The sequence below is a fragment of the Streptoalloteichus hindustanus genome, assembly GCF_900129375.1.
GTDB lineage: Bacteria > Actinomycetota > Actinomycetes > Mycobacteriales > Pseudonocardiaceae > Streptoalloteichus > Streptoalloteichus hindustanus.
Window position 1 is genome coordinate 343313 of the sequence record NZ_FQVN01000005.1, and the last position, 230686, is coordinate 573998.

Here is a 230686-nt window from a genome sequence, read left to right on the forward strand (position 1 = left end):
ACAACGTCGCGCCCGGGTCGACGTAGGCCGCTTCGCTCGCGGTCCGGTTGTGGTCGTGGGCGCAGCGGAGGCTCACCGTGGTGTTCTCGCCACTCGTGAACGCGCCGTGAACGCTGAGGGTGGCCACGTACACCCCGGTGGGCTCGCCGCTCGGCGAGGGACCGCCGACCATGGTGGCCGCACCGCCGACGCCCTTCTCGTTCACGTAGAGGCCGCACCTGGTGTAGTCGCTCGGCCCCCAGCTGACGAGGGTCACGTTGCTGGACAGCACCCAGGAGCCGGGCGAGAGCGACACGAGGAGCACGGTCGCCGGCGTGCCGCCGGTGGGCTGGAGCCGCACGTTCGCCGTCGTCTGCCGCACCACGTCCTCGCCCGTGGTCAGGTCGGACTTGACGGACGGGCCGCTCGCGGACTGCGGGGTCGGCTGGGCGGAGGCGGACTGCGCGGCGAACGCGCTGCCGACCACGAAAACCCCGACTCCCAACGCTGCCAACACTCGGTCACGATTCATCCTGGCTCCTCTTCGCCCACTGGTCGCCGTTCTCGGTGTCAGGGCCGACTCTGGCGTGACAGCGAGGCGGGGAGGAACCCCGAGACCTGGGGATTGACAGCAACACGCGACACCCCGGCCGGAGGCGGGCGGCCGGCGTCCCACCTCCATCCCGGTGTGGAGGGAACGGGGACCAGCCTTCCGGCGGGCGGGGCCGCCGGAAATCCCGAAGGCTGGGGATTGCGCGACGCCGCCGGATGTTCCGGGCGGCCCGGTTTCGGTAAGTCCCTGTGGGCGCCGGGCCGCGCGAGCGGCCCGGCGCCCACAAGGTATGTCTCCAGTGGACTGTCCTGAGTGGACATTCCACGGCGAACAACTCTCAGTACACGCGTTTCCCTTCTACGCGGCCAGGAACTCCTCGACGTGGCCGCCTCGCAACACCAGGTGCGACCCGGTGAACCGGGATCGCATGCGGCGGTCGTGCGTGACCACCACCAGCGCGCCCTGGAAGCTCGCCAACGCCTCCTCCAACTCCTCGACGAGCGCGGGGGAGAGGTGGTTGGTGGGCTCGTCCAGCAGCAGCAGGTCCACCGGCTCGCTCACCAGGCGGGCCAACTCGATCCGCCGCCGCTGGCCGTAGGAGAGCTCGCCCACCCGCAACCGCAGGTCGGACGGGCTGAACAGGCCGAGCGAGAGCAGCGTCTCGGTGTGCTCCTCCATGCTGCCGACCCGCCCCCTGCCGAAGGCCTGCGGCACCGTGAGGTGGGACGGCCACGGAGTTTCCTCCTGCCTCAGGTGTCCCACCCGCCCCGGCACGCGCACCGAGCCGGTGTCCGGCCTCAGCTCCCCGGCCAGCAACCGCATGAGCGTGCTCTTGCCCGCGCCGTTGGGGCCGGTCACCAACAGCCGTTCGTCGGGCCGGACCCGCAGCGACGGGAGGTGGAGCCGGGTGCCGACGCGCACGTCGACGAGTTCGGCCGCCACGTCCGCCTCCCGCGTCCCGGGATCGGCGGTGGTGATGCTGGCGGTGAAGACGAGCGGCTCGGGCGGCGGCGCGACCGGGTTGTCGGTCAACCGCTCGACCCGCTCCTTGGCGTTGCGGATCCGGCTCATCGCGCCGTGACCACGTCCCCGCGAGCGGAACCCGCCGTGGCCGAAGACGGCGAACGGGAGCTTGCGCGGGATGGCGTCCAGGCGGATCACGTTGCTGGCGACCAGTTTCCGGCTCCGGTCCAGCTCGGCGCACCAGTCTTCGTACTCCTGGAGCCGGCGTCGCCGCTCGGCGGCCTTGGCCCGGAGGTAGCCGTCGTAACCGTCGCCGTAGCGGGTCACCTTGCCACTGTCGACCTCCAGAATCGTTGTGGTGAGCCGTTCCAGGAACACGCGGTCGTGCGTGACCGCGACAACGGTGCCGCGGTGCTCCCGGAGGTGGGCCTCCAGCCAACCCACGGCCGCGTCGTCGAGGTCGTTGGTCGGCTCGTCCAGCAGCAGCAACTCCGGCGCCGACGCCAACGTGGCGGCCAGCGCCAGCCGGGACCGCTCCCCGCCGGACAGGGTGCCCAGCGTCCGGCCGCGCTCCAGGCCCGGCAGCCCGAGCCCGCGCAGCGCGATGTCCACCCGGGCGTCGGCCTCGTAGCCGCCGCGGGCCTCGTACTCCTCGACCAGCCCGGCGTAGGCGGCCATGGCGGAGCGGAGTTCCGCCCCCGTCGCGCCGGCCAGGCCGGCCTCGGCCCGCCGGAGCCGGGCCTCCAGGTCACGCAGGTCGGCCAGGATCAGGTCGACGGCGTCCTGGACGGTGGCCTCGGCCGGGAGGTCCAGCGTCTGGGCGAGGTAGCCCACCCCGCCGGGCGCGACCACGGTGACTTCCCCGTTGTCGGCCCGCTCCTGCCCGGCGAGCAGCCGCAGCAGCGTGGACTTCCCCGATCCGTTGTCCCCGATGACGCCGACCTTCTCGCCCGGCTTCACGGTGAGGGACACCTGGTCGAGCACGACGTGCTCGTCGTAGTGCTTGGTGATGTTGTGTAGGGCTAGTTGCGCGGCACGCATGAAGGCGCCCCCTGTCCCCGGCCGAGGCCGGACGGAAGGAACGGATCAAAGACGAATCCGCGCACGGCGTGACTCGACGCGAGTCGTGCGGAGACGCCGGTGCGCGGATGAGCGCGACGACAGCGGAGCGTGGCTCAACGCGTCGTGCGCGCTGTGATCACAGGGAACCCATGCGAAGCACCGTACGGAACCCGGCGGCCGGATGGCAAGACCCGAGATCGTTCCGTGGGTCACACCCGTCCCGGGGGTTCGTCAACACCTGTGCCGGGAAGAACATCGCGGGCAGGCGCGTGCGCGGGATACCAGCGCCGTCCACTGCGGACAACCCGGAGATCTTCGGAACCGTGATCGGACCAGAGGTTGATGAAAGTGGAGGCGGCGGTCAGCAGGCTGGGGTGAAAGACATCGTGAAACGGGAGGTGTCGATGTCGAGAAAACCTGCTGTGCGGGTGGCGGCGTTCGCCATGGCGGCGGCGATTCCGGCGGCCGGCCTGGCGTTACTGGCGCCCACGGCCGTCGCGGCGGAGCCCGCCCCCGCGGGGACCCTGAAGTGGGAGACCTGCGCCAAGGTTGCGAACGGGTGGGACGAGTTCACCAGGGGCGACACGAAGGCCGAGTGCGCCACCCTGAGCGTTCCCCTCGACCACGCCCGGCCGGACGGCCGTAAGATCAACATCGCGGTGAGCCGGCTGAAGGCCGCGGACCCGGCCAAGCGCAGGGGCGTCGTCGTCACCAACCCCGGCGGCCCCGGCGGCAGCGGCATCACGCTGCCCCTGGCGTTCCCCGGCAGCGAACTGGCTCCGCTGGCCGCGGAGTACGACATCATCGGGTTCGACCCGCGTGGCGTGGGCTACAGCGACAAGCTGAAGTGCTCCCGCCTGCCGCAGGACACCGAGGACCCGCCGTCGAGCTTCACGGACAAGCAGAAGGCGAAGTTCCGGTCCGACCAGCGGGCCGCCTACTACAAGCGCTGCGCCGAGAAGGACATCGACTTCGCCCGCCAGCTCACCACCGCGTCGATCGCGAAGGACGTCGACGCCATCCGGGTCGCGCTGGGCGAGAAGAAGATCAGCTACTACGGGATCTCGTGGGGCACGGCCCTGGGCGCCGCCTACCGCAGCCTCTTCGGCGGCAACCTGGACCGGATGCTGCTCGACTCCGTCATGCCGGCCAGGTTCGACCTGAAGGCGATCGACCACGACACGGACGCGGCCTCGGAGAACCGGTTCAACGACTTCACCTCCTGGATCGCGCGCTACGACAGCGTCTACCAGTTCGGCGCCACCGCCGCCGAGGTCCGCACGGCGTTGTTCGCTCTGCGCGACCAACTGGCCAGCGCGCCCCGGGTGATCGGGTCGGGCCAGTCCCAGATCGTCATCGACGGGGAGGCGGTGACCCGCCTGATGCTGGCGCCGCGCGGACTCTGGTCCCGGTGGGCCAAGGATCTCGCGACGATTCGCGACGGCGACGTCCCCGACTTCGCCAGGCAGACCGAGGCGAAGGCGGCGGCAGCGGCGGAGAAGGCCGGCCGCGACCCCCGGTTCGGCTTCGACGAGCGGTTCGAGTACGGCAACGACTTCCAGAACCACGCCGTGGTCTGCAACGAGGGCCTGAACAGCCGGGACTTCGAAACCATCTGGAAGGACTGGCAGGAGCGGAAGCGGCTGTACCCGGCCGCCGGCGGGATCGCGCACTTCGCGAGCAGGTGCACCGGATGGCCGCTGCCCGTGCAGCCGTGGAACCTGAAGCAGAACACCAGCTCGCTCCAGCTCGTCGGCCACAGCTACGAGTCGGTCACCCCGCTGCCCTGGGCGCTGTCCATGCGGAAGAAGATCGGCGGCGCGTTGCTGACCGTGGAGGACGACGTGCACGGCTCGCTGATGGACCTGCCGTGCGCCGCCAAGGCGGTGACGTACTTCCGTGAGGGCAAGGTGTCCAACGAGTCCTGTCCGGGCGCTCCCATTCCGACGCCGGACACGGGCGCGCGGCTGAGCGCTGCCGAGCGCGCGACCGGGAACCCGCTGCCCGCCGAGGCGGCGCTGCGTCCCTACCAGCCGGCCGGCCTCTCCTTCGCCCGCGGCTGACCTGGTGTCCGTCCCCCGGGGTCGCCCCGGGGGACGGACATCGTCAGCGACTACCAGGTCATCAACTGGTCAGCGCGTCCACGACAACGCACGCGAAGTTGTCCGGCGCGCCGGCGCTCCGAACGAGCTCGGCGATCCGGTCGACCACCTCCTGCGCTGTGCTCGCCGAGTCGAGCACGTGCTGGAGATCCCGCTCCGCGAGCACGGCGTGCACTCCGTCGGTGCACAGCAGGTACCGGTCGCCGACGTGCGCCTCCCGCAGGTGGAGGTCCGGTTCCGTCGTGTCCTCGCCGTGCAGCGCCCGCAACAGCGTCGCGCGTCGCGGATGCGACTGCGCCTCCTCAAGAGTCAGTTTTCCTTCGTCCACCAACGACTGCACGAAGGTGTGGTCGTGGGTGATCTGGCTGAGGTCCCTTCCTCGCAGCAGATAGGCCCGCGAGTCACCGACATGGGCCAACGCCACCTGAGTGCCGGACCACACCATCGCCGTGAGTGTCGTTCCGGCCTTCTCGTGGGCGGCGCTGGAGGTGGCGAGGTCGCGCACCGCCGTGCGCGCGCCCTCCACCGCGGCTCCCAACGCCTTCAACAGGTTTCCCGTGATCTCGGCGGTGTCCAGTGCGGTGAGCGCGTTGAGTGCCGTGGTGCTCGCCGCGCGGTCCAGTCCCTGGGCGCCGAAACCGTCGGCGACGGCGAACAGCGTCCTGCCCCGGTGCACCGCGTCCTCATTGGACACACGCACCAGTCCGCGATCGTTGTGGGCCGCGGAGACGAGCGTCACCGCGGTCGGCACGTCGGCCATCGTGATGTCCTTTCTGGACAGGTGGTCGACGAGGAAGGCGGCCAGTTCCCGCCGCGCGGCGGTGTCGGCCTCGACCTGACGCCAGTACGAGGCGACCTCGGTGGCCGCCGCGTGCGGGGGGAGGTCGCAGACCACCCTGATCCGGGCCAACGGCATGCCGAGCCCCCGCAGCCACAGGACCAGGCGGGCCCTGCCGAGCTGGGCCGGGTCGTAGGACCGGTACCCCGAGCGCGGGTCGACGTCGGCGGGCGGCAGCAACCCGAGCTCGTCGTAGAGCCGCAACGCCTTCGGCGTGAGCCCCGACTCCTGGGCGAACTCGCCGATGCTCAGTCTGGCCATGTCTCCCTCCTCGTGCCGGGCCCCCGCCCGGTGACCCGACGGTGCGCTCTGTCCCAGGGGGAAGGTCAAACCCCGGTCGTGGGCACCCGCAGGCGACCGGTGGCGCCATTCTCGCCGGGGTGGCGTTCGTCCTGGTCACGCCGGGTGGCCTGACGGCAGGGGCCGGCACGAGGAGTGGCCCGCCCGCGGGCTCGGTCACGGGCTCGGTCCCGGGTTCAGCCGTGGGCCCAGCGGCGGGCGTCCAGATCGACTCGCTTGCGGATGGAGCTGAAGCCCAGCGGCGCGGTGATCCGGGCGAACCTGCGGAGCGGGAGGTCGTACTCCACGTGGAACACGGGCTTGCCGGCCGCGATGAAGGCCTGGAGCGGAGCCCATTCCTCGTACTCGACGCACCGCTCGTTCACGGCGAAGTCGAAGTGGGGGAGCAGCTCGGGGATCTGCGGGAGGTCGTTCTTGAGACCGACGGCCATGCCGCGCTCGTGGACGAGGTCGGCGATGAACCGGTTGTAGACGAGCTGGTCCTGGGCGGTCAGCGGGAAGCCGGTCCGGTGGTCGTAGCCCTCGACCATGTCCGCCTCGACCGCGTCGAACCCCTTCTCCCGGCACATGTCGAACCGGCGAGCCATGATCGGCCCCAGCACGTCGAGCCGGCGGATGTCCAACCACCGCTCGTCCGGCCAGCCGCCCACCCGTCGGCCCAACACCTCGGCGGGGAACGCGTCGTAGTCCGGCCGGTACCGCTCCGCCGCCCCGACGTCGACGTAGGCGATCACCCTCCGGCCGGCCGCGTGGAGCGCGGCGACCACCTCCGCGCTGTTCTCGAAGGCGTCGATGTCGTACACCGGCACGTCGACGTCGAGTTTCACCGGGCTGCTGAGCTGGTACTGCCACTGCAGGCCCGGAGTGGGTTTCCACCAGGTTCCTTCGGGGTGCGACATGGTTCTCCCTCCACCGTCAGGGGTGCCGGGCAACACCCTGCACAGTCGCCGTCCCGAGCGCCATGCTGTCGCCGCATACCACCCGCGCGCCGCGATCGCGCTCGCTGGCGGTCCGTCCGTGACGTAGGACAGCGACACTGGACAGCGATATTGGACAGCGATGCTGGACGGGGGCAGGGGACGGTGGCGCCGGACGGTGAAGCCGACACCAGCCGGCGGACACTCGGACAAGCAGGTCAGGAAGGTCTACTGCGGACAGTGGGCGGAGCCGTGGTGTGAGTGGGATCACCCGCAGCAGGCCCAGCAGGCGGAGTGACCGCAGGAGCAACCGCACTGAGGTTCTCGATATGGATCGGTTTTCGAGATGGACCGGTCCTCGTGCCGAACGAGGACACGAGTTGTCCTCCATCGTTCCTAGTGTCCCTCCCATGGCGAATGACAAATCCCTGAACGTTCTCGTGTGCGGCGCCACCGGCAATGTCGGGCGTCCCCTCGTCGACCAGCTCCTGGCCGCCGGACACCAGGTCCGCGCCCTCACCCGCAACCCGGACAGGGCGAACCTCCCCGCCGGGGTCGAGGCGGTCGCCGGCAACCTGGCCGACACCGCGAGCCTGTCCTCGGCCTTCACCGGCGTCGACGCCGCGCACCTGATCGGCTTCGGCGGCGACGACTACTCGCCGCTCAGCAACGGCGCAGAGATCATGGACCTGGCGCGGAAGTCCGGCGTGCGCAGGGTGACCGTCCTCAAGGGAGAGGTGGAACGCACCGCGCTGGACGAGGCCGTGCTGGCCAGCGGTCTGGAGTGGACGTTCCTGGCGCCGGTGGAGTTCATGTCGAACGCCCTGGAGTGGGCCGAGTCCGTGCGGGACGAGGGCGTCGTCCGCGAGGCGTTCGCCGAGGCGAGGAGCGCGATGATCCACGACGGGGACATCGCGGCGGTCGCCGCGACCGCGTTGACCCACGAGGGCCACGCCGGCGAGGAGTACTGGCTGACCGGGCCGGAGGTGTTGACCCCGCCGGAGAAGGTGCGCGTGATCGGCGAGGTCCTCGGCCGCGAGGTGCGGTACGTGGAGCTCAGCCGGGACGAGATCGTCGCGCGGTGGCGGGCGCAGGGCTTCTCCGACGAGGACGTCGAGTTCTTCCTGATGATGCGGACCAACCCGCCCGAGGCCGGCTACACCGTCCTGCCCACCGTCGAGGAGGTCACCGGCCGACCCGCCAGGACCTTCGCGCAGTGGGTGCGGGAGAACGCCACCGCCTTCGGCGGCTGACGCGCCGCTGGTGCGGGGCACGGCGGCCTGACTCGGAGTTGAGGAGTGATGGCGGTCGCCGTGCCCCGCGTCCCCTGTGACTGTCCATTGTGCACTGTGAACGGAGAGAGCCGTGTCCGTCCTGACCCGTCGAAGCCTCAACCGGGCGACGTTGGCCCGGCAGCTGTTGCTGCGGCGGGCGGAGACGTCCGTCCTCGACGTGGTGGGGCACCTCGTCGGCCTCCAGGGCCAGGACCCCGACCCGCCGTACGTCGGGCTGTGGAACCGGATGTCGTCCTTCCGGCTCGACGACCTGACGGAGTCGCTGTGCCAACGGGAGATCGTCCGGGCGACCCTGATGCGGGGCACCCAACACCTGGTCACCGCCGAGGACTACCGGTGGCTCCGGCCGCTGTTGCAGCCCTTGCTGGACCGCTGGCAGAAGGGCGCTTTCGGGAAGGCCACCGCCGGGATCGACCTCGCCGAGCTGGCCGCCGTCGCGCGCTCCGCCCTCGACGGGACCACCCTGACCCGACCGGAGCTCGGCCGGGTGCTGACCGAGCGCTGGCCGGGGCGGGACCCGGTCGCGCTGGCCCGATCCGTCCAGGGCCTGCTGCCGGTGGTGCACCCGCCGCCCGACGGCACCTGGGGGCGACGGGGCAGGACACCCTTCGCGCTCGCCGACCAGTGGCTCGACCGGCCGTTGACCGACGCGCCCTCCGCCAGGGACCTCGTCACGCGGTACCTCGCGGCCTTCGGACCGGCCTCCGTCCAGGACGTCCAGGCGTGGAGTGGGCTGACCCGGCTCCGCGAGGTGGTCGACTCGCTCCGGCCGGGACTGCTGGTGTTCCGGAGCGAGGCCGGGCGGGAGCTGTTCGACCTCCCGGATGCGCCACGACCCGAACCGGACGTGCCGGCGCCCGTGCGTTTCCTGGCCGCGCTGGACAACGTGGTCCTCGCCCACGCCGACCGCACCCGCATGATGACCGACGAACAGCGCCAGCACGTCGGTGTCGAGGCGGCAGTGACCGTCGACGGTTTCGTGCGGGGTCTCTGGAAGATCACGCGCGATGGGCACACCGCTTCCCTGGTCGTCCGGCTCTTCACACCACTGTCTACAGTGGACGAGGAGGACGTGGTGCGGGAAGGACTGCGCCTCCTGCGTTTCGCGGCGGCGGACGCGGAGAACCACGACGTCCGGTTCCGCTCCGTCAGCGACTGATCCTCTGCCGAGGTCTCCGGCACCCGTCCCCGTCGAGACGCGGCGGGGGCGGACGGCGCGTGCGGGCTAGGAGATCGCCGGCTTCTGGGCCAGGAGACAGGCCTGCCGGGTCTTCTCGGTCGAGACGGGCTCGCGCACCGTTCGGACGTTGACGATGAAACCGGTTGCTCGCAACAGGTCCTCGACCTGGTCGGGCGACAACCGGTGGAAGTCCAGCGAGACGGGGTGGCCGAACGGCTGCTCGACGTGCATCGGCCGGTCGCCGACCTGGAAGGCGGTCAGCAGGTGCCCGCCGGGGACCAGCAGCCGGTGGAACTCGGCGAACACCGCCGGCAGGAGCTCCGGCGGCGTGTGGATGAGCGAGTACCACGAGACGACGCCGCCGAGAGAGCCGTCGGCCAGGTCGAGTGCGGTCATCGAGCCCTGGTCGAAGCGCAGACCGGGATGCAGTCGGCGGGCCACCGCGACCATCTCCGACGACAGGTCGACCCCGAACACGTCCACGCCGAGCGAGTGCAGGAGCGCCGTCACGTGGCCGGGACCGCTGCCGAGGTCGGCGACCGGACCGAGGTCGGCGGTGCGCGCGAGTTCGGCGAACGCGGTGAGCAGCGCGCGGTCCACCGGCTTGACGTCGAGCTCGGTCCGGAACAGCTCGGCGTAGTCGACGGCGATGGCGTCGTAGAACGCCTGGGTGGTGCTCAGTGAGGAGGGATCGGCCATGGCCAGGAACAGTAGCCCGCCGCCGGCGGCGGGGTCCGCCCGTCGAGAACTGTCGACAGATCTGGTCCGGTTTGGTTGTCCCTGCCCGAATCGGGGCGTCAGAGCCAGTCGTTGCGGGAGGCGTGCAGCGCGAGTTGGAACCGGCTGGTCGCCCCTGCCTGCTCCATCAGGAGGCTGAGCCGGCGGAAGAAGGTCCGCTTGCTGATGCCCAGTTCCCTGGCGATCGAGTCGTCGTCGGCGCCGGCCGCGAGCAGGGCCAACAACATCCGGTCGTGGGCCCGGAGCCGGTGGGCGTGCGTCCCGCCGTTGATGTCGAGGGGCGACGCGGAGCGCCAACAGAGTTCGAACAGTCCTTCCAGGGCGCGGAAGAGGCTGGACGGGCGGACGATCAGCAGGGAGTCGTTGCGCTCGGTGTCGTCGATGGTGAAGGACACGAAGGCGATGCTGCGGTCCAGAACGGAGAGTTTGACCGGGACGCGGGGAAGGGTCCGCGCCTGTTCCCCGGCCTTCATGCACGGCACGATGTTCTCCTTCAGGTAGTGCGGCCGGCGCAGCGAACTCCGGGAGTACACGACGCGGTAGGAGATGCCCTCGCGGAGTTGGCGCTCCTCGCTCTCGTTCCTGACCCTGCTGTAGAAGTGCGGCGGGGAGTCGAGCCGGCGGACCTCCTGCCGGGGAATGCTGTGCGTCAGCTGCTTGATCCGCTCCGGGATGGCCGCGCCCGTGACCACCTCGACCAGGTCCTCGGTGGGCTGCCCGCACAGGTGCCGCCGGAACGCGTCGTACGCCCGCTGGGTCGCCACCCTGGCCTGTTCGAGCTCGGCCCGGCGGCGGAGGCTGAGCACGTCGAGCCCGGTCGCCGGCGGCACCGGGACGTAGCGCGGCTCCGCGTCGCCGGTCAGGGCCACCAGTCCGGTCTCCAGGAGATCTGTCAGCTCCGACGCCGGTCCCGGCACGGCGGCCGCGAGTTGGTCCGCCGTCATCGGCCCGGTGGACAGGAGGGCCTGGTAGGCGGAGACGGCCCACGCGCCGAGGCCGAGGTGGCCGAGGTGCCGGGTCAGGTCGGGCGCGTCCATGCGCGACATGGTATGGATCGCGGTGGACGCGCGATCCCCTGAGGTGTGGGCCTCGACGTCGGGATGACTGGTTGATCAAGCGGTTCACGGCCGCGCGTGCCCGCCCGGCCGAGGTGCCCGGCATCTCCCCGCTGCTCCGAATTCCGTCCGTCGCCCGGGTTTCACGGGGATTCTGTCCGCGGTTCCTGGTTTTCCGGCCCCGCGTGGCGATCCTTCGGTGCCGCACGCTGCCAGTGGCACGACAGTGACGACAGCGCGTCCCGGATGGTGCATGATCCCGCGGAGAGGAAGCCGTCAGGCGCCGATGCCAGCGGACGGACCGCGGAACCAACGACGCACCGCGTTCCCGTCCAGCCCCTTCGCGCGAAGTCGGAGGGGCGTCCACGACTGGATCGACACAGTGGTCGGTCCCCCCTCGCGCGTGTGCTCGCGCACGCCGGGGAATCGCTCGCGGACTGGCGAACCGCGCGCCCGAGGAAGGATGGAGGTCCACAATGGTGCGACTGCGGACCAAAGCTGTCGGTCTGCTGGTCTCCGCGTTGGCCATGACGCTGACCGCGACGACCGCTCACGCGGCCCAGAGCGACCTGCCGAGCTACGAGCAGTGGCAGCGCGACGTCCGGGAGTCGTTGGAGGGGGTCCACGAGTACCTCGACAGCGCGCGGGGTCGGAACGCGGCGATCGTGTTGGACATCGACAACACCGCGCTGGAGACCGAGTACCACCGGGGCCGGGCCAACAAGCCGGTGCTGGAGGCCGCCCGGCACGCGAAGCGGTTGGGCATGACGGTGCTCATCGTCTCGGCCCGCAAGGTCGGCCACGAGGAGAGCGCGCTGGACCAGCTCCGGCGGGCCGGCTACGAGCCGGACAAGATCTGCCTGAAGCGCAAGGGCGAGCGCAACGCGGAGGGGAAGCTCCGCTGCCGCAAGAAGTTCACCGCTGAGGGCTACCGCATCACCGCGAACATCGGCAACCGGGACACGGACTTCGAGGGCGGCTACTACGACCGCCGGTTCCAGCTCCCGGACTACGACGGCGAGTTGAGCTGATCAACGGGACGCGCAACCGCGGGCGGGCTCACGGCCACACCGGCCGTGGGCCCGTCCTGTGTCCGGTTCTCCCGAGCTGTCACGGGTTTCCCGCGAGGCCGTGGTGGTACATGTAGCGCACCGCGTCGCTCCGGTTGCGGGCGCCGATCTTCGCGAAGGCGTTGTTGATGTGCGTCTTCACCGTGGACGCCTCGACGGAGAGCTCCGCCGCGATCTCGGCGTTGGACAGGCCGCGCGCGATGCGGGTGAGCACGTCGAGTTCCCGGTTGGTGAGCCCGTCGGGGAGGTCGCGCGTCCCGGCCGCTGATCTCGGGGCGCCGCCCGCCCCGGGGAGGGCGGCGACCAGTTGGGCCGTCACCGCCGCGTCGAACGTCGACTGCCCCTGGGCGCAGGACCGGATCGCCGTCGTGATCTGCGCCCGGCTCGCCTCCTTGGTCAGGTAGCCCCGCGCGCCCGCGGTCAGCGCGGCCGCGACCAGGTCGTGGTCCGCGTAGGTCGACAGCACCAGCACCGCGACGTCGGGGTGGTGCCGGCGCAGTCGCGCGGTGGCCGCGACCCCGTCCAGCACCGGCATCCGGAGGTCCATCAGCACCACGTGCGGGCTGGTCTCGGCGACCAGGCGCACGGCCTCGGCCCCGTCCCCGGCCTGGCCCACGACCTCGAACCCGTCGGAGAGCTCGACCAGCGCGGCCAACCCCTCCCGCACGGCCTGCTGGTCGTCCACGACGAGGACGCGGATCGTCCCGTCCTCCGCCCCGCCCGCCATTCCCACCACTCCTCAGCACTGGTCGCCGTTCCCCAACCTAGAGGCCCGCTCCGCCGGCCGACGCGGCGTCCACCGTCCCGGGTGGACGGCGCAGCCCGGATTTCCACCCGCCCCTCCACCCCCGGGTGGTCCCGGTCCACCCGCCTTCCGGCCTACCGTCCAGGTATTCGATGGAAGGAAAAAGGGGAAATGAACCTCGCCCTGGACGCCGAGGGCGTCATGAACATCCTTTTGCTCCGGTTCGCGCTCATCGCGTGCGGTGTGGCGGTGCTGGTGGTCATCGGTTTCGCGGTCCTTCTCGTGCTCCGGCGGAAGGGGCGGCTGGACGACGCCCGCCGGCACGCGGAGCCGCTGGTCCGCGCCTGGTTGGAGAACCGGCGCGGACGGCGGAGGTGAGCGACGTGCGCCAGATCGACGGGCTCGCCGCCAGCCTCGCCAGCGGCGGGGGCGGCCTTCTCGCCGAACTCCTCCTCCACAAGTTGTGGCAGATGGGGATCGTGGTCGTCGTCGCGGTTCTCGCGCTCATCGCGATGGTTATCATCTGGCGGAAAGTGGGTGGAAAGTAGTTTTCGCGGCCCGCCCCGCGGAGAAGTGAGAAGAGCGCAGATGCCATCGGAACACCAGCTCTCCGGGTCACGAACCGACACCGCGCGGCTGGTGCTGCTCCTGATGGGCACGGGCATGCTGATCGCCGCCATGGCCACGGCCAGGGAGAGCTCGCCGTGGGTGTGGGGCGGCTACGCGGTGAGCCTGGTCTGTTGGTTCCTCTACCTCGCGTGGGACCGGCGGCGGCCGGGCCTGGCGGGCGCGGCGGTCGTCCTCAGCGCCGCCGCCCCGGCGCTGGTGTCGGGCGTGGCCGCGGACTCCACCGCGATGATCATGGTCTGCGTCGTGCTCGGCCGGTTCGCCGCCTGGGTGGTGCCGAGCGCGCGGCAGCTCGCCGCCGGCATCGCCGCCTGCGTCGGGCTGACGGTCGCCAGCGGCGCGGTGGCCGGGCGGCCGCTGGCGGAGTTGCTGGAGTCCGCCCTGTTCATCCTGCTGCTCACCCTGCTCGGGCTGAACCACCGGCAGTACCACCTCCGGGCGGAGCAGGCCGAGCTCCTGCTCCGGCAGAGCGACCTGGTGCGCCAGGAACAGGCCAGGACGTCGGCGCTGCACGAGCGGGCCCGGATCGCGCGGGAGATCCACGACGTGCTGGCGCACTCGCTCGGCGCGTTGAGCGTCCAGTTGCAGGTCGCCGACGCCCTGCTGGAGAAAGGCGACGTCGAGGCGTCGCGGGAGCGGGTGCGCCGCTGCCACCAACTCGCCGAGGACGGACTGGTGGAGGCGCGCGGCGCGGTGGCCGCGCTGCGGGAGGACGTCCCGCCGCTGGCCGTGGCGCTGGCCGACCTCGCCGAGAGGTTCCGCCAGGACCACGGTGGCCGGATCGAGACGCGGACGACCGGCGCCGAACGCCCGCTCTCGGCGGGCGCGACCGTCGCGTTGGTGGCCGTGGCCCGCGAGGCGCTCACCAACGCGACGAAGCACGCGCCAGGCGCACGGGTCGAGGTCTCTCTCGCGTACCTCGACGACGCGGTGCGGCTGGACGTGCGGAACGAGATGCGGGGCGCGGATCTCCGCCCGCGGAGCGACCGGGAGCCGGGGTACGGGTTGCGGGGGATGCGAGAGCGGATCGCACTGGTGGGCGGAACGCTCGACGCGGAGGGGGAAGCAGACGGAACGCACTGGAGAGTCACCGCGCGGCTACCCGAGTAGTCCCGGAGAACGCCGGGAATGGACACTGTGGACAGTGCGGGCACGGTGGGGAAACTGGGAGCGTGGACTCGCGGGAGATCAGGATCGTCGGCGACCGGGTGATCCGTCCCGCTCACTGGTGGACTCCGACCGTGCACGCGCTGCTGCGGCATCTCCACGAGGTGGGGTTCGACCGGGTGCCACTGCCCCTGGGCCTGACCGACGACCACGAGACGCTGCGCTGGATTCCCGGCGACTCCGGTCGCGCGGGCTGGTCCCGGGTCGTGCCGGAGGCGGGGCTGCGGGCGTTCGCGCGGTTGCTGCGGGACTACCACGAGGCGGTGCGGGGATTCGTGCCGCCCGCCACGGCGTCCTGGGCGCTGTCGTACCTCCAGCCGGACGCGGACCCGATCGTCTGCCACGGCGACTTCGGGCCGTGGAACGTCGTGTGGGACGACCTGACACCGGTCGGACTGCTGGATTTCGACCTCGCCGGCCCGGCCGCGCGGACCTATGACGTCGCGTACGCGCTGGAGTACGTCGCTCCCTTCCGCGCTGACGCGGAGGCCGTGTGCTGGCTCGCCCACGACGCCCCTCCTGACCGGCGCCGCCGAATCGAGGTGTTCGCCGAGGAGTACGGCCTGACCGGAACCGAGGGGTTGGTGGACGCGGTGATCGAGCGCCAACGGCTGGATGCCGCGCACGTGGCAGCCCTCGCCGAACGGGGACTGGAGCCGCAGCGTGGTTGGGTCGCGAGTGGACGTCTGGCGGAGCTGGCGGGCCGCGTCCGGTGGTCGGAGGAGAACGGCCACCTGTTCCGGTGAGGGTGACCACCCAGTCCTGTCCACTGAGGACTGTCTCGGTCGGAGTGATCAGTCGAACCAGTTGAAGACCACGTCGCCCACGCGGTCCGGGCGGTGGTACGCGATGTCCTGGCGCTCTGCGGGAGACAGGGCGCGGGTCTGGCTGTGGGTGAGTGGTCGCTCCAGTTCGGACGGTTCCGCGACCCGCAGGCCGGCGTGGCGGAACAGGTCGCCTCGCGGCACCGGGCGGAACGCGGTGGCGAGCTCACCGGGAGCCCGGTCGTCCGCGGCGGCGACGAGGGCGGTCGGGACGTTGAGCAGCAGTCGGATGACGTCGCTGTCGCCGAGCTGGACGCGGATCTCGTAGTAGTTGCGCGCCGGCCCAGGGGCGGTTGGCTGGCCAAGCACCCGGGATTCCGTCTCCCTCGCCACCTGGTGCACGACGGCCAACCAGTGCGCGCACAGCTCGCTGTCGGTCGACGCCGTCGCGACACCAGGGATGAGGAGGCTTTCAGCGCCCCGCTTGCCCGTCATCAGCCCAGCGTCGCACGCCTGGTTCGCGTCGTGCTTCGGTTTTGTGCCCCCGGGCTTCGGGTCGGGCTCGTACTCCCGACCAGGAGTTCGACGAACGACAGGCGGAACCAGAGTCGGAAGAGGCGAGTCGATGATTGTCCATAGAGGACGGTGAGAGACGAGTGTCGAGGGGGAAGGGTGGACGGTGCGGTGTGAAGATCGATGGCGACGCGCCCATGTCTCAGGGTTTGCCTGCCCATTGTCCACTGTCGACGGTAATGCTGTCGAGAGTGCCGCTGCCGAGGCCGCCGAGCTCTGCTCGCAGCTCCGCCCGGATTCGGTCCGCTTCGTCTCCGGTGAGCGCCTCGCACAGCGACAGGGCGCGTTCCCGCTCGCGTCGGGCTGTCTCGCTGTCGCCCAACTGGTCGGACGTGCTTGCCAGATCCCGCAGCACGTCCACCTGGAACCGCGGCTGGCCCAGGCGTTCGAACAGGAGCAGGGCGCCAGTGAACAGCCGGCGCGCCTCGGCCAGGTCACCGCGGCCGCGCATCAGGGTGCCGCAGGTGTGCAGTGAACGGGCTTCTCCTATCCAGGAACCTCGCATGCGGAAGAGGGCGAGGGCGTCCTCGGCGTGTGCGAGCGCCGCGTCGACCGAGCCGAGGGCTTGCAGGCTCACCGCCGAGTGCAGCAACACCCTGCCCAGGGAGATGTCGTCCACCGGGGTTCGTGGTCCCGCCTTCGCCTGGCGGAAGTAGCGGATGCAGGTTTCCAGCTCCGCGACCGCTTCTCGGAACCGCCCTGTGCGGTGGAAGGCGGTGGCGCGGATCGCTCGGGCGACGTGCAGGCCGAGCGGGCAGCCAGCGGCGGTGAACCGCTCCACCGCCTCGTCGAGATCGGCGACGCAGGCGGCGAACTCGCCCACCCGCTGCCGGACGTTGGCCCGGTAGACCCGGGCCCAACCCTGTTCGCGCGGGTCGCCAGCGGCAACGGCCACCTCCCACGCCTGCTCAGCGAACGTGACCGCGTCGTCCGGTCGGTCCAGGAAGGTGAGGTGGGTCCAGGACAGGAAGTTGCGGTGCACGGCCTCCTCGCGCTCGCTGCCCAGAGCCGTGGCCGCCGACAACGCGAGCGTGAACACCTCCACCCAGGTGTGCGCCGTCCCCCCGATCCCGGAGTACCAGCGCATCGCCGTGCCGAGGTCGAGCACGTCGCGGTGCCGGCCACTGGCCGCGGCGATCCTGGCCGCCGCCAACCAGTTCGACTCCTCGACCTCCAACCACCGGGCCGCGTCGACGTGGTCGGAGAACGGGAAGTCCGCCAGGGGCGAGCCCACCAGCTCCGCCGAGGGGTGGAAGGCCGTCCCCGCCGCTGTCGCCGTCGTGAGCAGCCAGTCCACCAGCCGGTCCTCGGCCGCTCGCGCGTCGGCCCCCGACTCCGCCATCCTCAGCCGCTTGGCGGCGAAAACTCGCAGCAGATCGTGGAACTGGTACCTGCCCTCCTCCGGCGAGCGCTGCACCAGGCTCGCGTCGACCAGTTCCTCCAGCGCCACCGCCGCCTCGCGTGCGTCCGGTCCGCCCAGGAGCGCGACGACCGCCGGCACGGAGAAGTCGGCGCCCGGCACGAGGGCGAGCCGGCGGAACACCGTCGCGGCCGTCGGGCTGAGCTTGCGGTAGGACAGCTCGAACACGCCGCGGACCTGGAGGTCCCCCGCCGTGAGCGCGGACAGCCGTCGGCCGCGGTCGCGGAGCTGGCTGACCAGCCGCCGCAGCGACCAGTCGGGCCGGCTGGCCAGGTGGTTGCCCGCGATGCGCAACGCGAGGGGCAGCCGCCCGCACAGCCCGACCAGTTCGACGGCGGCCGCGGACTCCCTGGCCAGCCGCGCCGGGCCGACGATCGCCGACAGCAGTGCCAGAGCCTCGCCCTCGGACAGCACGTCGAGCGCGAACCGCGTGGTGGACTCCAGGCCCGCCAGCATCGGTCGGCTGGTGACCAGGGTCAGGCACCGCGACCCGCCGGTCAGCAGGGGCCGGACCTGGGCCTCGTCGACGGCGTCGTCCAGGACGACCAGCACGGCGCGGTCGCGCAGCAGCGAACGGCACAGCCCGGCCCGCCGTTCGAGGTCGGCCGGGATCTGGGTGGCGCCCACGCCCAACGACCGGAGCACGAGGTGCAGCACGTCCGCCGGCGTCGCGGGCTCCGCCGACATCCCCCGCAGCCGCAGGAAAAGCCGGCCGTCGGGGAAGAACGCCCCGAGTTCGTGCGCGGCCCGGACGGCCAACGTCGTCTTGCCCGTGCCCGGCGGCCCGCTGAGCACGATGACCTGCGCGGACCGCCGGTGGCCCCGGGAGACCTGCTCGGCGAGGGCGCGCAGCGCGCCGAGCTCGTTCTCCCGCCCGGCCAGGTCGTCCACGTCGGGGGGAAGCGCGCCCAGCGCGACCGGGGTGGGCGGGCAGGCGACCGGAGCGGCCGGGGGGATGTGCCGGACGCGGCCGAGCTTGGCCAGATGCTGCAACTGGGACAGTTCCGCGTTGGTCAGCGCCAGGGCGGCGCCGACGGCCGCGACCGTGCGTTGCTGGGGCCCCTTCGCGACCCCGCGTTCCATGTCGCTGATCGCGCGAACGCTGACACCCGAGCCTTCGGCGAGCCCTTCCTGGGTGAGCTGGGCCCGTTGGCGGTAGCACCGCAGAAGTTCGCCGAAACAGGGGAGACCGTGAGCGTCGTCCTCGTTCCGCACATCTCCAATGAAGCACATCCGGAGGCGCCCGCTCAACCCGCGGCTCACCACCATATGGGACAAGGAGTTTGCCGGGCGGGGAAACCCGGCGAAGGCGGAGAGCGGTCGTAGGAAGGAGATCGCGGGAGCTGACGCCCTGACGGGACTGTTTCTCGTTGGAGGCCAACAACTTCGGGCGTGCTCGTGCCCGGCCGGAACCAGACCGGCCGAACAGTCCACAATGTACTCCTTCGCGGTCCGCGCGCTGGCTCGCGCGGATCTCTCTCCTCAGCGGTGAAGGACGCCGAACCGGCCTTCGGGTTGCCTCGACCCCGGCCTCCTGTCCGGCCCGCTGGGAACACTGTTCGCACCGTCGGGTCCGCCCGCCGCCCGCTCTTGGACGTGCGGTCGACCCGGGAAACGGCGCGAGGCCCGGTCGCCGCACGGGTCGGCGCCGGGCCTCGTCGTCGCTGTCCTCACCGCTCCACGCGCGATCCGTTCGCCCCCAGGTGCCGGGAGGTCACGTCCGCCACTGTTGGCTGGTGCCGCCGTGGCACGGCCAGAGGATCACGGGCTCGCCGACGTTGTAGGTCTTGATGTCGAGGCAGAAGCCGTTGCCGGCGTTGCGAATCAACTTCACCGCCGTCGCGGACGTCGTGTTGGTGGTGGTTGCCGTCCGCGGTTCGGCGGTGGCCGTGGATCCCGACAGCAGGGCGCCCGCCACCAGGGCGGAGGCCAGGACAGCCGTCGTGCGCGCGTGTCCGAGCATGAGATGCCTTTCCCGAATCCGTCCGGTCGTGGTGACCGGATCGTCGAAGGTCCTCGGTGGGAGGGCCGGCCCCCACTGTCGAGGTGGGGCGGGCGCGGGAGAACCCTCAAGTTTCGGGATGGACGCGGGTCTGCCGGGGCACTAGCCTCGCCCGGGCAACGGCGAAGTGGTGGCGGCTGTCCCGGAGGTCAGCGCGGCGCCCAGGACGTCCTCGGGAGAGCTGCGCATGCCACTCCGTCAGTTCCGGTTCGGTGTCTCGCTCTTCACGGGCGTTTCGCGCGGTGGCTGGCAGAACCGGGCCCGACGAGCGGAGGAGCTGGGCTACGACGTGGTCCTGGCGCCCGACCACCTGGGCATGCCGGCGCCGTTCCCGCTCCTGGCCGCCGCCGCGATGGTCACCTCCCGCGTCCGGTTGGGCACGTACGTGCTGAACGCCGGCTTCCACCGCGCAGCGCTGCTGGCCAGGGAGGTCGCCAGCGTCGACCAGCTCGTGGGCGGTCGGCTCGAACTCGGTCTGGGCGCCGGATACGCCCAGCACGAGTACGAGGCCGCCGGCCTGCCCTTCCCCGGGGCGGGGGAGCGGCTGGACCACCTCGCGGGCACCGTGACGGAGCTCCGTCGACTGCTCGGCGACGACGACCACGTGCCGGTGCCCGTCCAGCGCCCGACGCCGCCCATCATGGTCGCGGGGCAGGGGGATCGCCTGCTGCGCATCGCGGCCCAGCACGCCGACATCGTCGGCATCGCCGGCGCCCTTCCCCGCGACGGCGGCGACACCGGGCACGCGGCGCTGGCGGACAAGATCGCGCTCGTGCGGGACGCCGCCGGCGGGCGGTGGCCCGACCTGGAACTGAACCTGTTGGTGCAGACGGTCCTGTCGGACACCGACCGCCAGCCCGACCTGTCCTTCCTGCGCGGTTTCGCCCCCGGTCTCACCGACGACCAGATCCTGGCCCTCCCCGGCGTGCTGCGGGGCAGTGCGGCGGCGATCGCCGACACCCTTCGCGGGTACCGCGAAACGTACGGGCTGACCTACTTCACCGTGACCGAGCGCAGCATGGCCGCCTTCGCCCCGGTGATCGCGCGGCTCCGCTGAACCACGTCACTGTCCGAAGTGGACAGTCCGGGGTGGAACGTCGGATTTCTGGGCTGGGGGAACACTTCCCGGGCAGCGGACGACCGCTCTGGGCGGTGGGGCCTCACCGGTCGGGTTCGGGCGGGTCGTTCCGGTGTCGTGGTAGTTCCTCGACGGGGAACAGGATCGTGCTCAGGAGGTGGGAGCTGCGGTCCGGCCTCGGCTCGTTGCCCATCCTGGACAGGACGGCGTCGCGGATCTCGCCGATCAGCTCGGCCAGCTCGTCCTGGCTGAGCAGGAGCGGGAACTGCCGGTAGGAGACCGAGTCGGCGGTCGGGTCCGCGTGCTCCCGGTCGAGATAGGCGTTGAACTCGGCCAGCAGGGCGCCGACGGCCGCGGCGAACCCGTGGCGGTGTTCGTCGATGGTCATCGACGCCGCCTCCTCCGGGCTGATCACCGCCCGCGCCCGGCGCAGGCGGTAGTGGCGTTCGGTGGCGCCGTGCACGCGCTGTTCGTCCGCGACCTCCAGCAGTCCCTCCTCGACCAGCACGCCGACGTGGCGGTACACGGTGGCCTTCGAGACGTCGGGGAGGCGGGCGCACAGGTCGGCGGTGGTGCGCGTCTGCCCGTTGGACATGGCGTGCACGATGCGCAGCCGCACCGGGTGCAGGAGCAGGTCGAGCGTGTCCACGTCCGAAGACGTTCGCACATCTGATAACGTTCTCAAAGTTGAGAAAGCAGGCGTCGGGGTGGAGAGCGGCCGAGAGGTCGCGTCTCCTGCCCGGCCGAGTCGGCGAGCGCCGACAGTGAGGGGGACGGCGATGAGTCATCACACGACCGAGGGCGGACCCGAGAGGGCGGACCGGACACCGCCGCTGGGCCGCTATTACGAGGTGGGCGGCCGGCGGCTCCTGCTGCACCGGTCGGGGAGCGGGAGCCCGACGGTGGTGTTCCTGCCCGGCGGCGGAACGGTCGGCCTGGACTACCTGAACGTCCAGCGCCGGGCCGCCGAGCTCACCACGAGCGTGCTCTACGACCGCGCGGGAACCGGATGGAGCGACCGGGTCGACCTGCCGCGCGGCTCGGCCGAGGTGACCGACGAGCTGCACGAGCTCCTGCGCGTCGCCGACGTGCCCGGCCCGTACCTGCTGGTGGGCCACTCCCTCGGCGGCTTGTACGCGCGGCACTACGCGACCCGCTTCCCCGAGGAGGTGGCCGGCCTCCTCCTGCTGGACCCCGCGCACGAGGACTACAACGCCCACATGCCGCCGGAGCTGGTCGAGATGTGGAACGCCTGGGACCCCGACGAGGCGTTGCCCGCCGAGCTGCCCGCCGAGCTCGTGGAGTTCTACCGCGATGAGCTCACGCTGAACATGGCCGAATGGCCGGAGGAGGTCCGCGGCCCGCTCGTCGACCGGCACGTCAGCCCGGAGTGGCTCGCGGTCGGCTTCCAGGAGGCGCGGAACCTCGACCAGCTCAACGACGAGCTCCGCCAGACCGGCCCGATGCCCGACGTGCCGTTGATCATCCTCACCGCGACCGGGATCGACGCCTTCAAGCGGGCGGTGTCCCAGGGCGTGCCGGAAGCGCTGCTGCGCGCGGAGATCGAGGGCAAGCAGCGCCTCTACACGGCGGTGGCCGAGTCCGTCTCCCGGGGCGAGAACCGCCTCCTCGACGACGCCGGGCACGCCACCCTGCACTGGCGGCGTCCCGACGCCGTGGCCCAGGCGATCAGCGACCTCCTCGACACGATCGTCCACTGAGGACAGGAGGCCCCGCGTCCTGGCCGGGCTCGGTTGTGAAGTGCTCCTGGGCTCCTCCTCTCACAGGGCTGACCGGCCGGCACGCCGTAGCGGCGTACCGGCCGGCAGGCCGAACACCCCGGTCAGCCGTGGCCTCGACGTCGGGGCTCAGTAGGTCTCGACGTACCAGTCGGTGGCCGAGGTCGGGCCCGGGCACCAGGCGACCGAGTCCTCGGTGCCGGCGTGCTTCCACGGCCCGGCGTGGTAGCCGCCGTCGCTGCACCGGACCACGGCTCGGTAGTCGTACCTGGACCCGCAGTAGGCCCAGGAGCCCTCTCGGTACTGCGAGTGGGACCGGTCGGAGTAGACGAATCCTCCCCGGCACTCACCCGGGTGGTCGCCGCCCGCGACCGCGGCGGGCGTGGTCACCAGGAAGGTCGCCGCGCCCAGCGCGGCGACGGCCAGAACACGTGGCAGAGACCGCATCGCGGGTCCCTCCAACTTCTGCCAGGTGGGACAGGGTGAACCATGGCTCGCCCCACACGCTGCGCCCATCCCACCCGGTTGGGCAACCTCCGTGCCACCATCGGGTGGCAGCTTTCACGGACAGTGAGAGAGCGGGTCCGACCAGCACCGACTTCCTCGTCCTGGCCGCGGGACCACCCCGGCCCGAGCCATCCAGGACGAGAACGCCACTCCGCTCGTTCACCGGGGATCGACACTCTCCGCTACGGCCAGGTCGACCACCGGGTACTGCGGTCCGGGTGCACCCACGACATTGCCCACGACGTCGCCTACGACCTGGTCGTCGACACTGACATCGGGACCTCCGAGGAGCTGACCGGGGCCGTGCTGCGACAACATCAGTCCACAGTGGACGTGTTCAGCAGCCGTGGAAGCTGAAAGCGGCCCAGTGCGCTGGATGCCCGTACGCGCGAGCCTTCGGATCACGCAGCCGCAGGGTGCGGACCAGGGAACGCAACGCTGGGGTGTCGGCGGCGGGAGAGAGGTCGCGGATCTTCTCCTCGTTCGTCGTGTCGCGCAGCCACCGCTGGGCGGCGCACAACGCCTCGTGCGGCGGGCGACGATCAGCCCGCCAGAGTTGGTAGAAGCGGGCCATGAGCAGGCTGGTGGCCTCGCTGCGGACCGCCCACTGGGTGGCGACCACGCCGGGGAAACCCGCCTGGATCAGCCCGGTCGGGAAGCCGACCACCTCGTCCGGCAGCACCGTGCCGGGACGGTCGGTGTCGCACGCCGAGAGCACGGCGAGCCGCACGCCGGAGGAGGTCAGGCGCAGCGACAGGATCTCGGCCAGGGTCAGCTCGTCGTCCCCGGACAGGACCAGGGCGTCCCGCACGGGGTCGTCGGGGCGGGCGATGCCGTGGCAGATGAAGTGGTGCACCTGGGCGCCGGACAGGGCCGTGAGCACGGACCCGTGGTCGGCGGCCCGGCCGCGCAGCACCCGGGGTTCGGCGAACCAGCGCCGAACCCAGGCGGCCTCGGCTTCGGCGTAGCCGATCCGTTGCCCCGACGCGGTTTCCGGGTCCACGACGATCGCGAGCTGGTCCGCGGACGTCTGGTTGGCCAGCCGTTCGGCGACCTCCAGCGCCCGGATGTTCGGCGCGTAGCCGACGATCCGCTCGTCCAGGAGGTAACGCCGGGCGCCGTCCGGGCCGGGGCGCCACGCCGCGTGGAGCGGCAGCATCGCCAGGAAACCGAACGGGATCAGCACGATCCGCCGTGCCGTGCCGGCCGCCGCCAGGGCGGGCTCGACCACCGCCGACCACGCCCACCGGGTCACCGCGTCCAGCGTCCCCTCCCAGCGCGCCGGGTTGTCGCGGGCGTCCAGCAGCGCCTGAGCCCGTTGTGCCACGGCGTCCACTGTGGCGGGTAGATCGACGGCCCGCACCTCTCCCGCATCGTCCATAGTGAACGCCACACCGGCTTCGTCTCCCGCCACCAGGTACAGCACCACGCTGTCGGCCGGCACCGCGCGCCGCACGTCGCTGATGTCCGGCCGGTGCAGGAACCGTTCGTGGCCCGGAATTTCCCGGATGCCGTCGATCGCCTCCTCCACGGTTTCCCGTGCGGCGCGCAGGACGGAGGGCGACGAGCCGCTGCGGGCGGCCTCGTCCGACGCCGCGACCGCCGCGCGGTACCGCTCGACCAGCGGCTCGTGCTCGGTCCCGACGAGGTCGTCGAGCCGCGCGCGGTCCTGGTCGAGCACTTCGGACAGCAGCATCCCCCGGCCGGCCTCCAGGGCCACGACCGCGTCCTCGACCGCGCCGACCCGGAACAGGGCGTACGCCGAGACCGCGGGCAGCCCCTGCGACTCGATGAGCCAGAGTTCCTTGTCCCTGCGCAGGAGTTGGGTGCGGAACAGCCGTTCGGCGGCCTCGGTGGCGCCCGCGTACGCGGTGCTCGCCTCGGCCCAGTCGCCCCGCGCCGCCGCCCACGCGCCCCACTGCTGGGCCGCCGCGAGCGCCCACTCGTACGCCGTGTCCAGGCCGTGGCGCACGGCCGCGTCGTAGGCGTCGACCGCCTCCGCGAGGAGCGTGGGATCTCCGCTTTCCTCGCCGCGCGTGTGGAGAGCCCGGGCCAGGTTGTACTCGCGGGACGTCCGTTCCGGGGCGTGGTCGTGGGTGAGTTCGAGTGCCGCTCGGTACTCCCGCACCGCCATGTCCCCGAGGTGGGGATCGCCTGTGGCGCGCCACAATGCCGTCAACGCGTTGCCCGCGTTGTTGTGCCGCGTCGCGGCCTGCCAGTCACCGGGCTTGGTCGCGGCGACGGCGCGCAGTTGCATGTCCAGCGCCTCCCGGAGGTCGTCCAGGCCGCCGCCGTGCTCGTACCGGGTGAGCAGCGCGTTGCCCAGGTTCGTCAGGGCGGGCGGAACCGGGTCGGGCACGCCGTCGACCAGTTCGCGCATGAGCCGGATCGCGGTGTCCAGGTCCTCGGGGTCGCGGGTGCGCAGGAACCGGCGGCGCAGCAACGTGCCCATCGTGCCGACGATGGGGTTCAGCGTTCCCGGCGACATCATGTGGTCGCGGACCCGGGCCGCGTCCGCCAGCAGGGCGATGGCCTCGTCGAGATCACCGAGCCCGCCGTGCATCTCGTGGCGCGTCGACAGCAGCTCGGCCAGCACGAACTTGAACCGGTGCCCCATCGGGGTTTCCCCGGCGGTGGCGACGGCGATCCGGACGTGGTGGAGCGCCTCCCGCAACGCCGAGAGGTCGCCGTCGGCGCGGATTCTGGTTCGCAGCACGGAACCGAGCCCGGTCCGGCACAGCGCTTCGAGTCGTTGGTCGCCGGCCGCGTTCTCCACCGCGCGCCGGCAGTGCCGCTCGGCGCCGCCGAGCAGCTCGGGATCGCCGACGCGCTGGTAGAGGTTGAGCAGCGTGTTGCCGAGGTTGTAGTCGAACCGGGCCTGGTCGTGGCTGCCCGGCTCGACGATCGCGAGTCCCGCGGTGAACAACTCGCGGGCCGTGGTGAGTTCGGCGTTGGTGTTGCTCGCGTCGACACCCATCCAGTTGTGCGCGATCCCGGCCCGGTTCAGGCAGGCGATTCGGAACTCCTTGGGGCTCTTGCCGAAGTGGGCGGAATCCACGATGCGGTCCAACGCTTTGGCCATCCGGGGCAGGGCGGACTTGTCGGCGTCGAGCACGTAGTCGGCCAGCGCCTTCCCCGCCCTGGCCAGGGCTCTGCGGAATCTCAGCGGTGGCTGGGGAACCGGCCGCCACCCGAACCACTCCTCGGCCGATCTGACGCGGTCCACGTCAGGCTCCCGGGAGGGCGCCGGGGAGGGGCCCGCGTTCGAGGAAGGCGGTCAGTTCCCGGCCCGCCGCGCGCTCCTCGTCGGGATCGGCGGGCAGCTCACGCCGGAGCTCCGCGTAGAGGTTCCCGCGGTACAGGTCGAAACTCGCCTGCACGAGCCGGCCGTAGACCGTGGCGGCGGCGAAGGCCAGCCGGTTGCCCGTGACCATGCCCGCCACGCCGATCGCGAGCGCCCACCACGTGAACGGCGTCCAGACGCAGAAGAGCAGTCCCCACAACCACAGTCGCGCGCCGTCGTCGAGCCGGGCGCGGGCGGCGGCGAGTTCCGCCCTGGCCTGGTCGGGGAGCACGAGCCACAGGTGCGGCCAGCAGACCACGGCGTCCAGCCCGTACCGGTGGCGCGGTCGGGACTCCGACGCCCGCAGGACGTCGCCGACGCGGGTCGGCATCCGGTCCTCCGGTGTGGGCGGGACGGTCGACCGCCACGCGTTCAACGCCGCGTAGCGCGCCCGTTCCGCCGGGGTCAGGTCCGCGCGCCGGCGGGCCAGCTCCCGCCACCGCCTGGTCCTGCGGTCGATGACGAACCCGCGCACGGCGAGCGCGGCCGCCCGCACGGGTCCGGCCAGCCGCGGCCAGTAGCCCTCCAGCAACCGCAGGACGCCCAGCGTCGCGGACTCCGCCAGCCGCGCCGACCCGGCCACGACCAGCAACGCGACCACCACGAGCACGCCCTGGGCGGTCGGCGTGGGGCTGCCGACCGTCCGCGTCCACTCCTGGTCGAGTGCCCGCCAGCCCGACCCCGGACCGGTCAGGCCGCCGTGGCCGTGCGCCCAGGCCACCACGCCGCCGAGCCAGAACACCAGCGCCGGCGAGACCAGCAGCACCGCCCACCGCTCGGCGACCTTGCCCCCGAGCCCGGACCACAGCGAGGAGATCACCGGCCGGCCACCCGGACCAACGCGCCGTGCCCGTGTGGACAGTCGGGAACGGGCTCGCCGACCTCGAAGACCGGGTACTGGTACTCGCAGGCGGCGCACCCGTACACGATCTCCGCGGACGGGACCCCGTAGCCGGGCAGCACCGCGTACCCCGTGGCGTCCCCGTACCCGCGATTGTTGTCGGCCTCCCGGTCCAGCCGCTGCCGGACCTCGTCCCTCAGCCCGTCGTCGGAGCAGAGGGCGGTCAGGACCGCGTCGGCGACGTCCTCGCCCCGGTCCGCCCTGGCCAGCAGGAGGTCGATCTCCGCCGCGAGCTCGTCGGGTAACCGCGACCGGAACTCACGCGCCACATCCAGGATGTCCTCGTCCCGCATCCATCCCCCTCGTGGGAAGACCCGGTGCCCCGCGTTCCCGGGCCGCCGTTCTCCGGCGGGCTTCTACGGTAGGGCGGATCGACCCGTTGGTGGCGAACTGTCTGGACGCGGACGAGGACGACGGACGCCGTTCGCGCGCTGTCCGGCCTGTGAGCTGGAGCGGGTGTGCGGTGGGAGATGAGCGCCGGTTGGTTGCCGACAACCACGGATGTCTGTGCTTTTGTTGACTGTCAACGACCTTCGCGCTGTGCTCGCAGTCGTCCCACCAGCCGTCGCAGGCGTCTGACCGACCAGATCACGGCCAGGACGACCACGAGGAGACCGCTGGGCACGAGGGGGCCGTTGCCGCACCCCTCTCCGCGCACGCCGGTGGGCTGCGCCGGTGGGGCGGGCTGGGGCGCGGACGTGGTGTCCGGAGTGGTGATCACGGTGGGACTCACCGCGTCAGCATCGACAGGGGTCGCCGTCGGGGCAAGCCTCGTCCCTCGGAGGGCCGATTCCCGGGCCCTGTCAGCGGTCGGGGGACGGGGGAGGGTTCGTTGACGCGGGAACGTCAGCGGGTTTGCGCGCGACCAGGCGTTCGATGACGCCGAGGCCGAACCGCTGGGAGCGCTCGACGGTCAGTCCGGCGGCGCGCACCTGGAGGAGCGGACGGCGCAGGAAGTGCTCGCCGGTCCGGGAAACCGTGAGAACCTCCAGCAGCCGTTGCGCCACGCGCACCAGGAGCGCGGAGCTCGCCACGTGGTCGACCAGCACCAGGCGTCCCCCGGGTCGGAGCACCCGGATCATCTCCCCGATCGCCCGCGTGGCGTCGGGGACGGCGCAGAGCCCGAGGGTGCAGACGACGGTGTCGAACGAGCCCCTCGGGAACGGCAGGGCGAGGGCGTCGGCCTGGACCAGGGCGAGATCGCGCCGGAGATCGTCGGCCCGGCGTCGGGTGATTGCCAACATGGGCGCACTGATGTCAACGCCAATGAGGGTGATGTTGTTGGGATAGAAGGGAATGTTCAGTCCGGTGCCGATGGCGACCTCAAGGACCCCGCCGGCGGCCCGTGAACAGGCCCAACGGCGGGAGTCGGCGAACACGGCGCGGTCCAGGAACCGCATCCAGCGGTCGTAGTTGACGGACTGCTTGTCCCAGTAACGACGCCACCGCGCGGACCGTGCGCGCTCCGACCTCATCACGACCTCTTCTCCGCGAGCCTACCGGCCCGGTCCAGGGTGCCGTGGAAGCGCCGGCGTGTCAGTTCGGAATCGACTGTCCATAAAGGACTGGGATGTGCTGCTGGTGGCGGCTCGCGCTCCTGCTGGTAGATCCGGGTTCCGCTGCTCTTGTTCGAACAACCGGTTGCGCTTTGGCGGAAGGCGGGGATCGCGGTCCGGTCGGGGTCGCCGTGCTCGCCGGCCGGTGACGGCGACGTCCGCCGGGCCCACGAACACCCCTGCGTCCCTCATGTGGGCGATGACCACCTACGGAGCGAACTCCGCGGTGTCGTCGGAGTTCTCGGTTCCTCCGACGCGGACACGGTGATCCGCGAGGGGGACGCGCCGACATTGGGGCGGCCGGCCCACGGGCACACGTCGCGTCGGGCTTTTCCGAGGCTCCCCGCCGAGGGCGGGGGCGTCTCGCGGGAACGCTCGACCCCGCGGGTTCCGCGAGGTGGCCGCGGTTCGGGAAGCCGCAGGGTACGGGGGTGTGCTGGCCTGCCCCCGGGGTGGCGAGCCGCCGCCCGGAACTCGGGTCGGGGAGTTGTTCCCTCGGAACTTTCCGTGGTGGCGCAGAAATGTGTTCGGCCATCGAGAAGCGTTTCCTCCTCGCCGGCTGACCGGGAACCGGGAAAAGGTGGAGTGGGAGATCGATCTCCTTGCGGAGGACTGGTGGCCCGGGATTTCCGCGCGTCGGCGGAGTGGTTACACACTGTTGTTACCCTCCGGGCTGAGGATGATTGCGCCACTCGATCGTGGGAGCTGGACTTGCGTCAGTCGGCGCGAGTGACGTTGACGGCGAGGCGACGGCGCGGGTGCCCGCGTTGTGCGTCGAGAAGCGCCGCGCCCGGGTGGCCTCGCGGTGGAAGCGGGCGAGGAGAGGCGGTGCGACCAGGGATTTCGTCGGGGTGGCTGCCCCGGTTCCGCCGTAGCGCGTTGATGGTGCGGCACAAGGCTTTCCGCGTGTCTTTCGCCCGTCTCCTCTCCTGTCGGCCCGAGCGAGTTGGCCCGCACCACGCGCGCACCGGGCCATCCCGCTAATTCCCGTCTTTCACTCGAAGTGAGGACTGGGCACGTCTTCACGACGTTGACGCGACGTCGATAGCATCGATGGCGGCTGGTTCCCCCGATACCACGGCCACTGCGCGAGCGTTTCTCGCGAACGACGGTGGAGGCAGGATGCGGGACGACTCCATGATTATTCTGATGATGCTCCCCGTGCTCGCTCGAAGGCCTGATCGAAGGCCTGTTCGGAAGCTCGTCCGGACCGCGCTCGTCCGGACCGGGGGCGCCGCATGAGCGGCGAACCCGTCACGATCGCCGTCGCCGGCATCGAGTTCGGCTGGGGGAGCGCGGGAAAGCTCAGCGCGGTGCTCGACGCGATCCGCCGCCGCGCGGCGGAACCGCCCCGCGTGGTCGGGATCGGCTCCGCGCTCGGCCGCCCCCTGCTGTCGGGCCTGGACATCGCCGCCTGGCACGACGTCCCGGCCCACGGGCGGAACGGCCACACCGACCAGGACGCCCTCGCCGAGGTCCTGCGCCGTGAGCGGGCCACCGTCGGGCTCGTCGTGCTGGACCCGGTGGCCACCGCCTTCGAGGCGGCGGGCCTGCCCACCGTCTTCGTCGACAGCCTGCCCTTCCTGTGGACCGAGGGGGACCGCCCCCTCCTGCCGCTGGACTCCACTGTCTACTGTGCACAGCGGTGCGTCGACCTCCCTCCGGACTGCCGACCCGTGCTGGACGCGGTCCGCAACCTCCGGTGGGTGGAGGCGGTGGTCCGCCCGTCGCCCCCTGCGCCCCCGCCCCGCCGCGGCGCCGAGCTCCGACGGGCGCTGGTGAACCTCGGCGGTCTCCGCGCTCCCCGGCTTCCGGACTGGACCGGGTATCCGCGGCTCGTGCTCCCGCCCGCGCTGGCCGCCCTCGCCGACGCCGGTGTCCGCGAGGTCCACGTGGCCGGGAACCTGCCACCGGACCTCGTCCGGGAGCTCACCGCCGATCTCACCGCCGATCTCGCGCGGGACACCGCCGGCGAGCCCGCCGCGCGCGCCGTGCCCGCCATCTCCGTCGGCCCGCTCGGCCACGCCGAGTTCCTCGCCGAACTCGACCGGTGCGACGTGCTCGTGACCTCACCGGGGCTGACCACCCTCCTGGAGGCGAGCAGCCGGGGAACGCCGGTGGTCTGCCTGCCACCGCAGAACGTCAGCCAGGTCCTCAACGGACGTCAGCACGCCGCCGCCTGCACCGCCGACACCCGGGTCCGGTGGCCGGAGGAGGTCCTCTCCGAGGACCACCTGATGGCCAGCCGGGCCGGTGGCGAGGAGGCCGCGTTGGCCGTGATCTACGGCGGGATCGGCCGGGCCGCCGAGTCGCCCCAGCCGGTGCGGCGCGAGCTCCGCGCGCGCATCCGCGCCGCGGTGGGCGCGCTGCGCCGCGGGGCCGACTGGTCGGGCCTGGCCCGGCGCGTCGGGGTCCGCGGGGCCGACCAGGTCGCCGACGCGGTGCTCGCCCTCGCCCGATCCCACCAACCAACCCAGTCCCACCAACCAACCCAGTCCCACCAACCAAACCGGTCCCACCAACCCTCCCCGGCACGCTCCTGAGCGAGAGGGGTGCTTCCCCGATGAACCGACCGGCACGACGTGACCGCTACCTGTTCGTCCGAATCCTGGAGGCGTGCAACGCGGACTGCTTCATGTGCGAGTTCGCGTTGTCCCGGGACACCTACCGCTTCACCGTCGAGGACTTCGCCGAGCTGCTCCCGAAGGCCGTGGCGGCCGGTGTCCGGTACGTCCGGTTCACCGGGGGCGAACCCCTGATGCACCAGGACGTCCTGGCGCTCGTCCGGCTCGGCGCCGAGCACGGCATGCGCATGTCGGTCATCACCAACGGGATGCTGCTCCCCCGGATGATCGGCGATCTCGCCGCGGCCGGCCTCGCCCAGGTCATCGTCAGCATCGACGGCTCGTCGGCCGAGACGCACGACGTCTACCGGCGGTCGCCGGGCATGTTCGCCAACGGGCTGGCCGGCCTGCGCCGCGCCGGCGAGCTCGGGGTGCTCCCCCGGGTCAACACGGTGGTGGGGCCGCACAACTACACCGAGATGCCCGACCTGCAGAAGGTGTTGACGGACGCCGGTGTGCGGCAATGGGAGCTGTCCGCGCTGAAGTTGGAGCGGACGATCACCTACCCGGACCCCGACCACGTGCGCGCCGTCTGCGACCCGATCTACACCGCCGATCCCGCCGAAGTCCTGGTGCCGCTCGGCAAGCGGTTCTACGGCGACACGCCCGAGGAGCAGGAGCGCTACTTCCGGCACTCCCAGACACCCCGGGCCAACCGTCCACTGTGTCACGTCGTGGACGACGTCATCTACCTCGACGGCAAGAACGGGCGCGTCTTCGGTTGCAGCTGCCTGCCGCACCGGTCGGGGGAGGAGCAGGGCGGCGCGCCGCTCAGGGAGGGCGGCGTCGTCGCCCTGGACAGCCCGACCTTCCGGGACCACGTCGACTTCTTCCGGGAACAGGGGCCGCTGGTGTGCGGCGGGTGCTCCACGACCGCCGCCGGGTACAGCGACGACGTGGCCCGCCTCGGCGACGTTCCGGCCTGGCACTACTGACCGAGCCGGACAGGAGGAGACATGGGGACCGGGTTTGCCATCCGCCGCAGGGTGCTCGTCGCGGCCGACCAGAGGAACGTGGACTCGGTGACCGCTGCGCGACGGGTCGCCGCGCACCTCACCGACGTGGACGTCCTCATGAGGACCGAGGACGGCCACGCGCCTCCCGGGGAGGACTCACCCGACGCGGCGCTCGTCTGCGACGACATCCCGTTGGCTGAGGACCTCGCCAGAAGACAGGTGCCGGTCGTCTTCCTCAGCTCCTCCGCCGTCGACCCGGAGACTTGGCCGGACGGGGTGACCGTCCGCTGCCGCCACCGGCCGGCCTGGCTCCCCTCGCTGTGGGACGGGGTGACGGGGGTCGGCACGATGGCCCCGGCCCGGCTCCGCCGGACCAGGGATCGCGACGGCGTGCTCGCCCTGGTCTCCCTCGCCGGGGGCTCGGCGGCCGAGGCCCGCCGGTACGTCGGCGAGGTCCTCCGGCCGGTGGTGGACACCTGGCGGCGACGCTGGGCGGACGAGGTCCTCGTGGTCGGCGACGCGCACCTCGACGCCCTCGCCGACGGCCTCGGCGGCCTCGACAGGACGCGGGTGCGCTCGGTGGCCGAGATCGACGTCGACGACGCGCACGCGAAGGCGGGCCAGTTGCTCGCCACGCCGACCCTGACGGCCGCGACCCTCGCCTGGGCGCGCCGCGCCCCGGTGGTCCTCCTCCCACCCGCCAACGCCCGTCAGGAGCGGCTGGTCGCCGCCCTGGCGGACCCGTGGGGCACCCCGGCCGCGGTGACGGCCGCGGACCTGGCGGACGCGCCCACGCCGGGCGGGCTGGCCGTGGTGACCGGGAGCGTGGCGCTCGCCTCCGACGACCTGCGCGGCGCGCAGCGCGTCGCCCGCCAGGTCCGACAGGTCACGTTCGCGCCGGTGTGAGACGAGCACGCGACGACGCCCTCCGAATGGAGCGAAGGATGTCGAACCAGGGTTCCTCGCCGGGAACGGCGCAGACGGCCCCCTCCGGTCCCCAGCCAACGAGGCCCCAGCCAACGAGTCTCCAGCCAACGAGTCCGCAGCGGACAGATCCACAGTGGACCAGTCCACAGAGGACGGCGACCGACGAGCAGTGGGCCGACTGGCGGTGGCACATGCGGCACCGCGTCACGTCCCTGCCGAAGTTGCGCGAGTGGATCAGGGTGACGCCCGACGAGGAGCGGGCGATCCGGGAGAGCGCGGGGAAGTACCGGTGGAGCATCACGCCCTACTACGCCTCGCTGATGGACCCGGACGACCCGTCCTGCCCGGTCCGCCAGCAGGCCGTGCCGGCCCCCGGCGAGCTGACGGAGTTCCCGCACGCCGAGGTCGACCCGGTCGGCGACATGTTCTACCGCAGGACCAACCGCGTCGTCCACAAGTACCCGGACCGGGTGATCATGCTGGTGACCGAGGCGTGCCCGGTCTACTGCCGGCACTGCACCCGCAAGTTCCACACCACCGACGTGGACGGCACCTACTTCCGGGACGACGAGGGCATCTCCTACGACGAGGACCTGCGGTACATCGCGGAGCACCCGGAGATCCGCGACGTGCTGCTCACCGGCGGCGACCCGCTGTCCTACCGGGACGGCAAGCTGGAGGAGATCATCTCCTCGCTGCGGGCGATCCCCAGCGTGGAGATCATCCGGATCGGCAGCCGGTTCCCGGTGTTGTTGCCGCAACGCGTCACGACCGAGTTCTGCGAGATGCTCTCGCGCTACCACCCGGTCTGGCTGAACACGCACTTCAACCACCCCAAGGAAATCACGCCCGACGCGGCCGCGGCGGTCGACCGCTTGTTGCGGCACGGCGTGCCGGTGGGCAACCAGACGGTGCTGCTCAAGGGAATCAACGACTCGGTGGCCACGATGCGCCGACTGATGACGGAGTTGCTTCGCATCCGGGTGCGGCCCTACTACATCTACCACTGCGACAACGTCGTCGGCGTCTCCCACTTCATGACCTCCGTGGAGAAGGGGTGGGAGATCATGGCGGGCCTGCAGGGCCACATCACGGGCTTCGGTGTTCCCCAGTACGTGCTGACGACCAAACTCGGAAAGATCCCCATGGCGCGGCCGTCCTACTCCGCGACCGAGGCCGGTCTCGAACTCCACAACTACAGGGGGCAGACGATGGTGCTCGACGAGGCGTACCCGCTGACCGAGGAGGACGTGCGATGAGCCTGGACAAGCGGCTCGGGATGCGGTTCCTCCCCTACGGCGCGAACTACCTCGACTGGGACGACATGACCGAGCTCCGGGACGCGGTGCGGGACCGGGTTCTCTTCCGCTACCAGCGGCAGCCCGAGAGCTGCGCGACCCGACTGGAGGAGCACGCGGCCCGGCGGCTGGGCGCCCGGCACGTCCTGGCGGTGCACAACTGCACCGAGGCCCTGCGGCTGGCGCTGGTGGTGACCCGGCCCAGGATCGGCGACGTCGTCCACATCCCCGCCATGACCTTCGTCGCGGTGGCGGGCGCGGTCCTGTCCACCGGTTTGGTCCCGGTTCCGGTGGACATCGACGAGAACCTCTCCCTGGACGCCGGTCTGCTGCCCGCCGACGCCCAGCGGGTCATCGTGGCCCACATGGAGGGCGGGCTGGCCGAGGTGCCCGCGCACGTCCCCTACGTCATCGAGGACGCCGCCCAGGCGCTCGGCTCGCGCTTCCCCGACGGGACCCACGCCGGCACGAAGGGGTTCGCCGGGACGTTCAGCTTCCACCACAACAAGGTCCTCACCTCCGGCGAGGGCGGGCTCGTCACCACCAACGACGAAACCGCGTACTCCCTCATGCGCAGCTACCACGACCACGGGTCCGCGCGGCAGCCCGGGCGCTACCCGGTGTGGAACGAGGACGCGTTCTGGGGCGAGAACCTCGTCACCAGCGAGGAGGTCGCGGCCATCCAGCTCCAGCAGTTCCGGCACCTCGACGAGGTGTTGGCCGGCCTGCAACGGCATTACGACATCATGGTGGCGGAACTGCCGCGCCGGTCGGACATGCGGCCGCTGCCCAGGACCGCCGGTGAGGTCAAGATCAGCGTGCGGCTGGAGCTGGACAGCCGGGAGCTGCGGGACCGGGCGGTGGCGACGCTGACCGAACAGGGCGTCCCCAACTGGACGCTGGACAAGTACTTCCTGCCCGCCCACCCGGTGCTCACCGGGCGCCGTTCCCTCTACGCGGACGGATTCCCGTGGAGCTTCGCGCCCGACACGCCGGAGACGGCGGGCCTGAGCCGGGACGGCTTCGCCGCGACCAGGGAGCGCCTGGGCCGGATCGTCTGCCTGCCGCTGTTCCCGGAGCTGAGCGCCGACGAGCAGGCGGTCGCGGCCAAGAACGCCCGCGCCCTGCTGGAGCAGCTGTGAGCGAGCGGCCCGTGCTCCTCCTCGTGGACGGCTGGCCGTTGTCGTTCTGCCGCCACGTGATCCGGCGGGACGACGTCGACCTCGTCCTCCTGCGGTTCGCGGCCCACCGGGCGCTCTTCCCGGATTCCTATCTGGACGAGACCGCGCACCTACCGGCGTTCTGGGTGCGGGACGACGTCCCGCTGGCCGAGGAGGTGGCCCGCTACCACGACATGACCGCGCGGATCGGTCGACGGCCGACGTTCTTCTGCAACCCGTCCGAGCCGGCCCAGGAGATCGCGCACGACTTCGCCCGCCGCGCCGGCCTGCCGCACCTGACCGAGCAACAGGTCCGGTGGGTGCGGAACAAGGCGGCGATGAAGGACCGGTTCCGCGAACTGGGGTTGGCCACCGCCGACCACCGCGTGGTCGCCACCACGGCCGAGGTCAAGGAGTTCGGCCGGTCGCACGGCTGGCCGGTGGTGGTCAAACCGGTGGACTCCTTCGCCTGCATCGACACGTTCCTGGTGCGCGACGACCGCGACGTGGACCGGCTCGACCTGGCGCCGGCGCGCTCCTGGATGGTGGAGGAGTACGTCGGCGGTCAGGAGTGGGAGAACTGCGCGCTGGTCCTCGACGGCGCGGTGCTCGACGTCTGGCCGAGCGCCATGCCGGCCCGACCTCTGTCCATTGTGGACGGTGCGATCAACGCGAACATCAGCCTCGGCTCCGGTGAGGGTCCCGACGTCGACCTCAGGGGCCTGACCCAGCGGATCGTCACGGGAATGGGCCTGGACCACGGGTACCTGCACATGGAGTTCTTCGTGGACCGGGGGCGGGTGCTCGTCGGCGAGGTCGGCCTGCGCCTGGCGGGCTGCGAGATCCCGGCCAACCACGGCCACGCCTACGGGTTCGACGTCTTCGCCGCGACCCTCGACGTCTACCTCGGCCGCCGGCCGGACCTGGCGTACCGGTCGCGGCGCTGCGTCGGCGACCTGTTGCTCCCGCTGCCCGAGTCGGGCCGCGTCAACCACATCACCGGCGAGGAGGAACTGCTCGCGATGCCCGGCGTGATCGAGGCGGTCCTGCGGCACGGCCCCGGCGACGTGGTGACGGCCAGACGCATGTCGCACAACTCGGCCGGCTACGCGCACGTGGCGGGCGAGTCCGCCGAGGAGGTGGAGCGGCGCATGCGCCAGGTGCTCGACCGCTTCCGGATCGACATCGAACCCGTTGGCCCGCCTGCCGTCGCGGCACGGTAGGGCGCGACCCCGGGAAGGAACGCGTGATGGTCGGCGTCCTCCGCCGCTTCGCCCACCTGCTCACCCGGCCGAAGGTCGCCGCGGCGGCCTTCTGGAGCGTGCTGGCCCGGCTGCCGGTGTACCTGATGACCCTGGCCATCGTGCTCGTCGTCCGGGAACAGGGCGGCAGCTACGTCCAGGCCGGCACCGTCGCGGCCGTCTACACCCTGGCGATGGCCGTGCTCGGCCCGTGGGTGGGCCGGCAGGCCGACCGGCACGGGCACCGGCCCGTCCTGCTGGTCACGGGCCTGGCCTTCCCGCTGAGCATGGCCGCGTTCATCTGGTGGACCGAGCCGGGCACGCCGGCCCAGTTCGTGATGGCGGCGGTGTCCGGCTCGCTGCCCCCGCCGGCGAACTCCTCGGTCCGCTCGCTGTGGGCCCGGCTCCCGCTCGACGAGCGGGCCAGGGAGACGGCCTACCTGTGGGAGTCCCTGCTGACCGAACTGCTGATCATCGGCTCGCCGCTGCTGCTGGCCGCGTTGATGATCACCGGCTCGGCCTCGCTCGGCCTCACCGTGATCACGGCGGTCGGCGGCCTGGCCGCCTGCGGCTTCGCGCTGACCCCCGCCCTGGCCGTCGTCCGGCCGGCGGGCGGGGGCGCGGTGGGCCTCGGCCCGCTCTGCGAACGCGGTCTGCTGACCCTGTTCGCCCTCATGGCCGGGTACGCGGTGCCGATCGGCCTGCTCACCCTGGCGATCCCGGCTTTCGTGGACCAGCACGGGGAACGGGGCCACACCGGGTTCGTCTACGCGTGCTGGGGCGTGGGCAGCGCGGTCGGGGTGCTGCTCCTGGGCAACCTCGGCATGGGGCGGCCGGACCACCAGCGCTTTCCCTGGCTGGTCCTCGCCTACGCCGTCGGTCTCGCCCTGCCGGTGCTGGCGTTCTCCGAGCCGACCCTCGGCCTGGCCCTGGCCGTCGGCGGGCTGCCCATCGCCCTGGTGGCGGCCACCGAACTCTCCCTCGTCCGGGGGTTGGCCGAGCCGCACACCCTCACCGAGGCCTTCACCTGGGCCTCGACCGCCACCGTCGTGGGCGAGGCGGCCGGCCAGCAACTGGGCGGGCTGCTGGTCGAGCGGGCGGGGGCCAGGGGGGTCTTCGCCGTCGCCGTCGCCGTCGCGCTGGCCGTCGCCGTGCTGTGTTTCGCCGCCAGGGGCGTGCTTTCCCGTCGCACGCCCTCCGAAGTGTTCTCCGACTGAGCGTTCTCCGACCGACCTTCCGACAACCACCACGAGACTGACCACTGAGGAGCACGGATGAACTCCGCTGTCGCCGGCCACCGCCGGGCCACGGCACCCCCCGACGCGGAGCGCGGGGACCCGTTGTTCCACCCGTTCGACACGACGGAGGAGTACGCCGAGGCGGTCGAGGAGTTCCTCGCGGGGACGACCGGGTCGGTCCCGGTGCTGGTCGCGGGGCGGGACGACCTGCGCGACGGCCTCGCCGCCGCGCCCGACCTCTACGCCGGCCCCCGCCGGCCCGACCCGCTCACCACGGGCGTGCTGCTCGGCGCCGAGGAGCTCCCACCCGGGCTCGTCGCGCTCGCCCGGCCGCTGGCCACGACCTGGCTCGCGGCGTCGGACCTGGACCTGGCGGCCCTGCGGCGGGAGGCCGGCGAGCTGCTGGTGGTGGGCGTCTACGACCAGCTCCGCCTCGACCCGGTGCGGGAGCTGTTGCTGGCCAGCTACCGCTGCCCCACGGGCGGCCCGTCGTTCCTCAGTGGACGCGACGTGCCCTCGTTGAGCTGGCACCTCGCCAAGCAGTACGCCGCGCCGAGCGCCGCCGTGTCCGCGGTGGGCGTCTTCACCGACACCGACCGTCCACCCAGGACGGACGAGGTGCTGGTCTTCGACGACCGGGACTTCGAGCGGCGGGACATCCAGGCGGAGATCCTCGACCGCTCCTGGCGGCGCGTGGTCTTCCAGGGGCACGGCAAGGACGACAGCATCAACCTCGGCGAGTTCACCATCTGCGGCCTCAACCCGGGCGTGCCGCCGTCCCCCGACCTGCTCCGGCCGCGGTGCGGCTACGGGTTGTCCTGCTACAAGCCGGAGGACAAGCTCGTCCCGCTGCGGAACGTGCGGGCCACCGAGGTCGTCCTGAGCGCGTGCAACAGCGGCCCTCTCGCCGACCTCGCTCTCTACGACCCGAGGTACCAGCTCCTGCTCAACGCGTTGGACAGCCCCGCCCGCACCGTGGTGTCGGCGGTGTCGGTGCACGACACCGACCGGCCGGAGAACGTCGCGTGGGCCAGGGGCGCCGTCGCCGGCGCCGACTCCACCGACGTGCTCAACGCCAGCCTCGCGGCCTCCCACCCCTATCCGGCGTTCCTGCGGTTCGGCGTGCCCGAACCGAACCGTCCCGCCGCGCCCCAGCCCGCCGAGCACGCGCCGGACCCGCTGGTCCTGGGCGTCGGCCGGCGGCTGACCGCGCTCCTCACCGGCGATCTCCTGCCGCCCCAGCACAAACTGCGGCCACGGCTGGGGAAACTGGCCCGCAAGGTGGACGGCTGGGTGGCGCGCCCGACGCACACCGCCGACCAGGACCCCGGGGAGATCCGCGCCTCGCTGGAGGCCGACCTCCAGTCGCTCGACCACGTGATCGCGCGGCAGGTCGCGGACAACCCCGAGGACGAGATCATGAACTTCCCGGCCCACTTCGGGGATCGCAGCCGGCTGGCCGCCGAGGCGACCGAGGCCGTCACCTGCCACTGCGGCCGGCCGGCGCAGCGCTTCCTCCGCCGGGGCCTGCTCCCGCACGTCCTCGACACCACGTGTGTGGTCTGCATGCGGTGCGGCGACGTGGTGTTCCGGATCCCCGACTCCCCGGAGCTGTGGGCCGACGCCGCCGAGGAGGCGCCGCACGGCGGTGAGCTGGTGGTCCGGCTCCGCGTCCGGGGAAGCCGGCGCGGCCCGGCCCAACTCGGCCTGTTCGTGCCCACCTACCTCCGCACGGCGTGCGCGGTGGACCCCGTGACCACCCGCGTGCGCCTCAGCCCCGACGAGGAGCGCGAGGTTCGCTTCACCCTGCGGTTCGCCGAGGACACCTCGCCCCAGGCGTACTACTTCACCGCCTACGTCGTGCAGGACCTCGCCATCACCACCGCCCGACGGCACTTCGGTGTCGTCCCCGCCCAGCAGCCCGTCCGCCACCCGTGAGCCGAGGAGAGCAGCGATGACGACCGCCAAGCCGGAGATCAAGCTCGTGGAGACCGAGGACGAGGTGACCCTCTCGATCGGGGGCGAACAGGCCATGCAGGCCTGGGAACGGGACCTGATGTGGGCGAGCGCGGACCTGCTCTGCCAGCACGGGTCCCGCTTCTACGAGGTCGGGCTGGGCCTGGGGATGTCCGCCCTGCGCATCGCGAACAACCCCGCCACCGAGCGGCACACCGTCCTCGAACTGTTCCCTGAGGTGATCGACCTGTTCCGGGAACGCCATCCCGAACCGCCACCCACCCTCCACGTCGAACAGGGCGACTTCTTCGAGAAGGTCAGCGAACTGCCCACCGAGAGCATCGACGGGATGTTCTTCGACCCCGCGCTGGACATGGAGGTGTGGCGGAACGAGGAGATCTGGCACCGGGTGATGCCCGAAGTCGTGCGCGCGCTGCGTCCCGGCGGGGTGTTCATCCCGTTCTTCAGCACCAAACCGGAGTTGCGCTGGCAGTACGTCCCGCACTTCCGCACGGTCCGGGTGGAGCGGCACACCTACGAGGCGTACGAGCACACCGAGTACACCTACGGGCGCTCGGGGTACGCCTTCATCCAGTGCTTCCACAAAGACTAGGCCGTGGGCGGTCCTCGGTGTTCCCGCAGCGGATCGCGGTCGTCGGCACCGGCTACGTCGGGCTGACCACCGGCGCCTGCCTCGCCTCCCTCGGGCACGACGTGACGTGCGCCGACGTGGACGAGGCCAAGGTCGAGCGGCTTCGCCACGGCCGCACCGACATCCTCGAACCCGGGTTGGCCGACCTGTTGGCCGGGGGCCTCGCGGCGGGGCGGCTGCGGTTCCTGGTCGACCTGGCCGAGGCGGCGGGGGAGGCGGAGGCGGTGTTCCTCTGCCTCCCCACCCCGAGGGGGCCGGCCGGCGCCGCCGACCTCGGCGTGGTCGAGTCCGTCGTCCACGAGCTCCGCCGCGTCGTGCGGCCCGGCGCCGTCCTGGTGTGCAAGTCGACCGTGCCCGTGGGCACCGCCGCGCGGCTGACCGCCCTGGTGGCCAGGGACGACGTCGCCGTGGTGTCCAACCCGGAGTTCCTGCGGGAGGGCACCGCCGTTGCGGACTTCCTCGGCCCGGACCGGATCGTCGTGGGAGCCGACGACCCGGACGCCGTCGAGCGGGTCGCGGCGCTCTACGCCGGGCTGGGCGCGCCGGTCGTGCGCACCGACGCGCGGAGCGCGGAGATGGTCAAGTACGCGGCCAACTGCTTCCTCGCGATGAAACTGTCCTATGTGAACACTCTCGGCGAGCTGTGCGAGCGGTTGGGCGCCGACCTCGGGGCGGTGACCGAGGGCATGGGGCTGGACCGGCGGATCGGCCCCGGGTTCCTGCGGCCGGGCCCCGGCTGGGGCGGCTCGTGCCTGCCGAAGGACGCGGCGGCGATGTTGCGGATGGCGACGGTCGCGGACGTGGACTTCGGGCTCCTGCGCGCCGCCGTCGAGGCGAACCAGCGGCACCGCGGGCGGGTGGTCGCCAAGGTCCGCGCCGCCGTCGGGGGCCGGCTGGCCGGGGTCCGGATCGGGGTGCTGGGCTTGGCGTTCAAGGCCGGCACCTCCGACCTCCGCGACTCGCCGGCGATCGAGGTGGTCCGGTTGCTGGGCCTGGAGGGCGCGGAGGTCGTCGCGCACGACCCGGCCGTCTCGCCCGACCTGCCCGGCGTGGTGGTGGTGGACGACCCGTACCTGGTCGCCAAGCAGGCGGAGGCGGTGGTGGTCCTCACCGAGTGGCCGCAGTTCCGCGCCATCGACTGGGCGCTCGTCGCGCAGGCGATGACCGGGCGGACCGTCGTCGACCCGAGGAACCACCTCGACCCCGAGCCGCTCGCCAGGGCCGGCCTGGTGTGGCTGGGGACCGGGTGCGGCGCGCGGGGGCGTGCCGGCTGTCCGGCCGACTAGAGCGAGCGGCGTCCACCTCGGGTGCCCACTCGGGTGTCCACTTTGGATGTCCACTTCGGACGTACGCACGGGATGAGCGCGGCGGGTGTCGCCAGGGGAGGGCGCGATGGACTTCGCGTGGACAGACGAGCAGGAGCGGCGTCACCAGGAGATCCTGGACGCCGTGGCGAAGATGTGCGCCAACGACGACTTCCAGGGTGGTTCCGGGTACTTCGACCGGCGGCAGTGGCGGGCGGTGGCGGACGTCGGGCTGCTCGGCCTCCCGCTGCCGCGCGAGCACGGGGGCCAGGACCTGGGAGCGCTGGACACGGCCCGCTGCTTCGAGGCGTTCGGCAGGGCGTGCACCAGCACCGGCCTGGTGTTCGCGGCCGGCGCGCACCTGTTCGCGTGCGCGGTGCCGACAGCCCGGTTCGGCTCCGCGCCGGCCAAGGAGCGCTACCTGCCGGGGATGTGCTCCGGTGAGCTCGTCGCGGGCAACGCCATGACCGAGGAGGCCGCCGGCTCCGACGTCAGCCGGCTGGCCACCCGGGCGCGGGAGGTCCCCGGCGGCTACGTCCTCGACGGCACGAAGAGCTTCGTCAGCAACGGCCCGGTGGCGGACGTGCTGGTGACCTACGCGACCACCGATCCCGAGCTCGGCTACCTGGGGCAGACCGCGTTCGTGGTCGACGCCCGCGGTCCGGGCGTGGTGCTCGGCGAGCCGTTCCCGAAGATGGGACTGGACGAGGTGCCCGCCGGCGCGGTGACGTTCCGGGAGTGCTTCGTCCCCCGGGAGAACGTGCTCGGCGAGCCCGGCGGTGGGGCGGCGGTCTTCCAGCACTCGATGCGGTGGGAGCGGACCTGCCTGTTCGCCGGATACCTCGGGTTGATCGACCGGGTCCTGGACGAGGTGCGCGACCGGGTCCGGACCCGACGGCAGTTCGGCCGCGCGCTGGCCGACTTCCAGGCGGTGTCGCACCGGGTCGTGGACATGAAGCTGCGGGCGGAGTCCGCGCGGCTGCTGCTGTACCGCGCGTGCTGGGAGATCGACCGGGGCGGGAGCGCGAACCTCGCCGTGGCGCTGGCGAAACTGGCGGTCGCCGAGGGCGCGGTGGCCAACGCGCTGGACGCCGTCCGCCTGTTCGGGGCGGAGGGCTTCCTGGTCGGGGCCGGCATCGAGAAGGCGTTGCGCGACAGCGTGCCCAGCCTGCTGTTCTCCGGGACCTCCGAGATCCAGAAGACCCTCGTCGCGAAGGAGCTGGGCCTGTGACGTTGCACGAGCTGGTCGTCGCCGCCGCGCGCCGGACGCCGGACGCGCTCGCCGTCCAGGACGCCGTGACCGCGCTGACGTACCGGGAACTGGACGAGTTCGCCGACCGGTACGCGGCGGCACTGGCCCGGCGCGGCGTGACCGCCGGCGACCGGGTGTTGATCTGGACGGCCAAGAGCGCGGCGACGGTCGCGCTCATGCAGGGCTGCCTGCGCGTCGGCGCGGTCTACGTCCCCCTCTCGGCGGCGAACCCGCCGGCACGGGCCGAACGCGTGGCCACCGGGTGCGCACCCGCGCTGCGGGTGACCGACACGGCCGGCATGGCTCGGTTGGCCACGACCGACGTGCCGGAGAACGAGGCCGGAAGATGGTGCGAGCTGACATCCCTCGCCGAGGAGGCGGCCGGGCTCCCACCGCCCGCACCGCACCGGGGATCACCGGACGACCTCGCCTACGTGCTGTACACCTCCGGATCGACCGGTGAGCCGAAAGGGGTGTGCCTGAGCCACGGCAACGCCCTCGCGTTCGTCCGGTGGGCGTGCGCGGAGCTGGCCGTCGGGCCGACCGACCGGCTGGCCAACCACGCCGAGTTCAACTTCGATTTGTCGGTGTTCGACCTCTACGCGGCCTTCCACGCCGGCGCCTCGGTCCACCTGGTCAGCAGCGAGGCCGCCTACGCCCCCGAGCAGCTCGTGCGGTTGATCCGGGACCGCGAGCTGACGATCTGGTACTCGGTGCCCTCCGCGGTGGCGCTGATGATCACGAGGGGTGGGCTGCTGGCCGGTCCGCCGCCGCCCCGGCTGCGCTGCTGCGTCGTCGCCGGCGAGCCCGTCTCGGTCGAGCACGTCCGCCAGCTGCGGGTGGCGTGGCCGGCGGTGCGGCTGTTCAACTGGTACGGGCCGACCGAGACCAACGTGTGCAGCTCCTACGAGATCGGCCCGCTGGAGAGCGTTCCCGACCGCGTGATCCCGATCGGCCGCGCGAGCTGCGGCGACACGTTGACGCTGGCGACGACGTCGGAGGGGTCCGTCGGCGAGCTGGTCGTCTCCGGGCCGACCGTGATGTTGGGCTACTGGGGCGAGCCGCCGCAGGTCGGCCCCTACGCGACCGGCGACCTCGTGCGGCGCGACGAGCGGGGAGAGCTGGAGTTCGTGGGTCGCCGCGACCACGTGGTGAAGGTGCGGGGGCACCGGATCGACATCGCCGAGGTCGAGTCGGCCCTGGTCGAGCTCGACGGGGTGGCCGAGGCCGTCGTCGTGAGCACCGGCCAGGGGCTGGCTGCCCGGTTGCACGCCGTCTGCGTCGTCCGGCCCGGGGCGCGGGCGCCGAACCTGCTGGAGGTCAAGCGGCACGGCGCGCGGCGGCTGCCCCCGTACATGCTGGCGGACGCGGTGCACGTGGTGGCCGAGCTGCCGAGGACGGCCAACGGCAAGTACGACCGGCCTAGCCTGGCGAAGCGGATCGAGCGGGGGGAGCTGACGTGAGCGGCTCGACCAGACCGGTCTCGTAGGCGAACCCGACGGCCTCGGTCCGGTGCCGGATCCCGAGCTTGGCGAACAGCCGCCGCACGTGCGACTTGACGGTGCTGGTGCTCAGGAAGAGCTTCCGGGAGATCGCGCCGTTGTCGCAGCCCCGCGCGATCAGGAGGAGCACGTCGAGCTCGCGGTCGCTGAGGCTGTCGAGCGCGGCGGGGTCCACCCGGGGCTCGGACCGGCCGCCAGGGGACCGCCCGCCGGGCGGCGAGCTGGTCAGCCAGTAGCCGGCGGCGACCACGCGGATGGCCGCGACGACCTCCGGCGCCGAGCAGTTCCTGGGCAGCACTCCGTGAACCTGGTGGTGACAGATGGCTTCGCCCCCGTCGTCGAACACGAGCACTCTCGGGCCGCGCGCGGAATCCCCGCCCGTCCGGACCGCGTTCCGGAGAACGCGGCGGACCGCGTCGTCGGGTCGTTCGACCAGGACGACGTCCGGTTCCGGATCACCCGGCCGACTCGCCCACCCGTCGACCACCTCGATTTCCGGGCACTCCCGCAGACCGGCGAGGGTTCCGACCCAGAACGGACTTCCGGAACCCAGGGGCGACACGGTGATCCGCTTCCCGGTGCTGGCCATTTCCCGTCTCCCCGCCCACGTGCGACCTGCCGTCCGGGCCGGTCCCGGGCCGGACGGTGATCACCGGTGGGGAACCGACGACTTCGCGGCTCCACTCGTATCACCTCGGGGAAGGGCTCTCAACCGCGTCACTCCTCCGTCAGCCCGAAATGGGGAAAGAAATGCTACGGATCGCCGTCGTCAATCACTCCCGCAGGTGGCTCGCGGATCGCTCGCTTAACCCTTACCGGTGATGCGGGTGACGGATACCGTGATGTTGGGTAAATTGATTCCCGCGCGACTGGACGTCGATCCCCGGAGTTGAGCGGCATTCGCCCCGGCGTCGCGACGTCCTCATCACCGGATTTCCGCGACTCGTCCGGGGCGGCGTTCGGGTCGGTCGGTCGCACGGTCGGGCACCTGGAGGGCACGTGGCAGCAACCTTCCCCGGCGAAGACAACTTCCCTCGTGACATCGACCCGGGCGGACCGGACGGAACGGTCGCGAGCCTGGTCGAGGAACCCCGCGGCCGGACCGGTGAGCGGGTGGTCGACCGGATCACCGTCGACCACCGCGGCAGCCCCGACACGAGCAGCCCCGACACGAGCGGCCCCGACACTGACGGCTCTGACACGAACAGCTCTGGGGCGAACGGCCCCGACACGAACGGCCCCGACACGAGCGGTGCCCACGACACCAGCAACAGACACGAGCCGAACGGCGCCGAGGCGCGGGTGCGCCCGGTGACCGAGGCGGATCGGCAGTTCGTGCGGGCGCTCTTCGCGGAGTCGCTGCCGGCCCACTACTCCGGCGACCACCTCGCCCACGCGGACCGCGTCCTGGACGCCCACCTGGCGGGCGGTGTCGACCGGTACGGCCACTTCTCCCTGCGGCAGCGGATGTTCGTCCTGGCCGACGCGCGGGAGTGCTACGGCGTCGTCCACCTGGTGTGCAAGCGCCAGCGCACCGTCAAGATCAGCCCGTTGCTGGTCAGCCCCTCGTACCGGGGCCGGCTGCTGGGCGGCTACGCACTGCTGGCCAAGGCCGAGGAGTACGCCCGCGCGACCGGCGCCCGCCAGCTCTACTGCACCGTGTCCGAGACCAACCCCGCCACGCTGCGGTTCATGCGGCTCAACGGCTTCGTCGTCGCCGGTTCGGCGTTCGAGCAGTACAAGCCGGGTGTCCGCGAGTTCATGCTGTACAAGGTGCTGAACGCGCCCGAGCCAGCGCCCGGGCGGGGCGAGTTGACCGTCCGCGACCTCGTCGACGGGGACGTTCCCGCGATGTCCGCGCTCGTGCTCGCGGCGTTCGAGCCGGTGTGCACGGGGCTGGGGCAGGACTGGGTGGACGCCCTGGTCCGGGCGTACCGGAGGCGCCACACCCGGGACCTGAACCAGAAGTACAAGGACATCCACGTCGTGGTGGACCGCGACGGGCGGTTGCGGGGCGTCGCCGCGACCGGCCCGAAGAAGGGCGGCTCCACCAAGGTGATGCCGCTGTGCGCCGCGGACCCGGAGGCCCTGTCCGAACTCCTCGCCCGGCTGCCGGAGCGGGTCTGCCCGCAAGGCGGGCGGATGTACTCCCACCAACCGCCCGACCCGACGACATCGCGGGTTCTCCAGGCCCACGGGTGGGAGGTCGACGCGTTGCTGCCGGGCGCCTACCGCGACGACCAGTGCATGGTCCAGTGGAGCCGCCGGGTCGAGGGTGGGCCGTGACCGCGTCCGCCGCGCAGCCCGGATTTCCTGTGCCACCAACCAGGTGAGGAACGAGATGAGTGATCTGCGGAGCTACGCCGACGAGTTGTTCGCCTTCGTCGCCGCGCGGGACTGGGACGTGGTGGAGAACCCCAAGGACCTGGCCATGGCGTTGGGCGGCGAGTGCGGCGAGCTGCTCGCCCTCCTGCAGTGGCACGGCGCGGAGGAGGCCGGGCGGCGGGTGCGGGAGGACCCGGACTTCCGGCGGAGGTTCGGCCACGAACTCGCCGACGTCCTGAACTACCTGCTGCGCCTGGCCCGCAACGCCGACCTCGACCTGCTGGCGGTCGCCCGCGAGAAGCTGGCGATCAACGAGCGGCGGTACCCGGTGGAGAAGGCGCGGGGCAGCAGCGCGAAGTACACCGAGCTCGTCGACGCCGACGTCGACTAGGTGGGGCTGGGCCGGGCCTCGGTCGTCCGCCGAGCCCGACCGAATCTCGTTCTGCCAGAACAGTTTCCCGACACCCTTCTCGCACCGGAGGTGGCGATGGCCGACCGTGTTCGCATCTTCCTCGCGGCACCGTTCGTGCAGTTCCTGGTGGGGGACCGGGTGACCGACCAGTGGCGTCACCGGCTGACCGCCCTGCGGGAGCGGCTGCTGGCGGGCGGCGCGGCGGTCTTCAACGCCCACCACAACGAGGGCTGGGGCGAGTTCGGGCTGCCGCCGGAGCAGTGCGTGCCGAGCGACTTCCGGGGCGTGGTGGCCTGCGACGCCGTGTGCGCCTACGCGGGCGACCCCGTCTCCGCCGGTGTCGCGGTGGAACTCGGGTGGGCCTCGATGCTGCGCAAGCCGATCGTCCTCGCGGCGGACGCGCGCACCAGACTGACGCCGATGATCGAGGGACTGGGCGCCGTGACCCGCGTCGAGACGATGCGGTTGGCGGACGGGCTCGACGACGGGGCGATCGAGGAGATGGCCACCACGGCGCTCCGCCTCGCGGCCGAGGCCCGGACGTGGGCGCCACCGCTGTGGCCCGGCGCGCGGCTCGACGCCCCGTTGGGGTACGCGGCCCTGGAGAACGACGCGTCCGAGCTCCTGTTCGGGGAGATCCCCGCGTGACCGGGGGAGATGACTGAGGACCGCGCGGCCCCGGCCGGGCGCCGTCAGGGGCGTGACATGCGGGCACCACCGGTCGACGTGCTGTTGGTGGGCGACCACTCGTTGACGTCGTACGGCCTGCGCGTGGCCATCGACCAGTTCCCGACGACCCGCCTGACGGCGGAGGTCACGACTCTCTCCGAGGCGGTCCGCCGCTGCGCGCGGGGACGCGTCGACGTGGTCGTCGTCAACGCGGCGGCGTCCGGCGTCGGCGCCGTCGCGTTGGTTCGCGCCGTGCGGCGGCTGGCCGATCCGCCCCCGGTCCTGTGCCTGTTGCCGCCCTCGGGTGCGGAGCTGGCCCGCCAGCTCGCGGCGGCCGGGGCCAGTGGGCTGCTGTACCTGACGGTCAGCCCGAGGGAACTGGAGGCCGCGGTGCTGGTGCTGCGCGCGGGCTGTTCGATCAGCCTGTGCGCCCCGGCCCACCGCCCCCGGTACCGGTGGGACGCGGAGATCGCCGCGACCGCCGACCCGCGTGGGCTTTCCGGCCGGGAGCTGGACGTTCTGCGGATGATCACCGAGGGCCGCACCAACGCGGAGATCGCGATCCGCATGGCGATCGGCGAGAGCACGGTGAAAACCCACGTGCGGCGCGTCCTGCGCAAGCTCGGCCGCAGGAGCCGCGCCGAACTCGCCGCGCTGGCCTACGAGCGGTACATGATCGCGCGGCCGTGATTTCCGGCGATGTAACGGAAATCGGCTGCGTGGTTGATCCCGTGCACCGGACACAGTGGACTGTCAGTTGTGGACAGCGCGTTCGCCGTGCAGGTCGACCACCAGTGCGGTGACGGCGTCGAGGTTCCGGAAGTGGGCGCCGTGGACCTTTTCCGGTGGCACGAGGACGTCGAACCGCGTTCTGATGTGGGCGACCAGTTCGGCGGTGGTGAGGGAGTTCAGGACGCCCCATTCGAGAAGGGGGGTGCGCCCGTCGATCTCGACGTGGTCGTCCTTGAGGACGTGGCGGAGGACGTACTCCCGCAGTGCGGCCAGAACATCCTCGGCGACAAGGGAAACACGCTCGGTCGTCTGGTGTCGGGGCACTGTTCTGGGTTGGGACACTGCTTTGGGTCGGGACACTGTGGCCACCTAGGAACCTCGACCCTCCCGACGCACGGGAGGGGGTGCGGATGTCCGTCGACCAGGAGGCCGTTCTCTCCCGGTCCGGGCGCGGAGGCACGGCCGAGGCTACTCGGCCGCCCCGGCGTCCGACCTCCTCCCCAGGGCCGAACCGCACGTCGGTACTTTCGGTGGACAGCCGACCACGTCGCCGACGGCGAACCCGCCAGGAGCCCCCGGTGTCAGCGGGCGCGTTGCGGTTTCGGCTCGTCCCACACGGGTTCCTCGACCTCCACGACCTGACCGTCGGAGCGGAAGAGGAGGTACCGGTCGAAGGAGCGGGCGAACCAGCGGTCGTGCGTCACCGCGGCGACGGTCCCGGTGTAGGTCTGGAGCGCGTCCTGGAGCGCCTCGGCCGAGACCAGGTCGAGGTTGTCGGTGGGCTCGTCGAGCAGGAGCAGGGTGGCGCCGGAGAGTTCGAGGAGCAGGATCTGGAACCGCGCCTGCTGGCCGCCGGAGAGGGACTCGAACCGCTGGTCGCCGCCGGCCGCCAGCCCGTACCTGCTGAGCGCGGCCATCGCCGCGCCGCGGTCCAGGCCGGCGCGCCCCTCCTCGCCGTGCCAGAGGATGTCGACCAGCGTGCGCCCCACCCATTCCGGGTGGTGGTGGGTCTGCGCGAACAGGCCGGGGACCACGCGCGCGCCCAGTCGGCACACGCCCTCGTGGCGGACTGTGCTGACCTGGTCGTTCTCGGACTCGGCCAGCAGCCGGAGGAAGTGGCTCTTGCCGGACCCGTTCGCGCCGAGCACCGCGACCCGGTCGTCGAAGAACAGCTCCAGGTCGAACGGCTGGGTCAGGCCCGTCAGCCGCAGGTCCTGGCAGGTGACCACCCGGACGCCGGTGCGCCCGCCCCGCAGCCGCGGTCGCACGCGTTGCTCCCTGGGCGGCGCCGGGGGCGGGCCGGCCTCCTCGAACTTGCGCAGCCGCGTCTGCGCCGCGCGGTAGCGCGAGGCCATGTCGTCGCTGATCGTCGCCTGCTGGCGGAGGGTGCGCACCAGCTCGCGGAGCTTCTCGTGCTCCTCGTTCCACCGCCGGCGCAACTCGGCGATCCGCTCCCACCGGGCCCGGCGCGCCTCGTGCCAGGTGCGGAAGCTGCCGCCGTGGGTCCACGCGCTGCCGGCCTCGATCGTGACCACCTGGGTGGCCGTGTTCGCCAGCAGCTCGCGGTCGTGGCTGACCATCAGGACGGCCTTGGCGGAGCGGGAGAGCTGCTCCTCCAGCCAGCGCTTGCCCGGCACGTCGAGGTAGTTGTCCGGCTCGTCGAGCAGCAGGACCTGTTCGGGGCCGCGGAGCAACGCCTCCAGCACCAGGCGTTTCTGCTCCCCGCCGGAGAGCGTCGCGACGCCGCGGAAGCGGGCGCGGTCGTAGGGCAGGGCCAGCGCCGCGATCGTCACCGTGTCCCACAGCACCTCGGCGTCGTACCCGCCCGCCTCGCCCCACGCGGCCAGCGCGTTGGCGTAGCGCATCTGGACGTCGGCCGAGTCGTCGTCCATCAGGGCCAGCTCGGCCGCGTCCAGCTCCGCGGCGGCGTCCCGGACCCGCGACGGCGCGACGGCGAGCAGCAGGTCCCGCACGGTGCGGTCATCCCGCACCGAGCCGATGAACTGCGGCATGACGGCCAGACCGCCCTGCACCCGGATGCCGCCGTCCGGCGAGGACAGCTCACCGGACAACACGCGCAGCAGGGTGGTCTTCCCGGCTCCGTTGTCACCCACAAGGGCGACAACATCACCCGAGGACACCCGCAGGGACACGTCGTGGAACAACACCCGGCCGTCCGGCAGCACGTGCGAGAGCGCCGTCGCCTCCAGGAAGCCCATGTCCCCAGACTAGCCGTGCCCGGGACGGAGCAATCTTCGCCTTCCCTTGCCAGACCTGAAAAACATGAGCAGACCTCGCTTCGGCGGCTTCGCCGGAGCCGCGGGTCACCCCTGTTCGGGTAGCGCCCTCGGTCTGGCCGGCGCTCGGGGAAGCGGCGTCCACAGTGGACTGTGGTCTCATGCGATCTGACGTGTCCGCAACAACTCCGCGTCGGTGAGCGCGGAGTCCTGGAGTGGTCAGGAAGCGGAAGTGCTTGCGGGGTCGCCGAGAGCCCGGTGCGTCAGTTGGAGGACGTGGCGCACCACCTGGTCGGCGTCGATGTCGTCGTCCTGGAAGGCCAACTCGTCCAGGAGGCCGTCCGCCGCGTGGTAGACCATGCGGAACGCGACGGCCGGGTCGTGGGCGTGGAAGGCTCCCGCCTCCGCGCCCCGGACGACGAAGTCGCACATGAGGGCGACGACGCGGCGGTTCGCCTGCCGGCAGATCTCCAGCGCCTTCGCGTTGGCCGAGCCGTAGACGATGCGGTGGAGCGCGCCGTTCGCCGCGGCGTGCCTGACGAGCGCGGTCAGGACGCGGTCGATGGTGGGCCACCAGTCAGCGCCCTCGTCGAGGATGTCCTGGGTCTTGGTGACGATCGCGTCGACGTAGCGCTCCCACAGCGCGCCGAGGAGGTGGTCCTTGGAGTCGAAGTACAGGTAGAAGGTGCCCTTCCCGATCTCGGCCGCGGCGGCGATCTCGGTGATGGTCGCGTCGGCGAAGCCGGTGGTGGCGAAGACCTCCCTGCCGGCGCGCAGGATGTCCTCCCTGCGGTCCTCCTGGCTCTTGGCCACCCGCTTGCGCCGCGTTCCTGTCGCCATCGAGCACCTCCACGCCGGCCGACCTGGCGAGTGTAGCCGACTGACCGTCGGTCATTCTATTGACTGACCGTCGGTCAGTTTGGTTGGCTGGGCGTCGTCGCCACCCCCTCGGAGGTCCCTCCCCGGTGGCAGCTCCTGTTCGTCGCGTCCCGAAGACGGTGAGGACCCATGACAGTCACGAACGCCGACGTGCCCGAGACCCGGCGAGCGGCCGACCCGCTCCCGCCGTGGCGGTTCTGGGCCAGCGCCTACGCGCTGCTCGTGCTGCTGGCGGGGACGAACCTGCCGACCCCGCTCTACCGCGGTTACCAGGAGCGGTTCGGCTTCTCGCCCCTGGTCGTGACGCTCGTCTTCGGGGTGTACGTCGCCGCGCTCATCCCGGCCCTGCTCGTGGCCGGCCCGCTGTCGGACGCGGTCGGCCGGCGGCGCGTGCTGGTGCCCGCGATCGTGCTGGCCGCCCTCGGCGCGTTGGCCTTCGCGCTCGCCACCTCCACCGCGTGGTTGTACGTCGCCCGCGTCCTCCAGGGCCTGGCCCTCGGCGCGTCCTCCGGCACGCTGACCGCTGCCCTGACCGAGCTGGAGCCCCGGGGCGACCGCCGCCGCGCCGCCCTGGTGTCCACAGTGGTCTCGGTCGGCGGGCTGGGCGCCGGGCCGCTGCTGGCCGGCGTGCTGGCCCAGTACGCCCCCGCGCCCCGGGTTCTCCCCTTCGTCCTGGAGATCGTCCTGCTCGCGGTGGCCGCCGCGCTCGTCGCCGGAATGCCCGAGACCCGGCCGACGACACGCTGGCGACCCCGGCGACCGCAGATCCCGGTGGCGGCACGGCGCGTCTTCCTGACCAGTGGCGCCGCGAGCTTCCTCGCCTTCTCGGTGACGGGCCTGGCGTTGAGCCTCGTCCCGACCTACGTCACACGGCTGTCCGGGAGCGACAACCTGGTCGCGGCCGGTGGCGCGGTGGCGTTGGTGCTCGCCGCCTCCTCGGTGGCCCAGATCCTCGCGTCCGGCCGGCGTTCGGGGCCGGTGCAGGTCGTCGGGTTGGTGGTGCTCGCCGCCGGCCTCGTGCTGCTCGCGGTCGCCGGGTCGGCGTCCTCACTGGTGACGCTGCTCCTCGCGGCCGTGGTCGCGGGGGCGGGTCACGGGCTCGCCTTCCTGGGCGGGCTGACCGAGGTGACCCGGGTGGCGCCGGCGGACCGCAGGGCGGACGTGCTGTCCAGCTTCTTCGTGATCGTCTACCTCGGCGTGGGCGTGCCCGTGATCGGCGTGGGCTTCCTGGCGACCAGGATCGGCCTTCTCCTGGCAGTCCAGTACTTCGCGGCTGTCGTCGTGGTGCTGTGCCTCGTCGTGGCGGCTGCGCTCGGCGCGCTGTCGCGGCGTGCGAGCACCGTCCACTCCTGACAGTCCACTTCGGAGGAATGTGTGAACACCAACGACATCGGTCACGCCTACGAGGGCTTGTTGAGGGTGGCGGCGGACCTCACGTCCGCGTCGCTCGACCAGCAGGAGCGGGCCGACACGGACTGGACGTTGTGCCACGTCGCGCTCAGCGACCGCCTTCTCGCCGACGCGGCCCGCGAGGTCCTCGCCGGTCGACCACCCCTCGTCGACAACCTCCCGGCCATGGAACCGTCGGCCATCTCCTCTCTGATCCGCTCGACCACGCACGAGGAACGCGTCGACCTGGTTCGGCGGAACGGAGCCGAGTTCGTCGACCTCCTCGCGCGAACTCCGGAGAAGGACGAGGACACCCCTGTTCGTCTTCGCGTGTTCGGGCGCGACGGCCAACACGTCACCGACGGCGAGATGACGTGGGGTGAGCTCGTTCGACTGCGAGCGGAGAGCCACCTGCCCGGACACGCGGCGCGCCTGGCCGGTTTCCTCGCAGCGGCCCAGAACCGAGAGCAACGGGGCTGATTGCGGCGTCTCCTGTCGGACAGCGATCAGCCGATCCGCTCCTGGCTCGGGTTCAACCACTCGGCGATATCGGCGACGACGGCCGGATCAACGTGCTGCGCCTCCTCGTACTCGGTGGGCGTGGAGGGGCCTGATCCGGGGAAGAACAGGTGGTTGTCGGCCTCGTACACGCGGATCGTGACGTCCTCCCGGTGGGCCAGACCCGCCTGCCAACGCACGAGATCGTCCTCGACCGTCACCTGGTAGTCGCGGCCGCCCTGGAGGATGAGCATCGGGATGTTCAGCGTTTCGGCGGCGGCGACCGGGTCGTAGTCACGGAGGTCCAGCCAGTACGGGGCCGTGAGGCCGAACGGCAGGTCCTTCGCGGGCGTGGAGGGCGACAGCAGGGGGCTGTCGACGAGCGCGGCCTGCTGGGCGATCGCCGTGACGGCGGCCTCGGTGACCGTGTCGGGGTACAGCGCGGCCAGATAGCGGGTGACGCGGACGGCGGCGTGGTGCATCGGCTGGGTGTCGCCGGCCAGAATCACCAGGCCAGCAACGGATTTCTCAGCCTGCGCGACCCGTGGCGCGACCTTGCCGCCCATGCTGTGGCCGAGGAGGAAGACCCGGTCGAGGTCCACAGTGGACTGGTTCTGGAGCAGGCGCACGGCGGCGACCGCGTGGGGCACGTACTCGTCCGACATCGTGAAGCCGGCCGTGGTCATGACGTGGCTGTGGACGTGCGTCACCTTGTCGAAGCGCAGCACCGCGACGCCACGACTGGCCAGCCCCCACGCCAGGTCCCTGAGCGGCTTGTTCGGCCCGCTGGTCTCGTCGCGGTCGAACGGCCCACCACCGCTGAGCAACACGACGCCGGGGTGGGGGCCAGGTCCGTGCGGCACCGTCATCGTGCCGGGAACGGCGAGTGGACCGGTGCCGACTGTCACTTCGCGCTCGCTGAACCGGTGCGGGGCGGCGTAGGACGGTGGTTCCCAGGACGTGGCGCCGGCCGGGGCGAGTCGCAAACCGTGCACCATGCCGCTGCCGTCGACTGACACGACCACGGTGAACTCTCCCTTCTCGCACACCACGGGGACGCCCACCCGGGTCACGCCCGCCGTCGGCGGCTCGCTCGTCGGTTCACCGATGCCGGTGATCGGCCCGGTCTTGGTCAGTTCGGTCGTCCACGCCGTCCGCAGCGTCTCGGCGGACACGACGGTCCGCAGTGATGCGGCGAAGAGGTCCTCGATCTCCGCGAAGCGTTCGTCCCGCGCCAGCTCGACGAGCCGCATCCCGCGTGTCGCTGCGTCGCTGCTCGACACCACCCGCACCACCTTTCGCATGTTTTGCGAACGTTAGCACGACATGAGAACGTTGGCGGGTGGAATCCCTGGAGCTCCTGGCGCACCCGGTGCGGCTGCGGATCGTCCACGCGATGCGCGGTGGGCGGTCGCTCACCACCGCGGAGCTGTGCGCCCGGGTGCCGGACGCCTCGAAGGCCATGGTCTACCGGCACGTCGACCTGCTCGTGGCCGGCGGAGTCCTGGAAGTGGCCGAGGAGCGGAGGGTGCGGGGCGCCGTGGAGCGCCGGTACCGGCTCCGGCAGGACCTGGCGGTCGTCGACGCCGAGACCCTGGAGAGGTTGTCGCGCGACGACTACCGGCGTGGTTTCGCCGCCGCGCTGGCCGTGCTGGTCGCCGAGTTCGACGCCTACCTCGCCCGGGAGGACGCGGACCCGACGGCGGACCTCGTCGGATTCCGGCAGCACGCGGTCTGGCTCAGCCGAGACGAGCTCCTGGAGATGATCGGCGAGATGCGGGACGCGATCGCGCCCCGGTTGAACAACCCGGCGACCCCGAACCGCCGGCGCTACCTGCTCAGCCCGGTCCTCTTCCCGGTCGAGGAACTGCCCGACGCCCCCGGGACCGGCTGAGCCGCCCCCGGTCCGCCGCCCGGGGCTCGCGGACGTTCCAGGAGTGAGCCCCCGAACCAGCGGGTAGCCGACGCGTGGGTCTCCTACCTCACCCTGCGCTCATCCGGGAAGTACCCATGGCGGAATCCCTCACGCGCGGTGATCCACCGTGCGCGCGACAACCGAGAGCGTCCCCCGACGGGCAGCCCGACGGGCAGGTGGCGCCCAGCATGGGGGTCGAGGAGGAGTTCGTCCTGGTCGACCGGCACAGCCGCCAGTCGGTGCGCCGGGCGCGCGAGGTGGTCCGCGCGGCGAAGGACGCGGCCGGCGCCGAGCACGTCGAGCCGGAGATGGCCCAGGCCCAGGTGGAGAACGTGAGCGCCGTGTGCCACACCGCCGCCGAACTGCACGCGGAGGTGACGCGGCTCCGGGGCAGCACGGCGGCCGAGGCGGCGCGGGCCGAGTGCCTGCTGGTGCCCTCGGGCACCGCGGTGCTCGGGGACGTGGGGCCACCGCCCATTCTGGACAAACCGCGCTACCACACGATCGAACGCCGGTTCGGTCCACTGGTCCGACAGCAGTGCGTGAACGCCTGTCACGTCCACATCGGCGTGCGGGACCGGGAGGAGAGCGTGCAGGTCGTCAACCACCTGCGGGTCTGGACCCCCCTGCTGTTGGCGCTGTCGGTGAACTCACCGTTCTGCGCGGGGGAGGACACCGGGTACGCGAGCTGGCGCTCGATGGTGTGGGGCCGCTGGCCGACCTGCGGTCCACCTCCCTACCTTGAGTCAGCCGCGCACTACGAGCACGTCGTGGGTTCGCTGGTGGACAGCGGGGCGGCGGTCGACGGCGGAATGCTGTACTGGCACGTGCGACCCTCCCGACACGTCCCCACCGTGGAGATGCGTGTCGCGGACGTGCTGCCCGACGTGAGGGACACCGTCGCCTACGCCCTTCTCGTCCGGGCGCTGGCCGCCGCGTGCCTCGACTCGGTCCGCTCCGGGGCGCGCTCACTCCCCGTGCCCGAGGCCGTGCTCCGGGCCGCGAGCTGGCGGGCCGCCCGCTACGGCATGAACAGCCTCCTGCTGGCCACCCACCGTCCCGCCCCCGTCCTCGCGCCCGCGTGGAGCCTGGTCCGGGAACTCGTGGCGTCCGTGCTGCCGCACCTGGAGCGGCACGGCGACAGCGAGATCGTGCGGCGGTGGCTGGAACTGGTCCACGCGCGTGGCACGGGCGCGGAGCGGCAGCGCGCCGTCGCCCGCCGACACGGGGGCGATCTGCGCGCGGTCGTCGACGACCTGGCCGTCGCCCCGTCCCCACCCGACGGAGGAGTCACATGAACAGCACACCGCTGTCCGGGACAGCGCTGGTGCCCACCCGCATGTACCTCACCACCGGCGTGGGGCGGCACCGGTTCGAGTTGCAGGCCCACGACCTGATGTACGTCGACGCCGGCCTCGGCCGGGTCAACCGGGTCCAGGTCTCCTCCCGGGTGCCGCCCGGCTGCGCCCTCGTCTCCGCCGAGGAGGGTGGACGCCTGCTCCGGGATGGCCAGATCCTGTTCGCCATCCAGGCCCTGGGCGAGACCAGCACTCCCGGGACGCGGATCGCCACGGCGGTGGGCGTGGTGGTTCCCGCGTCCGGCGGGATGGGGTGCGTCGCCGAGGTGCACGAGGACGACGCCGTCGGCAAGGACGCGGCCCAGGCCCGGCGGAAGGCGGCGCGCATGGCGCTGACCGCCATGGCCGTCGAACTGGGCCAGGCCACCGACGACGTCGAGAACCTCGACCACCCCGAGCGGGAACGCCACGAGTTGGGCGACACCGCGGTGCACGTCCACACCGCGGCGGTGGCGGCGGTCGGCCCGGACAACGGGGACTACGTCAAGATCCTCGCCAGTCTCGTCTTCCTCTTCTGAGTTCCGCTCGTTCCGGGTTCCTCCCGACCAGCCGACGCGCGTGGAGACTCGTCCTTCCGTTCCGAGGTGAACATGTCACCCACCGCCCTGACCGTCGTCGCCGACCACTGCTGGAACGGCACGAGCGACCACCCCGCAGGCCCCACCGCGGTCACCGCGGTGGACGGTGTGATCACCTCGGTCGCCCCCGCCCCCGCCCCCGCCCCCGAGCTCCCACCCGACGCGCGGGTGGTCCGGCTGGGCGCGCGGACGCTGCTGCCCGGGCTCATCGACTGCCACGTCCACCTGGTGGACGAGGCGCACGACAGCGGGCTCGCGGCCTACCAGACCCTGAGCGCCGTGCCCGCCATGAAGGCCATCCTGGCGGCCGGGTTCACCACCGTGCGCGACCTCGGCTGCGCGCACGACCCGATCAACGTCGCGTTGCGGCAGGCGGTCGAGGACGGCCTGGTCGAGGGGCCGCGGCTGGTCGTCGCGCCCAACATCATCTCCGCGCCGGGCGGACACGGCGACAAGATGCCCGACCTGAGCGACCGCTACGGCGTGGACGTGGGCACGCTGGCGGACGGCGTCGCCGGGCTGCGCCGCCTCGTGCGCCACCAGGCGCGGGTCGGCGCGGACTGGATCAAGTTCGCCGCGAGCGGCGGCTTCAGCTCACCCGCCGACACACCCGACCACGTCACCTTCACGGTCGAGGAGATGACCGCGATCGTCGCCACCGCCCGCGACCACGGCCTGCGCTGCGCCGCGCACGCCTTCAACGACGAGGCCGTGCGGCGCGCTCTGACGGCGGGGGTGCGCAGCGTCGAGCACGCCAACCTGGCCTCCGCGCAGACCTTCGCGCGCATCGCCGACCACGGCGCCTACCTGTGCCCCACCCTGCACGCCCAACGCCGCTTCATCGACAACCTCGACGACGAGTTCTGGTCGGGTCGCGACCCCAGGATGCGCGCGCAGTACCGCGCCCGCGCCTGGCGCATCCGCGAGTCGGCGACACACCTGGCCGACAGCGAGGTCCGCATCGCCTTCGGCACCGACGCGGGCATGTTCCCGCACGGTGAGGCGTGGCGGGAGTTCGCCGACCTGGCGGAGGTCGGCCTGCCCCCGCTGCGGGTGCTGCGGGCCGCCACCTCGGTCGCGGCCGAACTGCTCGAACGCCCGAACCTGGGACGCATCGCCCCCGGCGCCACCGCGGACCTCGTCGCGGTGGCCGGCGACCCGTTCACCGACATCAGCGCCATGGGACGGGTGGAGTTCGTCGCCCGCGCCGGCGTCGTCGTGGTCGACCGGACCACCGACGGCCAGTGAGCCCGAGCCAGTCCCCGGCGATCTGGGCGAAGAGGAGATCGACGTTCTTGTCGACGCCGCACCGCAGGACAGTGACGAGTTGGAGCGCGTCATCGACGTACGGCTTGAGAAGGGGGTCGTTGTCGCACTGCCGCCACTGGTCGGCGATCGCTTCCAGGCGGGGCAGGATGGCGGCGCACTGGGCGGGCGTGAGAGTCCCGTCGTCGTCCGGGTGGTCGAGAAGTGGTTCGAGCGTGGTGGAAACGCTGTCCCATGGGCGCTCCCCACCGAAGCCCCTCATCTCGGAGAGGGTGAATCCCCCGGCCTGCGCCAAGCGGCGCCGGAAAACGTCGAAGCGGTTGTAGGACCAGGAGATGTCGGGGCTGTCGGTGTCGTCATCCGCTGGGCACAGCACAAGCCCGACGTGGTCCTCCTCGTCGCCGCGCACAGGGTAGGGGGCGGCGGGTCCGCTCCGACAAGCGAGTTGTTCTCCCTGCCGCTGGAACGATCCCGGCGGCCGGTTGGTTGTGGACCGGGGTGGGACGGGGAAGGCGCCTATACTTGGGGTTCTGGCTTTGGGGGATGCGGTGGCTGTCAGTAGCGATGAGTTCTTCCGGGTGGTGGACGCTCTTGTCGACGTGGAGCGTTCCCAGAACGAGCAGTACAGCTCGTTCAGCGTGCGCGGCAAGCGGTTCGGCTACTACTGGCCGCGAACGCAGACCGTCGGCCTGAAGCAGACCCTGTCCGAGCAGCAGGCGTTGGTGGCCGAGCGGCCCGACGTCTTCGAGGAGCAGTTCACCGCCGGTGGTTTCGGCTGGGTGGTCGTCCACCTGGCCGGCGTCGAGGTCGACGAGTTGTCCGAACTGGTCTTCGAGGCCTGGCGGCTGTCCGCCCCCGAGGACCTGGTCGCCGAGACGCCCGACTGGGCGGAGCAGCCGCCCACCCTTCGCTCGTAGGTCGGGTCCGAGCGGGTTCGGGTGGACAGCTCTGTTCAGTGTGCCCCCGGCGCCGAACCCGCGACTGATCGGCCGCGGCCGCGCTGGCTTCTTGGTCCACATTGGACAGAGTTTGCCGACGTGGGCCGGGAAACCGGTCGGCTGGATGTGCGGGAGCGCTCATGATCAGCATGGGGTGCCCTGCTGTGCGAGCGAGGAGTGTGGGCGAGAGTGAGCCTGCCCTACTACGTCGATGCCGTCCGTCGGGTCTTCGGTGAGGAGGACGTGGCCGAGGCCAGTCTGCGTTGTGGGCAGTTCCACGACGTCCTGCTCACGCCGACGAAGGTCTACCGCTTTCCCCGGAACAGATCCGCCGCGTCCAGGATGGCCGTGCGGGCCGAGGTGCTCCGCGTTCTGTCGACACTGGACCTGGGGGTGTCCACACCCCAGGTGCTGTCTGTTGAGGACGGCGCGTTGCCCTGCCTCGTGATCAGCAGGGTTCCGGGCCGTCCCTTGGAGCGGGCCGAGTTGGCGTCGCCGCGGGCGGTCGAGCGGGTCGCTGGCCAGATCGCCGTGTTGTTGGGGGAGTTGGAGCGGGCAGGCCAGGACGAGAGGGTTCGCGACCTGGTCGGACTGTCGTCTTCGGACCGGTGGGCGGACTTCGCCGAGGGCGTCAGGAGAGAGCTGTTTCCCCTGATGTCACCCGCTGGCCGCCAACGCGCCGAGGCGGAGCTGGTCGCTGTCACCGGTCTCGACCCCGTGACGAGCGCACTCGTCCACGGTGATCTCGGCGGCGAGAACGTGTTGTGGGAGCTGGGAACCGGCGGTCCTCGGCTGGTGGGCGTCGTGGACTGGGACGAGGTCTCGGTCGGCGACCCGGCCGAGGACCTCGCGGCGATCGCCGCCAGCTACGGAGAAAACCTGGTCAGACGGGTTCTTCAGCTCCGGGGGATGACAGGTCTCAGCGAACATCTCGACAGAATTCGGACAGTTCAGGCAACCTTCGCACTTCAACAGGCGCTGTCCGGCATGCTCGACGCCGACGAGGCCGAGGTCGCGGACGGGCTGGGGAGCTACCGCTGATCCGTCCACACCGCCGCGGCCCGTCTCCCCTGTATGACCGGAACCGAAGGGCCGCCATGCCAGTACGCGCGCGTGAGATCGGAATCAACATCGGCAGAGGAAAACCCGGGAAGCACAACGCCATCACGGACGTGCCCGGGGTGAAGGTCGGACACGTCACCCTCATCGAGGGCAAGGGCAAGCTGGTGGTGGGCAAGGGGCCGGTGCGCACCGGCGTCACGATGATCCTGGGGCACCCCGGGCATCCGTTCGACGAGCCGCTCTACGCGGGAGCGCACTGGTTCAACGGCAACGGTGAGCTGACCGGGATGGCCTGGATCCAGGAGTTCGGGTTACTCACCTCGCCGATCGCGCTCACCAACAGCAGCAGCGTCGGCGTGGTGCGGGACGCCATCGGGTCCATTGAGGCCAGCATGCTCCTCCCGGAGCAGAACCCGTGGTCGCTGCCCGTGGTGGGCGAGACGTGGGACGCGGCGCTCAACGACATGGCGGGCGGGCACGTCAAGCCCGAGCACGTGTGGGAGGCGTTCCGCAAGGCGAAGGACGGGCCGGTCGCCGAGGGCAACGTCGGCGGCGGCACCGCCCAGATCGCGTTCGGGTTCAAGAGCGGGATCGGGACCGCGTCGCGGAAACTGCCCGACAGCGACGGCGGGTGGACGGTGGGCGTGCTGTTGCAGGCCAACCACGGACGCCGCGACAACCTGACCGTCCTCGGCGCCCCCGTTGGCGAGGAGATCCCCGCCACCGCGGTGCCCTTCCCGCAGCCGCCCGAGGCCACCTACCGGCCCGGCGCCGGTTCCATCCCGATCATCGTCGCGACCGACGCGCCGTTGCTGCCGCACCAGTGCCAGCGGTTGGCCCGGCGGGCCGGCATCGGCATGCTGCGCTCCGGCGGTCTGGCCGAGAACGACAGCGGAGACCTGTTCTTCGCCTTCTCCACGGCGAACCGGGGCAAGATCCCGGGCCCGAACATCGTGCACTCGCCGTTGAAGCACGACCTGACCGTGCTGACCGACGCGTTCCTCGACCCGATCTTCGAAGCCGCCGCCGAGGCCACCGAGGAGGCGATCCTCAACTCGTTGCTGATGGCGGAGACGATGACCGGCAGGGACAACGTGACCGCCCACGCGCTCCCGCCGGCGCTCCTCCTGAAGATCCTCGCCAAGTACAAGCGGGGCCCGCGCCCCGCCGGCTCGTAGCGATGACGGCCGGTGGACATCCTGCTGGGGGGCGTCCACCGGCCCCACCGCTCGTCCGGCCAGAGCTGGTGTGCCGGGAGGAGCCTCGGGCTCCGGCGTCAGAGCGTTGTTCCACCGTCTACTGAGGACCAAACTGTCTGGTGGGAAACCGACGGGTGGACGGGGTTCGCCGTCGCTCTGCGACAATCCTCCGTGTGATCAGGGAAGAGGTTGTTCCGGCAGTGCGCTTCCTGCTCTCGCTGATCGATCCGGACGACGCGGCGACAGTGCGGGCGCGGCTCCGGATCGATCCACCGTCCGAGTCGTCCGAGTCGTCCGAGTCGCGGTTGGACGGACGGGTGGCACGGGAGCTCCGGCTTCTGTGGCCGCCGCGGGCGGTTCTGCTGTGGATGCTCGAACAGGACGATCCCGTGATGAACGAGTTCGTCTTCCACCACATGGAGCCCTCTGACACGATCAAGCGAGACATCGTCCGCGGGGTTCCCTTCGGCGCCGCGCCCGGTCCGCTCCAGGTCACGTGGACGTGCGAGCGGCCTCGTTGTTCCCATGAGGAACCCGAGATCCCGGTGAGCCCGCTCGGGCTGATCGGCGGGCTCCGGCAGGCGCGCTCCATGTCGACGGCGCGGGCGGCGACGCGCGCGGTGAGCAAGGCGGACTGGCCGGAGGTCGCCGAAGCGGACCGCGTGGAACCCCTGCCCGGCTTCACGCGGTGGGCGCTGTCGTCCCGGATCGACTGCCCGCCGGAGTTGCGCGTCCAGTTCGGTTCGCACCCGAAGTTCGCCCACCGGCAGCGGCGGGACGGCATTGTCGAGCCGCGGGAGTACGCCGCCCGCTCGACCCCCGCGCGGTTCGTGCTGGGCGTTCTCCACCTGGGCACGCGCCTGTTCCCCGAACGCGCCAACGAGGCCGCCGAACTGCTCGCGCCGCTGGTCCGCCGTGACCTCGGCGCGAATCCGGAGGCGTGGGCGGCACTGGCCCAGGTGTTGCCGACGTTCTCCGGCCCGGCGCCGGAACTGGTGCGCACCTGTGGTGCGAGCACCGATGTCTAGGTGACGGGCGGCTGGATTCGAACCAGCGTGCTCCCCCTTGGCAAGGCGGCGCGACTGCCCCTGCGCGCTACGACCCGTCAGGCGGGAATGCTAGCCGCCGCCCGAACAAGGCGACGCGGTGGGTGTCAGGACAAAGTCGCCGAGGTCGCAGCGGTTCCGGGTCGAGGCGTTCGCGCGGATGCCGCGTCAGGGCTGTCCGGGTGGTGGCTGCCGGTGGACGCTGCGGATCGCTGCGACGTCGGCGTGCACGGCGGGATGCGCGGGGACGTCCGCGCTCAGGGCGTCGAGCCGGCGTCGGACGCTGGTGGCGATTCCCTTGCCCAGCACGAAACGCGTCGGTGTGATCGCTCGCAGTGCGCCGTCCAGCAGTCGGTGCGCCTCGCGGCTGCGCATCCCGGTGTCGCTCAGGATCAGGTGCCGCAGCTGGTGCGGCCGTGCCGCGAGCGCGCCGGCGATCGCGGACGCGGCGGTCTCGTCCAGCCGGTTGTTCTGCGAGCCGAGGGCTCCCGCCGCCCGGACCCGGCCGAGGTCGCACACCTCGACCCCGGCGGCCACGGCCGCTGCCACCAGCCGAGCCGCGGCGCCCGGCCCAATTCCGTTGCTGGCGACGGAAAGCCGACGCAGACGCCCACCCGGCGCGAGCGCGTTCGCGATGGTTTCCGCGCCCTGGTCGCCGAGTCGCGCTGCGGAGACGTACAGCTCGCTGACGGCGTCGGCTTCCAGGAGCGCGGCCAGGTGCGTCGCGCCGCGCGGGCCGAGCGGGTTGCCGCCGACGTAGAGGCGCTCGATCCGCCGCCCGGCCCGCGCCGCGGTGACCAGGGCGTTCACCAGGACGGCCAGGCCCCCGGCGTCCAGGTCGGTCTGGACCAGGTCGAGGGTGCGCAGGGAGCGGGCGGACTCGACGATCCCGGCGGCCGCCTCGCCTCCGCCCGCGCCGAGCGGGTTGCGTTTGAGCCACACCCCGGTGATCTGGTTGGCCTGCGGGGACATCCGCAGGTTGTCCGCGATGCGGCAGGCGCCACCCGAGGTGATTCCGTTGCAGCCCAGGTAGAGCGTCTCCACCGCGCGCTCGACGGCCTGGCCGGCCACCCCGGCCGCGCCCTCGTCACCGAGCCCGTCGGTGCCCAGCAACAGGTGCCGGACCACGCCGGGGCGCAGCGCGTCGGCGACCAGCGCCGCCCCGGTCGGCCCCAACGCCTGCTTGCACAGGTCCAGCCGGCCGTCGGGCATCGCCGTCCCGGCGGGGAAGTCCAGCCGCTGGTCGGTCGTCGCCCCGGTGCGCAGCCACGACAGCAGCGGCTCCAGGTCCGCCAGCGGGCGGGGGTCGACGAGGCTCACCACGCGGCCTCCCGGTAGTCCTTGAGGAACACCCCGGCGACCGGAGCGCCCGCCTCGCCGCGCACGATGGGGTCGTACACGCGCGCGGCGCCGTCGACGACGTCCAGCGGGGTGCGGAAACCGTGCTCGGCCAGCCGGGCCTTCTTCGGCGCGGGGTTCTCGTCGGTGATCCACCCGGTGTCCACCGCGCACATGTACACGCCGTGGCGCGCCAGGTCCGGGCCGCTGGTGCGGGTGAGCATGTTCAGCGCCGCCTTGGCCATGTTCGTGTGCGGGTGCCCGGATGTCTTGTTCCGCACGGCGAACCGGCCCTCCACGGCCGTGACGTTGACGACGTAGCGCCGGGGGTGGGGCGAGGCGAGCAGCAACGGCAGCAGGCGGTCGCACAGCAGGGTCGGCGCGAGCGCGTTGACGAGCTGGGTCTCCAGCACCTCGGCCGGGTCGAGCTCCCCGATGCGCGCCGACCAGGAGTTGACCGGGGCGGTGTCGGGCAGCAGCCCGGCCTCGTCCACCTCGGCCAGCACGAGCGCGAGCGCGTCCCGCTCCCGCCCGCCGGCGCCCAGGGCGGGCATCGGGCGGAAACCCGGGGCGAGGCGGGCGTTCCCGGGCAGCGCGCCGGTCTCCCCGGCGACGAGGGCCGCGTACGACCCGGGCGGCCGGCGCACCGTCTGGGCCGCGTTGTTGACCAGGATGTCCAGCGGCGCGCCCTCGTCGCGCAGCGACTCGCACAGGCCGAGCACCTGGCGGGGGTCGCGCAGGTCGATGCCCACCACCGTCAGCCGGTCCAGCCACGCCGCGCTGCCGGGCGCCTCCCGGAAGCGGCGCAGGGCGTCGTGCGGGAAGCGCGTGGTGACCAGGAGTTCGGCGCCGTCGCGCAGCATCATCAGCGCGAGCTGGAAGCCGATCTTCACCCGGCCGCCGGTGAGCAGCGCGCGGCGTCCGGTCAGGTCGGCGCGGGCCGTCCGGCGCTCGGTGTTCTCCGCCGCGCAGGTCGGGCACAGCCGGTGGTAGAAGGCGTCCGCGAGCTGGTAGTTCTCCTTGCACACGTAACAGCGGCGGGGGCGGGTCAGCGCGCGGGCGGGGGCGTCGGGCTCGACGCGCAGGGGAGCGTCCTCGCGGCGGGTGCGGGAACCGGTGGCGGTCGCGGCGTCGATCGCGGCGTCGGCGGCCGCGCGCTCGGCGCTCCGCGTCTTCCTGCGCCGTTGCTTGCCGTCCCTGGCGAAGGACTCCGCGACCCGTTCGGCCCGCAACCGCACCGGGTCGTCCACGGGCAGGGCGCGCAGCCGGGCGACGGTCGCGTGGAACGACGCGAGCTCGTCCTCGCTGATCCCGCCCACGCTTCCCCCTGGTTCGCCGGTGGTCCCGGTCGGATTCGAACCGACGTGACCGCCTTGAGAGGGCGGCGCGCCTGCCTCTGCGCTACGGGACCGGACAGCCTGCCCGGGTGGTCGGATTCGAACCGACGTGACCGCCCTGCCGGTGCGACGCGCCTGCCTCTGCGCTACGACCCGGGCATTGCGATCATCATAAACGGCGCTCGCCGGCCGAGATCGCTGTGCCCCGGTGCGGGCGAAGCGCCGGTGGTAGGTGGTTCCCCCGCACCGGCGCCATGCCGTCGGCGTTCTGGTGCTCTTCCCGGTTCAGGCGAATCGGAAACGATCGGCAGCTGCGCGGCCCCAGGCGTCGGAAGCTTTGATCGTGATTCGGTGGACCGCCTTCGGTACGAGGGCCCAAAAATCAGGTGGTGGCCGGGAATGGCGTGACCTGGCGGAGGCCGGGGAAACCGCCGGCGTCCGTTCGCCGCGGCGGACAGGGGATTCCGTGGCCATCGCCCGCGCCGCAACGGTTTGATCACGTGGTTCGGCCCGGGCTAACCTGCCGACCGGTATCGCTCCAGGGGGACAAATGGTCAGCAGGTTCGGCCGCGCGGTCGTGGCGTTCGGGATTCTCGCGGCGACGGCGGGTTGCGGTGGCGGCGCGGAGACGCCGCCCCGCTCGTGCGACGAGCAGCAGGCCGCCGTGACCGCCGCCGAGGCCCCGGCCGCCGAGGCGGAGAAGGCGGTCAAGGAGGTCGAGGGCAAGGCCGAGGAGGCGCGCAAAGCCGCGGACGCCGCCAAGGCCGAGTCCGACAAGGTGGGCGCGGAAGCCGACAGGGAGAAGGCCAGGGGAGACCACAGCGCCGCTGGTTACGCCAACGCGGCGGCGGCCGACGCCCGCGCCGCGGAGGCCGTCGCCGAGTCGGCCAAGGCCGTCGCGAACGCCAAGCTGGCGAATGGGGACGCGGAGAGGGCGCGGGGCAGGGCCGCGGAAGCGGCGGGGAAGCTCACCGAGGCCAAGCGGAAGCTGGAGGAGTGTCGCAAGTAGACACTTCGTGACGCCGAGTTCGAGTTTCTCCTCGGCGTCGATCGACGTGTCGCGCCCGAAGGCGGTCGGGAGGCCCACCGCCTTCGGGCATTGCTTTGCCGTTCGCCGGTCGCGCCGGTCCTCCGGCCGGCGTTTTCTCCGCGTGATCGACCTTCCGCTCACTCCTCCCAGGTTGGCCCCGTCTTTTCCGGAGTAATAGGGGGGAATGGTGGAGAAGGCGGGCCGGCGCTGTTCTTGTGGGGCGCCGGGACGCGCCGTCCCGCTTCTCTCCACGACCGGACCTGACATTTCGGTCTTCGACGAACCCCACTCCGTCGGTGGTCTCGTGGCCCGGATGTCGGCACCCCGACGGGCTCGGCGGTGACGGGCGGTGACGCCGGGCGGGCCCTTACCACAGGACTGCCCGCCCGGGTGGCGGAACGTTGGGAAACAGGTGGCGAGCGGGGACCGCCCGCGGTCGTCGGCCCGCACCCCCGGCGCGCCCGCGTCGTGCGGGTGGTCCGTCCGGGTGGGCGAGAAAAGCGACGCGAACAGCCGGCGGGGACAAGGCCGGTCGTCGGACCCGCTCCTGCTCTTTTCGGCGGGCAATCGAACGGGAACCGGCGCGAAGTGATGTCGCGAAAGATCGCCGGGGCGCCGCGTCGCCGGATAGGGGCGCGTTGACAGAAATAGTCCGATCGGGCGGAGAAGCGCGACATACCACGAACTTGTGGGGTTCAATACCGGCCGAGCCGCTGCCGCGGCAGAGTTGGCCGAGACATACCCTGGAGTGTGCCGCCAGACCGACCGCCGAATCCCCGAGCCAGAACCCCCGACAAATCTTTCTCACCGCTTTCTGTCAGCAAGCGCGTTCGTCGACCGCTGCCTCGACGGCAGTGCGTCCCCGCGCTACTGGAGTAACGGTGACAGGTCCGTCCCGACCCCGACACCCGTGACCTGGGTGTGCGGGTCGTTCACGCCTGGCCAAGGCTTCCGAGTGGAGTGTTCATTGACCACCACAACCCACGAGCTGTGCCTGCACGAGTTATTCGGGGCACAGGTGGCCGAGAATCCCGACACGCTCGCGCTGGTCTGTGAGGACCGGGGCATGACCTACCGGGAACTCGACGAGGCGACCAACCGGCTCGCCCGTCGACTTCGCCAGCTCGGTGCCGGTCCTGGCACCTTTGTTGCGGTTTACTGTCAACGCTCCGAACTGCCGATCCTCGCGGTCCTGGCCTGCCACAAATCCGGCGCCGCCTACGTGCCGGTGGACCCCGGGCTCCCCGTCGAACGGGTCCGGCACATGGCCGGCGAGGTGGGCCTCACGCTCTGCCTGACCGAGTCCGAGCTCGCCGACCGGGCCGGGGAGTTCTTCGCCGGCACCCCGACGCTGGTGCTCGACGTCGAGCGGCCCGAGATCGACCGCCTGTCCGGGGCGCCCCTCGACGAGGCGTTCCCGCCGGACGAGCTGGCCTACGTGATCTACACGTCGGGCACCACCGGCCGGCCCAAGGGCCTGATGACCGAGCACCGCCACGTCACCAGGTTCGTCCAGGCGTTCAACGAGGTGTGCGGCACGGGTCAGGGCGACCGCGTCTACCAGGGGTTCGCGCTGAGCTTCGACGGGTCCGTCGAAGAGATCTGGATGGCGTTCTCCAACGGCTCCACCCTGGTCGTCCCCGGCCGCGACGCCCCCCGCTTCGGCGAGGAGCTGGGCCGGTACCTCACCGAGCTGGGGATCACGTACTTCTCGACGGTCCCCACGCTGCTCGCCACCCTGCCGCAGGACGTGCCCAGCATCCACACGCTGGTGCTCAGCGGCGAGGCGTGCCCTCCGGAGCTGGTGAACCGCTGGGCGCGCCCGGGCCGTCGGCTGCTCAACGTCTACGGTCCGACCGAGGCGACGGTCAACACCACGGCGGCCGAGTGCCTGCCGGGCGAGCCGGTGACGATCGGTCGCCCGCTGCCCGGCTACCACGTCACCATCGTCGACGAGGACCTCCGGCCGGTCCCGACGGGGACCTCGGGCGAGCTGCTGATCAGCGGCGAGACGCTCGCCCGCGGGTACCTCAACCAGCCGGAGCTCACCGAGAGCCGGTTCCTGGTGCTCGACCACGACGGGGACGGGACGCTCACCCGGTTCTACCGCACCGGCGACCTCGGCCGCTGGAACGACGACGGCGAGCTGGAGTTCCTGGGCCGCGCCGACGACCAGGTCAAGATCCGGGGCTACCGGGTCGAGCTGGCCGAGATCGAGTCCGTCCTGCTGGAGCACCCGCTGGTCAGCGCGGCCTGCGTCCGGTTGGTGGAGCGGGAGGGCCTGCACGAGCTGGCCGCCGCCGTGGTCTGCACGGCCGAGGGGGTGGAGCCGGACCGGGACGAGGTCCTCGACCTGCTGACGAGCCGGATGCCGGCCTACATGGTCCCCGGGTACCTCGACGTGCTCCCGGAGTTCCCGCGCACCACGAGCGGGAAGATCGACCGGAAGCGCATGCCGGAGCCGAAGACCCCGCTCGTCCGGGCCGGCCGCCAGGTCGTCGCCCCGGACAGCGACCTGGAACGCGGGCTCGCCAGGGTGTGGGGCGAGGTGCTCGGCGTCCCGGAGATCTCGGTGGAGGACGACTTCTTCACCGACCTGGGCGGCCACTCGCTGGTCGCCGCCCGCATCGTGACCCAGGTCCGGCAGGAGACGTCGCGGCCGATCACCGTGCGGGACGTCTACCAGTTCCCGACCATCCGCCAGCTCGCCGCCCGGCTGGAGACGGTGGCCGCCACCGAGGACCGTCCGGCGAGCGCGGCCAAGGAGGCCGACGGCGAGGACGCGGCCACGCAGGCGCCCTACATCGCGTCGGGCTGGCGGCGGCTGGTCGCCGGCACGGCGCAGGCGCTGTCGCTGTACGTGGTCTCCGGCGCGATCACGATCCCGGCCACCCTGCTGTTCCTGGTCGGGGTGCAGTGGGTGCGGGGTTCCGTGCCCACGAGCCAGTTCCTCGGGCTCGCCCTGGGCATCACCGTGCTGACCTGGCCGGTGCTGATGGTGCTGTCGATCGCGGCGAAGTGGTTGTTGATCGGCCGCTACAAGCCGGGGGAGCACCGGCTGTGGGGCTGGTTCTACCTGCGGTGGTGGCTGGTCAACAAGCTGTCGGCGGCCGCGGGCGTCGGCTCGCTGTCCGGCACGCCGCTGCTGCCCGTGTACTTCCGCCTGATGGGCGCGAAGGTCGGGCGCGGCTGCACGATCGACACGACGCAGGTCTCGGCGTGGGACCTGGTGAGCATCGGCTCGGACACCAGCATCGGGGCCAGCACGCACCTGCTGGGCTACCGGGTCGAGGGCGGGATGCTGCGCCTCGGGCGCGTGGACATCGGCAGCCGGTGCTTCGTGGGCATCCACTCGGCGCTCGGGCTGAACGTGCGGATGGGCGACGACTCCCACCTGGACGACCAGTCGCTGCTGCCGGACGGCACGGTTGTCGCGCCCGGCACGGGTCTGCGGGGCTCGCCAGCGGCCCCGGCCCAGGTGGAGCTGCCGGAGGGTCCGGCGCCGGCCTCGACCTGGCGGCGGGCGCTCCTCGGGTCGGCCCAGCTCGGGTCGGCCCTCGCGCTGCTCGCCCTGATGACCGCGGTGCCCCTGGTCGGGTTCGTCGTCATGGCCCGCCAGTTCCTCGTCTGGGACGTGTGGTTGGGCGTTGCCGCGACCCTGGCGTTGGTCCCGGTCTGGTTCACCGGGTACTGCGTCTACATCGCGCTGCTGAAACGGTTGGTGTCGCTCGGAATCCGGCCGGGAACCTACTCGGTGCTGGGCGTGACCTACTTCCGCAAGTGGCTCTCCGACCAGCTCATGGGCATCGGCCGGCCGCTGCTGCTGCCGGTCTACACCACGCTCTACTTCCCGCCGCTGCTGCGGCTGATGGGCGCGAAGATCGGTCCGCGCGCCGAGATCTCGGCGGTCTGGAGCATGGACCCGGAGCTGGTCGACGTGTCGGGGGAGAGCTTCTTCGCCGACGGCTCGATCATCGGCGGTCGGCGCTGCCACCGCGGCCGGTTCACGATCGCGGTCAACCGGATCGGACACCGCAGCTTCGTCGGCAACAACGCGGTCCTGCCGGTCGGGCAGAGCCTGGGCGACGGGTGTCTGCTCGGCGTCCAGTCGGTGCCCCCGGCCGGCACGGCCCAGGTGGCGGACGGCACCGAGTGGCTGGGCTCGCCCTCCTTCGTGTTGCCGCACCGCGTGAAGGTGGGCGGCTTCGACAGCGCGGTCACCTTCCAGCCCACCAGGAAGCTGTACCTGCAGCGGGCGTTCATCGACGGCCTGCGGGCGCTGATCCCCTCCTACCTCGTCCTGGGCGCCGCGGCCCTCGCGATCGCGGCGCTGGTGTGGGCGTGGGACACGTGGGGTCTGGCCGGCGTGCTGCTCACCGCGCCCGCCGTCGGCTTCGCGAGCCAGCTCTGCACCGTGCTCGCGGTCGCCGCGATCAAGAAGATCACGATGGGCACGTTCCAGCCGGTGATCCGTCCACTGTGGTCGGTCTACGTCTGGGTCAACGAGATGGTCAACGGCGCCTACGAGTCCGTGTCGGCGCCCGTGCTCTCCCAGCTGCTGGGCACGCCCATGATCAACCCGTTCCTGCGGTTGATGGGCTGCCGCATCGGCAAGGGCGTCTACATGGGAACGACGCTGTTCTCGGAGTTCGACCTGGTGCACATCGGCGACCACGCGGTGCTGAACCACGGTGTCGTCGTGCAGAACCACCTCTTCGAGGACCGGGTCTTCAAGTCCTCCTCGCTGCACATCGGCGAGGAGGCGTCCATCGGGAACCTGAGCGTGGTCCTCTACGACTCGGTGGTCGAGCGGGCCGCGGTGGTCGGGCCGCTGTCGTTGGTGATGAAGGGGGAGACCCTGCCCGGGCGGACGCGGTGGCACGGCATCCCGACCGAGAAGCCCGAGTAGCCACGAACAGCACGAGCGGAACCGCTGTGGGTGTCCGTCCTGGTTCCGCGTCGGAGCGGTGACGGAGGACGAGCCAGCAGCACCGTCCGGGTCCGGGCCACGCGCCCGGACCCGGACGCGTTCGTGGAGCGGTTCGGTTCCTCTGTCTGCCGAGGACAGTCCTCTGTGGAGGATCCTGGCGCGGGCGGCCGAACGCCCGTGGTGGTCAGGGGCGGGGCGCCTTCACGCCGTGCACGGCGGTGTACTCGGCGGCCAGCCAGGGAGCCAGGTCGTCGATGAGCATGCTGAGCAGTGCGGGATCGGTGGAGAGCGATCGCCCTGTCACCGCGGCGGTTCTCATCTGCTCGACGCGCTCCGGGTAGTAGCGGCCGAAGATCTCGGCCGACGCGGCGAGGTCGCTGGTCCAGCCTCCCCAGCGGGGCATGACCAGCGTGAACCCGGTGCGGACGACGCGGCGGGCGACACCGCGGCTGAGGGTGGCGCGCTCGTGGGTGGTGGCTCGCGCAGCCCGGCTCCGCCAGCCCGGGAGCACGAGGCCGAGGTCGCCGTTGGTCTCGCGGGCCAGCAGGGACGTGGGGCGGTAGCGGGGCAGGTGCTCGGCGAGGTCGTCGCCGAGCAGCGGAGTGCACAGGCAGGCCACGAAGAAGCCGCCGTCGTGGCGGTCGGCCTCGCTGAGCAGGCCGCGCGCCGCCCCCAGGACGACGCCGACCCCGTTGACCTGGGGGAACGCCTGGTCGATCGCGGTCTCGACGTCGGTGGCGTCGACCCGGTCGGCTTCTCCGGGCTCGTGGTGGAGAGCGAGCAGGAGGTCGAGGTCGGAGCGGCCGGGAACCGCGGTGCCGCGGGGGATGCTGCCGTAGAGGTAGGCGCTGTGCAGCCGGGTGCTGTCGAAGGCGGCGGTGATGTGGCTGCGGGCCGCGTCGACAACGGGAGCGAACGCCTCGGAGACACGGTGCAGAGCGCCTTCGCGGGCGATCGTGCCGTCGGGGTTCAGTCCTCGTTCACACATGGAGCCACTCTCTCTGCTGGCGGTGTCCGTTGCCCAACGCATTTGGCGTGTCACTGGCCGGATTCCTCGGTGTCATGACGGCCGTCGCTTGTGGACCGTGAGGTGTTTTCCCCTGGCACCCCGTTTTTCCCATTCTGACCTCAGAGGTGACGATGCGGTAGTTTGGGGAAGAAAGAGGAGGGGCGATGCGGCAGGAGTTGTTCTCGCTGGAGCAGGTGGCCGAGCGGTTGGGGCTGCACGTGCGAACGGTGCGCGGCTACGTGCGGGACGGGCGGCTCAGGGCGGTCCGCATCGGCAAGCAGTACCGGGTGTCCGCGAACGACCTCGCCGAGTTCACCGGCCTGCCCGCCGCGGAGCAGTCCTCCGCCGCGCGGGACGTGGAGGTGACGAGCGTCGTGCGGATCGAGGGGCTCGACCCGCACGACGCGAGCCGGCTCGCCAACCTGGTCGTGGCGTCCGCGCAGGGCCGCTCCGGCGGTGACCGGAACCTGAGGATCGAGACGAACTACGACCGGGAGCGCGCCAGCATGCGGATCGTCGTGCTGGGCGGCCCCGAGGACACGGCGGAGGTGCTGCGGCTGGTCTCCACGTGGACGGAGGCTACGACCTGATCCCGTGCCGGCCCTGAGCTCGTGCCCGTGCTCGTGCCCGTGCTCGTGCCCGTGCTCGTGCCCGGGCCGCCGGGCGCGCCGGCTCCTGGCGGTCAGGGGCGGGGCAGCGCGTCGCGGAGCCGGATTCCGCTGGAACCGAGGCTGCTGGCGGTCACCGTTCGCGGTCGCTGTCCGATGTGGACGGTGTCGTCCAGGCCATCGCTCTCGGGCACTGGCGGGGAAACCAGTAGTCGGGCGACCGCGCGGCGTCCACCGCCCAGACGTGGGCCTCCGGCTGCCGGGCGGTGGCCGCGACGTGGGGCGCGAAGCGCTCGATGGTCGGATCTTCGGAGAAGTGCGGCACCTGGCCTGGTTCCGGTCGCATGGCTGGTGTTTCCAGCACTGGCTCGCCAGAACGCGGCCACACCTCAACGGCTGGGCGAGTTCGGTGTGGACGCGGGAGCGCGCCGTTGGCGCCGTGCCGAGTGCCCGGTCGCCAGACGTGATGGCGACCGGGCACTGATCCGTCATGCCGCGTGGCCGTTCCCGTAGTCCTTGAGCGTGACCGCGTGGGCGACTTTCTCCATGCCCCGGCTCATCACGCTCTTCGGCAGGTACGGCAGCAGGCGGATGGACTGGTTGCGGATCCAGAGCTGGGCCCGGGAGGCCGGCATCAGGCCGCCGCCACCGGCGCTCCTGGCGAACTTCTGGGCCCGGGTGACGAACTCGCGCATCTGGTGCTCGTAACGCGGGTACGCGAGACGGTGGTCGCCGCCGGCCTCGGCGAGCTCGCCGGCCAGGACGTACGCGCCGACGAGGGCCAGGCTGGTGCCGATGCCGGACATGGGCGACGCGCAGTAGCCGGCGTCCCCGAGCAGGACGGCGCGACGCCGGGACCAGGTGTCCACGTGGACCTGGCTGACGCTGTCGAAGTAGAAGTCGGGCGCGGTCCCGACGTCGGCCAGCAGGCGGGGGATCCGCCAGCCGTCCCCCTCGAAGGCCCTGGTCAGGATCCGCTTCTGCTCGGCGACGTCGCGCCGGTCGTACCGCAGCGGCGGCGAGCCCCAGAAGAACAACGCCACCGCCGAGTCGCGGGACGGCACCGGGTAGACACCGGCGGACCTCCCTGGTCGGCCACCGCTGGCGGGAACGGTGTACACCAGCTCCCAGCCGTCGCGGTCCACCGGCACCGTGGTGCTGAAGATCGAGACGTAACAGCCGAGGTGGCGGACGAAGCTCTGCTCCGGGCCGAACACCAACCGCCGCACGGTGGAATGCAGGCCGTCCGCGCCGACCAGCAGGTCGAACCGGCGTGATCCGCCCCGCTCGAAGGTGACCTGAACGCCGTCGTCGTCCTGTGCCACGGCGGAAACCGAGTCGTCGAAGACGTACTCGACGTTGTCCCGGGTGAGGTCGTGCAGGATTCGGGACAGGTCGGTGCGCAGGATCTCCAGCTCGGCGATGGGACCGCCGGAGTCCCCGAACACCTCGGTGCTCATGGTCGCGACCCGGTTGCCGGTCCGGTCGACGAACGCCATGCCCCGCGCGCCCGTGTGCGTCTGGCGGAGCCGGGGCATGATGCCCATCCGCTCGGCGACCTCGCGGGCGGTGCCGCGCAGGTCGACGGCCTGGCCGCCGGTGCGGAGCCCGGGCGCGCGCTCCACCACCGTGGGGTGGAAGCCGTTGCGGTGCAACCAGTACGCCAGCGCGGGCCCGGCGATTCCCGCGCCGGAGACGAGGATGTTCCGGTTCTTCACGCGTTCTCCTGTGCTGTGCCGCCGAAGCCGGCGAGCGGCCGGCGGGTCGTGCGGTGGACGAGGACGACCGTACAGATGTGCCAGACAAACGTCTAGGACAAATGTGCAAGACGCTTGTCTCACCTCGACTGGTAGGGTGCCGCCCATGGGGAACCGGGAGGACCTGCTCGACGGCGCCAAGCGCTGCCTGCGCGAGAAGGGCTACGGCCGCACCACCGCGCGCGACATCACGGCGGTGGCGGGGACCAGCCTGGCGTCCATCGGCTACCACTTCGGCTCCACCAAGGCGCTGCTGGACGCGGCCCTGTTCGAGGCGGTCGGCGAGTGGACCGACGAGCTCCGCCGCGCCCTCGACGCCGACGTGGACCCGCAGGCCGGCCCGTTGGCGCGGTTCGAGGCGTACTGGACCCGGATGATCGAGTCCTTCGTCGGCAACCGCGAGCTGTGGGCCGCCACGATGGAGGTCTTCGGTCAGATCGACCGGATTCCCGGGATGCGCCAGGCGATCGCCGAGGGTCTGCAGGAGGGGCGGGTCGCCTGGGCGGCGATGATCCAGGGCATCGACGCCGACGTCGACGCGGAGCGGGCCCAGGCGGTGGGCTCCCTGCACCAGGCGTTGCTGAGCGGGGTGATGGTGCAGTGGCTCGTCGACCCCGAGCGGGCGCCCTCGGCCCGTGACCTCACCGAGGCGCTGCGGATGATGGCCGCGGGGATCGAGGCGGAGGCGTCGGGCGGCACCGCCTGACCGACGCGGGACACCGGCCGAAACCGGGACTGGTCAAAGGAAATCGAGAAGCGGAAGCGCCGAAACCGCTTCCTGCGGGCGAAGGGCTGGGTCAGTCCGGGTGGGACAGTCGGCGCAACCCCTCGACCAGCTCGGCGGGTTCCGCGCTGGCGAAGGAGATCCGCAGGAAGGCCCCCGGCGGCTCGCTGACGAAGAAGCGGCGTCCGGCGCTGACGGCGACCCCCTGTCGGCGGGCGGCGCTGGCGATCTCCAGATCGTCGGCGCCGCGCGGTAGCCGGACCCACAGGTGCAGTCCACCGTGCGGCACCCGAGCGATCATCCACTGTGGACAGTGGCGGGCCACGGCGGCCACCGCCTCCCCGCAACGCTGGCGCAGCGCTCCGGCCAGCGCGCGGAGGTGCCGCTCCCAGCCGGGAGAGCTGACCAGGTCCAGCGCCGCCTCCTGCAACGGCCGGGCCACGAAGAAGTCGTCGACCAGGCGAACCGCGCGCATGCGCTCCATGACCGGCCCACGGGCCACCAGCGCCCCGATCCGCAGACTGGGCGCGGCGGGCTTGGTCAGGGAGGTCAGGTGGACGACCGTCCCGTGCCGGTCGTCGGCGACGAGGGCGCGCGGCGTCGCACCGTCGTGCCCCAGACACCGCGCGAAGTCGTCCTCCACGACGAACGCGCCCGCCGACCGGGCAACGTCGAGAACCTGACGCCGACGCTCGGGAGACAGCACCGCCCCGGTGGGGTTGTGGTAGGTCGGCTGGCAGTAGAGCACCCTGGCTCCGGTCATGCCGAACGCCTCGGCCAGCAGGTCGGGGCGCAGCCCCTCGTCGTCCACCGGCACCGGCACGGGCCGCAGTCCGGCGGCCCGCGCGGCGGCGACCGCGCCGGGGTAGGTGGGCGACTCCACCAGGACCGGGCTGCCGGGCGCGGCGACGGCCCGGAAGGCGATCGACAGGGCGCTCTGCCCGCCCGCCGTGACCAGGACGTCCTCGGGGGTCACGTCGCCACCGGCGAGCGCGGCGAAGACCGATCGCAGGGGCGCCAGCCCGTCCGTGGGGGCGCGGTCCCACGCGTCGGGGCGTCGCGCGGCCCGGGCCAGCGCCGCGCTCAGGGCGCGGGTGGGTCGCAGCGAGGGGTGGAGATAGCCGCCGTCCAACCGGATCGCCCCGGCCGGGGGTGGGCCGAGCGGGTCGGTGATCGATCCAGTGTGGACAGTGCGGTCGGTCAACGCGACGGTCTGCCATGCGGTGTCGACCACCGCGCCCGCGCCACGCGCCCGCTGGGCCACGTACGTGCCGCTCCCGGGCCGGGTGACCACCAGGCCCTCCGCCGTCAGCAGCGCGACGGCGCGGGCGACGGTCACCGGGCTGACCTGGTGGCGCCGGACCAACTCGCGACTGCTCGGCAACCGGTCGCCGGGAGCGAGGCCGGCGAGCAGCCGGCGGAGATCGCCGACCAGATCACCGGAAGTGCTACTCTCGGACATGAGAGTTCACGATAGCGCTCCCCTCGACAACGCGGAACCGCTACTGGACGTCGCCGCTCTGCGGGCCGACACCCCGGGCTGCGCAGAGGTGATCCACTTCAACAACGCCGGGTGTGGGCTGCTGCCGGCGCCGGTCCTCTCCGCCATGCAGGATCACCTGAACCTGGAAGCGCGCATCGGGGGCTACGAGGCGTCGGCCGCCCGAGCCGACGAGGTGCGGCAGTTCTACGTCGAACTCGGCGCCATGCTCAACACGGGGCCGGACAACATCGCCTTCGCGAGTAGCGCTACGCACGCCTACGCCACCGCGCTCTCCGCCATCCCGTTCGAGCCCGGCGACGTCGTCCTCACCACCCGCCACGACTTCATCTCCAACCAGATCGCGTTCCTGTCGCTGCGGAAGCGCTTCGGCGTGCGCCTCGTGCACGCCCCGGACGCGCCGGAGGGCGGCGTGGACGTGGCGGCGATGGCCGACCTCATGCGCGAACACCGGCCCCGGCTGGTGGCCGCCACCCACATCCCCACCAACTCCGGACTGGTCCAGCCGGTCGCCGAGATCGGCCGGCACTGCCGGGAACTGGACCTGCTGTACCTGGTCGACGCCTGCCAGTCGGTGGGGCAGTACCCGCTCGACGTCGACGAGATCGGCTGCGACCTGCTCACCGCCACCTGCCGGAAGTTCCTGCGCGGGCCGCGGGGTTCGGGCTTTCTGTACGTGTCCGACCGCGTGCTGCGCGCCGGCTACGAACCGCTGTTCATCGACATGTACGGCGCCCGCTGGAACGCGCCGGGCCACTACGAGCCCGTGCGCACCGCGGCCCGGTTCGAGGACTGGGAGTTCCCCTACGCCGCTGTCCTCGGCTGCGCCGCCGCCGTCCGCTACGCCCGGAACGTGGGTGTGGAGGCCATCGCGCGCCGGACCCCGGCGCTGGCCGCGCGACTGCGCGACCAGCTCGCCGCCGTTCCCGGAGTGCGGGTGCTCGACCAGGGCGCCCGGTTGGGCGCTCTCGTCACCTTCGCCATCGAGGGCTGGCAACCCGAGTCGTTCAAGGCGGCCGTGGACGAACGCCGGATCAACTCCGCGCTGAGCTTCCGCGGCCTGGCCCAGTTCGACTTCGGGGACAAGGACGTCGACTGGTGTCTGCGGCTTTCCCCGCACTACTACAACACCGAGGAGGAGGTGGACGAGGTCAGCGCCGCCGTCGCGGACCTGGCCCGCCTCGGGAGCTCGGCGCGGTGAGCGTCTCCCCGTCAACGGACAGGTGAACTGGTGGTGGGGCTGGGGATTCTCGTCGGTCTCCGGTCCCACCACCGGCCACCCGCCGCGACTCGCCCTGCTGTCAAGCAATCGACCAGGTACGCCAGACGGCGGCGGACCAGCCGGCGCTGGGCCCACTGGGCGAAACGGCTTCTGTCCGGCATATCGGGTGGTGCCGCCCGGAACGGATCATGAACACTGGCGGGCGTGCTGCTGACCGTGTCGACCACCCACCGCCCCGCGACCGATCTGGGACACCTGCTGCACAAGCATCCCGACCGCTCGCAGCGGTTCGAGGTCACCGGCGGCGTCGCGCACGTGATGTACCCGGAAGCCAGCGAGGAGCGCTGCACGGCGGCCCTGCTCCTCGACGTCGATCCGGTCGAGCTGGCGCGGGGTCGACGCGGTCAGGGACCGGAGGGTTTCGTCCTGGGGCAGTACGTGAACGACCTCCCCTACGCCGCCTCCTCGCTGCTCGCGGTCGCGCTCGGGAAGGTGTTCGGCTCGGCGCTCAGGGGCCGTTGCGGCGCGCGGCCGGAGCTGGTGGAGACCCCCATTCCCCTGGAGATCCACATTCCCGCGCTGCCCTGCCGGGGCGGCCCGGAGTTGGTGCGCAACCTGTTCCTCCCGTTGGGCTGGTCGGTGTGGGCCATCTCGGTCCCGCTGGACCCGGCCTTCCCGGACTGGGGCGACAGCCGGTACCTGGACGTGCGGCTCACCGGCAGCGCGCGCCTGGCGGACGCGCTGTCGCAGCTCTACGTGCTCCTGCCGGTGCTGGACGACGCCAAGCACTACTGGGTCAGCGAGGACGAGGTGGCGAAGCTGGTCCGGGCGGGTGGCCGGTGGCTGAACACGCACCCGGAGCGGGAGCTGATCACCAGCCGGTACCTCGCGCACCAGCGCCGGTTCGCGAGCGCGGCGCTGGCCCGGCTGGCCGAGCTGGACGGCCGGCCGGCCGAGGAGGTGGTGGAGGACGTGGTGGAGGACGCGACGGAGGTCGCGGCCGACAGCGCCCCCGTCGGGCACGACGCCGCGGACCAGCGCGTGCCGTCGCTGGCCGAACAACGCTGTGCGGCGATCCTCTCGGAGCTGAGGTCCGCCGGAGCGGCTCGCGTGGTGGACATGGGATGCGGCGAGGGCAGGCTGCTGCGGGAGCTGCTGGCCGAGCGCTCCTTCACCGAGATCGTCGGCGTCGACGTGGCGCCCAGGGCGTTGCGGACGGCCGCCGCGCGACTGCGGCTGGACCAGATGGCCGAGCGGCAGCGCGAGCGGATCCGGCTGCTGCACGGGTCGTTGACCTACGCCGACTCCCGGCTGGCCGGCTTCGACGCGCTGGTGTTGGCCGAAGTGATCGAGCACGTGGACCCGCCCCGGCTGCCCGCCCTCGCTCAGGCCGTGTTCGGTGCGGCGCGCCCGACGACCGTCGTCGTGACGACACCCAACGTCGAGTACAACGTGCGGTGGCCGTCCCTGCCGGCCGGCGACACCCGGCATCCCGACCACCGTTTCGAGTGGAGCCGCACCGAGTTCGCGGACTGGGCCGAGACCGTGAGCGCCGAATACGGTTACACGGCGCGAATCCTGCCGGTGGGTCCGGTCGACGCCGAGCTCGGAGCGCCCACCCAACTCGCCGTGTTCACCAGGAAGGGCGCGAACCCCGCATGAAACTGGCCATTCCCGAGCTGAGCCTGGTCGCGCTCGTCGGGCCGTCCGGTTCCGGCAAGTCCACCTTCGCCCACCGGCACTTCGCGCCCACCCAGGTGCTGTCGTCCGACGTCTTCCGCGCGATGGTCGCGGACGACGAGAACGACCAGTCGGCGACCGCCGAGGCGTTCGACGCGTTGTACCACGTGGCCGGCAAGAGGTTGCGCGCCGGCCGGCTCACCGTCGTGGACGCCACCCACGTCCAGCGCGAGGACCGGGCCAAGGTCGTCGCGTTGGCGCGGGAGCACGACGTGCTGCCGGTCGCCATCGTGTTCGACCTGCCGAGGTCGGTCTGCGCCACGCGCAACGAGAACCACCGGGCACTGCCGGACCACGTGCTGCGGCGTCAGCGCGACGCGCTCCGCCGCTCCCTGCGCCACCTCCACAAGGAGGGGTTCCGCAAGGTCCACGTGCTGTCCACTGTGGACGAAGTTGAGTCGGTCGAGCTCCAGTACGAGAAGGCGTACAACGACAAGCGGGAGCTCACCGGCCCGTTCGACGTCATCGGTGACGTCCACGGCTGCCGGGCCGAGCTGGAGAACCTGCTCGGGCGACTGGGATATCGCCTCGACCGCGACGACTCCGGCCGGCCGGTGGGCGCCGCGCACCCCGACGGGCGGACCGCCGTCTTCGTGGGCGACCTGGTGGACCGGGGGCCGGACACCCCCGGCGTGCTGCGGCTGGTGATGGGCATGGTCGCCGCCGGCACGGCCCTGTGCGTCGCGGGAAACCACGAGAACAAGCTGGTGCGCGCGCTCGACGGCCGGAAGGTCACCGTCTCGCACGGACTCGCGGAGTCCCTGGCCCAGCTCAGCGGCGAATCACCGGACTTCCGCGCCAGCGCGCGGGATTTCATGTACTCGCTCGTCAGCCACTACCGCCTGGACGGCGGCGACCTGGTGGTCGCGCACGCCGGCCTGAAGGAGGACTACCACGGACGGGCCTCGGCGCGGGTCCGGTCCTTCTGCCTGTACGGGGAGACCACCGGGGAAACCGACGAGTACGGGCTGCCGGTCCGCCACCCGTGGGCGCGGGAGTACCGGGGCGCGGCCGCCGTGGTGTACGGCCACACCCCGGTCCTGGAGCCGACCTGGCTGAACAACACGATCTGCCTCGACACCGGGTGCGTCTTCGGCGGGTCGCTCACCGCCCTGCGGTGGCCGGAGCGGGATCTGGTGTCCGTGCCCGCCGAGCAGGTCCACTACCAGCCGGTCCGGCCGCTGGCGGTGGAGGCCGGACGGTCCGACGACAGCCAGGAGCGGCCGGACGACCTGCTCCGCATCCAGGACGTGCTGGGCACTCGCACCCTGGAGACCCGCCTGCTGGGCCGGCTCAAGGTGCTGGAGGAGAACGCGGCGGGCGCGCTGGAGGTGATGAGCCGGTTCGCGATCGACCCGCGCTGGCTGGTCTACCTGCCGCCGACGATGGCGCCGTCCGCGACCACCGAGGAGGAAGGACTCCTGGAGCACCCGGCGGAGGCGTTCCAGTACTACCGGGCCGAGCGCGTGTCCCAGGTGCTGTGCGAGGAGAAGCACATGGGGTCGCGCGCCGTCGTCGTGCTGTGCCGCGACGGCGAGGTCGCCCGGCGGCGGTTCGGGATCGCCGACGGGACGACCGGCGCGGTGCACACCCGCACCGGCCGCGCGTTCTTCAACGACCAGGAGCGCACGGAGCGGCTGCTCGCCCGGCTGCGCGGCGCGGTGGACGAAGCCGGGCTGTGGGCCGAACTCGGCACCGACTGGCTGGTCCTCGACGCCGAACTGCTGCCGTGGTCGGCCAAGGCCGGCGATCTGCTCCGGCAGTACGCGTCGGTGGGGGCGGCGGCCCGCGCCGCGCTTCCCACGGCGGTGTCGGTGCTGGAAAAGGTGGCGGGACGGGGCATCGACGTGGGGGAGTTGCTGGGGCGCCAGCGGCGGCGACTGTCCCATGTGGACGCTTTTACCGCTGCCTACGGGGGCTACTGCTGGCCCGTGGACGATCTGAAGGGCGTCGTGCTGGCGCCGTTCCAGATCCTGGCGGGGGAGGGCGCCTGCTACGCGGATCAGGACCACCTCTGGCATCTGGAGCGCATTGACCGGTTGGTCGCGGCGGACCCGGAGCTGCTGCGGACCACACGACGCTTTCTGGTCAATGTGGACGATCCGGAGTCGGCGGCAGCGGGTGTCGCGTGGTGGACCGAGCTGACCGAGCGCGGCGGCGAGGGCATGGTGGTGAAACCGCTCTCCGGCGTGGCACAGGGCGCGCTCCAGCCGGGGATCAAGTGTCGGGGCCGCGAGTACCTGCGCATCATCTACGGCCCCGACTACACCGAGCCGGCGAACCTCGCCCGGTTGCGGCAGCGCAACCTCGGTCGCAAGCGCTCCCTCGCCCTCCGCGAGCACGCGCTCGGATGGGAGGCGCTGCACCGGTTCGTGGAGGGCGAGCCGTTGTGGCGGGTGCACGAGGTCGTGTTCGCCGTGCTCGCACTGGAGTCCGAGCCGATCGATCCCCGGTTGTGAGGTCCTGAGGTCCGCACGACGGCGTCGGAGTCCCCGCCGAGAAGGGGACTCCGACGCCGATCTGGGCAGGGACGGTGTTCTGGCGGCACTCCGGCCAGAGCGCGCTGATCAGGGATTGCGCGGGTCCGGGCACCGTTGGGGGTTGCGCGGAATCGCTCCGGTGGCGAGGAAGACGTCCACCCGGCGGTTGGCGCACGGGCTCTGCCGGAAGAAGCCGATGAGGTGGTCGTTGCTGTCGACGGTGACCACACCCGGCCGGGCGCCCAGGGCCCGGGCCGTGCCCAGGATCGCGGTGTGCGGCGTGACGGGGCTGCGCTCGGCGCCGACCACCAGGATGGTGCGCGCGCCGTTCCGGTCCGGGCGAACCGGCGGTTCCGCGGAGGTGGCTGGCCAGAACGCGCAGGGCGTGATGTTGGCGGGCATGCCACCGGTCAGCGGGTACGCCTTCCTGTCCCGGGCTACGAGTCGCCGGTACTGGTCGACGTCTCGGGGCCAGCTCCCGTCGACGCAGTTGCCGGCCTGCTCGGCGACATGTCCGTTGTCCTCCGCGCCGGTCTTGGTTTGGTGGAGAGCGCGTGCCGCGAGCCGCGCACCCGATGCCGCGTTGTCCCGCTCGTGCACCATGCGCAGCCAGCTCGCCGCACCGGTCTTCCCCGGTTCGGGGTCCAGCCAGTAGAACCGGTGCAGCGCTGCGGCCGCGGCGACCGTGCGGACGTCGTTCCCGGTGATGACTTGTCCACCCGGCCCGGTCCAGGGCGCGGCGTCCAGCTCGGTGATCATTCCGAGGACCGTGTTCCGGACGTCCCGCTCGGTGGCGCCCAGCCGGTAGGCGGCAGGGCGTTCTGCCAACCACCGCGCGAAGTCACCGAAGCCGGCTTCCACACCAGGACCCTCCATGCGGGCCGTCGCGTACCCGAACCGCGCCGGGTCCACCGGGCTGTCCAACACCATCCGGTCGACCCGCCCGGGGAACAGGCTGTCGTAGGCCACACCGAGAAAACTGCCGTACCAGCCGCCGTAGTAGGTGAACCGCGCGACGCCGAGGGCCTGCCTGACTCGATCCAGGTCGCGTGCGACAGTCACCGTTCCCATGTGTGGCAGGAGATCTCCGATCCGCTTTCCGCACCGGTCCGCCACCGCTCTGGACGCGGCGACGCTGTCCTCAATGGACCCCGAGGCCGCGGGGTGGCGGGCGGGTAACTCCGCGGCGGTCAGACCGCAACTGACCGGGGACGAGGCCCCCACCCCGCGCAGGTCGAGCCCGACGACGTCGTACAACTCCGGGATCCGGGTTCCCCCGAACGCCTTCCGCGCTTCCGACGGCATCCACAGGCTGGACTCGCCCCGTCCGATGGGGCCCACCACGAGCACGCCACGTCGCCGTTCCGGGCTGGTGCTGGCGATCCGGGAGACCACGAGCTCCAGCGTGCGGCCGCCGGGATCGCGGTAGTCCACGGGAACCAGGACTCGCGCGCACCGCTGGTCCGGATGACCCGGCGACGAGCCCGGCGGCTTCGGTGGGCAGTCACCCCACCGCAACGTTTCCCGAGGAACCGCCTCCGCCGAACCTCCCATCACCCCCAGCAACACCACGACCAGCGCGTGTTGTCGGGAGGCAAAGAGTCTATTGTGGACGGTCGATGGCGGGGCGCTCGGTCAGCCAGCGGTGGCGTCGCCCCTGGCGTAGCGGTAGGCGGCCCTGAGCACGGCACGCGCGACGTCGAGTTCCTGGGTGGTGCGGGGAGCGTAGAGCATGACCACGTTGACCTGGGGCGAGTGCAGCGGGTGGCGCTCGCCCCAGCCCTGGGCGAGCAGCTCCCGCTGGTCCGGCGCGGACAGCGCCAGGTGCAGGCTGCCGTCGGGGTGGACGTGCGCCACCTCGGCGGTCAGGCGGGGTGGGAGCAGCACGGAGCCGGGCGCTGGTGCGACGCCGTCCAGGAACAACGCCACCGCCTTCTCGTCCGGGATGTCGTCGGCGACCGGAGCGCCGGGGAAGAGGGCGGCGATCCACGGGCGCATCCTGGCGGGATCGGAGATCTCGCTCGGGCCGGTCGTGGTGCGGGGGAAGGCGCGGGCCATCCCCCGGGTCAGCTCCTCGCGCAGCGCCGGCGGGCTGGTCTGGGTGAGCTGCACGTGCGGCACCCGGGGGCCGGTGCGCGGGCGCTCGCCGGCGCGCACGGGCAGGGACAGGGGAAGTGACCTTCTCGTGATCGCCCTCACGCCGGTCGGGGGCGTCCGGCGGTGTCGTAGTCGTGGCGGGCGTCGCGCACCCGCGCGAGGTGCTGGTCGGCCCACCGCGTCAGCGTGTCGAACACCGGGCTGAGGCTGTGGCCCAACTCGGTGACCTCGTACTCGACGCGCGGCGGCACCTCCGCGTGCGCGGTGCGGCGGACCAGCCCGTCCCGTTCGAGTTGCCGGAGGCGTTGGGTGAGGACCTTCGGGGTGATCGAGCCCACCAGCCCCGCCAGCTCGGTGAACCGCAGCCGGCCGTGCCGGGACAACACCCACAGAATCGACGTCGTCCACCGGCTGAACACCAGGTCGACCACCGGTGTGATGGGACAGGCCTCCTCCGCCGACGCGGTCGGCTCGGTGGACGGCGCCATGACCCGCCTCCCCTGTTTCCGCCGGACGTGACCGGGTAACTATCCCCGACATAGTTGCTATCAGGAAGGTAGTGATGCGGTCGGTGTGAACGTGGCAGGCGTCCGACGGCGCGGACGAGGAGGCCCCGGCGTCTCTCCTACCCGGTCGAGTTCACTGTGGAACCGGTTGGGGGCTTGGCGGTCCCGGGATCTACACGGATCTTATGAACGGTGTGTTCCCCTTCCGACGTGAGACATCGTGGCCAGTCACCGCTGACGGTCTGTCACGTGGGGAGGCCGGACGGCGCCGTGGGGCTCGTCGCACCGGAGGTGCGGACCACACCACACGTCAGCGGTCACGGTGATCGGTTCGGGTTGACCCGCGGTGGTTCGCGGGGAGAGGGGGAGGCTCCGTGCAGGGTTTGACGCGAAGAACCCGGGGATGGGCGGTCATCACCGGGTTGGTGTTGCTGGTGAGCGCGTGCTCGCCCACCAGTCCGCCGGACGTGGCGATCTCGCCGGGCAGCAGCGCGCAACAGGGGGCGAACGCGGCTCCGGTCACCTGCCGGACCAGCCTCGACGACGAGTTGCGCCGGCTCAAGGTGCCGGGGCTGTCGGTGGGGATCGTCAAGCACGGCCGGCTGGTCTGCACCGGCGTCGCCGGCCAGGCCGACGTCAGGGAGAACCGGCCGGTGACGCCCGACACCCTGTTCATCCAGGCGTCGGTGACCAAGACCGTCACCGCCACCGCCCTGATGCGGTTGCACGACCAGGGGAAGTTCCGGCTCGACGACGACATCAACAACTACCTGCCGTTCCCGGTGCGGAACCCGAACTGCCGGCAGAAACCGATCACGTTCCGGCAGCTCCTCACGCACACGTCGTCCATCAAGGACTTCCCGGACATGGGCCTGCTGCCCACCGAGCAGCTGCTCCCGCAGGACTCGGACATCCCCCTCACGGACTACCTGAAGTCGTGGCTCACGCCGGAGGGCAGGAACTACGACGCCGGCGAGGTGTTCCACAAGGACTGCCCCGGCGAGGACTACGACTACTCCAACATGGGGTTCGTGCTGGCCGGCGAGCTGGCGCAGCGGATCGGCGGCAAGGGGCTGGACGACCTCGCCCGCGAGGAGATCTTCACGCCGTTGGGGATGAAGGAGACCTCCTACTTCCGCCGTTCGCTGGACCAGAACCGGATGGCGATGCCCTTCGACCGGACGTCGTCCGGGTTCCAGGCGCTCGGGCACTACGGCGAGCCGAACTGGCCGGACGGCATGCTCCGGACCTCGGTTCCCCAGCTCGCCCGGTTCCTGTTGATGTTCATGGGGGACGGCGAGTACGACGGCCGCCGCATCCTCTCCGCGTCGACCGTGGCCGAGATGCGCAAGGTCCAGTTCCCCAAGCTGTCCAAGGAACAGGGACTCGCCTGGTACTACCGGAACTTCGAGGGACGCCGCCACGTGCTGGGCCACGTCGGCGAGGACCACGGCGCGTCGTCCTACATGTTCTTCGACCCCAACGACGGGTCCGGCGTGATCCTGCTGGCGAACGGGAACTGGTACAAGCGCGAGGAATCACCGGCCGCGGACAAGCTGGCCTCGGCGCTCTTCCGCGAGGCGGCCACCTACTAGCCGACTGTTCCGAGCGGGCGTCCCCGGTCGTCAACTCGTCTGGCGCCCGCCGCGCCACCGTTGTTTCCCCGGACCGGGGATGCGCGGGGCGCGGCGGGCGTTTTCCGTTGCCGGGCCGGAAAACCGCGCTCCGCCTACCCACCCCAGATCTCGTCGAGCGTGTTCCCCCGGGCGTCGAGCACAGAGAGCTCGTAGAACATCCCCACCGGCTCGAAGTCCACCGTCCCCGGCCCGTCGGCGGACACGCCGACCCTGAGTCGAAACACCTTCTCGGCCACGTCTTCCTCTCTTCCCACTTGTCGTCGACCGCTGACCGCTTCACGAGCATGGGTCGGGCGAGCAGCTGTGGAACAGCGTGACGCGGAGGGAAGGCGATCACACGCTCAGGGGGTGGACTGGGCCACCGCTTCCTGTGGGGAAAGTCGGGTCCCGTGCTGGAAAGCGGTGACGAACTCCTTGTCGCCCAAGGCTTTCCGGGACGTCGCGGTGATGCGGTCGACGTCGCCGCGTTCGGCGGGTGGCAGGGGCGCGGCGACGGAGTCGCGGGTGGCGGTCGCGGCGCCGAGCAGGACGGCGGCGGCCCGGTGCCGGCCGGCGAGGGCGTGGGCGCCGGCGAGTCCCTCCAGGGCCAGCGCCACGGCCCGGGGGTCGCCGAGCTCGCCGGCGCGCGCCAGGCTCTCGTGGTGGAGGGCTCGGGCGCGGTCGGCGTCTCCGCGGTGTTCGGCGACGAAGCCGAGTTCGGCGAGGACGAGGGTGATGGCCGGGCCGAAGTCGACCCGGTGGAACCAGTCGAGCATCCGCCGCAGGTGGGTCTCCGCGGAGTCGAGCAGCCCCCGGCGGCGGTCGATCAGCCCCAGGCCGAGCTCGGCCTCCACCTTTCCCGCGTGGTAGGCGTGCTCGGTGGCCACCCGGAGCGCGTGCTGGTGGTGGTCGTGGGCCAGGGTGTGGTCGCCGGACAGCAGGGCCAGCCGGCCGAGTCCGCAGAGGAGCTTGACGACGTCCGGCCACAGGCCCAGTTCCTCCGCGGTGGCCAGCCCGGCCCGGTAGCGCTCGGCGGCCCGGGCGTGGTCACCGGTGATCTCGGCGAGGGAGGCCAGCGGGAACACGCTCTGGAGCCGGCCCCAGCGGTCGCCGAGCTGGCCGAAGAGCTGGTCGGCGCGTTCGCCGTCCCGGCGCAGGGCGGCGAGGTCGCCGCGGGCCAGCGCGTGCCGGGCGCGGATGCTCAGGGCGGCGGCGACGCCCCACTGGTCGTCGAGGGCGGTGAAGTCCGCCAGCGCCCGGTTCGTCAGCTCCTCGCTGACGGCCAGGTTCAGGCCGAGCTGGCTCCAGGCGAACAACCAGGCGGCGGTGGCGCGCCCCGCGCGGTCGCCCCGCTCGTCGTAGCGGGACAGGACGGCGCGCAGGTGACCGGCGTCGCCGGCGCCCTCGCCGAGCAGCAGTTCGATGCCGGTGTGCCAGGTCAGCGCGCGGGTGCGGTCGGCGTCGGCGTCGGCGCTGTCGACCGCCGCGGCGATGGCGGACTCCAGCGCGCGCCGGGCCTCCGCGAGCCGGCCGCGCATGATCCAGTACCAGCCCAGGGCGTTGACCAGGCGCAGCGCGTGGGCCGGCGACGGGCCGTGCTCCAGGGCGCGCCGGAGGTTGGGCGTCTCGACGTCCAGCCGCGCCAACCACTGTCGTTGCTCGGGGCCGCGCAGGAGCGGAGCGACCCGTTCGGCCAGTTCGGTGTAGTGGCTGGCATGTCGTTGCCGCATCAGGGAGAGCTCACCCGCCTCCCGCAGCCGGTCCAGGCAGTAGTCCCGGATGGACTCCAGGAGCTGGTAGCGCGGGCCGTCGGCGCGGTCGACGAGCACGACCAGCGACCGGTCGACCAGGCAGGCCACCAGGTCGGGAACCTCGTGGGGGAGCACGCCGTCACCGGAGCAGACGACCTCGGCCGCGTCCGGGGCGCAGCCCTCGGCGTGGACGGCGAGCCGGCGCAGCACGACGCGTTCGGCCGTGGTCAGCAGCTCCCAGCTCCAGTCGATGACGGCGCGGAGCGTGCGTTGGCGGGTGGGGGTGTCGCGGTGGGCGCTGGCCAGCACCGCGAACCGGTCGTCGAGGCGGGCCAGCAGCCCGTGCACGCCGAGGGTGCGCACCCGGGAGGCGGCCAGCTCCAGCGCGAGGGGGATGCCGTCCAGTCGTCGGCACACGGCGGCGACGGCCGAGGCGTTGTCGGCGTCGAGCGTGATGCCGGCGCGGGTGGTGAACAGGTGCACGGCGCTGGCGGCGAGCGCCGTGGCGGGGTCGGCGTCCGCCAGGGGGTCGGGCAGGGCCAGGGGTGGCACCGGGACGGGGAGCTCCCCGCCGAGGCCGAGCGGTTCGCGGCTGGTGGTGAGGACGCGCAGCCCGGGGACGGCCCGCAGCAGCGCGGCGGCGAGCTCGGCGACCGGCTCCACCAGGTGTTCGCAGTTGTCGAGCACGAGCAGCAGGCGGCGGTGGGCCAGCGCGGCGGCGAGCCGGTCGGCGGGAGAGGCGGTGTTGGAAGACGCGGTGTTGGGAGACGCGGTGTTGGAAGACACGGTGTTGGAAGACGCGGTGTCAGGAGAAGCGGTGTCCGGGGTGGAGTCCTGCCGGATGTCCAGGGCAGCCATCGTCGCCTCGACCAGGGCCGCGGCCGGGTCGGCCGCGGTGCGGTCGGGGGCAGTGTGGTCAGGCGCGACGCGGTCGAGGGCGGCGAGCTCGACCAGCCAGGCGCCGTCGGGCAGGGTGTCGGCGAGTTCGGCGGCGACCGCGATGGCCAGCCGGGTCTTGCCCACCCCACCGGGGCCGGTCAGCGTCACCAGCCGGTTGTTCTCCACCAGGGCGCGCACCCGGGCGACGGCCTCGTCCCGGCCGATCAGCGCGGTCACCGGGGTGGGGACGTTGCCGCGTGACGACGTCGGGGACGTCAGCGGCGTCGGGGGCGTTGGGGCCAGCGCGGGGTCGTCGCGCAGGATCGCCTGGTGCAGGGCGACCAGCTCGCCGCCGGGGTCGAGGCCGAGCTCGTCGGCGAGGTGGCGGCGCAGCTCCGCGTAGCTGTCCAGGGCCTCCCGGGTGCGCCCGGACCGGTGGAGGGCGCGCATGTGGAGGGCGCGGAGCCGTTCCCGCGCGGGGTGGCGGGCCACCAGGTCGGTGAGCCCGCCGACCAACGGGTGGTGCTCGCCCAGGGCCAGTCGGGCCTCGGCGTGCTCCTCCTCGGCCAGCAGGCGCTCCTCCTCGAACCGGACGACCGGCGCGCGGGCGAAGGGCTCGTCGGCGAAGTCGGCGAAGGCCGGCCCCCGCCACAGGTCCAGCGCCTCCGCCCACAGCGCGGCGCGGGCGCGGGGGTCGGCGGCGGCCCGCGCTCGGGCGGTGAGGGCGGTGAACCGGCCGGAGTCGACCAGGTCGGGGTCGAGGTCGAGCAGGTAGCCGGGCGCCCTGGTCACCACCAGTCGCCGGGCGCCGGGTTCGGCGTGCTCCAGGGCGCGGCGGAGCTGCGCGACCTTGCCCTGCAGGGCGTTGGCGGGGTGGCGGGGCGGCTGGTCGCCCCACAGGTCGTCGACCAAACCGTCGACGGAGCGGACGCGGCCGGCGTGGGCGAGCAGGACGGCCAGCAGGGCCCGCACCTTCCGCTCGGCGATCGCGACCGGCCGCCCGTCGGCGTCCCACACCGCCAGCGGTCCCAGCACCCCGAATCGCACCCGGGCACGATAACCCGAGCTCGCGCGGGCGCTGTCGGTCCTGTCGCCGGCGACCACAGTGGACCGACAGCCGACCGGCAGCGGCCTCGGACAGGGTCGGGGACGTCAACCGACACCGACGGCGGAGGAACCGCGATGAGCTCTCCCACGAAGACGGCCGTGACCATCCTGGGCCTGGGCAACCTGGGCCAGGCCCTGGTCGCGACGCTGCTGCGCGCCGGCCACCCGACCACGGTGTGGAACCGCTCGCCCGGCCGCGCGGAGGCGCTGGTGGCCCAGGGCGCGAGCGAGGCGGCCACGCTGGCCGAGGCGGTCGCCGCCAGCCCCCTGGTGATCGTCAGCGTGCTGGACACCGCCGCGGCCCGGCAGGTGCTGGGCGCGGCCACCGAAGCGCTGCCGGGGCGCGCGGTGGTCAACGTCACCTCGGGCACGCCGGAGGTGGCCAGGGAGCTGGCGGCGTTGGCCGCCGAGCACGGCGCGGACTACCTGGACGGGGCGATCTACGCGGTGCCGCAGACGATCGGCACCGCGGACTCCACGATCAACTACAGCGGCGCGGCCGCGGTGCACCAGAAGTGGGGGCAGCAGCTCGACGTGCTGGGCCGCGGCACCTACCTGGGAGCCGACCCCGGTCTGGCGTCGGTCTACGACCTGGCCATCCTGGGCGGGATGTACGGCATGCTGGGCGGTTTCCTCCACGCCGCGGCGATGGCCGACGCGGCGGGCGTCAGGGCGGGCGAGCTGACCCCGATGCTGGTGTCCTGGCTGATCGGGTGCATGCCGGCGCTGACGGAGTTCGCCGCGGAGATCGACGCCCGCGACTACACCACCTCGATGTCCAATTTGGACATCAACCAGGCCGGTCTGGCCAACATCGTCGACGCGAGCGCGGCCCAGGGCGTCGACACGGGAATCCTGGCCCCGCTGCGGAAGCTGGTGGACGAGCAGGTCGCCGCCGGGCACGGCGCGGCCAGTCTCGCGCGGGTGTTCGAGGTGCTGCGGAGGCAGGCCTGATCCGCTCGACAGGACAGCGGCCGCGTCGCGGCCACAACCCCTGACGGCGAGGACTCGGCCACCCAGGTTCGCTGGTGGGTCGGGTCCTCGCCGTCTGCCTGGCGCGAGGTGTGGCTGTCCGCTTGTGTCCACTGAGGACTGTCGATTGCCGACGCCCGTCGTTGGCGCGCTCTCGGGTGGCGGGGACGGTCACGGGAGTTGGTGCGGCGACTGCCGGGCGCTGAGGGTCTGCCGCCAGTGCTCGGCCGCCGTGGTCATGTCGTGGCCCAGGTGGTGGAAGAACCGGCTCGTCGCGTCGAGCCGAGCTCCGGCCGGCGTGTCGGCGCCGAGGACCTCGGCGCCGTGCCGGGTCGCGTCGGCCCACAACGCGATGGACCGCGTGCTCGCCACCCACGCCCGGTACCAGACGTCCTCGTCGATGGAGTACCGCTCCCGGCGGAGCCGGGGATCGCGTTCGCGGCGGACCATCTCCAGGCGTTCCAGGTAGCCGATCGCCTTGGAGATCGACGCCGGGCTGACCCGCAGCCGCTGGACCAGGTCGGCGGAGGTGTGGCTGCCGCTGTCGCTGGTGTACAGGCAGGCCAGGACCCTGGCCATCATCGGGGTGAGCCCGGTGCGGACCATCATCGCCGCGAACTCCTCCTCGAACTGCCGCACCGCCTGCGAATCCCGGCCGCGGAGGTCGGCGCCCGGAGCGGTGGGGGAGGGGGCGGGGCTCCTCCGGCGCGCCCGCCGTTTCGTCACCTGCTGGGCCTGGTCGGCCCGGTAGCCGGCGGGACCGCTGTTGCGGGCCACCTCGCGGCTGACGGTGGAGGTCGGCCGGCCGAGCCGGCGGGCGATCTCGGCGTAGCCCAGTCCCTCGGCCAGCCCCTCGGCGATGCGCTGGCGGTCCTCGTGCGTGAGACGCCCTCCCGGCATCAGACCCTCCCTTGTGCCGCGATGTCCCGTGCAGTGTGCGTTTCGCGGTCATGCCATTGCAACACCCGATGCCGAGTAGTTGCGTTCATCCGCAGAACCATTGCAACGTTTCCCGGAAATAACCTGCGGTAACCCGAGAAATCGTGTCACCGTCGTTGACGAGATCGTGAAACGCAACGTAGCTTTTTCTTGTCATGAAGGGCTGTGGCGCGTCGGGCCGTGTGAAGTCCACAGTGGACGGATCTGGGGTGGTCCGGAGCGCGCCTCGGCCGGGAGAACACGAAGGAGAGTGACACCATGGCGGGCAGGGTCTGCCTCGTCACCGGCGCCTCGTCCGGGATCGGCCACGCCACCGCGCTCGAACTGCTCCGCGCCGGCCACGTCGTGTACGGAGCCGCGCGGCGGGTGGGGAAGATGGACGCCCTCCGGGCCGCCGGTGGTCACGTCCTGGAGATGGACGTGACCAACGACGCCGATCTCGAACGCGTCGTCCGCACCGTCGTCGACGAGCAGCGCCGGATCGACGTCCTGGTGAACAACGCCGGAATCGGGCTGCACGGCGCGCTGGAGGACGTGCCGATGGACCAGGCCCGGCGCCAGTTCGAGGTGAACGTCATCGGGCCGGCGCGACTGGCGCAACTCGTGCTGCCGCACATGCGGGCCAGGGGCGCGGGCACGATCGTCAACGTGTCCTCCATCGGCGGCGAGATCGCGTTGCCCCTCGGCGGCTGGTACTACGCGTCCAAGCACGCGCTGGAGGCGTACTCCGACACCCTCCGGCAGGAGGTCGGGCCGTTCGGTGTCGACGTCGTGCTCATCCAGCCCGGGATCATCCGGACGGAGTTCGAGAGCGGCACCGCCGCGGAACTGCGGGAGATCTCCGGCGACGGGCCCTACCGGGCCGTGGCCGAGGCGATGGCCAGGAAGGCCGAGACGGAGTTCGGCCCGGGCAGCAAGGCATCGCCCCCGGTCGTCGTGGCGCGAGCCATCCGGCAGGCGATCGAGTCGACCCGTCCGAAGCCGCGCTACGCCGTCGGCCACCTCGCCGATCTCATCCTGCTGCTCAACCGGCTTCTGCCCGACCGCCTCTTCGACAAGCTGGTGACCCGCCGACTCCGGTAGCGCCCTGGGGCGGCGACGTCAGGTCACAGCGCGAGGGGACGCGACGCCCGGCTGATCGTCAGCATTCCCCGGTGGAGGCGCAACAACAGGGGAACAGGCGCCACTGTTCCGCGCTGGCGCAAGGTTTCCGGGATGTAGTCCATCGTCGCGAGACGCTCGGCGTAGTGCCGGAAGCGGTGACAGCCGACGACGTCCAGGGACGAGCCGCGCGCGGCCCGCACCACCTCGGGCAGACCGAAGCCGGTGGGGTCGTCGGCCTGGATGACGTCCACCCCGTGGAGGTGGCGTTCCCGGACGCGGTGGGGAAAACGGCGGCTGGCGAAGTGGCGGTACAGGACGTACTCGGAGGCGCCGGTCCACTTCTCGGGGTCGGCGGTGGCCAGGAACGCCCGCCAGAACGGCCCAGGGTGGGCCTGTCGAGCCCGGTGCGCCAGGTCGGTGAGGATGGCGCGGTCGAACACCACGTGGTGGTGCATCCCGCTGTAGGCGTCCACGGGGTGCCAGTCGGGAACCAGCCGCGCGGCGGCGTCGAGGGCCGAGTGTCGCGGCGGGAGCTGGTGTTGACGGGTGCCCGGGCGCCAGTAGAGCGGGTATCCGTACGAGAGCAGTGAACGCCCCTCCGCGTCGACGAACGTCACGTCGCGGAGGAACGCGGTGTCGGCGTCCACCACCAGGACGTGATCAGGCGTGTCGCGGGGGAGCAGGTCGAAGCACCGCAGCTTCACCAGCTGCTGGAAGTACCAGGAGGCGTTGGCCGGATCGCGGCCGGCGGCGCTGAGGACAGCCGAGATCTCCGAGGTGCCGGGCGCGCACCGCGGTTCGTCGAGCCAGGCGATCCGCCGGTCCAGCGCGGTGATCGAGGGTGGAACCGCCTGCGCGACAACGTGCACGCCGGAGATGGGATTGCGGCAGTGGCGGAGGACGCTGGACAGGCAGACGTCCAGCCCCGGCAGGTCCTTCGGCGCGGCCGGCACGAGCACGGCGACCGGCGGCAGGTCAGTGGTGTTCGCCCTGGGCGTCGGCATCGCGCGCCGTCCTTTCGGTTCGCTCTCCTGATGTGAGCGCTGTGGGGAAAACAGGGTCGTGCGGTGTCAGGATGGCGGTTCGGGGACCTCGTCGCACGCGCACCCTGTCTGTCCTCTGTGGACATAGCTGGGTACGTGGTCGAGTCTGTGGGACTGGCAGTTTGTGGGACTGGAGGTCCGTGGAACCCAAACTCGGTGGCCGACCGGGGAAAGCGCCGTTAGCCTCACGCCAGTGATCTACGAGCATCCGTTGGCCTATCTGCTGGGGCTTGAGGGCGTGGCCCTGCTGCGGGCGTTCACCGGGGAGTTCGACCGCGACTTCGTGGAGTCGCGGATCGCGGAGATCCGCGAGTTGTTGGCCGACGAGGCGTTGGCCGGCGACGGCGTGGACGTCCGGCGGATCGGCGCTGTCGAGGGGTACGCGCTGTGGTCGGCGACGTACGACGCCCCCGGCAACGCCGCCTTCGCCATCGACAGCCCGGTCATCAGCGAGATCGTCGACGCGCTGCCGGCGGGCGTGGCCGTGGACGCCGCCTGCGGCACCGGTCGGATCTCCGCGGTGCTCGCCGAGCGCGGCCACCGCGTCCTCGGGGTGGACAGCTCGCCCGACATGCTCGCCGTGGCACGGGAACGCGTCCCGGACGGCGAGTTCTCCGTCGGCGACCTGCGTCGGCTCCCGGTGGCCGACGCCGGGGCGGACCTCGTCGTCTGCGCGCTGGCGCTGACGCACGTCCCCGACCTCGGCCCGGTGCTGGCGGAGTTCGCCAGGGTGCTGCGCCCCGGCGGGCACCTGGTGCTCTCCGACGTCCACCCGGAGGGCGTGCTGCGGGGCTCGATCCCCACCCTGCGCGGTCCCGACGGGAAACCAGGCCGGTTGGTCTCCCACCGCCATCTGGTCGGCGACTACCTGCGGGCGGCGCTGCCGGTGGGGCTGCGGCTCCGACGCTGCGAGGAGCCCCGGCGTCCGTCCCCGCCGGAAGCCGCGTCACCGGAAGTCGCGCCGCCGAGCGCGCCGAGAAACCCGGGGCCGTGGGAGCTGTGGCCGTGGTCCCTGCTGGAGCTGGCGCCCGAGGCGGCGCGCGCCGCCAACGCCGACATCCCGGCGATGCTCATCTGGCACTTCCAGCGAGAGGAGTCCTGACTCGCGCCACGGTTGCCAGGGGGTGCTGCCAGGATGCGGCGCACCCGAGACCGGGAGGACCTGACGACCTCGTTTCTCAACCCCTACCTCAACTTCGTGGGGAACGTGCGGCAGGCCATGGAGTTCTACCAGAGCGTTCTGGGCGGCACCCTGACGTTGCGGACGTACGGGGAGCTCGGCGACCCGAACGTTCCGTTCGCCGACCAGGTCATGCACGGCAGCCTGGAGGCCGACCAGGGCTTCACGCTCATGGGCTCGGACCTGCCGCCGGGCGCGGACCTCGTCAGGGGCAACAGCATCTCGGTGTGCCTCAACGGGTCCGACGCGGAGCGGCTGCGGGGCTACTGGGAGAAGCTGTCCAGCGACGCCACGGTTTCCGTTCCCCTGGAGCGGCAGACGTGGGGCGACGAGTTCGGCGCGTGCGTGGACAGGTTCGGCGTCTCCTGGATGGTCGTCATCGGCCAGGACCGGGACTGACCGACACCGGGCGTCACGACGGCGCCCTGTCATTCCACTGTGGACAGTGCGGGGTGCGTCGTCGAGCGCCGTCCCTGAGGGGAACGGTTGATCCCGAACGGGGTGCTGGCCCGCGTGTTCGCCGGGGGCCACCCCGTCACAACTGACGGTTGTGACGGGGTTAGGGTGGCCGGGTGGACCTCGACGCCGTGCGGACCTTCGTCGTCGTCGCCGAGCAGGGGAAGTTCCAGGACGCCGCCGACGAGATCGGCATCAGCCAGCAGGCCGTCTCCAAGCGGATCGCGGCCCTGGAGACCGACCTCGGCGTGCGGCTGTTCACGCGCACGGCCCGTGGCGCCGAGCTGACCATTGACGGACAGGCGTTCCTGCCGCACGCCCGCGTCGTGCTCGACGCCGCGCGGCGGGCGGCCGACTCCGTGCGGCCCGGCCGTCGCGCGCTCCGCGTGGACGTCCTCTCCCGACAGATCGCGCCGGCCGGCCTGCTGCGCGACTTCCACCGCAGGAACCCCGACGTCGAACTCGACGTCGTGGCCCTCCCGAACGCCGAGGCCGCCACGGCGGCCGTCCACGCCGGCACCATCGACGCGGCCTTCTGCACCCAACGCATCCCCGCGGACCGGCTGCCCGGGAACGTCAGGACCACGCGCGTCCTGGACGAGCCGATCGAGCTGCTGACCGGACCCGCCCACGACCTGGCCACCGCCCGCGCGGTCAGCCCGGCCGAACTCGGCGGCCTCCGGATCTGGATGCCCGGCAACGTCACCGGAACCGAGTGGACGGCCTACTACGAGGAACTCGCCGCAGCCTTCGGCCTCACCATCGATCCGACCGGTCCCGACTTCGGCATCGAGCACCTGCTGGACATGGTGAGCGACTCGTCGTCGCTGGCCACCTTCGTCGGCGCACGGACCCGTCTGGTGTGGACGGCGCGTCAGGACCTCCGACGCATCCCGCTCCGCGATCCCGTGCCGGTCTACCCGCACTCCCTGATCTGGCGCGCCGACAACACCCATCCCGCCCTCGCGACTCTGCGGCGGCACCTCCGCCGCCGACCGGCAGACCTCGGCGACGTCGACACCTGGGCACCGAGCTGGGCCTGACGCGCGGCGGCCCGGCTCGCGGCGGCGCCGCGCGGCGTCAACCCGCCGAACGGCGGGTGCCGGCAGGGGCCGGTCGGACGTTCGCCGGTAGGCCAAGGGGACCGGGGAAGCCGTGGGGACCGGCGTTCGGCTGCCGCGAAAGGGGGCACCGGTGGCCTCCCTGTTCGGGGATCATGCTGGTGTGGCCGAGACCGCCTTCAACGATCCCTTCGGTGAGTTGTCCGGACTGGTGAACCGTGCTTGGGACTACGCGACCGCCCGGGGCGAACCGCCCTCGTTGTGGGTTGCGGGCACCACTCTCGGACTGGCCCTGATCCTCGTCGTTCCGGGGCCGGTCCGGCGTCGCGGCGTCAACTACCTCGACACCCTCGTCCACGAGTGGGGACACGCCGTTGTGGGCGCCCTGTTCGGCCACGCGGTCAGCGGGGTGCGGCTGCACTCGGACGCGAGCGGCCGCACGATGCGGCGGTACGTCAGCAACTCGTTCGCCTGGATCGGCAGCCAGGTGAGCTCGTGGTCCGGCTACGCCGCCCCGGCCGTGATGGGCACGCTGACCGCATGGCTGACCTCCACCGGCCGTGCGATCACCGCCCTGTGGATCGTCGCCACCCTCGCGCTCTCCCTGCTCCTCCTGGCCAGGACCGTCTTCACCGCCGCCCTGGTGCTCGCCACGCACGGCGTGCTCGTGGCCCTGTTGCTGGTGGACGTCCCCGACGTGCAGGCGTGGTGCTCGGCGCTCATCGCCTGGTGCCTGGTGCTCTCCGCGGCCAGGGGCGCGTGGCTGGTCACCCTGAGCCCGACGGGGTCGGACGCGGAGAACCTGCGTGACGAGACCGGAATCCCGGCCCGGTTCTGGGGCGTCAGCTGGATCACCCTGACGGCGGTGGGGGCGTGGATGACCGTCGTGTACCTGTTCGACCTGGCGATCTGGCCCAAGGCGTAGGAGGAAACCCAGATGGGGCGCGAGGTGTACGACGCCGAGGACCGCTCGCTCCGGCCGTGGTGGGACGCCAACCCGACCGGCGGCAGCAGACCCGGCTTCCTGTCCGCGAGCCTGTTCCGGATCTGCACCGCCTGGATCATGATGCTCGTCCTCGGCTCCATCACCGGATGGGGCCTGCTCGTGTGCTTCGCCATCGTCTTCGTCGTGACCGTGCTCCTCTACTGGTTCGGCCAGCGGTGACCGTCCACATCGGACGGGCCACCTCCCGGCTGGAGACGATCAGCGCCGCCCTGCCGGACGTCGCGGGCCAGTCCCTCACCGCGACCGAGCTCGGCGCCGAGCTCTCCCGCCTGGTGGGGCAGGTCGTGCCGCACGACGGGTACATGTACGTCGGACTGGACCCGCTGACCGAGGCGGGGTGCTTCTTCGGCAAGGAGAACGGATACAGCACCGCCGCGTCGCGCCGGCTGGAGCGGGACGACGACCTGGGCGGCGACGTCAACCCCTTCCGCAGGCTGATGAGCGGCTCCAGTCAGGTCGGGGTGCTCAGCGCCGACATGCCGGAGTTCCGGAACAGCGCGCGCCTGCGAGACGTGATGATGGTCGAGGGCTTCGGCAGCGAGCTGCGGATAGTCGCGCCGGACCGGGGTGTGGTGTGGGGAGCGCTCGTCCTCCTCCGAGAGCGGGACCGCAGACCGTTCTCCTGGGACGAGGCGCTGTCCGCCCAGCGGCTGGTGCCTTCCCTGGCCGTCGCGCTGCGGCGCTTCATCGGCGCCAAGCCGTTGCGGCCCACGCGCCTGACGCGGCCACCGGGGGTGGTGCTCGTCGGCGCGAACGACCAGATCGCCTCGGCGACTCCGTCCGGCTACCAGTGGCTCGACGAGTTGGCGCGGGATGCCGCCGTTGACGACGGTCAGTTGTCCGGCCTGCTCTGGAACATCACCTACCGGGCGCGCAGGGCCACCACCGAACCTGTGATCGCCCGCATACCGACGCCGGACGGGTGGGTGGCGATGCACGCGCAGCCGCTCCAGCCCGGACCTCAGGCCGAGGTGGCGGTCACGATCCAGCCCGCGCCCGCCTCGCTGCTCCTCCCGGCGCTCGCGGCCTGGTACGGCCTCACCCGCCGCGAGCGGGAGATCCTGGACCAGTCGGTGAACGGCCTGCCCGCCAAGCAGATCGCCCGCGCGCTGCGTCTCTCCCAACACACGGTGCACGACCACCTCAAGGCGATCTACCACAAAACCGGCGTGAGCGGCCGGGAGGAACTCCTCGCAGGCATCACCTCCTGACCTCACATCCCCGACGTGACCAGCGAGCCGTTCCCGCTCGACGTCCTCGACCGGGAGATCGACCGGTTCTGGGCCGAGGTCCACGGACTGTGCGTCGCGGCGCTCGGTCCCTGGGTCAACAGCATCCTCGGCATCGACTCGGCCCATCAGTGAGCGCCTGTCGCGCTGGGCTTTCGCGCGCCTGACACACGTTTTTCTGTCCAGAGTGGACCGAGGTAGATTGTTCCGGGGTCGACAAGCCGTTCCAAGAAGTCCTGTTTCCTGGTCGCGGCTTCCCATGGGCGCTGGTCTGACGTTGGGAGCGGGAATGTTGCTGAGGTGCGTGGCGAACAGGGGCAAGGACCTGCCGCCAGGTGAATATGGTCTCCGCGCCGCGGACAAAGTGCGGTACCCGGTCACTGTGGGGCACACCTACCAGGTGTACGCAATGGTCTTCTTCAGACGCGCGCTGGTCGTCCTGTTGAACGATGACAACTCGATGCCCAGGGCGTACCCGGTGGAGCTGTTCGAGGTCGTCGACGGTGAGGTACCCGACGACTGGACCTTCGCCCGGCGGTTCCGCGACGGGGAATTCGGTGTCACGGCTGTCCTGGGTTATTCCGAGCTGGTCGCTGACGAGGACCACCTCGATCTGCTCATGGACAACGACCGAGAAGCGTGGCGGATCTTCTTCCGCGAGGTGCGCAGGAGATCCAGTGATGTGGTGGACCGGGGTTCCGCGGAGGGGTGAGGCGCCGCCGCGCCGCCAGCGCGGGAACTCCGGCCGCTGCTCCCCTCGAACCTGACCTCCTGACCGCGCATGCGGCTCACTTGTCCATAGTGGACGGACAGGTAAATGGTCTGTCCTTTGTGGAGAGATCACGAGGCAAGGGCGGGGCCGGGGGAGCGGCAGAGGGTTTGGTTGGGAGAAAAAGGTCCGGGTCCCGTCGGAGACGTGGTCGTCTCCGACGGGACCCGGGACAGCGCCGGCTCAGGCCGGGTTCTTCACCTCACCGTTGCGGGGCTCCGCGTCCAGGACGGGCGACTCCAGGACGGGCGAGTCCAGCACCGGCGAGTCGAGCACCGGGGAGTCGAGCACCGGGGCCGAACCGTCGGTGCTCAGCCAGCGGGAGGTCCCGCCGAGGGCCGGCGCCAGCTCCGGAGCCGGCTCGACCCCCTTCTCCAGGAACGCCGCGTGCAGCGCGAGCACCGCCGGCATCAGGTCCTCCTCCTGGCACAGCAGCGCCAGGCGGCGGGGGTGGATGGCGATGCCCTGCACGGCGATGCCGCGGGCCCGCAGCACGCCGAGCACGCCCGGCAGCACCTCGGGGTGGCTGCCGATTCCCCGGCCCACCAACGAGACCTTGCCGAACGGCCCGGTCCACTCGTCGGCGCCGATGTCGCTGCTCTCCCGCAGCTCCGCCAGCGCCGCCTCGATCTCCAGCCGGTCGTCGGCCTGCACCGTGAACAGCAGCGAGTTGTCCGCGTCCACCCGGACCAGGTCCAGCGGGACCGACGTGCCGGTCAGCGTGCCGAAGACCGCCGGCAGCGCCTCCTCGCCCACGTCCGGGATGCGGCAGCGCCACTGCCCCTTCTGGTGGGCCAGACCCACGACGTCCTGGCCGGGAGCGCCCTCGCGGGGCGACTCGGTGCCCACCATCGTGCCCGGCTCGGGCTTCAGGCTGGACCGCACGTGCACCGGAACCCGGTTGGCCGCCGCGTACTCCACGGCCGACTGGGCCAGCACCCGCGCGCCGCCGGTGACCATCTCGGCCATGTCCTCGTAGCCGATGGTCTCGATCATGCGGGCGTTGGCGACGTGCCGGGGGTCGGAGGTGAACACCCCGTCCACGTCGGTGTAGATCTCGCACGCGTCGGCGGCGAGCGCGGCGGCCAGGGCCACCCCGGTCGTGTCCGAGCCGCCGCGGGCCAGGGTGGTCAACGCGCCACCGGTGGCGGCCGCGCCCTGGAACCCGGCGACGATCGGGACCACGCCCTGCTTGATCCACCGCGTCAGCGGCGCGGGGTCGACGTGCACGATCCGGGCCCGGCCGTGCACGCCGTCGGTGAGGATGCCCGCGTCCGGCCCGCTCACCGGCTGGGCGGCCACGCCCAGCTCGGCCAGCGCCAGCGCCAGCGCGGCGGTGGAGACCAGCTCGCCCGTGCTGAGCAGCTGGTCGTGGTGCGGGCTGGACGGGGCGGAGGACAGCTCCTGGGCGAGCGCGGCGAGCTCGTCGGTGGTGGAACCCATGGCGGACACGACCACGACGACGTCGTGACCGGCCTCCCTGCAGTCCCGGACCCGCCGGGCCACGGCCTGGATGCGGGCCGCGTTCCCCACCGACGTGCCGCCGAACTTCTGCACCAGCAGACTCATGACAGCTCCAACTCCTTCAGGGCGGTGTCGACGGCGTCGAGGAAGATGTCGCAGGCGGTGTCGAGGACCTCGGCGGTGACGTTGAGCGGCGGCAGCATCCGGACGACGCCGTCGTGCCGGCCGCCCAGCTCCAGGATCAGGCCGTTCCGCAGCGCGATCCGCTGCACCGCCTTGCCCAGCGCGGTGGCGGGCTTGCCGGTGGCCGGGTCGGCCAGCTCGACACCCCACATCAGGCCCAGGCCCCGGACGTCGCGCACCCAGGCCTGGTTCTTCAGCGGGGCCAACCGCTCGGCGACCTGCTCTCCGCGATCCCGCACGTTGGCGAGCACGTCGTCGCGCCGGACGATGCGGACCGCCTCCGCGCCGGTGGCGAAGGCGAGCTGGTTGCCGCGGAAGGTGCCGATGTGCGCACCGGGCTTCCACTGGTCCAGGGCGCGGTTGTAGAAGATCAGCGAGATCGGCAGGCCGATGCCGCTGAGCGCCTTGGACGCCACCACGACGTCGGGCTCGATCTCGTACTGCTCGAAGGCGAACCAGGTGCCGGTGCGGCCGCAGCCGGTCTGCACCTCGTCGACGATCATCAGGATGCCCAGCTCGCGGGTCAGCTCACGCACCCGCTGCACGAACTCCTTGCGGGCCGGCACGACGCCGCCCTCGCCCTGCACCAGCTCCAGGATCACCGCGGCCGGCAGCGGGATGCCGCCGTTGGGGTCCCGCAGCGAGCGCTCCAGGAACCCGGCGCAGTCGCTCAGGCAGCTGTCCGGGGTGAGGCCCTCGGCGCAGTGCGCAGCGGAGCAGTACGGGAAGAAGTGCACGCCCGGCATCCGGTTGCCCACCGGGGCCTTCGGCGACACCAGGCCGGTCACCGACATCGCGGCGTGGGTCGAGCCGTGGAACCCGCCCTGGAACGAGATGACCTCGCTGCGCCCGGTCACGACCTTGGCGAGCTTGAGCGCGGCCTCCACGCCGTTGGCCCCGGTCGGGCCGCAGAAGTGGATTTTCATCTCGTCGCGCAGGGTCGGCGGCAGCATCGACAGCTGGGCGTCGATGAAGGCGTCCTTGACCGGGGTCGGGAAGTCCAGGCCGTGCACCAGGACCGAGGCCTGCCGGGCGACGACCTCCACCAGCTCGGGGTGGTTGTGCCCCAGGGACAGCACGCCGGCGCCGGTGAGGAAGTCGATGAAGACGTTGCCGTCGACGTCCCGCACGAAGCTGCCGGTGCCCTCGGCGATGGCGATCGGCAGGTTGCGCGGGTAGGTGCGGGCGTTGGACTCCCGCTGCTCCTGGCGGGCCAGCAGCTCGGCCGACCGGGGCCCCGGGAGGTCGGACCCGACGTGGGGACGGGTCAGGACGTCGGGTGCGTGGATGGTCACAGGACACTCCTCTGGAACACGTTTGCCACTGGTGTCTCGTCTTCGGTGAACAGGTAGCCGGTGACCCCGCTGATCGTCAGGCCGTGCTCACCGTCCTCGGCGGTCATCACGCCGCCGGGGACGCGCACGCGGAGGGGGTAGGGCATGCCCCACGCGCGGTGCGCGATGTAGCCGGTCGCGGCGACGCCGGTCCCACAGGCCTTGGTCTCGTCCTCCACACCCACCTCGAAGGTGCGGATGGCGATGTGGTCCTCGCCGCGGTGCAGGTAGTTCACGTGCAGGCCCTCGGGGTGGTTGAGCTGCCGGCACAGCTCCTCGTCGTGGGCCAGCTTCGCGCCGTCGACCCGGACGTTGACGGCGTTGAAGGCGTCGAGGTCGTCCATGACGACCACCAGGTGCGGCAGGCCGCTGAACGCGAAGTACCAGTTGTCCCGGACCTGCTGGTACTCGCGGCCCGGGCCGAGCGCCGCCCGGGCCTCACCGTCCACGAAGGACACCCGCTTGACGCCGTCGTCGGTCTCGACGCTGTCCTCAGTGGACAGGTAGCCGCGCTCGACGCCGTAGCGGGTCAGGCAGCGCAGCGCGTTGCCGCACATCTGGGCGTGCGTTCCGTCGCGCTCGAAGTAGGTCATCCGGAGCGGGGAGACGGTCGGCCGGACGAAGGCCACCCCGTCCACCTTCGGCACGGTGAACGACTGGCAGAGCTCGCGGGCCAGGGTCGAGGTGACGGACTCGGCCGCCAGCCCGCTCAGCCGCTCGTCGACGATCATGATCACGTTGCCGTCGCCGTGCATGATGCAGAACCGCAGGGTGTCGAACCGGACACCTTCCACCACGCGCTCGCGGAACGCGGTCAGCTCGCTGTCGAGCACCTGGTTGTGCTGATCGGACATGACATCCCTTCCGGGGAGTGGTCACGCACTCGGGGTCACAGGGGGCGGGCGGGAATCCCGCGCCAGCGGGTCCCCTCGGGCAACGTCTCGCCCTTCATCGCGAGGGAGAACGCGTCGAGGTAGGTGTCGCGCTTGACGACCGAGTCGTAGAGCACCACCGAGGCGGTGCCGACGGTCGCGCCGTCCTCGACCCGGACCCAGGACATCTTCATGACCCGGTCCTCGAACAGGTGCGTCTGCAGGTCGGAGAACTCGCCGACCATCGCGTCGTTGCCCACCTGCACCAGGTCGAACTCGGTGACCGACCCGCCGTTGAGCCACACCCTCTTGCCGATCTTGGTGCCGAACAGCCGCAGGATCGGGGCCGCCCAGGGGGTTCCCCAGAACTGGCCCAGCAGCGACCGGAGCACGACCGACTGGTAGAGGCCGGTGATGAACTCGGTGCCCCGCACCCACAGGCCCCAGTAGGGCTCGGTGCGCGGCCGGTACCGGCCCATGATGATCCACTTGAGCAGGACCACCTCAAGGGTGTTCAGCAGACCGGCCCCCCACCACAGCAACGGGGCCAGCAGGAGCACCTCCCACACCGGGATGGTGGTCGCCAGCGTCACCGTGACGTAGAAGGTGAGCGTCGTGCCGAGCATGGTGATCATGCCGGGCAGGCTGATCCGGAAGAACTCGATCAGCAGCCGCAGCGCGACCATGCCGGCGGTCGGCGTGTCGATGAGCTTCGGGTCGAACTTCGCGCTCTCCTGCCGGCGCGGCAGGAAGAACGACGGCGAGCCCAGCCAGGTGGTCTCCGGCTCGATCGGCTTCTCCGGCGGGACCGACTGCACACCGAGCAGCGACCGCCGCCCGAGGTGCGCTCCCGCGGGGAGCTGGGCCGTGTTGCCCAGGAAGCTGAAGTCGTCCATCTTGGCCGTCTGGACCGCGATGTTCCCGTTGTGGCACACCGGAGGGGCCAGGATGACACCCGCGGCCAGGAAGCTCTTGCTCCCGATCTCGACCTGGTCGGGCTCGACGAACGCCGGGGTGGCGACCTCGGCCCAGCGGCCCAGCTTCATGCCCATGCCGCGCAGCAGCGGGATGACGTACAGCGTGCAGTACATCGTCCACAGCAGGGTCAACGTCATGCCGTGCAGGCGCTCGGTGAACCACTGCCGCAGGCCGAACCAGCTCTTCCACGAGTAGACGCCCGGTTTCACCGACCGCATCACGAGGCGCTTGACCCCGACCAGCACCAGGCTCGTGAGGAGGACCTGGAGCGGACCGCTGACGAACACGGCCGCCACTGCCCAGAACAGACCGTAGAACTTGGCCACGTAGAGCGTGAGGACCAGGCTGGGCAGGAACATCACCCACGGCATCACGCGCAGCACCACCGTGGCCAGGACGTAGCCCAGCACCAGGCCGAAGCTCCACCGGCCGGTGGGCTCGCGGTCGAGCACCGCCTGCAGCAGGACCGGACGCGCGGGCATCCGCCGGCTCGGCGAGCCGGCCCAGTGCTCCCCGGCGGGGATGCGCTGCTCGGCGTGCACGAGCGACTGGTGGTCCACCGAGGCGTTGTCCCCGATCTCGCTGCCGGGGAGGACGACCGTGGCGGCGCCGACGTAGGCGCCCGACCCGATCCGGACCGGCGCGATGCGCAGCCAGCCGGCCTGCACCGCGTAGGGCTGGATGCGGGCGAGGGTGCCGATGCTGGCCCGGTCGCCGATCTCGACGAACTTCGGCAGGGCGATGGTCGGGGTGGACAGGTGGCAGTCCTTGCCGACCTTGGCGCCCAGCAGGCGCAGGTACCGCGGCAGCAACGGCGTTCCGGCCAGCACGCCGACCGGGGCCAGCGCGGCGACCTTGCCGTAGAACCAGAACCGGAGGTAGGTCCGGCCCCACATGCGGTGCCAGCCGGGTTTGATGCCCCGCTGGACCAACCGACCCACCACCACCGGCAGCACGAACAGCGTGACGACGAACCAGGCCACGCACAGCCCCGCCAGTGGCAGGAGGTCGATGCGCTCCAACGCGTGCAGCGGCTCGCTCATCACCGGGGGCAGCGACCAGATCTGGAGCTTGAGCTCCAGGGCGTAGACCAGCACCAGCGCCGGCAGCCCCAGGACCAGGATGTAGGAGTAGAGCAGCACGAGCTGCGCGAACCCGCACAGGTAGTAGCGCAGGCTGGAGTGCCGGATCGGCTCCGGCCAGTCGACCGTCTCCGCCTCGCCGCTGGGCGCCAGCTCGGTCTCCACGTACTGGGCCAGGCTCCGCACCGTGGGGTGGGTGTAGAGGTCGCCCATCGACAGGCCCGCGAACGCGGGTTCCTTGCGCAGCAGGGAGATCGCCCGCGCGGCGGCCAGCGAGTGCCCGCCGAGGTCGGTGAAGAAGTCCGCGGTGACCGAGACCGGGCCCGAGCCAAGCGCCGGCTCGAACGCGGCGGCGATCTGCCGCTCCAGGTCGGTCTCCGCCGGCACGTGCGGCCCGGCCTTCGCGCCCAGCGGCGGCGAGGACGGCGGCGGCAGCAGCTTCCGGTTCACCTTGCCCGCGGCCAGCAGCGGGAACTCGTCGAGGACCTCGATGAACGACGGGACCATGTAGGACGGCAGCCGCCGCCGGAGCGTGGCGTGCAGGCGCTCCCGCAGCTCGGCGTGCCCGTCGTCGGCCCCGCTGTCGGCGCCGTCGCTCAGGGTGACGTAGCCGACCAGGTCCTGCGCGACACCGTCCCGGCTGGCCAGCTCGACCACGGCGTTCTCGACCGCCGGGTCCTCCCGGATCGCCTGCTCGATCTCGCCCAGCTCGACCCGGTAGCCGCGGATCTTGACCTGGGTGTCGATCCGGCCCAGGTACTCGTACTCCCCGGTCGGGGTGACCCGGCCCAGGTCGCCGGTCCGGTAGACCAGCGGCACCGTGTCGCGGTCCGCCGTCACCGGGTTGGGCATGAACCGCTCGGCGGTCAGCTCCTCCCGGTTGAGGTAGCCGATGGCCAGGCCGGGGCCGCCGATGCAGATCTCGCCGGTCTCGCCCTCCGGCACCTGCCGGAAGTCCTCGTCCAGCACGTAGAAGACGTAGGTGGGGAACGGGGTGCCCAGCGTGACCGGGCGCTCCGGCGTCAGCTCGCAGCAGCTCGCCGAGACGGTGGCCTCGGTCGGCCCGTAGCAGTTGAGGATGCGGCGGTCCGGCCGCCACCAGCGGCGCACCAGGTCCGGCGGCATGGCCTCACCGCTGACCAGGAGCGTGTGCACCGAGTCCGGCTCGGACTCGATGGTGGTCAGCAGCGTCGGCACGGCGCAGAACACCGTGATCTGGTTCTCGTTGAGGAAGTCGGCCAGCGCCTGGCCGAACCGACGCGCGTCGGTCGGGCCGGCGACGAGGGTCGCGCCGGCGACCCACGCGGGCCAGATCTCCTCCAGGTGGAAGTCGAAGCTGATCGACATCCCCTGGTACACGCGGTCGCGCGCGGTCACCCCGTAGATCGGGGTGGCCACCCGCAGGAAGTTCACGATGCTCGCGTGGGAGATCACCACACCCTTGGGCTTGCCGGTGGAGCCCGAGGTGTAGATGACGTACGCCGGCGAGGACGGGTCCAGGTCGACCTCGGGCCGGGTGTCGGGCAGCCGGCCCACCTCGTCGGCGAGCTCGTCGAGCGGCAGCACCGCGCAGTCGAGGTCGCTGCCCCGGTCGGCGAAGGCCGAGGTGGTGAGGAGGAACCGGAAGGCGGAGTCCTCCGCGATGAACGCGAGCCGGTCGGCGGGGAAGGACGGGTCGAGCGGCACGTAGGCCGCGCCCGCCTTGAGCGCGCCGAGGATCGCGACATAGGTGTCGACGGAGCGCTCGAGCAGGATGCCGACCGTCGCGCCGGCCGTCACCCCCCGCTGCTGGAGCAGGGCCGCGAGCTGGTTCGCCCGGCGGTTGAGCTCGTCGTAGCTGAGCTCGACGTCCCCGCAGACCACCGAGATCGTCTGCGGCGCGCGGTTCCGGCTCAGCTCGAAGTAGTCGTGCAGAAAAAGCGCGGGTGTTGCCTCCCCGTCACCGTCGAGGACCAGGGGTCGGTCGGCGACCGCGATCCCACCGGGACGAGTGGCCGATTGTGCCGGCATTGCACCTCCCTTTCCGGAGCTGCACGTTGAAACGTCGTTTCGTCGTCACGTTCCCGTCATGACGACGTTGATTTCCTGAGTTGACCTCGGGTCCCGAAAAAGGGCGCGTCGGGACCCCGCGCCGGAAGAATCCGGGCGGTCGCGTCCGCTAGGTCCGCGGAACTGTTCCGGCGGCGTCCACGCCGTGCCGACATCGGCGTCGGGTCAGACCGGGCGGGGGGCGGGCCGCGGTGGCCTCGTCCCCTGCCTTCCCTTGGATCACGGTATTCCCCCAGATCAGCCGGTATCCCGCTGCCGCGCGCCGACGTCGTCGCCGAGGCGCGGGTACCGGGATCGCTCCCGGTGTCGCGGGTCAGGTCGGTCCCGACGGGCCGGTTCCGCACTCGGCCGCGAACAGCGCCATTCACGACCGGGTGTTGGTGACCGCGCCTCGTCGCGCCGCCCGAACCGGGGCAACCTGATTACTCGGGAAGAATGTCATACCCGGCTGTTTGCGGCCAGCACACATCGAAAGCCTGAGGCGGGCGGCCCAGTCGGTTGGTGCGAACCGGGCAGCACTCCGCTGGTCCGAACGGACCAGTGCGAGCCGGCTGTCCGTCTGTCGACCAGGTTAACGGCGCGCCACGCGGAGACCACCACAAGGGCGGCTGTGCGCACTATTGCATCGAATTATTTTGTTCGCTGGCGAAAGAAAGATTTTTCCCGGCCGGCGGGGGCGGCGTGGCGGCCGGCTCGTCCCCGTCGCTGGTCATCGCGCCTCCCACCGCTGGTCGGAGGTGTCCTGGCCGGGGGGCGGGAAGCTGTCATCGCTCGGGGCGGCGCATCCGAGCGGTCCCGGCTCACTGCACCGAAAGCAGGTGCGGGTTGGTCCGTCCGTCGCAAGGCCCGTTGGGTGCCGCGGGCGCGTCACCAGCGGGTTAACACGGAGGATCTCTTCGGTGTAAGACGCACGTAACACAGGGCGGTTGGCGACGATGACAGATCCTCGCAAGATCTGCGCGCTCGTCAGATCCTGTCGATCGCCTGTCGACTCCCCGACCCGGCGCGGTGGGGACGCCCGGGACGGGGTGTGGTCCGCCCGGGGTTGTCGTGCTCCTGGCGGACGCGGCCCGGGCGACCGCGAGCTCGTCGCTGCCGGGACCGGGGGACCGTGTTCCTGTTGTCCATGGTGTACCCAAGAAGTCGCCGGGACGATCCTCGTCATGGGCGGCTTTCGTTGGGCCGAAAAGGTGACACCTGGTCGCTCCTCGCGGTGCCGGCCGCCCCTGTCGACCCCCGGATCGCGCCGCGCCTCGCCGGCGGCGGGTGACGCGAGCGGAGCACCCGCGCTCGGCGATCGGCCCAACGGCACTGGGCTTTCTGGCTCCGCGAGAGGTCACTTCGGGCGCTCGCCACCGGTTCGCGGCCCCCTCTCGTCGTCAGGACAAGGGGTTCTGGCGCGGGATCTCTGGGGTGCGGTCGGGTTCGGCTGCCCGGGGTACGACGGGATGAGCGGATGTCTGGCGGGGGCGACGCGGCTCGCACGTCCGGCGACGTGTGGCTCACGCTACCCGTCGCGTGTCCGATATGTCCACTCCGGATCGAGTGTCCGATTTGGAGGGTCGAGTGCGGGCTGGTGGAACGGGGTCCTGCCAGCCGATCTGCCCCTGGCCCCGGCATGTCCACAGTGGACATTTCTGTTCGCCCTCGGTGAACGGTGGGCCCCGGTCCGGGCTGAGGCGTCGCCCCGGGAAACGCACTGCTCCCAGGGGAAGTGGCGCGAACGATTCGGTGGGCTCTCCGGTGGTTCCCGGTGTCGGCGTGGTGCTGGCAGCCGGTCGGAGGCCGGGTCTGATGCCGACGGCTTGCTGTCAAACCGACGTTCGGGCGCGCCGTTGTGGCGTAGAAGACCTTGACAACGTCACTGGCGGTGTGGTGGTCGCGACGGTCACGCTCTGTTGACTGTGACAACAAGTGTCAGGACGTCGCTGTCCTGCCGACTTCTCCGATGCGCACTGGTCGAGGGAGTCGAGAACCGCGACTCCGGCGCACCTCGCCCCGCGGTCCCGTCGGCAGCGCCCCGGGTCCGCCCGGGAGAACGGCCACGGCGGTCGCGAGCGACGGTTCCCTTGACCCCGTCAAGTTGTCCACAGTGGACATACGTCTGGGGGTGGGGGTAGCCCCATGGCCCCCTGGTTCGCCGCCCACTAAGCAGGAGCCATGACTGACCCCTATCCCCTCCGCCCCGTCACCGAGGACGAGTTCGAGGTCTGGGCACGCATGATCGCCGACACCTACGGCATCGACCGGAGCGACGCGGAGCTGGCGCACGAGCGGGCCACCATCGAGTGGGACCGCACCCTCGCCGCGTTCGACGGCGACGTCCCGGTGGGCGGCGCCGCGATCTACTCCCGCACCCTGACGGTGCCGGGGGCCGTGCTGCCGGTCGCGGGCGTCACCGCGGTCGGAGTGGCGCCCACCCACCGGCGACGCGGCATCCTCACCGCGATGATGCGCCGCCAGTTGACCGAGCTGCACGAGGGCGGCGGCGAGCCGGTCGCCGTGCTCCACCCCAGCGAGGGCGCGATCTACGGTCGCTACGGCTACGGCCCGGCCAGCAGGGGGAACCAGCTGCGGTGCGACCGGCGCGCCCTGGTTTTCCGGCCTGGCACGGACTTCGGCGACGGGAGCGTCCGGCTCCTGGGCCGCGACCAGGCCCGGCCCCTGGTCGAGGAGGTCTACGACCAGGTCCGCCTGGCCTCGGTCGGCTGGCTCGACCGGACCGAGCGCTTCTGGGCGGCGCGGCTGTTCGAGGGTTCGCTGTTCAGCGCCGGCGCGACCTCGTTGCGGTACGCCGTCCACCGCGATCCCGACGGCCGGGCCACCGGTTACGTCCTCTACCGGAACCGGCTCGCCCAGGACGCCTCCGGCGACAACGCCAGCACGGTGGAGGTCGTGGAACTGGCCGCGGCCTCGCGCCCGGCCTACGCCGCGCTGTGGCGGTTCCTCGCCGGGATCGACCTGCTGCCGTGGATCGAGTACGAGGGAGCCGTCGACGAGCCGTTGCCGCACCTGCTCCTGGAGCCCAGGGCGGTGCGCTCCCGGGTGCTCGACCGGTTGTGGGTGCGGCTGGTCGACGTGGATCGAGCGTTGACGAGCCGCCGGTACTCGACCCCGGTGGATCTGGTGCTGGAGGTCGAGGACGCCTTCTGCCCGTGGAACACCGGCCGCCACCACCTGCGGGCCGACGGCGACGCCGTCAGCTGCGAGCGCACCACCGCCGCGGCCGACCTCGTGCTGACCTCGGCGGAGCTGGGCGCGATCTTCCTGGGCGGCACGACGTTGGCGTCCCTCGCGGCGGCCGGCCGGGTGCGGGAACAGCGGCCGGGCGCGGTGGCCCGCGCCACGGTCGCCTTCCGCGGCGAACGGGAGCCGGTTTACCCCGGCGGGTGGGCATTCCCGCTCTACTGACCCACCCGCGCGGCACGTCCCCGGCGTTCTTTGCCGCCGTCGCCGCCGCGTGCCATGCTGAATCGTCTCGCTCTCGCTTCTCCTGGAATGGGGGATTGTTGGTGCGCGCTCCGCGAAGAACACGGGCGAATTGTTCTGGCAGCCGGCCTTGCCGGTGTGGCAACACGGGAACGCCCGCGCCCGGGGAGGCGGAGCGGTGAGCGACGGGAGCGACGGGACGGAGCCGCGCTGGCTGCGGCGCTTCGGGCGGCCGGTCGAGTCGGACGTGAAGCTGGTGTGCTTCCCGCACGCGGGGGGAGCGGCGAGCGCGTACGCGGGGTTGGCCCGTGCGCTGGCCCCGGCGGTCGAGTTGTGGGCCGTGCAGTACCCGGGGCGGCAGGACCGGCGACACGAGCCGCCGCCGGCCAGCCTCACCGGCGTCGCCGAGGTCGTCGCGGACCTGCTGCGCCCGTGGACCGGCAGGTACGCGTTGTTCGGCCACAGCATGGGCGCGGTCGTCGCCTACGAGACCGCCGTCCGCCTGGAGCGGTCGGGCTCAGGGCCGGAACGGGTGTTCCTCTCCGGGCGCGGCGCGCCCTCGCTCGGGCCGGGCCCCAGCGACGGCCTCCAGGGCGACGACGCGTTGCTCGCCGAGATCGAGCGGCTCGGCGGCAGCTCGGAGGCGTTGCGGGAGCCGGAGTTGCTCGCACTGGTGCTGCCCACCCTGAACGGCGACTACGCCGCGTTGCGGGCGTACCGCTGGGACCCGGCCGCCCGGCTGCGGTGTCCGGTCACCGCCCTGGTGGGCGAGCGGGACCCCCTGGTGTCCGCGGCGGACGCCGCGGCCTGGCTCGACCTGTCCGACGCGCGGGGCGAGTCGAGGGTCCTGGACGGCGGGCACTTCTACCTGGACGCCCAGGTGGACGTGGTCGCCGGCATCGTGACGGACGCCCTGGGCGTTCCCGCCCGCTAGCCGGGCCGTCCAGGAGCGCGTGGAAATCCCCCGCCGCGATTGGTTTGGACCGCACCCGGTTTTCCCGCGACCGCGTTCCGGACAGGAAAGATTCACGACGGAACGGACGGCCGGGATTCCGATCATCCACTGAGAACTGTTTCGCCCGGGACGTCGTCCCTGTTCTCCCGCCTCTCGGCTGTCGAAAACCTGTCGGTGCTGACCCGATGGGGGCGGGGCGCGTGGTGGCCGGTCCACGCGCCCCGCCCCCGGGTCTCGTCACGGCACGAGAGCTGTCTTGCCGGTGGTGGCCCGGCTCTCGGCCAACTCGTGCGCCGTCGCGGCCGAGGTCAGGGGTGGGGGTTCTCCCGCTGGCGGGGGAGCGGGGCTCCCGCCGCGGCGGGAGGTTTCCCGGTCCCGGCACGGAGATCCTTGCCGTGTCCGCACGGGAGGAGAGATCAGTGCTCGGAAAGGCGTTGGTGGGCGGGCTGGCCGCCGTGATCCTGACCCAGGTGTCGCCGTCGGCCGCTGAGGCGGCGGGGTCGCCGTCGGTGGTCGGCAGGGCGGAGGTCCGGAGGGACGACCCCGAGAGCGTGTTCGTCGTGTCGGTCAACGCGCGTGGGGCCGGCGAGGGCGCGAGGGGGACGTTCCGGCTCGAACACCGCTACAACGGTGAAGTCGCGTGGTTCGACGGCGCCGTCGACTGTCTGGACGTCGGGCGTCCCGTCGCCGTCGTGACCGGTGTCGTGGGCAGGGTCCACAAGATCGGCGGCATGAAGCGGGGCGACCGCTTCAGCTTCACCGTCCTCGACGACGGCGGGCGGGACCGCATGGGGTTCGCCTCGGGGGCCGGGGCCGCGCGCTGCCTGGGGCCGGCGCCGAAGGCCGAGATCACGGGTGGGGACATCGTGGTTCGCGACTGACCATCCACAATGGACCCTCTGTGACGCCCGAAGCTCGTCCTGCCGCCCGGAATCGCCGGCTGCGGAACGAGAAAAGGGCGGCGACGTCAGGTGGCGCCGTGCCCTGAGTCGACTCCAGCCGTGATCGGCCTCGTCGACTCCGGGCACCAGCCGCTTCCTCCTCCCGCGCGCGGGAGGAGGAAGCGGCTGTGGCGCGTTACAAGTCGAGCGAGATGGTCTCCTCGCCCGTGGCGGCGAGCATCGCCTTGAGCGCGCCGGCGGTGTCGAGCGGGTAGCCGTGAACCTCGGCGTGGGCGACGTGCAGGTTGGCGACGTGGCGTTCGGCGTCGATCCAGTGCGGCCACCGGGCGCGCGCTTCCCGGTCCGCCCTGGGGTCGTTGGGATCCTGGACGCGGGAGGCGGTGTCCAGCAGCCAGGTCAGGTACTCGGCGACCTTCGGGACCAGACCCTGGTCGGCTGGGGTGACAGGACCGTGGCCGGGGACGATCCAGCGCGCGTCGAACCCGGTGAGCCAGTCCAGTGTGGACAGCCATCCGGACAGGGAGCCGTGCAGGCCCAGGGGAACCACGCCGTGGGAGAGCAGGTCTCCGGTGAACAGGACGCCGTCGTCGGGGTGCCAGACGACGAGGTCGCCGTCGGTGTGGGCGGGTCCGGTGACGGGGATGACCTCGGCGGTGGTGCCGCCGAGGTCGAGGCGCAGCGGAGCGGTGATCGTCTCGGTTGTCTCGGGCGGGCTGATGTCGCCCCAGGTGGTGCAGGCGAAGACGCTGGGGTAGGTGTGCGGGCCGCTGGCGACGACCTCGGCGGCGGCCTCGGTGGCGAGGACGGTGCCGCCCGCGTCGGTGACGAGCCGGGCGCCGTTGGTGTGGTCGCCGTGGGCGTGGGTCAGGGCCGCGACCAGCGGCGCGCGGGGCGTGGCGGTGTGCGCGGCGAGCGCGTCGAGGAGCCGACGCGTGCGGGTTTCGGTGGCGCAGGTGTCCACCACCACCGTGCGCTCGCTGCCGGTGATCCACCCGGCGTTGTTCAGGAACCAGCCACCGTCGGGCTGGACGTAGGCGGTGGCGCGGGGACCGAGGCGGGACACGCTAACTTGTGCCGGCATGAGTTCGCTCCTTTCGCGGGCGTGGTCGGAGATGCGGGGCAGGGCGAGGGGCTGGTCCCGGCGCCGGGCATCTGTTCCGTTCCCGGTCGATCATGCCAATCCGCGAGGTGACGGCGCATCGCGACTGCTCTCCGAGCGTGGACACGGGAATTCTTCGGGTCGTGTCCCGGCGCGGAAACCACCGAGATCGCTGGGTGTGGCGGTGCGCGCGGGCGCGGGCGGGCCTGCGGGGGCGACGGATTCCGGTCCCTGACGGACAAACGCGAACGGGTGATCCGTCGGGGGCCGGTGGCGGGCGGCAGCCGCGGCCGTGGCGAACCGCCGTCCTGATCCGCTGCTGGCACACGTGACCACGGGGTTCGGGTTCGTCAGATCCGAACCTGCCAGTACCCGCGGGGATCAGGCGCCCACCCGGAGATCCCGATCCGGCGGGGGTTTTCGCCGGCCAGAACGTGAATCCCCCTTCTCGCGGCGCCCCTCGGCGGAACGGTTCCGCGCTTTTCGCCGGGCCGGCGGCCTCGCGACGTGGTAGCACACCGTGTTGCTGTGACAGGTCTCCGCCGGGCGGCTCCGTGGGTGTGCGCCATGTGTTGTCAATCGCCAGGAAGCAAGCGCCACGCGGTGCGAGTGGGTTGTGATGAGGAAATGTCCGTGATGAACCGAAAGAGCACAACGCGGGCCACGTTCACGTCGGCCCGGCAGGCGGGTGTCGGGAGCTGGGACGACGTCGTCGTGGGCGCGGGCACCGCCGGTTCGGTGGTCGTCCGGCGGCTGGTGGACGCCGGGCGGCGGGTGTTGGTGCTGGAGGCCGGCGGCTGGGACGAGCACCCGGCGATCCACGACCCGGCCCGGCTGCTGGAGCTGTGGGAGTCCACTGTGGACTGGGGGTACTGGACCGAGCCGCAGCCGGAATGCGTCGGCCGGCGGATGTACTGGCCCCGGGGCAAGGTCGTGGGCGGCTGTAGTTCCATGAACGGGATGATTTACGTCCGCGGATGCGCCGCGGACTACGACCACTGGGCCTACCAGGGCTGCTACGGGTGGGACTGGTCCTCCGTGCTGCCCTACTTCCGCCGGGCGGAGGGACACCCCGTGGACCCCGGGGCGCCGGACGAGAGCCGCGGCCCGCTGCCGGTGGTGCGCAACGTCGACCCGAGCCCGCTCGCCGTCGCCTTCCTGCGCGCGGCGCAGCAGTGGGGGCTGCCCCTGGTCGACGCCGGCCGGGGAACGGCCTGCGAGGGGGTGAGCCTGACCCGGCGCATGATGCGGGCCGGGCGTCGGGCCAGCGCGTGGGCGTCCTACGTCGCTCCCGTCGTCGGGCACCCGAACCTCACGGTGGTGACGAACGTGGTGGTTCACCACCTCGTCGTCGAACGCGACCGCGTGGTCGGTGTCGGCTACAGCGCGGACGGCCAGTTCCACCGCGCCTACGCCGAGGACGAGGTCGTGGTGTGCGCCGGGGTGATCGGCTCGCCGCAGTTGCTGCTGCTGTCGGGGATCGGCCCGGCCGCGCACCTCGCGCGACTCGGCGTCGCGGTGCGGTTGGACCTGCCGGGTGTGGGGGAGAACCTGCACGACCACCTGGTGGTTCCGCTGGTGTGGGCCGCGCGGCAGCCGATCCCGCCGTCCGGCCAGGGCCTGGAGGCGCACCTGTACTGGCGGTCGCACCCCGGCCTGGCGGTGCCGGACACCCAGCCGGTGCTGATGGGATTTCCCTTCCCGCCACCGGGATGGCCGAGGCCGGAGCAGGGGTTCACCGTGATGGCCGGCCTCGACCGCCCCCGAAGTCGCGGCCGGCTGTGGTTACGGTCGCCCGATCCGGACGAGCCGCCGGCCCTGGATCCCCGGATCTACACCGAGCCGCACGACCTGGAGGTGATGGTCGACTCGGTGACGATGGTGCGGGAGATCGTGGGCCAGCCCGCGATGCACGCCTGGCGTGGCCAGGAAATCACCCCCGGCCCCCGCGTGCGGGACCGCGCGCGGGTGCGGGAGTTCGTCCGGGCGGCGACGTTGTCGTACCACCACCAGGTCGGCACATGCCGGATGGGAATTGACAATCTGGCGGTGGTGGACCCGGAGTTGCGCGTCCGAGGCGTCGTCGGGTTGCGGGTGGCCGACGCCTCGGTGATGCCGGAGGTCCCGACCGGCAACACGACGGCCCCGGTGGTGATGATCGGCGAGAAGGCCGCGGACCTGGTTCTGGGCCGCTCGATGCCCCCAGAGCGCGGAGACCCCTCAGCCTAGGCGCCGCCGCTCGCCGAGGAGCCGACGTCCCGCTCCCGGCCCGGCGATGCGGCCGTTGCTGGTCTCGGCGCGAGGGTGCGTGGCAGGGTGGCCGGTCGTGATCGGAAGAATCGAGTCCCGCGCCCGCCGGTGAGGCAGTCGCCCGAGCCAGGGACGCTCGGACCCCGGACCACCCTGTTCGACCACGCGCTCCGCCTGCACCGCGAGAACCCGGACTCCCCCTCCCCGACGACGGCGAGCCGTATCCCGATGCGGTGCAGCACTTCCGGCGACGCCTGCCCGACCGAGATGACCGGCGACGCGTGGGCGTGGAGGGCGCGGCAGTCCTCGACCAGCACTTCGCCAATCTGTCGGCACATCCCCGTGATCTCGCGAACGCGTTCCACGACGTGGATGTGCCCATCGGGCCCAACGACCACATCAACGCCGCCGCCTGCCGTGCGGACGCGGACCGGGTCCGCGAGACCGGCCGTTGGCTCGATCGGCACGCCACCGACCGCTGTGCCACCACGATCGGCCTCGCCCTGCTGACCACTGTGGACAATGAGGCCGACATTCCGCTGATCCGGACGATCGGCCTGCTGTCGGACCGTTTCGCGCCGCTGACCGCTCGCGCGCTCGAACGCCGGACGGGCGGAGGGCGGACCCTGATGTGGCTGGCCGAGCGGGTCGCGGGATGGGGACGCGTCCACGTCGTCGAGTCCCGGTGCCGGACGGCCGGTCCGTGAACCGGTCGTGGCTGCTGCGGCGGTCCTGCGACGGCGACTACCTCAACCGGTACTTCGCCGGCAGGGGCGCCACCGCCGCACACCTGCACGAAGCGATCACGGGAGAGGACCAGGACCCGGAGCTCGTCGACCACACCGGCTGACTGTTGCTGATCACGAGCGACAGCGAGGGCATGGGATTGACCCTCAAGTCGTATCCACCCGCCGGTGCGGCGCTGCGGGCGTTCGTGGGGCACGCCGGTCGGTTGGGGCCGTCGCTGATGCGGTACTTCGTGGTCGCCCAGTTGGCCCGCTACCTGACGCGCGCCGCGGATGACGAACACGGGTGGCCGCCTGGGTGACGCGATCTGGTCCTCGGCGAGTATCTATCCACATTGGACCGCCAGGATTGGGTGGCGCTCGCCCGCGAGGGGTTGGCGGCGGATGACTGGCGCATGACTCACCTCGCCGAGGAAACGGCGCCACAGCTCGGGTCGCGCGCCTTCGGAGGTTCGGGCTGAGGTGAACCTCTGGTGGTTCTGGGCGGTATGTCTTGATCTCCAGCGGGGTTGAGGTACCAGGCTGGGCGCATGACGACGGAGAAGGACGAGCGGGCGCGCCAGGCGGACGTCGAGGCCATCCGGCAGGTGGTCGCCAGGGTGCAGCACGCGCAACGCGACGAACTCGTCGACGAGTTCGTCGGCCTGTTCCGGTCCGACGCGATCTGGACGACCGGGCACGGCAAGCTCCTCATCGGCCGGGACGCGATCGCGGACTTCACCCGGCAGGTGCTTCCCGGCGGGATGGCCGGGACCACCGTCAGCTTCGACGTGGTGCACGTGTTGTTCATCCGACCCGATGTCGCCGCGGTCAAGGTGCGCCAGCGGTACGAGCGGCTCGACGGCCAACCGGCCGAGGACGGCGGGGAGGGAACGCCGTTGTTCGTCATGGCGAAGGAGGACGGGCGGTGGTGGCTGACCGCGTGCCAGAACACGGGAGTGCTCGGTTCGTGACCGTCAGGCACGGAGCACGCGGCGTTCCGCCGTTCTTCCCGCCCCGCTCCTGATGTGCGATACGGGCTGGGCTCGTCCTCGGCAGAGGGCGAACCCAGCCCGTGAGGTCCACAGTGGACTCATGCGGGGAGCGGCTGGCCCCGCACCCCGAGTACGGGGCCAGCCGCCGACGCCTTTCCCCACCCCCGTGGGGAAAGGCCGTCCGGTGCCCGCGTTACCGGGCGGACGACGCGGAGGCCGACGTTCCGGGCTCCAGGTACTCGGCGAGGTACTGCTCGATGACCGACTTGGGCGCGGCGCCCACCCACGAGTCCCGGGGCTCGCCGTCGGCGTAGACGACGAAGGCCGGGATGGACGACACCTGGTGGTGGGACGCCAGGGCGAACTCCTCGTCCACGTTGACCTTGACCACGTCCAGCGCCGCGGAGTGCTCGGCGGCCAACTGCTCCATGATCGGGGTCATCATCCGGCACGGGGCGCACCAGGGAGCCCAGAACTGGATGACGACGGGCCGGTTGGACTTGAGCACGCGGGAGCGGAAGGTCCGCTCGGTGACGCTGTCCACGGGAGTCGTGGCCATGGCGGGATCTCCTTGTCTCTCTGGTTCGTGGCATGTGCCCCGGCGTCGGGGCACCGCCGGATCGCCCTGGCGGGAGGGCGGGTGAACGCCGGTGTCGTGACCGCTCCGGCGACCGCCCTCCGCGTCAGGAAGCGAAGAACGTGTGGGGTGAAGGCCTGGCGGGCCTCAGCTCGCGGCCGGCGCGGTGGCGCGGCGGAGCAGCGGGATCGCCACGAGCGCGGCGACGACGTAGACGACGGCGGCGGTGCCGAACGCCCACGCGTACCCGTTGACCACCTCGGCGCGCGTCGCGGCGACGGCCATCAACGCGGCCATGCCGACTGTCGGGCCCAACTCCATCGCCGTGTTCATCACGCCACCGGCGAGGCCGACCTGGTGCGGGGGCACGTTCGTCGTGGTCAGCACGGCCGTGCCGGAGAAGATGAGGGACGCGCCGATCGGCAGCAGGACCAGGCCCGGCGCCAGGCCGAGCGGGTAGGAGGAGTCGGGCGCGATCCCGGTGAGCAGGGCGAACCCGCCGGCGCCGACGAGCAGGCCGGCCACGGTGACCGGGCCCGCGCCGAACCGGCCGACCAGCCGCGCGGCGGCGCTGTTCGAGGCGATCAACGCGACGGCGAACGGGACGAAGCCGCCCGCGGTCTCCAGCGGCGACCAGTCCCGCACCTGCTGGAGGTAGACCGAGAGCACGAAGGACACCAGACCCGACGCGGCCGCCGCGAGCAGGATGCCGACCACGCCCACGAGGCGGCGCGGCTCCACCGCGAACCCGGGCGGGAGCAGCGGGTCGCGCACCCGGCGCTCCACCGCGACGAACGCGGCGAGCAGGACGACGCCGACGCCGAGCGGGACGAGCACCGTCGTGGAGGACCAGGGGTGGTCGCCGCTGGCGATCAGGCCGTAGCTGCCGACCGAGATGCCGAGCGTGGCGAGCACCGCGCCCGCCGGGTCGAGGCCAACGACCGAGGACGAGCCCGCCCGCCCCTCCGGGAACATCCCCCTGGTCACGGCCAGCCCGAGGACCGCGACGGCGACCGGGACGGCGAACATCCACCGCCACGACACCCAGGTCGTGACCACGCCCGAGACGAGGGGGCCCAGCGTCGCGCCGAGCACCGACATGCCGCCCCACGTGGCCATCGCCCTGCCGAAGGCGGCCGGCGAGGGGAACAGCGCGCGCAGCACCGCCACCGCCGCCGGAGCGGTCAGCGCGGCTCCGATGCCCTGGGTGAAGCGCACCGCGACCAGCGCCTCGAAGCCGGGCACGACCGCGGCGGTCGCGGAGGCGAGCCCGAAGACCGCCAGCCCCGCCGCGAACACCCGCCGCCCGCCGAACCGGTCGGCCAGTCGCCCGCCGAACAGCAGCAGGCCGCTGTAGGGCAGTCCGTACGCGGCCTGGACCAGCACCAGGTCCGCCGAACCGAGCCCGAACTCGCGGCCGATGTCCGGCAGCGGCACCGAGATCAGGGTGATGGTGAAGATCAGCGAGGCCTGGACGACCGCGAGCACCGCGAAGGCGAGGCCGGTTCGGTGGCGCGCGTCCGGTCTGGTCGCCGTGCCGGCGTCGGCGGGCCCGGCCCGTTCGGCCAGTCCGTCGTCGGGGATGGTGGTCATGGTGGGGCGCTCCTCGGTCTCGGGGTTTGGTCACAGCGCTTGGTCACAGCGCTTGGTTGGTCACAGCGCTTGGTCACGGGGCACGGTTCTCGGGCAGGCGAGGTCGAGCCCGTGCCCTGGCGGCGGCCGGACGTGACAGGCCCGAGGTCGTTCGGGGAGGATCGGGTGGTGAGCTAGCGCGGGGGAGCGGGCGTCCTCGTGCTCCTCGTGCGACGCTTGCCGGCGGCTCGTCGCGGTACGGCGGACACCGCGCACCTGGCGTCGATGTGCCGCCCGGTGCGGCGCTGCCAGCGCTGTGCGGCGTTGCTCCTCGTACGGCTCATGACGAACACCTCCGCGACCCAGGCTGCGACCGGCGGTCCGGATACGGCAATTTTTGTTGCCGTTTCCGGGACGCCTGGGGTGCGATGGGGCGGTGGAGCACTCGTCCGCCATCGCCCGAGCCCTGTCCGAGGTCGGCCCCCGCCTGCGCCGCCTGCGCGCCCAACGCGGCGTCAGCCTGGCCGCGCTCGCCGAGGCCACCGGCATCTCCCGCAGCACCCTGTCCCGCCTGGAGTCCGGCCAGCGCCGCCCCAGCCTGGAGCTGTTGCTCCCGATCTCCCAGGCGCACCAGGTGGCCCTGGACGAGCTGGTCGGCGCGCCCGAGGTCGGCGACCCCCGCGTCCGCCTCACCCCGGTGCGGGTGGACGGCAACGCCGTGCTGCCCCTGACCCGCCAACCCGGCCCGCTCCAGGCGTACAAGATGGTCATCCCGGCCACCCGCAGCACTCCGGAGTCCTGCACGCACGAGGGTTACGAGTGGCTCTACGTCCTCTCCGGACGCCTGCGGCTGATCCTGGCCGACCGCGACCTGGTCCTGGGCGCGGGCGAGGCCGCCGAGTTCGACACCCGGCTGCCGCACTGGTTCGGCAGCACCGGCGACGGCCCCGTCGAGCTCCTCAGCCTCTTCGGCCGCCAGGGCGAGCGCATGCACGTGCGCGCGAGACCACGCCCCAGGACCACGTCGGACCGCTGACCACGCACCAGCCCGGCGTTTCGCCTCGTCGCCGGTGTGGTCCCGGTGCCGGAGCCCGCTGACTAACCTGTTTCGGTGACCGTGGAGCTGGCCCTGTTGTCGCGAGTGGCCTACCGGGGCCAGGAGATCAGCGGGACGCGGCTCCGCGGCCTTCTCGCGCTTCTCGCCGACGCCCCGCGCGCGGGCCGCGTCGACGGCCACCTGGTCGACGGGCTCTGGCCGGGAGAGCGCCCGGAGAACCCCACCCGGGCGTTGCGGGTGCTCGTCTCCCGGGCGCGGGCGCGGCTCGGGCCGGAGCTCATCGCCCGCACCCCCACCGGCTACCGCCTCGCGCTGGGGGAGGAGCAGGTGGACGCCTCGGCCGTGCTGCTCAGCGCCGCGGCGAGCGCGCGGCACGCCGGCGTCGGCGACCACGCGGCGGCGCTGGCCCACGCCGAGGCCGGGCTCGCGCTGTGGGACGGGGCCGAACCCGTCGACGACGGGCTCGACGACCCGCTGTCGGTGTTGCGCGCGGAACGCGCGTCGACCTACCGCGCCCTGGTGCGCGCTCGCGCCCTGGCCCTGTCGCGGCTGGGCCGGAGCGCGGAGTCGGTGCGAGCGCTGACCGAGCTGTTCCGCGAGCGTCCCCGGGACGAGGAGATCCTGCTGGAGCTGCTGCGGTCCGAGGCGGCGACACTCGGGTCAGCCGCCGCACTGGCCCGGTACGAGAGCTACCGCAGGGACCTGCGCGACGACCTCGGAACTGATCCCGGCCCCGAGCTCCAAGCCGTGCACCACCACCTGCTGCGAGCCGAGGCGCCCGTGGTTCGCCACGGCGTCCAGCACGAGCCCAACGCGCTTCTCGGCCGCGCCAACGACATCGCCGCCGTCACGTCGCTGCTGCGCTCCTCCCGGGTCGTCTCGATCGTGGGCACCGGAGGTCTGGGGAAGACGCGCCTCGCGCACGCGGTGAGCCGGCAGGTGGACCACCCCGCCGTCCACCTCGTCGCGCTCGACGGGATCACCGCCGACAGCGACGTCCTCGGCGAGGTCGCGGCCGCGCTGGGCGCCGCCGGTTCCCAGCGCGCCCTGTCCGGTCGCCCCGGGCACGCGCAGGACGACCTGACCGTCGTCGTGCGGGCCCTCGGTTCCGGGCCGGCCCTGTTGGTGTTGGACAACTGCGAGCACGTGCTCCGCGGTGTCGCCGAGCTGGTGCGGACGGTGATCGCGAGGACCGGGGACGCGCGGGTGCTCACCACCAGCCGCGCCCCGCTCGGACTGTCCTCGGAGGCGGTGTACCCGCTGCCCGAGTTGGACCTGCCGACCGCGATCGCGCTGTTCGGCCACCGCGCGCGGGCGGCTCGCCCCGGTGTCGCCCTTCCCGCCGACGCCGTGGAGTCGTTGTGCCGCAGGCTGGACGGGCTGCCGCTGGCCGTCGAACTCGCGGCGGCCCGGGTCCGGGCGCTGTCCGTCGCCGAGATCGCCCGTCGCCTGGACGACCGGTTCGCCGTGCTGCGCGGCGGCGCCCGCGACGCCCCGGCCCGCCACCACACCCTGCGCGCCGTCGTTGACTGGAGCTGGAATCTCCTCGACGCGGAGGGACAGCGAGCGTTGCGCGCGTTGTCGGTCTTTCCCGGCGGCTTCACAGCCGACGCCGCGCGGCACGTCCTCAGTTACGCAGCCGGTGTCGATGAGGGGGCTGGCGACGGGGCGGACGACACCGTGTCCGTCCTGGAGCACCTGGTCGACCACTCACTGCTCAAGGTGTCCGACACCGCCTCCGGAGTCCGGTTCCGGATGTTGGAGACCGTGCGGGAGTTCAGCGCGGCGCACCGGGATTCGGCCGGGGAAGGCCCGCGCACGACCGAAGCCTTCCTCTCCTGGGCGCGCGAGTTCGGCCTGGCGCACCACGACGTGCTCTTCGGACCCGACCCCTTCCCGTCGGTGGAGCGGATTCGGTCCGAACAGGACAACCTCACCCAGGCGCTCCGATGTGGACTGTCCATCGTGGACGGCGCGACGGTGGCGGCGACCAGCGCGGTGCTCGTCGGCCTGTGGACCGTCGAGTCCCACTACACCCGGCTGGCCGACCTGGCCGAGCGGACCGCGCGGACCCTCTCGCACTTCCACCCCGAACCCGAGTTCGTCGAGGTCACCCGCACCGCGATGACCTTGTGCGCCGCGAACGCCTTTCTGGTCCAGGGGCCGCGCGCGGTGCGCTCCCTGGTCACCCTGCGCCGGCTGCCACCCGCGCCGCCGGACACGGTGATCCGGGCCGCTGACCACGTGCTGCGCGCCCTGCCCGCCATCCACGACGTGACATCCCCGGAGCTCCGCTCCCTGTGCGGGAGCGGGTACCCGCTGCTGGCCGGCCTGGCCCACTCCGTCGCCAGCTACTTCCTGGAGCAGGAAGGCGATCCGGAGTCCGCGTTGCGGGCCGCCGAGCGGGTGCTGGAGACCGCCGAGCGCCACCAGCTCCCGATGTTGCGCGCGCTGGCCGAGATCCGGGTCGGCATCCTGTGCACGCAGGTCGGGCGGGGTGAGCGGGCGCGACGGCACCTCCGCTCGGGCCTGGGGGTGCTGGAGGACTTCGGAGCCTGGTCCAACGTGGTCCAGGTCCGGTGGGCGTTGGCGCTCGCCGACCTGCACGTCGGCGCACTCGACGAGGCCGAGCACTGGGTGGAGCTGACCGGGCTGAACCAGGTGGAGGAGCCGGTCGCCGGCCTGTTGCCCGACCTCGGGGTGCGCGCCGAGATCGCACTCGCCCGCGGCGAGACCGACACGGGGTTGCGCCTGTGGCGACGGGCCGTGGAACGGGTGCGGACCACCGAGAGCCAGATCTTCCCCGCCGACGCGCGCGGTGTGCGGCCGTGGAGTCTCCAGGAGCAGGCGGTGGCGGTGGTCGCCCACGCGCGGCACGGGCGACTCGACCTCGTCGCGGAGATCGTCCACGACCTGCCGCGCACCCTGTCGGTGATGCTCACCGATCCCGTGGCCGCCCCGACCCCCTACCTCGCGGAACTGCCGATCTGCGGGGCGCTCCTGATGGCGTTGGCCATGATCGACCTCCACAGCGGAGCGTCGAACGGCGACGAGCGCGCGGTTCGGTCCGGGGCGCGCATGGTGGCTCTGGCCGAGCGATTCCACTTCCTCCGGGGATACCAGCCCACCATGTCCGCCACCCGTGCGCGGGAGGAGGCCGAACAGGCCGACAGGTCGGCATACGCGGAAGCGGTGTCCGCCTATGCCGACCTGGGCCGGGACGAGCTGATCGCCGCCGCGTCGGCGGCCCTGCGCTCGCGCGCTCAACGCTGACGGGGAGCTGGTCCGAGCGCCCTCGGCTCGCCGGTCCCGGCCGTCACCGCGTCCTGTGGAGCAGGTCCCGCAGGGCCTGGATCACCTCGTCCTCGTACTCCACGTGCAGCCAACTGTGGGAGCCGTCCTCGAACACCCGGTGCTCACCGCGCGGCACCGAGTCGGCGAGCGCGGTGTAGAGCGCGAGCTTGCCCTCGTTCAACGGGCGCAGGAGCTCTTCGGGCAGGAAGTGCCGTTGCCCGGGGTCGATTCCCGTGCCGCTGCACACGATCAGCGGCACGTCCGGCGTCGCCCCGCCGCGCCGGAGCTCGTCGTAGAGCGCGGGAAGGCTGCCTCCCTCCACCGCGCCGACGTGGAGCGTGGCGGGGTTGAGGTGGTGCTCGACGAGCATCTCCCGGATGTCCTGTGGCCACGGCGCGAACATCCGCGTGAGCAGCTCGCGGAACTCGCGGACCAGTTGCTCGGTCAGCTCGGGCAGGGGCACCGGCTCGCCCGGCCGCTCCGGCAGGCGCAACGGCTCCGGCATGAAGGCGTTCCAGTCCTCGTGGGCGGGCTCCAACAACAGCAGGCCGGCGATCTCGGCCGGGAACCGCTGCGCGAAGCGGCGCGCGAGGACGCCGCCGAACGAGTGGCCGACCAGCACGTACGGCGCGGGCACGCCGGCGGCACGCAGGAGACCCCTGAGCTCGTCCACGGCCTCGTCGCCGGTCCGCGGCAGGGCGGCCGGGTCGCTCCACCCCGTGCCCGAGCGGTCGTAGAGCACGCTCGTGGTGAACTGGCTGGCCCGGTCGTGGACGTTCAGGTAGTCCAGGCCCACGGCGGAGGCCCCGGGCAGGAACACCACCGCCGGGCCGCCGGTGCCCGACTGGTGCACGAACAGCCGGCGTCCGCCAACCTCGACCCGCCGCCCCACGGGCGGTGCGTCGGTGATGGTCGTCGTGTGGTTATCCGGGTGCTGCACGATCTCTCCTTGTGCTGGGCGTTCCTCGACGCCCCCAAGCCTCCGGACGCGGGTTTCACGGCGGTCTCATCCCGGTTTCACGTCGTTTCCGCCACCGCCGGCCGCTGAAACGACGGCCGGGGCGTCGGTGGGACCGGGCAGGATGGGAGAGTCAGGACCTCGCGGCGGCGTGCGGAGTGACCGCCGCGACCGCCCACCCCAGGATCGAGGGAAGAACCTGTGTCCAGTGCGGGGAAGTTGGTCCGGGACCGGATTCCGGAGATCATCCGGCGCTCCGGCTCGGAGCCCGTCACCTACACCGCCGACCCCGAGGAGTACCACCGCCGGCTGCGGGACAAGCTCGGCGAGGAGGTCGCGGAGTTCCTGGCCGCCGACGACGAGACCACGGCGGCCGAGGAACTCGCGGACGTGCTGGAGGTCGTCCGCGCCCTCGCCGCGAACCTCGGCGTCGACCCGGACCAACTGGAGCTGATCCGACAGGCCAAGGCCGCCGAACGCGGCGGCTTCGCCGACCGCGTCATCTGGACCGGCAACCGCTGACCCGCAGCTCCTGACACACCGACCAAGTCCACAGTGGACTATCCGGTCAACGTTGGGCCAGTTCGAAGACGGGGAAAGCGGCGAGGCGCGGGGGGAGTGACGGTTCGCGGGCGCGTGGGTTGATCAGGTGGGGTGGAAGGCAAAGTGGCTCGCGGGAGGCGGGGAGGTGGGGCACACTGCGGTTCTGTGGCCGTTGAACTGGTAGTCGTTGGCGAGTCCGACAAGCCCGTGCTGGTGAACCTGATGCAGTTCTACCTGCACGACTTCTCGGAGATCCGGGAGGCCGAGCTGACCCCGCACGGAACATTCGTCTACAACTACCTGGACTACTACTTCACGGAGACAACGCGCGAGGCGTACTTCATCCGCGCCGACGGCCACCTCGCCGGCTTCGCCCTGGCGCGGGGTGACGTGGATGACGACGGGTCGTGGAACGTCGCGGAGTTCTTCGTCGTGCGGCGGCACCGGGGGCGTGGCGTCGCGCGGGAGGCGGCTCGCCTCCTCTTCGCACGGCACCCCGGGGAGTGGACGTTGTCTGTCGACCACAACAACGAGCGCGCGGGGTCTTTCTGGCGGTCTGTCGTCAACGAGGTGGCCGTGGGGGCTGTGGCCGAGGTCGACGGCCACCTGCCCAGCGAGCCCGTCGCCGTCACCCGGCTCCGGTTCCGGGTGGCCGACGGCGACGGGTGACGCCCGGCATCAGGTGCCGGTCAGACACTCCTCGCGAGATTCCGAGAAATGTCCTTTGTGGACAGTCAACTGGTCGCGGTCCGGATTTCACGCGGGCGGCGACCAGACGTAGGGAGTGGTCGTGGTGACGGCGGCGAAGCCCATGCGCTCCAGGATGGGTCGGCTGTCCTCGGTCGCGTCGACCTGGAGGTAGCGAACTCCCCGCTCCACGGCCACCCGCGCGCGGTGCGTGACGAGAGCCCGGTAGATACCTCGGCCGCGCCAGGCGGGGAGCGTCGAGCCGCCCCACAGCCCGGCGAACTCGGTGCCCGGCTCGAACTCCAGTCGGGCGGACGAGACGACGCGGCCACCCGCCTCCGCGACCACCACGACGGTCTGGCCGTCGCCGGCCCGGAGCCGGTCGCCCAGCTCGGCGGCCAGCCAGCTCCGGTCGTCGCCCCAGACCTCGGAGGCCATCTCGGCGATCGGGCGCAGGTCCGCGTCGTCCTCGACCTGCCGGACGGCGACGCCCTCGGGCGGTGTCGAGGTCGCCGCGGCCAGAACCCGGGACTCGGCGATCAGCACGGTCTCGCGCGGCTCGGCGACGAAGCCGGCGGCGGACAGCCGCTCGGGCAGGTCTGCCGGTGTGTCGTGGGCCCGGGTCTTCCACTCCACGGCCTGGCCGCGCGCGGCGAAGAAGTCCCGCTGCCGGGCGATCAGCGCGTCCAGCGCCGGGCCGTCGAGCCCCAGGTCGCGCCGGCCGGTCACGAAGCCGCGCCGGTGCTGCCCGACGATCCGCACGATCGGCCCGTCTGGTTCCGCGTGCGCGCCCGGAGGCAGGTTCCTCGTCTCGGCGGCGCGTAGTTGGGCGTCGTAGGCGGCCAGCAGGTCCGTGGTGTCGGGCACCCCCGGAGGCTAGACGGTGCGGGGCCACGCCCGGGCCGGTGGTGGGCCGGCTGGCGCGACGGCCCTGGTCACCGACAGTGAAGATCGATCAGGATCGATCAGGATCGATGTGCGATGCTGAGTCGCATGACGCTGCGTATAGCAGTACCCAACAAAGGGTCACTGAGCGCCAAGGCGATCGAGCTGCTCGTCGACGCCGGCTACCGGGCCAACCGCGGCGACCGTGAGCTGCGGGTCACCGACACCGACAACGACATCCGGTTCTTCTTCCAGCGGCCGAAGGACATCGCCACCTACGTGGGGTCCGGCGACCTGGAGGTCGGCATCACCGGCCTGGACCTGCTGGTCAACTCGGCCGCGCCGGCGGAGCCCGTCCTCGACCTGGGCTTCGCGAAGTCGGAGTTCCGGTTCGCCGCACCGCCCGGCGGCGTCAGCGGCATCGAGGAGTTGCAGGGCCGGCGGGTAGCGACCAGCTTCCCGGTGCTGGTGGAGAAGCACCTCGCCGACCACGGCGTGAAGGTCGAGCTCATCCGGCTGGACGGCGCGGTGGAGAACGCCATCGAGCTCGGTGTCGCCGACGCCATCGCCGACGTGGTGGAGACCGGCGAGTCGCTGCGCACCGCCGGCCTGGTGCCCTTCGGTGAGCCGCTGATGCGGTCGCAGGCGATCCTCATCCGCAGCACCCGGCGCGCCTACACCGACGAGCAGACCGCGGCGATCAAGGCGTTGACGAACCGCCTGCGCGGTGTCCTGGACTCCCGCCTCTACGCGATCATGGACTACAACTGCCCGCGGGCGGTGGTGCAGCAGGCCTGCGCGCTGACCCCGGGAGTCGAGTCGCCGACGATCTCGGCGATGGCCGACTGGGACTGGGTGGCCGTCCGCTCCCTGGTGCGCAGGGACGAGGCGCAACGCATCATGGACGAGCTGGAGGGCATCGGCGCCAAGGCGATCCTGATGACCGCGTTGGAGGGCTGTCGGGTCACTCCCCACCGGTGAACCTCTCCGGTCGCCAGCACTCCCCGGAGTCGCACTGTCCACAGTGACCTGTCCACGATTAGTCCTCAGTGGACAGATATGGCATGCGGGCGCGCCCGGCGGGGCGTAGCTTCCAGAGCTGGGAAGGAGGTGGGTGGATGAGCATCCAGGTGTTTCTGGTCGACGACCACGAGATCGTGCGGCGCGGGATCGCCGACCTGCTGGAGACGGAGCAGGACCTGACGGTGGTGGGCGAGGCCGCCTCGGTGGCGGAGGCGTTGGCCCGGGTGCCGGCGACGCGGCCGGATGTGGCCGTGCTGGACGTGCGGCTGCCGGACGGCAACGGGGTGGAGTTGTGCCGGGAGCTGCGGTCGCAGCTTCCGGAGTTGCGGTGTCTGATGTTGACGTCGTTCGCCGACGACGAGGCGTTGTTCGACGCGATCATGGCTGGCGCCTCGGGTTTCGTGCTCAAGCAGGTGTTGGGCAGCGACCTGGTGAACGCGATCCGCACTGTCGGGGCCGGGCAGTCCCTGTTGGACAGCAAGACGACCTCCGCCCTGTTGTCGCGCCTGCGCAAGGAGCAGGAGCGGGCCGATCCGCTGCGGGAGCTGACCGAGCAGGAACGCACGGTCTTCGAGTTGATCGGGGAGGGGTTGACGAACCGGCAGATCGCGGAGCGGATGTTCCTGGCGGAGAAGACGGTGAAGAACTACGTGTCGCACCTGTTGGCGAAGCTGGGGATGAAGCGCCGCACCCAGGCCGCGGTGCTGGCCACCGAGCTGCGCCGGGAGCGCCCGGACCAACGGGAGTGAGCGGGCCGCCGCTCAGTCCTCGTGCGTGAGCGGTGCTCGCCAGCGCAGCACAGTCCCACCTCCGGGCTCCGCCTGGACGACGAGGGACCCGCCGACCTCGTTCGCGCGGTTCTCCAGGTTCCGCAGGCCGCTGCGGGCTGCCTCCGGGTCGATGCCCACGCCGTCGTCGGCGACCTCCAGCACGAGGTCGTTGCCCACGTCGACGGTGACCGTGATCTGGCTGCCGCCGGAGTGCCGGACGGCGTTGCTGACCGCCTCGCGCAGCACCGCCACCGTGTGTTCGGCCAGCTCCGCCGACACGAGGGTGTCGATCGGCCCGGACAACCGGACGGTGGGGGACAGCGAGGTGTCCGCGGTGGTGTCGGCCACGATGTCCAACAGCTGCCGCCGCAGCCCGGATGTCTCCTCCTCGGGCGTGTGCAGGTCGAAGATCGACGTGCGGATCTCGCGCACGGTCTGGTCCAGCTGCTCGATCGCCTCGCGGACCCGCCGGCGGACCTCCCCGTCAGCGGTGCGGTGCATGGTGCTCTGCAGGCCCAGCCCGGTCGCGAACAGCCGCTGGATCACGTGGTCGTGCAGGTCGCGGGCGATCCGCTCCCGGTCGGTGAAGACGGCGAGCTGGCGTTGCGCCTGGTTCTTGGCCGCCAGCTCCAGCGCGAGCGCCGCCTGGCCCGCGAAGGAGGACAACAGGGGGACCTCGTCCGGCAGGAACGGCTCGGCGCCCTTGCCGCGCAGGGCGAGGATGAGGCCGGTGCTGTGCCCCCCGGAGTGCAGCGGGACACCGATGATCGGCCCCACCCCGGGCAGCATCCGCCGCACCTCGCTGTCCTCCCGCTCGTCCCGACCGGTCGAGAGCACCGGGGCGCCCTCGCGCAGGGCCTGCCCGACCACCGGTTCGCGCAGGGTCAGCCGCAGGCCCTCGGCGCCCTCGGCGAGCCGCCCCTCCGCGGTCGTGACCGTGAGGTCGTCCCCCTCCCCGTCGCAGAGCACGATCAACGCCCCGTCCGCTCGCGACAGCTCCCGCGACCGCTGGGCGATCAGCCGCAGCGCGTCGGCGGAGCCCGCGCCGGACAGCAGCGCGGTGGTGATCTCCCCGGCCGCCTGCAGCCAGCCCTGGCGGAGCTTGGCCTGCTCGAACAGGTGGGCGTTGTCCAGCGCGATGCCGGCGGCGGCGGCCAGGGCCTGGATGACGACCTCGTCGGCGGAGGTGAACTCGCCCCCACCGCGCTTCTCGGTGAGGTAGAGGTTGCCGAACACCTCGTCCCGCATCCGCACCGGGACGCCGAGGAAGGTGCGCATCGGCGGGTGGTTCGGGGGGAAGCCGGCCGACGCCGGGTGGGTGGAGAGGTCGGCCAGGCGCAGGGGGCGCGGGTCGCGGATGAGCTGGCCGAGCAGCCCCTTGCCCTCGGGCAGGTGGCCCATGCGGGCCCTGGTCTCGGCGTCGATGCCCACGTGGACGAACCGGGACAGGGTGGGACCGCTGCCCACCACGCCCATGGCGGCGTAGCGGGCGTCGACGAGCTCGGCCGCGGCGGTGGCGATGCGCAGCAGGGTGGTGTCCAGGTCCAGGCCGGCGGCCACGGCGAGGATCGCGTCCAGCAGGCCCTGGAGCCGGTCCCGGGTGCGCGTGATCTCGGTCAGCCGCTCCTGGACCTCGTCGAGCAGCTCGTCCAGCCGTAGTCCGGACAGCGTGGGGCCGACCGGGCCGGGCACGTTCGGTTTCTCGGCCATGGCGCCCGTCTCCCTTCGGCTGGCGGTCAGCCGAACACATCCAGGCTGTCACCGGCTCTGGCCAGGCGCAACGACCGGCGCGGGGGTGCGGCAGTGCCCGGCCGGGTCGGGACGTTCGTCCGTGGGGCAGCCCCCGGACCAGTGGCGAACCTGGATGTCGACGGGCGGGGCGACCAGCGCCAGCCCGACACCGAACCGAGGAGACACGCCATGACCATGGTCGCCGAGCGCACCGCCACCACGACCGCCGCCACCGAGACCCCTGCCACCGACTGCGTGGTTCCCGGGGCGCTGGGACTGCGACCGGACCAGATCGAGGCGGCGCTCACCGCCGCCTGCGCCGCGCCGTCCACGCACAACACCCAACCCTGGCGCTTCCGCGTGACCGACGAGGGTGCGACCGGCGCCATCGAGCTGTACGCCGACACCGGCCGCCACCTGCCGGTGCTCGACCCCGAGGACCGCGAACTGCTCCTGTCCTGCGGCGCGGCGTTGTTCAACCTGCGGGTGGCGCTGGAGTCCTTCGGGGTGCGGCCGATGGTCACCCTCCTGCCCGACGCCACGCGCCCGGAGTTGCTGGCGGTCGTGAGCCGGTGCGGACGCGCCCGGGGGAGCCACCAGAGGGCGGCGCTGGCCCGCGCGGTGCCGCTGCGGCGGACAAACCGACATCCCTTCCTGGACCAACCCGTCCCCGCCGGCCACTGCCAGGCGCTGACACGGGCCGCACAGGCGGAGCGCGCCTGGCTGCACGTGCTGGAGGACCGCACCGACCGCGCCCGGCTGCGCGGGATGGTGGCGCGCAGCCACGAGACGCAGCGGTCGAACCCGAGGTACCGGGCGGAGCTGGCCGAGTGGACCCGCCCGGACCGACACGACGACGGCGTCCCCGCCACCGCGTGGGGGCCGCGGCCGGAGCCGCAGGACGAGTGGGCGTTGCGGGACTTCACCGCCGGTCACGGCCGCCCCCGGCCGGCGGGCCGGGACTTCGAGAGTGACCCGCTGGTGGTCGTGCTGTCCTCGTTCTACGAGGGCCGGTTGGCGGAGTTGCAGGCCGGGCAGGCGATGCAACACGTGTTGCTCACGGCGACGTCGCTGGGCCTGTCGGCCTCGTTCCTGTCACAGGTGGTGGAGGTGCGACCCGTGAGGGAGGAGTTGCGCGGGTTGTTGGGCGGAGACGTGGTGCCACAGATGGTGCTGCGGATCGGGTTCGGGTCCCCGGTCCCGGCGGTGCCCAGACGCCCGCTGGCCGACCTGTTGCTGCGGGAGGTGGCCGTCGATTGAACGGAAGCCCAGGCGGGAACGCCCATGACTTTCACCCCACGACATCGCCATCGCGGAGGAAATCCATGAACACCACGAAACAGCACCCCCTGATGACGCGAGCCGGCGGCAGGGAGGGGCGCCCCGGGCCGGCCGTCGGCCTCCCCCTCGGCCTCGCGGCCCTCGTCCTCGCCCTGGCGGCGGGCGCGTTCTCGCTGGTCATCGCGGGGGCGGTGGTCCTCGTCGCGGGTCTGGCCCTCCAGACCGGCGCCTACCGCTGGGCGCGACAGGACCTGCGCCGCACCGTGGCCGCGACGCCCCGGTGGGCGAACCAACGCCTGCCCCACGCGGTGCGCACCGTCCCGGCGGCCTGCGTCGAGCCCGGGGACCTGCTCGTGGTGCGCCAAGGCGAGCTGGTGCCGGTCGACGGACGCCTTGCCAGCGCCAGCACTTTCGATGAAGCCGCGCTCGGCGCGGGACCAACACCGGTGCGCCACGCGGCCGGAGACACCGTCCGCGCCGGCGCCACCAACCTCGGCCCGAGGGTGGAGATGTGGGCGACCAGCGACGCCTCCGACAGCGCGCACACCGCCCTCCGGCACGGGATCGAAACGCTGCGGGTGACTGAGAACGAAGCGGTCCGCGCCCTGCGCCGCCTGGGCTACGCGCTCGGCGCCGTCGCCCTCGCGGCCGCCGCCACCGTGGCCCTCCTGACCGGCGATCTCCTCCGCGCCGCCGCGGTCCTCCTCGCTGCCACGCCTGTCCCACTGCTGGCGGCGTCGACGATCGCGCTGACAGCCGGAGCCTCGCGCGCGGCCCGACGCGGGGTCCTGACGAACACGTCGAGCCCCTTGGCCGCCGCCATCGACAGGCGTGCCCGGCGGTGCGCCCTGACGGCCGCCAGCCTCACGGCCGTGGCCGGAACCGCTGGCGTGGCGGCAGCCCTCGGCCAGGTCTCCGCGCCCGCCGCCCTGATCACCCGCGCTGTCGTGGACGTCGCCGCCCTCGCTGTCGCCCTGTGGGCACTGCTTCCGCCCCTGCGCTCGCCGGCCCCCTCGGCTGTCGCCGACGCGACGGTGCCGCAGCCCCGAAAGCCCCGCTCGGCCGACCAGCCTGAACCCGCCCCCGCGAGGGAGCCCGCGATCCCCAGGCCGCGCCCGTGGCTGGGCGGAGGAACGCCCGACGGCTGGGGAAGTCTGTACTAAATGGACAGTCGCATGTGGACGAACAACAACAGGCCGCCGCACGCCGCGCCCTGGAGAGCGGGTGGCCCGGCACCCAGGGGCGCTGGCCCCCAGCGGACTGATGTTGACGGTGCCGATCAGAACTCCGGAGTACTTGTGATCTACTTCGATGGGGACGAGAGAGGTGACCAGGTGCGATCGCAAATGGTCGAAAACGGATGCCGCCGGCTGTGTTAGCGCAGGTCAAGAAGGGTGGTCCCCGCGCACGCGGGGATGAGCCCGGTCGGGTCGCCGGGCAGGTGGAGCAGGGCGGGTGGTCCCCGCGCACGCGGGGATGAGCCGTCTTGCCACGGCAGGCGACGGACGAAGGCCAGGTGGTCCCCGCGCACGCGGGGATGAGCCCACGTCAAGGACGAGGCGCAACGCCGGGTGCCGGTGGTCCCCGCGTACGCGGGGATGAGCCCTGTTCGAGCGGCATGAGCGAGCCGTAGTGCGGGTGGTCCCCGCGCACGCGGGGATGAGCCCGCCTCCTCCTCACTGGGCAGATCCCGCATCACGTGGTCCCCGCGCACGCGGGGATGAGCCCGGGACCCGCGTCGAGCCCTGCGGCTGTACAGCGTGGTCCCCGCGCACGCAGGGATGAGCCCTCGGCTGCGGTGGCGGCCTCGTTGTGGTCCAGGTGGTCCCCGCGCACGCGGGGATGAGCCCCACGCCCTGATTGGGTCCATGGCGGTCAGCACGTGGTCCCCGCGCACGCGGGGATGAGCCCGCTGCTGGCAGGACTGACCGCCTGGCCAGCACGTGGTCCCCGCGCACGCGGGGATGAGTCCCACTGCCGACACCCGCCGTCGACGTCCTGGCCGTGGTCCCCGCGCACGCGGGGATGAGTCCCCGGCCAGCGCGCAGCTCCAGCTCCCCGTCCCGTGGTCCCCGCTCACGCGGGGATGAGTCCGTCAAGGTCACCGCGGAGGGTGCCCTCGCACTGTGGTCCCCACGCACGCGGGGATGAGCCCCTAGCCAGCAAGGGCTGCGCCGCGGCGGCCGCATGGTCCCCGCTCACGCGGGGATGAGCCCGTGCCGCCGGCCGCGACCCGGACGCGCACTGGTGGTCCCCACGCATGCTGGGGTGGGTTTCGCGTGTCGACAACGCCGCTCGGCGACGTCGAGGACAAACGGGACGCGTGCGAGAGCGCCTTCCGGGGTGGGTCTTCTGTTTGGGTGATCTTGCGGCGTTCGCCGCACCTGATGTCACCCGGCCGCAACGCTCACCCGCATGTCCGCGGTCGAGGAAGCCGCTCAGACAGTCCGGGCTGCGCCGACCAAGTTCCCGGTCAGGAGATCACTGTCGCGGCGGATGCCTTGCAGGAATGCCACGCCGCGGTCCAGGCAGCCACGGAGGGAAGTTGGCAGAGGGGCCAGCGCAGGCCATGGCCTGGCTCGCCTCGGCGGTGGACCGTCCCGGCGAGGTCGCCCCAACTCCTCAGAGAACTCCACAGGAGACTCGCCCGCTTCGCCGGCCGCTGGGCGAACCCGTCCCCAGCCCCAGAACCTTGGCCGCACCGACCGGCTCATCGTTCACGATCCCGAAGGGCGCAAGGTGTACCGATGACGGAGCGAAGGATGACCTTCAGCGTGCACATCAGTGTCCAGTCCCGGCGTGACTCCTTCTCCGAGGTCGCACGGACGGACTTGGAGGTCGAGACGCTGTTCGGGCGCTGTTGGCAGCCGGGACGTACTTCCACAACCCGTCGTCGTACGTGGTGGAACGTCCGACCTACGGCCCGGCGGAGGTGCCCGACCACGCGATCGAGCTCGACGTTGACGTTGCCGCCGAGCTGGGCGCTCTTGCCTACGCCGGCCCCGAACCGGAAGGGGGGCCGTGGATCAGCCTTTCCGACTCGCCGCACCCGGAGGCGGAGCTGTACCAGGACCTCGGTTCGGGGTACCGGTTTCCGGCTGATGCCGTGATCCCACTCGGGTTGGTGCGTGAGGCTGTGCTGGAGTTTCGGCGCTCTGGTGGGCGGCGGCCGACGTGTGTCGAGTGGCAGCCGGCTGATGGGTTCTGATCTTCATCGGGCAAGGAATCCGACTGGCCCGGCGCTCGTCTTCGCGTTGAAGCCGACGGCGGGGACCACATGAGACGTGGCCCCGCCGTCTTGTTCTTTGCGCCTCGATGGCTGCGGTGGTCAGTGGTGGTGGTTTCGCCAGTGGGGGGTGGCTACTCCGGCGAGGATTGTTTCCACGACCTGCTTGGCCAGGCCTTCGGTGACCGGCAGGTGTCCAAAGAGGACTCGGTAGTAGGTCGTTGAAGCCAGCATGTCGAGCAGCAGGTCGATGTCGGTGTCGGGGGAGAGGTCGCCGCGTTCGATGCCGCGTCGCAGGGCTTCGGCCGTGGTGGCGCGGCGGGGGTGGAAGTAGCGGTTCAGGAACGTCTCGGCGAGTTCCGGGTCGTCGGCGAGGTCGGCGACCAGTGCGGGGAGCACGCGGCGGCCGATCTTGGTGGTGAACGCCTCGGTGAGGGTCTGGATGCCGGCGATCAGGTCGCAGTGGGTGCAGCCGGTGTCCGGGGTGGGGGAGGTGCCGACGGTGGCGGCGAGGGCGTCGACGACGAGGTGTTGCCGGCCGCGCCAGCGGCGGCGGAGCGCGGGTTTGCTCGTGCCGGCCCGGACGGCGACGGCTTCCAGGGTGAGGGCGGCGTAGCCGACCTCGTTGAGGAGGTCCACGGTGGCGGCGCGGACGGCGCTGTCGATGCGCTCGTCCCTGGGCCGGCCGGAACGGGTGTTCGCCACGGGCGTCACCATAGCATTTCCGTTTCGTTCCGGGTCGGAACATAATGCGGCGGTGACCCGCACAACCGTGACCCGCACAACCACCCCGGACGACGGGGTTCTGTCTCCCACCTACCGGGCGCGCACCCTCGGCATCGTGCTCACCGTGAGCCTCGTGGCGTTCGAGTCCCTCGGCGTCGCGACGATCCTGCCCGACATCGCCCGCCACCTCGACGGCCTCGGCTCCTACGGCTGGGGCCTGGCCGCGATGATGCTGGCCAACATCGTCGGCACCGTGATCGCCGGGCACTCCGCCGACCGGCGCGGAGCGCGCCCACCGCTGATGATCGGCCTGGTGGTGTTCGCGCTGGGCTGCGTGCTGGCGGGCAGCGCCCCGTCCTGGCCGCTGTTCCTGCTCGGCCGGTTCGCCCAGGGCCTCGGCGTCGGCGCGGTGATGGCCATGGCCTACACGCTGATCGGCCTGGTCTACCCCGAACACCTGCGCGCCAGGATGTTCGCGCTGCTGTCCTCGGCGTGGACGGTGCCGTCCCTGGTCGGCCCGGTCGTCGCGGCGGCGGTGACCTCGGCCGTCGGCTGGCGGTGGACGTTCCTGCTCATGCTCCCGCTCACCGCCGTGGCCGCCCTGCTCACCCTGCCCGGCCTGCACACGCCGGCCCACGGCGCGCAGGACTCGCCGGCTCTGCCGTGGTGGCGCCGTCCGCTGGTGAACAGCGTTGCGCTCACGGCGGGCACCGGGGTGCTGTTGGCCGCGCTGGACCTGCGCGGCCTGGCGCTACTTGTTCCGCTTGCCCTGGTTGGCTTCGTGCTCGCCGTCGCCGCGCTGCGCAACGTCACGCCCGCCGGCACGCTCACCGCCCGGCGCGGCGTGGCCGCCGGCGTGGTCGTCCGATTCCTGTTGTGCGCGGTGTACTTCGGCACCGAGGCGTTCCTCCCGCTCGGGTTGACCGAGCTCCAGCACCTCAGCGCGTTCGAGGCCGGCCTCGGCCTGTCGGCCGGCGCGCTCACCTGGGTGGCCGGCTCGGCCCTCCAGGCCAGGTGGGACCGCGACCGGGCGACGGCGGTGGCGGTCGGCTTCACCATCCTGCTGGCCGGCGTGGCCGTGCTGGGCTACGGGGTGCTCGCCGGGCCCGGTCTGCTCGCGGTCCTCGGCTGGGCCGTGGGCGGCGTCGGGATGGGCATCGCCTTCAACGCCGCGACAACGGAAACGCTCGGCCAGACGCCCGCCGAGCAGCAGGGCGCGGTCAGCGCGGCCCTGCAACTGGCGCAAACCCTGGCCACCGCGTTGATCAGCGGGCTGGGCGGCGTGCTCGTCGGCCGCGCGGGGTCGGTTCCGCCGGCGTTCTTGGCGATCTTCCTGACGACCGGGCTGCTCAGCCTCGCCGGTGTCGTCGTGGCCCGCCGCGTCGGCGCACTGTCCACACGCGACTGATGTCTCCTGCGCCCGCCGCATCTCGGCTGGGAAAGGGAATCCCGGGATGCGACGGGCGCAGCAGGCCGTGTTTCACGCGGGGCCGAGCAGGTCCCACTTGTTCCCGGCGATGTCGAGGAACACCGCGATCTGACCGTAGGACTCGGTGCGGGGCTCGGTGAGGAAGGTGACCCCGGCCGCGACCAGACGGCGGTGGGTCGCCTCGAAGTCGTCCACGCGCAGGAAGAACCCGACGCGGCCGGCCGTCTGGTTCCCGACGGCGGCGCGCTGGTGGTCCCCGTCGGCGCGGGCGAGCAGGATGCCGGTCTGGGCGCCCGGTGGGCGGACCACGACCCACCGCTTCGGCCGTCCGTCGTTGGTCAACGAGGGCGAGTCGTCCACCAGGTCGAAGCCCAGTACCCCGGTGAAGAAAGCGATGGCGGGGTCGTACTCGTCCACGACCACGGTGACCAGATCGAGTTGCACCGCCGAAGCGTAGTCAACGGCCCTACCACGGTGGCCGGCCCGCTGGCGCGATCGCCTCAGAGATCGGCATATGCCGTTGCGGCGCAAGAGGACGCCGTTGTTGTCTGGACCCTTCGACGGCCCGCTTCGGCAGGGGGACATGATGCTCGTGGAGATCGTGTCGTGGTTGTCACTGGTGAGCCGCAGCGCGGTGAGCGTCGCGGCGAGGGCCACCACCCTCGGGGCGGACGGGTCGGTCCGGACCCGGTCCGAGCACGTGCTCCACGCGGACAGCCTGATGCGCTGGTCGTACACCGCGCAGGGGAGCGACCACGAGCGGTACCAGTTCTGCGACGGCGCCGAGTTGTTCCACTCCGAACGCGGAACGTCGACGAGCACGCCGGCGCGGCCTCCGGCGGGGTGTCCGGACGACACCTGGCCCGACTGCTCCTGGCCGGCGGTGGTCGACGCGTGGTTGGTGGAGATGGTGCGCCCGCTCGACCTGCTGGCCAGGGTCACCATCTCCTCGATCTCGGGTGACCGGCTGGTGCGGATCACGGCCGAGCCGCTGAGCAACCAACCCTCGCCCTACAACGGGTTGTCCGTCCCCGACGGGCGAACGGTGGCCGTGGTGCTCGACGTGGACCGCGGCTGTCTCACCGAGGGCACGATCACCCGCCCCGGGTTCGACACCGTGACGTTCACCCTGACCCGACTCTGGTAGCGGCCCCGGGGGTCCTCGGGCGCCGGGGCGGTCAGCCGTAGATCTCCTCCGTCGCCTTGCTGGCCACGTAGGTGACGACCTTGAAGCACTTCATCGCGTCGGTCATCGACGCGGCGTCGAAGCCGACGCGCCGCACGTCGACCCGCTCGACGGTGGGGATCACGGCGCAGGCCGCGGCGAGTTGGGCGGCGTCGAACTCGACCTCGATCCGGTGCGGCCGCCGATCGGGCTCCACCGGGCCGGCGAGGTCCATCGCGGCCTCGGCGGCGGACTTGATCTGCTCGGCGGTGCGTTGCGGGGTCGCGCAGATCGCCGCGTACCGGCTCACGCTCTCCTTGACCGCCACCAGCCGCGCCGCCGGCGCGTACTTCGCGGCGTCCTCGCAGGTGAGGTCGTCGCCGGTGACGAGGAGGACCGGGACGCCGTACTCGGCGGCGAGCGCGGCGTTGAGCCGGCCCTCGCTGGCCCGCACCCCGTCCAGGAACACCCCGGTGATCGAGTTCTCCAGGTAGGTGTGCGCGAGCACGCCCTCCTCGCCGGCGCCGGTGTGGTAGCCCAGGAACACCACGCCGTCCACGTCGGAGTCGATGCCCTGCATCATCGACAGCGGCTTGTGGTAGCCGGTGAGCATCCGCGCCCGGTCGTCGAGCTCCTCCAGCACGAGGTTCCGGTTGTCGTTGTGCGCCTCGTTGATCAGGACGTCCTCGGCGCCGCCGGCGGCCAGCCCGGCGACGCAGGCGTTGACGTCGCCGGTGAACAGGCGGCGGAACCGTTGCCACTGCTCGGTTCCCGGTCGCACGTCGGCCGGGCAGGTCACCCCGGTGACGCCCTCCATGTCCGCCGAGATCATGATCCGCACCCCCGACACGCTACGGCGGGCGCCGGCGGCGGGGAAGGGTGGCCCTGTGCGGCATCAGGGGGACATCCGCGAGCGGTCGCCGCTCGCCGTTGTGCACATACCAACTGGTCGGTACGGTGCGGCCATGGGTGACCCACAGCACGCCCTGGTGCTCGACTACGGCGGGGTGCTCACCTCGTCGGTCACCGCGTCGGTCCACCAGTGGCTCACGAGCGAGGGCATCGAACCCGAGGGCTACCACGCCGTGCTGCGCGAGTGGTACGACTCTGCCACCCGTGACTCGCCGGTGCATCGGCTGGAAAGCGGACTCCTGCCAGCCGTGGAGTTCGAACAGCTCCTCGCCGCGCGCCTGCGCACCGGCGCTGGACGCGCGGTCCGCGCCGACGGCCTGCTCACCCGCATGTTCGCCGGGATGCGCCCGGACCCGACGATGCTCGGCCTGGTCCGGCAGACCCGTGCCGCGGGCATGGCGACGGCGTTGCTGTCCAACAGCTGGGGCAACACCTACCCGGCCGAGCTGGCCGAGCTGTTCGAGGTCATGGTGATCAGCGGGGAGGTGGGCCTGCGCAAGCCCGACGCGGCCATCTACACGCTGGTGGTGGAACAGCTCGGCATCCCCGCGACGCGTTGTGTGTTCGTGGACGACCTGCCGTTCAACGTCGACGCGGCCGTCGCGCTGGGCATGGTCGGCGTCCGGCACGTGGACGCGGCCACGACCCGTGCCGAACTGGCCCGCCTGTTTCCCACTCTCGCGGAGGTGGCGGAATGACGTTGCCCGGAATCGACCTGGACGCCGTCCGGGCCTGCCTCGATCGGGAACGCCCCGGCCTGGTGGCCGGTCCGCTCGCCGCCGACCTGATCGCCGGCGGGCGGTCCAACCTCACCTACCGGCTCACCGACGGCGTGCACCGCTGGGTCCTGCGTCGCCCGCCGCTGGGCCACGTCCTGGCCACCGCGCACGACATGGCCCGGGAACACCGCGTGATCAGCGCGTTGGCGGGATCTCCGGTCCCGGTGCCCGAGACGGTGTTGTTGTGCACCGACAGTGCTGTGCTCGGCGCGCCGTTCTACGTCATGGCCAACGTGCCTGGCGTCGTGCTGCGCGGTCAGGAGGACACCACCCGGCTCGGCCCGCAGCGGGCGCGAGCGGTGTCCCACGCGCTGATCGATGTGCTCGCCGACCTGCACACCCTCGACCCGGCCGCCGTCGGGCTCGCGGACTTCGGGCGTCCGGAGGGCTACCTCGCGCGCCAGGTCGCGCGCTGGCGCAAACAACTCGACGCCTCCCGCAGCCGGGACCTCCCGGGCGTGGACGAACTGCACGCCCGCCTGGCGGCCGCGATCCCGCCTTCGGCGCGGGCCTCGATCGTCCACGGCGACTACCGGCTGGACAACGTCCTCGTGGACCCCACTGCCCCCCGGATCACCGCCGTGCTGGACTGGGAGATGGCCACGCTCGGCGACCCGTTGGCCGACCTCGGGCTGTTCGTCGTCTACTGGGACGACAGCCATGGCGCGGTGGACGTCGTCACCGGTTCCGCGACGAACGCGCCCGGCATGCCCGCCGCCGACGACCTGGTGCGCCGCTACGCCGAACGGACCGGGACCGACGTCTCCGGCCTGTCCTGGTACGTGGCCTTCGCGAAGTTCAAGCTCGCCGTGGTGCTGGAGGGAATCCACTACCGCCACGCGCAGGGCCGCACGGTGGGAACGGGATTCGACCGCATCGGCGAGCATGTGCCGGGTCTGGTCGCGGGTGGACTGTCCACTTTGGACGAGGAGGCGTGATGGACTTCGCGTTCGACGAGCGCACCGAGCGGCTGCGGGCCGAGCTGACCGACTTCCTCACCGAGCACGTGTACCCCGCCGAGCCGGTGTACGCGAGGCAGGTCGAGGAGGCCACCGACCCGTGGGCCGCCCCGCCCGTGCTGGACGAGCTGAAGGCCGAGGCGCGACGGCGAGGGCTGTGGAACCTCTTCCTGCCCGACGAACGCTTCGGCGCGGGACTGGGAAACCTGGCCTACGCGCCGCTGGCCGAGCTCACCGGGCGCAGTCCCGCGCTCGCGCCCGAGGCCCTGAACTGCTCCGCGCCCGACACCGGCAACATGGAGCTGCTGGCCGCCTTCGGCAGCCCCGAGCAGCAACAACGATGGCTGGAACCGTTGCTGGCCGGTGAGATCCGCTCGGCGTTCTGCATGACCGAGCCCGAGGTGGCCTCCTCCGACGCCGCCAACATCGCCACCCGCATCGACCGGGACGGCGACCACTACGTGATCAACGGGCGCAAGTGGTTCTCCTCCGGGGCGATGAGCCCGCGCTGCGCGGTGTTCATCGTGATGGGCAAGACCGACCCGACCGCCGAGCGGCACCGGCAGCAGAGCATGGTGCTTGTGCCCCGGGACACCCCCGGTGTCCACATCAGACGCGGCCTGACCGTCTTCGGCTACACCGACGGTCCGCACGGCGGGCACGCCGAGATCGAGTTCCGCGACGTGCGCGTGCCGGTGTCCAACGTGGTCGGTGGCGAGGGGGAGGGCTTCGCCATCGCCCAGGCCCGGCTCGGCCCCGGCCGCATCCACCACTGCATGCGACTGGTCGGGATGGCCGAGCGCGCCTTGGAGCTGATGTGCCGGCGGGTGACCGAGCGCGTCGCCTTCGGTCGCCCGTTGGCCGAACAGGGCGTGATCGGGGAGTGGATCGCCGAGTCCCGGGTCCGCATCGAGCAGGCCAGGCTGCTTGTCCTCAAGACCGCCTGGCTGATGGACACCGTGGGCAACCGGGGCGCGCACACCGAGATCCAGGCCATCAAGATCGCGACCCCGGCGACGGCCGAGTGGGTGATCGACAAGGCGATCCAGGCCCACGGGGGAGCCGGGGTCAGCCAGGACTTCCCCCTGGCGGTGCTGTGGGCACAGGCCCGCATGCTGCGCATCGCCGACGGGCCCGACGAGGTGCACCGAATGTCGTTGGCCCGCAGGGAACTCAAACGCCACCGAAGCTGACACGCTCAACAGCGCTCGGCTGCCCAGGAAGGAGATCCGAGGCGGAAGCTCCGGCTCGCGCTCGGACAAGGAGGGAGAGCACCGAGACGCTGGAGGAATGGCTCACCCGCGCGGTGGAGGAGGAGCGGCTTCCGGGTTCGCGTCACTTCGACGAGTTGTCGGACCTCGGGTGGTCGAGCTACGAAGGGGACGGAGATCTTGCGCGTGCGCTCTCGGTTCTGGATCGTGCGGCGACAGCGGCCGCCGCGCTCCGGATGAGACGGCGCGAACTCGTGGTGGCCCTCCCGCCTGAGCCCGTGGCCGAGCTTCCGCTCCGGGAGGTGCTTCGCGGTGGATGGGACTACCTGTGCGACAGGCTGCGGGCCGACGAGCCGCCCTCGCTCCACGTGGCGCGGCCCGGTTCCGCCGATGTGGCGATGACCGCTGAGGAACACCGGTTTCCCCTGCGCGTCGCCTGCGGTGCTGGGGCTGGCTCGACCCGCGCGTTCGTCAAGTACTACCGCGACGACTCCGAGGTCGTGCGCGACGAGGAGTACTGGGGCGGCATCTATCTCGTCCGCCAAGTTGATCAGCAACTGCGGCCGGGAGAAGCCGCTGGGGCATGACGCGGACGACGGAGATCATGGTCGGGTCCTCAACCGCGACAAACAACGTGCGCTCGTGTCGCTTGCCCTGACAGGCTCTCGGGTCATGACCGTGTACGAACTGTTGCTCATCGGCGGGCGTTCGGGTGCTGGGAAGACCTCCGTGGCCTGGGAGGTCTCCGAACTGTTGCAGGCGAAGGAAATCGCGCACTGCCTGGTCGAGGGGGACTTCCTGGACCAGATCCACCCCGCGCCCGCCGACGACCAGCTCCGCACCGCGATCACCGAACGCAACCTCGCGGCCATCTGGGCGAACTACGCCGCCCTGGGCCAGCACCGCCTGATCTACACGAACACGGTCAGCGTCCTGGAGGAGCCGATGATCCGCCGGGCCATGGGCGCCGGCCTGGTCAGGACCACCCGTGTCCTGCTCACGGCGCGGGCGGACACGGTCCGGGAGCGCCTGGCTCGTCGGGAGATCGGCTCCCAGCTCGCCGCGCACGTCGAGCGGAGCCGGACCATGGCCCGGAAACTGGATGAGGAGGCCCCGGAGGGCACCGTCCGCATCCCCACCGACGGCCGTTCCGTCCAGGAGATCGCCCATGACGTCGTGCTCGCAGCCGCCTGGTAGAGACCGGGCTGTGGTTGTGCTCCTGGCGGTTCACCACTCCCGAACGGACTCGACGCCTGACTCCAGACTCGTTCGCGCCCACCCGAGGTCCGTTCCGCGCGCTGTCTCGACCTCCCGCACGACGAGGTGGAGGGCGTCGAACAGCTCCTCGCGCTCCACGGTCTCGATGAACGGTGTCGCGGCGTCGAGCCGGTTGAACGCCTCGCCGTACTCCTTCCCGATCTGGAACAGTCGCGTCGTCATGTCCTCAGTGGACGGACCGTCGAGCGCGCCGCGGATCGCGCGCCGCGCTGACTTGTAGTGCGCGATCGCCTTCCGGTACTGGGCGCCGCTGATGTTGTCCCGGCCGTCCCAGTCGCGCAGGGGGTTGTCCCGGTTCTCCGCGATCCACTCGGGCGAGCGGGCGCCGCTGATGACGAGATATGTCCCGCGTGGAATCTCCGCGCGCCAGGTCGAACGCGTCGCCTTCGCGTACTCGGCGGGAATGTTGTACAGGTCCAGCGCCTCCAGGGACGGAACGCGCTCCGGCAGCAGGCGGTCGGCGCCACCCATGCCGAACAGGCCGTTGAGGGAGACTCTCTTCAGCGACGCCAGCTTGTTCAGGCTCGCCGGCGCGGAGAGCAGACCCATGTCGCCCCACAGGGAAAGCTGCGTCAGTCCGGGAAAGTGCTGGACGAGACGATCGCAGTCCAGTGACTTGACGCCCGTGACGACGAGGCGCCGCACGTCCACCCGAGGGTCGGCCTGTTCGTCGAAGTCCCGGTTGAGTTCGGCGCCGGTGCGCCGCAGCTCACGCGGATCTGACCACGGCTCACGGCTGCCGCTGTCCCAGTGCCGCTGGAGGGCGAGCTGGAGACCGAGATTCCACCCGGACGAATAGCTGTAAGAACGCTCGCTGTGCATCAGCGGCAGGGCGCCGAGGACCTTGTAGCTGCGCGGCAGGACCCACTCGTGGTTGCAGTGGGACAACTCCCCGCCCCAGTTGTGGTGGGTGGGCCTGAACGGACGGGGCTCGCCCAGGTCCGCCACCGACGTGGGTTCCGGACCCGACCAGTCCAGCTCCAGCACCCCCGCCGTCTTCTTGTCGACGTCGATGTCGGTGATCTGCGCTGCCGTCCACTCGCCGAGGGCGTCGCTGAAGGCGGCCACGACGTCGCCAGGTGCGAACGGTCTCGGCGGTGCGGAGGCGGTGGTGCGAGCCATGTGGCGGATAGTAGGTCCCCGGCCTGACAGAAAGTCCTGGTCCGCCGCGCCGTGATCCGGACCTCCCCGCCCCGGAAACCTCGCCGGACCGCGAATGCGCTCCCCACCACTGTTGACGTCGGTTAGGTTTCCGCGAGTGAGAAGCCCGAACGGGTCCGAGGTGGACGAGCTCTGGTTGTCGTTACGCGAGGCGCACGTCCGCGAGCACAGTCCGGAGAGAACCGCGATGCTCGCCGAGGCCGTCCGGGAGGCCGACCGGCTGGACGTTCCACGAGCCACGTTCCTGTCCCGGCGGCTGCTCGCCGAAGCCCGCCGGCTGGACGGGCAGTGGGACCAGGTGCGCCAACTGCTCGCCGAATGTCTTGACGAGTACGACCAGCGCACCTGGCGCTTCGAGCGCGCGGACGAGATCGACCTGCTCAACTGGTACGTCTGGCTCATCGAGTGCATGGTCGACTTCCCCGACATCACCCTCGACGACATCCGCGACGCGCTGCACGACGTGGAGCGGCGGTTCAGCAGCGCCGCCCTGCCGTGGCACCAGATCTTCTCGGCGCGGCGCGGAGTGGCCGCGCACCTCGGGGACTGGGCGGCGGCCGACGAGGCGCACCTGCGGTGGACCGCCACGGCGCCGGCCGACGAGGACGACCGCTGGCTCGACCTCACCACCATCGATTACCTGCTGAAGAAGGGAGAAACGGCGCACGCGCTCCAGGTCGCCGCCCCGATGCTCGACGATCCGCGCGTGTCCTCGAAACCGGTCGTGCTCGCCAGGGTGCTGACGCTGCTGCCCCTGGCGCGCGCGGGGGAGTGGCGGCAGGCGAGCCTGGCCTACCGCCGCCTCCGACGCGGCATGTCCGGGCAGTTCCACTCCCTGGAGCACTTCGGTCAGCTCATCGAGTTCTGCGCGCTGACCGGCAACCTGGGCGCGGGGGTGGACTGGCTCGACGCGTTGCGGGGGTTCGAGCGGAGGCAGCGGCCGTTCGCCACGATGGAGCTGGCCACCTCGGCCGCGGTGCTGGCCGACGCGCTGGTCCGCGCCGGACGCGGCGACACCGTCCTGGACCTCGGCCCGGACGACCCGTGCTCGGTGCCGTACCGCGACCTCGCCCGCCGGATGCGCTCCCTCGCGCTCGACCTCGCCGACCAGTTCGACCAGCGCAACGGAAATTCCGTGCAGGGCAACCGAATCCGCGCTCGCCTCGCCGCCGAGCCGATGACTGGCTTCCTGCCGCTCGGTCCGACCAGCCGGCCACCCCTGCGCCTGTTGCCACCGCCGGGACTGTCCGCCGAGAACCTCCTCGACCGGGCGGTGTGGCACGACCTCCGGTGCGAGGCGGACGAGGCGCGCGCCTGTCTGACCGTGGTCTCCGACGACCTGCCCCCGCACCTCGACGCGCGACTGGTCGAACTCCGCGCGAAGTTCTTCCAGAGCGAGAACACCGAACCAGCACTGCGGCACGCCATCCGCGTCCACCGCGACCACGGGGACGAGTCGCGCGCCCTGCTCGCCGAGTGCTGGCTCGGCCTGTGGGTGTCCCACACCGGGCGGGCCGAGGAGGCCATCACGACCGTCACCGAGGCAGTCGAGCGACTCCGCCGTCTCGGAGACGACAGCGCCTGCGCGTGGGGCGAGTACTGGCTGGCGTACCTCCTGACCAGCCAGGGCGCGCACACCAACGCCCTCGACGCGCTGTCGCGCGGCAGACGACACGCGGAGTCAGCGTCGGATCACCTGGCACTGGGCACGTTGTTGGTCCTCGACACCGCGCTGCGGCCCTCGTACGCGACCGCGACCGCCGCACTGGACGCCCTCATCGCCGCCGAGGCACCGGAGAAGGCGCTGGAGGCACTCGAACACGTGACCCAACACGGCGCGTACCTGGAGGTCGTCGACAAGATCCTGGCCAACCCCCCACACGACGCGGCTCGCCTGGTCGGCCGACTGCGATACCTGCGCGCGTGCGCGCTCATCGAGGCCGGACGCCCGGCCGACGCCGTCGACGACCTGAACGAGGCGATCGGCCAGGCGGCGCTGCGCGACAACGACACGGCCGAGCAGTGGTACCAGCTTGCCTGCGCCAACCTCGCCGCGGACCGACACGAGGACGCCGTGGACGCGAGCCAACGCGCCGCCGAGGTCTTCGCCCACCTCGCCGCCACCCACGACGAGGCCTGGACCGAACACGCCGACCAGGCCAGGTACCTCCTGGCCGAGAGCTACCGCCTCCTCGGCGACCACCGCGCCGCCCTGCGCGAGTACCGCGGACTCGCCAACGGCAACGGCGCACTCGCGGCCACGGCATTCGTCACCGGCACAGCACTGCTGGAGGAACTGGGCATCCCCGACTGGCCAAACCACTAAGCCCAACCCGAACCAGCCGGTGTGCGCCAATGGGAGCCGGGTTCGGAGCATTGGTCGCGGAGATGCTTGGGGCAGCGTCCCCGGGGGTGCCGACCGTCGTGTCGGTGAGGCGCTCGCCACCCCCGGGATCAGCCGGCTGAACCGCGGGTTCCTCACGTCATCGGCGGAGGTTGGGAGGGAGCGCCGTTCTCCGGAAGCGGTGCCGCCCCGTTCTCGCTGCTGTGCGGTGCCGCTCCGTCCTCCGGGGCAGGGCTGTCGGCTGCCTCGGGGGCTTGAGCCGCTGGGGTGTACTTGGCCAGGAACTGGGCGAGCTGTGCCTCGAACAGAGGCCGTTGTGGATCGTCCGGATCGGGGAGGTACTTGTCCAGAAGCGCCTGTTCGGGCTCGGGCTGCGGTGCGGCTGGCTCACACACGTGGCCATTCACCACCTTCGGGTCACTATTGAGGGATGACGGCGTGGGCAATGACACGGTGACGTCGGGTTGGTACTCCCCGTTTCCGTTCAGAACCTCCCACCCCTGTCCAGCCGGGCTCGTCACGAGGTGACGGAACAACTCGGGAACTTCCCTGTCGTTGGCCGCCGCCGACAGCTGGGCGAAGGTGCCAATCAGCCGGACCGTCTCCTTGACCTTGCTCGTGTCCTGCGAGAGCCACCACACGAGCGCGCTCCCGGTGCTGGTCAGCACCTCGTTCCCCAGATAGGCGCGAATGTTGCGCTCCAGTGCCCGCTCGTGTTCCCACACCTCCTTCTGCTTGCGGATGTCGGCGAGCTGCCGCAACCGCTTGGCGTCCTCCTCGGGAACTCGGAGGACGACGCTGTCCGCCCACGCCGACAACTGCCCAGCGGGGTCCTGGGCCATGGCGCCGAGCGCCGCGCTGAGCTTGTGTTGCGCGAGGACAGGATCGTTCGGGTGCTCCTGAGCCGTCATGGCACGGGCGCGGTGGAGGATGAGGTCCGCCGCGACGGCACCGAGGTTCGCGTGGTGCTGTGCGTTTCCCATGGGACGCCAGAACACGCGGGCGGAGAAGAGGAACTGGTAGTCGGCGACCGCGCTGGGCAGGGGAGTCTCGGGGAGCGTCGCGGAGTTGTCAATGGTCGGAGTGCGAGGGTGCTCCCGCTGTTCGTAGAGGGACCGGAAGTGCTCCTGTTGCTGTCGGTTCCGGAACCTGCGGGCGAGGAGGAGCGCTGCCACGAGGAGGACCAGGGCCAACAGCAGCCACAGCCATGTCGGCCAACCCAGGGTGAGGCCCAGGACCAGCGACGCCAGGACGGCGATCAGCGGAAGGGCCACGGAGAGAACCGGGTCATCGCGGTTCATCGAACTGTCTCCTTGTCAGAGGGGTCCGCGAAGTCCGCGCGGAGGCCCATCACGTCATTGATCTTGTCGAGGACCTGCCGCTGGATCTGCTCCCGCCCCGCCCGCTCAGCGGGATCACGAGCGCCCGCCACCCACTGCGACGTCGCGTGGAAGAGCGTCCCGAGAAGCCGCGTGTCGCTACCCGTGGCGCGGACGACGAGGTCGAGCGGAACATCCGTCGAGTTGTTGAGCGATGTCTCCAACCAGTTGCCCAGCAGGGGAAACCACGCCTTCCTCTCGGGGGCGCGGAGCACGGCGTTCCACAGGAGTTCGAGCTGACCCCGGACGTCCTGGTCAGCGATCAACGGCTGGCTTCGCCGGGAGCTGTCGAGGAGACGTGACGCCTGGGCTGTGCGACGGAGGAGCTCGATGTCGACCGCGGAAAGGGGCTTGTCTCTCGGATCTCCTGGATCGACCCAACGTGCGAGTCGGTCCAGGAGCCGGCGGAAGAACCGGTGGTCCTCGGCGAGCGAAGTGAGGGCGTTGGACGCCTCGGTGCTCACCTCGCGGTCGCGGTGTCTGGTCAGGTGATGAAGCCGGACCAGCGCGCGGTCCGGCAGCGTTGGAGCGAGGACGTCGGTGCAGAGCGCGATGACGATGCGTGCGAGGTTCGGGTTCAGGAACGCGTCCCTGGCCCAGTCGTAGAGAGACCGGCGGAAGAAGCCGCCGTGCACCTCGTCGGTGAGCCCCTGCACCAGTACGACGGTCGCTGCGGATGTCAGGCGCGGCTCCCGCTTCTCGGCCCACCTCTGCGCCAGGGAAACGGCGGCACCGGGCTGACGCCAGCGGAGACACTGTTCGGCCAGGCGGTAGGCGATCCGGTCGGTGTCCGGTGCCCGGAGGTTCGCCGTCTCGATCAGGCCAGAGGCCCAGGACAGGAAGGGAGCGCGCATCGGCGAGTAAGCGAGCCAGAAGTGACTGCGTATCGCCGTGTCCCACTCGAAATCGGAAAACCGGACGCGTTGTTCCTGGTCGACGTGTGCTCCGATGCCGGACAGTCGCTCGACCAGATCCGGTCGGTCGAGCGCATGTGTGCCGTCATCGGGGAAGTCGATGGCACGGAGCAACCTGTTCTCCGCCTCCGGAACGACGTCAGCCGGTCCGTCGTGCAGGAACGCGGTGACGAACATCAACGCTCGCTCCTGGCCGGACTTCCCACGGACCTTGTTCGCCACTTCCTCGCCACGATCGGTGAGTGCGGACAGCGCCTTGCGCAGCCACACTTCGAACGGATCCCGCTCGTTGGCCGTGTAAGACATGCGCATGCGGTGGGCGAGACGAGCGAGTTCGTCCATGCTGCTGGTGGCAAGATGCGGTCGTAGCTCCTGGTGGTTCAGTTGCTGTACGGAGATCGGCACCTTCTCCGCGGTGAGGTGCGTACGCAGCACCTCGGCTCCGTCCGGACGCGAGATGTCAGTGGAGAGTGAGCGGAACTCCGCTCGCACAACACTGTCGTGCGGTGTCGGCAGAGCCACCGCCAAGTGGGCTTCCTTCTCGAAGAGCACTGCGCGGAAGCCACTCAGCTCAGCGTGCAGGGCTTCCGACGTGTCAGCGGGTGCGTGAGTCAGGTCCAGCAGGAGCCGCTCACGCGAGTCAACCTCGTTCGGATTGAGGAGAATGCCGGTCTCGTCGGGTTCCGGGGGCAGAATGCGGACCGCTCCCTCGTGGGAAAGCCCGGCGAGGAGCATGAGCGCCGCACTGCGCCGTCCGCTGCCCTGCCGACCACCGAGGAGAACGGTTCTCCGGTCACGTAACAGGTGCTGGGCGACCGCGAAGTTTCGCGGCTCGACGAAGCGCTTCGCGAGCCATGTGATCTCGTCCTCCGCCACGGCCTGTCGCAGGCGGGGGCGGAAGCCCTCGTTGGCTCCCAACGCTCCGACAATGGCCTTCTGGATGTCGATGTTGACCAGCGAGCCCGAACCGGTGTGCACGGGACTTCGGGGGTCGGTGATGACGTCCCTCGCGTTCCCACCGATGTCCGCGCCGCCGTAACGAGCGTTGTGGTCCTCGGTTTTGTCGTTCATGGCTGCTTCGGGTTGGGGCGCTTCGTGTTCTCGAACCGCTGCTTGACGTTTCCCGAGTGGTTCCCGGTGGTGTAGGTGACACCGTCGCCGTAGAACTGGGGCGCGTGGTGTTGTGCGCCGGTGATGACCGGTCCCTGAGCATCGGTGATGACGTCCCTCGCGTTCCCACCGATGTTCACGCCGCCGTGGCGGTGGTACTCCCGCGCCTGGACGACGGATCCGTCCACGTCGCCGACGGTGTTCACGAGCGGACTCGTGTGCTGGTCCTGGTTCGCGTCGGTCACGGTGTCCTCTGTGGATTCGAGGGGGTGGAAGCCGCGCCGGAGCAGGTCACCGGACGGCCTCGGCACGCGCAGGTACGCAATGCCTTGGTAGCGCTTGACTTCGACCGGGGCCGGGACGTAGAGGTCGGGGTCGTCGGCCGCGTATCCGGACAGGACGGCGTCCTCGAAGGCGCGCGCCGACACGATCGCGGCGACGCACGTCGTGTCGCTGGACCTTGCGAGGAGGTCTCGGACGGGCTCGCAGTCCAGCAGCCGGTGCGTCTCGATCCGCGCGTTTCCGCTGCCGTCGCTGAGCAGGGCGCCGTTGGAGTCGGTTGCCGGCCCCACGTTGACGCTCACCCGCATTCGGATGGGAGCGTCCTGGCCGGACAGGGGCCGCACGGTGTTCCGGTAGTCCAGCTCATCCTGGAGCGCGCCCAGGAAAGGGTTGATGAGGAAGGGCAGCAGGGCCGCGCGGAAGCCGAGAACGTGCCCGTCGCCGGTGGTGCGCGGGAAGCGTGCCTCGTCCCACATCTCGGCCAGACCACACCGCCGGAAGGCCTGTTGGAGGATCCCGGGGATCGCGTCGGTCAACTCGGCGTGGCGACGTCCCGGCACACCGCTGAAGTCCTTGACGTCCACCACGAGCATCGCGCGGTAGGGCGGCAGCTCCGCGACGCTCGTCGGCGTCTGGTCGGCAGGCATGGGCTTGTTTCCTTCCTGGGATTGGGACTGGGCGCGACCGGAAGCCTGTCCGAGCACGCGGCGACAGAACGTCCGCGAGCGGACACCACGAGAGTGATCCAGATCACGTTGGATCAGATCGCGACGCAAGAATGGTGAGCGAGCCGGCGGAGGTCCGACACGACGAGCCGACGCCCGGCCGCTAACGCCCCTTCTCGGCGCAACCGGGCGATCTGCTCGGCAACGGTGCTCCTGGCGAGGCCGAGCGCCGCGGCGACGGCCTCCTGCGACAGCGGCACGCGGAACCGGTCCTCGGTCGTGGCGTCCGCGAGGGCCACGACTTCGAGAAGCAGGCGCGCAACCCGTTGCAGCGGCGTGAAGTGCACGAGCTGCACCTGGTAGGGCACGGTCTCGGTGAGCTTGGCGACCAGGTAGTCGCTGAACACGTCCTGGGCTGCGTGATCCTCCTGGAAGCGACGGAACGTCTCGGCCGGCACTCGATGCGCGACACAGCGGTCGATCGCCTGGACGGTGGCCGTGCGACGAGACGCGGGGCGAACCGCCATCTCGCCGAGAAGGTCACCCGTGCCGCGCAGTGACACCAGTAGTTGAGCGCCATCCTCCTGGCGGGCCAACACTGCCACCCGTCCGCTCGCCAACGCCCACACAAAGCCGCCTTCGTCTCCTTGCCGGATCAGAAAGGCTCTGGGGGTGAACGTATGCGGCACGCCCGCTCTGAGCAGGCTGTGCCATCGACTGTCTCCGAGAAGGGCGTGGAAGCCGCGGCGAGGCGATGAGGTCCCGTCGTGCACGCTGTTCTCCGTACCGGTGTCCGGCCGCCGGTTGGGCAGGTTTCGGACAGGTTCCTTCGATCGGCCCTCGGGCGGGAGGGTCCGGCCTGGACGGGCGAAGGTGGCCGTGAACTGGTCCTGCACGCGCAGGTCGCCGGTAGTGCCTTTCGCTATAGTGCTTGAAGCACTATGGAGGTGGTCGCGTGAGTGCTCGGCGGACGTCCGCCCGCGATCTGGTCGCGGTAGCCGTGCTCGCCCTGCTCAGCGAGGGGCCGACCCATCCGTACGACATGGTGCGGACCATTCGGGAACGGCGGTGGGACTTCCTGTCCGGGTTGCCGCGCGGTCTCTACCACGCGGTGGAGCGGCTCACCGGCTCTGGCTGGGCTGAGCCGGTGGAGACCGTCCGGGAAGGGCAGCGGCCCGAGCGCACCGTGCTGCGGATCACCGAGGAAGGCCGGCGGGAGCTGCACGACTGGGTGCGCGACCTGCTGGTGCACGCGAGCACGCCGGACGCGTTCTCCGCCGCGCTGACCTGTTTCCACGTGTTGGAGGAGCGCGACCGGCTGGCTGGACTGGAGTTCCGCGCCGCCAGACTGGCCGGCCGGGTGGCCGAGCTGGACGCCCAGCTGGCCCGGGTCCGGGACCGGCTGCCGCGCGCGGTGCTGCTGGACGACGAGTACCGGCGCGCGTTGTGCCACGCCGAGCTGGAGTGGGTCGAGGCGCTGATCGCCGACCTCGTGTCCGGCGCGGTGAACTGGGACTTCATGAGTGAGGAGGAAGGAGGCCCCTCGACGAGTTGAAAGCCTCCAGCGGGTGTTCGCACCACCCGCTGGAGGCCCGATCCCTGGTCGGCCGCGAGCGCGACCCGGCACCAAGGCGCAGCACCACGATAGCCGGGCAGCAGCTCCGCGACGTCCGACCGCGTCCGCACGTCCTCGAAGGAGCCATGCGTGGCAATCAACGTGATCATCATTGGCGCCGGGCTGGGTGGCCTGACCCTCGCGCAGGGTCTGCGCGCCGCCGGCGTCGACGTCGCCTTACACGAGCGGGACCCGCACCCGTTCGCCCGTGGCCAGGGCTACCGCATCCACCTCGATCCCGAGGCCGACCAGGTGTTGCGGGACTGCCTGCCACCATCGGTCTACCGGCTGTACCGGGACACCACCGGTCTGTCCCACGGCCAACCCCTGCTCATGACCGAGCAGCTCGTGCTTCTCATCGACGCCGACTACCAACAGCGCTACACGTACCGGGAACCGGTCACCGACGACGCCGTGGTCGACCGGCTCACCTTCCGTCAGGCGCTGACCGCCGGACTCGACGGAGCCATCCACTACGGCAAGGTGTTCACCCGCTACGAGACCCTCGACAGCGGGCGGGTACGGGCGCACTTCGCCGACGGATCGACCGCCGACGCCGACCTGCTGGTCGGCGCGGACGGCGCGAACTCGGTGGTACGCAACCAATTGCTGCCGCACGCGCCCACGTTCGACAGCGGGCTACGGCTGATCTACGGCAAGACACCACTCACCGACGCACGACGCCACGCCCTGCCTGACGGCATGGTCGGCGGATTCGCCATTATCACCGCGCCCAGAAACCTCGGCATGGCACTGGGTTGGTACGAGTACCGCGACAACCCCGAACAGGTGGCCGCGCGACTCGGCCTCGACGTCGAGTTCCGGGACACCGAGAACTACCTGATGTGGGCACTCACCGTGCCCGCGGAGAACCTGCCGTCAGATCTCGGCCGCGCCGGCGGTGAGGCCCTGCTGGCGGCCGCGCGCCAGCACACCGGGGACTGGCATCCTGTCCTCCGCGAGATCGTCGCGGGCGTCTCGGTTCCGTCGCTGATGTTGCTGCCACTGCGCACTTCTCTCCCGGTCGGCCGGTGGCCGGCCGGTCCGGTGACTCTCCTCGGCGACGCCGCGCACGCGATGTTCCCGGCCGGCAGCGGCACCCTGGTGGCACTGCGAGACGCGCGCCTACTGCGGGATACGCTGACATCCGCGGGCGACGGCGCCGCCGTGGACGCCGTCGACGAGTACCAGCGCGCGATGTACGGCTACGCCTGGAAGGACGTCCGCGAGTCCTACCACATGGCCGAGCGCCTGGGCGGACGTCCTTGGCCCCAAAGCTGAAGGGCCAACTAGAGGCACCTGACAGCAGGGACTAGCCCTCACCGATCATCAGCCCTGCCAACGATATTCCGCGGCCCCTTCGGTAGTCGGTCAATGTGGACGTTCGCCGACTGCTCAAGCGATCATCCGCACAGCGGGACAAGAGTGGACGCGGAGCACCGGAACGCGCGGTGCTCCGCGTCCACGTTCTCGGAACTACCAACCTGGTTATCTGACTGTCTACTTAGGAGGAGCGCTCTCAGGAACGTGAGTCCGCAGGAACCGGGCAACCGCCGCCTTCTCCGTGTCGAGACCGGACTGGATCTGCGGGGGGAAGGGCTCGAATGCTTCCGTGTGAACGGAACGCGCGCCGGAGCGGTGAGACCAGGTGGCGATCGCCAGGCCATCGGCGACCACGGTGGGCCGGATCACGCCGCCTCCCGGCCAGACGCGGGCCCGATGGGCGGTGGGGACGGAGAGTTCGCGGGTGCGATAGCCGACGAGGTAGTTGTCGTAGGCGGGCAGCATGCGGACGTCGGGTGGGTGGGACGTGTCGCCAGGGCTCTCCGTACGGCCGGCGAGTACGGTCAGCGCGCCGTGCTCGGTGATCACCCCGGATCGCGCCAGCGCCTGCCAGCCCTTGCGGGCCCAGGTGATCGGCAGACCGGACCACGTGGCGAAGTCCTCCGCAGTGGCGGGGCCATGAGCGGCCAGGTAGCGGCGGGCCAGCTCCGCGAGGGCGGTCTCTCCGTCCCGGGAGTCCCCGGCGGTGGGCAGCCAGTCGTCGAGCAGCACGTACGTGGCCTCACCGGTGCGCCGCGGGCCGTGGCACAGGACGCCCGTGAGTGCCGCGTGGCGGATCAGGTGGAAAGGGACCTGTCCGTCCAGTGCGATGCCGAGAGTGGCGAGGTGTTCGGTCAGCTCGGCGCGAGTGAGTGGACCGTGCGTGGCGAGGGCGTTCCGGATGAGACGGTCGGCGCGTTCACGCAGGGAGTCGTCCAGCCCCAGTTGGTGGTAGCGGTGGGTTGTGGCGGCAAGAATCCGTGGGGCGAGCAGTCGCAGAACCCAGCGGACGTCGTCGCTGGCGATGGTTTGCAGGGTTCCGCGCAGGAACCAGCCGCGGACGATGCTCCGCTCGTCCTCGTACGCGGTGCGGATGGCGTCGGCGGTGATGTCCCGCCCGCGTGCGCGGATGCCCAGGTCGGCGGCCAGCGCGTCCTGGGCCTGGATGGCGAAGACGCGCTGGACGACCGCCTGCGCGGAGGCTTCCCGCTCCCCGCCTGCCAAGGCCTGCGCGCGGGCCCGCAGCCTGCGGACGCGCTCGTGGTCAGACATCGGCTGTGCCCCTCACCCCCCGCTCAGCGCGGTCAGGAGACGGCCGCGTCGAGGACGTCGGCGAGCTCGGTGGGCGCCGACAGCATCGGCCAGTGCCCCGTGGGCAGGTCGAAGCGCCGCCACGGCGGCTGGTTCAGGAAGGCCAGCATCGGCACCCCGGCATCCAGCAGAGCCGTGAAGTCGTCGCAGGCGACCACGACGCGATCCACGTCGGGCCCGGGTTCGGTCGGGCCGGTGAGGCGCTGGGTGTAGGTGTTGAACGGCTGAGGGGTGGCCCGCGCGCGCAGCAGGTCCCGCTGGGCCTCGTCGAGCCCGCGAAGGCTGCTGGACAGACCCAGGACCTCCGACGACGGCATCGGCAGCCGCCACCCGTCGCCGACGGCGTCGACCTGCTGGCGCAGCTCGTCGGCTGCCTCGGGCGGCATGAGGTCGAGCATGGACATGCCTGCTGTGAACGGGGCGCTGTCCACGTAGACCACGCGCTTGAGCCGCTCGCCGAGCCGCCCGGCCGCCCCGGTCACCGGCGCACCCGCGTAGCTGTGCCCGACCAGGGTGACGTCGTGCAGATCGTGTCGTTCCACGAAGCCGGTGATGTCCGCGATGTGCGTGTCCAGGTCGGTTCCGGGGCCGCCCTCGCTGGCGCGCTCGGCCAGGCCGGTCAGCGACATCGGCAGCGCCGTGTGGCCGCGCTCCCGCAGAGCGAGGGCGGTGCCCTCCCAGGACCACGCGCCGAGCCAGGCGCCGGGAACGAGGACGAAGGTGGCCATGTGAACTCCCTGGAGTGAGGTGATGAGAGAAATCTAGAGCCGATACCGGGCAGATTCCGCCCGGATTGGAAAAGTGATCCACGTCACATCACCTGCCCGTGCGCTCCCGCGCGGTCCGGCAACGTCGACCGCCGCTTCGAGCCCTGCGCGCACCAGCGATGGGATGAGGCCGGCACCAACGATCAGGTGGCGTCGATGCGGAATGGCGGTTGGCATGACAACAACGTCACAGCCAACGGGCAGACGCGAGCGCTCCTGGCGACGTTCAGCCCGTCGCCGGCCCGCCGCACCCGAACCGGGTGGCGGCGGGCATCCGGGCCACGGCCAGTCCGTCCGCCCGAACCGGCGCGTCGGAGATGCCCGGGAGGCGCGCTCGCACAACGCCACCGGCAGAACCGATCACCCGTTGCTCTGCGGCGTCAGGTAACCCCGGGAGAACGCGGCGGCCACGGCGGCCGCCCGGTCGTTGACGCCGAGCTTCGCGTACACGTGCAGCAGGTGCGTCTTGACCGTCGCCTCGCTGATGAACAGCCGCTTCGCCGCATCGCGGTTCGTCGAGCCGCGCGCGATCAGCTCCAGGACCTCCAGCTCGCGCTGCGACAGCGGGGCCGAGGCCGGCTGGCGCACCTGTCCCATCAGCCGGGTCGCGACGGCGGGGGAGAGCACGGCCTGTCCGCGTGCCGCCGTCTCCACGGCGCGGAACAGGTCCTCCCTCGGCGCGTCCTTCAGCAGGTAGCCGGTGGCGCCGGCCTCGATGGCGGGCAGGACGTCGCTGTCGGTGTCGTACGTGGTGAGCACCAGCACCCGCGCCGGCACCCCGCGCTTCGCCAGCTCCTTGATGGCGGTGACCCCGTCGGTCCGCGGCATCCGCAGGTCCATGAGGATCACGTCGGGTCGGAGCCGCTCGCCGGCCGCGACCGCCTCCGCGCCGTCGCCGGCCTCGCCGAGCACCTCGAAGCGCGGGTCGGCGCTGAACATGCCCCGCAACCCGTCCCGCACCACCGGGTGGTCGTCGACGATCAACAGGGAGATCACGCCCCACCTCCCGCCGGGATGGCCGGCACGGTCACCGAGATCGCCGTGCCGCCCCCCGGCTCCGACTCGATGTCCAACCGCCCCGCGAGGCGCCGCACCCGCTGCCGCATGCCGGCCAGCCCGAACCCGCCGTTCGGCGAACCGTTGGCCCGCCTGGTGGTCGGCTCGAAGCCGACCCCGTCGTCCCGCACGTCCAGGGTCACCAGGTCCTCCATGTACGACAGGGTCAGGCCGACCCGGCTGGCCCGCGCGTGCTTGGCCACGTTGGCCAGCGCCTCCTGCGCGGTCCGCAGCAGCGCCACCTCGATGTCGGTGTGCATCGGCCGGGCGTCGCCGGTGGTGGTCAGCACCGCGTCGACCTGGTTGATCTCGGCCCAGCGCCGGGCCACGTCGCTGATCGCGTCCGGGAGCCTGGCCTCGGCGAGCACCGCGGGCTCCACCGCGTGAACGGTCCTGCGCGCCTCGGCCAGGCTCTCCCTGGCCAGGTTCGTCGCGTTCGCCAGGTGCCGGCGCGAGGTCGTCGGCTCGTCCAGCGTCTGCTCGGCGGCCTGGAGCTGGGTGAGGACGCCGGCCAGGCCCTGGGCGAGGGTGTCGTGGATCTCCCGTGCCATCCGCTGCCGCTCGTCCAGCACCCCGGCCTCGCGCGCCTGCGTCAGCAGCTGCGCGTGCAGGCCGGCGTTCTCCTCCAGCGCGGCCTCCAGCTTGACGTTGGCCTCGTGCAACGCGACGAGCGCCTGCTTCTGCCGGTGGTTGCGCCGGTCGGCCAACTCGGCGAAGTGGGAGAACGACCCGGCCAGCAACGTGTTGATCAGGCTGACGACCAGCCACGCCCACCACATGCCGTTGGTCGTGATGCTGGCCATCCCGCCCAGGCAGGCCGCCGCCGAGATCACCGCGGTCGCGGTGGCGCCGACGTACCGCCACCGGCCCCGCAGGTAGCGGAACGCCTGGTGGTAACCGATGAAGGTGAAGAAGCCGTACCAGGGCGCGATCGCCGCCAGGCCGGCGGTCAGCACCATCAGGACCGCGTAGTACAGGCCCATGAGCGGGCCGTTCTGGTGCCACTCCGGGTGGAGCGTGTGGAACCAGAGCATCCAGAGCAGAACCGCGACCGACAGCCCGACCACCGCCGGCAGGTGCACCGGCATGTGCCAGATCGGCTGCAGCAGCGTGATGACGGTGCTGAACGCCAGGAGGAAGTAGGGGAGGACCTTGAAGACCGCGGTCTCCTTGTGCTCCCAGCGGTCGAACTCCGCGCGCAGCTCGGCCTCGATGCTCACCACTTACTCCCAGCGGAAGTACCTCGCGGCCAGCCCACCGGCGACGATCGTCCACCCCAGCATGACGGCCATGTGCAGCGGTTGCGGCCAGTGACCGGCTGTCGCGTCCTGCAATGATTGCACGCCGGCGCCCAGCGGGGTGAAGTCGCTGATCCTGCGCAGGACGTCGTTCATGCCGGCCCGCGGCATCCAGAGGCCGGAGAAGACCATGAGCGGGAGGAACAGCAGCGACGCGGTCGCGCCGGCGCTCTTGCCGGTCGGCGCGATCGCGGCGACCAGCAGGCCGATCGCGAACACCGCCAGCGCCGCCAGCACGTAGCTCACCAGGTACGCGGGCAGCTGGCGCGGCAGGCCCACGTCGAACGCCAGCCGGCCGATGGCCAGCACGACCAGCATCGTCACCACCGACAGGCCCGTGGACATCAACAGCTGCGCGCCGAGCATGACCCCCGGCCTGACCGGCGTGGTCCGCATGCGGCGCAGCACGCCCTTCTCCCGGTAGGTGGCGAACAGCTGGGACAGGCTGTTCGCGAACATGGCGAGGCCCATCACCACGATGATCGGCACGTACAGGCTGATCACCCGCATGCCGCCGAAGCTCGCGTTGGGTTCCCGCATCGCGGGGATCGAGCCGAGGACGACGAGCACGATCGGCGGGAACGCGAGCGCGAAGAACACGAGCATCGGCTCGCGGAAGAACAGTCTGGTCTCGGTGGCGGTGAGCCGGGTCAGAGCGGACACGGTGGTCTCCTCAGGCGTCGATGGGGCGGCCGGTGAGCGCGACGAACGCGTCGTCCAGGGAGGTCTGCTCGACCCGCAGGTCAGCCGCGACGACCTGGTTGCGGGCGAGCGCGGTGGTCACGGCGAGCAGCAGGTTCCCCCTGCCGGTCACCACGAGCTGGCCGCCGGCCCGCTCCACCGACGTGACCTCGGGCAACGCGGTCAGCACGGCGTGGTCCAGCGGCGCGGACGGTCGGAACCGGACCCGCTGCCGGCCGTCGACCCGCGCGACCAGCCCGGCCGGGGAGTCCAGCGCGACGAGCCGGCCGGAGTCGATCACGGCCAGCTTGTCGCAGAGCCGCTCCGCCTCCGCCATGAAGTGCGTGACCAGCAGGATCGTCACGCCGCGGTCGCGGATGCCCTCGATCAGGTCCCAGGTGTCGCGGCGCGCCTGCGGGTCGAGGCCGGTGGTGAGCTCGTCGAGCACGGCCACCCTCGGGTTGCCGACCAGCGCGAGCGCGATCGACAGCCGCTGCTTCTGCCCGCCGGACAGGTGCCGGAACTGCGTGTCGATCTTCTCGGCGAGGTTCAGCATGTCGATCAGCTCGTGCCAGTCAGCCGGGTTCCGGTAGAAGGAGCTGTACAGCTCCATCGCCTCGCCGACCTGGAGCTTGTCGGGCAGCTCGCTCTCCTGGAGCTGCGAGCCGAGCATCTGCCGCAGCTCACCGTTGTCGCGCTGCGGGTCGATGCCGCAGACCCGGATGGTGCCCTCGTCCCGGGTGCGCAACCCCTCGATGCACTCCACGGTCGTGGTCTTGCCGGCCCCGTTGGGGCCCAGGATGCCGAAGATCTCGCCATGCTCGACGGCGAAGCTGACCCCGTCCACCGCGGTGTGGTCGCCGTAGCGCTTGACGAGGCCGTCTACCTCGATGATCGCCATACGAGAAGCGTGCTCTCCGCAGGGGGCACGCCGAATCGACTGCGCGGCCACGCCCGCCACGGACCGCGGTGGACCCGCCCATCAACCGATCGGTTGATGCTCCACTCAGCACGATGACCAGACGTCGTCCGACGAGGCGCCCGCGTCCCCCGACGAACGCGACACCACCGCTCAATGGCTCACTGAATAGTCATGTCTGCGAGCACAAATCGCCCGTGAGCCGCCGGGCTCGTGTGCCGGAATCGCCGCCGGGCTGTTTTCGACCTTTCTGCGAAGTGCTGCAAGGCGGCGAAAGCCGACCCGATCGCGGGTTCCCCAACGAGTGCGGCCCCGAACCGAACGGTTCGGGGCCGCACTCGGGCGGCGGTCGGATCGGGTGGTCGAACTTTCGCCCCGGACCGGGTCAGCTCACCGCAGGTACCGCTCGGCGAGCTTGGTCATGACCTGGTCGAGGAGGGGGAGCTTGCTCGGGTCCGGGGTGGCGTCGGCCGCGCCGCGGGGCGGCCACACCTGCACCTCGCCCGCGAGGTAGCCGGGCTTGGTGATGTCGCCGGTCGTGGACAGGTAGATCTCGTACGCGCCCTTGCCCGCGTTCCAGGACACGCCCGGTGCGCCGCCGAAGGTCTTCTTCTGCCGGTTCGCGTACAGCTTCGGGTCCTGGCCGAACTGGTCGGGCGCCCAGTCTCCGGTGATGGTCACCCTGACCGTGATCGCGTGGGTGGGTTCGCCCCAGAAGCAGTGCGCCCCGTAGGTGACCGGCCGCATGGCGGAGCCGAACACCTGCCGGACGGTCTCGTCGGCGGCGGAGCAGGCGACGTTGGGGTCGGCGTTCGCGGCGGCGATCAGGTCCTTCTTGTCGCTGGGCACGCGGGCGCCGGTGTGCGGCCGGCACCCGGTGGCCGATCCCGCGCTGATGTAGTCCACGCAGGCGCCCGCCGCGGCGTCGTCCTGCTCGTCGGGACGGTAGGTGAGGGGGCGCTGGGGTGGTGGGGCGGCGGGCGGGGCGCCGGCCAGAGCCCTCATCGCCTCCGCGGCGGTCCGCGTGGTGTTGTCGCAGGTGGAGCCCTTGATCGTGACCACCGTCAGCGGGTGCAGCTTCTCCGGGCTGCCCGAGGGGCCGTGTGCCCAGCGCACCCAGCAGCTTCCGCTGAGTTCCGTGATCGCGGCGTTCCTGCCCCCGACCTGGCGGATGGTCTGGTTGCCCTGCAACGGGTCGGTGTCGTACCTGATCTCGACCTTGGTGTCGTCACCGCCCTGTTTCTTGTCCTCCACCAGCTGGCACTCGTCCAGCGCGTCTCTGCTGGACATGCGACGCAGGTTGGGTTGTTGGGCGGTGACGATCCGCGCGAGGGTGCAGCCGTCCCAGTTGACCAGCGTCCGCTTGGCCGGGTCCGCCGTCACGCTGTCCGGGTTGCCCAGCTTGGTGGTTGCGGCGGCCCCCAGCGCCTTGACCTGGGCGCACGCGTCGCCGCCGGCGCCGGTGCCGAGCCGGACCTCGAGATTGATCGACAGGGTGAAGCTCACCGGGACGCTGATCTCGCACGGCGTCTCGTTCCGCTTCTCTCCCCGGTAGAGGTAGGCCTTCACGCCGTTGAGGTTGATCGGCTCGGCGTGGTACCGGCCCGAGTGGTCGAAGCCCCGGCCGACCTGGACCCGGGCCTTGGCGCCACCGTCCGCCGCGTACTCACAGGAGTGCGGCGCGGTCGGCACGGCGCGGGCGTTGTTCGGGAACCCGGCCCCCGTCGCGGCCGCCGGGTCGATCAGCGCGCACGCGTCGAGCTGCCGCAGCGCGGAGAGCACGGCCTCGGCCGGTCGGTCGACCGGCTGCTCGGCGGCCGCCGACCCTCCGGCGCCGACAGGGCTTCCGGTGACGACCGAGGTGCAGGACGCACAGGCCGCGACGGCGAGAGCGGCTCCCCACAGCCGGCCCCAACGAATCCTCAATGCTTTCCCCCTTGGCGCACGCCGTTGACCGGCGTGTCGTGAACAGGCGAGATCGTAGGAGTCGTCGCCCACCGCGGTACCGGGTTCAGCGTCGGCCTGCTCCGTTTGGTGCCCTTTCTCACAGCGGATGTTCCGCCCCCTCCCAGCCAACCCCGCATTGGCCGCTTTTCGGCTTGGAACGCATGCGGTGCTGAATCGCCGACCAGTCGGTGCTGACTCGGCCGGCAACAGAAGTTCTCCGCGCTCCGGGCAGATCGTCTGGGTGCGGCGCATCCGGTGGTGCCGGTGACCCCCGCGGGTCGTCGTCACTCGGCAGGGGGAAAACTCCCCACCGGGGGCGCAAGATCAACGTTTCGCCCGGTGTCGGCCCCGACCGCTGCTGTCTGCTCGGCCGCGCACAGGTCGTGACGGGCGCGGGGGTGGGCGGCGTGGGTCATGGGGAGAACCAGCGGAACGGGTCCGTGAACTTCGGGAAGCGGCTGCGACAGGCACGGGACGCGCGGGGGTTGTCACTGCGGGATCTGGCGGCGGTGGTGCACTACACCCCGGGCCACATCAACAAAGTGGAGCTGGGGGACCGTCCCGCGACGGTGGAGTTCGCCGAGGCGTGCGATGCGGCGCTGGCCGCCGGGGGCGAGTTGGTCCGTGCCGCGCAGGCCAACTCCGCGGCCCGGGAGGGCGCGTTGCACCCAGCCCAACTCCCGCTGGCGATCCCGGCGTTCGTCGGCCGCCACGAGGAACTCGGGTCGCTGGACCACGTTTTGGGCACCCGCACTCCGGTCGTCGTGATCGACGGCCCCGCCGGAGCGGGGAAGACAGCGCTGGCGTTGACGTGGTCGCACCAGGTCGCGCCGAGGTTTCCCGATGGCCAGTTGTACGTCGACCTGCGCGGCTACGCCGGTGACGGCGACCCCGCCGAACCCGGCGACGCGTTGGAGGAGATGCTGATCGCGCTGGGTGTCCAGCCCAGCGCGATCCCCGCCGCGCTGGAGCCGCGCGCGGCGATGCTCCGGTCGCTGTTGGCGCCACGTCGCGTGCTGGTCCTGCTCGACAACGCGCGCGCCTCCCGTCAGGTTCTGCCGCTGCTGCCAGGCGCCGCCGGGTGCGTGGTCTTGGTCACCAGCCGCACGCGACTGGAAAGCCTCGTGATGCGAACCGGTGCCCAGCGCGTGCCGTTGGGGCTGATGTCGGTGCACGACGCCAAAGAACTGCTGTGCGGGGTGATCGGCACCGACCGCGCGGCGGCGGAACCCGAAGCCGTTTCTCAACTCGCGAAGCTGTGCGCCTACCTTCCACTGGCGCTGCACATCGCGGCCCAGCGCGTCGCCGCCCGGCCGCACCACCGTCTCACCGACCTCGTCGACGATCTGACCGGCAGCGGGGACCTGTTGGACGCCTTAATGATCGGCGACGACGAGTCCGCCGCCATCCGCCCGGTTCTGAGCTGGTCCTACACCGATCTCGACCTCGACAGCGCGCGACTGTTCCGGCTGCTGAGCCTGCACCCCGGGCAGATCAGCGTGTGGGCGCTGGCGGCGTTGGCCGATCTCCCACTCCCGGACGCCCAGCGGCTGGTGTCCACGCTGACCCACACCCATCTGGTCGAGGAGACCGGGCCGGATCTGTACGGCATGCACGACTTGCTCCGCGACTACGCCGCCGAACTCTCCTCCAGCACCGATTCCGACGCCGAGCGGCACGCCGCCGTCGCACGCCTCGTCGACTGGTACCTCCACACCTCTGTCCACGCGCGTGGCCTCATCGCACCGCCCACCCTGCGGCCGATTCCCCTCCAGGCGCCGAAACCGGGTGTGGTTCCGTGCTCGTTCAGCACGCGGGACGACGCGTTGCGCTGGTACCACTCGGAAAAGGACTCCATCGTCGCGATCACCCGCCTGGCCGGTCAGCACCGGCTGCACGACGCCGCGTGGAAGATCCCGGTGGTCTGGACGACCTATCTGATGATGCGTGGTCGTCACCATGTCTACGACCGGCTCCACCAGCTCGGCCAGCACGCGGCGCGCGCGGTCGACGACGTCGACGGCGTGGCATGGGTGACCGCGACCTACGCGTACTTGTTGCGCAGCCGGGGATATCTCGACCAGGCCGAGGCTCAGTTCCGGCACGCCGCCGCGCTCCGGCGTCAGCTGGGTGATCCGCGGGGACAGGCCTGGGCCACCACGGGCCTCGGGTTCGTCGCGTTCGACCGGGGAGACCTCGACCAGGCCGGCGAGTGCTTTCGGTCCGCACTCCGGCTGTTCCACGAGGTGGAGGACCGACACGGGCAGGCCATCAGCCTGTCCGCCCTCGGCGACGTCCACCGGTCAGCGCGCCAGATCGCGGAAGCGCGGCGATGCCTCACGGAGGCGCTGCGCATCCAGACCGAGCTCAAAATCGACTACGGCCAGGGCCACACGCTGATCATCCTCGCCGGGATCCACCGCGAGCGGGGCGACCTCGACCAGGCTTTGGGCCACCTGGAGAAGTCCCTGGACCTGCGCCGGCACCTGGGCGACCAGTTCGGCACGGCCGACACCCTGGACCGGATCGGGCAACTGCTGGTCGAGACGGGGCAGACCAGCGCCGCCCACGCGGCCTGGACCGAGGCGGCCGAGCTGTTCGACGAACTCGGCTCACCTCGTGCCACCGACATCCGCAGCCGGCTGCGGGGCCAGGACTAGCCGCACACCGACCTCACTCGTCGCAAGCCGTTCGTGCTGTCGTCATCCCTGTCGCGTCTGTGTCGCGACAGGGCAGCTCTTGTCCCCACCGACTCGACGCGACAACGATTGCCGCAGGTTCGGCTGACTCGCCGCCAGGGCCGAAACGGCGTCTTTGTCGTGGTTCGGTTCAAGGCGAGTGGAATTCGTGTCCTATGTGGACTTTGCCCTGCCAGGGGAATCGTTGCGAGGGGGAAGACGATGACAGCGCACGACATCATTGTGATCGGCGCCGGCACGGCCGGTTCCGTGCTCGCCCGCCGCCTGGTGGACGCCGGCCGGCGGGTTCTGCTGCTGGAAGCCGGTGGCCTGGACGAGGAACCGGCGATCCACGACCCGGCGCGGCTGCTGGAACTGTGGGGGTCCGGTGTGGACTGGGGCTACTGGACCGAACCGCAGCCCGGCTGCGCGGGCCGCCGGATCTACTGGCCACGCGGCCGGGTGGTGGGCGGGTGCTCGGCCATCAACGGCATGATCTACACGCGGGGCGCCTCGGCCGACTACGACCACTGGTCCTACCAGGGGTGTTACGGGTGGGACTGGGCCTCGGTGCTGCCGTACTTCCGGCGGGCCGAACGTCACGACGACGCCGCACAAGCGAATCCGCTTGGCGGCTTGCTGCCCGTCACGCGCGTTGGACCGAGCCCGCTCGCGACGGCGTTCCTGGTCGCCGCGTGGGAGTGGGGGCTCCCACTGGTCGACGACCGAGGCAGCGGGGTGCGCGAGGGCGTCGGCCTGACCTCCCGCATGATCCACGACGGGCGCCGGGCCAGCACCTGGGTCTCCTACGTCGCCCCCGTCCTCGACCATCCGAACCTCACGGTGGTGACGAACGCGCTGGTCCACCGGCTCACCATCACCAAGGGCCGAACCACCGGCGTGGTGTACAGCGTGAACGATCACCTCCACCACGCCCACGCCGATCAGGAAGTCGCGCTGTGCGCCGGCGTGATCGGCTCACCACAGTTGTTGCTGCGCTCCGGCATTGGCCCGGCTGACCACCTGAAAGACCTGGATATCGCGGTGCGGGCGGACCTGCCGGGTGTGGGGGAGAACATGCACGACCACCTGGTGGCGCCGCTGGTGTGGGAGTCCCGCGAACCAATCCCGGAATCGGCGGTGGGGTTGGAGGCTCACCTGTACTGGCGGTCGCACCCGAGCTTGCTGGTGCCCGACACCCAGCCGGTGTTGATGGGCTTCCCTTTCCCACCACCGGGATGGCCCCGACCAGAGCAGGGATTCACCGTCATGGCCGGGCTTGACCGCCCCCGGAGCCGTGGACGACTGCGGCTGCGATCGTCCGACCCGGACGAGCCGCCAGTCCTGGACCCCCGCATCTACACCGAACCACACGACTTGGAGGTGATGGTCGACTCGGTGTTGATGGTGCGGGACATCGTGAACCAACCCGCAATGGATTCCTGGCGGGGCACGGAAATCGCCCCCGGCCTCAACGTGGCGGAGCGAGGACGGACGCGTGAGTTCGTGCGGGCGGCGACGCTGTCCTACCACCACCAGGTCGGCACCTGCCGAATGGGCGTGGACAGCCTGTCCGTGGTGGACCCGGAACTGCGGGTGCACGGCGTTCGCGGTTTGCGAGTGGCCGACGCCTCGGTGATGCCACAGGCCCCGACAGGCAACACGACGGCTCCGGTGGTGATGATCGCCGAAAAGGCCGCGGACCTGATGCTGGAACGAACCCCGGTGATGAGCCACGGATCGGGCGCCGCATAGGCGAATGTCAGCTCCGTCAGTGGATGACCGGCGCTTGCGGGTGGAGGATGCTGAGGACGGGCGGATGGAAGGGTTTCCGGTCGTCTGCCCTGGCGCCAGCGGGAAAGGCTGGCACCAGGACAGGCAGGTTGTGAACCCGTGGCGCTGTTACGGGCTGTCGTAGCTCTCAAGTTGATCGAAGTGTTCCCAGGAGTCGGTCAGTCCCCACTCTTCCATATAGGTGCGGAGATAGGTGCAGTTGTCCCGGCGCACCGGGGCCTCATGAAGCCAGACTGCCTCGCACTCCGCGCACACGCGAAAGAGCTCACCGTTCTTCCGAATCTGACGCCTGATCACCCATCCCTGCTTACAACGCGGACACGCATTCCATGCGTTCTGCTACGAGAATCCTCCAGGAACGGGCCAGGCGCTGATCGCCTCGGTCGTTCCTGGCTTCACCACGACACGGATGAGTTTCCGGCCTTCCCCGTGTCGATCATCTTATCGACCTCCGCTACGAACGCAGCACCGCGGAGCCTCATCTGGGCAGCCGCTACCAGCGGGCCGCTGTTGAACCGTCCGCCACGCGTCGGCCCGCGGTCTTGGTTTTCGAGGAGTCGTCGACGCTTGGTCGGAGGTATCCCTTGGCCCACAAGGGGGTTTTGTCGGTGGCGGGGGTTAGCCTCGCGGGATGAGCCAACAAGTTCCCGTCGGGAGTGGGATCGCCGCCGATCTGCGCCGGTACCTTCAGGCGTCTCGGGAGCGTGTTCTCTCGTCGCTGGAAGGTCTGAGCGAGTACGACGTTCGTCGCCCCATGACTCCGAGTGGCACCAACCTGCTCGGGCTCGTCAAGCACCTGGCGGGGATCGAGTTCGGGTATCTCGGCGACTCGGTCGGCCGTCCGGCCGCGATTCGGCTGCCCTGGGTTGATGACGGGTCGATCTGGGACAACGCCGACATGTGGGCCACGGCCGAGGAAACCAGGCAGGACATCGTCGGCCTGTACCGGTCCGCGTGGCAGCACTCGGACCAGTCGATCGCCGAACTGGGACTGGATTCTCCCGCGCTGGTGGCGTGGTGGCCCGAGGAGCGGCGGGAGACCACGCTGGGGTCGTTGCTCGTTCGCGTTGTGGCCGAGACCGCCCAACACGCGGGGCACGCCGACATCCTCCGCGAGATGATCGACGGTCGCGCGGGAAGTGATCAGGACGAGGTCGGCGACGCGGCGTGGTGGGACCGCCACGTCAACCGCGTGCGCGAGGCGGCGGAGCGCCATCGACCTCGCGGTTGACGTGGCAGGCAGGCACCAGCGTTCAGGTGGTTGTGGAGTCGTCGTCGGGCTCGGCGGGCGGGCGGGGGGCGTAGACCTGGCGCCAGTGCTGGGCCGAGCGGGTCAGGTCGTCGCTGACGCGTTGGAGGAACTGGCTCATGTTCTCCAGCCGGGCGCCGGCGGGGGTGGTGACACCGAGTTTTCGGGCGTTCTGCCCGCAGGCGGCGGCGATCTGGGAGTCGATGCGCGCGCTGGCCATGATGGCCTGGAACCAGACGTCCTCGTCGACGACGTAGCGTTCCGCGCGGCGGTGGGGGTCGCGCTCGCGTCTGATGAGCTCCCGGTTCTCCAGGTAGCCGACGGCCTTGGAGACGGAGGCGGGGCTGACGCGCAGGCGTCGCACGAGGTCGGCCGAGGTGAGGCTGCCGCTGTCGGTGGTGAGGAGCGTGGCGAGCACCCTGGCCATCATCCGCGGGACCCCGGTCTGGACGAACAGGTCGGTGCTGAGCGCCGCCACCCCGTTCACGACCCGCGGATCGCGCCCGCCGAGGTCGGCGCGGCGCGGTGACGGGGTCAACGGAGACGTCCTGCGCTGGCGCACCTGCCGGGTGCTGGCCCGGTGGGCCTGGTCGGCGCGGTAGCCGCCCGGCCCGCCGTTGCGCATCACCTCGCGGGTGATGGTGGAGGTCGGCCGCCCGACGCGACGGGCTATCGCGGCGTAGGTCAGGCCGTCACGCAGTCCCGCGGCGATGAGCCGGCGGTCCTGCTGGCTGAGCCTCTCTCCCGGCATCCGCGCCCCCTGACTCTCGTCGTCGCCGAACAGCTTAACGCAACGCAGCCATTGCATTAGAGCGCAGAGCGGTGCAACGATTTGTGCGCTCTGACCTGCGATTTTATGCGTTGCTTCAACGGGGAGTGATTGACCAGATCGTGTATGCAACGTAACTTCTGCGATGTCGGAAAGATTCTCAGAGCAAAGGCACCGACATGACTCGCAAAGACATTCAGCAGGTACTCGACTGGGCGGTGGCCGAGTTCGGCATCCCCGGAATCGTCGCCGAGGTCAGGGACGGGGACCGGACCTGGTTCGGCACCGCGGGCGTCGCCGACATCGAGACCGGGGCGCGGCGCCAGCCGGGGGAGTACGCGCACACCGGCAGCGGCAGCAAGGCCTTCATCGCCGCCGTGCTCCTGTCCCTTGAGGCCGAGGGCCGGCTGAGCATCGACGACACGGTGAACAAGTGGCTCCCGGGCGTGCTGGACGTCAACGGCTACGACGGCGACAAGATCACCATCAGGCACCTGCTCAGCAACACCGGCGGCCTGTTCTCCACCGGCCTGGCCCCGGAGCTGACCGACCGGTTCGCCACGCGTTCCGGGTTCCTCCAGCACCGCTTCGACCGGTTCACCACCGAGGACCTGCTGCGGATGACGGTGTCCCAGCCGCCGGTCGCTGAGCCCGGCGAGCGCTTCGAGTACTCCAACGGCGGCTTCTACGTCGCCGAGGCGATCATCGAGAAGGTCACCGGCAACAGCTTCGCCGAGGAGGCCGAGCGCACCGTCATCCGGCCGCTCGGCCTGGCCAACACCTACGTGCGCCCCGACCACGAAACGGGGTACCGCGAACCGCACCCGCGGGCGTACTCGACGCTGTTCTACAAGGACGGCACCGACTCGGCGGCGGTCACCCCGGAGAACTGGGCGTCCATGATGGAGGAGCCAGGGCTGGAGCCGCTCGACGTCACCGAGTTCAACACCTCGTGGGTCCCCGGCAACGTCATCTCCACCACCGGCGACATGATCCGGGTGATCAACGCGTTGGTGGACGGCACCCTGCTGCCGCCGGCCCAGCACCGCGAGATGTGGACCACGGTCTCCACCGAGGGCGGCAACTGGACGCCGCACACCCGGTACGGCCTCGGCGTGTTCGAGTTCGAGAAGGCGGCGGTGGACGGCCTGACGCTGCGCGGCGTGGGCGGCAGCTACTGGGGATGCCTGTTCTACACGGTGGGCACCCCCGACGGTCACACCGTCTCCATCCAGACCAACACGGAGTGGAAGTCCTGGGACGTCCTCTTCAAGATCGTTGAAGCGGAGTTCGGCGTCTCCATCGGCGCGTGAAGCACCGGCCCGTGATCGACAGGTGTGAGCCGCCGGCAGTGGCGAGAGGATCGCTGGCCGGCGGCTCACGCCCGTCGCCGTTCGGTCGGTCGCCGGGGTTGTGTCGGGTGGTGTCCGAGGCGTCGTGATCATCGGATTCGACGGTGCGGCCTGTGCGGCCTGTGCGGCTTCGCTCTCGCCTACGTCCGCAGTGCGGTGGTTCGTTGGTGGAGTGCGGCGAGCGCCGACTCGCGGCTGTGCCTGCCGAGCAGCACTTGGACGGTCAGCCCGTCGGCGAGGGTGATGAGCGCGTCCGCCTCGCTTTCGGCGTCGACCTCGGGCCTGATCTGCCCGTTCTCCTGGCCCGTGCGGAGCAGGACGGCGAGCAGTTCGGTCAGCCCGGCGTAGTGGGCGCGTTGGACGGCCGCGAGCGCGGGGTCGAGGGCCGCCTGCGCGGTGAAGGCCATCCAGACGCGGGCGTCGAGCAGGTCCTCGTCGTCGACCGCCAGCATGGCCACCAGCGTCTGCTCCAGCATGGTCGTGACCGATCCCGGTCGCGGGGACTCGGCGATCCGCGCCCGGGCGCGCTCGGTGACCCTGCGGTTCACGTGCTCCTGCGCGAAGACCAGCATCTCCTCCTTGGCGCGGAAGCACCGTTGCACGGCCCCCATGGACACCCCCGCCTGCGCCGCGACCTCGCGCAGGGTCACGCCTTCCAGTCCGTGCCTGCCAATCAGCTCGCAGACCGCCTGCGCGATGTGCTGTCGACGGCTGTCGTGGTCCACCTGTTTCGGCATGGCCCCACCTTACCGATGCGCTTGTATCGGAACCGTGCTAGTGTTCCGATACAAGCGCATCGGAACGAAGGGAGACGGGAATGGCGGAGCGGAGTGGCGGGTCCTCGGTCGTCGCGGTGCTGGGGGTGGTGCTGGTGGTCCAGGGGTTCGGGTCCGCGGTCACGGAAGCGTTGTGGCAGAACAGCTTCGGGGCCTCGGCCCTGCTCCGCGCGGCGGGCGCGCCCGGCTGGTCGGATTTCGTGGTCGGCGCGCTCGGCGTCGTGCTGCTCGGTTGCGCGCTGGTCCGGCGCGGCGCCAGGAATGGGGCCAGGAGCGGAGCCAGGAGCGGGGCCGCTCGTGGCTGAGCTGTCCCGTCGCGGGTTCCTGGGCACGGCCCTGGTCGGCGCGGGCGCGGGCGGAGGGCGGGAGCTGGGGCGCCGCGGTCGACCGACCTTCGTGCTCGTGCACGGTGCCAACGGCAACGCGGGCTATTTTGCCCCGCTGGTGGCCGAACTCGCGATGGCGGGCCACCGGGCGCTGGCCGTGGACCTGCCGGGGCACGGACCGGCGGGCCACTTCCCGCCCTCCTACCAGGCCCCGCAGGACCTGGCGGCCCTGGCCGCCGCGCCGTCGCCCCTGGCCGGGCTGCGCCTGGCCGACAACGTCGACCACGTCACGCGGATCGTCCGCCGGGTCGCCGCGCACGGGCCGGTCATCCTGGTGGGGCACAGCATGGGCGGCGCCACGATCACCCGTGTTGGCAACGAGATCCCGCACCTCATCGCGCGACTGGTCTACCTCACCGCGTTCTGCTGCGTCCGGCTCCGCAGCGTCCTGGAGTGCTTCACCGCCACCCCAGAAGGGAGGACCTCGCTGCTGACCACGATCCCCGGCCTGACAGACCCGGGCCGGACCGGGGTGACCCGGACCAACTGGCGTTGCGCGGACCGAGGATTCCTCGCCGCAGCCAAGGCAGCGCTCGCCGGCGGGTGGGACGACGCCGCTTTCCTGGCCGCCCTCAACACCATGGAGCCGGACGAGGCCTGGGCCGTGACCACCGACGACGCCCGGGGCGTGCCCGCGACCTGGGGACGCATCCCGCGCACCTACGTGCGTTGCGCCCGCGACCGAGCAGTGCCTCTGCCGCTCCAGGACCGGATGATCTCCGAAGCGGACCGGGCGACACCGCACAACCGATTCGACGTTCACACGCTGGACGCTCCGCACCTCGGCCCCCAGCACCCACGGCCCCTGGCTCGGGTGCTCACCAGCCTCCTCGACTGAGCCCCGCCGCTGACGCGGCAGGAACGGGTTCCTCAAGGGACACCGCATGTTTCAGTGCTCGGCCTGTGTTTGACGCGCGTGGATCTGAGCTCCGCGGCTCGGTCGTGGGGCAGGATGGGCGCCGTGGTGGAGATCAGTCCCTTGGCCGAAGCCGACCGCGTCCGCTGGGAAGCGCTGGCCCGTGGCAAGGACACGTACTTCGAGGTCGAACGCAGCGACGACAGCTACGAGCGGACCTGGCGACGCCTGCTCGACGACGAGCGGATCCGCGGGGTCGCCGCCCGGCTGGACGGCAGGATGGTCGGCATCGCGCACTACCTGTTCCACGCCAGTGTCTGGTACGACGGGAAGTGCTATCTGGCGGATCTGTTCGTGGACGCGGAAGTCCGGCGGCGGGGCGTCGCGACGGCGTTGATCGAGTGGGTGGCGCGAGACGCCGAGGAGCACGGTTTCCCGCGCCTGTACTGGAACACGCTGGAGGACGCCCCCGCTCGCGCGTTGTACGACAAGGTGGGCAAGTTCCACGAGGGCTTCATCCTCTACACCTACCAACCCGACGCGAACCAGGGCTCCAGTCGGCTCTGAGTGCGATAGCCGAAGAACACTGGCGCCGCCTGACGGGAATGTATGTCCATAGTGGACAGTAACTTCACGGGCAGGAGCGAGTACCCGCTGGGCCGTGGGCATCCACCGACCGCGGCTCAGCGGCCGGTCCGGGACCTGTCCGGATCTCGTGCCCAGTCCGGCGTCCAGACGTCGTCGCGGGCTGTCTTCCGGTACCTGGTCCGGAGGTAGTCGAGGAAGTCCGCGAGGACGGGGTGGGTGTTGTCCGCTCGCCAGATCACGGAGAGCGGGTAGACCGGGGTCGGGTCGACGACGGGGATTCGGCGGAGGTCGTAGCTCTCCGGCCAGAGGTAGCGCGATCCCTCGGCGACGAAGGTGGCGAGCTGGGCCGAGTCCGCGATCTCGGCGAGGAGCACCTCGACGCCGAAGACCGGGCCGATCGTGTCGATGGTGAGCCCGAACGTCTCCGCCAGGTCGTTGTAGTAGCCGACCGGCTCGGGGTCGGACAGGCCGGGCATCCAGATGGGATGACGGGTGAGCTCGGCCAGTGTCACGGTCCTGGCCCTCGCCAACGGGTGCCGTGGGCCGACCAGGAGCTCGTGCCGGTCGTCGATGACACGCGCTGATCGGAGTTCGCCGGGGATCGTGCGGGCGAAGTCCCGGAGGGAGCGGAAGGTGGCGTCCAGGGTGCCGGCGCTGACCTCGGCCAGCGCCGACGCGGCGTCCGCGTTGAGCAGGGCGACGACGTCGAGCTCGATGTCGGGGTGCTGCTGGTAGAAGGCGTGGAGGATGTTGGCCGGTGCGATCCTGCGGCTGATCACGTCGACCCGGAGAGCTCGCCGCCCCGGCGTCACGGCGGCTGTGACGCGCTCGGCGGCGCGGAGGAGTTCGCGGGCATGGGGGAGGAGTGCCTGCCCGTCGACGGTGAGCCGGACGCCCCGGGCGATCCGCGCGAAGAGCTGGACGCCGAGCTCCCGTTCCAGGCTCGCCACTCGTCTCGACGCTCCCTGCTGGGTGATTCCCACCTCGTCGGCGGCGGCCTGGAACTGACCTGTCTCGGCAACGGCCACGAAGGTGCGAACTGCGTCGAGATCCACGGGGGAGAAGTTAGTCCCACAACGGAGAGTTGTGGCACGCCGCTCGATCTGTTGTTGGTGGCAGCGGCGGTCCACCGGCTTGGATCTCCCCGGCGAGGGGGAGTTGCCCCACGAGGTCCACAGTGGAGGGAAGCGGGTGCCGAACATGTGGCGGAGGGCGCACCTGGGTCGGGCGTTCGCCTGGTTGTGGGCAGCGCACGCGGTCAGCGCCTACGGGACGTGGTTCGGGTTCGGAGCGCTGTCGGTTGTCGCCATCACGGTCCTCCACGCCGGTTCGGCGGAGGTGGCGGCGCTGTCGTCGTCGGGGCTCGCGATCGGGGCGCTGCTGGCGGTTCCGCTCGGGCCGTGGGTGGAGTTCCGCGCCAAGCGGCCGGTCATGATCACCACGGACCTGGTCCGCTTCGCGGCGTTGGCATCCGTGCCGATCGCGTACTGGCTGGACGTGTTGTCCTTCCCACAGCTGCTGGTGGTCTCCGTCGTCGTCGCGGCGGCGAAGATCGCGTTCACGGCCGCCAGCGGCGCCTACCTCAGGAACGTCGTGCCCGACGACGCGCTCCTGGTGGCCAGCAGTCGGTTCGAGTCCACCACGTGGTCGGCCACGATCATCGGTCCGCCCGTGGGCGGCGCCGCCATCGGGTTGCTGGGGTCGCTGACCACCGTGGTCGTCGATGCGGCGAGCTACCTCCTGTCGGCGCTCTGCGTCGCCGCGATCCGGAAACCCGAGCCGCCCCCGATCGGGAGGAAGACCCACGCGCGTCGGTGGAGCGACCTCGTCGAGGGGTGGCGCTACGTCCTCGCCCACCACGCGCTGCGCCGGTTCCTCCTCAACACCATGCTGGTCAACGGACTGATCATGGCTACCGAGTCGCTCCTGTCCGTGCTGATGCTCTCCCACCTGGGATTCCCGGTCTGGCAGTACGGGCTGGCGTTCGCCGTTCCGTGTGTCGGCGGCCTGATCGGGTCACGGCTGGCCCGTCGCGTCGTCCACCGTCGCGGCGAACAGACCGCGCTGCGGGTCTTCGGCGCGCTCCGCGCCTGCTGGCCCCTCGGCCTCGCGTTCGTCCAGCCGGGCGTGACCGGGCTGGTGATCGTGATGGTCACCGAGTTCGGGCTGATCGTGTGCGTGAGCCTGTTCACCCCGGTCTTCGCCACCTACCGGTTGACCAATACCGACCCCGGCCGCCACGCCCGAGTGCTCACGGCCTGGTCGATCAGCACCAGCGCGAGCACCGCCGTGATCACCATGGTGTGGGGTCTCCTGGCGCACCTCACCAGCCCCCGTGCGGCCATCGCGGCGGCCGGGGTTCTGCTCCTCGCCACGCCGTTCCTCCTGCCGCGACGGATCACCGCGCCAGAACCGGCCAGCCCGACTCCGCCGGAGGAGAAGCCTTCCCTCCCCGGTGACAGTTCGCAGCATCGTTCGCGCGCGTCAGCCTGAGATGCGGGCCTCGATGCCGTCGAGGAGGAAGTCGAGGCCGATCCGGAAGGTTTCGTCAGCGTCCAGGTGGGCGCCCTCGCGAACGACCGTGGCCAGCGCGGGGAACTGGCCGGTCGCGAAGGTCCGCTCCAGATAGGGCCCGAAGGTGACCTGCCACTGCTGTTTGTCCATCCCGGTGGCCCGCTCGGCGCGCTGCTCGGCGATCTCCCTGCGCACCGCCCCGATCACGTACGCGTCGACTGCGGTGACCACCGGCATGACGATGTCCACGTCGACGCCGCCCAGCGCGGCCAGCACGGCCTCCCCTCTGGCCAGGGCGTTGGGCCCGAGTTGGGGCCGCCCGCCGATCAGGTCGGCGAGCCATTCGTGCCGGTGAACGGCCTGCCGGGTGGTTTCGGCCAGGGAGCGCAGCACTTCTCGCCAGCCGTCTCCGGCCGGCCGGATCTCCCCGTAGACCGCATCGACCATCAGGTCGAGCAACTCGTCCTTGGTGGCGATGTAGCCGTACAGCCGCATCGGCCCGACATCCAGCGCGGCGGCGACCTTGCGCAGCGACACCGCCTCCAGGCCGTCCGCGTCGGCCAGTCGGATCGCCGCTCGCACGATCCGCTCCCGGCTCAGCGGGGCCAGTACCGGCCGGTCCGGCGGCTCCGGCCGCTCCCACACCAACATGCCGCTGACAGTACATCGCCTGACGCGATACGGTGTATCGGAGGAATACGGCGTATCGGAGGAGAGCCATGACCATCGCGATCGTGGGAGCCGGACTGGGCGGCCTGGCCCTCGCCCGGGTGCTGCACGTGAACGGCATCGACGCCGTCGTGTACGAACGGGAGACGTCACGCTTCGCGCGTGGCCAGGGCGGCATGCTCGACATCCACTCCGGCCAGCGGGCGCTGCGCGAGGCGGGTCTGATCGACCAGTTCCACGCGATCGCCCGTGGTGAGGGTCAGGACATGCGCCTTCTTGAGCCGGACGGCACTTTGCTGCTCCAGGAGGACACGCCCGACGACGCCCCACTCGCGCGACCCGAGGTCGACCGCGCCGATCTGCGTGACCTGCTGCTGGACTCCCTCCCTGAAGGCGTGGTGCGCTGGGGACACGCGTTCGAATCCGCTGACAACGGCCTGCTGCGCTTCGCCGACGGCAGCACCGCGACGTACGACCTGCTGGTCGGCGCCGACGGAGCGAACTCCCGGGTCCGCGCACTGCTCACCGACGCTCGGCCGGCGCACATCGGCCAGAACGTCGTCGAGCTCGGCATTCCCGACATCGACCGCACCCACCCCGACCTCGCCGCGATGGTCGGGCGCGGCAACTACTGGGTGCTCGGCAACGGACTGTCCCTGGCGGCGCAGCGCAACGGCGACGGCCGCGTCCGCATCGGCCTCAGCTTCTACAACACCGCCGAGGACTGGTTCGCCACCAGCGGGATCCCGTTCGACGACCCGGCCGCCGCCCGGGCGCGACTGATCGACCTGCTCCCCGGCTGGGACGCGCGGATCACCGCGCTGATCGCCGCCTGCGACGACACGGTTCTGCCGCGTTCGATCTCCGCTCTTCCGGTCGGCCTGACCTGGCCGTCGAGACCGGACGTCACGCTGCTCGGCGATGCCGCGCACCTGATGCCGCCGGTGGGAGAGGGGGCCAACATGGCGTTGCTCGACGGCGCCCTGCTCGGCCTCGCACTGGCCGCGCACCCGGACGACTTTCCCGCCGCCGTCGAGGAATACGAACGCGAGATGTTCGAACGCACCAGTGCTGCCGCCCGGATGTCCGCGGATGTGCAGGAAATCCTGATGTCGCCGGACGCCAGCCGGAGAATGCTCGCGTTCTTCCAGCCGAGCTGAAACGCGGCCGGGGCTCGCGAGCGGGATCGCTCCCCGCGACTCCAGTCACGGGGAGCGATCCGCCTGGCTCTGTTACCGGGTGGCGTCGACGGTGGGCGTCCCGAGGTCTGCCGGGCGGGCTGATCCGAGTGGAACCTCGCGCTTGTGTCCGCAGACGCCGTGTTCACTTGGGTAACGTGCGGCGACCGAGTTGCCTCGGTTCGCGCCGCACGCCACATGTCACTCGATGTCGTCGGTGGCGGGCGCGGCGGGGTGCTTGATCTGCTCGCGGAGGATGTCGCCGTGGCCGGCGTGCCGCGCGAAGTCCTCGATGAGGAGCAGGTAGATGAACCGCAGGTTGACCTCGCCGAGGTCGGGGTGCGTCGTGGTGTCGTCGAGGTCGAAGCCGGCGGCGATCACGCGCGAGCGCTCGCTGGCGCGCTCGAACTCGGCGATCACGTCGGCCACGGTCTCGTTGTCGTCGACGACGAAACTGGTGTCGCCCGCCGTCGTGCCGCCGTCACATTCGCTCCTGGGCACCCGTCCCAGGACGTGCTGGAACCAGATCCGTTCGGCGACCGCGGCGTGCTTGAGCAGCCCGATCGGGGTGGTCGGCGACGCGACGAGGCGGCGGCGGGCCTCTACTTCGGACAGACCGCGCACCGTGTTGACCAGCTCGGCCCGGTTGCGGTCGAGCGCGCTCTCAAGCAAGCGGCGCTCAGCGCCGGTGGTGGTCCGTGGGATCGACCAGGTCATCGTCGGCCTCGATTCTGTTCGTGGAGGTGGAACTGCCTGTCGTACTTGGGGTTTCGGCTGTCGGCACCCGTCCCAGCAGGGGCCGGTGACCGCGTTGCGCCGTGGGAGGCGTGCGATCGACGTTCTGGCCGCCGGGTTCCGTGGTGGCTCGTGTGCGGAGGTTGGTGGGTTCGTCGATCGTGCCGGTGGCCTCGGCGAGCCGCGCGCTGAACTTCCCCGTAATCGGGCTGCGCGATTGTCGGCTTTGAGTCGCAGGATCTGCGCGTCGCGGGAGTCCGGGGATGTCACCGGTCTGTCGCATCACACGCAGGCGATGCCCAAGTTCTATCGCGAGGCGGGCGGCGGGGTCAAGCGCCGGAGAAGGCGGTGCGAACCGGCTTCGGCGGCAAGGGGCCTGACATCGCGGCGCCCGCCGAGCGGTGGGCCGCGTCGGAATGCCAGCCGCGCGTCTGGCAGTGCCAGGTCGCTGGAGAACTCCTGGCGGTCCGTCCACTGAGGACGGCGGTCGCAGCCTCGTTCGGTTGGGCCAGCGTCAATCCGCCTGAGCGGCGAGGAACGGCCTCACAGCCGGTCGCTGTGCGGTGACTCGGCCGCGCTGAGGCGCAGGATCGGGTCGAGCAGGTCGGGGAAGCGGCCCACGGGAGGGCGGCCTCGCATCGGGCGTCAGCAGCACCACCCGGCAGATCGGCGCGGTTCTCGGCGTGGCGGTGCTCGGAGCCATCGTCCAGCACCAGCGATCCGTTGGCGCGTCCTTCGAGGCCGGCCTCAACAGCGCCTTCGTCGCTGCCGGCGCCGTCACCCTGACCAGCCCCCTGTTCACCGGCCTCTGGCTGGTGAAATCCAAGCCCGCGAAAGCAAACCCACCCACGACAACAACCCAGCCCTGACCCACCCGGGCTGTCCTCGCCGTAGCGAGCGCGGAGCGCCGTCACTTCGAGCTCCCGCCGCGACCATCAGCCCGGCCGGCACGTCGGCCTGGGCTCCGGCACCAGCAACAATCACGGGAGCCTGCGCGCCACGCCGAGAACGGACCCCCAACGTCCGTTCTCGGCCCATCGTGTCAACTCTGCGGAGGACAGGTGGATAGGCGATCCGGCCACCGGCGGACCAACCTGGATGACGCGAGCGACACGCGCTTCGAGCCACGAGCGGATGTTCAGCGTGGCGCGTTCTTGACCTCGGCAAACCACGCATCTCGCCACGCCCGCTGTTCGTCAACGGTCCCCAACTGCTCGACCGCCGCGTCGGCGAGCGTCTCGACGAGATCGTCAACAGAGGACTTGTGGCCCGGTCGCATGACGTAAACCTCCATCCCGCCACCCATATCCAGGGTCATCCCGCTCGGAAAGGTGTCACGCCGCGCCCCTTGAACGGCGATCATCCAGCCTTCGGGCTCCAGCTGGCGACGTAGCCGGACAAGCGATGCGAACATGTTCGACGCACTGGCGGTGTACCGGTCCCTGCCCAGGAACAGCTCGATCCGGTAGAGGGGGCATGGCCCGTCATAGCCGTCCAGCCAGCCGCGCAGCCGTGCCCGCTGTTGATCACCGGCCCGCACGACCAGCACTTCTCTGTCTTCCAAAACCCTCGGATATCCCTGGCTCACGAACACCATCCCATCACCAGTCGGCGCAGGTTGTGACCTTGAAGCCTCGGCTGGGGAAGACGGTGTCCACGAAGAAGTCGTGCATGGCGGGGTCGGCGTCGCCGCAGCCGTCCCGCAGCACGGTCACCTGGTAGCCGCGGTCCGCCGCGTCGTAGCAGGTCGCGGCCACCATCGCGCTGGTCGCGACTCCGGCGACCGCGAGGGTGTCGACACCGCGGGCGCGGAGCACGAGGTCGAGATCCGTGCCGGCGAACGCGCTGGCGCGCCGCTTGAGCACGACGACGTCCTCGTCGGCGACCGGCAGATCGATCTCGGTGTCGGCCGATCCCTCGTGGAAGGCGTCTCCGGCTTCGTAGAACGACCTGTACAGCTCGTTGTTCGGCAGCAGGTCGGTTCCGTTGCTGCGGAAGGCGAAGCGCACGAACACCACGAGCGCGCCGGCCGCGCGGGCGCGCGGGAGCAGGTCGGTGATCGGCGGCACGACCTGCTTGGCGAACGGGTAGTTGCCCGTGATGCCCCGCTGGAGGTCGCCGATGATCAGAGCGGTGGTCACGACGGGCTCCCGTCCAGCCGCTTCGTCCGGTGTTCCGCGGTGGGCAGGACAGTCAGTCTGGCGGCCATGGTGATTGCGATGGTCAACAGTACGGAGGTGACGCTACCCGACGTCGTGGCCGAGGTTCGGGACCAGATGTTCGTCGTCGCCCCGTCGGTAGCCTGGAGATCGTGGTGTTCGACTCCGCCCGGTTCGATCTCCAGCCCTATGTCGGTTTCGACATGGCTCGTTACGTGCGGCGGACGTACTGCAGCTGGGAGGACGCTGGCTGGCAGTCCCTGCTCGTCCAGCGGTTCGAGCACGCTCCCGTCGCGGAGGACATGGAACTGCCCGCCGCAGCGGACGTGCACCTGGTGGTGCCGCTCGCGGGACGGGCGGTGATGGAGACACGACGTGCTGGCCGGTGGAGCCGCTGTTCGTGGGCGCCGGGTCGGCTTGAGCTGGGCATTCCGGACCAGGCCGTTCTTCGGCGTTACCGCGCGGACGGGGCGATGCGGAGCGTGCAGGTCCACATCCCGCGTGACACCGTCGATTCCGTCGCGGCGCGGTTGGGCGGCGGTCCGGTGGACTTCGAGGCCATGGCCGCGTCTCTGGCCGAGGGAGATCCGCTGGTCGAGGAGGCGGTTCGAGCGGTCGGTTCCGTGGGCGAGGCCAGTGATCTGTATGTCGAGTCGGCGGCGGCTTTTCTCACGACGCACTTGCTCACCCGTCATGCGCGGCGGCCGGCCGATCGGACGCCGACACGGGAGGACGCCCGTGTCCGTGCCGCCGTCGCGATGATGCGCGACCGGTTGGCCGAACCGATCACGCTGGCGGACATCGCTGACGTCGCGCACCTCAGCGTCTACCACCTCGTGCGGGTCTTCCGGGAGGCGACCGGGGCGCCACCGCACCGGTTCCTCACCCGGCTCCGGATCGAGGAGGCGAAACGGCTGCTGCGCGACACCGACCTGGCGATCGCCCAGATCGCGCCGCGGTGCGGCTTCGCCAGCCCCGGCGCCCTGTCGGCGGCCTTCGTGCGGCACACCGGGGTGCGCCCGTCGGCCTACCGCAATTCCCAGTCGTAGCACCGCAATCTCGCGCATGGGATCAGAGGGAGTCCGTCCCTAGCGTCGTGTCCATGACCGACCCTTGTTCCGTTCGCGGCGGCGTGCCCGAAGTCGAGCCCTTCGCCGTTCACATCCCCGACCACGACCTGGCTGATCTGCGCGCTCGGCTGGACCGGGTCCGGCTCCCCGAACCCGAGACGGTTCCGGACGCGACGCAGGGAATCGAGCTGGAGCGGCTGGCGGCGTTGCTCGACGCGTGGCGACAGCACGACTGGCGCGCGAGGGAAGCGCGGTGGAACGCGATTCCGCACTACCGGGTGCGTCTTGACGGGTTGGGCATCGCGTTCTGGCACGTCCGCTCCCCGGAGCCGACGGCGCTGCCGCTGCTGCTGACCCATGGTTGGCCCGGTTCGGTGCTTGAGTTCGAGAACGTGCTGGGGCCACTCACTGATCCGGTCGCGCACGGCGGTTCCGCGCGCGACGCCTTCCACGTGGTCGTGCCGGCGTTGCCGGGGTTCGGGTTCAGCGACCGTCCCCGTGAGCGGGGCTGGCACCCGGGCCGCACCGCGCGGGCGTGGGCCGAGTTGATGACCGTGCTCGGCTACCAGCGTTTCGGGGCCCACGGCGGAGACTGGGGTGCTTACGTGAGCACCGAACTGGCGCGTCTTGCTCCCGAGCGCGTCGTGGGCCTGCACCTGACGATGCCGTTGGCGTCTCCGCTGCCGGAGGACAGGCTCGCGCCAGGCCCGGCGGAACAACGCATGTTGGACCGGCGTGACCTGCACCTGGCGGATGGCTACGGCTTCGGGATGCTGATGAGCACGCGCCCGCAGACGCTCGGCTACTCCCTGCTCGACTCACCCGCCGGTCTGGCCGCGTGGCTCGGCGAGAAGTTCGCCGCCTACGCCGACACCCGCCCCGAGGTCGGTGGCGGGGTGAGCGTGTCGCAGCAAGTCGACAACATCGCGCTGTACTGGCTGACCGGCACCGGAGCCTCCACTGCCCGCTGGTACTGGGAGGCGATGAGGTGGGTTCCGCGCAGCGCGGAGGAGGAGAACGCGCAACCTGTGGTCGTTCCCACCTCCTGTTCGTTGTTCCCGGCCGATCCCTGGCCGACCGCGCACCGCTGGGCGCACCGGCGCTACCAGGACCTGCGCAGCTGGCACGAACTGGACCGTGGCGGGCACTTTCCCGGCCTGGAGCAGCCAGATCTGCTGGTGTCGGAGATCAGGAGCGCGTTCCGCCGGGTGCGGGACCAACCGGCCGCCCGCTGAGCTCGGCCGACGGGCCGCCACCGGCGGTGTGGGTACTGCTGCTCCACCAACGGAGTTGGGCGGGCTGACGAAGCCATGGGCTCTATTCCAGTACTAGAATAGAGCCCATGGCTCCAACTCTGACCGACGGCGAGTTGACCGTGCTCGGTCTGCTCGTCGAGCAGCCCCGCCACGGGTACGACCTGGAGAAGGTCATCGAGGAGCGGGGAGTGCGCGCGTGGACGGCGCTCGGTTTCTCCTCGATCTACTACGTGCTCGACAAGTTGGCCGGGCGCGGCCTGATCGAAGCGACCAGTGCTCCGTCGTCCGGAAAGTCGCGCGTCACCTTCCGCGCCACGGCGTCGGGTAGGGAACTGTGCGCTGCCGCCACGCGCGAGGCGTTGACGGCACTGACCCCGGTGCGGGCGCGGGTGTTGATCGCGATGGCGAACAGCCCCGGCCTGCCGGACGCCGATGTGGTGACCGGGCTGACCCGGCGTCTGGACGCGCTGCGGCAACAGCTCGCGGAGGTCCGGGCGACTCGTTCAAGGCAGGAACCCCTGCCCACGGCGGCTTCCGCCATCTTCGACTACAGCGAGGCCATGCTCAGGGCTGATGTCGACTGGACCGAAACCACGTTGGGCGTGCTGGCAAAGGAAACCGCGGTGGAGAAGTACGACGTCAAGAAGGCCCACAAGGAGCTCTACTCGCCGTCGGCGAAGGAGTTCACCGTCGTCGACGTGCCCGAGTTCCGGTACATCGCGGTCGATGGCCGGGGCGATCCGAACACGTCACCCGCGTACGCGAACGCGGTCGAAGCCCTGTACGGCGTGGCGTACGCGCTGAAGTTCGCCAGCAAGAAGACCCTCGGTCGGGACTTCGTGGTCGGCCCGTTGGAAGGGCTGTGGCGAGCGGACGACCCGACCGCGTTCGTCCGGCGCCGCAAGGACACGTGGGATTGGACCATGATGATCAGCCAGCCGGCGTGGATCACCGAGGACATGGTCCAGGCCGCGGTCGACACCGTCTCGAAGAAGAAGGCCAACCCCGCGCTCGGGGACATCAGGCTGCTCACCCTCGTCGAGGGGACCTGCGCCCAGATCCTGCACATCGGCTCCTACGACGACGAAACGCCCACCCTGGACCGCCTGCACAACCACTACCTCCCCGAGAACGACCTCACCTTCAACGGCGACCACCACGAGATCTACCTCAGCGACGCGCGGCGAACCCCGCCAACCAAGCTCAGAACGATCTTGCGCCAGCCGGTCCGGACCGCGTGACGAGTCCGAAGTGGCCACGACAGCGCGGTTCGGCCTGTGCTCCAGCCGTGTGATCACGCGACGGGGTCGGCTCGGGGCCGTTTTCCGCGTTGGTTACCCGATACGGGGCGACGGGTGGGGGAACGCCTTCCTCGTGGCGTGGCGGGTGTTCCCCCGTGGGGCGGATGTGGTCTCGGGCATTCGATGTGGGTGAGATGTTCGTACGACAGCGTGTCGCCCTCTTGGTTCTTTCGGTGACGATGGCCTCTTCGTAATGTCGCCGGCGTACGCAATTCTGGGCGGGTCGCTCCAGAAGAAGGGGGTGCGTGCTTCTCGTTCGTGCCCGGCTCGTCCCACGGTCACGACAGTTCACGCCGAGACCGGCGGCCTCGCGATGCGGTGGGCCGCCAGCGAAATCGCCGTAACCGCGCGCCGGCCCGAACGACGCGCGCCTCCTGGTTGACCGGCGGCGCGGACCGCGCGACCTCTCACGACGCCGAATCCGGGTCGTACGCGGGAAAAGGGCGACCTGGGGACGTGCGGCTGACGCACGCCAGAGACTCCCCGCCACCACCGCTCCCGGCAGGAGGGAACACCATGGCCAGCCTGTACATCAAGTACCGGAGCAACGACACCGGAGTTCGTCCGATTCCTCCCGGCGCGGCTTACTGGGAGTCGCCGTCGATGTGGCTCACCGGTGGTTGGGACCTGTCCACGGCGCGTCCCGGAGTCCCGAACAGAATCCACGTGCGGGTCGACAACAACAGCGACGCCGACATCTCCGGCGTCATGGTCCAGATCTGGGTGTCCAAACCGGTCGCGCCCATCGCGCCCGTCCACTCGATGCCCTTCCCCCCGGCGCCGGACCCGAACCGGTCGCACGCCGTCCTCCCGGTCGGCGTGGTCCGGGCCCACGGGTGGGCGGTCGCCAGCGTCGACTGGACTCCCGACGAGAGCTCGTTCATCAACCCGGCCGACCGGAACTCCGCGCACATGTGCCTGGGAGCCAACTGCTACACCTACGGCTGCCCCGGCGCTCCCGAGGGCCGCGTGATTACCTCGGCGACCACCGACTTCACCGTGGTCAGCGATCCCCACTGCGGGCAGCGCAACATCAACCTCCGCCGGTTCCCTCCCGGCGGCCGCTGTTGCTTCCCCTTCGGCGTCGCCAACCCCGCGCCGGCGGAGGCCACCTTCACCGTGACGGTGGAGGAACTCCGCGGCGACGACGGGCTCGGCCTCGTCGGACTCGCCCAGATCCTGTCCGGTTGGGGCGCCACGATCACCGGCATGGACGCGGTCGAGATCCAGCGGCTGCGCGACCAGGAGCTCTGCCGACGGCTCGGGGAGCCGCTGGAGTTGGCGCTGGTCCGAGCCGGCGGCGTGCCCGTGCTGGTCGACGCGGTCAGCACCCACACCGTCGCGGCCGCCAAGAACCCGGTTCGGGACCTCGTTCTCTTCGGCGACAACGTGTTGTGCGGTGGTGGCGGCAGGGAGGTGAGGGTTCGGGTCAAGCCCGGCGTCGTGGCTCCGCTCGGCCTGGCGTTCGACTTCCCCGACGACACCCGCGTCGGCGGGGTGCACACCCTCCAGATGAGCGTGCGGGACGAGAAGGGCGCCCTGTTCGGCGGAATCCGCTTCCTGGCTCTCGCGGCCAACCCGCAACTGCTGTCGCCCTGCGCCTGACAGCCCCTGCGGCCCGAGGTGTCGCGGGGCCGGGAAGCCACCCGCGACACCTCATCCCGCGCTGAGGCCGGACGATCGCGGCGAGGGGCATCACCACAGGAACACCACTCTCGAACCGGAAGTCCCTGTCCGCCGCACCCCCAACGCCCTTACGCCGTTACAGCCCAAGCCAAGGATCACCAGTGTGCCCACGCGGCTGCTCACCTGCTCATCGGCGTCCGCGTCGGCGGCCTGCCTTGGCGCGCGGTGCAATCCTGGCTGGCCGAGGCCGCCGTGGTGATCGGCCGGGAAGCTGGCCGCGCCTCGGTTTGCAGCAGTTGCGGGGACACCGCGAACCGGTGCCGCTGGTAGGCCGACACGGCACGCGGTGAGGAGTGCACGGTGACCCGCTCCAGCCCGAGTTCCCCGGCCAGGCCGAGGATCGCGTTGATCAGCAGGCCGCCGAGTCCCTCGCCGCGCGCCTCCGGCACCACGTACACGCACTGCACGTCACCGGATGCGCGCGAGAACACCAGCGGCGTCGGCACACGCGCGGTGACCGCGAGAAACGCCATCCCGATCACCTGGTCCCCACGAGCCAGAACCAGACACCGGTGTGTGGCCGTGTTCTCTCGCGCCCACGCGGCGAACGTCCACACGAACTCGTCCCGGCCAGTGGCGGGCAGACCGTCCCGCTCGGCCACCCAGCGCCACCGCAGCCGGGCGACGGCTTCGAAGTCGGCAGGACGCGCGGGTCGAACCTCGGTCTTCGTCACGCCCTCATCCTGGAGCTTCGGCTGGCCACCGCACCCGCTGACGGCGTACTGCGGATCACCCCGGTCCGCACCGCCGCACCGCCGAGCCGCCAAGCCGGTCACCGTGGCCGGAAGGAACTCGGCGTGGCGCCGGTCTGCCTGCGGAACATGGCGGAGAAGGCGGCCGGGGTGTCGTACCCCAGGGCCGTGGCGACCTGCGTGACGGTCCGTTTCTGGGACAGCAGGCGGATGGCGTGCAGTGCGCAGGCGCGCTGCCGCCACTGCTGGAAGCTCAACCCCGTCTGGTCGCGGAACAACCGGTTGAACGTGCGGGTGCTGACGCGCAGGCCGGCGGCCCAGGAGCCCGGGTCGTCGTGGATGTTCGGCGCGAGCTGGAACGCCTCGCACCGCTCGCGCAGCCCCGCGCGTGCGGGCAGGGGGAGGTCGAAGGGCAGCGGCGTCAGGGTGCGCAGCTCGTGCAGGACCAGCTCCATCAACGCGCCGTCCCGGCCGTGCCGGTCGTACTCGGCGGGCAGGTCGACCGCGGCGAGCAGCAGCTCGCGCAGCAGCGGCGAGACCTCCGCGACCTGGCAGCGCGTCGGGAACCAGGGCACGGCGGACGGTTCGAGGTAGAGGCTGCGGGTGCTGACCCGGTCCATCAGCACCTGGTGGTCGGTGGCGGGCGGGATGAGCACGGCCCGGTGCGGCGGGACCGTCCAGCTCCCGTCGGCCGTCTCGACGCGCATGATCCCGGTCGCGCCGTAGAGCAGCTGCGCGCGGCGGTGCCGGTGCAGGGGCAGCAGGTGCCCGGGTGGGTAGTCGGTGCCGATCGCCAGGACGGCGCGGTCGATGTCGTCGACCTTGTCCACCACCACGTTCCGCACCGACTCATGCTACGTCGCTCGTGGCGCGAACTCGATGGAAAGTGGCGATTCATCGAATGCTCGCCAAGCGGCGTCGTACCTAGCGTTGCTGGCGTGTTCGCTCTGATCCTGTTCGTCCTCGGCTGCCTGTCCGGCGTGACCACGGTGTTGTTCGGCTTCGGCGGCGGCTTCGTCACGGTGCCGGTCGTGTACGCGGTCGTCGCCGCCACCACCGGCGCCGACGCGATGCACACCGCCGTGGCGACCTCCACCGCGGTGATGATCGTCAACGCGTCCTGGGCGACCGTGACCCAGGTCCGGGCCGGCCGGCTGCGCCGGGAGTACCTCCACCCGCTGGTCCTGTTCATCACCGTCGGCGCCGCGCTCGGGGCGTTCGCGGCGAACTGGGCGTCCGACACCGTGCTGCACGTGCTGTTCATCGCCTATCTCGCGGTGACCATTGTGGACAGTGTCGCGCGGAGCGGTTTCACCGACGTCCGGCGTCGTTCGGGGGAGGCGCGACCGCTCGGACGACTCGCCTCCACCGCGGGCGGCGTCGGGATCGGGGCGGTCGCGAGCTTCCTGGGCGTGGGCGGGAGCGTCATGACGGTGCCGTTGCTGCGCCGCCGCGGGCTGTCGATGGTCGAGGCGACCGCGATGGCCAACCCGCTCAGCGTTCCCGTCGCCCTCGTCGCCACCCTGGTGTACGCGCTCCAGGCGCCGGCCGCGCACCACCCCGGTCAGATCGGCTACGTCAACCTGGTCGCGGTGGCGGCCCTGCTCTGCGGCTCGCTGCCCGCCATCGCGATCACCCGCCGCGTCGCGGGGCGGGTGCCCGACCGGGCGCACGCGATCGCCTACGTCGGCTTCCTGGTGCTCGTGCTGGTCGCGATGATCGTCACCGCGGTGGTCTGAACGCCCGGCTCCACAGTGGATGGCTCCACAGTGGACGGCCACAGTAGACGGTGCCGCCGGAGCACGTCACCGGTGGCGTCCCTCACCGGGTGCTGGCTTCCTGGAACGACTTGAGCATTCCCGCGAGATCAGCTCGGGACCGCACTCCCAGTTTGGGGAAGATCCGGTACAGGTGCGTCCCCACGGTCCGGTGGGACAGGTAGAGCCGCTGCCCGATCTCCCGGTTGGTCAGGCCCTCGGCGGCCAACTGCGCGATGCTCAGCTCGTGCGGGGTCAACCGCTCCCGCGCGTCCGGGCCCCGGTCCGGGCTCGACTCCCCGGCGCCGCGCAGCTCCCGGCGGGCCCGCTCGCCCCAGGCCGCCATCCCGAGCGCGTCGAACGCCTCCCTGGCCGTGCGCAGGTGCGTCCTGGACCGCACGACCTGTCGCTGCCGGCGCAGCCACTCGCCGAACGCCAGGTGGACGCGCGCGCGTTCCGCCGGCCACGCGGTCAGGTCCGCCCGCAGCGCGGCCGTGAACAGCTCCTCGGCCTCGTCGTTCGGCGCGAGCACGGCGCGTGCGTAGCGCAACCCGATGTGCAACGCCGGCGACGGCGTCGTCGCGGCCAGCGGTTCCAGCTCGCGCAGGACGTCCCGCAGGGCGTCGGTCTGCCCGGCCCGGACGGCGGCCTCGGTGAGCTCGGCGACGAAGTACGCGCGCAGGCCGAGCTGGTAGGCGGGGTCCGCGGGGTCGAGCACCCGGCGCAGGGCGGCGAACGCGTCGTCGAAGCGGCCCTCGCTCAACGCCGCGAGCCCGCGGGCGAGCTGGACGGTGGCCAGGACCGGCCGGGCGCCCGCGGCGAGGCCGACCCGTTCGGCCTCCTCGGCCAGCGCGCCGGACCGCTCGTGCTCGCCGCGCAACGCCGCGATCTCCGCCTGGACGGCCCTGGCCAGCCCGTACATGAACGGCTGGCTGGTCTCCCCGGCGAGCCGGGCGGCCTCCGCCGCGACCGGTACGGCGGTGGCCAGGTCGCCGAGCCGGACACAGCTCCACGCCTGGACGGTCAGCGCCCTGGGCAGCGCGCCGAGCCGTCCCCCGGCCCGCAGCCCGGGCACGGCCGCGGCGGCGAAGCGGGCCGCCAGGTCGAACGCGCCGACCTGCATCGCCGCGCTGCCCAGGTAGCGGTCCACCTCCGGGTCGGAAGCGGCGGTGCGGACCAGTGCGCGCAGCCCGTCGAGCACCCTGGCGCCCCGCTCGAACGGCGCGACGTACGCGGCGACCGCGACCAGCCGCGGGTCGTCGGCGTCGATGGGCAGACGGTCGGCAACGTCCAACAGCAGGCGACGCGTGGCCGGGCCGGGTTCGGACCAGAAACAACGCATGGCGGCGCCCAGCAAGATCCGGGTGGCCGTGTCCGCTTCTCCGTCGGTGGCAACGGATTCGACCAGCGCGCCCAGCTCCGACACCCGGGAGACGTCCTCGCGCACCCCGTCCTCGAAGCCGCTGATCAGCCAGCAGGCGGTGGCGCGCTGATGCGGGGAGAGCTCCAGGGCCCGCACATCGCGCACCAGGCGCTCGGCCGTGTCGCGGCGACCGGACTCGACCGCCAACTCGGCGGCGCGCAACAGGCGGACCACCAGCCTGTCGGGCCGTTCGCTCAACCTGGCCGCCTGCTCCAGCGCCGCGACCGCGGCGGCGAGCCCGCCCCGGTGCTGGGCCCGGTCGGCCGTCCGCTCCAGCTCGACGGCCACCTCCTCGTCGGGCCCGGCCGACGCGGCGGCCCGGTGCCACGCCCGCCGGTCCGGCTGGTCGTGCAGTGTCGCGGCCAACGCGAGGTGTGCCTGCCGGCGCTCGGCCAGCGTCGCGGCCGTCGCGATCGCCGACCGGACCAGGGGGTGCCGGAAGGTCACCGCGCCGAGGGAGAGGTCGACCAACCGGGCGTCGACGGCTGGCGCCAGCACCTCCAGATCAGCCGGCGTCCCCAGGACCAGCCCGCTGGCCGCGAGCGTTTCGGCGACCGAGTCGCTCTGGTTCAGCGCCGCGACCAGCAGCGCGGTCCGGGTGGACGCCGCGAGGGGGATGGCCCGGGCGGCGAAGGCGCGCGCGAGGCGGTCGCCCAACGGCAGCACCGGGTCGAGGCCGTCGACGTTCGCCGCGGCCGTCGGTAGCTCGGTCAGTGCCAGCGGGTTCCCCGCGGCCTCCGCCAACAGCCGGGCCCGGGACGCCGGCGGGAGATCGGGCGCGACCGAGTCCAGGACCTGGGCGGCGACCTGGTCGGGGAGCCGGTCGACCAGCATCGGGGACAACCCGGCGTCCAGCAGGGGCGAGCGCTCGCCCTCGCGGAGAGTGGCGATCAGCACGACAGGATCGGACTCGATCCGACGCGCCACGAACGCGAGCACGTCGGCGCTCTCGCGGTCGAGCCAGTGCACGTCCTCGGCGACCACCAGCACCGGCCGGTCAGCGGCTTCGTCGGCCAGCAGGCTCAGCGTGGCGAGACCGACGAGGTACGTGCTGGGCTCGTGGCCGTCGGCAGTGCCCAGCGCGGTCGCGAGCGCGTCCCGCTGCGGAGCCGGGAGCCTGTCCACCCCCGCCCGCACCGGGTACAGCAACTGGTGCAGCCCGGCGTAGGCGAGGTTCTGCTCGGCCTCCACACCGGAGGTGGTCAGGACCCGGAGGCCGGCGATCGACGCCATGGCCAGGGTTTCCTTCACCAGCGCGGACTTCCCGATGCCGGCCTCCCCGCACAGGAGAACGCCGCCGCCGCGCTCCGGTCCGCCGACGAGCTCCGCCAGGAGCTTCAGCTCGGCGTCCCGACCGAAAAGCGGCATGGCGCGCACTCCTGCCCTCGGCGCCCTCAGTCAGCCTGCGCCCCCGGGCCCCACGTGTGTCCTGATCACGACTTTACCGAAGATCCGGCCGCGTTCCGACACCGGTCAAACACCTCGCCCGCCGCGTGGCGACGTAGCGATGACGTACAGCGATGACGTACGGCGATGACGTCGTACGACGGTCGCCGCGGCCTCGACCGGCCACTTAGCGTGGCCGCATGCCACCCCACGACTTTCCCCGTTCCCCGGCGACGGAACGGGATTCCGCGCCAGGCAGGAGGGCTCGTTCTCGTCGTGTCGTGATCGGTGCCGCGGCCACCGCCCTCGCCGCGCTCGCGACCGCGTGCTCGACAGGCACCCACCCACCGGCGTCGCACGCACCGACCTCAGCGGCGTCAGCGTCAGCGGCGACGACGGCAGCGCACGCGGCGGGCTGGGAGCCGGCCCCGGTGGTCGCCCTGCCCTCGCAACCGCCGGCCTCGCTCGTGGTCGACGCGCCCCTGCCCGAGCAACTGGCGGCCGGACTGGTCGTGATCCGCTACCGCTCGGAGAACCTGCGGATCGTCCCGGTCTACGGGAAAGGCGCGCTGGACGTATCGCCCCGGATCGGCCACATCCACGTCACCGTCGACGACGCGCCGTGGCACTGGGCGGACGGCAGCGGCGAGCCGCTCATCATCCAGGGCCTGCCGCCGGGCCCGCACAAAGTCTGGATCGGACTGGCCGATCCGACGCACAAGGTCATCGACAGCAAGGTCGTGGACTTCGTCATCACCACCCAGGGCGGCCACCACTGACGTGCGCGCGGCCACCACTGCCGCGACGCCCACGCCACCCGCGCCAGCACAGCGCGTGCGGAAACCAGCTACAGCTACGGAGACGTGAACCCATGTCGCTCGACCAGTACTACCTGCTGGGCCGTTCCGGACTCCGGGTCAGCCGCCTGGCCCTGGGCACGATGAACTTCGGCATCGGCGGCTTCCACGCGTCCTACGGCAAAACCGAGGACGAAGCCCGGCCCATCTTCCGGCGGTACCTGGACGCGGGCGGCAACTTCGTCGACACCGCGGACTTCTACACCGCCGGTGAGAGCGAGACGCTCCTCGGCAAGCTCATCGCCGAGACCGGGACGCGGGACCGGCTGGTGCTCACCTCCAAGTTCACCAACAGCGTCGACCCCGGCGACCCGAACGCGGGCGGGAACGGCCGCAAGCACATCGTCCGCGCGGTCGAGGCGTCCCTGCGCCGCCTGCGGACCGACTACCTCGACCTGTACCTGTTGCACACCTGGGACCGGATCACGCCGGTGGAGGAGGTACTGCGCACGTTCGACGACCTCACCAGGGCGGGCAAGATCCGCTACGCCGGCCTGTCCGACGTGCCGGCCTGGTACGCCGCCAGGGCGCAGACCCTCGCCGAGGCGCACTCCCTCGTGCCGATGATCAACCTGCAACTGCCCTACTCCCTCGTCGAGCGGACGATCGAGGCCGAACACGTCCCGCTCGGCCAGACGCTGGGGCTCGGCATCACGGCGTGGAGCCCGCTCGCCGGCGGTTTCCTCACCGGGAAGTACCGGAACTCCGGCAAGGGCCTGACCGGCGAAGGGCGCCTCAGCGGTGAGGGCGGGGTCGGCTACGAGTGGACCGACCAGCAGTGGGAGCTGCTCGCGAAACTGGAGTCCGTGGCGGACGCGCTGGGGGTGACGATGGCCCAGGTGGCGCTCAACTGGGTCGCGACCCAACCCGGTGTCGCCTCGGCCATCGTGGGCGCGAGCAGCGCCGAGCAGCTCAGCTCCTCGGTGGCGGCGCTCGACGTCGAGTTGCCCGCCGAGCTCCGCGCCGAACTCGACGCCGCCAGCGCCGTGCCGCTGGGCAAGCCATACACGATGTTCACGCCGCAGTACCAGTCGTGGATGATCAACACTGGGGTCCGGCTCGGCGACAAGCCGCCCGGGTACCACCCCGTCGTGCGGAACTGGGTTCCGGAGAACCAGGGCTGACGGTGCGGCGCCGTCCCGTCGGGACGGCGCCGTCGCCGTTGTCCACGCCAACGAGGGAGGCGCCATGCCGTCGAGTCAGCTCCTCGCCGATCTCGTCGCGCGCACGCTCAAGCTCGTCATGAGACCGCGCCTGAAGGCCGAGCTGCGCTTCGACGAGATTCCGGGACGGACGAGCGTCCTCACGGTCCCGACCCGGCACGGGACGGTCACCTGCACCGCCTACCACCCGGCGTCCGGTGCGACGGCCGCCGGGGTGTACGTGAACCTCCACGGCGGCGGATACGTTGTGGAGCACCCGGAGCAGGACGACCCGTGGTGCCGGTACCTGGCCGACAAGGCAGGCGTCGTCGTCCTCAACGTGGACTACTCGGTCGCGCCGCGACACCGCTTTCCCGTTGCGGTGGAACAAGTCTTCGACGTCGTCACGTGGGCGGCCCGGGCGGACCGCGACTGGGACGGGCAACGCCTGTGCGTCGGCGGCCAGAGCGCGGGCGGCGGGCTGGCGGCCGCGGCGGCACGTTTGGCCTGGGAGAACGGCGGACCCCGCATCGCCCTGCAGGTCCTCCAGTACGCGCCGCTCGACCTGGTCACCCATCTCCGGAACAAGCCGTCCACTGTGGACAAACCGGTGATGCGGCCCTGGATGTCCGAGGTGTTCGACCGCGCCTACGCGCCCGATCTCGCCACCCGGCGCGACCGGCTCGTCTCACCGGCGTGGAAGGCCAACGCGGAGGGCCTCGCCGGCATCGCCCCAGCCGTGATCATCACGTGCGAGTTCGACCGACTCCGCGGTGAGGGCATCCGCTACGCCGAGGCACTGGATGCCGTGGGCTCCTTGGCCGAACACCACGACGTTCCCGCGACCGACCACGGGTACAACATCCTCCCGTTCGGAACCCGCGCGCAGACCGAGCGCACGTACCAGCGGATTGCCGATCACGTGCGTCGCGCGACCAGCTGAGGGTCTCAGCTCGTCGTCCTGTGTCGCTCTCGTCGTCCCTTGTCCGCGATCCGCGTGGGCTAGGCGGAAGCGGCGGCATGGCACGCGCCGTAGCCGTCCGCGCGAGCGGTGATCCGGCCGGACTGGATGCGGACCGCGGTCTCGGTGGCATCGCTGATGGCGGACACTCCCGCCGCCGCGGCGAGGACTCCGGACTCGTCGTGCACGATCTGGACGCGGGGCCAGGCGGAGGGCGCGACGGCGGCCCGCAGGCAGTGGCGCAGGTCGGTGATGACCAGGCGGGCGAGCGGGCCGAGTTCGCCGGGGTCGCTGGTGACCAGGACCGCGGTGACCGGGGTGCCGGGCGGCGTGGCGCGCAGCGCCTCTTCGACGGCGGCCAGCCGGTGCAGGCCGAGCACGGCGACGACGCCGTCGTGGTCCAGGCGGGCCGGTTCGTCGCGGAGCGCGTCGGTCGCGGCCGGCGGCGCCCATCCCTCGTCGGCGGGTCGCGCCGGCGAGACGTGCGGCAGGTGGGCGGGCTGCCACGTGTCGTCGAAGTCGAGCTCGGCGAGCTGTTCGCAGGCGCGGACGACGGCGAAGGGCTCCCCGAACCCGGGCGCGGCCGCGGCGAGCTGACTGGCGCCGTGCAGTGTCGTCAGGGCGGTCTCGGCCGCCCGGACCATGCGGGACGCGGCCGGCCCGGACGAGGGCAACTGTTCCAGGCACAGTCCGAGCAGGATCGCGCTGAGGCTCGTCAACTGCGAGAACGGCCGGCTGAGCCGTTCGTCGGAGACGACCTCGGGCAGGAGGTCCCTGCCCAGCCGGCTCGCGCTGCGCTGGTCCTCGGCGGCCAGCGGGAGCCGGGCCAGCCAGGCGCGCGCGAAGTCTCCCAGCACCGCGCCGGCGGTCCTCGCGGTCGGCGTGTACCGCGGGTCGGGGGCCTGCTCGGCTTCCTGGGCCAGGACGGAGAAGTAGAGAGCTCGCTTGCTCGGGAAGTTGGAGTAGACCGCGCCCCGGGTCAGCTCGGCCCGCTCGGCGATCCGGTCGATCTTGGCGTCACCGAAGCCGCGTTCGGTGAACTCGGCCCGGGCGGCGGCCAGCACCTTGGCCCGGTTGTGCTCCTGCATCTCCGCCCTGCTGAGCCGGACCATCGCACCCCTTCGTCGCCGTGCCTGCGCGAGATCAGGGTACTTTTCCCACTCAGAAGCTCTCACCATCGGACGCCAGCATCCGGATCGGACGAGCCCGTCATCGAGCGAGATCCACCGCGCGCGCCATGGCCAAGCGGAGTCCGGTGGCCGGAAAACCGCTGTCAGGAACGTGATCCCGGAGGGATGCTGCCGGGGTGGCCGTCGTGGACAGGATCGCGTGGGCGCCGAGCCGGGCCCGGGCGACCGGGCTGAGCCTGACCTCGTGGGCGCTGTTCGCGAGTTCCGGCCCGCTGGCCAAGGCGGTGATGGCGGCGGGCTGGCCACCGGCCGCGGTGACCTCGGTGCGGATCGCACTGGCCGCGGCGCTGCTGGTGCCGGTGGTCGCGGTGCTGCGGCCGCGGGCGCTGCGGTTCCGCCGCGCCGACCTGGGGCTGCTGCTCGGCTACGGCCTGCTCGGCGTCGCCGGGGTGCAGCTGTTCTTCTTCCTGGCCGTGGCCCGGGTCCCGGTCGGGGTGGCGATGGTGCTGGTCAACCTGGCGCCCGGGCTGGTCGCGCTGTGGGTGCGGGTGGTGCGGCGCACCCGGCTGCCCGGGCTGGTGTGGCTGGGCGTCGGGCTGGCGACGGCCGGACTGGCGTTGGTCGCCCAGATCGGGCTGGGCGCCCGGCTGGACCCGGTCGGCGTGGCCGCCGGGCTGGCCGCGGCGATCTGCTCCGCCGGGTACTTCCTGCTCGGTGAGCGCGGCGCGAGCAGGCATGACTCGCTCGGGCTGACCGCGGCCGGACTGGCGGTCGGCGCGGTGGTGGTGATCGCGGTCAGCCCGCCGTGGTCGCTGCCCCGGGACCTCCTCACCGCCTCCGCGGTGCTCGGTGGCCCGCGGGTCCCGGCGTGGCTGGTGCTGCTGGCGCTGGCCGTGGTGGGCACCGCGCTGCCCTACCTGGCCGGGCTGCGGGCGCTGCGCGACCTGCCCTCGGCCCTGGCCAGCGTGCTGTCCCTGGTGGAGCCGCTGATCGCCGCCGGGCTGGCCTGGCTGCTGCTCGACCAGACCCTCAGCCCGACGCAGCTGGCCGGGGCGGCGCTACTGCTCATCGGCGCGGTGCTGGTGCAACTGGCCGACCCGACACGCTCCCCGGCGACCCCGATCTCGTCCAGACCCGGCTGACGGTCCGCTCGTCAGTGGCCTCGCCCTCCACCGCTGACAGCAGGTGGTGGGGGAGGGGCAAGCGATATCCATAGTGGACAGTCCACAAGCGACGTTCCAGATCGGGGAGCCCTCTGGTCAGGAGAAGGGGGTTCGGCGGGCGTCGCTCGGCCTGAGCTCCACGCAGCACTCACCGGGGCGCGGCGCCAGCACCGCGGTCAGGTTGCGGGCCTGGAGGCCGGTGAGGAAACCGGCGAGGAACGCGTGGGCGAGGCCGCACACCAGCTCGGGCGACCGTGCCGTCAACGGGTGGAAGGGGCAGTTGCGGAGCCGGACGCACGTGGGAGTCTCCCGTGCCGGCTCGAAACCCTGGCGGGCGAGGACGGCCTCGGCGAGGGTGAGGGCGCGCTCCGCCCCGAGGCGACCGGGCCGGGCGCGCTCGCGTTCGAGGGCGCCGAGCTGCTCGCCGCGCTGGCCCGCCACCCGCACCGCGGCCTCGCGGGCGTCCTCCTGGTCCTGCTCGGTCAGCACGGCGTCGAGCAGGATGTCGGCCAGCACCTCGTACCGGCGGGCGGGGATGCTGACCCGGATGTCCCGCTCCACCGGTTCGTAGACCTTCGGCGTCCGGCCCACCCGGCGGATTCCGCCGGCCGGGGCGAAGTGCGCCCGGAGGAGGCCGGTGTCGACGAGCTTGTCGAGGTGGAACGCGGCGAGCTTGCGGGAGATCCCGGCCGCCGCGGCCGCCTCGTCGCGGGTCACGGGGCGGCGGGCGGCCCGGATGAACGCGTACATGCCGGCCCGCAGCTCGTCGTCCAGCGCCGCGACGGCCCGGATCATCGGGTCCCCCTGCCGCTCCCCGCTCATTCCTCCACGTTAACACCCATTTGCGTTTCCCCATCCCGGGGAGTGGACGGCTCAGCAGGGGGCTTGACCCACGCCGGGAATATGACCAACATAAGTTGGCGAAACTGTCACGGACGGAGCGGTCAGGTGCCCCCAGCGACCCCACCCGGCGAGGAGTCGGTGAGCACGCGCTCGCCGGCCCGTGCGACCACGCATCGACGCTCCTCCCGGGCGGTGCTCCCCGGTCGCTGCTGTCGGGGCGCGCGGAGCGCTCGCCGTGACCACCGAGGTTCTGGTTCCGCTGTCGCCTCGGGAATCCGTGTGAGCTGACCGTCCACATGCGACTCGCTCCGCCGGCGCCGCCGCCCCCCGGTGCGCCGCCTCCGCCGGGCCGCCCCACCCCGCCGGCGACGTCCCGCTTCCCGTCTCACGAAAGGCTCTCATCGTGTCGTCCAGCCCAGCACTGCGCGTCGTCCACGAACCCGACCCGGGCGTCGACCTGGCCGCGGCCGAGCGGGCCGCCGCGAACCTGCTCCGCGCGCTCGGTGTCGACGTGACGACGGAGAGCCTGCGGGAGACGCCGCGCCGGATGGCGAGCGCCTACGCCGAGCTGTTCAGCCCGAGACCGTTCAACCTCACCACCTTCCCCAACGACGAGGGCTACGACGAGCTCGTGCTGGCCCGCAGGATTCCGGTGCGGTCGGTGTGCGAGCACCACCTGCTGCCCTTCACCGGCGTCGCGCACGTCGGGTACCTGCCGGGCGACCGCATCCTCGGTCTGTCCAAGCTCGCCAGGGTCGTCGAGCACTTCGCCAGCCGGCCCCAGGTCCAGGAACGCCTGACCAAGCAGGTCGCCGACTGGTTGTCCGAGCAGTTGTCCCCGCAGGGCGTGGGCGTGGTCATCGAGGCCGAGCACACCTGCATGACGTTGCGCGGCGCCCAGGCCGTGGGGTCCACCACCGTGACCTCGACCCTGCTCGGCACGCTGCGCACCGACGCGAGTTCCCGACAGGAGTTCTTCGCCCTGACCGGCGTCCGCCCCTGATCGCCAGGACCGGGTTCATCCCGGTCACCGCTGGCCTGCCGGCGCTGGACGTCCGAGCACGACCAGGGCGGACGCGAGCAGCACGGCTGACACCACCGTGAGCGTCACCAGCGCCCCGTCGAGGAACGCGGCCACCACCGCGTTCCCCGTGGCGGCCAGGACGGTGTGCAGCAGCACGATCACGGCGGCGCCCCGCGCGTCGTCGCCGGCGGCGTCCAGCGCGGCCATGAAACCGGCCGGTCCGCGCAGGCCCAACCCGATGTTCACCGGCAGCAGCAGCGGGATCAGCAGGACCGGCTGGTGCCCGCCGAGGACGGCGAAGACGAGCAGGCCGGCGCCGCCGAGCGCGGCCAGCGCGGTGCCGGCGAACACCACCCGGGGCGCTCCCCAGCGGCGGACCATCGTGCCGGACAGGTTGGCCGCGACGATGAACGCCGCCACCCCCACCACCTGCAGGAAGATGAAGTCGGCGATGGTGCCGCCCAGGCTGTGCTCGATCACGGCGGGCGCGCCGAACACGAACACCAACAGGCCCGACATCGTCAACGCCTGGCTGCCGGCCTGCCGCAGGTACGCCCGGTTGCGCAGCAACGCCAGGTAACCGCCGGTCTTCGGGCCCGCCGGTGGGTCCGGCACCGAGCGGCGCAGCACGAAGGCTCCCACCGCCACCAAGGCGGCGGCCACGGCCAACGCCAGGAAGGGACCCGTCCAGCCGAGGCCGGCCACCAGCCCCGCGCCCGCGAGCGGGGCGAGCGCGGGCACCAGTGACTCCACGCTGCTGAGCACACCCAGCGCCCGGACCGCGGCGGCCGGCGGGAGCAGGCGGCGCAGCAGCCCCGGAGCCAGCACCGCCGGCGCGGCGGACGCCACACCCTGGAAGAACCGCAACACGACCAGGGCGGTGAGGCTGGGCATGAGCGAGCACACCAGGGACACCGCTGCCAGGACGCTCAGCGCGCCCACCAGGATCCAGCGCGCCCGCATCACCGCGCTCAGCGCCCCGCAGCACAGCAGGCCGACGGCGGTGCCAAGGACGTACGCCGACAGCACCAACTGCGCCTGGCCCGGCGACCCGCCGAGCTGTTCGGGCAGCCCCGGCACGGCGGGCAGCACCAGGTCCACACCCGCCAGCCCGGTGGCGGTCCCGCCCAGCACGAGCGCCACCACCGCCACCGCCACGGCGCGCGGTAAGCCGGGCGCGGTCCGCGCGGTATCTTTACCAGAAGTTTCGACCACACTCATAGTTAGATGACTCTAACCATTTGATCGCGGAGGCGACAACGGGATGGACGGCAGGCGCAGCGGATCGCGGGCGGACCAGCGCGATCCGCACCTCGTGGGGCAGGTCGCCGCGTTGCTCTTCGAGGTGGTGGACCGGTCTCGGCGGGTCTACGGGGAGGCCGTGGTCGACGAGGGGCTGACCGAGCTGCAGTGGCTGGTCCTCCGCCGGCTGCGGGATGAGAGCGAGGCTCCGCCGATCGGCCACCTGGTCGACTGGCTGAACACCGAGCCGCCGACCGTCACCGCGCTCGTCGACCGCCTGCAGGCGCGCGGCCTGGTCGACCGGCGGCCGGACCCCCGGGACCGGCGGCTGCGCCGCATCCACCTCACCGACGCGGCGCGCGACGTCCTGGCCAAAATCGACGCGAAAGCCAGCGCCCAGTCACCCTGCCGGGTCCTGGGCGCCGACGAGCTCGCCACTCTGCGAGACATCCTGGCCCGGATGCTCGACCGCGACGCCGACCAGTAGGCGAGGTTCCGTAGTCGTCCACCCTTTGTCTGTCGGTGGGCAGAGCGATGGCCACGGGTGTCCACAGTGGACATACAGGTGGCGGCCCGGTCGGGCAGCGCCGGGCAGCCCGTGCCGACGCGTCCGACCACGCGGGTCGGCTACGGGCTGGTTCCGCGCGGCGTCAGACGCCGCGCAGCAGCGACTCGAACGACGGCGTGCCGCCGAACGGGCCTTCCAACGCCTCGGCCGGGGGTGTCGACGGCCGGCCGGTGACGAGGTCGGCGAGTTCGCCGGCAGCGCGCTCGATGCGGCTGGCCAACGCCCGGTCGACGCCTCCGTCGCCACCCCAGTCCTCCGTGGCGGCGAAGACGCCGGTGGGGACGGTGATGGCGCGCAGGTAACCGAACAGCGGCCGCAGGGCGTGCTCGATCACCAACGAGTGCCGGGCCGTGCCGGCGGTGGCGCCCAGCAGCACGGGCGTCCCGGTCAGCGCGTCCTTGTCCAGGACGTCGAAGAAGGTCTTGAACAGGCCGCTGTAGGAGGCGGAGAAGACGGGGGTGACGGCGATGACGCCGTCGGCGTCGGTGACCGCCTCGATCGAGCCGCGCAGCGACTCGTTGGCGAAGCCCGTGACCAGGTTGTCGGCGAGGGCGCGCGCGTGGTCGCGTAGCTCGACGACCTCGACCGCCGGGTCGTCGCCCCGCTCGCGCAGGGCGGCGACGGTCGCGGCGGTGAGCCGGTCGGCCAGCAGCCGGGTGGAGGAGGGCACGCTCAGCCCGGCGCTGACGACGGCGAGGGTGCGGGCGCTCATCGGTCCTGGACCTCCTCGGTGGCCTCGTCGCGGGCCTGCCCCGTGACGTCGTCCGCGGCCGCGTGCACGGTGGTGTCCTTCGCCCCACCTCGGGCGGCGACCCGCGACGCGTGCGTCGGGGCGTCGGGCACGTGCGCCGGCTTGAGGGCGGCGAACTCCTTGCGCAGCACGGGAACGACCTCCTCGCCCAGGATGTCCAGCTGTTCGAGCACCGTCTTCAGCGGCAGCCCGGCGTGGTCGATGAGGAACAGCTGGCGCTGGTAGTCGCCGACGTAGTCGCGGAAACCCAGGGTCCGCTCGATGACCTGCTGCGGGCTCCCGACGGTCAGCGGCGTCTCCCGGCTGAACTCCTCCAGCGACGGGCCGTGGCCGTAGACCGGCGCGTTGTCGAAGTACGGCCGGAACTCGTTCACGGCGTCCTGGCTGTTCTTCCGCATGAACACCTGGCCACCGAGGCCGACGATGGCCTGGTCGGCCGACCCGTGGCCGTAGTGCTCGAACCGGCGGCGGTAGAACTCCACCATCCGCTGGGTGTGCTCCGGCGGCCAGAAGATGTGGTTGTGGAAGAAGCCGTCGCCGTAGTAGGCGGCCTGCTCGGCGATCTGCGGCGAGCGGATCGAGCCGTGCCACACGAACGGCGCGACGCCGTCCAGCGGTCGCGGCGTCGAGGTGAAGCTCTGCAGCGGCGTGCGGAACTGCCCGGACCAGTCGACGACGTCCTCGTCCCACAGCCGGCGCAGCAGCGCGTAGTTCTCGATCGCCAGCGGGATGCCGTTGCGGATGTCCTGCCCGAACCAGGGGTAGACCGGGCCGGTGTTGCCGCGACCCAACATCAGGTCCACCCGGCCGTCGGCCAGGTGCTGCAGCATCGCGTAGTCCTCGGCGATCTTCACCGGGTCGTTGGTGGTGATCAGCGTCGTCGCGGTGGACAGCTGCAGCCGCGAGGTCCGCGCGGCGATGTAGGCCAGCGTCGTGGTCGGCGAGGACGAGAAGAACGGCGGGTTGTGGTGCTCGCCGAGGGCGAAGACGTCCAGCCCCACCTCCTCGGCCTTCAGGGCGATCGCCAGGATCGCCCTGATCCGCTCGGCCTCGCCGGGCGTGCGGCCGGTGGTGGGGTCGGTGGTGATGTCACTGACCGAGAAGACCCCGAACTGCATCTCATCCTCCGAGTGGATGACGCGTCATGTACGCCGTCCAACCTACATGACACGTCATCTATTCCAGTCCGACAAGCCGCGCTCCACGTCACGGCTGCTCCCGCCTCCGGTCGGGGCCGGGCTCCGGGGCGCTGGCGCTGGTGCGGGCGGCTTCGAACCCCGCGAGCATGGCCTCAAGCGCGAAGTCGAAACGCCCTTGGGCGCCGATGCGTGGTTCGACGCGCATCGCTGCGGTGAGGAATGGGAACTCGTCGGCGTCGAGGTCGAGCAGCGGACCCGGTTGGTCGTCGTCGGTGTCCTGCTCGGTGGCGTTCTGGGCGGACATGGTCGCGGCGTGCCCGACGACGAAGTTGGTGACGGAGTACACCACGTCCAGCGCTCGGTGAGCTGGGAAGCCCGACTCGTGCAACGACCTGAGCGTGCTTTCCAGCACGTGCAGGTTCGGCGCGGTTGTGGCTGGCCGTGACACCACCAGTGGGATCACGTCCGGGTGCGCGCGCAGGGCGGTGAGGAGAGCGTGTGCGAAGTCCCGCATCCCCGCCTGCCACGACGAGGCGTCGAGCTGGGGCGGCGCGACGCTGAGGACGATCTGCTCGACCAGCCCGTCGAGCAGCGCCTCCTTGTTGGCCACGTGGTTGTAGAGCGTCATGGCCTCGACGCCGAGTTCGTTGCCGAGACGGCGCATCGAAAGCGCCTGCAGACCTTCGCGGTCGACCAGGGCCAGGGCGGCCTCCAACACGGCCTGGCGGGTCAGGCCCGCGCGCTGGCCCCGGGTGCGACGGGCGGGCATCGTGCGCCTCCTCACTCACAGCTTCTTACGTCGTATGTATCATAGGCGGCGCAAACATACGCCGTAAGAAAAAGCGGACGCCGGACCGCGGCGTCCACTGGGGGACCAAGGAGAGATGGTGTCGACCACCACGACCCGAACCAGCCAGCGCCCCTGGGCGCTCCACACCGGCCTCGCCCTGTCCACGATCGCCACACTCGCGCCACTGGTGGACGTGGCCACGGTCGACAGCCTGGCCAACCACGTGCGAAGCGCCTACCCGGACTGGCCAACCGACCTCGTCTCAGCCGACCGCAACGCCATCGTCGGCTACCTGACCGTCGTGGGCGTCCTCGGCCTCGCCGGCTGGCTCGGAACGGCCTGGGCCGTCGCCCGCAGGAAGGGCTGGGCCCACGTGGCCATCACGGTCATGTTCGCCCTGGGCGCGAGCACCGCGCTGTTCAACTTCACGCTCTCGGGAGGCGCCTACACCAACGTCATCCCCCGCACCTACGGGACGCTCGGACTACTCCCCGTGATCCCCGGCCTGGCAGCCGTCGTCCTCGCCTGGCGCCACCGCCGCCACCCGGCATGACCGACCGCTTCCACCGCTGCCGACCGAATCGCTGACCACTCCGTACGCGGCCGTGGGGTGGTTGTGCCCCCGCTGACGCGGACACAACCACCCCACGCTTCGACCTCATCCCCGCGTGCGCGGGGACCACGTCCGCGAGCACCGCGCCGGGATCATCACCAAGGACTCATCCCCGCGTGCGCGGGGACCACCTCTGCCGTCTCGATCTTCGGGAGCAGCTCCGCGACTCATCCCCGCGTGCGCGGGGACCACCCTTCGTGACCTGCGCTAATCCCGGCGGCAGTGCCCGTTTTTGACCACTCGTTTTCGCGCTCGCTCACCTCTCTCGCTCCAGCTGAGTAGATCACGGGTGGGGTGTCTGGGGTTGGGAAGTTGCGATCAAGGGGGTGGACAGCCGAATATCGAACGTGTGTTCGACAAGTCGGCGGAGCCTCACCCCTCGGTCGCCCGGGTGTACGACTTCAGCCGACCGGTCTGGGTCGACCTCAGGGAGCTGTACCGCGCTGGTGCGGGAAGCACACGGGAGCGGGCGTCCCTGCGGGTCCAGGCCGAGGGGATCACACTCGACCAACGCGCCCCCGGGGTCCTGCACGCCTGGATGCGCTCCACCCGAGGCGACTGGCTGGGCTGGGTCTCCTACGTGGTCGACGGCGGCTCCGCGTTCGGTCCGCTCCGGATGCGGCACCTGGTGCCCCGCACCGCACTCTCCCCACGTCGACCCGAGGAAACCGACGAGGAGCCCTTCTAGGCCCGCAGAAACCCTTGATCAGAGATCGACAGGCCCGCCGAACTTTGGGTGCTTGTCGGTGGCCCGGACGCCAACTCGGCGTCCGGGCCACCGGACAAGGTTGGGGTACTGGATTTCTCTTACCAGTCCCAGCGGCGGGACGGCTTCGTGCTGAAGATGCGTCGCAGCATCGCGGTCATGGGTGTTCACCTCCTCGCGGTGTCGTGGTTGGTTCGCGGCCGGCTCATGCGGTGCAGGGTGAAGGGCCTGGGGACGATGCCCTCGACCATGAGCGCCCGTGTGTCAGCTCCGGTGACAGTCAGGTGGGCGTCGTGGGAGAGAGTCGTCAGCGCCTCGGCGATCATCCTGTGGGCCACTGATGCGCCGGGGCACGTGAAGGGGCCGGCGCCGAACGGGATGTAGGGGCCGCGCTCGTTCGGGTTTTCCCAGCGTTCGGGCCGGAACACCTCGGGGTCGGTCCAGTGGTGCTCGTCGTGGTGCAGGAGGTACGGGCTGACCGAGACGAGGTCGCCGGGGCGGAAGGAGGTTCCGGCGACTGTGGTGGGGCGGGAGACCGTGCGGCCCAGCATCCAGGGCATCGGGCGGTGTCTGAGCGCCTCTCGCACGATGTGGTCGACCGGCCACGGCCACGGGGAGTCCGCCGTGTGGTGCAGGCAGGCCAGCAGCACCGACCACGCCAGCGAGGTGCTGACCGGCACCACGATCGCCCGCACCAGCGTGAGGTGCAGCTCGGCGACCGTGCGGTCGGCGACTTCGTCCGGGCACGCGGTGAGCGCGGCGTCCAACACGTCGAGAGGCTGGTCGACAGGGTGCTTGCGACGCTGCGTCACCTGCTTGGTCAGCGCGGAGATCAGCCTGGCGCGCAGTAACTCCGCCCGCGCTCTCTGCCACAGGCGCGGTGCGCGGAACACCACGCCCTCGTGCACGGCTCGGTTCATCAACCGCCGCGCCAAGGCTGGAGTGTCGGGGTGCAACAGCGATTCCGCCAGGCAGCGGTACACCAGCCGGTTCCCGGCGAGCGGCCACTGGTCGACGGGCGGCAGTTCGGCCACCGCCTCCGCGACAGTGAAGCGGTAGCGCGGCAGGCGTGAGCGCAGGAAGTTCCGCACGGCGTGGCCGACCTCGATCTGCGACGCCCTGGTCGGCAGCAGGTCCCCGAAGAACCCGGACTTGTCCGCGTGGAACTCCGGGTCGCGCAGGAGCTCCTGGGTCAGTTCCGCGTCGCCCACGCACCAACCGCCCCAGGGCAGCGGGAACACGGTTGCCGCGCTACGCCGTCGGAGGTGCTCGATGTACTCAAGCGGGTCCCGCCGTAATCGGCGCCTGTCCCCAAGCCTCATCGAGTAGTTCCCCCCCGAGAGTCAGTTCCACGACCGCTTCCCCGAGCGCGGACTCCCGTGGCAACCAGAGTGTTTTCCCTGGTCCGCACGGTGATGACGACTCGACCATAGGGAGATGCGGTCGGCGGGCACATCCCCAAGATTGGGGGTGCCGTCGGGGAGCCGCAGGTGGTATCTGGCGCTACCGCAGCGCGGTCACGCGCTCAACCGTCCACATGAGACAGATGGTCCCGCGCTCCGGTGAGTTCGATCAGGCCGTCGGCGAGGCAGCCGCGCCAGCAGACGAAGTCGTGGCCGCCGGTGTACTCGGTCAGCGAGACCGGATATCCCTGGTGCGCCAGGTGATCGCGCAGGGCGCGGGTGTGGTCGACCATGTCCCGTTCGTAGCGCCCGACCGACAGGTGCAGCCGGATGTCCCGGCCGGCCGGGTAGGCGTCGATGAGGTGCTGGGCCCGCCACAGCGAGGGCGACTGGCACAGCACGTTCCCGAACCGGTCCGGGGCCAGGTGTCCGGCCAGCAGCGCGGTCAGCCCGCCGAAACTCTGCCCTGCCACGACGGTGCGGTCGGCGGCGGGGCTGGCGCCGAGCCGCTGTCCGGCCCAGGGAAGCAGTTCCGCGGTGAGGAACGTGACGAAGTCAGGATTGCCGCCCAGTTCCCGCCTCCGCGTCGGCACGTCGATCGTGTCCACGCCGATCGCGCTCACCGGTGGAATCGCCCCGGCCGCGATCAGGTTGTCCAGCGTGTGCTGGAAGGAAAGCCTGGGAAACCAGACATTCCCGTCGAACAGCACCAACGTTCCCTCGGAGGCCTCTCGCGGCTCGTACAGCCAGATGCTCCGCGAGTTGCCCAGGATCGTGCTCGTCAGCCGGTGCTCGGACACCCGCCCGGCCGGCGCGCCAGCAGGACGCCACCAGGGTTGTTCTGGCGCGGCCGGCAGTTCCACCACCGAGCTCGCCAACCCATTGCGCCCAGTGTCCACAGTGTCCGGATTGAACGGGTCGGTCCTGGCCGTCGCCATGAGTCGCTGCCAGTGCGCGTTGTCGGCGTCGTGCTGGCCGGAGAAGTCCGGGGCGATCTGGTAGGTCCCGCGGTAGTCGTCGGGCAGCAGGTAGCTCAGGTGCCACAGGTCGGTGCCGGGCAGTCGCCGCATCCGGCTCGCGGCCAGGTTGTCGCGGTCGGTGAGCCGATTGGCCAGCAGCAGCACGTCGGTCGTGCCGGGCGTGCCGCGCCAGACGAACGTTACGACGCGACTTCCGTCGTCGGCCGGTTCGAGCAGGGGAGTGCCGCGTCGTTCGACCTCCGCCCAGAACGCGGCGAGGTCGCCCGGCCGTTCGGCGAGCTCCGCGATCCGCGGACTGTCCACAAGCACCGGACGGAGTCGACCACCAGTGATCACGGGAAGAAGGTAAGCCTAAGCTAATCGAGTGCGACAACCGGTTCCCCTCCTGGCCCGCGGCACGGGCCTGCTCATAGCAGCGGCCGTGCTCCTCCTGCTGGTGCTGACCAGCCTCGCGCTCGGGAACCGGAACATCGCGCCCCCCGTCGTCCTCGACGCGCTGACGCACTACGACCCCACCAACTTCGACCACAGCGTCGTGATCACGCAGCGGGTGCCCCGAACCCTGCTCGCGCTGGGGGTCGGCGCCGCGCTGGGCCTGGGCGGCACGCTCATGCAGGCGCTGACCCGCAACCCCCTGGCCGACCCCGGGCTGCTCGGCGTGAACGCCGGGGCCGCGCTGGCGATCGTGCTCACGATCGCCGCGTTCGGCTGGACCAGCCCCGCGAGCTACGCCGGGGTGGGCATCGCGGGCGCGGCGGTGGCCGCGTTCGTGGTCTACCGGGTCAGCGGCAGCGTCTCGGGGCAGAGCGATCCGGTCCAGCTCGCCCTCGCAGGGACCGCGGTGACCGCACTGGTCGAAGGTGGCCTGATCCGCGCGGTGCTCGTGCTCGACTACGCCGCGTTCGACTCGTTCCGGTCATGGGACGTCGGCTCGCTGTCCGGCCGCACGCTCGAATCGGTCGCGCAGGTCGCGCCGTTCGTCGGCGCGGGTCTGGTCATGGCCCTCGCGCTCGCCGGGACGCTGAACGTGCTGTCCCTCGGCGACCAGACGGCGACCGCCCTTGGCGCGCGGGTCGGCACGGTGCGGCTGGTGGCCTTCGTGGCGGTGACGATGCTGTCCGGCTCGGCGACCGCGGCGGCGGGCCCGGTCGGGTTCGTGGGTCTGGTGGTGCCGTTCGCGGTTCGCGCCTTCACCGGCCCGGACTACCGCTGGATCCTCCCGTACTCGGCGCTGCTCGCGCCGATCCTGTTGCTCGGCGCGGACGTCGCCGCGCGGATCATGCTCGGGGACGAGACCGAACTGCCCGTCGGCCTGGTCACCGCGCTCGTCGGCGCGCCGGTGTTCATCGCGCTGGCCCGGCGCCGGAAGCTGGCGACGCTGTGAGCGGCGAGTTGCGGGCGGGAGTCCTGCGCACCGGTCCGGTCGCCCTGCGGTTCTCGTGGCGCGCGGTGGTGGTGGGGGTGGCGCTCGTCGCGGTCACCACCGCGCTGTCGGTCGTCGCGATCGCCGCCAGCGAGCCCACGCTGGACGTCTCCAAGGTGGTGCTGGCCCTGGTCGGGCAGGGCGACTACTACGACTGGCTGGTGGTCACGCGGTTCCAACTGCCGCGTGCGCTGACCGCGGTGCTCGTCGGGCTCGCGCTCGGCGCGGCCGGCGCGGTGTTCCAGAGCCTGAGCCGCAACCCGCTGGGCAGCCCGGACATCGCCGGGTTCGGCGCCGGCGCGTCCACCGGCGCGGTGCTGCAGATCATCGTGTTCGGCGGCGGCACGGCCCAGATCGCGCTCGGCTGCGTGTTCGGCGGGCTCGCCACCGCGCTGCTGGTGTACCTGTTGGCCTACCGGGCGGGCCTGCAGGGGTACCGGCTCGTGCTGGTGGGCATCGGGATCAACGCGGTGCTCTCGTCGCTCAACCGGTTCCTGTTGTCCGCGGCAGACCTGAACCTGGCCCAGCAGGCCCAGGTGTGGCTCACCGGCACCCTGAACGCCCGGGGCTGGCCGGAGATCTGGCCGGTCGCGGTCGCCGTCGCGGTGGCCCTGCCCGTGCTCGGCCTGATGGGCGCCAGGATGCGGTTGATCGAGATGGACGACGAGCTGGCGCGGTCGCTCGGGGTGCCGTTGGCGCGGACCCGGGCCGCCCTGCTGGTCCTCGGCACGGTGCTCACCGCCGCCGCGACCGCGACGGCCGGGCCGATCGCCTTCATCGCGCTGGCCGCGCCGCAGCTCGCGCGCCGGCTGACCGGCGCGGCGAGCGTGGGGGTGGTGCCGTCGGCGCTGATGGGAGCCGCGCTGCTCGCCCTGTCCGACCTGCTGGCCCAGCGCGTCACGCCGGGTGGGCAGCTCCCCGTCGGCGTGTTCACCGCGGCCGTGGGCGGCGGTTATCTCGTGTGGCTGCTCGTCCGGGCCAACCGACGGCGACGTCGGTGACCCGGACGAGACGCCGCACAACTACGCCTTCAGCGCCCGCTCGACCTGGTCCAGCACGGACTGGACGGCCAGCGGGCCGCCGGAGGAGGTCCACGCCGAACCGTCGACCACCACGATGTGCTTGGCGCGGTAGGCCGAGAGCTGCGTGAACGGCGGGTTCTTCTCCGCCTCGGCGAGCTTGGCCTTCCCGCCCTGCACGTCGCTGAGCGTGCCGAAGAACATCCAGTCGCCGTCGAGCTTGTCGAGCTGCTCAAGGCTGATCACCGGAGTCCGGTTGCTCACCTTCTCCTGCTGCGACGCGGGCCTGGTGAGCCCGACGCCCCGGACGACCTCGTCCGCGTGCCCGCCGGAGCCCACGACGCGCGGCCCCTCGCCGTCCCAGCGCACGATGCTCGCGGTTCGCCCGGCCTGGGCGGCGAGTTCGTCGCGCACCTGCCGCACGCGCCCGTCGTGCTGGGCGACCACCCCGTCCGCCTCGGACTTCTTGTTCAGCACCTCGGCGAGCTTCGCGAACGCCGTGCGCCAGTCGGCGCCGGCGTCGCTGACGAACACCGTCGGCGCGATCGTGGCGAGCTTGTCGAGCTGGTTGCGCGCGCCGACCGTGTAGTCGACGAGGATCAGGTCGGGCCGCGCGTTGGTGATCGCCGGCAGGTCCGCCTCGGTGGTGGACGCGACGATCGGGATGCCGGCGGCGCGCTCGGTCAGGTAGGACGACACGCCCCGCTGCCCACGGGCCGAGGCGAGGCCGACCGGCTTCAGCCCCAGCGCGAGCACGCCTTCGAGGGTGGGTTCGCTGAGCGTCACGATCCTGGCCGGCGCCTGCGGAACGGCGACGCTCCGACCCTGGGCGTCGGTGACCGTGCGGGTGGACGCGGCGGTGCCGGCCTGCGGGCCACTGCACGCCACCAGCGCCAGCAGGACCGCCGAAAGGGCGGACAACAGCAACGCCGGCCGTCGTCCCGGTATGCGGCGACGAGAAAGCATGAGCTCCTCCGGAGAGATCAATTTTAGGCGAGCCTAACCTAAGGAGTGAGCCCAATCGGGGTTCCGGGCAGTCAACGTGATCGAAACGGCAACCGCCCGGACATCGGTGAATGCCTGTGTGCGCGCTGAGTGAGCTGCCGACCAGGGCGTGGGCTGTCGGTGGGGGAGCGGACGGTTTCGGACGCGCGCGGCAATCCGAACACCACATTGCACCGCTCTGCTGGCTGACCCGCACGACAACTCTCGGCCTGCCGCGCTGTTTCCGCTTGTGGCGTAACGGTTTCCCGCCGCGCGGCCGTCAGCCCTACCGTGGCCGCATGCACTCACCGATCACGGGTACGGCCGCCGGAGTGCCGTTCACCGCGCTGCCGCCGGCCCACAACGGCCCCGCGCCACTGCTCGTCACCTGGCACATGCTCGACGCGCCGAGGTCCGACGCGGCGTTCGCCGCCGCGTTGCCGATGCACGACCTGCCCGCGTGGCGCGTGCACCTCGGCATGCCGATGTGCGGGGCGCGCATGGTCAACGGCAGCATGGACGCCGGCCTGGAGCTGATGCGCAAAGACCCCCTGATGTCCTTCCTGCACCCGTTCGTCCAACAGGCGAGCGAGGAGTTCCCGGCCGCACTGGCCTCGATCCGCGCGCAACTGCCGGTCGACGACGGCCCGATCGGCGTGCTCGGCGGCTCGCTGGGCGCAGCCGTCGCACTGCGAATCCTCGCCGAGACCGACATCCCGGTCGCCGCTGGCGCCGTCGTGAACGCCGCCATCCGGATGCGGTCGGTTGTCGACCTGTTCCCGGGCGAGTACCCGTACGACGCCGAGTCCGAGAAGGCCGTCGACAGCCTGGACTTCATCGCCAAGGCGGACGCCATCGCCTCTCGCGCGCCGCTGCTGGTCGTCAGCGGCGAACTCGACCACCCGGGCCTGCGCGCCGACGCGTTCAGCCTGGTTAGTGCCATGGGCGAACGGGCCGAACTCCTGACGATCCCCGGGCTGGCGCACCCGCTCGCCGACGAGCCCGGAATCGAACCCGCGCCCCAGTTGCCAGTGGCCCGCGAGGTGGACGCCGGCCTGACGGCGTGGTTCCGACGCCACCTTGCGGGCGTCAGCTAGGCGAGGACTCGACAGCCAAAGCAACCACGGGCCGATGACTGTCCCGACGTGATCCGCACACGACAACGGGGTGAATGCGGTGCCTCTTGAGGGCGAGTACGAGCCGAGCCCGGCGCAGTGGGTGCGTGAGCAGGTCGAGCTGTACGAGAGTTCGGGTGGCACACAGGGCACAACGCTGTGGGACACGGGCCTGCCGGTCGTCATTGTCACGATGCGCGGCGCGAAGAGCGGCAGGATCCGCAAGGTTCCGCTGATGCGCGTGGAGCACGAGGGCCGGTACGCGGCGGTGGCCTCGAAGGGCGGCTTCCCACACCACCCGGTCTGGTACTTCAACCTCAAGGCCAACCCGCGGGTGGATCTCCAGGACGGCCCCGAACGCCAGGGCATGATCGCCCGCGAGGTCACCGGAGACGAGAGGGCCCAGTGGTGGCGGCGCGCGGTCGCCGCGTATCCGCCGTATGCCGAGTACCAGGAGAAGACCTCCCGCGTGATCCCGGTCTTCGTCCTGGAACCCGAGCACCTGGCCGGGCCGGCGAAGGCCCCGGCGCCGCCGAGGGACTGAGCTCCGGGCCCCACCCGCTCGGCCCGACAAAGCGCCGCCCGGCAGGAGACAGGAGCTGATGGGGACCGGTGGTCGGAGCCCGACTCACCCCCGCGTGCGCGGGGACCACCTGGGTGTCTCCACTGACTCTGGCGTGCGAATGGGCTCATCCCCGCGTGCGCGGGGACCGCACGATCAACGCGCTCTGGAACGAGCGCAACGTCGACTCATCCCCGCGTGCGCGGGGACCACAGGGCGTCGGCCCCGCCCCGCCACTGGCGGGAGGACTCATCCCCGCGTGCGCGGGGACCACTACCCATCGCGGTACGAACCCGCAGGTGGGGGGGACTCATCCCCGCGTGCGCGGGGACCACGGCCGGCGTCGCCAACCCCTGTCGAGGTCGAGGGACTCATCCCCGCGTGCGCGGGGACCACACTTCGTGACCTGCGGTAACGCTGGCGTTGGTGCTGGTTTTTGGCCACTCGTGGTGCAAATCCTTTGCCTCTCTCGCTGCGGTCGAGTAGATCATGGGCGCTCTGGTCGGCGGCGGGAGGTTGCCGGCAGGGGTCCGCTCCTCGACTGGGAGGTCCTGACATGGCCAGCAAGTTCACCGAGCTTGCGATCGACTGTGCTGATCCCCAGGGCCTCGCCCGGTTCTGGTGCTCGGTTCTCGGCTACGAGGTGCGGGACCAGGACGACGAGATCGTCACCATCGGGTCTCCGCTGGTGCCTGAGGGCAGGAACCGCCCGGGGCCGGTGCCTCCGACGTTGACGTTCGCGCGCGTGCCCGAGGGCAAGACCGTCAAGAACAGGCTTCACATCGACGTCAACCCCACCGACAGGGAGCAGGACGAGGAGGTTCGTCGCCTGCTCGACCTGGGGGCTCGACACGTCGACGTCGGGCAGGGTGATGAGAGCTGGGTGGTTCTCGCCGATCCCGAGGGGAACGAGTTCTGCGTCCTCGCGAGCCGCTGCCCCTGATCGCCCGGCCGCACACCCACGGCAGACCTCCTTCCGGTCGCCTGATCACGCTCACGGGGTTGGTGCTGGCGTGGCCGGCATCGGCTGTTGTCGTTCGCCGCGACCGGGTCGCCGAACTGTGCGCTGAGCCGACACGTGGAGCTCTGCTGCCGTTGGTGTTCCCCGTCCCCCGGGCTGGAGGTGCGTCGCACGTGCGAGCTGCGTGGCACTAGCGCGCGGAGATCGGCAGGGGTGGTGTCGCGAGAGTTCCTTCTGGCATCGTTGATCTTTCAAGTTCCTCGGGAACACCGACGCCAGGGAGGAAAGAGTGCGCATGAGCACGCCCTTAGTCAGAACGGGCGCGGTCCTGGCCACCGCCGCCGCGTTCGTCCTCGGCGGGCTGGCGCCCACCGCGCCGGCGCCCGTCGCGGAGGCCGCCTCCGCGGAGGTGGCCGACGGCTGGAAGACCTACCAGCTGAAGACGCCGAACGCGCGCTACGACAGCATCTACGCGGCCGGCTCGGAGGCGTGGATCGTGGGCACGGTCAACCCGTACCCGACGCACAGCACGGTGGTGCAGCACTTCGACGGCAAGACCTGGTCGCCGATGACCGTGCCGCACGTCGGCTACGGCATGGTGATCACCGGTACCTCCGCGTCGAACCTGTGGATCGGCGGGAGCTCGGACGCGACCAACGCCACGGCGCACTTCGACGGCCGGCAGTGGACCACCTACCCGGTCCCGGACCAGTGGACCGTCGTCCAGATGCTGGCCGTCGCGCCGAACAACGTGTGGGCGGTGACGCAGACCCCGAGCGACAGCCCGGTCTACCACGGTCAGCGCCTGATCCACTTCGACGGCAGGTCGTGGTCGCTGGTGACCCCGCCGCAGGTGGCCGGGTACACCGAGCCGGACATCGAGATCTCCGGCAGCGGCGCCGGCGACGTGTGGGTCAACTACTCCGACCGCAACGGCAAGAAGAACACCCTGCTGCGCGCGTCGGGGACGACCTTCACCGTCCTGCCCAGCCCCGGGTACGGGGTCAAGGTCGTCCCGCTCAGCGCCAACGACGCGTGGGCGAGGGGCCCGGTGGTCGCCAGCAACGGCAACGGTGACTCCAAGAGCAACGCCCTGCACTGGGACGGCCGGTCCTGGAAGACCGTGGACGACGGCCAGAAGTGGACGACCTACGAGCCGCGGGTCGTCGCCAACGGCACCGTGTGGGCGAACAAGACCGAGTACTACTCCGGCTACGGCAAGGTGACCCTCGTCCGTTGGGTCGGCGGCCGGTGGCAGACGGTGCCCGGGATGTCCGGGATCGGCAGCGACAGCGTCCTCCAGTACGTGGCGCCGACGCCGAAGTCGTCCCCGTGGGCGTTGATGGCGCAGGGCCGCGAGAAGAACCGCCAGGACGTCAGGGTCTACACGGGCTGATCCGGCCACGCCGGTCGCGGCTCCCCGCCGCGACCGGCGCTTCGGTCGGCCCCGTCACCGCCTCAGTGCTCGCCGGCTGGCTCGCCCCGGCCCTGCCACGGCCGGGCGAGGGTGACCAGCGCCAGCGCGGAGAGCAGAGCGCAGCCCAGGACCACGACGGCCGTCGACATGGCCGTGGTGCTCCCCAGAACGCCGGGGAGCGGCGCGGCGGCGGCGCCGAGCACGAACTGGGAGCCGCCGAGCATGCCCGAAGCGGCGCCGGGGGCGTCGCTGCCGACCGCGAGGATGATGGCGGTCGCCGCGGGCAGCAGCAGTCCGATCCCGCAGGTCAGGCCGAACAGGCAGACCCAGGTGGTGGGGAACGTGCTGATGCCGGCGGCGAGCAGGGCCACCAGCACGACCAGGGACGCCGCGCTGATGGCCACGCCGGTCACGAGCAGCGAGTTGAGCCGCACGCGCCCGGCCAGCCGCCCGAAGATCACACCCGCCACCACGGTGCCCACGGCGTTCGTCGCGAAGACGAGGCTGTAAGCCGTGGGCGACAGGCCGTAGACGCTCTGGAAGACGAAGGGCGAGCCGCTGATGTAGGCGAACAGGGCGCCGATCCCGCAGCCCATGACGAGGAGGTAGCCGACCAGCTCGCGCCGCCGGAGCAGCCCGCCCATCGCGGAGAGCACGGCCCCCAGGCCGCCGGCCCGGCGCCGCTCGACCGGGAGCGACTCGGGAACCCACGCCCAGACAGCGGCCAACAACACCAGCCCGGTCAGTGCCAGTGCCACGAACACCAGACGCCACGAGCCGATGCCGAGAACGAGCCCGCCGAGGACCGGAGCGAGGACCGGCGCGGTCGACCCGATCACGCTGAGCGTCGCGAGTTGGCGGGCCGCGTGGGCGCCGGTGAACCGGTCGCTGACGACCGCCCGCCCGATGACGATCCCGGCGCCGCCGGTGATCCCCTGGAGCAGCCGCGCGACGTCGAACACGGCGATGGTCGGCGCGACCGCGCAGAGCAGGGAGAACACGGTGAACAGGGCGGAACCGGCCAGGAGCAGGCGGCGTCGCCCCGTCGCGTCGCTGATGGGGCCGAGCACGATCTGACCGACGGCGAGCCCGACCAGGCAGGCCGTCAGGGAGAGCTGGACGGCCGTTCCCGAGGTCCCGAACGAGGTGGCGATCTCGGGGAAGCCGGGCGCGTACATGTCGATGGCGAACGGCGACACCGCCGAGAGTCCACCGAGGACGACGATGAGCCGTGCCGTTCCGGTGCGAGGGGGCGCGGAGTCGATAAGCGTCATGGGTCTCCATCCGGGGATGTCTGCACGAGGCCGAGAGCGCTCCACGTCGCGGCGCCGCCGGGGTTGTCGTCGGTCCCCGCGACCGACGGGAACGGGATCAGGCTCCGGTGTCGCGGCGGTTCCGACGTCACGCGCGGCGGCTTCTCGGCCGGCTTCGGCAGGGTGACGATCACGTCGTCGGCGGTTGTCCGACGGGTTGTCCGGCGTCGAGGTGGGCGATGCCGACGCGCCGGTCGGGAGAACCGAAGTCGATCACCGTCTCGACCGGGCTCCGCCCGATCACGACGACCCGGGTCGGCGCGGCGCGGATCGTCCGGGTGACGAGGTCCCTGTCAGCGCGCGGTGGTGGTGTGCTGCCCGAGCCGCATCCCGTCGACGGCCAGCAGGGCGCGAGGAGGACGAGCTCCCGACGGTGCCGGCGGACGAGGGCGGACAGGAGCATCGGGCGCCTTTCTCACGACGACGGGACGGCCCGGGCGGCCGCTCCGTGCTCCATCGTCGGCGCCGGGACCGCGCCGCGGTGTGGAGCGACGGGCCCGAGGATGTGGAGTGCGCTGCTTGCCCCGACGGGTGTCAGGAGTGCGCCTGCCGGAACTGGGCGGGGGTGGTGCCCCGGTCGCGCCGGAAGGCGTAGCCGAAGTTGCTGGGCGAGGCGTAGCCGACCTCGTGCCCGATCCGGGCCACTGTCCAGTCGGTCTCGACGAGCAGCGCCGCCGCCCGGTCGAGGCAGCGACGTCGGTGGTACTCCATCACCGATGTCCCGTACAGGGCGCGGAAACCGGTGGTGAGGCGGCGGACCGACATCGAGGAGGCGCGGGCCAGGTCGGCCAGCGTCGGCGGTGCGTGGCGTTCCCGCCAGAGCAGCTCGGGAACGCGGCGCAACGCGGCCACTTCGTGGTCGTCCAGGCCGTCCAGGGTGAGGTCCCGGTCGTCCGCGGCCGGCGCGGTGACCGTGAGCCCGTCGAGCAGTGCGGCCATCGCCGCCATGAGCCGCGACTCCAGGAACAGCAGGCGCCCGGGGGACGCGCGCCGGTGCACGAAGATCTCCTCCAGCGGACCGGCCACCGGGCGCAAGGCGGGGGAGCGGCCCAGATACCGCTCGCTCGCGACGGTCTCCGGCCCGGTGGCCGGGAGGGCGTCCGCGCCGAGGCCGCCGAGGTAGGACTCCAGCCCGCTCCAGGTTCCGATGATCGACACCGCGCGGTACCGCTCGCCGTCGCCGTGCGCGACGACGCCGTCGGTGGCGCGTCGGGGGCTCAGCGACACCGCGCGGGCGCGCAGGTCGCCGTCTCCGGCATTGGCCTCGCTGATGCGCATGTGCCCGTCGACGCAGTGCTCCAGCTCGAAGTGGTCGCCGGAGAAGGCGTAGCCGATCCGGTGCTCGCGGGCGAACGCGACGTCGTAGCGGACGACGCGGAACCCGCTCCGCAACGACGTCACCTCGATGGTGCCGTCGCCGACCTCCGGGCGGAGCCGGTGCCGGACGGTTCCGTCGCCGCTGTCGTCGGTCTGGGCGATCGACGCGTAGTACGCGGCGTACGCCGCGTCGAACGCGGTGGAACCGGCCTTGGCGGCGAGCTGGTGAACCCGGGTCACAAGTTCGTAGGTTAGCCTTACCTCCCTCTTCTTCGAGGGACTGACATGAGACCGTCCCCGCGCCCCACTTCCTTCACGGCAAATGCCTTGGGGACCGCACTACGTTGGGAACGAACCGGTTCTGACTGGGGGTAGCGGTCATGGGGGAACGGGTGTCGGTGCTGGTCGTGGGGGCGGGGCTGGCCGGTCTGGCCAGCGCGGCGTTCCTGGCGCGACGCGGAGTCGACGTGCTGCTGGTCGAGCGGCGCTCGGGGACCTCGCTGTTCCCCAGGGCGGTCGGGCAGAACCAGCGCACGATGGAACTGCTGGGATTCGACGGGATCGCCGAGGACGTCCCGTCGGTCGATCCGGATCTGGCCACGTTCCGGGTCAGGGTGGCGGCCACGCTGCCGGGGCCGACCCTCCGCGAGGAGTCCACCGACACCGCCGCGAACCTCGGCCTGCTGTCCCCGGCCGAGGTGGGCACGGCCGGTCAGCACGAGCTGGAGCCGCTGCTGCGCCAGCACGCCGAGGATCTCGGTGCGGAGCTGCGCTTCGACACCCAGCTGGTGTCCTTCAGCCAGGACGACGAGGGTGTGACGGCCGTGCTCCGCGGGCGCCGCGACGAGCGGACGAGCGAGGTGCGAGCGGACTACCTCGTCGCCGCCGACGGCACCCGCAGCGGCGTGCGCGAGGCGCTCGGCGTCGACCGACACGGTCGCGGCAGCCTCGGCCACAACATCAGCATCATCTTCGACGCCGACCTCGGTGAGCTGGTCGGCTTGGAGCGGGCAGCGCTGCACGTCCTCTACAACGAGCAGGTCCAGGGCGTGTTCATCACCATCGACCGAGCCGTAGACCGTCACCTGCTCAGCGTTGGCTACGACCCGGCCCGCGGGCAGTCGCCGGCCGACTTCACCACCGAGCGGTGCACCGAGCTGATCCGGATGATCACCGAGATGCCGGACCTCGTGCCGGAGATCAAGGCCGTGCGGCCGTGGGAGATGGCGGCCGCGGTGGCCGACCGGTTCCGGGTGGGGCGGGTGTTCCTGGCCGGCGACGCCGCGAAGGTCACCCCGCCGAGCGGCGGGTTCGGCGGCAACACCGCGATCGGCGATGCCTACGACCTGGCGTGGAAGCTCGCCGCGGTCCTCGGCTCGTCGGCGGGGCCCGGCCTGCTGGACACCTACGACGCGGAGCGGCGTTCGATCGCCGAGCGGGTCGTCGCCGAGGCGTTGTGGTTGCTGGACGGCCGCGGCCCCGTGGCGGCGTCGGAGGACGGCGAGGACGTCGAGGACGTGCGGACCTTCGACCACCAGAGGGCGGTCGAGCTCACGCTGGGGTTCCGCTACCGCTCCTCCGCCGTGCTGACCGAGGACGACGATCCCGCCGACGCCGAGGACCCGTACCGGCCGACCGGCCGGCCCGGGTTCCGCGCGCCCCACGTGTGGTTGCGCCGCAACGGCGATCGAGTGTCCACTGTGGACCTATTCGGCAGCGGCTTCGTGCTCCTGTCCGGAGTGGACGGTGGATTCTGGGCCGGAGCGGCCGAGGACGTCGCCGCGCGGCTCAACACCGCCGTGCGAGTCCACACGGTCGGCGGGGAACTGGCGGAACTGACCGACGTCGACGGTGATTTCCTCGCCAAATATGGGATCGGAGCGGCGGGCGCGAGCCTGGTCCGACCGGACGGGGTTGTCGCTTGGCGCACCACCGATGCGCCAAGCGACCCGGCACAGGCCCTCCTCGGAGCGCTCACGACGGTTCTGGCGCGATAGTCGCGCCTGTCCCCACCGATCCCGCGTCCTGTGCCCCCGATCCCCGGCAGGTCAGGGCTTCCACCAGGTCGACGCGCGGCCCTCCGGTCTCACCCCTGGCTGCCAGCCCGGGCAGGCGTCCCGATGGCGACGAGCCCCGCCAGCGCCTGCGGCAACGGTTCGCGGTGCAGGACACCGAGGCGTTGGGTGGCGCGGGTGAGGGCGACGTAGAGCTCGGCCGCGCCGCGCGGGCCCTCGGCGAGGATTCGTTCGGGCTCCACGACCAGGACGGCGTCGAACTCCAGTCCCTTCGTCTCCGACGGGGCCACCGCGCCCGGCACCCCCGGCGGGCCGATGACGACGCTGGTGCCTTCGCGCCCGGCCTCGTCCCGCACGAACTCCTCGATGGCGGCGGGCAGTTCGTCCTCGGTGACCTGCCGGGACCACGGCTGGACACCGCACGCGCGGACCGACTCCGGCGGCTGGACCCCGGGCGCGAACTCGGCGAGCAGCGCGGCGGCGACGGACATGATCTCCGCCGGGGTGCGGTAGTTCACCGACAGCGACCGGTAGACCCAGCGGCCCGGCACGTACGGCTCCAGCATCGCGTCCCACGACGTCGCCCCGGCCGCCGACCGGCGTTGGGCGAGATCGCCGACCACGGTGAACGACCGGTTGGGGCAGCGCCGCATCAGCGCCCGCCAGTCCATTTCGGACAGTTCCTGCGCCTCGTCGACCACGACGTGCCGGTAGGTCCAGTCCCGGTCCGCGGCGGCCCGCTCGACCAGTTCCCGGGTGTCGCGCTCCAGGAAGCGCTCGGCCAGGTCCTCGGCGTAGAGCATGTCCGTGGCGATCAGGTGGTCCTCGTCGTCCATCAGGTCCTGGCGGTCCACGAGGATGTCCAGCACGCCGGCGGCGTACTCGGCCTCGGCCTTCCGCTCCCGCTCGGCGGCCTGGTCGGCCGCCTTGTCGCGGCCCAACAGGTCGACGAGCTCGTCGAGCAGCGGCACGTCCGACACCGTCCAGGCGTCGCCCTCGGCGCGCAGCAACGCCTGGTCGGCGCCGGCCGCGCGCAGCCGCTCGGGGGACGTGTACAGCGACGCCAGCAGCTCCTCCGGCGTGAGGATCGGCCAGAGCTCGTCCAGCGCGGCGGTGAACGCGTCGTCCTCCGCGAGCTCCTTGAGCAGGTCCGCCCGCAGCTGCTCCCACGCCTCGCGGTCCTCCCGGGTCAGCCAGCCCCGGCCGATCCGCGCGATCGCCCGTTCGGTGAGCACGTAGGTGACGATCTCCGTGAACACCGCGCGGGCCTCGTTGTGCGGCAGGCCGCTGGCGCGCGCCTCCTCCCTGGCCCACTCCGCGGTGTCGGCGCCGATCCGCAGCGTGACGTCCCGCAGTTCGATCGGCAGCGGGTGCTCCGGCAGCCGCTGCCGGTCGGCGACCGCCGCCGCGAGCACGTCCAGGATCTTCAGCGATCCCTTGAGCCGCGCGACCTCCGGGGTGTCCTCGGCGGTGACGCGCAGCCCGGGCACGAGGTCGCCGGTGGTCATGAACACCACGTCGGACTCGCCCAGCGACGGCAGCACGCGGCTGATGTGGTTCAGGAACGCCGGGTTGGGCCCGACCACGAGCACGCCGTGGCGTTCCATCCGCTCCCGCTGGGTGTAGAGCAGGTACGCGACGCGGTGCAGCGCCACCACGGTCTTCCCGGTGCCCGGGCCGCCCTCGATCACCAGCACGCCCGGGTGGTCAAGCCGGATGATCTCGTCCTGCTCGGCCTGGATCGTGGCCACGATGTCGCGCATCCCCTCACCGCGCGGCGCGTTGACCGCCGCGAGCAGGGCCGCGTCGCCCCGGCCGCCGCGCTCGCCGTCGCCGGGGCGGCCGAGCACCTCGTCGGTGAAGTCGACCACCTCGCGCCCGCGCGTGTGGAACTGACGGCGTCGCCGCATGTTCTCCGGGGACGCGGCCGTGGCGACGTAGAACGCGCGTGACGCGGGGGCCCGCCAGTCGAGCAGCAACGGCGCGTACTCGTTCTTCTCGTCGAAGAGGCCGATCCGGCCGATGTACCAGTGCTCACCGGAAACGGTGTCCAACCGGCCGAAGCACAGCCGGTTGTCCGCCACGTCCAGCCGCTTCGCCTCCCTGGCCAGCGCGCGCACCTGGACGTCCCGCTCCATGGGGTTGTCGCCGTTTCCCCGCAACGCGGCGCTGTACTCCCGCTTCACCCGCGCGCGTTCGGCGTCGAGCCGCGTGTAGAGCCCGGCCACGTAGCTCCGCTCGGACCGCAATTCGTCTTCGTATTCTCGAGTTGACACAAGCCCCTCACAGCGGCTAAACTGACCTCACTTATCGGCGGGTTCTCCATCAGTTTCTGGAGGGCACGCCGATTTTCGATTGTCCACCTCGTGTCAAGTTCCCGCGCGGAACGCGAAGAAGCGGGGCCTCGGCCCAACAGTCCGGGTGGCTCACGCAATCACGGGCGACGTCCCCGGCCGAACCCGTCGATCAGCAGTTCCGCGGCCACCGCCGCCCCGTCGGTGCGGATCGTGCCGGCCACGGCGGTCGCTCGTGCGCTCGTCTCGGGGGTCAGCGCCGTCCTGAGGGCGGCCGACAGGGACTCGGTGGTCGGCGTCGGGCCGTCGTGCGCCACGCCGATGCCCAACTCCGCCACCCGGTCCGCCCAGAACGGTTGATCCACCAGCTGGGGCACTACCACCTGCGGCACGCCGGCGCGGGCGGCCGTCGTCGTCGTGCCCGCGCCGCCGTGGTGCACGACGGCGGCCACCCTGGGGAACAGGGCCTGCTGGTTGACCTCGCCCACCGCGAGGCAGTCGTCCCGGCCGTCGATCAGGGCCAGGTCGGCCCAGCCGCGGGAGACGAGCACGCGCCGGCCCTGCGCGCGGACCGACTCGACGGCCACCCGGGCCACGTCCGCCGAGGCGTGCATGGGCATGCTGCCGAAACCGACGTAGACCGGTGCCGTACCGGCGCCCAGGAACGCCTCCACCTCGGCCGGGAGCGGGCGGACGTCGGGGAGGGTCCACGCGCCGGTCTGCACGACGTCGAGGTCCGAGGGCTCCGGCCAGGGGGCCAGGACCGGGTCCGCGGCCAGCCACGGGTGGTCGGTGAGGATGAAATCGCGGATGTGGTCCACCAGAGGCAGGCCGACGCTCGCCCGGTGGTTGTTGATCACCTCGCCGAACAGCTCGTTCATGCTCTGGGCGTTCAACTCCCACAGCTCCCGGTTGTCGGCCACCTCCGCCGGCTGCGGCCGGCCCGGCCACGGGTGCGGCGGGTGGTGCGGCGACGGCAGCATGGACGGGAAGAAGCTCACGTACACGTAGCCGGTGCCCAGCTTCTCGGCCACCGAGCGCACGGCGGCCGCGGCCGGGAACAGGCCGGTCGCCACCAGCACGTCACACCCCTCCGCCGCCGCGATGACCGTCTCGAACTGCGTCGCGACCAACTCGGCGGCCCGTTGGGACAGGTCCGTAGCCTTCCACCGGTTCGCCCCGGTCACCGCCTGACGCATCGACGGACCGGCGGGCACCATCGGCACGTCGACCTCGGCCAGCCGCTCGGCGAAGTCCGGCGGCGCGCACACCCGCACCTCGACGCCGAGCTCCCGCAACCGCACCGCGAGCCCCACCATCGGCTCGACGTCCCCGCGCGACCCGTACGTCGACAACAAAACGCGCACTTCGTGTCTCCCGTTTTCGCAGGTTCTGGCTTTCGGCCGGGGATTCTGCGGCACAGACCGGGTCTTGCCGCAAGCCCCCCGGTGCGCTATACCTTGAAAAGGGCGAGGAGCATCCCCTCTTCATTTTCGGTCGCGTTGGTGACCGCGGCCACACTTCCAGTCCTGGCGACGGTCCTGTCGCGCGGCAGCCGCAGGCCCGCCGGAGGACTCGGCTGTGGCGACCGGTCAGGTGCTTTCCGGTCGTTGGGCCCACTTTGTCGAGCCCAGTTTGTCGAGCCCAGTTTGTTGGGCAGGGTCGGCTGTACGGGCGGGCTCGACAATCTCAACGCCGCCGCGACGTTGTGCGCGGAAACCGGGGCGCTGAGCCAGGCGCACACGCTCGGTCGGCGAGTCACCGCACCGGTGTGCGCGAGCAAGGGGATCGGGCAGGGAGGTTCCCCCGTGGTGCTGGCTCCGTTGGGCGGCAGACCAGAACGCCGACAGTCCACCGCCGGCGCGGAGCCCGCCCGAGCACGGGGCTGTGGCCTCGCACGCACCGGGCGAAATTCGGATGACCTGGGCCTTCGGCTCACCTACCGTGGTGAACGTGATGCAGCAACTGCTCTTCCTCTGAGGGACGACGCCTCCACCGGTACCGCGAACCCGCAGTACCGGACTTCGCCCTTCCTGCTCATCACCGTTTGTTGGAGGCATCTCCTCATGGCTTCGCCCCTTTCGCCCGCCCCTGTGCGCGCGGCGCACGTCCGCGTGTCCGGCGTCCACCTCTCCTTCGGTGGGCGGCCCGTGCTCGCCGGGGTCGACCTCGTCGCCGCCCCCGGCGACCGGGTCGCCATCGTCGGCGAGAACGGTCGCGGCAAGACCACCCTGCTCCGGGTGCTCGCCGGCGACCTGCCCGTCGACCGCGGCGAGGTGCGCCGCGCGGGTTCGGTCGGCGTCGCCGACCAGCAGATCCCGCTCGGCGTTGACGACACCGTCGGCGCCCTGATCGACCTCGAACTGGCCGCGGTGCGCGGCGCGCTGGCCCGCCTGGAGGACGCCACCGCCGCGCTCGCCGCCGGCCACCCCGGCGCGGACGACGCCTACGCCGCCGCGCTCGCGGAGGCCGAGGCGCTCGACGCGTGGGACGCCGACCGGCGGGTCGAGGTCTCGCTGGCCGCGCTGAACGCCGTCGACGACCGCGCGCGCCCGCTCGGCACCCTCTCGGTCGGGCAGCGCCACCGGGTGCGGTTGGCCTGTCTGCTCGGGGCCGGGCACTCCGTGCTGCTGCTCGACGAACCGACCAACCACCTCGACGCGGGTGGGCTCGACCACCTGACCGAGCGGCTGCGCGCTCACCCGGGCGTGGTCGTGCTGGTCAGCCACGACCGGGCGCTGCTCGCCGACGTGGCCACCTCGGTGGTCGACCTCGACCCGTCCAGCGACGACCGGCCGCGGGTCTACGGCGGTGGCTACTCCGCCTACGTCGAGGCCCGCCGCGCCGAGCGCGCCCGGTGGGAGGCGCTGCACGCCGAGCAGGTCGCCGAGCGGCAGCGCCTGGCCGACGACCTGTCCACGGCGCAGAACCGGCTGCGCGACAACTGGCGGCCCGAGAAGGGGCACGGCAAGCACTCCCGTGCCACCCGGGCACCCGGTCTGGTCCGGGCTGTGCACCGACGGCAGGAGGCCCTGGCGGCGCACGTGGTGGCGGTGCCCCCGCCGCCGACCCGCTTCGCCATGCCCGACCTGCCCGAGCACCGCGGCGCGACCCTGCTGCGGGCCGCCGGCGTGACCGTGGCTGACCGGCTCGCGCACCCGGTCGACCTGGAGCTGGACGCGGGGGACCGGCTGGTCGTCACCGGGCCCAACGGCGCGGGCAAGTCGACGTTGCTGGCCGTGCTGTCCGGTGACCTGGAGCCGAGCGCGGGCACGGTCATCCGCGCCCGGTCGGTGCGCGTCGGGCGGTTGGGTCAGGAGTCCGAGCCGTCGGGTTCGCGCACGGCGGTGGAGTTGTACGACGAACGGCTCGCCCGGTCGGGTCTGCCCGGGCCGGGACTGGGGGAGTTGGGCCTGCTCGGCGGGTACGACCGCCGCCGGCCGGTGGCTGAGCTGTCGGTCGGCGCCCGGAGGCGGTTGGACCTCGCACTGGTGCTGGCTGAGCGCCCGCACGTGTTGCTGCTGGACGAGCCGACCAACCACCTGTCCGCCGCGCTCGTCGACGAGCTGACCGCCGCGCTCGGGTCCACCCCGGCCGCCGTGGTGATCGCCACGCACGACCGGCAGTTGTTGCGGGACACCGGGTCCTGGCCGCGGCTCGCTCTGTGAACCGGCCTCGATCTGTGAACCGGCAACCGGCACGGCCCATGACGTGAACGCGTCCTGTGCGGTTCAACGGGGGATGCCGAGCTCCGACACGCGCGGGGCTCGGCATCCTTCCGCGGGCTTCTCGTCGTGGGGCGGGAAGCGGGGCGAGCACCTGCCGTGATGTCGCGCCCCGATGCTCGGCAGGCATCACGTGGTTAGCATGCGGCCGTGGAGTTGCGGCAACTGCGCTACGTGGTGGCAGTGGTGGAACACCGGCACTTCCGACGGGCGGCGCAGTCGCTGGGCATGACCCAGCCCTCGCTGTCCCGGCAGGTGGGGGCGGTGGAGCGGGAACTGGGAACCCGGTTGTTCGAGCGGACGGCACGCGGGGTGGAGCCCACGGCGGCGGGCGAGGTCTTCGCCGCGCACGCGCGTCGGGTGCTTGAGCAGGTCGAGGCGGGCGCGACCGAGGCGCGACGGGCGGCGCGCGGGCAGACGGGGTCGCTGCGTCTGGGATTCGTGGGGTCGGCGCTCCTTGAGCTGTTGCCGTCGCTGCTGGCGCGGTTCCGCTCGTCGCACCCCGGGGTGAACCTGGAGTGCCGCGAGCTGTCGACCGGGCAGAGCGGCGCGGCGTTGTTGGCCGGCGACATCGACCTGGCGATCTGCCGAGGGGCGCCGACCGGAGAGCGCGCCGAGCGGCTGACCGCCGTCCCGGTCTCCGGCGACCACCTCGTCGCCGTCTGCCACCGCGGCCACCCGTTCGCCGGTCAGCCCTCGGTCTCGCTCGACCAGCTCCGCACCCAGCCGCTGATCGCCACCCCGGCCGCCGACGAGCCGGCCACGGTCCGTGCGCTGCGCCCGCTGCTCGACCACGCGCGCGGAGTCGTCCACGCCCGCGACGTGCACACGGCGATCGGGCTGGCCGCGTGCGGGATCGGCGTCGGGCTGCTGCCGTCCTGCGCGCGCCGACTGTCCCGGCCGGAGACCGTCGTGGTCGAGGTGGACCCGCCCCTGCGGCTGCCCGACCTGACGATGGCCTTCCGCACCGCGGACAACTCGCCGGCGCTGGGCGCGTTCCTGTCGGTGACCTCCGCCCACTGTTCCGGCATCGCGCATCGTCTGACCCGGCTGATGCCCACGGAGCATCAGAACGGGGGTTGATCGGGTATCGCGATCACCCGTCGGGCCTGCCGGCGGGTGAGATGGCGGCATGGCGATGACGGTGCGCTACGGCGTTGTCCTGGGCGGTTCGCACGGGAACAACGTCGTCGAGGCGATGGTGGCGGAGGCCCGCGAGGCCGCCGGGTACGGCGTGGACTCGGTCTGGGTGGGTCAGCGGCTGGACTACGACGCGATCGGCGTGGCTGGCGTGATCGGGGCGCGGGTCCCCGGCGTCGACGTGGGTGTGTCGGCGGTGCCGGTGTTCGGTCGGCATCCGCTGCTGGTGTCCAGCCAGGCCCAGACCGCGCAGGCCGCCACCGGGGGCCGGTTCCACCTGGCGCTGGCGCTGGGTGTGCCCCAGCTCGTCGAGCGATCGTTCGGCCTTGCCTGGGAACGGCCGGTCGCCCGGCTGCGCGAGTTCCTCACGGTCCTGGGCCCGCTGCTGCGCGGCGAGGCGGTCGCCCACGAGGGAGAGCTGATCACCGCACGCTCCGCCCTGCCGACCCGCGTGGTCGGGGCCCAACCACCGACCCCGCTCCTGGTCGCCGCCATGGCCCCGCGGGCCCTGCGCGTCACGGGCGAACTCGCCGACGGGACGGTGGCGTTCCTGGCCGGCCCGGGCGCGTTGGCCGACCACATCGTCCCCACCCTCGCCACCGCCGCGGCGAACGCCGGGCGTCCCGCACCGCGCGTCGTCGCCCTGGTGCCGGCGGCCGTGACCACCGACGAGGACGCCCGCCGCGCGATGGCCGACGATCTCGCCTTCTACCGCGATTTCTCGTCCTACCAACGGGTTCTGGCCCTCAGCGGCGTCGACGACCCCATGGACCTCGCCCTCCTCGGCGACGAGGACACCGTTGCCGCCGGGCTGCGCCGCTACGTCGAGGCAGGGGCCACGGAGATCGTCCTGACGGGGCACCTCGGGCTCGACCCCGCCATCCAGTCCCGCACCCGCCGGCTGGCAGGGGCACTGGCCCGCGCCACCGCCTCGGACGTGGTCGCTCCACATTAGACACAGGCAGGAGGACTTCGAGAAGAGGGGGAGCCGGGCGTACCGGCGCACGACATGGTTGTGCGCCAGTACGCCGCGACCAGGAGCACCCGGTCCTCTCCGGCGACCTTTGTGGACAGTGGGGAGTCGCAGGAATCGCGGCCGGCTTTCGTCAGACGACCGTGACGGCGTGTCGGACGACGGCGCCGTAGAGGTATCCGTTGGTGTTGAAGGGAACCCGGGCTGGTTGGGTGGCGCCGGTTTCGTCGGTGGCCGCGGCGAGCAGCTCGTAGTTGCCCGGTTCGGGTCGCCAGGGCAGCTCCCAGCGCAGCCATGCCGCGTTGTCCCGGCGGGGGCCGCGCGGGTGGGCCCGACGCCAGGTCGCGCCGCCGTCGGTGCTCACCCGGACCCGGCGGATACCGCCATTGCCAGACCAGGACCGGCCGCGCAGCAGGTGGGTGCGGCCGGCGGCGAGCGTGGCGCCCTGCCAGGGGAGTTCGAACGCGCTCTTGGTGTTGTGGGTGGTGATCGGCGCGCCGTCGGCCGGGTACTCGGGACCGAACAGGCGGTAGAGCTGGGTGTTGAACGGGGAGAACAGCGGGGTGTCGGAGACCTCGACGTCCCCGACCCACTTGATGTTCGCGACGCCCACCCAGGACGGGACGATCAGTCGTACCGGGGCGCCGTGGTCGGGTGGCAGGGGCTCTCCGTTCATCTCGTAGGCGAGCAGCACGTCCTGCAGGGCCTTCGCGACCGGGAGCGGGCGACGCACGTGTCCGAGGTTCACGCCGTTGCTGACCACCTCGGCGTCGAGTCCCTGCGGCATGACGTCCACGGCCGAGCGGGTGAGCCCGGCCAGGCGCAGCACCGTGGCCAGCCGGACACCGCGCCAGCGCGCCACCCCGACCGCGCCCAGCTTCCACTGGTTGCCCGGCGCCGGCGTGTTCTGTTGCGTGGCAAAGAAACTCCGCCCGTTTCCTGCGCACTCCACGAGCGCCGGAAGGGACACCGCTGGCAGACTTCGCAACTGGTCCAGGCTGAACTCGACGGCGTTCTCACGAGTCGGCGCGCCCCGCAGTCCGGCGCCGAACAGTCGCAGCCGCCAGGTGCGAGGGTCAATCACGGCCGTGCTGGTGTGATTGCGCACGAAGAACCGGTCGATCGGGGTGTAGAAACCCTGACCCCGCATGGCTTCCCAACGCATCTCCGCGTTGGTGCCGAGCACGTCGAACAACTCCGGCGGCAACGGCTTGACGATGGAGCCGGCGGCCGCGGCGGGCTGGGCGGCCGCGATGGTCAGACTGGTCGGCACCGCGGCCAGTAACCCGGCCACACCGAGCGCCCGCAACACATCCCGGCGCCGCAGCCCGCCTCCCCGGGCCTGCCCAGCCAACCACTGGCCCATCCGGACACGGTCGTAGGTTCCCTCGTCGGTCACATCGTCAGGCACGGACATGGCAACACCCGTTCAGCCGTGGATTTCCCAAAAGGGAGAAAGCGTCGGGACTGACGGCTGAATCGAAACACGGTGCTCCCGGCCGGTCAACGAACGTCCGGGCGCGGTCCACCTCGTGGGAATGACCTCGTGGGAATGACAAGGACACCGTGCTTCGACGCCCCACCACTCGTGGCGATCGACGGCCTCTATCCGCGCGTGCGCGCAGGGTCCACAGTGGACTTCATTGCGACTGTTCGCCGTTGGCGGGCGTCGAGGGCCTGAGCATGACCCACGCCATGCCCGTGGCGGCGAACAGCAGCGCCGCGCCGATCCCCGAGGCGATGGCGAGCCCCTCGGTGAAGGAGGCCCTGGCGGCGGTGAGCAGCGCGGTCGCCGCTTCGGTGGGCAGCGCGGAGGCGGCCTGGACGGCGCCGCCGAGCGAGTGCGCGGCCTCGCGGGCGACGTGCCCAGGGGTGCCCGCGGGGACGTCGAAACCCCGGTAGACGCCCATGACGAGGCTGCCGAGCACGGCGATGCCCAGCGACATGCCCAGTTCGTAGGCGGTCTCGGAGACGGCGGACGCCGCGCCGGCCTGCTCCTTCGGGACGCTGGAGAGGAGCAGGTCGCTGGCGGCCGTGAACGTCAGGCCGGTGCCCGCCCCCATCAGGAGCAGAGCGGCGCCGAGGACCGGGTAGCCGGTGGTGGGGGTGACGAACGCCGGGACCACCATCGAGATCGCGGTGAGCGCGAGGCCCCCGGCGATCGCCAGGCGCGTGGACGTCCGGCGGGCGACCCAACCGGCGAACAGGCCGACGACCGCCGACGTGAGCATGGCGGGCAGCTCGGCCATGCCGGCGTGCAGCGGGCCGAATCCCTTCACGAGCTGGAAGTACTGCGACAGGAAGTAGATCAGCCCGGACAGGCCGAAGATCGACAGCAGGTTCGCGCCGACGACGCCGGTGAACACGCGGTTGCGGAACAGCCGCACGTCGATCAGCGGCGCGGGCAGGGTGAGCTGCCGGCGGACGAACAGGACCAGCGCGACGAGGCCCACCGGCGCGGCCAGGACGGCGTCGACGCGCGGGCCGTGCACCGCGACCTCCTTGACGGCGTAGACGACGGCGATCACGCCGACCGTCGACAGCAGCACGCTCGGCAGGTCCCATGGGCCGGGCGAGGGGTTCCTCGACTCCGGCAGCAGCCTGGCCCCGACGACCACCACGAGGGCCGTGACGGGGACGTTGATGAGGAACACCGAGCCCCACCAGAAGTGCTCCAGCAGCCAACCGCCCAGGAGCGGGCTCGCCGCCGCGCCGGCGGACAGGGCCGCGCCCCAGATGCCGACGGCCAGGCTGCGTTCGCGCGGGTCGTGGAAGATGTTGCGGACCAGCGCCAGCGTGGAGGGCATCAGCGTGGCGCCGGCGACGCCCTGAACGGCCCGGCCCAGGATCAGGGCCTCGGCGGTGGGCGCGTAGGCGATCAGCAGTGAGGCCAGGCCGAACCCGGCCGTGCCGACCAGCAGCAGCCTCCTGCGCCCGATGCGGTCGCCGAGGCTGCCCATGCTGACCAGCAGCCCGGCCAGGACGAACCCGTACACGTCGCCGATCCACAGCAGTTGGGCGCCCGTCGGTCGGAGGTCCTCGGAGAGGAACGGGGTGGCCAGGGCCAGCACGCTGCCGTCGATCGCCACGATGAGGACGGCCAGGACCAGGGTGCCCAGGGCCGCCCACCGCGCCGGTGCTCGGTGGTGGTCTTCGAGGTGGTCCAGCGTCGGGCTGCTGCTCATGGTGCGGTTCCTCGACTCGGAAGGTGG

General features: G+C 71.6%; 199 protein-coding genes, 3 tRNA genes, 1 pseudogene and 2 CRISPR repeat arrays (1 of these 205 only partly in view). Of the genes and pseudogenes, 114 read left to right on the forward strand and 89 right to left on the reverse strand.

From position 1 onward, the window contains the following. Positions 1-511 carry the 5' portion of a hypothetical protein gene (locus tag BUE43_RS17395; protein WP_143174218.1) on the reverse strand. 17 nt of this gene lie to the left of the window's left edge, so 511 of the gene's 528 nt are visible here — the first part of the coding sequence; its start codon is at positions 509-511; its stop codon lies beyond the left edge, outside the window. A gap of 378 nt (positions 512-889) precedes the next feature. Next, complete coding sequence (locus BUE43_RS17400; RefSeq protein ID WP_073484386.1) at positions 890-2536, reverse strand: TlrC/CarA/OleB/SrmB family ABC-F type ribosomal protection protein; 1647 nt, start codon at positions 2534-2536, stop codon at positions 890-892. 425 nt (positions 2537-2961) lie between these two features. Between BUE43_RS17400 and BUE43_RS17405 the strand changes: the two genes are divergently transcribed. Beyond that, entirely contained in the window at positions 2962-4620 is a 1659-nt protein-coding gene (locus BUE43_RS17405; protein WP_083959819.1) for an alpha/beta fold hydrolase, read from the forward strand. A gap of 61 nt (positions 4621-4681) precedes the next feature. On the opposite strand, the gene BUE43_RS17410 is transcribed toward BUE43_RS17405, so the two are convergent. Further along, complete coding sequence (locus BUE43_RS17410) at positions 4682-5758, reverse strand: MerR family transcriptional regulator (protein WP_073484389.1); 1077 nt, start codon at positions 5756-5758, stop codon at positions 4682-4684. A 215-nt stretch (positions 5759-5973) separates the two neighbouring features. Continuing rightward, complete coding sequence (locus BUE43_RS17415; RefSeq protein ID WP_073484391.1) at positions 5974-6696, reverse strand: endo alpha-1,4 polygalactosaminidase; 723 nt, start codon at positions 6694-6696, stop codon at positions 5974-5976. Positions 6697-7124: 428 nt separating this feature from the next. Between BUE43_RS17415 and BUE43_RS17420 the strand changes: the two genes are divergently transcribed. Next, positions 7125-7967: an SDR family oxidoreductase gene (locus tag BUE43_RS17420; RefSeq protein WP_073484393.1), complete on the forward strand. Its 843-nt coding sequence runs from the start codon at positions 7125-7127 to the stop codon at positions 7965-7967. A gap of 112 nt (positions 7968-8079) precedes the next feature. After that, positions 8080-9168 (forward strand): winged helix DNA-binding domain-containing protein, encoded by a 1089-nt coding sequence (locus tag BUE43_RS17425; protein WP_073484395.1) that lies wholly within the window; start codon positions 8080-8082, stop codon positions 9166-9168. Between the two features lie 66 nt (positions 9169-9234). Here the strand turns inward: BUE43_RS17425 and BUE43_RS17430 are convergent, their stop codons facing one another. Then, positions 9235-9888 carry a class I SAM-dependent methyltransferase gene (locus tag BUE43_RS17430; protein ID WP_073484397.1) on the reverse strand — a complete coding sequence of 218 codons (654 nt, stop codon included), beginning with the start codon at positions 9886-9888 and terminating at the stop codon, positions 9235-9237. Between the two features lie 98 nt (positions 9889-9986). Next, complete coding sequence (locus BUE43_RS17435) at positions 9987-10964, reverse strand: hypothetical protein (RefSeq protein ID WP_073484398.1); 978 nt, start codon at positions 10962-10964, stop codon at positions 9987-9989. A gap of 494 nt (positions 10965-11458) precedes the next feature. On the opposite strand from BUE43_RS17435, the gene BUE43_RS17440 reads away from it, so the two are divergent. Further along, positions 11459-12013: an HAD family acid phosphatase gene (locus BUE43_RS17440; RefSeq protein ID WP_073484400.1), complete on the forward strand. Its 555-nt coding sequence runs from the start codon at positions 11459-11461 to the stop codon at positions 12011-12013. 79 nt (positions 12014-12092) lie between these two features. On the opposite strand, the gene BUE43_RS17445 is transcribed toward BUE43_RS17440, so the two are convergent. Then, positions 12093-12779, reverse strand: coding sequence for a response regulator transcription factor (locus tag BUE43_RS17445; protein WP_073484402.1), 687 nt, complete (start codon positions 12777-12779; stop codon positions 12093-12095). Positions 12780-12968: 189 nt separating this feature from the next. On the opposite strand from BUE43_RS17445, the gene BUE43_RS17450 reads away from it, so the two are divergent. The 4 genes from BUE43_RS17450 (at position 12969) to BUE43_RS17460 (ending at position 15337) form a co-directional block, all read left to right on the forward strand. Beyond that, entirely contained in the window at positions 12969-13175 is a 207-nt protein-coding gene (locus BUE43_RS17450) for a hypothetical protein (RefSeq protein ID WP_073484404.1), read from the forward strand. A gap of 5 nt (positions 13176-13180) precedes the next feature. Next, complete coding sequence (locus tag BUE43_RS34245) at positions 13181-13345, forward strand: hypothetical protein (protein WP_159447748.1); 165 nt, start codon at positions 13181-13183, stop codon at positions 13343-13345. A 40-nt stretch (positions 13346-13385) separates the two neighbouring features. Then, positions 13386-14534, forward strand: coding sequence for a sensor histidine kinase (locus tag BUE43_RS17455; protein WP_073484406.1), 1149 nt, complete (start codon positions 13386-13388; stop codon positions 14532-14534). A 62-nt stretch (positions 14535-14596) separates the two neighbouring features. Beyond that, positions 14597-15337, forward strand: a complete 741-nt coding sequence (locus tag BUE43_RS17460; RefSeq protein WP_073484414.1) for an aminoglycoside phosphotransferase family protein — start codon at positions 14597-14599, stop codon at positions 15335-15337. Between the two features lie 48 nt (positions 15338-15385). Here the strand turns inward: BUE43_RS17460 and BUE43_RS17465 are convergent, their stop codons facing one another. The 3 genes from BUE43_RS17465 to BUE43_RS17475 form a co-directional block, all read right to left on the reverse strand. Next, complete coding sequence (locus tag BUE43_RS17465) at positions 15386-15850, reverse strand: hypothetical protein (RefSeq protein WP_073484416.1); 465 nt, start codon at positions 15848-15850, stop codon at positions 15386-15388. Positions 15851-16070: 220 nt separating this feature from the next. Then, positions 16071-18617 (reverse strand): ATP-binding protein, encoded by a 2547-nt coding sequence (locus tag BUE43_RS17470; RefSeq protein WP_407697127.1) that lies wholly within the window; start codon positions 18615-18617, stop codon positions 16071-16073. A gap of 445 nt (positions 18618-19062) precedes the next feature. Then, the gene (locus BUE43_RS17475) at positions 19063-19311 is read right to left on the reverse strand and encodes an RICIN domain-containing protein (protein ID WP_073484420.1); all 249 of its coding nucleotides are present in this window, start codon (positions 19309-19311) and stop codon (positions 19063-19065) included. Positions 19312-19537: 226 nt separating this feature from the next. Here BUE43_RS17475 and BUE43_RS17480 point away from each other — a divergent pair, with 226 nt between their 5' ends. Beyond that, positions 19538-20407, forward strand: a complete 870-nt coding sequence (locus BUE43_RS17480; RefSeq protein ID WP_073484421.1) for a TIGR03621 family F420-dependent LLM class oxidoreductase — start codon at positions 19538-19540, stop codon at positions 20405-20407. Between the two features lie 103 nt (positions 20408-20510). Here the strand turns inward: BUE43_RS17480 and BUE43_RS17485 are convergent, their stop codons facing one another. After that, positions 20511-21077 (reverse strand): helix-turn-helix domain-containing protein, encoded by a 567-nt coding sequence (locus tag BUE43_RS17485; protein ID WP_073484423.1) that lies wholly within the window; start codon positions 21075-21077, stop codon positions 20511-20513. Positions 21078-21207: 130 nt separating this feature from the next. Between BUE43_RS17485 and BUE43_RS17490 the strand changes: the two genes are divergently transcribed. Beyond that, a complete protein-coding gene (locus BUE43_RS17490) occupies positions 21208-22149 on the forward strand; it encodes an alpha/beta fold hydrolase (protein WP_073484424.1) in 942 nt (313 codons plus the stop codon). A 147-nt stretch (positions 22150-22296) separates the two neighbouring features. On the opposite strand, the gene BUE43_RS17495 is transcribed toward BUE43_RS17490, so the two are convergent. From BUE43_RS17495 to BUE43_RS17515, 6 genes are all read right to left on the reverse strand, one after another. After that, entirely contained in the window at positions 22297-22614 is a 318-nt protein-coding gene (locus BUE43_RS17495) for a hypothetical protein (protein ID WP_073484426.1), read from the reverse strand. Between the two features lie 397 nt (positions 22615-23011). Continuing rightward, complete coding sequence (locus BUE43_RS17500) at positions 23012-25900, reverse strand: CHAT domain-containing protein (RefSeq protein ID WP_073484427.1); 2889 nt, start codon at positions 25898-25900, stop codon at positions 23012-23014. A gap of 1 nt (position 25901) precedes the next feature. Then, on the reverse strand, positions 25902-26837 hold the full coding sequence (locus BUE43_RS17505; RefSeq protein WP_073484429.1) for a hypothetical protein: 936 nt from the start codon (positions 26835-26837) through the stop codon (positions 25902-25904). Continuing rightward, a complete protein-coding gene (locus BUE43_RS17510; protein ID WP_073484430.1) occupies positions 26834-27211 on the reverse strand; it encodes a hypothetical protein in 378 nt (125 codons plus the stop codon). Before BUE43_RS17510 ends, BUE43_RS17505 begins: the two co-directional genes overlap by 4 nt. A 230-nt stretch (positions 27212-27441) precedes the next feature. Then, on the reverse strand, positions 27442-27651 hold the full coding sequence (locus BUE43_RS33515; protein WP_143174219.1) for a hypothetical protein: 210 nt from the start codon (positions 27649-27651) through the stop codon (positions 27442-27444). 70 nt (positions 27652-27721) lie between these two features. Continuing rightward, on the reverse strand, positions 27722-28393 hold the full coding sequence (locus tag BUE43_RS17515; RefSeq protein WP_073484432.1) for a class I SAM-dependent methyltransferase: 672 nt from the start codon (positions 28391-28393) through the stop codon (positions 27722-27724). A 1319-nt stretch (positions 28394-29712) separates the two neighbouring features. Here BUE43_RS17515 and BUE43_RS17520 point away from each other — a divergent pair. The 12 genes from BUE43_RS17520 (at position 29713) to BUE43_RS17575 (ending at position 44545) form a co-directional block, all read left to right on the forward strand. After that, positions 29713-31017, forward strand: a complete 1305-nt coding sequence (locus BUE43_RS17520) for a hydroxymethylcytosylglucuronate/cytosylglucuronate synthase (RefSeq protein WP_073484433.1) — start codon at positions 29713-29715, stop codon at positions 31015-31017. 20 nt (positions 31018-31037) lie between these two features. Continuing rightward, entirely contained in the window at positions 31038-32033 is a 996-nt protein-coding gene (gene blsE / locus BUE43_RS17525; protein WP_073484435.1) for a cytosylglucuronate decarboxylase, read from the forward strand. Between the two features lie 21 nt (positions 32034-32054). Next, entirely contained in the window at positions 32055-32960 is a 906-nt protein-coding gene (blsF, locus tag BUE43_RS17530) for a CGA synthase-related protein (RefSeq protein WP_083959773.1), read from the forward strand. 38 nt (positions 32961-32998) lie between these two features. Next, entirely contained in the window at positions 32999-34240 is a 1242-nt protein-coding gene (gene blsG / locus BUE43_RS17535) for an arginine 2,3-aminomutase (RefSeq protein WP_083959774.1), read from the forward strand. Next, positions 34237-35421 carry a DegT/DnrJ/EryC1/StrS family aminotransferase gene (locus BUE43_RS17540; RefSeq protein WP_073484439.1) on the forward strand — a complete coding sequence of 395 codons (1185 nt, stop codon included), beginning with the start codon at positions 34237-34239 and terminating at the stop codon, positions 35419-35421. The genes blsG and BUE43_RS17540 overlap by 4 nt, the downstream gene beginning before the upstream one ends. Continuing rightward, entirely contained in the window at positions 35418-36662 is a 1245-nt protein-coding gene (locus BUE43_RS17545) for an ATP-grasp domain-containing protein (protein WP_073484441.1), read from the forward strand. Before BUE43_RS17540 ends, BUE43_RS17545 begins: the two co-directional genes overlap by 4 nt. Positions 36663-36688: 26 nt before the next feature. Then, the gene (locus tag BUE43_RS17550) at positions 36689-37897 is read left to right on the forward strand and encodes an MFS transporter (RefSeq protein ID WP_073484442.1); all 1209 of its coding nucleotides are present in this window, start codon (positions 36689-36691) and stop codon (positions 37895-37897) included. Positions 37898-37954: 57 nt separating this feature from the next. Continuing rightward, positions 37955-39856 carry a hypothetical protein gene (locus tag BUE43_RS17555; protein ID WP_073484443.1) on the forward strand — a complete coding sequence of 634 codons (1902 nt, stop codon included), beginning with the start codon at positions 37955-37957 and terminating at the stop codon, positions 39854-39856. Between the two features lie 16 nt (positions 39857-39872). Next, positions 39873-40487 (forward strand): class I SAM-dependent methyltransferase, encoded by a 615-nt coding sequence (locus BUE43_RS17560; RefSeq protein WP_073484445.1) that lies wholly within the window; start codon positions 39873-39875, stop codon positions 40485-40487. A gap of 17 nt (positions 40488-40504) precedes the next feature. Beyond that, positions 40505-41812, forward strand: coding sequence for a UDP-glucose dehydrogenase family protein (locus BUE43_RS17565; RefSeq protein WP_073484446.1), 1308 nt, complete (start codon positions 40505-40507; stop codon positions 41810-41812). Positions 41813-41918: 106 nt separating this feature from the next. Continuing rightward, the gene (locus BUE43_RS17570; protein WP_073484447.1) at positions 41919-43061 is read left to right on the forward strand and encodes an acyl-CoA dehydrogenase family protein; all 1143 of its coding nucleotides are present in this window, start codon (positions 41919-41921) and stop codon (positions 43059-43061) included. After that, positions 43058-44545 carry an AMP-binding protein gene (locus BUE43_RS17575; RefSeq protein ID WP_073484449.1) on the forward strand — a complete coding sequence of 496 codons (1488 nt, stop codon included), beginning with the start codon at positions 43058-43060 and terminating at the stop codon, positions 44543-44545. The genes BUE43_RS17570 and BUE43_RS17575 overlap by 4 nt, the downstream gene beginning before the upstream one ends. Here the strand turns inward: BUE43_RS17575 and BUE43_RS17580 are convergent. Further along, positions 44505-45173, reverse strand: a complete 669-nt coding sequence (locus tag BUE43_RS17580) for a response regulator transcription factor (RefSeq protein WP_073484450.1) — start codon at positions 45171-45173, stop codon at positions 44505-44507. The genes BUE43_RS17575 and BUE43_RS17580 overlap by 41 nt on opposite strands. 410 nt (positions 45174-45583) lie before the next feature. Here BUE43_RS17580 and BUE43_RS17585 point away from each other — a divergent pair, with 410 nt between their 5' ends. The 4 genes from BUE43_RS17585 (at position 45584) to BUE43_RS17600 (ending at position 48680) form a co-directional block, all read left to right on the forward strand. Continuing rightward, positions 45584-46870 (forward strand): GNAT family N-acetyltransferase, encoded by a 1287-nt coding sequence (locus BUE43_RS17585; protein WP_073484452.1) that lies wholly within the window; start codon positions 45584-45586, stop codon positions 46868-46870. A 55-nt stretch (positions 46871-46925) separates the two neighbouring features. Beyond that, on the forward strand, positions 46926-47300 hold the full coding sequence (locus tag BUE43_RS17590; RefSeq protein ID WP_073484453.1) for a nucleotide pyrophosphohydrolase: 375 nt from the start codon (positions 46926-46928) through the stop codon (positions 47298-47300). A 96-nt stretch (positions 47301-47396) separates the two neighbouring features. Then, positions 47397-47969 carry a TIR domain-containing protein gene (locus BUE43_RS17595; RefSeq protein WP_073484454.1) on the forward strand — a complete coding sequence of 191 codons (573 nt, stop codon included), beginning with the start codon at positions 47397-47399 and terminating at the stop codon, positions 47967-47969. Positions 47970-48026: 57 nt separating this feature from the next. Continuing rightward, positions 48027-48680 (forward strand): response regulator transcription factor, encoded by a 654-nt coding sequence (locus BUE43_RS17600; protein WP_073484456.1) that lies wholly within the window; start codon positions 48027-48029, stop codon positions 48678-48680. Between the two features lie 63 nt (positions 48681-48743). On the opposite strand, the gene BUE43_RS17605 is transcribed toward BUE43_RS17600, so the two are convergent. The 3 genes from BUE43_RS17605 to BUE43_RS17615 all read right to left on the reverse strand — a co-directional run bounded on the left by BUE43_RS17605 (position 48744) and on the right by BUE43_RS17615 (position 51799). Then, the gene (locus tag BUE43_RS17605; protein WP_073484457.1) at positions 48744-49046 is read right to left on the reverse strand and encodes an acyl carrier protein; all 303 of its coding nucleotides are present in this window, start codon (positions 49044-49046) and stop codon (positions 48744-48746) included. A 257-nt stretch (positions 49047-49303) separates the two neighbouring features. Next, positions 49304-50941, reverse strand: a complete 1638-nt coding sequence (locus BUE43_RS36105; RefSeq protein WP_073484459.1) for an ABC-F family ATP-binding cassette domain-containing protein — start codon at positions 50939-50941, stop codon at positions 49304-49306. A 237-nt stretch (positions 50942-51178) separates the two neighbouring features. Further along, positions 51179-51799, reverse strand: coding sequence for a TetR/AcrR family transcriptional regulator (locus BUE43_RS17615; protein WP_083959775.1), 621 nt, complete (start codon positions 51797-51799; stop codon positions 51179-51181). A 168-nt stretch (positions 51800-51967) separates the two neighbouring features. Between BUE43_RS17615 and BUE43_RS17620 the strand changes: the two genes are divergently transcribed. Together BUE43_RS17620 and BUE43_RS17625 are read left to right on the forward strand one after the other, a co-directional pair. Beyond that, a complete protein-coding gene (locus tag BUE43_RS17620) occupies positions 51968-53191 on the forward strand; it encodes an MFS transporter (RefSeq protein WP_083959776.1) in 1224 nt (407 codons plus the stop codon). A 21-nt stretch (positions 53192-53212) separates the two neighbouring features. Then, positions 53213-53707, forward strand: a complete 495-nt coding sequence (locus BUE43_RS17625; RefSeq protein ID WP_073484463.1) for a hypothetical protein — start codon at positions 53213-53215, stop codon at positions 53705-53707. 26 nt (positions 53708-53733) lie between these two features. On the opposite strand, the gene BUE43_RS17630 is transcribed toward BUE43_RS17625, so the two are convergent. Then, complete coding sequence (locus BUE43_RS17630; RefSeq protein ID WP_073484465.1) at positions 53734-55029, reverse strand: alpha/beta hydrolase; 1296 nt, start codon at positions 55027-55029, stop codon at positions 53734-53736. Positions 55030-55067: 38 nt separating this feature from the next. On the opposite strand from BUE43_RS17630, the gene BUE43_RS17635 reads away from it, so the two are divergent. From BUE43_RS17635 to BUE43_RS17675, 8 genes are all read left to right on the forward strand, one after another. Further along, complete coding sequence (locus BUE43_RS17635; RefSeq protein WP_073484467.1) at positions 55068-55619, forward strand: helix-turn-helix domain-containing protein; 552 nt, start codon at positions 55068-55070, stop codon at positions 55617-55619. Positions 55620-55828: 209 nt separating this feature from the next. Then, positions 55829-56938 carry a carboxylate-amine ligase gene (locus BUE43_RS17640; RefSeq protein WP_073484469.1) on the forward strand — a complete coding sequence of 370 codons (1110 nt, stop codon included), beginning with the start codon at positions 55829-55831 and terminating at the stop codon, positions 56936-56938. Then, the gene (locus tag BUE43_RS17645; protein WP_073484471.1) at positions 56935-57516 is read left to right on the forward strand and encodes a pyruvoyl-dependent arginine decarboxylase; all 582 of its coding nucleotides are present in this window, start codon (positions 56935-56937) and stop codon (positions 57514-57516) included. The genes BUE43_RS17640 and BUE43_RS17645 overlap by 4 nt, the downstream gene beginning before the upstream one ends. Before the next feature lie 72 nt (positions 57517-57588). Then, positions 57589-58824, forward strand: a complete 1236-nt coding sequence (locus tag BUE43_RS17650; protein ID WP_073484966.1) for a metal-dependent hydrolase family protein — start codon at positions 57589-57591, stop codon at positions 58822-58824. Positions 58825-59390: 566 nt separating this feature from the next. Then, complete coding sequence (locus tag BUE43_RS17660; protein ID WP_073484475.1) at positions 59391-59759, forward strand: MmcQ/YjbR family DNA-binding protein; 369 nt, start codon at positions 59391-59393, stop codon at positions 59757-59759. A 210-nt stretch (positions 59760-59969) separates the two neighbouring features. Continuing rightward, positions 59970-60821, forward strand: coding sequence for an aminoglycoside phosphotransferase family protein (locus BUE43_RS17665; RefSeq protein WP_143174222.1), 852 nt, complete (start codon positions 59970-59972; stop codon positions 60819-60821). 56 nt (positions 60822-60877) lie between these two features. Then, entirely contained in the window at positions 60878-62020 is a 1143-nt protein-coding gene (locus BUE43_RS17670; RefSeq protein WP_073484479.1) for a DmpA family aminopeptidase, read from the forward strand. Between the two features lie 194 nt (positions 62021-62214). Beyond that, positions 62215-63069 carry a hypothetical protein gene (locus tag BUE43_RS17675; protein WP_083959778.1) on the forward strand — a complete coding sequence of 285 codons (855 nt, stop codon included), beginning with the start codon at positions 62215-62217 and terminating at the stop codon, positions 63067-63069. Position 63070: 1 nt separating this feature from the next. Here the strand turns inward: BUE43_RS17675 and BUE43_RS17680 are convergent. The 5 genes from BUE43_RS17680 to BUE43_RS17700 form a co-directional block, all read right to left on the reverse strand. After that, a tRNA-Gly gene (locus BUE43_RS17680) sits at positions 63071-63148 on the reverse strand. A 107-nt stretch (positions 63149-63255) separates the two neighbouring features. Then, positions 63256-64407: a leucine-rich repeat domain-containing protein gene (locus BUE43_RS17685; protein ID WP_234995775.1), complete on the reverse strand. Its 1152-nt coding sequence runs from the start codon at positions 64405-64407 to the stop codon at positions 63256-63258. Next, entirely contained in the window at positions 64404-65744 is a 1341-nt protein-coding gene (locus BUE43_RS17690; RefSeq protein WP_073484483.1) for an SDR family NAD(P)-dependent oxidoreductase, read from the reverse strand. Before BUE43_RS17690 ends, BUE43_RS17685 begins: the two co-directional genes overlap by 4 nt. A 20-nt stretch (positions 65745-65764) precedes the next feature. Next, positions 65765-65836: transfer RNA gene (locus BUE43_RS17695), tRNA-Glu, on the reverse strand. Positions 65837-65846: 10 nt separating this feature from the next. Beyond that, a tRNA-Ala gene (locus tag BUE43_RS17700) sits at positions 65847-65919 on the reverse strand. Between the two features lie 393 nt (positions 65920-66312). On the opposite strand from BUE43_RS17700, the gene BUE43_RS34250 reads away from it, so the two are divergent. Together BUE43_RS34250 and BUE43_RS17710 are read left to right on the forward strand one after the other, a co-directional pair. Next, a complete protein-coding gene (locus tag BUE43_RS34250; RefSeq protein ID WP_073484485.1) occupies positions 66313-66771 on the forward strand; it encodes a hypothetical protein in 459 nt (152 codons plus the stop codon). A 988-nt stretch (positions 66772-67759) separates the two neighbouring features. After that, on the forward strand, positions 67760-71701 hold the full coding sequence (locus tag BUE43_RS17710; protein ID WP_234995776.1) for a Pls/PosA family non-ribosomal peptide synthetase: 3942 nt from the start codon (positions 67760-67762) through the stop codon (positions 71699-71701). Between the two features lie 205 nt (positions 71702-71906). Here BUE43_RS17710 and BUE43_RS17715 read toward each other — a convergent pair whose 3' ends face one another. Further along, entirely contained in the window at positions 71907-72710 is an 804-nt protein-coding gene (locus BUE43_RS17715) for a nucleotidyltransferase (RefSeq protein ID WP_073484490.1), read from the reverse strand. A gap of 185 nt (positions 72711-72895) precedes the next feature. On the opposite strand from BUE43_RS17715, the gene BUE43_RS17720 reads away from it, so the two are divergent. Continuing rightward, a complete protein-coding gene (locus BUE43_RS17720) occupies positions 72896-73321 on the forward strand; it encodes a helix-turn-helix domain-containing protein (RefSeq protein WP_073484492.1) in 426 nt (141 codons plus the stop codon). Positions 73322-73472: 151 nt separating this feature from the next. On the opposite strand, the gene BUE43_RS17725 is transcribed toward BUE43_RS17720, so the two are convergent. After that, positions 73473-73685: a DUF6886 family protein gene (locus BUE43_RS17725; RefSeq protein ID WP_234995777.1), complete on the reverse strand. Its 213-nt coding sequence runs from the start codon at positions 73683-73685 to the stop codon at positions 73473-73475. Between the two features lie 142 nt (positions 73686-73827). Then, positions 73828-75057, reverse strand: coding sequence for an FAD-dependent monooxygenase (locus tag BUE43_RS17730; RefSeq protein ID WP_073484494.1), 1230 nt, complete (start codon positions 75055-75057; stop codon positions 73828-73830). Positions 75058-75202: 145 nt separating this feature from the next. Between BUE43_RS17730 and BUE43_RS17735 the strand changes: the two genes are divergently transcribed. Further along, positions 75203-75802 carry a TetR/AcrR family transcriptional regulator gene (locus BUE43_RS17735; RefSeq protein WP_073484496.1) on the forward strand — a complete coding sequence of 200 codons (600 nt, stop codon included), beginning with the start codon at positions 75203-75205 and terminating at the stop codon, positions 75800-75802. 91 nt (positions 75803-75893) lie between these two features. Here BUE43_RS17735 and BUE43_RS17740 read toward each other — a convergent pair whose 3' ends face one another. Further along, positions 75894-77282: an aminotransferase-like domain-containing protein gene (locus BUE43_RS17740; RefSeq protein ID WP_073484498.1), complete on the reverse strand. Its 1389-nt coding sequence runs from the start codon at positions 77280-77282 to the stop codon at positions 75894-75896. On the opposite strand from BUE43_RS17740, the gene BUE43_RS17745 reads away from it, so the two are divergent. The 3 genes from BUE43_RS17745 to BUE43_RS17755 all read left to right on the forward strand — a co-directional run bounded on the left by BUE43_RS17745 (position 77281) and on the right by BUE43_RS17755 (position 82742). Next, positions 77281-78522 carry an aminotransferase class V-fold PLP-dependent enzyme gene (locus BUE43_RS17745; protein WP_073484500.1) on the forward strand — a complete coding sequence of 414 codons (1242 nt, stop codon included), beginning with the start codon at positions 77281-77283 and terminating at the stop codon, positions 78520-78522. The two genes, BUE43_RS17740 and BUE43_RS17745, sit on opposite strands and share 2 nt — an antisense overlap. Before the next feature lie 225 nt (positions 78523-78747). Next, positions 78748-80205: a 3' terminal RNA ribose 2'-O-methyltransferase Hen1 gene (locus tag BUE43_RS17750; RefSeq protein ID WP_073484502.1), complete on the forward strand. Its 1458-nt coding sequence runs from the start codon at positions 78748-78750 to the stop codon at positions 80203-80205. After that, positions 80202-82742, forward strand: a complete 2541-nt coding sequence (locus BUE43_RS17755) for a polynucleotide kinase-phosphatase (protein WP_073484504.1) — start codon at positions 80202-80204, stop codon at positions 82740-82742. The genes BUE43_RS17750 and BUE43_RS17755 overlap by 4 nt, the downstream gene beginning before the upstream one ends. 108 nt (positions 82743-82850) lie before the next feature. Here the strand turns inward: BUE43_RS17755 and BUE43_RS17760 are convergent, their stop codons facing one another. The 3 genes from BUE43_RS17760 to BUE43_RS17770 form a co-directional block, all read right to left on the reverse strand. Continuing rightward, positions 82851-84197: an alpha/beta fold hydrolase gene (locus BUE43_RS17760; RefSeq protein WP_073484506.1), complete on the reverse strand. Its 1347-nt coding sequence runs from the start codon at positions 84195-84197 to the stop codon at positions 82851-82853. Positions 84198-84398: 201 nt separating this feature from the next. Continuing rightward, positions 84399-84920, reverse strand: a complete 522-nt coding sequence (locus tag BUE43_RS17765) for a luciferase domain-containing protein (protein WP_234995778.1) — start codon at positions 84918-84920, stop codon at positions 84399-84401. A 38-nt stretch (positions 84921-84958) separates the two neighbouring features. Continuing rightward, the gene (locus tag BUE43_RS17770; protein ID WP_073484509.1) at positions 84959-85348 is read right to left on the reverse strand and encodes a winged helix-turn-helix transcriptional regulator; all 390 of its coding nucleotides are present in this window, start codon (positions 85346-85348) and stop codon (positions 84959-84961) included. Positions 85349-85740: 392 nt separating this feature from the next. Here BUE43_RS17770 and BUE43_RS17775 point away from each other — a divergent pair, with 392 nt between their 5' ends. After that, the gene (locus BUE43_RS17775; protein ID WP_083959780.1) at positions 85741-86961 is read left to right on the forward strand and encodes a serine hydrolase domain-containing protein; all 1221 of its coding nucleotides are present in this window, start codon (positions 85741-85743) and stop codon (positions 86959-86961) included. A gap of 134 nt (positions 86962-87095) precedes the next feature. On the opposite strand, the gene BUE43_RS34255 is transcribed toward BUE43_RS17775, so the two are convergent. Together BUE43_RS34255 and BUE43_RS35630 are read right to left on the reverse strand one after the other, a co-directional pair. After that, positions 87096-87239 (reverse strand): hypothetical protein, encoded by a 144-nt coding sequence (locus BUE43_RS34255; protein ID WP_159447750.1) that lies wholly within the window; start codon positions 87237-87239, stop codon positions 87096-87098. A 105-nt stretch (positions 87240-87344) separates the two neighbouring features. Further along, a complete protein-coding gene (locus tag BUE43_RS35630) occupies positions 87345-90659 on the reverse strand; it encodes an AfsR/SARP family transcriptional regulator (protein ID WP_073484514.1) in 3315 nt (1104 codons plus the stop codon). A 135-nt stretch (positions 90660-90794) separates the two neighbouring features. On the opposite strand from BUE43_RS35630, the gene BUE43_RS17785 reads away from it, so the two are divergent. Next, positions 90795-91673, forward strand: coding sequence for an NAD(P)-dependent oxidoreductase (locus tag BUE43_RS17785; RefSeq protein ID WP_073484516.1), 879 nt, complete (start codon positions 90795-90797; stop codon positions 91671-91673). A 189-nt stretch (positions 91674-91862) separates the two neighbouring features. On the opposite strand, the gene BUE43_RS17790 is transcribed toward BUE43_RS17785, so the two are convergent. Continuing rightward, entirely contained in the window at positions 91863-92591 is a 729-nt protein-coding gene (locus BUE43_RS17790) for a GbsR/MarR family transcriptional regulator (RefSeq protein ID WP_073484518.1), read from the reverse strand. 297 nt (positions 92592-92888) lie between these two features. On the opposite strand from BUE43_RS17790, the gene BUE43_RS17795 reads away from it, so the two are divergent. Then, positions 92889-93713, forward strand: a complete 825-nt coding sequence (locus BUE43_RS17795; protein WP_073484520.1) for an oxidoreductase — start codon at positions 92889-92891, stop codon at positions 93711-93713. A 23-nt stretch (positions 93714-93736) separates the two neighbouring features. Here BUE43_RS17795 and BUE43_RS17800 read toward each other — a convergent pair whose 3' ends face one another. Beyond that, positions 93737-94738: a DUF6492 family protein gene (locus BUE43_RS17800; RefSeq protein WP_073484522.1), complete on the reverse strand. Its 1002-nt coding sequence runs from the start codon at positions 94736-94738 to the stop codon at positions 93737-93739. A gap of 232 nt (positions 94739-94970) precedes the next feature. On the opposite strand from BUE43_RS17800, the gene BUE43_RS17805 reads away from it, so the two are divergent. The 8 genes from BUE43_RS17805 to BUE43_RS17835 all read left to right on the forward strand — a co-directional run bounded on the left by BUE43_RS17805 (position 94971) and on the right by BUE43_RS17835 (position 100421). Continuing rightward, positions 94971-95879 (forward strand): class I SAM-dependent methyltransferase, encoded by a 909-nt coding sequence (locus BUE43_RS17805; RefSeq protein WP_073484525.1) that lies wholly within the window; start codon positions 94971-94973, stop codon positions 95877-95879. Positions 95880-95912: 33 nt separating this feature from the next. Further along, complete coding sequence (locus BUE43_RS17810; RefSeq protein ID WP_073484527.1) at positions 95913-96356, forward strand: VOC family protein; 444 nt, start codon at positions 95913-95915, stop codon at positions 96354-96356. Positions 96357-96529: 173 nt separating this feature from the next. After that, positions 96530-97456, forward strand: a complete 927-nt coding sequence (locus BUE43_RS17815) for a LysR family transcriptional regulator (protein ID WP_073484529.1) — start codon at positions 96530-96532, stop codon at positions 97454-97456. A gap of 181 nt (positions 97457-97637) precedes the next feature. Then, the gene (locus BUE43_RS17820) at positions 97638-98399 is read left to right on the forward strand and encodes a M50 family metallopeptidase (RefSeq protein ID WP_073484531.1); all 762 of its coding nucleotides are present in this window, start codon (positions 97638-97640) and stop codon (positions 98397-98399) included. Between the two features lie 12 nt (positions 98400-98411). Next, complete coding sequence (locus BUE43_RS17825; protein WP_073484533.1) at positions 98412-98639, forward strand: hypothetical protein; 228 nt, start codon at positions 98412-98414, stop codon at positions 98637-98639. Next, positions 98636-99691 carry a helix-turn-helix transcriptional regulator gene (locus BUE43_RS17830; RefSeq protein WP_073484535.1) on the forward strand — a complete coding sequence of 352 codons (1056 nt, stop codon included), beginning with the start codon at positions 98636-98638 and terminating at the stop codon, positions 99689-99691. Before BUE43_RS17825 ends, BUE43_RS17830 begins: the two co-directional genes overlap by 4 nt. A 15-nt stretch (positions 99692-99706) precedes the next feature. After that, entirely contained in the window at positions 99707-99844 is a 138-nt protein-coding gene (locus tag BUE43_RS34260; protein WP_159447751.1) for a hypothetical protein, read from the forward strand. A gap of 154 nt (positions 99845-99998) precedes the next feature. Beyond that, positions 99999-100421 (forward strand): hypothetical protein, encoded by a 423-nt coding sequence (locus BUE43_RS17835; RefSeq protein ID WP_073484537.1) that lies wholly within the window; start codon positions 99999-100001, stop codon positions 100419-100421. A 240-nt stretch (positions 100422-100661) separates the two neighbouring features. On the opposite strand, the gene BUE43_RS17840 is transcribed toward BUE43_RS17835, so the two are convergent. The 4 genes from BUE43_RS17840 to BUE43_RS17855 are packed head-to-tail and all read right to left on the reverse strand — an operon-like array spanning position 100662 to position 108401. Further along, entirely contained in the window at positions 100662-102047 is a 1386-nt protein-coding gene (locus BUE43_RS17840; protein ID WP_073484540.1) for an aspartate kinase, read from the reverse strand. Further along, the gene (locus BUE43_RS17845) at positions 102044-103420 is read right to left on the reverse strand and encodes an aspartate aminotransferase family protein (RefSeq protein WP_073484542.1); all 1377 of its coding nucleotides are present in this window, start codon (positions 103418-103420) and stop codon (positions 102044-102046) included. Before BUE43_RS17845 ends, BUE43_RS17840 begins: the two co-directional genes overlap by 4 nt. After that, positions 103417-104313 carry a diaminopimelate epimerase gene (dapF, locus tag BUE43_RS17850; RefSeq protein ID WP_073484545.1) on the reverse strand — a complete coding sequence of 299 codons (897 nt, stop codon included), beginning with the start codon at positions 104311-104313 and terminating at the stop codon, positions 103417-103419. Before dapF ends, BUE43_RS17845 begins: the two co-directional genes overlap by 4 nt. A 35-nt stretch (positions 104314-104348) precedes the next feature. Further along, a complete protein-coding gene (locus BUE43_RS17855; protein WP_083959783.1) occupies positions 104349-108401 on the reverse strand; it encodes a Pls/PosA family non-ribosomal peptide synthetase in 4053 nt (1350 codons plus the stop codon). Positions 108402-110600: 2199 nt separating this feature from the next. Between BUE43_RS17855 and BUE43_RS17860 the strand changes: the two genes are divergently transcribed. The 3 genes from BUE43_RS17860 to BUE43_RS17870 all read left to right on the forward strand — a co-directional run bounded on the left by BUE43_RS17860 (position 110601) and on the right by BUE43_RS17870 (position 113705). Further along, entirely contained in the window at positions 110601-111851 is a 1251-nt protein-coding gene (locus BUE43_RS17860; protein WP_073484547.1) for a GNAT family N-acetyltransferase, read from the forward strand. A 196-nt stretch (positions 111852-112047) separates the two neighbouring features. Beyond that, positions 112048-112803 carry a thioesterase II family protein gene (locus BUE43_RS17865; RefSeq protein WP_073484549.1) on the forward strand — a complete coding sequence of 252 codons (756 nt, stop codon included), beginning with the start codon at positions 112048-112050 and terminating at the stop codon, positions 112801-112803. 440 nt (positions 112804-113243) lie between these two features. Then, on the forward strand, positions 113244-113705 hold the full coding sequence (locus BUE43_RS17870) for a hypothetical protein (protein ID WP_073484551.1): 462 nt from the start codon (positions 113244-113246) through the stop codon (positions 113703-113705). A 196-nt stretch (positions 113706-113901) separates the two neighbouring features. Here BUE43_RS17870 and BUE43_RS17875 read toward each other — a convergent pair whose 3' ends face one another. Further along, a complete protein-coding gene (locus tag BUE43_RS17875) occupies positions 113902-114807 on the reverse strand; it encodes an MBL fold metallo-hydrolase (protein WP_073484554.1) in 906 nt (301 codons plus the stop codon). A 654-nt stretch (positions 114808-115461) separates the two neighbouring features. Between BUE43_RS17875 and BUE43_RS17880 the strand changes: the two genes are divergently transcribed. The 5 genes from BUE43_RS17880 to BUE43_RS17895 all read left to right on the forward strand — a co-directional run bounded on the left by BUE43_RS17880 (position 115462) and on the right by BUE43_RS17895 (position 118774). After that, on the forward strand, positions 115462-117054 hold the full coding sequence (locus BUE43_RS17880) for a GMC family oxidoreductase (protein ID WP_073484974.1): 1593 nt from the start codon (positions 115462-115464) through the stop codon (positions 117052-117054). 254 nt (positions 117055-117308) lie between these two features. After that, entirely contained in the window at positions 117309-117782 is a 474-nt protein-coding gene (locus BUE43_RS33525) for a hypothetical protein (RefSeq protein WP_143174225.1), read from the forward strand. After that, entirely contained in the window at positions 117779-117925 is a 147-nt protein-coding gene (locus BUE43_RS34265) for a hypothetical protein (RefSeq protein ID WP_159447752.1), read from the forward strand. Before BUE43_RS33525 ends, BUE43_RS34265 begins: the two co-directional genes overlap by 4 nt. 3 nt (positions 117926-117928) lie before the next feature. Next, positions 117929-118123: a hypothetical protein gene (locus tag BUE43_RS33530; protein WP_073484559.1), complete on the forward strand. Its 195-nt coding sequence runs from the start codon at positions 117929-117931 to the stop codon at positions 118121-118123. Positions 118124-118351: 228 nt separating this feature from the next. Continuing rightward, the gene (locus BUE43_RS17895; RefSeq protein ID WP_073484561.1) at positions 118352-118774 is read left to right on the forward strand and encodes an SgcJ/EcaC family oxidoreductase; all 423 of its coding nucleotides are present in this window, start codon (positions 118352-118354) and stop codon (positions 118772-118774) included. Between the two features lie 214 nt (positions 118775-118988). Here the strand turns inward: BUE43_RS17895 and trxA are convergent, their stop codons facing one another. Then, on the reverse strand, positions 118989-119354 hold the full coding sequence (trxA, locus tag BUE43_RS17900) for a thioredoxin (protein ID WP_073484564.1): 366 nt from the start codon (positions 119352-119354) through the stop codon (positions 118989-118991). A 165-nt stretch (positions 119355-119519) separates the two neighbouring features. Then, complete coding sequence (locus BUE43_RS17905; protein ID WP_083959784.1) at positions 119520-120965, reverse strand: MFS transporter; 1446 nt, start codon at positions 120963-120965, stop codon at positions 119520-119522. 415 nt (positions 120966-121380) lie between these two features. Between BUE43_RS17905 and BUE43_RS17910 the strand changes: the two genes are divergently transcribed. Both BUE43_RS17910 and BUE43_RS17915 read left to right on the forward strand, forming a co-directional pair. Beyond that, positions 121381-121980: a helix-turn-helix domain-containing protein gene (locus tag BUE43_RS17910; protein ID WP_073484566.1), complete on the forward strand. Its 600-nt coding sequence runs from the start codon at positions 121381-121383 to the stop codon at positions 121978-121980. A gap of 75 nt (positions 121981-122055) precedes the next feature. Continuing rightward, positions 122056-125274 (forward strand): ATP-binding protein, encoded by a 3219-nt coding sequence (locus BUE43_RS17915; protein WP_073484568.1) that lies wholly within the window; start codon positions 122056-122058, stop codon positions 125272-125274. A 43-nt stretch (positions 125275-125317) separates the two neighbouring features. Here BUE43_RS17915 and BUE43_RS17920 read toward each other — a convergent pair whose 3' ends face one another. Beyond that, positions 125318-126235, reverse strand: a complete 918-nt coding sequence (locus tag BUE43_RS17920) for an alpha/beta fold hydrolase (protein WP_234995779.1) — start codon at positions 126233-126235, stop codon at positions 125318-125320. A 219-nt stretch (positions 126236-126454) separates the two neighbouring features. Here BUE43_RS17920 and BUE43_RS17925 point away from each other — a divergent pair, with 219 nt between their 5' ends. After that, the gene (locus BUE43_RS17925; protein ID WP_073484570.1) at positions 126455-126775 is read left to right on the forward strand and encodes a nucleoside triphosphate pyrophosphohydrolase; all 321 of its coding nucleotides are present in this window, start codon (positions 126455-126457) and stop codon (positions 126773-126775) included. 186 nt (positions 126776-126961) lie between these two features. Beyond that, positions 126962-127465 carry a GNAT family N-acetyltransferase gene (locus BUE43_RS17930; protein WP_073484572.1) on the forward strand — a complete coding sequence of 168 codons (504 nt, stop codon included), beginning with the start codon at positions 126962-126964 and terminating at the stop codon, positions 127463-127465. Between the two features lie 87 nt (positions 127466-127552). Here BUE43_RS17930 and BUE43_RS17935 read toward each other — a convergent pair whose 3' ends face one another. Then, positions 127553-128350, reverse strand: a complete 798-nt coding sequence (locus BUE43_RS17935; RefSeq protein WP_073484574.1) for a GNAT family N-acetyltransferase — start codon at positions 128348-128350, stop codon at positions 127553-127555. Positions 128351-128464: 114 nt separating this feature from the next. Between BUE43_RS17935 and hisG the strand changes: the two genes are divergently transcribed. After that, complete coding sequence (hisG, locus tag BUE43_RS17940; RefSeq protein WP_234995780.1) at positions 128465-129349, forward strand: ATP phosphoribosyltransferase; 885 nt, start codon at positions 128465-128467, stop codon at positions 129347-129349. 137 nt (positions 129350-129486) lie between these two features. After that, complete coding sequence (locus BUE43_RS17945; protein WP_073484579.1) at positions 129487-130140, forward strand: response regulator; 654 nt, start codon at positions 129487-129489, stop codon at positions 130138-130140. Positions 130141-130152: 12 nt separating this feature from the next. On the opposite strand, the gene BUE43_RS17950 is transcribed toward BUE43_RS17945, so the two are convergent. After that, positions 130153-131871, reverse strand: a complete 1719-nt coding sequence (locus tag BUE43_RS17950; protein WP_073484581.1) for a sensor histidine kinase — start codon at positions 131869-131871, stop codon at positions 130153-130155. Between the two features lie 210 nt (positions 131872-132081). Between BUE43_RS17950 and BUE43_RS17955 the strand changes: the two genes are divergently transcribed. The 3 genes from BUE43_RS17955 (at position 132082) to BUE43_RS17965 (ending at position 136381) form a co-directional block, all read left to right on the forward strand. Continuing rightward, a complete protein-coding gene (locus BUE43_RS17955; protein ID WP_234995781.1) occupies positions 132082-133152 on the forward strand; it encodes an Acg family FMN-binding oxidoreductase in 1071 nt (356 codons plus the stop codon). Positions 133153-133217: 65 nt separating this feature from the next. Beyond that, a complete protein-coding gene (locus BUE43_RS17960; RefSeq protein ID WP_073484584.1) occupies positions 133218-134336 on the forward strand; it encodes a P-type ATPase actuator domain-containing protein in 1119 nt (372 codons plus the stop codon). A 231-nt stretch (positions 134337-134567) separates the two neighbouring features. Further along, positions 134568-135389: a CRISPR direct-repeat array (repeat unit 29 nt; unit sequence GTGGTCCCCGCGCACGCGGGGATGAGCCC). Positions 135390-136033: 644 nt separating this feature from the next. Beyond that, positions 136034-136381: an Imm1 family immunity protein gene (locus BUE43_RS17965; RefSeq protein ID WP_073484586.1), complete on the forward strand. Its 348-nt coding sequence runs from the start codon at positions 136034-136036 to the stop codon at positions 136379-136381. 120 nt (positions 136382-136501) lie between these two features. Here BUE43_RS17965 and BUE43_RS17970 read toward each other — a convergent pair whose 3' ends face one another. Continuing rightward, on the reverse strand, positions 136502-137104 hold the full coding sequence (locus BUE43_RS17970; protein WP_143174226.1) for a TetR/AcrR family transcriptional regulator: 603 nt from the start codon (positions 137102-137104) through the stop codon (positions 136502-136504). Between the two features lie 52 nt (positions 137105-137156). On the opposite strand from BUE43_RS17970, the gene BUE43_RS17975 reads away from it, so the two are divergent. Then, entirely contained in the window at positions 137157-138533 is a 1377-nt protein-coding gene (locus BUE43_RS17975) for an MFS transporter (protein ID WP_234995782.1), read from the forward strand. A gap of 72 nt (positions 138534-138605) precedes the next feature. Here the strand turns inward: BUE43_RS17975 and BUE43_RS17980 are convergent, their stop codons facing one another. Continuing rightward, positions 138606-138998, reverse strand: coding sequence for a VOC family protein (locus tag BUE43_RS17980; protein WP_073484592.1), 393 nt, complete (start codon positions 138996-138998; stop codon positions 138606-138608). A gap of 100 nt (positions 138999-139098) precedes the next feature. On the opposite strand from BUE43_RS17980, the gene BUE43_RS17985 reads away from it, so the two are divergent. Continuing rightward, positions 139099-139701, forward strand: a complete 603-nt coding sequence (locus tag BUE43_RS17985) for a hypothetical protein (RefSeq protein ID WP_143174227.1) — start codon at positions 139099-139101, stop codon at positions 139699-139701. Between the two features lie 31 nt (positions 139702-139732). On the opposite strand, the gene BUE43_RS17990 is transcribed toward BUE43_RS17985, so the two are convergent. Further along, complete coding sequence (locus BUE43_RS17990) at positions 139733-140560, reverse strand: M55 family metallopeptidase (RefSeq protein ID WP_143174228.1); 828 nt, start codon at positions 140558-140560, stop codon at positions 139733-139735. A 124-nt stretch (positions 140561-140684) separates the two neighbouring features. Here BUE43_RS17990 and BUE43_RS17995 point away from each other — a divergent pair, with 124 nt between their 5' ends. The 5 genes from BUE43_RS17995 (at position 140685) to BUE43_RS18015 (ending at position 144777) form a co-directional block, all read left to right on the forward strand. Then, on the forward strand, positions 140685-141329 hold the full coding sequence (locus tag BUE43_RS17995; RefSeq protein ID WP_073484596.1) for an HAD family hydrolase: 645 nt from the start codon (positions 140685-140687) through the stop codon (positions 141327-141329). Further along, positions 141326-142348 carry a phosphotransferase family protein gene (locus BUE43_RS18000; RefSeq protein ID WP_073484598.1) on the forward strand — a complete coding sequence of 341 codons (1023 nt, stop codon included), beginning with the start codon at positions 141326-141328 and terminating at the stop codon, positions 142346-142348. The genes BUE43_RS17995 and BUE43_RS18000 overlap by 4 nt, the downstream gene beginning before the upstream one ends. Further along, positions 142348-143562, forward strand: a complete 1215-nt coding sequence (locus BUE43_RS18005; protein WP_073484600.1) for an acyl-CoA dehydrogenase family protein — start codon at positions 142348-142350, stop codon at positions 143560-143562. Before BUE43_RS18000 ends, BUE43_RS18005 begins: the two co-directional genes overlap by 1 nt. A gap of 296 nt (positions 143563-143858) precedes the next feature. Then, positions 143859-144167, forward strand: a complete 309-nt coding sequence (locus BUE43_RS33535) for a hypothetical protein (RefSeq protein WP_143174229.1) — start codon at positions 143859-143861, stop codon at positions 144165-144167. An 85-nt stretch (positions 144168-144252) separates the two neighbouring features. After that, positions 144253-144777: a P-loop NTPase family protein gene (locus BUE43_RS18015; RefSeq protein WP_073484604.1), complete on the forward strand. Its 525-nt coding sequence runs from the start codon at positions 144253-144255 to the stop codon at positions 144775-144777. Positions 144778-144807: 30 nt separating this feature from the next. Here BUE43_RS18015 and BUE43_RS18020 read toward each other — a convergent pair whose 3' ends face one another. Next, the gene (locus tag BUE43_RS18020) at positions 144808-145980 is read right to left on the reverse strand and encodes a hypothetical protein (RefSeq protein WP_073484606.1); all 1173 of its coding nucleotides are present in this window, start codon (positions 145978-145980) and stop codon (positions 144808-144810) included. 136 nt (positions 145981-146116) lie between these two features. Here BUE43_RS18020 and BUE43_RS18025 point away from each other — a divergent pair, with 136 nt between their 5' ends. Continuing rightward, positions 146117-148345: a tetratricopeptide repeat protein gene (locus BUE43_RS18025; RefSeq protein ID WP_143174230.1), complete on the forward strand. Its 2229-nt coding sequence runs from the start codon at positions 146117-146119 to the stop codon at positions 148343-148345. A 152-nt stretch (positions 148346-148497) separates the two neighbouring features. Here BUE43_RS18025 and BUE43_RS18030 read toward each other — a convergent pair whose 3' ends face one another. The 4 genes from BUE43_RS18030 to BUE43_RS18045 all read right to left on the reverse strand — a co-directional run bounded on the left by BUE43_RS18030 (position 148498) and on the right by BUE43_RS18045 (position 153486). After that, on the reverse strand, positions 148498-149664 hold the full coding sequence (locus tag BUE43_RS18030; protein ID WP_073484611.1) for a hypothetical protein: 1167 nt from the start codon (positions 149662-149664) through the stop codon (positions 148498-148500). Next, positions 149661-151727: a hypothetical protein gene (locus BUE43_RS18035; protein WP_073484613.1), complete on the reverse strand. Its 2067-nt coding sequence runs from the start codon at positions 151725-151727 to the stop codon at positions 149661-149663. Before BUE43_RS18035 ends, BUE43_RS18030 begins: the two co-directional genes overlap by 4 nt. After that, positions 151724-152695, reverse strand: coding sequence for a hypothetical protein (locus BUE43_RS18040; protein WP_073484615.1), 972 nt, complete (start codon positions 152693-152695; stop codon positions 151724-151726). The genes BUE43_RS18035 and BUE43_RS18040 overlap by 4 nt, the downstream gene beginning before the upstream one ends. A gap of 113 nt (positions 152696-152808) precedes the next feature. Beyond that, positions 152809-153486 (reverse strand): Crp/Fnr family transcriptional regulator, encoded by a 678-nt coding sequence (locus BUE43_RS18045; RefSeq protein ID WP_073484617.1) that lies wholly within the window; start codon positions 153484-153486, stop codon positions 152809-152811. Between the two features lie 182 nt (positions 153487-153668). On the opposite strand from BUE43_RS18045, the gene BUE43_RS18050 reads away from it, so the two are divergent. Beyond that, positions 153669-154268, forward strand: a complete 600-nt coding sequence (locus BUE43_RS18050) for a PadR family transcriptional regulator (RefSeq protein WP_073484619.1) — start codon at positions 153669-153671, stop codon at positions 154266-154268. 150 nt (positions 154269-154418) lie between these two features. Then, entirely contained in the window at positions 154419-155609 is a 1191-nt protein-coding gene (locus tag BUE43_RS18055) for an FAD-dependent oxidoreductase (RefSeq protein ID WP_073484621.1), read from the forward strand. A 219-nt stretch (positions 155610-155828) separates the two neighbouring features. Here BUE43_RS18055 and BUE43_RS18060 read toward each other — a convergent pair whose 3' ends face one another. The 7 genes from BUE43_RS18060 to BUE43_RS18090 all read right to left on the reverse strand — a co-directional run bounded on the left by BUE43_RS18060 (position 155829) and on the right by BUE43_RS18090 (position 163609). Further along, positions 155829-156923, reverse strand: a complete 1095-nt coding sequence (locus BUE43_RS18060) for a winged helix DNA-binding domain-containing protein (RefSeq protein WP_073484623.1) — start codon at positions 156921-156923, stop codon at positions 155829-155831. Between the two features lie 32 nt (positions 156924-156955). Further along, positions 156956-157690 (reverse strand): alpha/beta fold hydrolase, encoded by a 735-nt coding sequence (locus BUE43_RS18065; RefSeq protein ID WP_073484625.1) that lies wholly within the window; start codon positions 157688-157690, stop codon positions 156956-156958. A gap of 399 nt (positions 157691-158089) precedes the next feature. Beyond that, on the reverse strand, positions 158090-158725 hold the full coding sequence (locus BUE43_RS18070) for a response regulator (protein WP_073484628.1): 636 nt from the start codon (positions 158723-158725) through the stop codon (positions 158090-158092). After that, positions 158722-160005 (reverse strand): sensor histidine kinase, encoded by a 1284-nt coding sequence (locus BUE43_RS18075; RefSeq protein ID WP_073484986.1) that lies wholly within the window; start codon positions 160003-160005, stop codon positions 158722-158724. The genes BUE43_RS18070 and BUE43_RS18075 overlap by 4 nt, the downstream gene beginning before the upstream one ends. A 3-nt stretch (positions 160006-160008) precedes the next feature. Continuing rightward, positions 160009-160746 (reverse strand): ABC transporter permease, encoded by a 738-nt coding sequence (locus BUE43_RS18080; protein WP_073484630.1) that lies wholly within the window; start codon positions 160744-160746, stop codon positions 160009-160011. Positions 160747-160756: 10 nt separating this feature from the next. Then, positions 160757-161665 carry an ABC transporter ATP-binding protein gene (locus BUE43_RS18085; protein ID WP_073484632.1) on the reverse strand — a complete coding sequence of 303 codons (909 nt, stop codon included), beginning with the start codon at positions 161663-161665 and terminating at the stop codon, positions 160757-160759. Between the two features lie 408 nt (positions 161666-162073). Beyond that, complete coding sequence (locus tag BUE43_RS18090) at positions 162074-163609, reverse strand: DUF3558 domain-containing protein (RefSeq protein WP_073484634.1); 1536 nt, start codon at positions 163607-163609, stop codon at positions 162074-162076. 461 nt (positions 163610-164070) lie between these two features. Between BUE43_RS18090 and BUE43_RS18095 the strand changes: the two genes are divergently transcribed. The 3 genes from BUE43_RS18095 to BUE43_RS18110 all read left to right on the forward strand — a co-directional run bounded on the left by BUE43_RS18095 (position 164071) and on the right by BUE43_RS18110 (position 169333). Further along, a complete protein-coding gene (locus tag BUE43_RS18095; protein ID WP_073484636.1) occupies positions 164071-166290 on the forward strand; it encodes an ATP-binding protein in 2220 nt (739 codons plus the stop codon). A 159-nt stretch (positions 166291-166449) separates the two neighbouring features. After that, positions 166450-168063 carry a GMC family oxidoreductase gene (locus BUE43_RS18100; RefSeq protein ID WP_200797564.1) on the forward strand — a complete coding sequence of 538 codons (1614 nt, stop codon included), beginning with the start codon at positions 166450-166452 and terminating at the stop codon, positions 168061-168063. 670 nt (positions 168064-168733) lie between these two features. Further along, positions 168734-169333, forward strand: a complete 600-nt coding sequence (locus BUE43_RS18110) for a DinB family protein (RefSeq protein WP_073484643.1) — start codon at positions 168734-168736, stop codon at positions 169331-169333. Between the two features lie 22 nt (positions 169334-169355). On the opposite strand, the gene BUE43_RS18115 is transcribed toward BUE43_RS18110, so the two are convergent. Further along, entirely contained in the window at positions 169356-170102 is a 747-nt protein-coding gene (locus BUE43_RS18115; protein ID WP_073484645.1) for a GbsR/MarR family transcriptional regulator, read from the reverse strand. Between the two features lie 197 nt (positions 170103-170299). On the opposite strand from BUE43_RS18115, the gene BUE43_RS18120 reads away from it, so the two are divergent. Next, positions 170300-171433 (forward strand): serine hydrolase domain-containing protein, encoded by a 1134-nt coding sequence (locus tag BUE43_RS18120; protein WP_073484648.1) that lies wholly within the window; start codon positions 170300-170302, stop codon positions 171431-171433. Between the two features lie 179 nt (positions 171434-171612). Here BUE43_RS18120 and BUE43_RS18125 read toward each other — a convergent pair whose 3' ends face one another. Beyond that, complete coding sequence (locus tag BUE43_RS18125) at positions 171613-172209, reverse strand: TetR/AcrR family transcriptional regulator (protein ID WP_073484650.1); 597 nt, start codon at positions 172207-172209, stop codon at positions 171613-171615. Between the two features lie 80 nt (positions 172210-172289). On the opposite strand from BUE43_RS18125, the gene BUE43_RS18130 reads away from it, so the two are divergent. From BUE43_RS18130 to BUE43_RS18140, 3 genes are all read left to right on the forward strand, one after another. Beyond that, positions 172290-172553 (forward strand): hypothetical protein, encoded by a 264-nt coding sequence (locus BUE43_RS18130; protein WP_073484652.1) that lies wholly within the window; start codon positions 172290-172292, stop codon positions 172551-172553. Then, positions 172546-173472: an alpha/beta hydrolase gene (locus tag BUE43_RS18135; RefSeq protein ID WP_234995783.1), complete on the forward strand. Its 927-nt coding sequence runs from the start codon at positions 172546-172548 to the stop codon at positions 173470-173472. Before BUE43_RS18130 ends, BUE43_RS18135 begins: the two co-directional genes overlap by 8 nt. Positions 173473-173586: 114 nt before the next feature. Beyond that, on the forward strand, positions 173587-174057 hold the full coding sequence (locus BUE43_RS18140) for a GNAT family N-acetyltransferase (RefSeq protein WP_073484654.1): 471 nt from the start codon (positions 173587-173589) through the stop codon (positions 174055-174057). A gap of 116 nt (positions 174058-174173) precedes the next feature. Here BUE43_RS18140 and BUE43_RS18145 read toward each other — a convergent pair whose 3' ends face one another. Further along, a complete protein-coding gene (locus BUE43_RS18145; RefSeq protein ID WP_073484656.1) occupies positions 174174-175133 on the reverse strand; it encodes a LysR family transcriptional regulator in 960 nt (319 codons plus the stop codon). A 145-nt stretch (positions 175134-175278) separates the two neighbouring features. Between BUE43_RS18145 and BUE43_RS18150 the strand changes: the two genes are divergently transcribed. Further along, positions 175279-176571, forward strand: coding sequence for an MFS transporter (locus BUE43_RS18150; RefSeq protein ID WP_073484991.1), 1293 nt, complete (start codon positions 175279-175281; stop codon positions 176569-176571). On the opposite strand, the gene BUE43_RS18155 is transcribed toward BUE43_RS18150, so the two are convergent. Then, entirely contained in the window at positions 176563-177243 is a 681-nt protein-coding gene (locus BUE43_RS18155; protein ID WP_073484658.1) for a TetR/AcrR family transcriptional regulator, read from the reverse strand. The two genes, BUE43_RS18150 and BUE43_RS18155, sit on opposite strands and share 9 nt — an antisense overlap. Before the next feature lie 68 nt (positions 177244-177311). Between BUE43_RS18155 and BUE43_RS18160 the strand changes: the two genes are divergently transcribed. Next, a complete protein-coding gene (locus BUE43_RS18160) occupies positions 177312-178421 on the forward strand; it encodes an FAD-dependent oxidoreductase (RefSeq protein ID WP_073484660.1) in 1110 nt (369 codons plus the stop codon). A 219-nt stretch (positions 178422-178640) separates the two neighbouring features. Here BUE43_RS18160 and BUE43_RS18165 read toward each other — a convergent pair whose 3' ends face one another. Beyond that, on the reverse strand, positions 178641-179156 hold the full coding sequence (locus BUE43_RS18165; protein WP_073484663.1) for a DinB family protein: 516 nt from the start codon (positions 179154-179156) through the stop codon (positions 178641-178643). A 701-nt stretch (positions 179157-179857) separates the two neighbouring features. On the opposite strand from BUE43_RS18165, the gene BUE43_RS18170 reads away from it, so the two are divergent. After that, on the forward strand, positions 179858-180043 hold the full coding sequence (locus BUE43_RS18170) for a hypothetical protein (protein WP_200797565.1): 186 nt from the start codon (positions 179858-179860) through the stop codon (positions 180041-180043). 269 nt (positions 180044-180312) lie between these two features. Here the strand turns inward: BUE43_RS18170 and BUE43_RS18175 are convergent, their stop codons facing one another. Together BUE43_RS18175 and BUE43_RS18180 are read right to left on the reverse strand one after the other, a co-directional pair. Beyond that, a complete protein-coding gene (locus tag BUE43_RS18175; protein WP_234995784.1) occupies positions 180313-180771 on the reverse strand; it encodes a hypothetical protein in 459 nt (152 codons plus the stop codon). A 4-nt stretch (positions 180772-180775) separates the two neighbouring features. Next, positions 180776-181315 (reverse strand): cysteine hydrolase family protein, encoded by a 540-nt coding sequence (locus BUE43_RS18180; protein ID WP_073484666.1) that lies wholly within the window; start codon positions 181313-181315, stop codon positions 180776-180778. A 170-nt stretch (positions 181316-181485) separates the two neighbouring features. Here BUE43_RS18180 and BUE43_RS18185 point away from each other — a divergent pair, with 170 nt between their 5' ends. The 4 genes from BUE43_RS18185 to BUE43_RS18200 all read left to right on the forward strand — a co-directional run bounded on the left by BUE43_RS18185 (position 181486) and on the right by BUE43_RS18200 (position 186565). Beyond that, positions 181486-182382 carry an AraC family transcriptional regulator gene (locus tag BUE43_RS18185; protein WP_073484668.1) on the forward strand — a complete coding sequence of 299 codons (897 nt, stop codon included), beginning with the start codon at positions 181486-181488 and terminating at the stop codon, positions 182380-182382. A 53-nt stretch (positions 182383-182435) separates the two neighbouring features. Continuing rightward, positions 182436-183638 (forward strand): epoxide hydrolase family protein, encoded by a 1203-nt coding sequence (locus BUE43_RS18190; RefSeq protein ID WP_073484997.1) that lies wholly within the window; start codon positions 182436-182438, stop codon positions 183636-183638. 107 nt (positions 183639-183745) lie between these two features. Then, positions 183746-184900: a GyrI-like domain-containing protein gene (locus tag BUE43_RS35795; protein ID WP_073484670.1), complete on the forward strand. Its 1155-nt coding sequence runs from the start codon at positions 183746-183748 to the stop codon at positions 184898-184900. Positions 184901-185476: 576 nt separating this feature from the next. Next, a complete protein-coding gene (locus tag BUE43_RS18200; RefSeq protein WP_073484673.1) occupies positions 185477-186565 on the forward strand; it encodes a hypothetical protein in 1089 nt (362 codons plus the stop codon). 305 nt (positions 186566-186870) lie between these two features. Here the strand turns inward: BUE43_RS18200 and BUE43_RS18205 are convergent. Beyond that, positions 186871-187320: pseudogene (locus tag BUE43_RS18205) on the reverse strand (GNAT family N-acetyltransferase); the annotation flags it as partial. A 98-nt stretch (positions 187321-187418) separates the two neighbouring features. Then, positions 187419-188183 carry an AraC family transcriptional regulator gene (locus BUE43_RS18210; RefSeq protein ID WP_073484675.1) on the reverse strand — a complete coding sequence of 255 codons (765 nt, stop codon included), beginning with the start codon at positions 188181-188183 and terminating at the stop codon, positions 187419-187421. 93 nt (positions 188184-188276) lie between these two features. On the opposite strand from BUE43_RS18210, the gene BUE43_RS18215 reads away from it, so the two are divergent. Further along, the gene (locus BUE43_RS18215; protein WP_073484677.1) at positions 188277-189077 is read left to right on the forward strand and encodes a sulfite exporter TauE/SafE family protein; all 801 of its coding nucleotides are present in this window, start codon (positions 188277-188279) and stop codon (positions 189075-189077) included. Between the two features lie 82 nt (positions 189078-189159). On the opposite strand, the gene BUE43_RS18220 is transcribed toward BUE43_RS18215, so the two are convergent. Continuing rightward, the gene (locus BUE43_RS18220) at positions 189160-191886 is read right to left on the reverse strand and encodes an ATP-binding protein (protein ID WP_073484679.1); all 2727 of its coding nucleotides are present in this window, start codon (positions 191884-191886) and stop codon (positions 189160-189162) included. A gap of 218 nt (positions 191887-192104) precedes the next feature. Here BUE43_RS18220 and BUE43_RS35635 point away from each other — a divergent pair, with 218 nt between their 5' ends. The 3 genes from BUE43_RS35635 (at position 192105) to BUE43_RS18235 (ending at position 194846) form a co-directional block, all read left to right on the forward strand. Then, positions 192105-192683: a DUF6130 family protein gene (locus BUE43_RS35635; protein ID WP_268844434.1), complete on the forward strand. Its 579-nt coding sequence runs from the start codon at positions 192105-192107 to the stop codon at positions 192681-192683. Positions 192684-192775: 92 nt separating this feature from the next. After that, the gene (locus BUE43_RS18230; protein WP_073484685.1) at positions 192776-193885 is read left to right on the forward strand and encodes an aldo/keto reductase; all 1110 of its coding nucleotides are present in this window, start codon (positions 192776-192778) and stop codon (positions 193883-193885) included. A gap of 64 nt (positions 193886-193949) precedes the next feature. Beyond that, a complete protein-coding gene (locus tag BUE43_RS18235) occupies positions 193950-194846 on the forward strand; it encodes an alpha/beta hydrolase fold domain-containing protein (protein ID WP_143174231.1) in 897 nt (298 codons plus the stop codon). 59 nt (positions 194847-194905) lie between these two features. Here BUE43_RS18235 and BUE43_RS18240 read toward each other — a convergent pair whose 3' ends face one another. Further along, a complete protein-coding gene (locus BUE43_RS18240; protein ID WP_073484687.1) occupies positions 194906-195976 on the reverse strand; it encodes a TetR/AcrR family transcriptional regulator in 1071 nt (356 codons plus the stop codon). A 203-nt stretch (positions 195977-196179) separates the two neighbouring features. Here BUE43_RS18240 and BUE43_RS18245 point away from each other — a divergent pair, with 203 nt between their 5' ends. Next, a complete protein-coding gene (locus BUE43_RS18245) occupies positions 196180-197136 on the forward strand; it encodes an EamA family transporter (protein WP_234995785.1) in 957 nt (318 codons plus the stop codon). A 117-nt stretch (positions 197137-197253) separates the two neighbouring features. Here the strand turns inward: BUE43_RS18245 and BUE43_RS18250 are convergent, their stop codons facing one another. Further along, complete coding sequence (locus BUE43_RS18250; RefSeq protein ID WP_073484691.1) at positions 197254-197979, reverse strand: helix-turn-helix transcriptional regulator; 726 nt, start codon at positions 197977-197979, stop codon at positions 197254-197256. A gap of 421 nt (positions 197980-198400) precedes the next feature. Between BUE43_RS18250 and folE the strand changes: the two genes are divergently transcribed. Further along, complete coding sequence (gene folE / locus BUE43_RS18255; protein WP_073484693.1) at positions 198401-199003, forward strand: GTP cyclohydrolase I FolE; 603 nt, start codon at positions 198401-198403, stop codon at positions 199001-199003. Between the two features lie 24 nt (positions 199004-199027). On the opposite strand, the gene BUE43_RS18260 is transcribed toward folE, so the two are convergent. Then, positions 199028-200245, reverse strand: coding sequence for an MFS transporter (locus tag BUE43_RS18260; protein WP_083959791.1), 1218 nt, complete (start codon positions 200243-200245; stop codon positions 199028-199030). A gap of 43 nt (positions 200246-200288) precedes the next feature. On the opposite strand from BUE43_RS18260, the gene BUE43_RS18265 reads away from it, so the two are divergent. Next, positions 200289-200753 carry a MarR family winged helix-turn-helix transcriptional regulator gene (locus BUE43_RS18265; RefSeq protein WP_073484698.1) on the forward strand — a complete coding sequence of 155 codons (465 nt, stop codon included), beginning with the start codon at positions 200289-200291 and terminating at the stop codon, positions 200751-200753. A 163-nt stretch (positions 200754-200916) separates the two neighbouring features. On the opposite strand, the gene BUE43_RS18270 is transcribed toward BUE43_RS18265, so the two are convergent. From BUE43_RS18270 to BUE43_RS18280, 3 genes are all read right to left on the reverse strand, one after another. Then, on the reverse strand, positions 200917-201546 hold the full coding sequence (locus tag BUE43_RS18270) for an FMN reductase (protein ID WP_073484701.1): 630 nt from the start codon (positions 201544-201546) through the stop codon (positions 200917-200919). Next, positions 201543-202703 (reverse strand): LLM class flavin-dependent oxidoreductase, encoded by a 1161-nt coding sequence (locus tag BUE43_RS18275; RefSeq protein WP_073484703.1) that lies wholly within the window; start codon positions 202701-202703, stop codon positions 201543-201545. The genes BUE43_RS18270 and BUE43_RS18275 overlap by 4 nt, the downstream gene beginning before the upstream one ends. A gap of 88 nt (positions 202704-202791) precedes the next feature. After that, entirely contained in the window at positions 202792-203493 is a 702-nt protein-coding gene (locus BUE43_RS18280; protein WP_073484705.1) for a TetR/AcrR family transcriptional regulator C-terminal domain-containing protein, read from the reverse strand. A 118-nt stretch (positions 203494-203611) separates the two neighbouring features. On the opposite strand from BUE43_RS18280, the gene BUE43_RS18285 reads away from it, so the two are divergent. Together BUE43_RS18285 and BUE43_RS18290 are read left to right on the forward strand one after the other, a co-directional pair. Next, positions 203612-204067, forward strand: a complete 456-nt coding sequence (locus BUE43_RS18285) for a hypothetical protein (protein ID WP_143174232.1) — start codon at positions 203612-203614, stop codon at positions 204065-204067. A gap of 409 nt (positions 204068-204476) precedes the next feature. Next, positions 204477-204815, forward strand: a complete 339-nt coding sequence (locus tag BUE43_RS18290; protein ID WP_073484709.1) for a hypothetical protein — start codon at positions 204477-204479, stop codon at positions 204813-204815. Positions 204816-205000: 185 nt separating this feature from the next. Here the strand turns inward: BUE43_RS18290 and BUE43_RS18295 are convergent, their stop codons facing one another. Both BUE43_RS18295 and fes read right to left on the reverse strand, forming a co-directional pair. Further along, the gene (locus BUE43_RS18295; protein ID WP_234995786.1) at positions 205001-206044 is read right to left on the reverse strand and encodes a cytochrome P450; all 1044 of its coding nucleotides are present in this window, start codon (positions 206042-206044) and stop codon (positions 205001-205003) included. A gap of 314 nt (positions 206045-206358) precedes the next feature. Further along, positions 206359-207525 (reverse strand): enterochelin esterase, encoded by a 1167-nt coding sequence (gene fes, locus BUE43_RS18300; protein ID WP_200797566.1) that lies wholly within the window; start codon positions 207523-207525, stop codon positions 206359-206361. A gap of 55 nt (positions 207526-207580) precedes the next feature. On the opposite strand from fes, the gene BUE43_RS18305 reads away from it, so the two are divergent. Together BUE43_RS18305 and BUE43_RS18310 are read left to right on the forward strand one after the other, a co-directional pair. Further along, positions 207581-208600 carry a FecCD family ABC transporter permease gene (locus BUE43_RS18305; RefSeq protein WP_073484715.1) on the forward strand — a complete coding sequence of 340 codons (1020 nt, stop codon included), beginning with the start codon at positions 207581-207583 and terminating at the stop codon, positions 208598-208600. Continuing rightward, positions 208597-209640, forward strand: coding sequence for a FecCD family ABC transporter permease (locus tag BUE43_RS18310; RefSeq protein WP_073484717.1), 1044 nt, complete (start codon positions 208597-208599; stop codon positions 209638-209640). The genes BUE43_RS18305 and BUE43_RS18310 overlap by 4 nt, the downstream gene beginning before the upstream one ends. A 21-nt stretch (positions 209641-209661) precedes the next feature. On the opposite strand, the gene BUE43_RS18315 is transcribed toward BUE43_RS18310, so the two are convergent. Beyond that, on the reverse strand, positions 209662-210624 hold the full coding sequence (locus BUE43_RS18315) for an ABC transporter substrate-binding protein (protein ID WP_073484719.1): 963 nt from the start codon (positions 210622-210624) through the stop codon (positions 209662-209664). Between the two features lie 317 nt (positions 210625-210941). On the opposite strand from BUE43_RS18315, the gene BUE43_RS18320 reads away from it, so the two are divergent. From BUE43_RS18320 to BUE43_RS18335, 4 genes are all read left to right on the forward strand, one after another. Further along, positions 210942-211739 (forward strand): alpha/beta hydrolase family protein, encoded by a 798-nt coding sequence (locus BUE43_RS18320; protein WP_073484721.1) that lies wholly within the window; start codon positions 210942-210944, stop codon positions 211737-211739. 79 nt (positions 211740-211818) lie between these two features. Continuing rightward, positions 211819-212301, forward strand: a complete 483-nt coding sequence (locus tag BUE43_RS18325) for a nitroreductase family deazaflavin-dependent oxidoreductase (protein WP_073484723.1) — start codon at positions 211819-211821, stop codon at positions 212299-212301. Positions 212302-212384: 83 nt separating this feature from the next. Further along, positions 212385-212713: direct repeats of the CRISPR family, unit length 24 nt; unit sequence CTCATCCCCGCGTGCGCGGGGACC. 162 nt (positions 212714-212875) lie between these two features. Beyond that, positions 212876-213262: a VOC family protein gene (locus tag BUE43_RS18330; protein WP_073484726.1), complete on the forward strand. Its 387-nt coding sequence runs from the start codon at positions 212876-212878 to the stop codon at positions 213260-213262. A gap of 313 nt (positions 213263-213575) precedes the next feature. Beyond that, a complete protein-coding gene (locus BUE43_RS18335; RefSeq protein WP_073484728.1) occupies positions 213576-214676 on the forward strand; it encodes a hypothetical protein in 1101 nt (366 codons plus the stop codon). 62 nt (positions 214677-214738) lie between these two features. Here BUE43_RS18335 and BUE43_RS18340 read toward each other — a convergent pair whose 3' ends face one another. The 3 genes from BUE43_RS18340 to BUE43_RS18350 form a co-directional block, all read right to left on the reverse strand. Beyond that, a complete protein-coding gene (locus BUE43_RS18340; protein ID WP_073484730.1) occupies positions 214739-215971 on the reverse strand; it encodes a multidrug effflux MFS transporter in 1233 nt (410 codons plus the stop codon). Positions 215972-216140: 169 nt separating this feature from the next. After that, positions 216141-216413, reverse strand: coding sequence for a hypothetical protein (locus tag BUE43_RS18345; RefSeq protein ID WP_073484732.1), 273 nt, complete (start codon positions 216411-216413; stop codon positions 216141-216143). A gap of 131 nt (positions 216414-216544) precedes the next feature. Then, positions 216545-217567, reverse strand: coding sequence for a helix-turn-helix transcriptional regulator (locus tag BUE43_RS18350; RefSeq protein ID WP_073484734.1), 1023 nt, complete (start codon positions 217565-217567; stop codon positions 216545-216547). A gap of 140 nt (positions 217568-217707) precedes the next feature. On the opposite strand from BUE43_RS18350, the gene rdmE reads away from it, so the two are divergent. Beyond that, the gene (gene rdmE / locus BUE43_RS18355; protein WP_073484736.1) at positions 217708-219324 is read left to right on the forward strand and encodes an aklavinone 12-hydroxylase RdmE; all 1617 of its coding nucleotides are present in this window, start codon (positions 217708-217710) and stop codon (positions 219322-219324) included. Positions 219325-219413: 89 nt separating this feature from the next. Here rdmE and helR read toward each other — a convergent pair whose 3' ends face one another. After that, entirely contained in the window at positions 219414-221618 is a 2205-nt protein-coding gene (helR, locus tag BUE43_RS18360) for an RNA polymerase recycling motor ATPase HelR (RefSeq protein WP_200797567.1), read from the reverse strand. A gap of 158 nt (positions 221619-221776) precedes the next feature. Next, a complete protein-coding gene (locus BUE43_RS18365) occupies positions 221777-223003 on the reverse strand; it encodes a glycosyltransferase (RefSeq protein ID WP_073484740.1) in 1227 nt (408 codons plus the stop codon). Between the two features lie 699 nt (positions 223004-223702). Here BUE43_RS18365 and BUE43_RS18370 point away from each other — a divergent pair. The 3 genes from BUE43_RS18370 (at position 223703) to BUE43_RS18380 (ending at position 227456) form a co-directional block, all read left to right on the forward strand. Next, positions 223703-225304, forward strand: a complete 1602-nt coding sequence (locus BUE43_RS18370) for an ABC-F family ATP-binding cassette domain-containing protein (RefSeq protein ID WP_073484742.1) — start codon at positions 223703-223705, stop codon at positions 225302-225304. Positions 225305-225511: 207 nt separating this feature from the next. After that, positions 225512-226444, forward strand: a complete 933-nt coding sequence (locus BUE43_RS18375; protein ID WP_073484744.1) for a LysR family transcriptional regulator — start codon at positions 225512-225514, stop codon at positions 226442-226444. Between the two features lie 49 nt (positions 226445-226493). Continuing rightward, positions 226494-227456, forward strand: a complete 963-nt coding sequence (locus BUE43_RS18380; RefSeq protein WP_234995787.1) for a TIGR03564 family F420-dependent LLM class oxidoreductase — start codon at positions 226494-226496, stop codon at positions 227454-227456. A gap of 151 nt (positions 227457-227607) precedes the next feature. On the opposite strand, the gene BUE43_RS18385 is transcribed toward BUE43_RS18380, so the two are convergent. Beyond that, positions 227608-228891 (reverse strand): sulfite oxidase, encoded by a 1284-nt coding sequence (locus BUE43_RS18385; RefSeq protein ID WP_073484746.1) that lies wholly within the window; start codon positions 228889-228891, stop codon positions 227608-227610. A 223-nt stretch (positions 228892-229114) separates the two neighbouring features. Next, positions 229115-230659 (reverse strand): MFS transporter, encoded by a 1545-nt coding sequence (locus BUE43_RS18390; protein WP_073484748.1) that lies wholly within the window; start codon positions 230657-230659, stop codon positions 229115-229117. Positions 230660-230686 lie beyond the last annotated feature (27 nt).

What these genes read in the sequence shown, in the direction of transcription:
- BUE43_RS18370 (WP_073484742.1), top strand. Translation starts at nt 223,703, where the DNA reads ATGGCTTCGCCCCTTTCGCCCGCCCCTGTGCGCGCGGCGCACGTCCGC.
- BUE43_RS18385 (WP_073484746.1), bottom strand. Translation starts at nt 228,891, where the DNA reads ATGTCCGTGCCTGACGATGTGACCGACGAGGGAACCTACGACCGTGTC.
- BUE43_RS18150 (WP_073484991.1), top strand. Translation starts at nt 175,279, where the DNA reads ATGTGGCGGAGGGCGCACCTGGGTCGGGCGTTCGCCTGGTTGTGGGCA.
- BUE43_RS17825 (WP_073484533.1), top strand. Translation starts at nt 98,412, where the DNA reads ATGGGGCGCGAGGTGTACGACGCCGAGGACCGCTCGCTCCGGCCGTGG.
- BUE43_RS17555 (WP_073484443.1), top strand. Translation starts at nt 37,955, where the DNA reads ATGAACTCCGCTGTCGCCGGCCACCGCCGGGCCACGGCACCCCCCGAC.
- BUE43_RS17465 (WP_073484416.1), bottom strand. Translation starts at nt 15,850, where the DNA reads ATGACGGGCAAGCGGGGCGCTGAAAGCCTCCTCATCCCTGGTGTCGCG.
- BUE43_RS17430 (WP_073484397.1), bottom strand. Translation starts at nt 9,888, where the DNA reads ATGGCCGATCCCTCCTCACTGAGCACCACCCAGGCGTTCTACGACGCC.
- BUE43_RS18015 (WP_073484604.1), top strand. Translation starts at nt 144,253, where the DNA reads ATGACCGTGTACGAACTGTTGCTCATCGGCGGGCGTTCGGGTGCTGGG.
- BUE43_RS17855 (WP_083959783.1), bottom strand. Translation starts at nt 108,401, where the DNA reads ATGCCGGCACAATCGGCCACTCGTCCCGGTGGGATCGCGGTCGCCGAC.
- BUE43_RS17510 (WP_073484430.1), bottom strand. Translation starts at nt 27,211, where the DNA reads ATGCGGGACGAGGACATCCTGGATGTGGCGCGTGAGTTCCGGTCGCGG.
- BUE43_RS17560 (WP_073484445.1), top strand. Translation starts at nt 39,873, where the DNA reads ATGACGACCGCCAAGCCGGAGATCAAGCTCGTGGAGACCGAGGACGAG.
- BUE43_RS17400 (WP_073484386.1), bottom strand. Translation starts at nt 2,536, where the DNA reads ATGCGTGCCGCGCAACTAGCCCTACACAACATCACCAAGCACTACGAC.
- BUE43_RS18240 (WP_073484687.1), bottom strand. Translation starts at nt 195,976, where the DNA reads ATGGTCCGGCTCAGCAGGGCGGAGATGCAGGAGCACAACCGGGCCAAG.
- BUE43_RS18270 (WP_073484701.1), bottom strand. Translation starts at nt 201,546, where the DNA reads ATGAGCGCCCGCACCCTCGCCGTCGTCAGCGCCGGGCTGAGCGTGCCC.
- BUE43_RS17495 (WP_073484426.1), bottom strand. Translation starts at nt 22,614, where the DNA reads ATGCGGTCTCTGCCACGTGTTCTGGCCGTCGCCGCGCTGGGCGCGGCG.
- BUE43_RS18340 (WP_073484730.1), bottom strand. Translation starts at nt 215,971, where the DNA reads ATGACGCTTATCGACTCCGCGCCCCCTCGCACCGGAACGGCACGGCTC.
- BUE43_RS17580 (WP_073484450.1), bottom strand. Translation starts at nt 45,173, where the DNA reads ATGGCCAGCACCGGGAAGCGGATCACCGTGTCGCCCCTGGGTTCCGGA.
- BUE43_RS18200 (WP_073484673.1), top strand. Translation starts at nt 185,477, where the DNA reads ATGGCCAGCCTGTACATCAAGTACCGGAGCAACGACACCGGAGTTCGT.
- BUE43_RS18230 (WP_073484685.1), top strand. Translation starts at nt 192,776, where the DNA reads ATGTCGCTCGACCAGTACTACCTGCTGGGCCGTTCCGGACTCCGGGTC.
- BUE43_RS17740 (WP_073484498.1), bottom strand. Translation starts at nt 77,282, where the DNA reads ATGTCCGAGAGTAGCACTTCCGGTGATCTGGTCGGCGATCTCCGCCGG.
- BUE43_RS18115 (WP_073484645.1), bottom strand. Translation starts at nt 170,102, where the DNA reads ATGCCGGGAGAGAGGCTCAGCCAGCAGGACCGCCGGCTCATCGCCGCG.
- BUE43_RS18380 (WP_234995787.1), top strand. Translation starts at nt 226,494, where the DNA reads ATGGCGATGACGGTGCGCTACGGCGTTGTCCTGGGCGGTTCGCACGGG.
- BUE43_RS18130 (WP_073484652.1), top strand. Translation starts at nt 172,290, where the DNA reads ATGGCGGAGCGGAGTGGCGGGTCCTCGGTCGTCGCGGTGCTGGGGGTG.
- BUE43_RS17860 (WP_073484547.1), top strand. Translation starts at nt 110,601, where the DNA reads ATGACTGACCCCTATCCCCTCCGCCCCGTCACCGAGGACGAGTTCGAG.
- BUE43_RS17880 (WP_073484974.1), top strand. Translation starts at nt 115,462, where the DNA reads ATGAACCGAAAGAGCACAACGCGGGCCACGTTCACGTCGGCCCGGCAG.
- BUE43_RS17945 (WP_073484579.1), top strand. Translation starts at nt 129,487, where the DNA reads ATGAGCATCCAGGTGTTTCTGGTCGACGACCACGAGATCGTGCGGCGC.
- BUE43_RS18000 (WP_073484598.1), top strand. Translation starts at nt 141,326, where the DNA reads ATGACGTTGCCCGGAATCGACCTGGACGCCGTCCGGGCCTGCCTCGAT.
- BUE43_RS17955 (WP_234995781.1), top strand. Translation starts at nt 132,082, where the DNA reads ATGACCATGGTCGCCGAGCGCACCGCCACCACGACCGCCGCCACCGAG.
- BUE43_RS17630 (WP_073484465.1), bottom strand. Translation starts at nt 55,029, where the DNA reads ATGCGAAAGGTGGTGCGGGTGGTGTCGAGCAGCGACGCAGCGACACGC.
- BUE43_RS18235 (WP_143174231.1), top strand. Translation starts at nt 193,950, where the DNA reads ATGCCGTCGAGTCAGCTCCTCGCCGATCTCGTCGCGCGCACGCTCAAG.
- BUE43_RS17785 (WP_073484516.1), top strand. Translation starts at nt 90,795, where the DNA reads ATGAGCTCTCCCACGAAGACGGCCGTGACCATCCTGGGCCTGGGCAAC.
- trxA (WP_073484564.1), bottom strand. Translation starts at nt 119,354, where the DNA reads ATGGCCACGACTCCCGTGGACAGCGTCACCGAGCGGACCTTCCGCTCC.
- BUE43_RS18065 (WP_073484625.1), bottom strand. Translation starts at nt 157,690, where the DNA reads ATGGCCACCTTCGTCCTCGTTCCCGGCGCCTGGCTCGGCGCGTGGTCC.
- BUE43_RS17600 (WP_073484456.1), top strand. Translation starts at nt 48,027, where the DNA reads ATGCGGGCACCACCGGTCGACGTGCTGTTGGTGGGCGACCACTCGTTG.
- BUE43_RS18035 (WP_073484613.1), bottom strand. Translation starts at nt 151,727, where the DNA reads ATGAACGACAAAACCGAGGACCACAACGCTCGTTACGGCGGCGCGGAC.
- BUE43_RS18345 (WP_073484732.1), bottom strand. Translation starts at nt 216,413, where the DNA reads ATGCTCCTGTCCGCCCTCGTCCGCCGGCACCGTCGGGAGCTCGTCCTC.
- blsE (WP_073484435.1), top strand. Translation starts at nt 31,038, where the DNA reads ATGAACCGACCGGCACGACGTGACCGCTACCTGTTCGTCCGAATCCTG.
- BUE43_RS17790 (WP_073484518.1), bottom strand. Translation starts at nt 92,591, where the DNA reads ATGCCGGGAGGGCGTCTCACGCACGAGGACCGCCAGCGCATCGCCGAG.
- BUE43_RS18320 (WP_073484721.1), top strand. Translation starts at nt 210,942, where the DNA reads ATGCACTCACCGATCACGGGTACGGCCGCCGGAGTGCCGTTCACCGCG.
- BUE43_RS17950 (WP_073484581.1), bottom strand. Translation starts at nt 131,871, where the DNA reads ATGGCCGAGAAACCGAACGTGCCCGGCCCGGTCGGCCCCACGCTGTCC.
- BUE43_RS18220 (WP_073484679.1), bottom strand. Translation starts at nt 191,886, where the DNA reads ATGCCGCTTTTCGGTCGGGACGCCGAGCTGAAGCTCCTGGCGGAGCTC.
- BUE43_RS18315 (WP_073484719.1), bottom strand. Translation starts at nt 210,624, where the DNA reads ATGCTTTCTCGTCGCCGCATACCGGGACGACGGCCGGCGTTGCTGTTG.
- BUE43_RS18030 (WP_073484611.1), bottom strand. Translation starts at nt 149,664, where the DNA reads ATGAACCGCGATGACCCGGTTCTCTCCGTGGCCCTTCCGCTGATCGCC.
- BUE43_RS17455 (WP_073484406.1), top strand. Translation starts at nt 13,386, where the DNA reads ATGCCATCGGAACACCAGCTCTCCGGGTCACGAACCGACACCGCGCGG.
- BUE43_RS18160 (WP_073484660.1), top strand. Translation starts at nt 177,312, where the DNA reads ATGACCATCGCGATCGTGGGAGCCGGACTGGGCGGCCTGGCCCTCGCC.
- BUE43_RS17810 (WP_073484527.1), top strand. Translation starts at nt 95,913, where the DNA reads ATGCGGCGCACCCGAGACCGGGAGGACCTGACGACCTCGTTTCTCAAC.
- BUE43_RS17435 (WP_073484398.1), bottom strand. Translation starts at nt 10,964, where the DNA reads ATGGACGCGCCCGACCTGACCCGGCACCTCGGCCACCTCGGCCTCGGC.
- BUE43_RS17895 (WP_073484561.1), top strand. Translation starts at nt 118,352, where the DNA reads ATGACGACGGAGAAGGACGAGCGGGCGCGCCAGGCGGACGTCGAGGCC.
- hisG (WP_234995780.1), top strand. Translation starts at nt 128,465, where the DNA reads ATGCTGAGTCGCATGACGCTGCGTATAGCAGTACCCAACAAAGGGTCA.
- BUE43_RS17570 (WP_073484447.1), top strand. Translation starts at nt 41,919, where the DNA reads ATGGACTTCGCGTGGACAGACGAGCAGGAGCGGCGTCACCAGGAGATC.
- BUE43_RS17540 (WP_073484439.1), top strand. Translation starts at nt 34,237, where the DNA reads ATGAGCCTGGACAAGCGGCTCGGGATGCGGTTCCTCCCCTACGGCGCG.
- BUE43_RS17590 (WP_073484453.1), top strand. Translation starts at nt 46,926, where the DNA reads ATGAGTGATCTGCGGAGCTACGCCGACGAGTTGTTCGCCTTCGTCGCC.
- BUE43_RS17905 (WP_083959784.1), bottom strand. Translation starts at nt 120,965, where the DNA reads ATGACCACCATCCCCGACGACGGACTGGCCGAACGGGCCGGGCCCGCC.
- BUE43_RS18250 (WP_073484691.1), bottom strand. Translation starts at nt 197,979, where the DNA reads ATGAGCGGGGAGCGGCAGGGGGACCCGATGATCCGGGCCGTCGCGGCG.
- BUE43_RS17735 (WP_073484496.1), top strand. Translation starts at nt 75,203, where the DNA reads ATGGGGAACCGGGAGGACCTGCTCGACGGCGCCAAGCGCTGCCTGCGC.
- BUE43_RS17490 (WP_073484424.1), top strand. Translation starts at nt 21,208, where the DNA reads ATGAGTCATCACACGACCGAGGGCGGACCCGAGAGGGCGGACCGGACA.
- BUE43_RS17995 (WP_073484596.1), top strand. Translation starts at nt 140,685, where the DNA reads ATGGGTGACCCACAGCACGCCCTGGTGCTCGACTACGGCGGGGTGCTC.
- BUE43_RS18060 (WP_073484623.1), bottom strand. Translation starts at nt 156,923, where the DNA reads ATGTCTGACCACGAGCGCGTCCGCAGGCTGCGGGCCCGCGCGCAGGCC.
- BUE43_RS18085 (WP_073484632.1), bottom strand. Translation starts at nt 161,665, where the DNA reads ATGGCGATCATCGAGGTAGACGGCCTCGTCAAGCGCTACGGCGACCAC.
- BUE43_RS35795 (WP_073484670.1), top strand. Translation starts at nt 183,746, where the DNA reads ATGGCTCCAACTCTGACCGACGGCGAGTTGACCGTGCTCGGTCTGCTC.
- BUE43_RS17840 (WP_073484540.1), bottom strand. Translation starts at nt 102,047, where the DNA reads ATGAGTCTGCTGGTGCAGAAGTTCGGCGGCACGTCGGTGGGGAACGCG.
- blsG (WP_083959774.1), top strand. Translation starts at nt 32,999, where the DNA reads ATGTCGAACCAGGGTTCCTCGCCGGGAACGGCGCAGACGGCCCCCTCC.
- BUE43_RS34250 (WP_073484485.1), top strand. Translation starts at nt 66,313, where the DNA reads ATGGTCAGCAGGTTCGGCCGCGCGGTCGTGGCGTTCGGGATTCTCGCG.
- BUE43_RS36105 (WP_073484459.1), bottom strand. Translation starts at nt 50,941, where the DNA reads ATGGGCTTCCTGGAGGCGACGGCGCTCTCGCACGTGCTGCCGGACGGC.
- BUE43_RS18260 (WP_083959791.1), bottom strand. Translation starts at nt 200,245, where the DNA reads ATGAGTGTGGTCGAAACTTCTGGTAAAGATACCGCGCGGACCGCGCCC.
- BUE43_RS18335 (WP_073484728.1), top strand. Translation starts at nt 213,576, where the DNA reads ATGAGCACGCCCTTAGTCAGAACGGGCGCGGTCCTGGCCACCGCCGCC.
- BUE43_RS17480 (WP_073484421.1), top strand. Translation starts at nt 19,538, where the DNA reads ATGCCACTCCGTCAGTTCCGGTTCGGTGTCTCGCTCTTCACGGGCGTT.
- BUE43_RS18120 (WP_073484648.1), top strand. Translation starts at nt 170,300, where the DNA reads ATGACTCGCAAAGACATTCAGCAGGTACTCGACTGGGCGGTGGCCGAG.
- BUE43_RS17450 (WP_073484404.1), top strand. Translation starts at nt 12,969, where the DNA reads ATGAACCTCGCCCTGGACGCCGAGGGCGTCATGAACATCCTTTTGCTC.
- BUE43_RS17960 (WP_073484584.1), top strand. Translation starts at nt 133,218, where the DNA reads ATGAACACCACGAAACAGCACCCCCTGATGACGCGAGCCGGCGGCAGG.
- BUE43_RS17410 (WP_073484389.1), bottom strand. Translation starts at nt 5,758, where the DNA reads ATGGCCAGACTGAGCATCGGCGAGTTCGCCCAGGAGTCGGGGCTCACG.
- rdmE (WP_073484736.1), top strand. Translation starts at nt 217,708, where the DNA reads ATGGGGGAACGGGTGTCGGTGCTGGTCGTGGGGGCGGGGCTGGCCGGT.
- blsF (WP_083959773.1), top strand. Translation starts at nt 32,055, where the DNA reads ATGGGGACCGGGTTTGCCATCCGCCGCAGGGTGCTCGTCGCGGCCGAC.
- BUE43_RS17595 (WP_073484454.1), top strand. Translation starts at nt 47,397, where the DNA reads ATGGCCGACCGTGTTCGCATCTTCCTCGCGGCACCGTTCGTGCAGTTC.
- BUE43_RS18155 (WP_073484658.1), bottom strand. Translation starts at nt 177,243, where the DNA reads ATGTTGGTGTGGGAGCGGCCGGAGCCGCCGGACCGGCCGGTACTGGCC.
- BUE43_RS17620 (WP_083959776.1), top strand. Translation starts at nt 51,968, where the DNA reads ATGACAGTCACGAACGCCGACGTGCCCGAGACCCGGCGAGCGGCCGAC.
- BUE43_RS18110 (WP_073484643.1), top strand. Translation starts at nt 168,734, where the DNA reads ATGAGCCAACAAGTTCCCGTCGGGAGTGGGATCGCCGCCGATCTGCGC.
- BUE43_RS17795 (WP_073484520.1), top strand. Translation starts at nt 92,889, where the DNA reads ATGGCGGGCAGGGTCTGCCTCGTCACCGGCGCCTCGTCCGGGATCGGC.
- BUE43_RS17670 (WP_073484479.1), top strand. Translation starts at nt 60,878, where the DNA reads ATGCCAGTACGCGCGCGTGAGATCGGAATCAACATCGGCAGAGGAAAA.
- BUE43_RS17835 (WP_073484537.1), top strand. Translation starts at nt 99,999, where the DNA reads ATGTTGCTGAGGTGCGTGGCGAACAGGGGCAAGGACCTGCCGCCAGGT.
- BUE43_RS17515 (WP_073484432.1), bottom strand. Translation starts at nt 28,393, where the DNA reads ATGAGGTCGGAGCGCGCACGGTCCGCGCGGTGGCGTCGTTACTGGGAC.
- BUE43_RS17550 (WP_073484442.1), top strand. Translation starts at nt 36,689, where the DNA reads ATGGTCGGCGTCCTCCGCCGCTTCGCCCACCTGCTCACCCGGCCGAAG.
- BUE43_RS17445 (WP_073484402.1), bottom strand. Translation starts at nt 12,779, where the DNA reads ATGGCGGGCGGGGCGGAGGACGGGACGATCCGCGTCCTCGTCGTGGAC.
- BUE43_RS17725 (WP_234995777.1), bottom strand. Translation starts at nt 73,685, where the DNA reads ATGCGACCGGAACCAGGCCAGGTGCCGCACTTCTCCGAAGATCCGACC.
- BUE43_RS17640 (WP_073484469.1), top strand. Translation starts at nt 55,829, where the DNA reads ATGGGGGTCGAGGAGGAGTTCGTCCTGGTCGACCGGCACAGCCGCCAG.
- BUE43_RS35635 (WP_268844434.1), top strand. Translation starts at nt 192,105, where the DNA reads ATGCCACCCCACGACTTTCCCCGTTCCCCGGCGACGGAACGGGATTCC.
- BUE43_RS17645 (WP_073484471.1), top strand. Translation starts at nt 56,935, where the DNA reads ATGAACAGCACACCGCTGTCCGGGACAGCGCTGGTGCCCACCCGCATG.
- BUE43_RS18280 (WP_073484705.1), bottom strand. Translation starts at nt 203,493, where the DNA reads ATGCCCGCCCGTCGCACCCGGGGCCAGCGCGCGGGCCTGACCCGCCAG.
- BUE43_RS17470 (WP_407697127.1), bottom strand. Translation starts at nt 18,617, where the DNA reads ATGGTGGTGAGCCGCGGGTTGAGCGGGCGCCTCCGGATGTGCTTCATT.
- BUE43_RS18330 (WP_073484726.1), top strand. Translation starts at nt 212,876, where the DNA reads ATGGCCAGCAAGTTCACCGAGCTTGCGATCGACTGTGCTGATCCCCAG.
- BUE43_RS17875 (WP_073484554.1), bottom strand. Translation starts at nt 114,807, where the DNA reads ATGCCGGCACAAGTTAGCGTGTCCCGCCTCGGTCCCCGCGCCACCGCC.
- BUE43_RS17755 (WP_073484504.1), top strand. Translation starts at nt 80,202, where the DNA reads ATGAAACTGGCCATTCCCGAGCTGAGCCTGGTCGCGCTCGTCGGGCCG.
- BUE43_RS17615 (WP_083959775.1), bottom strand. Translation starts at nt 51,799, where the DNA reads ATGGCGACAGGAACGCGGCGCAAGCGGGTGGCCAAGAGCCAGGAGGAC.
- BUE43_RS18175 (WP_234995784.1), bottom strand. Translation starts at nt 180,771, where the DNA reads ATGGTGTTCGTGAGCCAGGGATATCCGAGGGTTTTGGAAGACAGAGAA.
- BUE43_RS17745 (WP_073484500.1), top strand. Translation starts at nt 77,281, where the DNA reads ATGAGAGTTCACGATAGCGCTCCCCTCGACAACGCGGAACCGCTACTG.
- BUE43_RS17520 (WP_073484433.1), top strand. Translation starts at nt 29,713, where the DNA reads ATGAGCGGCGAACCCGTCACGATCGCCGTCGCCGGCATCGAGTTCGGC.
- BUE43_RS17440 (WP_073484400.1), top strand. Translation starts at nt 11,459, where the DNA reads ATGGTGCGACTGCGGACCAAAGCTGTCGGTCTGCTGGTCTCCGCGTTG.
- BUE43_RS17800 (WP_073484522.1), bottom strand. Translation starts at nt 94,738, where the DNA reads ATGCCGACGCCCAGGGCGAACACCACTGACCTGCCGCCGGTCGCCGTG.
- BUE43_RS17720 (WP_073484492.1), top strand. Translation starts at nt 72,896, where the DNA reads ATGCGGCAGGAGTTGTTCTCGCTGGAGCAGGTGGCCGAGCGGTTGGGG.
- BUE43_RS17420 (WP_073484393.1), top strand. Translation starts at nt 7,125, where the DNA reads ATGGCGAATGACAAATCCCTGAACGTTCTCGTGTGCGGCGCCACCGGC.
- BUE43_RS18275 (WP_073484703.1), bottom strand. Translation starts at nt 202,703, where the DNA reads ATGCAGTTCGGGGTCTTCTCGGTCAGTGACATCACCACCGACCCCACC.
- BUE43_RS17650 (WP_073484966.1), top strand. Translation starts at nt 57,589, where the DNA reads ATGTCACCCACCGCCCTGACCGTCGTCGCCGACCACTGCTGGAACGGC.
- BUE43_RS18140 (WP_073484654.1), top strand. Translation starts at nt 173,587, where the DNA reads ATGGGCGCCGTGGTGGAGATCAGTCCCTTGGCCGAAGCCGACCGCGTC.
- BUE43_RS17415 (WP_073484391.1), bottom strand. Translation starts at nt 6,696, where the DNA reads ATGTCGCACCCCGAAGGAACCTGGTGGAAACCCACTCCGGGCCTGCAG.
- BUE43_RS17770 (WP_073484509.1), bottom strand. Translation starts at nt 85,348, where the DNA reads ATGGCGCCGTCCACCGAGCCGACCGCGTCGGCGGAGGAGGCCTGTCCC.
- BUE43_RS17715 (WP_073484490.1), bottom strand. Translation starts at nt 72,710, where the DNA reads ATGTGTGAACGAGGACTGAACCCCGACGGCACGATCGCCCGCGAAGGC.
- BUE43_RS18190 (WP_073484997.1), top strand. Translation starts at nt 182,436, where the DNA reads ATGACCGACCCTTGTTCCGTTCGCGGCGGCGTGCCCGAAGTCGAGCCC.
- dapF (WP_073484545.1), bottom strand. Translation starts at nt 104,313, where the DNA reads ATGTCCGATCAGCACAACCAGGTGCTCGACAGCGAGCTGACCGCGTTC.
- BUE43_RS18265 (WP_073484698.1), top strand. Translation starts at nt 200,289, where the DNA reads ATGGACGGCAGGCGCAGCGGATCGCGGGCGGACCAGCGCGATCCGCAC.
- BUE43_RS18390 (WP_073484748.1), bottom strand. Translation starts at nt 230,659, where the DNA reads ATGAGCAGCAGCCCGACGCTGGACCACCTCGAAGACCACCACCGAGCA.
- BUE43_RS18005 (WP_073484600.1), top strand. Translation starts at nt 142,348, where the DNA reads ATGGACTTCGCGTTCGACGAGCGCACCGAGCGGCTGCGGGCCGAGCTG.
- BUE43_RS18165 (WP_073484663.1), bottom strand. Translation starts at nt 179,156, where the DNA reads ATGACCTGGTCGATCCCACGGACCACCACCGGCGCTGAGCGCCGCTTG.
- BUE43_RS18040 (WP_073484615.1), bottom strand. Translation starts at nt 152,695, where the DNA reads ATGCCTGCCGACCAGACGCCGACGAGCGTCGCGGAGCTGCCGCCCTAC.
- BUE43_RS18020 (WP_073484606.1), bottom strand. Translation starts at nt 145,980, where the DNA reads ATGGCTCGCACCACCGCCTCCGCACCGCCGAGACCGTTCGCACCTGGC.
- BUE43_RS18125 (WP_073484650.1), bottom strand. Translation starts at nt 172,209, where the DNA reads ATGCCGAAACAGGTGGACCACGACAGCCGTCGACAGCACATCGCGCAG.
- BUE43_RS17475 (WP_073484420.1), bottom strand. Translation starts at nt 19,311, where the DNA reads ATGCTCGGACACGCGCGCACGACGGCTGTCCTGGCCTCCGCCCTGGTG.
- BUE43_RS17405 (WP_083959819.1), top strand. Translation starts at nt 2,962, where the DNA reads ATGTCGAGAAAACCTGCTGTGCGGGTGGCGGCGTTCGCCATGGCGGCG.